The organism is Pseudomonas beijingensis, from assembly GCF_030687295.1.
Taxonomy (GTDB): Bacteria; Pseudomonadota; Gammaproteobacteria; order Pseudomonadales; family Pseudomonadaceae; genus Aquipseudomonas; species Aquipseudomonas beijingensis.
The window spans coordinates 1,466,029-1,696,714 of the sequence record NZ_CP117425.1 but is presented as its reverse complement, the minus strand read 5'-3'; the positions used below and the strand labels follow the sequence as shown (position 1 = coordinate 1,696,714).

The 230,686-nt window shown below is 62.0% G+C and carries 177 protein-coding genes, 2 tRNA genes, 13 pseudogenes and 1 riboswitch (2 of these 193 running past the window's edge); of the genes and pseudogenes, 78 read left to right on the top strand and 114 right to left on the bottom strand.

Annotation, left to right across the window (positions count from 1 at the left end; genetic code table 11):
• The 7 genes and pseudogenes from urtE to ureC form a co-directional block, all read left to right on the top strand.
• A protein-coding gene (gene urtE / locus PSH84_RS07755; protein ID WP_122567261.1) for an urea ABC transporter ATP-binding subunit UrtE crosses the window boundary here: on the top strand, window positions 1–307 show its 3' portion. It extends 392 nt beyond the left edge of the window; 307 of the gene's 699 nt are visible here — the last part of the coding sequence; its start codon lies off the left edge, out of view; it ends in the stop codon at window positions 305–307.
• Window positions 308–337: 30 nt separating this feature from the next.
• Window positions 338–1,189 (top strand): urease accessory protein UreD, encoded by an 852-nt coding sequence (locus PSH84_RS07750; RefSeq protein WP_305482500.1) that lies wholly within the window; start codon window positions 338–340, stop codon window positions 1,187–1,189.
• Window positions 1,190–1,387: 198 nt separating this feature from the next.
• On the top strand, window positions 1,388–1,690 hold the full coding sequence (ureA, locus tag PSH84_RS07745) for an urease subunit gamma (RefSeq protein WP_003197350.1): 303 nt from the start codon (window positions 1,388–1,390) through the stop codon (window positions 1,688–1,690).
• A 9-nt stretch (window positions 1,691–1,699) separates the two neighbouring features.
• Window positions 1,700–2,233 (top strand): GNAT family N-acetyltransferase, encoded by a 534-nt coding sequence (locus PSH84_RS07740; RefSeq protein ID WP_305469513.1) that lies wholly within the window; start codon window positions 1,700–1,702, stop codon window positions 2,231–2,233.
• Between the two features lie 7 nt (window positions 2,234–2,240).
• Window positions 2,241–2,774, top strand: coding sequence for a GNAT family N-acetyltransferase (locus PSH84_RS07735; protein WP_305482499.1), 534 nt, complete (start codon window positions 2,241–2,243; stop codon window positions 2,772–2,774).
• Window positions 2,771–3,076 carry an urease subunit beta gene (locus tag PSH84_RS07730; RefSeq protein WP_014336352.1) on the top strand — a complete coding sequence of 102 codons (306 nt, stop codon included), beginning with the start codon at window positions 2,771–2,773 and terminating at the stop codon, window positions 3,074–3,076. The genes PSH84_RS07735 and PSH84_RS07730 overlap by 4 nt, the downstream gene beginning before the upstream one ends.
• A gap of 141 nt (window positions 3,077–3,217) precedes the next feature.
• Window positions 3,218–4,919 (top strand): annotated as a pseudogene (gene ureC / locus PSH84_RS07725) (urease subunit alpha).
• A 159-nt stretch (window positions 4,920–5,078) separates the two neighbouring features.
• On the opposite strand, the gene PSH84_RS07720 reads toward ureC, so the two are convergent.
• The 3 genes and pseudogenes from PSH84_RS07720 to PSH84_RS07710 form a co-directional block, all read right to left on the bottom strand.
• On the bottom strand, window positions 5,079–10,103 hold the full coding sequence (locus PSH84_RS07720; RefSeq protein WP_305482498.1) for an NEL-type E3 ubiquitin ligase domain-containing protein: 5,025 nt from the start codon (window positions 10,101–10,103) through the stop codon (window positions 5,079–5,081).
• 123 nt (window positions 10,104–10,226) lie between these two features.
• A complete protein-coding gene (locus PSH84_RS07715) occupies window positions 10,227–10,526 on the bottom strand; it encodes a chaperone modulator CbpM (protein WP_305469505.1) in 300 nt (99 codons plus the stop codon).
• 178 nt (window positions 10,527–10,704) lie between these two features.
• Window positions 10,705–11,647, bottom strand: a pseudogene (locus PSH84_RS07710) (DnaJ C-terminal domain-containing protein).
• A 294-nt stretch (window positions 11,648–11,941) separates the two neighbouring features.
• Between PSH84_RS07710 and PSH84_RS07705 the strand changes: the two are divergent.
• Entirely contained in the window at window positions 11,942–13,216 is a 1,275-nt protein-coding gene (locus PSH84_RS07705) for an Hsp70 family protein (RefSeq protein ID WP_305469502.1), read from the top strand.
• Between the two features lie 133 nt (window positions 13,217–13,349).
• On the opposite strand, the gene PSH84_RS07700 is transcribed toward PSH84_RS07705, so the two are convergent.
• The 4 genes from PSH84_RS07700 to PSH84_RS07685 form a co-directional block, all read right to left on the bottom strand.
• Window positions 13,350–14,363 (bottom strand): AI-2E family transporter, encoded by a 1,014-nt coding sequence (locus PSH84_RS07700; protein ID WP_092171427.1) that lies wholly within the window; start codon window positions 14,361–14,363, stop codon window positions 13,350–13,352.
• A gap of 219 nt (window positions 14,364–14,582) precedes the next feature.
• Window positions 14,583–14,864, bottom strand: coding sequence for a PsiF family protein (locus tag PSH84_RS07695; protein ID WP_122567270.1), 282 nt, complete (start codon window positions 14,862–14,864; stop codon window positions 14,583–14,585).
• A 208-nt stretch (window positions 14,865–15,072) separates the two neighbouring features.
• On the bottom strand, window positions 15,073–15,963 hold the full coding sequence (locus tag PSH84_RS07690) for a lipase family alpha/beta hydrolase (protein WP_122567271.1): 891 nt from the start codon (window positions 15,961–15,963) through the stop codon (window positions 15,073–15,075).
• A gap of 119 nt (window positions 15,964–16,082) precedes the next feature.
• Window positions 16,083–16,721, bottom strand: a complete 639-nt coding sequence (locus PSH84_RS07685; RefSeq protein ID WP_122567272.1) for an FMN-dependent NADH-azoreductase — start codon at window positions 16,719–16,721, stop codon at window positions 16,083–16,085.
• Between the two features lie 136 nt (window positions 16,722–16,857).
• Between PSH84_RS07685 and PSH84_RS07680 the strand changes: the two genes are divergently transcribed.
• A complete protein-coding gene (locus tag PSH84_RS07680) occupies window positions 16,858–17,799 on the top strand; it encodes a LysR substrate-binding domain-containing protein (protein ID WP_122567273.1) in 942 nt (313 codons plus the stop codon).
• 57 nt (window positions 17,800–17,856) lie between these two features.
• Window positions 17,857–18,389: pseudogene (locus PSH84_RS07675) on the top strand (ferritin-like domain-containing protein).
• A 117-nt stretch (window positions 18,390–18,506) separates the two neighbouring features.
• Here the strand turns inward: PSH84_RS07675 and PSH84_RS07670 are convergent.
• Window positions 18,507–20,582: an AsmA family protein gene (locus PSH84_RS07670; RefSeq protein ID WP_305469498.1), complete on the bottom strand. Its 2,076-nt coding sequence runs from the start codon at window positions 20,580–20,582 to the stop codon at window positions 18,507–18,509.
• A 377-nt stretch (window positions 20,583–20,959) separates the two neighbouring features.
• Here PSH84_RS07670 and PSH84_RS07665 point away from each other — a divergent pair, with 377 nt between their 5' ends.
• From PSH84_RS07665 to PSH84_RS07635, 7 genes are all read left to right on the top strand, one after another.
• Window positions 20,960–21,454 carry a hypothetical protein gene (locus PSH84_RS07665; RefSeq protein ID WP_305469496.1) on the top strand — a complete coding sequence of 165 codons (495 nt, stop codon included), beginning with the start codon at window positions 20,960–20,962 and terminating at the stop codon, window positions 21,452–21,454.
• 158 nt (window positions 21,455–21,612) lie between these two features.
• A complete protein-coding gene (locus tag PSH84_RS07660) occupies window positions 21,613–22,245 on the top strand; it encodes a TetR family transcriptional regulator (protein ID WP_122567276.1) in 633 nt (210 codons plus the stop codon).
• Between the two features lie 274 nt (window positions 22,246–22,519).
• Entirely contained in the window at window positions 22,520–23,020 is a 501-nt protein-coding gene (gene ureE, locus PSH84_RS07655) for an urease accessory protein UreE (protein ID WP_305469494.1), read from the top strand.
• A complete protein-coding gene (locus PSH84_RS07650; RefSeq protein WP_305482496.1) occupies window positions 23,017–23,706 on the top strand; it encodes an urease accessory protein UreF in 690 nt (229 codons plus the stop codon). The genes ureE and PSH84_RS07650 overlap by 4 nt, the downstream gene beginning before the upstream one ends.
• Before the next feature lie 9 nt (window positions 23,707–23,715).
• Window positions 23,716–24,330 (top strand): urease accessory protein UreG, encoded by a 615-nt coding sequence (gene ureG, locus PSH84_RS07645; RefSeq protein ID WP_305482494.1) that lies wholly within the window; start codon window positions 23,716–23,718, stop codon window positions 24,328–24,330.
• 31 nt (window positions 24,331–24,361) lie between these two features.
• Window positions 24,362–24,934 (top strand): HupE/UreJ family protein, encoded by a 573-nt coding sequence (locus PSH84_RS07640; protein ID WP_305482492.1) that lies wholly within the window; start codon window positions 24,362–24,364, stop codon window positions 24,932–24,934.
• A 275-nt stretch (window positions 24,935–25,209) separates the two neighbouring features.
• Entirely contained in the window at window positions 25,210–26,343 is a 1,134-nt protein-coding gene (locus PSH84_RS07635) for an AGE family epimerase/isomerase (protein ID WP_122567279.1), read from the top strand.
• Window positions 26,344–26,503: 160 nt separating this feature from the next.
• Here the strand turns inward: PSH84_RS07635 and PSH84_RS07630 are convergent, their stop codons facing one another.
• The 8 genes and pseudogenes from PSH84_RS07630 to amaB form a co-directional block, all read right to left on the bottom strand.
• Complete coding sequence (locus PSH84_RS07630) at window positions 26,504–27,268, bottom strand: SDR family oxidoreductase (protein ID WP_095963256.1); 765 nt, start codon at window positions 27,266–27,268, stop codon at window positions 26,504–26,506.
• An 850-nt stretch (window positions 27,269–28,118) separates the two neighbouring features.
• Window positions 28,119–28,835 (bottom strand): ABC transporter ATP-binding protein, encoded by a 717-nt coding sequence (locus tag PSH84_RS07625; protein ID WP_122567281.1) that lies wholly within the window; start codon window positions 28,833–28,835, stop codon window positions 28,119–28,121.
• Entirely contained in the window at window positions 28,832–29,704 is an 873-nt protein-coding gene (locus tag PSH84_RS07620) for an ABC transporter ATP-binding protein (RefSeq protein ID WP_122567282.1), read from the bottom strand. The genes PSH84_RS07625 and PSH84_RS07620 overlap by 4 nt, the downstream gene beginning before the upstream one ends.
• The gene (gene livM, locus PSH84_RS07615) at window positions 29,701–30,984 is read right to left on the bottom strand and encodes a high-affinity branched-chain amino acid ABC transporter permease LivM (RefSeq protein ID WP_122567283.1); all 1,284 of its coding nucleotides are present in this window, start codon (window positions 30,982–30,984) and stop codon (window positions 29,701–29,703) included. Before livM ends, PSH84_RS07620 begins: the two co-directional genes overlap by 4 nt.
• Window positions 30,985–30,987: 3 nt before the next feature.
• Window positions 30,988–31,902: an ABC transporter permease subunit gene (locus PSH84_RS07610; protein WP_046064350.1), complete on the bottom strand. Its 915-nt coding sequence runs from the start codon at window positions 31,900–31,902 to the stop codon at window positions 30,988–30,990.
• 223 nt (window positions 31,903–32,125) lie between these two features.
• The gene (locus PSH84_RS07605; RefSeq protein ID WP_305482491.1) at window positions 32,126–33,259 is read right to left on the bottom strand and encodes an ABC transporter substrate-binding protein; all 1,134 of its coding nucleotides are present in this window, start codon (window positions 33,257–33,259) and stop codon (window positions 32,126–32,128) included.
• A 370-nt stretch (window positions 33,260–33,629) separates the two neighbouring features.
• Window positions 33,630–34,912: pseudogene (gene amaA / locus PSH84_RS07600) on the bottom strand (L-pipecolate oxidase).
• A gap of 153 nt (window positions 34,913–35,065) precedes the next feature.
• Complete coding sequence (gene amaB / locus PSH84_RS07595) at window positions 35,066–36,556, bottom strand: L-piperidine-6-carboxylate dehydrogenase (protein ID WP_305482489.1); 1,491 nt, start codon at window positions 36,554–36,556, stop codon at window positions 35,066–35,068.
• Between the two features lie 181 nt (window positions 36,557–36,737).
• Between amaB and PSH84_RS07590 the strand changes: the two genes are divergently transcribed.
• The 3 genes and pseudogenes from PSH84_RS07590 to nadE all read left to right on the top strand — a co-directional run bounded on the left by PSH84_RS07590 (window position 36,738) and on the right by nadE (window position 39,919).
• Window positions 36,738–37,646 carry a LysR family transcriptional regulator gene (locus PSH84_RS07590; RefSeq protein ID WP_122567286.1) on the top strand — a complete coding sequence of 303 codons (909 nt, stop codon included), beginning with the start codon at window positions 36,738–36,740 and terminating at the stop codon, window positions 37,644–37,646.
• 213 nt (window positions 37,647–37,859) lie between these two features.
• Window positions 37,860–39,087, top strand: a pseudogene (gene pncB, locus PSH84_RS07585) (nicotinate phosphoribosyltransferase).
• Between the two features lie 4 nt (window positions 39,088–39,091).
• Window positions 39,092–39,919, top strand: a complete 828-nt coding sequence (nadE, locus tag PSH84_RS07580) for an NAD(+) synthase (protein ID WP_122567289.1) — start codon at window positions 39,092–39,094, stop codon at window positions 39,917–39,919.
• 606 nt (window positions 39,920–40,525) lie between these two features.
• On the opposite strand, the gene PSH84_RS07575 is transcribed toward nadE, so the two are convergent.
• On the bottom strand, window positions 40,526–40,690 hold the full coding sequence (locus tag PSH84_RS07575; RefSeq protein WP_305483208.1) for a hypothetical protein: 165 nt from the start codon (window positions 40,688–40,690) through the stop codon (window positions 40,526–40,528).
• A 202-nt stretch (window positions 40,691–40,892) separates the two neighbouring features.
• The gene (azu, locus tag PSH84_RS07570; protein ID WP_122567291.1) at window positions 40,893–41,339 is read right to left on the bottom strand and encodes an azurin; all 447 of its coding nucleotides are present in this window, start codon (window positions 41,337–41,339) and stop codon (window positions 40,893–40,895) included.
• A gap of 341 nt (window positions 41,340–41,680) precedes the next feature.
• On the opposite strand from azu, the gene PSH84_RS07565 reads away from it, so the two are divergent.
• Window positions 41,681–42,268: a cytokinin riboside 5'-monophosphate phosphoribohydrolase gene (locus tag PSH84_RS07565; RefSeq protein ID WP_305482487.1), complete on the top strand. Its 588-nt coding sequence runs from the start codon at window positions 41,681–41,683 to the stop codon at window positions 42,266–42,268.
• 68 nt (window positions 42,269–42,336) lie between these two features.
• Entirely contained in the window at window positions 42,337–42,525 is a 189-nt protein-coding gene (locus PSH84_RS07560; protein WP_057448273.1) for a hypothetical protein, read from the top strand.
• Between the two features lie 73 nt (window positions 42,526–42,598).
• On the opposite strand, the gene PSH84_RS07555 is transcribed toward PSH84_RS07560, so the two are convergent.
• The 14 genes from PSH84_RS07555 to rnr all read right to left on the bottom strand — a co-directional run bounded on the left by PSH84_RS07555 (window position 42,599) and on the right by rnr (window position 61,724).
• On the bottom strand, window positions 42,599–42,976 hold the full coding sequence (locus PSH84_RS07555; RefSeq protein WP_122567293.1) for an NUDIX hydrolase: 378 nt from the start codon (window positions 42,974–42,976) through the stop codon (window positions 42,599–42,601).
• 168 nt (window positions 42,977–43,144) lie between these two features.
• Entirely contained in the window at window positions 43,145–44,038 is an 894-nt protein-coding gene (locus tag PSH84_RS07550) for a transglutaminase family protein (protein ID WP_305482485.1), read from the bottom strand.
• Entirely contained in the window at window positions 44,038–46,524 is a 2,487-nt protein-coding gene (locus PSH84_RS07545; RefSeq protein ID WP_305482483.1) for a circularly permuted type 2 ATP-grasp protein, read from the bottom strand. The genes PSH84_RS07550 and PSH84_RS07545 overlap by 1 nt, the downstream gene beginning before the upstream one ends.
• A 203-nt stretch (window positions 46,525–46,727) precedes the next feature.
• Complete coding sequence (locus PSH84_RS07540) at window positions 46,728–50,024, bottom strand: transglutaminase family protein (protein WP_305482482.1); 3,297 nt, start codon at window positions 50,022–50,024, stop codon at window positions 46,728–46,730.
• Window positions 50,025–50,190: 166 nt separating this feature from the next.
• A complete protein-coding gene (locus PSH84_RS07535; RefSeq protein WP_122567298.1) occupies window positions 50,191–50,652 on the bottom strand; it encodes a hypothetical protein in 462 nt (153 codons plus the stop codon).
• Entirely contained in the window at window positions 50,649–51,575 is a 927-nt protein-coding gene (ssp4, locus tag PSH84_RS07530) for an Ssp4 family T6SS effector (protein ID WP_305482481.1), read from the bottom strand. Before ssp4 ends, PSH84_RS07535 begins: the two co-directional genes overlap by 4 nt.
• 303 nt (window positions 51,576–51,878) lie before the next feature.
• Window positions 51,879–54,179 (bottom strand): YgiQ family radical SAM protein, encoded by a 2,301-nt coding sequence (locus tag PSH84_RS07525; RefSeq protein WP_058546535.1) that lies wholly within the window; start codon window positions 54,177–54,179, stop codon window positions 51,879–51,881.
• A gap of 250 nt (window positions 54,180–54,429) precedes the next feature.
• Complete coding sequence (gene dnaB / locus PSH84_RS07520; RefSeq protein ID WP_027911801.1) at window positions 54,430–55,827, bottom strand: replicative DNA helicase; 1,398 nt, start codon at window positions 55,825–55,827, stop codon at window positions 54,430–54,432.
• A 117-nt stretch (window positions 55,828–55,944) separates the two neighbouring features.
• On the bottom strand, window positions 55,945–56,391 hold the full coding sequence (gene rplI, locus PSH84_RS07515) for a 50S ribosomal protein L9 (protein WP_003186385.1): 447 nt from the start codon (window positions 56,389–56,391) through the stop codon (window positions 55,945–55,947).
• Between the two features lie 18 nt (window positions 56,392–56,409).
• Complete coding sequence (locus PSH84_RS07510; protein WP_122567300.1) at window positions 56,410–57,300, bottom strand: YybS family protein; 891 nt, start codon at window positions 57,298–57,300, stop codon at window positions 56,410–56,412.
• A gap of 36 nt (window positions 57,301–57,336) precedes the next feature.
• Entirely contained in the window at window positions 57,337–57,567 is a 231-nt protein-coding gene (rpsR, locus tag PSH84_RS07505; protein WP_002551829.1) for a 30S ribosomal protein S18, read from the bottom strand.
• 28 nt (window positions 57,568–57,595) lie between these two features.
• A complete protein-coding gene (rpsF, locus tag PSH84_RS07500; protein WP_003186395.1) occupies window positions 57,596–58,024 on the bottom strand; it encodes a 30S ribosomal protein S6 in 429 nt (142 codons plus the stop codon).
• Between the two features lie 308 nt (window positions 58,025–58,332).
• Window positions 58,333–59,091: a 23S rRNA (guanosine(2251)-2'-O)-methyltransferase RlmB gene (rlmB, locus tag PSH84_RS07495; protein WP_122567301.1), complete on the bottom strand. Its 759-nt coding sequence runs from the start codon at window positions 59,089–59,091 to the stop codon at window positions 58,333–58,335.
• On the bottom strand, window positions 59,088–61,724 hold the full coding sequence (gene rnr, locus PSH84_RS07490; RefSeq protein ID WP_305469468.1) for a ribonuclease R: 2,637 nt from the start codon (window positions 61,722–61,724) through the stop codon (window positions 59,088–59,090). Before rnr ends, rlmB begins: the two co-directional genes overlap by 4 nt.
• Before the next feature lie 227 nt (window positions 61,725–61,951).
• On the opposite strand from rnr, the gene PSH84_RS07485 reads away from it, so the two are divergent.
• Both PSH84_RS07485 and PSH84_RS07480 read left to right on the top strand, forming a co-directional pair.
• Window positions 61,952–62,038, top strand: a tRNA-Leu gene (locus tag PSH84_RS07485).
• A 177-nt stretch (window positions 62,039–62,215) separates the two neighbouring features.
• Window positions 62,216–62,302 (top strand) — tRNA-Leu (locus PSH84_RS07480).
• A 327-nt stretch (window positions 62,303–62,629) separates the two neighbouring features.
• On the opposite strand, the gene PSH84_RS28945 is transcribed toward PSH84_RS07480, so the two are convergent.
• The 13 genes and pseudogenes from PSH84_RS28945 to PSH84_RS07420 form a co-directional block, all read right to left on the bottom strand.
• Complete coding sequence (locus PSH84_RS28945; RefSeq protein ID WP_406550201.1) at window positions 62,630–63,334, bottom strand: methyl-accepting chemotaxis protein; 705 nt, start codon at window positions 63,332–63,334, stop codon at window positions 62,630–62,632.
• Window positions 63,335–63,535: 201 nt separating this feature from the next.
• Window positions 63,536–63,589, bottom strand: a pseudogene (locus tag PSH84_RS28940) (hypothetical protein); the annotation flags it as partial.
• Between the two features lie 1,125 nt (window positions 63,590–64,714).
• Complete coding sequence (locus PSH84_RS07470) at window positions 64,715–66,007, bottom strand: adenylosuccinate synthase (protein WP_003186407.1); 1,293 nt, start codon at window positions 66,005–66,007, stop codon at window positions 64,715–64,717.
• 54 nt (window positions 66,008–66,061) lie between these two features.
• Window positions 66,062–67,249, bottom strand: a complete 1,188-nt coding sequence (locus tag PSH84_RS07465; protein ID WP_122567304.1) for an ATP phosphoribosyltransferase regulatory subunit — start codon at window positions 67,247–67,249, stop codon at window positions 66,062–66,064.
• A gap of 314 nt (window positions 67,250–67,563) precedes the next feature.
• The gene (gene hflC, locus PSH84_RS07460; protein WP_018610083.1) at window positions 67,564–68,433 is read right to left on the bottom strand and encodes a protease modulator HflC; all 870 of its coding nucleotides are present in this window, start codon (window positions 68,431–68,433) and stop codon (window positions 67,564–67,566) included.
• Window positions 68,433–69,605, bottom strand: a complete 1,173-nt coding sequence (hflK, locus tag PSH84_RS07455) for an FtsH protease activity modulator HflK (protein WP_122567305.1) — start codon at window positions 69,603–69,605, stop codon at window positions 68,433–68,435. Before hflK ends, hflC begins: the two co-directional genes overlap by 1 nt.
• An 85-nt stretch (window positions 69,606–69,690) precedes the next feature.
• Window positions 69,691–70,996, bottom strand: a pseudogene (gene hflX / locus PSH84_RS07450) (ribosome rescue GTPase HflX).
• A gap of 12 nt (window positions 70,997–71,008) precedes the next feature.
• The gene (gene hfq, locus PSH84_RS07445) at window positions 71,009–71,269 is read right to left on the bottom strand and encodes an RNA chaperone Hfq (RefSeq protein ID WP_003186419.1); all 261 of its coding nucleotides are present in this window, start codon (window positions 71,267–71,269) and stop codon (window positions 71,009–71,011) included.
• Window positions 71,270–71,360: 91 nt separating this feature from the next.
• Window positions 71,361–72,332 (bottom strand): tRNA (adenosine(37)-N6)-dimethylallyltransferase MiaA, encoded by a 972-nt coding sequence (gene miaA, locus PSH84_RS07440; protein WP_305469464.1) that lies wholly within the window; start codon window positions 72,330–72,332, stop codon window positions 71,361–71,363.
• Entirely contained in the window at window positions 72,332–74,245 is a 1,914-nt protein-coding gene (gene mutL / locus PSH84_RS07435) for a DNA mismatch repair endonuclease MutL (protein WP_122567308.1), read from the bottom strand. Before mutL ends, miaA begins: the two co-directional genes overlap by 1 nt.
• Window positions 74,242–75,672, bottom strand: a complete 1,431-nt coding sequence (locus tag PSH84_RS07430; protein ID WP_122567309.1) for an N-acetylmuramoyl-L-alanine amidase — start codon at window positions 75,670–75,672, stop codon at window positions 74,242–74,244. The genes mutL and PSH84_RS07430 overlap by 4 nt, the downstream gene beginning before the upstream one ends.
• Complete coding sequence (gene tsaE, locus PSH84_RS07425) at window positions 75,672–76,142, bottom strand: tRNA (adenosine(37)-N6)-threonylcarbamoyltransferase complex ATPase subunit type 1 TsaE (protein WP_305482479.1); 471 nt, start codon at window positions 76,140–76,142, stop codon at window positions 75,672–75,674. Before tsaE ends, PSH84_RS07430 begins: the two co-directional genes overlap by 1 nt.
• Window positions 76,130–77,629, bottom strand: a complete 1,500-nt coding sequence (locus PSH84_RS07420) for an NAD(P)H-hydrate dehydratase (protein WP_305482477.1) — start codon at window positions 77,627–77,629, stop codon at window positions 76,130–76,132. The genes tsaE and PSH84_RS07420 overlap by 13 nt, the downstream gene beginning before the upstream one ends.
• Before the next feature lie 63 nt (window positions 77,630–77,692).
• Between PSH84_RS07420 and queG the strand changes: the two genes are divergently transcribed.
• A complete protein-coding gene (queG, locus tag PSH84_RS07415; RefSeq protein WP_122567312.1) occupies window positions 77,693–78,772 on the top strand; it encodes a tRNA epoxyqueuosine(34) reductase QueG in 1,080 nt (359 codons plus the stop codon).
• Here the strand turns inward: queG and PSH84_RS07410 are convergent.
• Both PSH84_RS07410 and orn read right to left on the bottom strand, forming a co-directional pair.
• Window positions 78,754–79,368 carry a trimeric intracellular cation channel family protein gene (locus PSH84_RS07410; protein WP_204126993.1) on the bottom strand — a complete coding sequence of 205 codons (615 nt, stop codon included), beginning with the start codon at window positions 79,366–79,368 and terminating at the stop codon, window positions 78,754–78,756. The genes queG and PSH84_RS07410 overlap by 19 nt on opposite strands.
• Window positions 79,369–79,589: 221 nt before the next feature.
• Complete coding sequence (orn, locus tag PSH84_RS07405; RefSeq protein ID WP_122567314.1) at window positions 79,590–80,132, bottom strand: oligoribonuclease; 543 nt, start codon at window positions 80,130–80,132, stop codon at window positions 79,590–79,592.
• A 109-nt stretch (window positions 80,133–80,241) separates the two neighbouring features.
• Here orn and rsgA point away from each other — a divergent pair, with 109 nt between their 5' ends.
• Window positions 80,242–81,273, top strand: a complete 1,032-nt coding sequence (gene rsgA, locus PSH84_RS07400) for a small ribosomal subunit biogenesis GTPase RsgA (protein WP_122567315.1) — start codon at window positions 80,242–80,244, stop codon at window positions 81,271–81,273.
• A 138-nt stretch (window positions 81,274–81,411) separates the two neighbouring features.
• On the opposite strand, the gene motB is transcribed toward rsgA, so the two are convergent.
• Together motB and motA are read right to left on the bottom strand one after the other, a co-directional pair.
• A complete protein-coding gene (gene motB, locus PSH84_RS07395; RefSeq protein WP_122567316.1) occupies window positions 81,412–82,458 on the bottom strand; it encodes a flagellar motor protein MotB in 1,047 nt (348 codons plus the stop codon).
• A 3-nt stretch (window positions 82,459–82,461) separates the two neighbouring features.
• The gene (gene motA / locus PSH84_RS07390; protein WP_122567317.1) at window positions 82,462–83,313 is read right to left on the bottom strand and encodes a flagellar motor stator protein MotA; all 852 of its coding nucleotides are present in this window, start codon (window positions 83,311–83,313) and stop codon (window positions 82,462–82,464) included.
• A 166-nt stretch (window positions 83,314–83,479) separates the two neighbouring features.
• Here motA and PSH84_RS07385 point away from each other — a divergent pair, with 166 nt between their 5' ends.
• The 4 genes from PSH84_RS07385 (at window position 83,480) to PSH84_RS07370 (ending at window position 88,738) form a co-directional block, all read left to right on the top strand.
• The gene (locus PSH84_RS07385; protein WP_305482474.1) at window positions 83,480–85,018 is read left to right on the top strand and encodes an HDOD domain-containing protein; all 1,539 of its coding nucleotides are present in this window, start codon (window positions 83,480–83,482) and stop codon (window positions 85,016–85,018) included.
• 42 nt (window positions 85,019–85,060) lie between these two features.
• Complete coding sequence (locus tag PSH84_RS07380; protein WP_305482473.1) at window positions 85,061–85,876, top strand: rhodanese-like domain-containing protein; 816 nt, start codon at window positions 85,061–85,063, stop codon at window positions 85,874–85,876.
• Between the two features lie 19 nt (window positions 85,877–85,895).
• A complete protein-coding gene (asd, locus tag PSH84_RS07375; RefSeq protein ID WP_122567320.1) occupies window positions 85,896–86,756 on the top strand; it encodes an archaetidylserine decarboxylase in 861 nt (286 codons plus the stop codon).
• Between the two features lie 221 nt (window positions 86,757–86,977).
• Complete coding sequence (locus tag PSH84_RS07370) at window positions 86,978–88,738, top strand: cyclic-di-GMP receptor FimW-related protein (protein WP_305469456.1); 1,761 nt, start codon at window positions 86,978–86,980, stop codon at window positions 88,736–88,738.
• 207 nt (window positions 88,739–88,945) lie between these two features.
• Here PSH84_RS07370 and serB read toward each other — a convergent pair.
• Window positions 88,946–90,161, bottom strand: a pseudogene (serB, locus tag PSH84_RS07365) (phosphoserine phosphatase SerB).
• A 133-nt stretch (window positions 90,162–90,294) separates the two neighbouring features.
• Between serB and PSH84_RS07360 the strand changes: the two are divergent.
• Window positions 90,295–91,809 (top strand): AhpA/YtjB family protein, encoded by a 1,515-nt coding sequence (locus PSH84_RS07360; RefSeq protein ID WP_305482471.1) that lies wholly within the window; start codon window positions 90,295–90,297, stop codon window positions 91,807–91,809.
• A 424-nt stretch (window positions 91,810–92,233) separates the two neighbouring features.
• Here the strand turns inward: PSH84_RS07360 and PSH84_RS07355 are convergent.
• The 6 genes and pseudogenes from PSH84_RS07355 to PSH84_RS07330 form a co-directional block, all read right to left on the bottom strand.
• Window positions 92,234–92,939 (bottom strand): annotated as a pseudogene (locus PSH84_RS07355) (PqiC family protein).
• A 180-nt stretch (window positions 92,940–93,119) separates the two neighbouring features.
• A pseudogene (gene parC, locus PSH84_RS07350) lies at window positions 93,120–95,384 on the bottom strand (DNA topoisomerase IV subunit A).
• Window positions 95,385–95,394: 10 nt separating this feature from the next.
• The gene (locus PSH84_RS07345; protein ID WP_122567326.1) at window positions 95,395–95,913 is read right to left on the bottom strand and encodes a retropepsin-like aspartic protease family protein; all 519 of its coding nucleotides are present in this window, start codon (window positions 95,911–95,913) and stop codon (window positions 95,395–95,397) included.
• A complete protein-coding gene (locus PSH84_RS07340; protein ID WP_122567327.1) occupies window positions 95,910–96,896 on the bottom strand; it encodes an esterase-like activity of phytase family protein in 987 nt (328 codons plus the stop codon). The genes PSH84_RS07345 and PSH84_RS07340 overlap by 4 nt, the downstream gene beginning before the upstream one ends.
• Window positions 96,896–98,800, bottom strand: coding sequence for a DNA topoisomerase IV subunit B (gene parE / locus PSH84_RS07335; protein WP_122567328.1), 1,905 nt, complete (start codon window positions 98,798–98,800; stop codon window positions 96,896–96,898). Before parE ends, PSH84_RS07340 begins: the two co-directional genes overlap by 1 nt.
• A gap of 42 nt (window positions 98,801–98,842) precedes the next feature.
• Entirely contained in the window at window positions 98,843–99,451 is a 609-nt protein-coding gene (locus tag PSH84_RS07330) for a YqiA/YcfP family alpha/beta fold hydrolase (RefSeq protein WP_305482469.1), read from the bottom strand.
• A 1,040-nt stretch (window positions 99,452–100,491) separates the two neighbouring features.
• On the opposite strand from PSH84_RS07330, the gene PSH84_RS07325 reads away from it, so the two are divergent.
• Window positions 100,492–100,848: a DUF6124 family protein gene (locus PSH84_RS07325; RefSeq protein ID WP_305469452.1), complete on the top strand. Its 357-nt coding sequence runs from the start codon at window positions 100,492–100,494 to the stop codon at window positions 100,846–100,848.
• Between the two features lie 597 nt (window positions 100,849–101,445).
• Here PSH84_RS07325 and cpdA read toward each other — a convergent pair.
• The 3 genes and pseudogenes from cpdA to PSH84_RS07310 form a co-directional block, all read right to left on the bottom strand.
• Complete coding sequence (gene cpdA / locus PSH84_RS07320) at window positions 101,446–102,261, bottom strand: 3',5'-cyclic-AMP phosphodiesterase (protein ID WP_122564968.1); 816 nt, start codon at window positions 102,259–102,261, stop codon at window positions 101,446–101,448.
• A gap of 99 nt (window positions 102,262–102,360) precedes the next feature.
• Window positions 102,361–102,814 (bottom strand): annotated as a pseudogene (locus tag PSH84_RS07315) (DUF1249 domain-containing protein).
• Window positions 102,805–103,422 (bottom strand): NUDIX domain-containing protein, encoded by a 618-nt coding sequence (locus PSH84_RS07310; protein ID WP_122564969.1) that lies wholly within the window; start codon window positions 103,420–103,422, stop codon window positions 102,805–102,807. Before PSH84_RS07310 ends, PSH84_RS07315 begins: the two are co-directional and overlap by 10 nt.
• Window positions 103,423–103,636: 214 nt before the next feature.
• On the opposite strand from PSH84_RS07310, the gene PSH84_RS07305 reads away from it, so the two are divergent.
• Window positions 103,637–104,383 (top strand): DUF3298 domain-containing protein, encoded by a 747-nt coding sequence (locus tag PSH84_RS07305; RefSeq protein WP_122564970.1) that lies wholly within the window; start codon window positions 103,637–103,639, stop codon window positions 104,381–104,383.
• Here PSH84_RS07305 and cytX read toward each other — a convergent pair.
• Together cytX and thiC are read right to left on the bottom strand one after the other, a co-directional pair.
• Complete coding sequence (gene cytX, locus PSH84_RS07300; protein WP_122564971.1) at window positions 104,352–105,644, bottom strand: putative hydroxymethylpyrimidine transporter CytX; 1,293 nt, start codon at window positions 105,642–105,644, stop codon at window positions 104,352–104,354. The two genes, PSH84_RS07305 and cytX, sit on opposite strands and share 32 nt — an antisense overlap.
• A gap of 171 nt (window positions 105,645–105,815) precedes the next feature.
• Window positions 105,816–107,705 carry a phosphomethylpyrimidine synthase ThiC gene (thiC, locus tag PSH84_RS07295; protein WP_305482468.1) on the bottom strand — a complete coding sequence of 630 codons (1,890 nt, stop codon included), beginning with the start codon at window positions 107,703–107,705 and terminating at the stop codon, window positions 105,816–105,818.
• A gap of 161 nt (window positions 107,706–107,866) precedes the next feature.
• A riboswitch (TPP riboswitch) is annotated at window positions 107,867–107,972 on the bottom strand.
• Between the two features lie 158 nt (window positions 107,973–108,130).
• Between thiC and PSH84_RS07290 the strand changes: the two genes are divergently transcribed.
• Entirely contained in the window at window positions 108,131–109,570 is a 1,440-nt protein-coding gene (locus PSH84_RS07290) for a TolC family outer membrane protein (RefSeq protein ID WP_305482467.1), read from the top strand.
• Between the two features lie 132 nt (window positions 109,571–109,702).
• On the opposite strand, the gene waaA is transcribed toward PSH84_RS07290, so the two are convergent.
• Window positions 109,703–110,977, bottom strand: coding sequence for a lipid IV(A) 3-deoxy-D-manno-octulosonic acid transferase (gene waaA / locus PSH84_RS07285; RefSeq protein WP_305482465.1), 1,275 nt, complete (start codon window positions 110,975–110,977; stop codon window positions 109,703–109,705).
• A gap of 22 nt (window positions 110,978–110,999) precedes the next feature.
• Window positions 111,000–111,890 (bottom strand): LysR family transcriptional regulator, encoded by an 891-nt coding sequence (locus PSH84_RS07280; protein ID WP_060739451.1) that lies wholly within the window; start codon window positions 111,888–111,890, stop codon window positions 111,000–111,002.
• Window positions 111,891–111,993: 103 nt separating this feature from the next.
• On the opposite strand from PSH84_RS07280, the gene PSH84_RS07275 reads away from it, so the two are divergent.
• The 4 genes from PSH84_RS07275 to PSH84_RS07260 all read left to right on the top strand — a co-directional run bounded on the left by PSH84_RS07275 (window position 111,994) and on the right by PSH84_RS07260 (window position 115,517).
• Window positions 111,994–112,326, top strand: coding sequence for a DMT family transporter (locus PSH84_RS07275; RefSeq protein ID WP_003197153.1), 333 nt, complete (start codon window positions 111,994–111,996; stop codon window positions 112,324–112,326).
• 206 nt (window positions 112,327–112,532) lie between these two features.
• The gene (locus PSH84_RS07270) at window positions 112,533–113,708 is read left to right on the top strand and encodes an NAD(P)/FAD-dependent oxidoreductase (protein ID WP_305482464.1); all 1,176 of its coding nucleotides are present in this window, start codon (window positions 112,533–112,535) and stop codon (window positions 113,706–113,708) included.
• A complete protein-coding gene (locus tag PSH84_RS07265) occupies window positions 113,705–114,517 on the top strand; it encodes an aldo/keto reductase (protein ID WP_305469445.1) in 813 nt (270 codons plus the stop codon). The genes PSH84_RS07270 and PSH84_RS07265 overlap by 4 nt, the downstream gene beginning before the upstream one ends.
• Window positions 114,518–114,551: 34 nt before the next feature.
• Window positions 114,552–115,517, top strand: a complete 966-nt coding sequence (locus PSH84_RS07260; RefSeq protein WP_122564977.1) for a metal ABC transporter ATPase — start codon at window positions 114,552–114,554, stop codon at window positions 115,515–115,517.
• A gap of 2 nt (window positions 115,518–115,519) precedes the next feature.
• Here PSH84_RS07260 and PSH84_RS07255 read toward each other — a convergent pair whose 3' ends face one another.
• The 6 genes from PSH84_RS07255 to msbA form a co-directional block, all read right to left on the bottom strand.
• The gene (locus tag PSH84_RS07255; protein ID WP_122564978.1) at window positions 115,520–116,326 is read right to left on the bottom strand and encodes a hypothetical protein; all 807 of its coding nucleotides are present in this window, start codon (window positions 116,324–116,326) and stop codon (window positions 115,520–115,522) included.
• 72 nt (window positions 116,327–116,398) lie between these two features.
• A complete protein-coding gene (locus tag PSH84_RS07250) occupies window positions 116,399–117,103 on the bottom strand; it encodes a hypothetical protein (RefSeq protein WP_122564979.1) in 705 nt (234 codons plus the stop codon).
• Between the two features lie 5 nt (window positions 117,104–117,108).
• Window positions 117,109–118,083, bottom strand: coding sequence for a glycosyltransferase family protein (locus PSH84_RS07245; protein WP_305482463.1), 975 nt, complete (start codon window positions 118,081–118,083; stop codon window positions 117,109–117,111).
• A gap of 107 nt (window positions 118,084–118,190) precedes the next feature.
• Window positions 118,191–119,612: a bifunctional D-glycero-beta-D-manno-heptose-7-phosphate kinase/D-glycero-beta-D-manno-heptose 1-phosphate adenylyltransferase HldE gene (hldE, locus tag PSH84_RS07240; protein ID WP_122564981.1), complete on the bottom strand. Its 1,422-nt coding sequence runs from the start codon at window positions 119,610–119,612 to the stop codon at window positions 118,191–118,193.
• Window positions 119,613–119,717: 105 nt separating this feature from the next.
• Window positions 119,718–120,320 carry an adenylyl-sulfate kinase gene (gene cysC / locus PSH84_RS07235; protein WP_305469442.1) on the bottom strand — a complete coding sequence of 201 codons (603 nt, stop codon included), beginning with the start codon at window positions 120,318–120,320 and terminating at the stop codon, window positions 119,718–119,720.
• Between the two features lie 319 nt (window positions 120,321–120,639).
• The gene (gene msbA, locus PSH84_RS07230; RefSeq protein WP_305469440.1) at window positions 120,640–122,442 is read right to left on the bottom strand and encodes a lipid A export permease/ATP-binding protein MsbA; all 1,803 of its coding nucleotides are present in this window, start codon (window positions 122,440–122,442) and stop codon (window positions 120,640–120,642) included.
• A 153-nt stretch (window positions 122,443–122,595) separates the two neighbouring features.
• Between msbA and PSH84_RS07225 the strand changes: the two genes are divergently transcribed.
• Window positions 122,596–124,452 carry a bifunctional O-antigen ligase/aminoglycoside phosphotransferase family protein gene (locus tag PSH84_RS07225; protein ID WP_305469439.1) on the top strand — a complete coding sequence of 619 codons (1,857 nt, stop codon included), beginning with the start codon at window positions 122,596–122,598 and terminating at the stop codon, window positions 124,450–124,452.
• 89 nt (window positions 124,453–124,541) lie between these two features.
• Here the strand turns inward: PSH84_RS07225 and PSH84_RS07220 are convergent, their stop codons facing one another.
• From PSH84_RS07220 to glnE, 15 genes and pseudogenes are all read right to left on the bottom strand, one after another.
• The gene (locus PSH84_RS07220; RefSeq protein WP_305469438.1) at window positions 124,542–125,426 is read right to left on the bottom strand and encodes a glycosyltransferase; all 885 of its coding nucleotides are present in this window, start codon (window positions 125,424–125,426) and stop codon (window positions 124,542–124,544) included.
• Window positions 125,423–126,577, bottom strand: a complete 1,155-nt coding sequence (locus tag PSH84_RS07215) for a glycosyltransferase family 4 protein (RefSeq protein ID WP_305469436.1) — start codon at window positions 126,575–126,577, stop codon at window positions 125,423–125,425. The genes PSH84_RS07220 and PSH84_RS07215 overlap by 4 nt, the downstream gene beginning before the upstream one ends.
• Window positions 126,574–127,459 (bottom strand): annotated as a pseudogene (locus tag PSH84_RS07210) (DUF6625 family protein). Before PSH84_RS07210 ends, PSH84_RS07215 begins: the two are co-directional and overlap by 4 nt.
• Before the next feature lie 62 nt (window positions 127,460–127,521).
• On the bottom strand, window positions 127,522–128,937 hold the full coding sequence (locus tag PSH84_RS07205; RefSeq protein ID WP_305469433.1) for a PIG-L deacetylase family protein: 1,416 nt from the start codon (window positions 128,935–128,937) through the stop codon (window positions 127,522–127,524).
• 8 nt (window positions 128,938–128,945) lie between these two features.
• Window positions 128,946–129,842: an antimicrobial resistance protein Mig-14 gene (locus PSH84_RS07200; RefSeq protein WP_305469432.1), complete on the bottom strand. Its 897-nt coding sequence runs from the start codon at window positions 129,840–129,842 to the stop codon at window positions 128,946–128,948.
• Complete coding sequence (locus PSH84_RS07195) at window positions 129,842–130,972, bottom strand: glycosyltransferase (protein WP_305482462.1); 1,131 nt, start codon at window positions 130,970–130,972, stop codon at window positions 129,842–129,844. Before PSH84_RS07195 ends, PSH84_RS07200 begins: the two co-directional genes overlap by 1 nt.
• The gene (locus PSH84_RS07190; protein ID WP_003197115.1) at window positions 130,956–132,713 is read right to left on the bottom strand and encodes a carbamoyltransferase family protein; all 1,758 of its coding nucleotides are present in this window, start codon (window positions 132,711–132,713) and stop codon (window positions 130,956–130,958) included. Before PSH84_RS07190 ends, PSH84_RS07195 begins: the two co-directional genes overlap by 17 nt.
• 390 nt (window positions 132,714–133,103) lie before the next feature.
• Window positions 133,104–134,564: a lipopolysaccharide kinase InaA family protein gene (locus tag PSH84_RS07185; RefSeq protein WP_305469428.1), complete on the bottom strand. Its 1,461-nt coding sequence runs from the start codon at window positions 134,562–134,564 to the stop codon at window positions 133,104–133,106.
• A complete protein-coding gene (locus tag PSH84_RS07180; protein WP_305469426.1) occupies window positions 134,564–135,316 on the bottom strand; it encodes a lipopolysaccharide kinase InaA family protein in 753 nt (250 codons plus the stop codon). The genes PSH84_RS07185 and PSH84_RS07180 overlap by 1 nt, the downstream gene beginning before the upstream one ends.
• Window positions 135,313–136,047 carry a lipopolysaccharide kinase InaA family protein gene (locus PSH84_RS07175; RefSeq protein ID WP_305469424.1) on the bottom strand — a complete coding sequence of 245 codons (735 nt, stop codon included), beginning with the start codon at window positions 136,045–136,047 and terminating at the stop codon, window positions 135,313–135,315. Before PSH84_RS07175 ends, PSH84_RS07180 begins: the two co-directional genes overlap by 4 nt.
• Window positions 136,047–136,853, bottom strand: a complete 807-nt coding sequence (gene rfaP, locus PSH84_RS07170) for a lipopolysaccharide core heptose(I) kinase RfaP (RefSeq protein ID WP_122564995.1) — start codon at window positions 136,851–136,853, stop codon at window positions 136,047–136,049. The genes PSH84_RS07175 and rfaP overlap by 1 nt, the downstream gene beginning before the upstream one ends.
• A complete protein-coding gene (locus PSH84_RS07165; protein WP_305469423.1) occupies window positions 136,850–137,974 on the bottom strand; it encodes a glycosyltransferase family 4 protein in 1,125 nt (374 codons plus the stop codon). The genes rfaP and PSH84_RS07165 overlap by 4 nt, the downstream gene beginning before the upstream one ends.
• The gene (gene waaC, locus PSH84_RS07160; RefSeq protein WP_305482460.1) at window positions 137,974–139,032 is read right to left on the bottom strand and encodes a lipopolysaccharide heptosyltransferase I; all 1,059 of its coding nucleotides are present in this window, start codon (window positions 139,030–139,032) and stop codon (window positions 137,974–137,976) included. Before waaC ends, PSH84_RS07165 begins: the two co-directional genes overlap by 1 nt.
• 1 nt (window position 139,033) lies before the next feature.
• On the bottom strand, window positions 139,034–140,068 hold the full coding sequence (gene waaF / locus PSH84_RS07155; RefSeq protein ID WP_305482459.1) for a lipopolysaccharide heptosyltransferase II: 1,035 nt from the start codon (window positions 140,066–140,068) through the stop codon (window positions 139,034–139,036).
• A gap of 480 nt (window positions 140,069–140,548) precedes the next feature.
• Entirely contained in the window at window positions 140,549–143,500 is a 2,952-nt protein-coding gene (gene glnE, locus PSH84_RS07150; RefSeq protein ID WP_305469419.1) for a bifunctional [glutamate--ammonia ligase]-adenylyl-L-tyrosine phosphorylase/[glutamate--ammonia-ligase] adenylyltransferase, read from the bottom strand.
• 382 nt (window positions 143,501–143,882) lie between these two features.
• Here glnE and aceE point away from each other — a divergent pair, with 382 nt between their 5' ends.
• The 5 genes from aceE (at window position 143,883) to msrA (ending at window position 154,703) form a co-directional block, all read left to right on the top strand.
• A complete protein-coding gene (gene aceE, locus PSH84_RS07145; RefSeq protein WP_122565000.1) occupies window positions 143,883–146,528 on the top strand; it encodes a pyruvate dehydrogenase (acetyl-transferring), homodimeric type in 2,646 nt (881 codons plus the stop codon).
• A gap of 11 nt (window positions 146,529–146,539) precedes the next feature.
• Entirely contained in the window at window positions 146,540–148,180 is a 1,641-nt protein-coding gene (aceF, locus tag PSH84_RS07140) for a dihydrolipoyllysine-residue acetyltransferase (protein ID WP_305469417.1), read from the top strand.
• Between the two features lie 1,523 nt (window positions 148,181–149,703).
• On the top strand, window positions 149,704–151,095 hold the full coding sequence (locus PSH84_RS07135; protein ID WP_305469415.1) for an alkaline phosphatase D family protein: 1,392 nt from the start codon (window positions 149,704–149,706) through the stop codon (window positions 151,093–151,095).
• Window positions 151,096–151,277: 182 nt separating this feature from the next.
• The gene (locus PSH84_RS07130) at window positions 151,278–153,971 is read left to right on the top strand and encodes a putative bifunctional diguanylate cyclase/phosphodiesterase (protein ID WP_122565364.1); all 2,694 of its coding nucleotides are present in this window, start codon (window positions 151,278–151,280) and stop codon (window positions 153,969–153,971) included.
• Between the two features lie 84 nt (window positions 153,972–154,055).
• Window positions 154,056–154,703 (top strand): peptide-methionine (S)-S-oxide reductase MsrA, encoded by a 648-nt coding sequence (gene msrA, locus PSH84_RS07125; RefSeq protein WP_122565363.1) that lies wholly within the window; start codon window positions 154,056–154,058, stop codon window positions 154,701–154,703.
• A gap of 445 nt (window positions 154,704–155,148) precedes the next feature.
• On the opposite strand, the gene PSH84_RS07120 is transcribed toward msrA, so the two are convergent.
• The 3 genes from PSH84_RS07120 to PSH84_RS07110 form a co-directional block, all read right to left on the bottom strand.
• Entirely contained in the window at window positions 155,149–155,988 is an 840-nt protein-coding gene (locus PSH84_RS07120; protein ID WP_305469413.1) for a 23S rRNA (adenine(2030)-N(6))-methyltransferase RlmJ, read from the bottom strand.
• 81 nt (window positions 155,989–156,069) lie between these two features.
• On the bottom strand, window positions 156,070–156,801 hold the full coding sequence (locus tag PSH84_RS07115; protein ID WP_305469411.1) for a DUF4123 domain-containing protein: 732 nt from the start codon (window positions 156,799–156,801) through the stop codon (window positions 156,070–156,072).
• On the bottom strand, window positions 156,798–158,849 hold the full coding sequence (locus PSH84_RS07110) for a type VI secretion system Vgr family protein (RefSeq protein ID WP_305469410.1): 2,052 nt from the start codon (window positions 158,847–158,849) through the stop codon (window positions 156,798–156,800). Before PSH84_RS07110 ends, PSH84_RS07115 begins: the two co-directional genes overlap by 4 nt.
• A gap of 266 nt (window positions 158,850–159,115) precedes the next feature.
• Between PSH84_RS07110 and PSH84_RS07105 the strand changes: the two genes are divergently transcribed.
• The gene (locus tag PSH84_RS07105; protein ID WP_305469408.1) at window positions 159,116–159,610 is read left to right on the top strand and encodes a DUF2165 family protein; all 495 of its coding nucleotides are present in this window, start codon (window positions 159,116–159,118) and stop codon (window positions 159,608–159,610) included.
• Between the two features lie 221 nt (window positions 159,611–159,831).
• Here PSH84_RS07105 and putP read toward each other — a convergent pair whose 3' ends face one another.
• The gene (gene putP / locus PSH84_RS07100; RefSeq protein ID WP_122565359.1) at window positions 159,832–161,316 is read right to left on the bottom strand and encodes a sodium/proline symporter PutP; all 1,485 of its coding nucleotides are present in this window, start codon (window positions 161,314–161,316) and stop codon (window positions 159,832–159,834) included.
• Window positions 161,317–161,778: 462 nt separating this feature from the next.
• Here putP and putA point away from each other — a divergent pair, with 462 nt between their 5' ends.
• Together putA and PSH84_RS07090 are read left to right on the top strand one after the other, a co-directional pair.
• Window positions 161,779–165,732: a trifunctional transcriptional regulator/proline dehydrogenase/L-glutamate gamma-semialdehyde dehydrogenase gene (putA, locus tag PSH84_RS07095; RefSeq protein ID WP_305482458.1), complete on the top strand. Its 3,954-nt coding sequence runs from the start codon at window positions 161,779–161,781 to the stop codon at window positions 165,730–165,732.
• 267 nt (window positions 165,733–165,999) lie between these two features.
• Window positions 166,000–167,802 (top strand): acyl-CoA dehydrogenase, encoded by a 1,803-nt coding sequence (locus PSH84_RS07090; protein ID WP_122565357.1) that lies wholly within the window; start codon window positions 166,000–166,002, stop codon window positions 167,800–167,802.
• A gap of 216 nt (window positions 167,803–168,018) precedes the next feature.
• Here PSH84_RS07090 and PSH84_RS07085 read toward each other — a convergent pair whose 3' ends face one another.
• Window positions 168,019–168,321, bottom strand: a complete 303-nt coding sequence (locus PSH84_RS07085; protein WP_092475855.1) for a cell division protein ZapA — start codon at window positions 168,319–168,321, stop codon at window positions 168,019–168,021.
• On the bottom strand, window positions 168,318–168,548 hold the full coding sequence (locus PSH84_RS07080) for a hypothetical protein (protein ID WP_122565356.1): 231 nt from the start codon (window positions 168,546–168,548) through the stop codon (window positions 168,318–168,320). Before PSH84_RS07080 ends, PSH84_RS07085 begins: the two co-directional genes overlap by 4 nt.
• A 258-nt stretch (window positions 168,549–168,806) precedes the next feature.
• Here PSH84_RS07080 and PSH84_RS28935 point away from each other — a divergent pair.
• The 6 genes and pseudogenes from PSH84_RS28935 to PSH84_RS07055 all read left to right on the top strand — a co-directional run.
• Window positions 168,807–169,529 (top strand): annotated as a pseudogene (locus tag PSH84_RS28935) (MCP four helix bundle domain-containing protein); the annotation flags it as partial.
• Between the two features lie 30 nt (window positions 169,530–169,559).
• The gene (locus tag PSH84_RS28930) at window positions 169,560–170,432 is read left to right on the top strand and encodes a methyl-accepting chemotaxis protein (RefSeq protein ID WP_436278761.1); all 873 of its coding nucleotides are present in this window, start codon (window positions 169,560–169,562) and stop codon (window positions 170,430–170,432) included.
• 276 nt (window positions 170,433–170,708) lie between these two features.
• Window positions 170,709–172,451 (top strand): potassium/proton antiporter, encoded by a 1,743-nt coding sequence (locus PSH84_RS07070; RefSeq protein WP_122565354.1) that lies wholly within the window; start codon window positions 170,709–170,711, stop codon window positions 172,449–172,451.
• A 34-nt stretch (window positions 172,452–172,485) separates the two neighbouring features.
• On the top strand, window positions 172,486–175,848 hold the full coding sequence (mscK, locus tag PSH84_RS07065) for a mechanosensitive channel MscK (protein WP_305482457.1): 3,363 nt from the start codon (window positions 172,486–172,488) through the stop codon (window positions 175,846–175,848).
• A gap of 37 nt (window positions 175,849–175,885) precedes the next feature.
• On the top strand, window positions 175,886–177,349 hold the full coding sequence (selO, locus tag PSH84_RS07060; RefSeq protein ID WP_305482456.1) for a protein adenylyltransferase SelO: 1,464 nt from the start codon (window positions 175,886–175,888) through the stop codon (window positions 177,347–177,349).
• A 560-nt stretch (window positions 177,350–177,909) separates the two neighbouring features.
• Window positions 177,910–178,260, top strand: a complete 351-nt coding sequence (locus tag PSH84_RS07055; RefSeq protein WP_305482455.1) for a DUF6124 family protein — start codon at window positions 177,910–177,912, stop codon at window positions 178,258–178,260.
• Between the two features lie 124 nt (window positions 178,261–178,384).
• Here PSH84_RS07055 and PSH84_RS07050 read toward each other — a convergent pair whose 3' ends face one another.
• From PSH84_RS07050 to PSH84_RS07035, 4 genes are all read right to left on the bottom strand, one after another.
• On the bottom strand, window positions 178,385–178,786 hold the full coding sequence (locus tag PSH84_RS07050) for a helix-turn-helix domain-containing protein (RefSeq protein ID WP_305482453.1): 402 nt from the start codon (window positions 178,784–178,786) through the stop codon (window positions 178,385–178,387).
• Window positions 178,783–179,079, bottom strand: a complete 297-nt coding sequence (locus tag PSH84_RS07045) for a type II toxin-antitoxin system HigB family toxin (protein WP_305469399.1) — start codon at window positions 179,077–179,079, stop codon at window positions 178,783–178,785. Before PSH84_RS07045 ends, PSH84_RS07050 begins: the two co-directional genes overlap by 4 nt.
• Window positions 179,080–179,245: 166 nt before the next feature.
• On the bottom strand, window positions 179,246–179,524 hold the full coding sequence (locus tag PSH84_RS07040) for a hypothetical protein (protein WP_305469397.1): 279 nt from the start codon (window positions 179,522–179,524) through the stop codon (window positions 179,246–179,248).
• A 246-nt stretch (window positions 179,525–179,770) separates the two neighbouring features.
• Window positions 179,771–180,676 carry a LysR substrate-binding domain-containing protein gene (locus PSH84_RS07035; protein WP_205929588.1) on the bottom strand — a complete coding sequence of 302 codons (906 nt, stop codon included), beginning with the start codon at window positions 180,674–180,676 and terminating at the stop codon, window positions 179,771–179,773.
• Between the two features lie 207 nt (window positions 180,677–180,883).
• Here PSH84_RS07035 and ycaC point away from each other — a divergent pair, with 207 nt between their 5' ends.
• Together ycaC and trxC are read left to right on the top strand one after the other, a co-directional pair.
• Window positions 180,884–181,510, top strand: a complete 627-nt coding sequence (gene ycaC / locus PSH84_RS07030) for an isochorismate family cysteine hydrolase YcaC (protein ID WP_018603387.1) — start codon at window positions 180,884–180,886, stop codon at window positions 181,508–181,510.
• A gap of 173 nt (window positions 181,511–181,683) precedes the next feature.
• Window positions 181,684–182,106 (top strand): thioredoxin TrxC, encoded by a 423-nt coding sequence (trxC, locus tag PSH84_RS07025; protein ID WP_122565348.1) that lies wholly within the window; start codon window positions 181,684–181,686, stop codon window positions 182,104–182,106.
• A gap of 124 nt (window positions 182,107–182,230) precedes the next feature.
• Here trxC and PSH84_RS07020 read toward each other — a convergent pair whose 3' ends face one another.
• Window positions 182,231–183,001 carry a ParA family protein gene (locus PSH84_RS07020; protein WP_014336219.1) on the bottom strand — a complete coding sequence of 257 codons (771 nt, stop codon included), beginning with the start codon at window positions 182,999–183,001 and terminating at the stop codon, window positions 182,231–182,233.
• Window positions 183,002–183,353: 352 nt separating this feature from the next.
• Between PSH84_RS07020 and PSH84_RS07015 the strand changes: the two genes are divergently transcribed.
• The 20 genes from PSH84_RS07015 (at window position 183,354) to PSH84_RS06920 (ending at window position 200,895) form a co-directional block, all read left to right on the top strand.
• Window positions 183,354–184,082 carry a beta-ketoacyl synthase chain length factor gene (locus PSH84_RS07015; protein WP_122565346.1) on the top strand — a complete coding sequence of 243 codons (729 nt, stop codon included), beginning with the start codon at window positions 183,354–183,356 and terminating at the stop codon, window positions 184,080–184,082.
• The gene (locus PSH84_RS07010) at window positions 184,058–184,867 is read left to right on the top strand and encodes a lysophospholipid acyltransferase family protein (RefSeq protein ID WP_122565345.1); all 810 of its coding nucleotides are present in this window, start codon (window positions 184,058–184,060) and stop codon (window positions 184,865–184,867) included. Before PSH84_RS07015 ends, PSH84_RS07010 begins: the two co-directional genes overlap by 25 nt.
• A gap of 12 nt (window positions 184,868–184,879) precedes the next feature.
• Window positions 184,880–185,158, top strand: coding sequence for a phosphopantetheine-binding protein (locus tag PSH84_RS07005; RefSeq protein ID WP_305483159.1), 279 nt, complete (start codon window positions 184,880–184,882; stop codon window positions 185,156–185,158).
• Window positions 185,121–185,375: an acyl carrier protein gene (locus PSH84_RS07000; RefSeq protein WP_030140951.1), complete on the top strand. Its 255-nt coding sequence runs from the start codon at window positions 185,121–185,123 to the stop codon at window positions 185,373–185,375. The genes PSH84_RS07005 and PSH84_RS07000 overlap by 38 nt, the downstream gene beginning before the upstream one ends.
• Window positions 185,372–185,917 (top strand): COG4648 family protein, encoded by a 546-nt coding sequence (locus PSH84_RS06995; RefSeq protein WP_122565343.1) that lies wholly within the window; start codon window positions 185,372–185,374, stop codon window positions 185,915–185,917. The genes PSH84_RS07000 and PSH84_RS06995 overlap by 4 nt, the downstream gene beginning before the upstream one ends.
• A complete protein-coding gene (locus PSH84_RS06990; RefSeq protein ID WP_122565342.1) occupies window positions 185,914–187,593 on the top strand; it encodes an ApeI family dehydratase in 1,680 nt (559 codons plus the stop codon). The genes PSH84_RS06995 and PSH84_RS06990 overlap by 4 nt, the downstream gene beginning before the upstream one ends.
• A gap of 185 nt (window positions 187,594–187,778) precedes the next feature.
• Complete coding sequence (locus PSH84_RS06985) at window positions 187,779–188,513, top strand: glycosyltransferase family 2 protein (protein WP_305469390.1); 735 nt, start codon at window positions 187,779–187,781, stop codon at window positions 188,511–188,513.
• On the top strand, window positions 188,510–189,454 hold the full coding sequence (locus PSH84_RS06980; protein WP_122565340.1) for a lysophospholipid acyltransferase family protein: 945 nt from the start codon (window positions 188,510–188,512) through the stop codon (window positions 189,452–189,454). The genes PSH84_RS06985 and PSH84_RS06980 overlap by 4 nt, the downstream gene beginning before the upstream one ends.
• A complete protein-coding gene (locus PSH84_RS06975) occupies window positions 189,435–190,979 on the top strand; it encodes an HAL/PAL/TAL family ammonia-lyase (RefSeq protein ID WP_122565339.1) in 1,545 nt (514 codons plus the stop codon). The genes PSH84_RS06980 and PSH84_RS06975 overlap by 20 nt, the downstream gene beginning before the upstream one ends.
• On the top strand, window positions 190,972–191,397 hold the full coding sequence (locus PSH84_RS06970; protein WP_122565338.1) for an acyl-CoA thioesterase: 426 nt from the start codon (window positions 190,972–190,974) through the stop codon (window positions 191,395–191,397). The genes PSH84_RS06975 and PSH84_RS06970 overlap by 8 nt, the downstream gene beginning before the upstream one ends.
• On the top strand, window positions 191,394–191,987 hold the full coding sequence (locus PSH84_RS06965; RefSeq protein ID WP_122565337.1) for a LolA family protein: 594 nt from the start codon (window positions 191,394–191,396) through the stop codon (window positions 191,985–191,987). The genes PSH84_RS06970 and PSH84_RS06965 overlap by 4 nt, the downstream gene beginning before the upstream one ends.
• Entirely contained in the window at window positions 191,971–194,310 is a 2,340-nt protein-coding gene (locus PSH84_RS06960; protein WP_122565336.1) for an MMPL family transporter, read from the top strand. The genes PSH84_RS06965 and PSH84_RS06960 overlap by 17 nt, the downstream gene beginning before the upstream one ends.
• A 23-nt stretch (window positions 194,311–194,333) precedes the next feature.
• Window positions 194,334–195,593, top strand: coding sequence for an NAD(P)/FAD-dependent oxidoreductase (locus PSH84_RS06955; RefSeq protein ID WP_305482450.1), 1,260 nt, complete (start codon window positions 194,334–194,336; stop codon window positions 195,591–195,593).
• Entirely contained in the window at window positions 195,590–196,318 is a 729-nt protein-coding gene (locus PSH84_RS06950; protein ID WP_305469385.1) for a class I SAM-dependent methyltransferase, read from the top strand. Before PSH84_RS06955 ends, PSH84_RS06950 begins: the two co-directional genes overlap by 4 nt.
• Window positions 196,315–196,797 (top strand): DUF3261 domain-containing protein, encoded by a 483-nt coding sequence (locus PSH84_RS06945; protein ID WP_122565333.1) that lies wholly within the window; start codon window positions 196,315–196,317, stop codon window positions 196,795–196,797. Before PSH84_RS06950 ends, PSH84_RS06945 begins: the two co-directional genes overlap by 4 nt.
• On the top strand, window positions 196,794–197,990 hold the full coding sequence (locus tag PSH84_RS06940) for a beta-ketoacyl-[acyl-carrier-protein] synthase family protein (protein ID WP_305482448.1): 1,197 nt from the start codon (window positions 196,794–196,796) through the stop codon (window positions 197,988–197,990). Before PSH84_RS06945 ends, PSH84_RS06940 begins: the two co-directional genes overlap by 4 nt.
• Window positions 197,987–198,454, top strand: coding sequence for a hotdog family protein (locus PSH84_RS06935; RefSeq protein ID WP_305482446.1), 468 nt, complete (start codon window positions 197,987–197,989; stop codon window positions 198,452–198,454). The genes PSH84_RS06940 and PSH84_RS06935 overlap by 4 nt, the downstream gene beginning before the upstream one ends.
• Complete coding sequence (fabG, locus tag PSH84_RS06930; RefSeq protein ID WP_305482445.1) at window positions 198,451–199,179, top strand: 3-oxoacyl-ACP reductase FabG; 729 nt, start codon at window positions 198,451–198,453, stop codon at window positions 199,177–199,179. The genes PSH84_RS06935 and fabG overlap by 4 nt, the downstream gene beginning before the upstream one ends.
• Window positions 199,179–200,405, top strand: coding sequence for a beta-ketoacyl-ACP synthase (locus tag PSH84_RS06925; protein WP_122565329.1), 1,227 nt, complete (start codon window positions 199,179–199,181; stop codon window positions 200,403–200,405). Before fabG ends, PSH84_RS06925 begins: the two co-directional genes overlap by 1 nt.
• A 43-nt stretch (window positions 200,406–200,448) precedes the next feature.
• Window positions 200,449–200,895: a hypothetical protein gene (locus tag PSH84_RS06920; protein WP_003197008.1), complete on the top strand. Its 447-nt coding sequence runs from the start codon at window positions 200,449–200,451 to the stop codon at window positions 200,893–200,895.
• 511 nt (window positions 200,896–201,406) lie between these two features.
• On the opposite strand, the gene PSH84_RS06915 is transcribed toward PSH84_RS06920, so the two are convergent.
• Window positions 201,407–201,940, bottom strand: a complete 534-nt coding sequence (locus PSH84_RS06915) for a hypothetical protein (RefSeq protein WP_305482444.1) — start codon at window positions 201,938–201,940, stop codon at window positions 201,407–201,409.
• Window positions 201,941–202,329: 389 nt separating this feature from the next.
• Between PSH84_RS06915 and PSH84_RS06910 the strand changes: the two genes are divergently transcribed.
• Entirely contained in the window at window positions 202,330–203,307 is a 978-nt protein-coding gene (locus PSH84_RS06910; RefSeq protein WP_305482443.1) for an alpha/beta fold hydrolase, read from the top strand.
• Between the two features lie 291 nt (window positions 203,308–203,598).
• Window positions 203,599–207,690, top strand: coding sequence for a dermonecrotic toxin domain-containing protein (locus tag PSH84_RS06905; protein WP_305482442.1), 4,092 nt, complete (start codon window positions 203,599–203,601; stop codon window positions 207,688–207,690).
• Between the two features lie 259 nt (window positions 207,691–207,949).
• Here the strand turns inward: PSH84_RS06905 and PSH84_RS06900 are convergent, their stop codons facing one another.
• Entirely contained in the window at window positions 207,950–208,852 is a 903-nt protein-coding gene (locus PSH84_RS06900; RefSeq protein ID WP_122565325.1) for a LysR family transcriptional regulator, read from the bottom strand.
• A 140-nt stretch (window positions 208,853–208,992) separates the two neighbouring features.
• Here PSH84_RS06900 and PSH84_RS06895 point away from each other — a divergent pair, with 140 nt between their 5' ends.
• A complete protein-coding gene (locus tag PSH84_RS06895) occupies window positions 208,993–210,246 on the top strand; it encodes an MFS transporter (RefSeq protein ID WP_305471136.1) in 1,254 nt (417 codons plus the stop codon).
• A 284-nt stretch (window positions 210,247–210,530) separates the two neighbouring features.
• Here PSH84_RS06895 and PSH84_RS06890 read toward each other — a convergent pair whose 3' ends face one another.
• The 17 genes from PSH84_RS06890 to PSH84_RS06810 all read right to left on the bottom strand — a co-directional run.
• Window positions 210,531–210,986, bottom strand: a complete 456-nt coding sequence (locus PSH84_RS06890) for a type II secretion system protein M (protein WP_305482441.1) — start codon at window positions 210,984–210,986, stop codon at window positions 210,531–210,533.
• Window positions 210,986–212,089 carry a type II secretion system protein GspL gene (gene gspL / locus PSH84_RS06885; protein WP_305482440.1) on the bottom strand — a complete coding sequence of 368 codons (1,104 nt, stop codon included), beginning with the start codon at window positions 212,087–212,089 and terminating at the stop codon, window positions 210,986–210,988. The genes PSH84_RS06890 and gspL overlap by 1 nt, the downstream gene beginning before the upstream one ends.
• On the bottom strand, window positions 212,089–212,934 hold the full coding sequence (locus PSH84_RS06880; RefSeq protein WP_305482439.1) for a type II secretion system protein GspK: 846 nt from the start codon (window positions 212,932–212,934) through the stop codon (window positions 212,089–212,091). Before PSH84_RS06880 ends, gspL begins: the two co-directional genes overlap by 1 nt.
• A complete protein-coding gene (locus tag PSH84_RS06875; RefSeq protein WP_305482438.1) occupies window positions 212,931–213,464 on the bottom strand; it encodes a type II secretion system protein GspJ in 534 nt (177 codons plus the stop codon). Before PSH84_RS06875 ends, PSH84_RS06880 begins: the two co-directional genes overlap by 4 nt.
• On the bottom strand, window positions 213,457–213,843 hold the full coding sequence (gene gspI, locus PSH84_RS06870) for a type II secretion system minor pseudopilin GspI (RefSeq protein ID WP_305482437.1): 387 nt from the start codon (window positions 213,841–213,843) through the stop codon (window positions 213,457–213,459). The genes PSH84_RS06875 and gspI overlap by 8 nt, the downstream gene beginning before the upstream one ends.
• The gene (gspH, locus tag PSH84_RS06865; protein WP_305482436.1) at window positions 213,836–214,303 is read right to left on the bottom strand and encodes a type II secretion system minor pseudopilin GspH; all 468 of its coding nucleotides are present in this window, start codon (window positions 214,301–214,303) and stop codon (window positions 213,836–213,838) included. The genes gspI and gspH overlap by 8 nt, the downstream gene beginning before the upstream one ends.
• A 2-nt stretch (window positions 214,304–214,305) precedes the next feature.
• Window positions 214,306–214,764, bottom strand: a complete 459-nt coding sequence (gene gspG, locus PSH84_RS06860; RefSeq protein WP_305469371.1) for a type II secretion system major pseudopilin GspG — start codon at window positions 214,762–214,764, stop codon at window positions 214,306–214,308.
• Window positions 214,765–214,767: 3 nt separating this feature from the next.
• Window positions 214,768–215,976 (bottom strand): type II secretion system inner membrane protein GspF, encoded by a 1,209-nt coding sequence (gspF, locus tag PSH84_RS06855; RefSeq protein WP_305482435.1) that lies wholly within the window; start codon window positions 215,974–215,976, stop codon window positions 214,768–214,770.
• A 4-nt stretch (window positions 215,977–215,980) separates the two neighbouring features.
• Complete coding sequence (gene gspE / locus PSH84_RS06850) at window positions 215,981–217,453, bottom strand: type II secretion system ATPase GspE (protein WP_305482434.1); 1,473 nt, start codon at window positions 217,451–217,453, stop codon at window positions 215,981–215,983.
• On the bottom strand, window positions 217,450–219,372 hold the full coding sequence (gspD, locus tag PSH84_RS06845; protein WP_305482433.1) for a type II secretion system secretin GspD: 1,923 nt from the start codon (window positions 219,370–219,372) through the stop codon (window positions 217,450–217,452). The genes gspE and gspD overlap by 4 nt, the downstream gene beginning before the upstream one ends.
• A gap of 8 nt (window positions 219,373–219,380) precedes the next feature.
• Window positions 219,381–219,908 (bottom strand): type II secretion system protein N, encoded by a 528-nt coding sequence (locus PSH84_RS06840; RefSeq protein ID WP_305482432.1) that lies wholly within the window; start codon window positions 219,906–219,908, stop codon window positions 219,381–219,383.
• The gene (locus PSH84_RS06835) at window positions 219,905–220,447 is read right to left on the bottom strand and encodes a cytochrome b (RefSeq protein ID WP_305482431.1); all 543 of its coding nucleotides are present in this window, start codon (window positions 220,445–220,447) and stop codon (window positions 219,905–219,907) included. Before PSH84_RS06835 ends, PSH84_RS06840 begins: the two co-directional genes overlap by 4 nt.
• Before the next feature lie 66 nt (window positions 220,448–220,513).
• Window positions 220,514–221,980: an N-acetylglucosamine-binding protein GbpA gene (gbpA, locus tag PSH84_RS06830; protein WP_305482430.1), complete on the bottom strand. Its 1,467-nt coding sequence runs from the start codon at window positions 221,978–221,980 to the stop codon at window positions 220,514–220,516.
• 342 nt (window positions 221,981–222,322) lie between these two features.
• Window positions 222,323–223,390, bottom strand: a complete 1,068-nt coding sequence (hemE, locus tag PSH84_RS06825; protein WP_305482429.1) for a uroporphyrinogen decarboxylase — start codon at window positions 223,388–223,390, stop codon at window positions 222,323–222,325.
• Window positions 223,391–223,657: 267 nt separating this feature from the next.
• Window positions 223,658–225,076 (bottom strand): FAD-dependent oxidoreductase, encoded by a 1,419-nt coding sequence (locus PSH84_RS06820; protein WP_003196992.1) that lies wholly within the window; start codon window positions 225,074–225,076, stop codon window positions 223,658–223,660.
• Between the two features lie 33 nt (window positions 225,077–225,109).
• A complete protein-coding gene (gene gltB / locus PSH84_RS06815) occupies window positions 225,110–229,558 on the bottom strand; it encodes a glutamate synthase large subunit (protein ID WP_305469359.1) in 4,449 nt (1,482 codons plus the stop codon).
• A 350-nt stretch (window positions 229,559–229,908) separates the two neighbouring features.
• On the bottom strand, window positions 229,909–230,686 hold the end of the coding sequence (locus PSH84_RS06810) for an AAA family ATPase (RefSeq protein ID WP_305482428.1). The gene runs 806 nt beyond the window's last position; 778 of the gene's 1,584 nt are visible here — the last part of the coding sequence; the start codon falls outside the window, past its right edge; its stop codon occupies window positions 229,909–229,911.

Below are 230,686 nucleotides of genomic sequence, written 5' to 3'. Positions count from 1 at the left end.
TGGGGATCTGTCCGGCGGCCAGCAACAGCAGCTCGCCATTGGCCGGGCCCTGGCCAGTCGGCCACGCTTGCTGATTCTCGACGAGCCCACCGAAGGCATCCAGCCCTCGGTGATCAAGGAGATCGGCGTGGTGATCAAGAAACTGGCGGCCCGGGGCGACATGGCGATTTTGCTGGTGGAGCAGTTCTACGACTTCGCCGCCGAGCTGGCCGATCAGTACCTGGTGATGTCCCGGGGCGAGATCGTGCAGCAGGGGCGCGGAGAAAACATGGAAGCCGAGGGTGTGCGCGGGCTGGTTACGATCTAGTCTTAGCGTCCCGACGATAATCAGAAAATCATGAATCTACCTGTCTGTTCATTGGCGCCTTCGGCCCTGTTCACCCCCAGCTGGCAAGCCGAGCTGGACTTGGGTTACGCCCGCTTCGGCGATTGCACACGTCCGGTACAGCGCCGCCACAAAGGCCCGTTGCGGGTGCAGAAGCACCTGTACGCCGAAGGCCCCGAGGTGTGCCAGCACATCATCGTCCACCCGCCCGGCGGGATTGCCGGCGGTGACCGGTTGGACATCTCGGCCCACGTCGGCCCTGGCGCCTGGGCGCAGCTGACCAGCCCCGGCGCGGCCAAGTGGTACCGCGCCGCGGGGCCGGCGTACCAACAACTGACCCTGAGCGTAGCCCCCGGCGCGACCCTGGAATGGCTGCCCCAGGAAACCATCGTCTTCAGCGCAGCCCAGGCCGAACTCAGCACGAGCATCGACCTGCAGGGCGACGGGCGCCTGCTCTACTGGGACATGGTTGCCCTCGGCCGACCGGCCAGCGGCGAGCGGTTCGACCTGGGGCACTTTCAATCGCGACTGGACATTCGCCGCGATGGCCAGTTGCTGTGGCACGAGCGCCAGCGCATTGTGGGCGGTGATGGGCTGCTCGACTCACCCATCGGGCTGGGCGGTGATCCGGTGTTTGCCACGTTGCTGGTGACCGGCGAGATCGACAGCCAATTGCTGGAACACTGCCGATCACTGGGCCATGCCGTGCGCGGCGACCTGACCCAATTGCCCGGCCTGGTCGTGGCCCGCTGCCTGGCGAGCGAGGCGTTGCTGGCGCGGGGGTGGTTGATTGAATTGTGGCGGCTTTTGCGCCCGGCGTTGCTCGGTCGAGAAGCTGTGCCACCGAGAATCTGGAGTACCTGAATTGCGTTCCTGTAGGAGCAATGGTGTGGAAGCAATGACTTTCTGTGGGAGCAAAGCTTGCTCGCGATGGCAGCGCCTCGGTCGACCGGAAGGACCGCGTTATCGTTCATCGCGAGCAAGCTTTGCTCCCACAGGCGTTGCTCCAACAGGTAGCTGTGTTTACAGCCCGAATTTTTTATCTGCCCTTATGGATTGCACATGGACCTGACCCCACGCGAAAAAGACAAGCTGCTGATCTTCACCGCCGGCCTCGTCGCCGAACGACGCTTGGCTCGTGGCTTGAAGCTCAACTACCCGGAGGCCATGGCCTACATTTCCGCCGCGTTGCTGGAAGGCGCCCGTGACGGCCAGACGGTGGCCGAGCTGATGCATTACGGCACCACGCTGCTGAGCCGCGAGCAGGTGATGGAAGGCATCCCGGAAATGATCCCGGAGATCCAGGTCGAGGCGACGTTTCCCGACGGCACCAAACTGGTCACCGTCCACCAACCCATCGCCTGAGGCCACGCCATGACTGCCCACGTTCGTGACGCCCATGCCGTCGACCTGCCGGCGATCCGCGATATCTACAACGATGCCGTGCTCAACACCACGGCGATCTGGAACGAACAAGCCGTTGACCTGGGCAACCGCCAGGCGTGGTTCAGCGCCCGGCAAACCCAGGGCTACCCGGTGCTGGTGGCCGTCGACGCCGAAGACAACGTGCTCGGCTACGCTTCGTTCGGCGACTGGCGACCGTTCGACGGCTTCCGCCACACCGTGGAGCATTCGGTGTATGTACGCAGCGACCAGCGCGGCAATGGCCTTGGCCCGTTGTTGATGAGCACGCTGATCGAGCGCGCCAGGGCCTGCGATAAACACGTCATGGTCGCCGCCATCGAAAGCGGCAACGCGGCCTCGATTCGCCTGCACGAGCGGGCCGGTTTCGTGATCACCGGGCAGATGCCCGAGGTGGGGACCAAGTTCGGCCGCTGGCTGGACCTGACCTTCATGCAGTTGAACCTCAACCTCGGGGCGCTACCGCCCGCCGTCAACAAGGAGTGAAAAGCCAATGAACGCTGCCCAGTTGCGTCGAGTCCACGCCGAAAGCTTTGCGCATTATCGCCAGGGCTTGATCGATCTGTTGCTCGACGCCGTCGGCTACGGCGCCAGCGTGGGGTTCATGGCCGATCTCGATGCCGTCCAGGCCCGCGCCTATTTCGACGAAGTCCAGGCCAGCCTCAACCAGGGCCACCTGTTGCTGTGGGTGGTGGTCAAGGATGAACAGGTGCAGGCCAGCGTCCAGCTTGCCCTGTGCCAGAAACCCAACGGCCTCAACCGTGCCGAAGTGCAGAAGCTGCTGGTGCGCGGCGAGGCCCGCCGTCGGGGGCTGGGCCAGCAACTGATGAGCGCCCTGGAGCTCGGCGCCCGCCAGCACAAGCGGGGTTTGTTGTACCTCGACACCGAGGCCGGTTCCGAGGCCGAGGCGTTCTACCGCGCCATGGGCTACACCCGCGCCGGTGAACTGCCCGACTACTGCCAGAGCCCGGACGGGACCTACACCCCGACCGCCATTTACTACAAGATTTTGGGGCAACCGCAATGATTCCAGGGCAATACCAGGTCCAGCCCGGCGACATCGAACTCAACGTCGGCCGCCGCACGCTCACGCTGAACGTCGCCAACAGCGGCGACCGGCCGATCCAGGTCGGTTCGCACTATCACTTTTTCGAGACCAACGACGCCTTGACCTTCGACCGCGCCGCCAGCCGAGGCATGCGCCTGAACATCCCGGCCGGCACCGCGGTGCGCTTCGAACCGGGCCAGAGCCGCGAGGTGGAACTGGTGGACTTGGCCGGGCATCGCCGGGTGTTCGGGTTTGCCGGGCGGGTGATGGGCGACCTGTAAGTCATAGGGTGCCTGCACTGACCTCATCGCGAGCAAGCTCGCTCCCACAGGGAAACGCGATCAAATGTGGGAGCGAGCTTGCTCGCGATGAGTGAGCGCAGCGAACGGTTTCAAAACTCAATTGAATCTCAAGGCAAGCACATGAAAATCTCCCGCCAAGCCTACGCCGACATGTTCGGCCCCACCGTCGGTGACAAGGTCCGCCTGGCCGACACCGAGTTGTGGATCGAAGTGGAAAAGGACTTCACCACCTACGGCGAAGAAGTGAAATTCGGCGGCGGCAAGGTGATTCGCGATGGCATGGGCCAGAGCCAGCTGCTGGCCGCCGAGGTCGTCGACACGCTAATCACCAACGCGCTGATCATCGACCACTGGGGCATCGTCAAGGCCGATGTCGGCCTCAAGGACGGGCGCATCGCGGCCATCGGCAAGGCCGGTAACCCGGACATCCAGCCCGACGTGACCATCGCCATCGGCGCCAGCACCGAAGTGATCGCCGGCGAAGGCATGATCCTCACCGCCGGCGGCATCGACACCCACATTCACTTCATCTGCCCGCAGCAGAATCGAAGAAGCGCTGATGAGCGGCGTCACCACCATGATCGGCGGCGGCACCGGCCCGGCCACCGGGACCAACGCCACCACCTGCACCTCCGGGCCGTGGCACCTGGCGCGCATGCTCCAGGCCGCCGATGCCTTCCCGATGAACATCGGCTTCACCGGCAAGGGCAACGCCAGCCTGCCGGAACCGTTGATCGAGCAGGTCAAGGCCGGGGCCATCGGCCTGAAGCTGCACGAAGACTGGGGCACCACGCCCGCGGCCATCGACAACTGCCTGAGCGTGGCCGACCAGTACGACGTACAGGTGGCGATCCACACCGACACCCTCAACGAGTCCGGTTTTGTCGAAACCACTCTCGCCGCGTTCAAGGGCCGCACCATCCACACCTACCACACCGAAGGTGCCGGTGGCGGGCATGCGCCGGACATCATCAAGGCTTGCGGCTTCGCCAATGTGTTGCCCAGTTCCACCAACCCGACCCGACCGTTCACCCGCAACACCATCGACGAGCACCTGGACATGCTGATGGTCTGCCATCACCTGGACCCGAGCATTGCCGAAGACGTGGCCTTCGCCGAAAGCCGCATCCGCCGCGAGACCATCGCCGCCGAAGACATTCTCCACGACCTCGGCGCCTTCTCGATGATCAGCTCCGACAGCCAGGCCATGGGCCGCGTCGGCGAAGTCATCACGCGCACCTGGCAGACCGCCGACAAGATGAAGAAGCAACGCGGCGCCCTGCCCGGTGACGGCGAAGGCAACGACAACTTCCGCATCAAGCGCTACATCGCCAAGTACACCATCAACCCGGCGATCACCCATGGCATCAGCCATGAAGTGGGTTCCATCGAAGTGGGCAAGTGGGCCGACCTGGTGCTGTGGCGCCCGGCGTTCTTCGGCGTCAAGCCGACGTTGATCCTCAAGGGCGGAGCGATTGCCGCCAGCCTGATGGGCGACGCCAACGCCTCGATCCCGACGCCGCAGCCGGTGCACTACCGACCGATGTTCGCAAGCTTCGGCGGCTCGCGGCATGCCACCAGCCTGACCTTCATCAGCCAGGCCGCCGCCGAGGCCGGATTGCCGGAGCGGTTGGGGCTGAAGAAAAGAATCGCCGTGGTCAAAGGCTGCCGTGATGTGCAGAAGACCGACCTGATTCACAACGACTACTTGCCGAACATCGACGTCGATCCGCAGACCTACCAGGTCAAGGCCGACGGCGTGTTGCTGTGGTGCGAACCGGCCGAAGTGCTGCCGATGGCGCAGCGTTATTTCCTGTTTTGAACCCGCGCAGTTCTTGTGCAGTTCTTGTGGCGAGGGAGCTTGCCCCCGCTCGGTTGCGCAGCAACCGCAAAAAAAGCGAGGGCTGCTTCGCACCCCAGCGGGAGCAAGCTCCCTCGCCACGGGTTTTATGCCTGTCTGAGATGACGGGACTGGTTCACCCTACAGATCGGTACTTTCCGGCAGCGCATCCAGCTCGGTTCGCGTCAACGCCTGGACCAGCTCCGCTTCCTTGATCTTGTGCTGCAGGCCCAACGTCTCGGACTGGCTGACGTAGTCGGCTTCCTCCAAAGTGCCGGCGGCCTTCGCTTCATCCAGCTCAATCTGGTTGGCGATGAGGGTGTCATTCAGCGCCTGGAAGGCAGCCCCATGCTGCTGCTTCAAATAGTCGATCCAGAAATCCCGACCCACCAGCGACTGAAACTGCTGGGGCGAATCGTCCAGTTCCAGGACCTGATTGGCGGCGGCGTCGAGCATGTCAGGGCTGACATCTCCCAGCGTGAGAAAAACCCCGCCCGCGGGTTGCCCCGGTAACCCCAGTCGATCCTTGAGCCCCGCCCGGTAAGCCAGACGGACCTCGACCTCTTCGATCAGCGCCAGGTTCTCGATCTTTTGATCGTTGGTCAGGTCGGTGCGGGCATTGATCGCGTCACGGCGCCGCTGGATGTCCTGCAGGGCAATACGCTCCACCTCATCGAGGCGAAACAGCCCCTTGGCCAACTGGAAGAGCGTTGCCGCTTCATCCGTTCCAACCGCCAAGGCCCTGGCGTTGTGGATCATCAAGCGGATTTCCAGGTAGCTGAACGACAAGGCTGCGCGATCTTCACAGGCCGGTTGGCCGGCCAGGTCGAACAGTTCATCACGCAGCTCGGTGGAACGCCCCATCGCGTCGAGCATCTGCCAGACGCGGGCCTGGAGGTCCGGATAATCTTTCAGGCTCTGATAAGATTTAGCCAACCGATGCAATAACTCAAAAAACTCTCCCGATTGCGGTTCATCCGCCAGGCTTTGCCACACAGCTCTTTTGTCCGCCAGTTGGCCCGCAGGCAGGTTGAGCAGCCATTGCTGCATATTCGACGGCCCGACCGACGCTGAAAACCCAAACGCCTCGGGCAAACGCAGGACTGCCCATTCAGGACGCGTCTGCAAGACCGTCACCCAATAATCACGCAAACGCTGTTGGACCACCTCGCTCAACGGGTTGCCCTGCAACAGCGTCACGCGATTGAGGCGTGCCGTGGCATGGGCACGCTCGGCGGGCGGGTCGAGCAGGTGATCCGGCACCTGGGTCAAGCCGTTGTCGCGCAAATCAATCAGCTCCAGCGGCTGGTCGCGCAGGCCGGTGGGCCAGGCAGTGATCCCGGTATTTTTCAGGTTCAATCGCTCCAGGTCAGGCAACCTGCTGAAGTCCGGTAGGCGCCCCAGCGGGTTGTTGTCCAGGTCGAAGTTTCTCAAGCGAGTAAGGCCTTGCAGGATGTCAACGCTACGCGGTGTCAGGCCGATCCGGTTCGCCTCCAGTTGCAGCGTCTCCAAGTCCCTCATCCCCTCCAAGGCCCTGGGAATATCGATCAACCGGTTCCTGGACAGGTCCAACCGGCGAATGGAGGAAAATCCGCTGAGGAAGCTTTCGCAGTGATGCAGCGTCAAGCCCATGTCACGCAGCTTGAGCACCCCTACATGACTGAAGTCGGCCGTCAGTTCCGGCAGTGCCCCGATGTCCAATCCGCTCAAATCAAGCTCATAGCCGATCGTGCGCAGATCCGCTGCCACAACGAGCCGGGTCTGACGCCGCCAGCATCGCTCGATTTGTTCGGCCATCACCTGCCTGATCGTCTGCGGTACTACAGTCGGGTGATTACCCACGTCACGCCAGCCGAGGGTAGCGACCCAACGGTCCAGATCCCGGCGCAGCATTTTCAGCTCGACGTTACGTCGCTGGAGCTCCCTCACCGCGCCGTCGCCCAGAGCTCGCAACAGCGCATCGGTTTGTGCCGCCGTGTAACTCGGGTACAGCTCCAGCACCCGGCTTTCCGCCGTTCGGCCCAGGCCCAACCAATCCCGTAGTCCACCCAAGGGATAACCGACTTGGCCCGAAGCCAGGCGCATCGGCGATTTAAAGGCGGGCTTGAGTGCGGGCATCTTCAAGCGGCGCGCCAGCGCATCCCGGTCCACCGGCGAAGCGCCGACCGCCTCTTTCAACAGGTCGCCGTGATGAATCGAAGGTCGAGCCATGGCCCGGCGTTCGGCATCCGGCAGGGCATGCTGCAAGGCATCGAAGAGGCTGCCCCAATGGCTCAGTTCATTGCCGTTGTCGTCAAAGGCCTGGTAGCGCTCATCATCCCTGACCACGACCTTGGTCTGCGCCGCATTTTGCGGCCCGATGCTGTCGATCAAGGTGCCGGACACAACGGCCTCGCGCAATTCGATGCGCAGCGTGCCGCTCCAGCCGGGCAAGGTTTCCAGGGTAGCCAACACCAGTCGAGGCGTGTCCGCCGTGACCAAGGCGTCCTGATACAGGCCTTCGTAGGCGCGGTTCAGACGCACCACACGCTGGAAGTGGCGCAGCTCTTCGGCGATGCGCAGAGGGATGGGTTTGGTCTGATTCGCATCGGCGAAATCCCAGGCAGCCATTTGCTGCAGCTCTTCGGTGCCGGCCAAGGTGATGACCTGCTCGATCGCCGTGGCTGGAACCGAAGGAAAACGGGACTTGATCAGCGCCACACGGGGGTCGCCTCGCGTCTCGCCCAGGGCGTAGTAATCGTTGAGCAACTGCACCTTTTCATTCACTGCCGTCTCGGCGAGTGCCTGGCGCAGGTGCCGGACGCGAGCGTCCATGTGGGCTTTCGCAATCGGCGGGCTCGCCGTGGCCAACAGATCGACACCTGCGGCATCCACCGCTTCGATCAGGTTTTTCAACAGCGCAGGCGTGCGGACCTTGGCCTCGGTCAGGCTGGCCTCACGAACCGGCGTCTCGCCTTCCGAGGGCCGGACGTATTCCCAGCGCGTCCGGCCGGCGCCGTCGACGATCTTCAGCTTCAACCCTCTTGGCCACGGGCCGTATTGGGTCAGCAGGTGCAACATCGGCTCGGCCAGGTCATGGCCCAGCGGCTCCTCGCTTTGCAGTTGCCCGATGAACGTGTCGATTTGTCGGCAGAGGTCGAAGCGACCCAGGGTGTCGGTCAGCAACGCCGGCACCGGCTCGCCCTCGACATGCAACCGTCGCAGCACGTCCTGCGGGGTCGCGCTGGCGAGGCGGATCTGCTCCAGTTCGGCATCGCTGAAATCCTTGACGCCATGGCCCAGACGCCTCATCAGTGTCGGGCCTTCCCAGGTACGCGGTTGTTCCAGTTCGTGGTGCCAGGCACCGCTGCCGTTGTGCGTCAGCTCGGGCTGGTAGGCCTGCGGACGGGAAGGATGACGAATGCGATAGCGGAGAGTTTGCGGGTCCTGTTGCACTTCAAAACGTTGCTCACCCAGCGGCAAGACCTGCTGATTCTCGACCCGATACAGGCCCTGGCTATCCGGGCTTGAGGCCGCGGGAGGCTGCAGCTCACTCTGGTAAACGCTCAGGTCGGGGCGCCACAGGCGCGACTCGCCATTGGCCAATTGAACCGGCTCCAACTGATCCACCGTGCTCGACCATCGAATATGCGGCAGTACCGCTGCACCGGTGGCGACAAAAGCCGTGTTGAGGGCCACGCTGGAAAAATGCGCCCACATTTCCCGGGTTTCCCCACGTTCGAACGCTTCGATGCCTTCGAACGCCTCGTTGAACATCTGCACGGCCCCGACCGTCAACATCAGTGGCCCCAGCCCTGGCACGACGAACGCCGCCAGGTTGAACACATCGACCACCGCGTCCAGGTAACTGTCCAGGCGCGCCAGGCGTGCTTTCTTGTCTTCATCACCGGTAGGCACCGCCACCGCGCGTGCGTCGGCCTGGATCTTCTCGATTTGCCGCAGGCGCAGCGAGCCCCACAGGTCGCCGGGAATCGGCTCCGTGCCCATGGGCAGGTTGCGCAACGACGATTTGAGTGGGAAATCGGCCTGGTCATCGGCCGTCGGGGAGATTTGATAGAGGTGCTTGAACTGCCGAAAAAACGCCCCTTGCTGACGCAGCGGCACGAAACGGCTGAAGAAGCGGCGGTAGGCGCCACTGTGCAAGCGTCGCCGCAGTTCGGCCATGAAGTCGGCGCTGGAGGCGTAGGCTTTCAGAGGATGCTCGGGATCGCCCGGAAGGTAGGCCACGACCGGCACCACCCGGCGACTGTTTTCAAGGTCGGGGCCGATCAACAGTGGGCCGACCAGTTCGATGTCGAACACTTTCAGGGAAGTGAATCTCACGGCCTGGCCATCGAGGGTGACGTCGCTGGCCCCCTCGGCCACCTGCTGCAACATCTGGTAGACCGTCGGGCTGATGTCGGCCTTGGCCCTAGCGATCTGGATGCTCAGTGCCAAGCCCTGCCGGTGATACTCCTCCAGCGAATGATCCAGCGGGTTGTACGTCTTGCTGTCGTCGGGCCGCAGGACAGCGTTGATGTGCTCCTGATACTGGCGCCCCAGATCCAACGTGCGACACAACTTGGCGAAGGCTTCAGGGGCAATCGACAGTGCCCCTGCGCGAACGGCGTCGGTGGAGGGCACCACAGCGCCGCCCAGGAACGGGCGCACCGCGGTGATGAGGTTGCAATCGGCACAGGCGGGTTTGCGCGCTTCCTCTGGCGCGAAATTGGCCAGCGCCGCCTCCAGCAATGACGTGCCACGGTATTCGTAGCGATCGAAATGGCCGCCCTCGCTGTCCAGGACCAGTGCCCCAAAAAAATCATCGCGGGTCTTGCGCCCGTACTTGCGGACGAAATACACCTCGTTGACGTTCAGCGCGAAGCCGAATTCATCCAGGATCACCTGCTCGAGCAAGGGTTCGGCGAAGGCGCGAATGTCCTGGATATTGCCCAGTCGGTTGTCGACCTGGTTCAGGCGCTCGCGGTAGCGGGAATGACTGTCCTTGAGGCTATTCCAGAGATCGGGGGAAGCTTTCGCATACCAGAGCGGAAGCGTCAGTTCATGGTCGCTCAGTTCCTGCTGGCGTTGCACGATGGCCCCGCTGTACCAGCCGGGAATACGGGCTTTGAGCAGGTCGAAATGCTCGCCCTGGGGAATGGCGAAACGGGGGGTGAAGCCTGGCATATCGGGTCATCCTTGACGTTGGAAAACCCGAGCCTATCCCGTGTGTCAGCGATGAGTGCGGTATCTATTTATCGCTTTTTCAGGTTTTTGCCTGTCCAGGCACTGATGCGCTCGGCAGTCCTGTCAGTCCACCCAGCGGCCCAGTTGCTGACGTAGCCGACGGTTCTCGGCTCGCAGTTCTTGAACTTCCTCCAGCAGGTCCAGCGCCAGGGCGACGCCTTCCCACTCCAGGTCCAGGTCGTGCCGCAGCTTCGCGGCACGCTTGGCCAGGGCCAGCTCGTAATCGGTAAACCGCCAATCCGTCGGGGCCGCGCCGTGGGGTTCGAGGATGCCATGCTCGACGATTTCGATCACATGGACATCGGCCAATGCGGCGGCTTCACAGAATTCCAGCAGGTTCAGTTCAATGATCGGGTTGTTCATGGTCTGCTTCTCCCAATGCTTCAACTGTCGAGTCTAGTCCCGCCTGCCCATGTGAACACAGACACCTGTGGCGAGGGGATCTGTGGGAGCAAAGCTTGCTCGCGACAGAGGTGTCTCAATTCCTGGGAAATCGAGTTGCATTCATCGCGGGCAAGCCTTGCTCCCACATGTAATGAGGTCAGAAATTCTCCCGCGGATCGAACGCCGCTTTCTTCGCCAGTTCCGCCCACAGCGCCTTGACCGCTTCGTCGCTAGCCTTGGGCATCACGGCCTTGAGTTGCACGAACAGGTAGCCGCGCTCGCCGGCCTTGTTGCGCAGGCCGTGGCCCTTGGCGCGCATGCGCTGGCCGTTCTGGCTGCCGGCCGGAACCTTGAGGTTGATCTTGCCGGTAAGGGTCGGCACCGCCACTTCGGTGCCCAGCGCCAATTCCCACGGGGCCAGGGGCAAGGTGATGATCAGGTCCTGGCCTTCGACGTCGAATTTGGGGTGCGGGGCGAAACGAATGAATGGTCAGGTACAAGTCGCCGTTGGCGCCGCCACCGACACCCGGCGCGCCCTGGCCCTTGAGGCGAATGCGTTCGCCGTCGGTCACGCCCAGCGGGATCTTCACGTTCAGGCTCTTGCTGGTGTTGCTCACGTGCTGGCCGGCCGCGTTGTATTGCGGCACCTGGAACGTGACTTTCTTCGACTCGTTCGACAGGGTTTCTTCCAGGAAGATCGGTAATTCCATTTCCACGTCTTGCCCTCGACGGCCGGCGCTGCGACCTGACTGTCCGCCGCCGAAACCCGGGCCGCGATTACCGAAAATCGAACTGAAGAAGTCCGAGAAATCCCCCGTGTCCTGGCCGCCAAAACCGCCACGGCTCTGCCAACCCGGCGGGCCCTGGAACGGCTGGCCATGTTGGCCGTAGCGGCGCAAGTCGTCGTACTCGGCGCGCTTGTCGGCGCTTTTCAGCGCTTCATAGGCTTCGGAGACGTCCTTGAACTTGGTCTCGGCGTCCTTTTCCTTGCTCACATCCGGGTGGTACTTGCGCGCCAGCTTGCGGTAGGCAGCCTTGATCGTGCTGTCGTCCGCCGTTGGCTCAACACCCAGGATCTTGTAATAGTCTTTGAAGTCCATCTAAGCATCACCATCCGTTATCGATGTCGCACCGCCACGCACAGCATGCCCGGATGACCGGACAGCGGGTTGACCGACCTCAAGATTGGGACCGGGCGGCACGTCAGAAGTTTATCGGCAGCGGGTGGCGGTTCTTGTGTCCGCCCTGTGGCTGCCAGGCTATGCCTGCAAGTTTGGGGGTATAAGAGTGTCTTTCAAGGCCTGCGTTCGAGAATTAGCAGATAACCGGCCTTCGAATCCGCGCCGCACTGACATACACTGCGCGGCCGTTTTTTCAACTGGAACCTGAAAGACATGAAAAACGCATCCCCGGCCCGTGCCTGCGGTATCGACTTTGGCACGTCCAACTCCACCGTCGGCTGGCTGCGCCCCGGCATGGAAACGTTGATCGCGCTGGAGGACGACAAGATCACCCTGCCCTCGGTGGTCTTTTTCAATCTGGAGGAACGCCGCCCGGTGTATGGCCGCCTGGCCTTGCACGAATACCTGGAAGGCTACGAAGGCCGGTTGATGCGCTCGCTCAAGAGCCTGCTGGGCTCCAAGCTGATCAAGCACGACACTAGCGTGTTGGGCACGGCGATGCCGTTCAAGGATCTGCTGGGGCTGTTCATCGGCCAGTTGAAGCAACGTGCCGAAGCCACCGCCGGTCGGGAATTCGAAGAAGTGGTACTGGGGCGTCCGGTATTTTTCGTCGATGACGATGAAATGGCCGACCAGGAAGCGGAAAACACCCTGGTGGACGTGGCCCGCGCCATCGGCTTCAAGGAGGTTTCGTTCCAGTACGAGCCCATCGCGGCGGCCTTCGATTATGAATCGACCATCGAGAAAGAAGAGCTGGTGCTGATCGTCGACATCGGCGGCGGTACCTCGGACTTCTCCCTGGTGCGCCTGTCCCCCGAGCGTCGCACCCACGACAACCGCCACGCCGACATCCTCGCCACCGGTGGCGTGCACATCGGCGGGACCGATTTCGACAAGCAACTCTCCCTGGCCGGTCTGATGCCACTGTTCGGTTACGGCAGCCGCATGAAAAGCGGTGCCTACATGCCCACCAGCCACCACATGAACCTGGCGACCTGGCACACCATCAACGCGGTGTACTCGCAAAAGTCCACCCTGGCCTTGGGCAGCATGCGCTACGACATCGAAGACACCGGCGGCATCGATCGGCTGTTCAAGCTGATCGAACAGCGCGCCGGGCATTGGCTGGCGATGGAAGTGGAAGAAACCAAGATCGCGCTGACCCACACCGACCAGCGTCATTTGCTCCTGGACCGGATCGAGCCCGGCCTGAGCGTGGATCTGAGCCGGGCCCTGTTCGAAACGGCCATCGACGGCTTGCTGGAGCGGGTGCGCGGCAGCGTCACGCAGTTGCTCAACGATGCCAACGTGCGGGTCGATCAGGTCGACACGGTGTTCTTCACCGGCGGTTCCAGCGGCATTCCGGCATTGCGCAACAGCGTCTCGGCGATGCTGCCCCAGGCGCGGCATGTGGAAGGCAATATCTTCGGCAGTATTGGCAGTGGGTTGGCGATTGAGGCGATGAAGCGCTATGGGAGCCAGGTCTGATCCAGGACCGAGGCGCGTGAATCGCGAGCAGGCTCGCTCCCACAGTTAACCGAGTTCCTTCAGAAGGAATGCGCTCAACTGTGGGAGCAAGCTTGCTCACGATGGCGCCAGATCAGTCACCATCACTATCGGATCAGACCATCCCCACCTGCTTCAACTCACTCTTGAGATACGCATAATAAATCGGCCCCGCCACCACCCCCGGCAGGCCGAACGCGGCTTCGAACACCAGCATTGCCATGAGCAGTTCCCAGGACTTGGCGCTGATCTGCCCACCGACGATGCGGGCATTGAGAAAGTACTCGAGCTTGTGGATCACGATCAGGTAACCCAGCGCCGCCACCGCCACCCAGATCGACAACGACAGGGCAACGATGGTGATCAGCGTGTTGGACATCAGGTTGCCGATGACCGGCAGCAGCCCCAGCAGGAAGGTCATCACGATCAGGGTCTTGGTCAACGGGAGATGAATACCGAACAGCGGCAGCACCACCGCGAGGAAAATCCCGGTGAAGAAGGTGTTGAGCAGGGAAATCTTGATTTGAGCGAAGACGATGTTGCGAAACGCCTTGACCAGCAGGTTCAGGCGATCGAACAGCGCGGCGGCCAGGGGCTTGCGCTTGGTCAGGTCGGGAATGCGCTGCAGGGCAACGATGGCCCCCAGCACCATGCCGATCAGCAGCGTCACGAACATGTGGGCCGCGTCCTTGCCCACCAGTTGCAGGTCGCTCAGGTGCTTGCTCACCCAGTCACCGATCGCCACCCGGAACTCGGCGGCGCTGGCCGGCAGGTAGGCGTCGATGAACGGCGGCAATTGCCCACGGGCGCGATCGACCACCGCCATGAACTTGTCCAGGGAGGCCCCGGGGTTTTCCGCCTCATGGAGCAGGAAACTGAAGGCGCCGGCGAAGATCAGCGTTAGCACACTGACCACCAGCGTGCCCAGTAACGCCACCGCCAGCCAGCGGGCGCGGCGACCTTCGATCAGGCGCTGCAACTGCGGGGTGAGCATGTTGACCAGCTCGAACACCAACAGCCCGGCCAGCAGGCTCGGCAACAGGCGCAGCGGGAGCACCAGCAACAACCCACCAAAAATGATCACCCAACTGATCACCAACAACACATGACGCTGAGAAAACGTTGGCATACAGCCTCAGGACAAAACGGCGTGAAAGGATCGGCAGTCTGCCAGCGATCCGCTGGCAGCACTAGGGATTGTGTCGGCCGACCTTGGTCGCAGTTCAGGGGTTTTTTGTAACTTTTGCGCCGGCCCCATCGCGGGCAAGCTCGCTCCCACCCTGGACCGGGCAATACAGATCCACTGTGGGAGCGAGCTTGCTCGCGATAGGGCCCATGGATTCAACACTTATTTCTTCTTCAGGCACTCACTCATGAACGCCTTGCGGGCATCACCCTTCAGCGCCTGCTCGGTGGCCGTGGCGTTGCAGCTCTTCATGCGTTCCTGCGGGGTGCTCGGTGCAGCCTTGAGGCAAGTGCTCATGAACGCCTTGCGCTCGTCGCCCTTGAGCGCCTTGGCGGTGGCGTCGGCGTTGCAGGTGGTCATCTTGGTCTGCTGTGCCGTCGCGGCGAAGCCCTGGGAACACAGCAGCAAACCGATCATCAACAAAGGCACACGAAGCATCTTCATGGTGTTTCTCCTCGCTGCCGCACGAGGGTGCGGCGATGAGGTGCAGTGTAGACAAAGCCTGTTACACCTTCATCTGTGTTCAGTGGTAAACCGGCGGCGCCCTGGCTGACGCCATCGCGAGCAAGCTCGCTCCCACAATGGACCGAGCACTGCAAATCCACTGTGGGAGCGAGCTTGCTCGCGATGAACGATAACGCGGTCCAACCGGTTACACCCCCGCCGCCTTCAACCGCTCGGCATGCTCGACAAACAACCGGATCGGCTCGGCCCCCTTGCCCACCAGCCCTAGCGACTGATTGACGATGTCGAAGTGATCCAGCGGATAGTCATCGCCGATAACCATGCCCAGGTGTGAGCTGTAGCGCCCGACCAAACCGTCGCACTGCCCCGCTTCCCTGACAAAGGTGCGGGCAAATAGACGGCAAGTGCGGTTGGTGCCGTCGAACAGGTTGCGCCCTTTATCGGTCTTGCCCGGCTGCAAGGTGCCGGACCAGGAGTAATAGCGCACGCCATTGACCTCTTCCGGCCCCCGCCCGCCCCAGGTGACCGGCAGGCCCTGTGGATAACGTTGATTGAACAGCGTCACTCCGGCGGTGGTCAGGGAGGCATGGGAGGCATTGAGGTTGACCGGCAGCTTTGGCCCGCGATAGCCGATGTCCAGCAGGCTCATCAGGGCGTTGATCAAGCGCAGCGCGACACTGAGCACACGTCCCTTGGCGCTGTCGGCCGGGTAGTGGGCCTGGAGGTAATCGGCCAGTTCGGAGCCATGGTTGGGGCCGGCCACCGACGTGACCGACGCCACCAGGTCCGGGCGTTTGGCGGCCGCATAGCGGGCGGTGAGGCTGCCCTGGCTGTGGCCAATCAGGTTGACCTTCTGCGCACCGGTTTGCCGCAGTATGTCGTCGATCAGTGCCAGCAATTGCTCGCCGCGCACCTCGGACGAATGCAACGGCGAAACCTTCACCGCCACCACCACGGCCCCACCGCGACGCAACGCCGAGACGATCCCATACCAGTACGGATACAGCACCAGGCGTATGAACCCGAACATGCCCGGGACCAGCACCAGCGGGTAACGAGTGGCGCAGCGTTGCGACATGGCGACATCCTTGTGATCAAGAGGTGATCAGCATCGGTACCGATGATGACCAGTCTATGACACCCGTACGAATCCGTGGCGAGGGAGCTTGCTCCCGCTGGGCTGCGCCGCAGCCCTTCTCAGAAAGACCGTGCCAGTGCCAGCAAGCGCTCCTCGGCCTCGGCACAGGACAACGCAAAGCTGCGCTCGGCCGACTCTTCGCCTTCGGCCGCCACCACCGTCACATCAGTGATGCCGATGAACCCCAATACAGTGCGCAACAGCGTGTCGGCGTGGTTCATGCTCTCCAGCGGTCCGCCCGGCCCGAAACCGAAATCGCCACGGCTGGTCACGATCAGCGCCTTCTTGCCCAGCACCAGCGGCTCGTAGTGCGACACGCCGTTGTCCAGGCTGTGGTTGAACGTCAGCCCGATGCGCACGATCTGGTCGATCCAGGCCTTCACACCGCTGGGCACGCTGAAATTGTGCATGGGCGCGGAGATCACCAGTCGATCATGGGCTTGCAGCTCCGCGACCAAGGCATCGCTCAGGGCCAGGTCCGCTTGCATGATCAACGGTCGAGCCTGAGGCTCGGGGTAGAACGCCGCGGCGATAAAGGCTTCGTTGACCGGCGCAATGACCGTGCGTCCGACTTCGCGACGGGTCACTTGGGGTTGCGGGTGGGCGACCTGCCACGCCGAGACAAAGGCCTCGGCCAGGCGCCGGGAATGGGAACGCTCGCCACGGGGACTGCCATGCACCACAAGAATCTTGCTCATCTGAATCTCCTTTTATGCGGCTACAATCGACATTGCTTGTGCCTTGCAGCTTGAAGTTCAGAGCTGCTTACAGACAAATGAGCGTTAGTTAATCTGGATGAGTTAATTTCATCCATTGCGTTCCAGGAGAATTAAAATGTTCGCCAACCTGCCGCTCAACGCTCTGCGCGCCTTCGAATCCGCCGCGCGGCTGCTCAGTTTCAAGGCGGCCGCGGCGGAGTTATCGGTGACGCCGACGGCGGTCTCCCACCAGATTCGATCCTTGGAGAGCTGGCTAGGGCTGATGCTGTTCGAACGCCTGCCACGCCAGGTGCGCCTCACCGAAGGCGGGCAACGCTTGTTCCATAGCCTGCACGGAGCCTTGCTGGAAGTGGCGCAAAGCGTCGACACCCTGCGCCCGCAACGCAGTACCACCCACCTGACCCTGTCCACCACCGCCGCGTTTGCCGCCCTGTGGCTGGTGCCTCGCCTGGGGCGCTTTTATGCACGTCACCCGAACATCAACGTGCGCCTGGACACCCATTGCGAGGTGATCGACCTGCATCAGGACGCCAGCGTCGACCTGGTGGTGCGCTACAGCCTGGACGCCTACCCAAACCTGTACGGCATGTGCCTGTTCGATGAAAGTTTCGGGGTCTACGGTTCGCCTGAGCAGGTGGCCCTGGCGACCCGGCAGCCACCAACGCTGATCAGCGTGCGCTGGCACAACTCCAAGCTGTACGCCCACGGTTGGGACGCCTGGTGTGCCCAGGCCGGGGAAACCTGGCTCACCCGGCAGCCGTGCATGCGCGAGTACGACGAGGAGCATTACGCCTTGCAAGCGGCGATTGCCGGGCAGGGCCTGGTGTTGGCGAGCAATATCCTGGCATCGGAAAGCATCGCCAGCGGCTTGTTGGTGGGCTATCGCCCGGACGTCCAGGTGAGCGGCGCCGGCTACAGCGCCCTGTGCGTCCCGGGCCGCGAACGCCATCCACCGGTACGGGCCTTCTTCCAGTGGCTGGGGGAGGAAGCGCGGCTGTCCGGTTATGCGCTGAAAAATTCGGTAAAACTTTTTCAAGACCGCGTCACTCAGATTTAAAGTGATCGCGCCAGCAGAGCGTGACGCCTCAACCGGATCAGCCTCCAGGAGAACGAGATGAGCGACATGCACTTATCCGATGTAACCACCCTGCGCGAACGGGCACGGCAGAACGTGCAGAACGGCGCAGTGACCGAAGGCTACGGCGCCGATCGGCAGGAAGTCATCCGCCTGCTCAACGAAGCGCTGGCCACCGAGCTGGTCTGCGTGCTGCGCTACAAGCGTCACTACTTCATGGCCTCCGGCCTCAAGGCCAGCGTGGCGGCCAGTGAGTTTCTCGAGCACGCGAACCAGGAAGCCGAACACGCCGACAAACTCGCCGAGCGCATCGTGCAGTTGGGCGGTGAGCCGGAATTCAACCCCGACCTGCTGACCCGCAATTCCCACGCCCAGTACGTCGCAGGCAACACCCTCAAGGAAATGGTGTACGAGGACCTGGTGGCCGAACGGATCGCCATCGACAGCTACCGGGAAATCATCCAGTACATCGGCGAAAAAGACCCGACCACCCGGCGCATCTTCGAAGACATCCTGGCCCAGGAAGAAGAGAGCATGCCGATGACATGGCCGATATCCTGGCCGATCTGTAAGAGCCTTTAGGTCCCCATCGCGAGCAAGCTCGCTCCCACAAGGGGCCGAGCGCTGCAAATTCCCTGTGGGAGCGAGCTTGCTCGCGATGAGGCCAGTCGCCTCACCGCACAATCCGGCTACCGGGTAGGCTTGACCGTCACCGGCGCCTTGCCCGCCTTCATCTGCTCCAGCAGCGGCGCACACTGGTTCGGCTCACCGCCGCTGGGCGCCACCAGCGCCAGCAACCCGGCCGCCGGCGCGGCGATCACGCCCAACGCCACCATCCCGGCACCGCGCAACATCAGGGGCACGGCCTTGACCCCCGCGGCGGGCTTGGCGAACGGGCCGCGCACGTACAACGGCGAGCGCAGGGAAATCAGGCGCCAGCCCTTGGACTCGGGGGTGACGGTCAGGTCCAACTGTTCGGTCGCCATGTTCGCCGTGCCGTCGATGTAGATGATCGCGTTCTCGGTGTCGAACACGAACAGACGCGTGGTCGCCAGGCCCGTCTTGATGTCGAAATCCGCCGCCGCGCAGTTGATCTTCACTTCCTTGTCGCCAAAGATTTTCCCCACCACGTAGTTGCCGACGTTCAGTCCCGCCAGCTCCATCAATTCCCGACTGATGGCACCATCGTTGATGAGCATTTTCAGGGTGCCGTTGGAGGTGCCCAGCAACGCCGCCACCGAATTGCCGCGTCCGGTGATGTCAGCATCGCCGTTGAGCTCGCCGAAGCTGGTTTTCATCGGCTCGAAACCCGGGAACAGTTGCTTGAGCTTGAACCCTCGCGCCGTCAGCTTCGCCTGGCCTTCAAGGGGTCGGGTGCGCCCGTTAAGGCGGATCTGCGCATCGAGCCGGCCACCGGCCACGCCGAAGCGCAGGGGCTCAAGGCTCAACTGCCCATCGTTGAGCACCAGGTGAGTGTACAGATCGGTGAAAGGCAGTTGCTCGCTGTGGACGATGCGCTTGCCGGTGAACTCCACATCGGCGTCCATCACACTCCAGCGCTCGGTGCGAAACTCTTCCACGGGCAAGACCTTGCCGGTCGGCTGTTTGCTCGCGCCGCCCCGGGCCTTTTGCTCGGCATTGGAGTCCGCACCGATCAGCGGCGCCAGGTCGCTGAACAGCAGTTGATTGGAAACCAGCGCACCACTGAGTTTCGGCCGCGGCTGGCTGGCGACATAGGCCAGGTCGCCTTGGATATCGCTATCGCCGATCTTGCCGTTGAATGCCTCATAGTGAAACAGTGCCCCACCCGGCTCATGCAGCTTGGCAATCAAGCGTCCGTCGGTGGCGTAAGGGGGTGAATCCGGCAGGGTCACGCCGGTCAGCGGGTAGAGATTGGCGAGGCTGTTGCCGGCCAGTTTCAGGCGCAAGTCCAGGGCCCCGAGGTTCAGCGGGTCGGTGAGGGTGCCGGCCAGTTCGACGCGGGTGTCGCCGATCTTCGCCTGGGCCTGGAGCGGAAAGGGTCGGGACGCATCCTGCAAGGCCAGCAAGCCACCGACCTTGCCGGAGCCGGTCAGGTTTTGCCCGTGATACTGCCCGTTGACCTTGAAGGCGAACGCGTAGTCCTGCGGCGTCGCGCCTTGGTCCTGGGCTTTTTTCGCGGCCTTGTCGCCGACGATATCGCTGAACGGAATGGGTTTGCCCAACGGATCGATCAACAGGTCGAGTCGGGTCTTGAGCGTCTGGTCGTCCAGGGTGACGTGCCCCTTGTCGAAGCCGATGGCGCCGATGTCCACCACCCAACTGGACGGCTCGGCGTCCGGGTCTTTTGGATCGAATTGGAAGGTCCAGTTGGCGCGACCGTCCGCCAGGCGTTGCAGATTGGCGTTGGGCTCCGTCAGGTCGATGCGCGGAATCGCCACTTGCCGGGCCAGCAAGGCCAACGGCGAAATGCGCAGCTCGACACGCTTGAGCGTGGCCATTTGCGGGGTTTTCGACCAGTCCGGATTACCCAGGCTCAAGTCTTCGGCCACCACATGGGGCCACGGCAACCAAGCGCGCCAACCACCTTCTTCCGGCTCGCGCTGCCAGACCACCGCCAGGTCGCCGTTGATGGCGAAGGGGCGATGCAATTCCTCGGAAACCTTGGCATTGAGCGCAGGCTTGATGCGGTTCCAGTCGAAGAAGGCAATGACCAGGACCAGCACCGCCAGCAGGACAACAAGGCTGGCAAAGCTCCAGGCGAGGATTTTCGAGGTGCGCGTCATGCACGAGGCTCCTGATGACAAATCAGCGTCCGCAACCGCGACGCCTCTGAAAACACGAACCTGCAGTCGGTTCGCCATGAAGGGTTGGACTGGTAAAACCGCCAACAGGTGCCGATGAGCGGCACAAAAAAACGCCAGGTTCCTGACCGATCAGCCAACAAACTGTTACCGCGCCCGCACATTTACGAGGCAGCGATGGGTACAAAATACCCACCACGGTGCAAAAGCGCACCCCTGAAACCCCCGTTCTAGAGCCTTCGCTGCGAACAATCAATTCCGTTGATTATTACCATTGCGTTTATGAACTTTTATATCGACTTATCGAGAGTAGCATTGCCCTCGTACCCACTTTATCGCCCTCCCAAGGAGCAACGATCATGAAACGCCAATTACTGATGAGCCTGTCCCTTTCACTGCTGACCTCTACTGCCTTCGCACTGCCAGCGTCCGAACAAGCCACGCCACAGGTCAAGGACAACCACTCTGTCTACAGCCAGACTGTTGCCGAAGGTGGTCGCGATCGCCTGGAACAAAAAGGCCTGGTCGAGGACGGTTATGACCGCACCAAACAAAGCGATACCGTTGCAGCTGATGGTTCCGACCGCACCCCAGGCCAGACCTTGGCAGCTGACGGTTCCGACCGCACTCCAGGCCAGACCTTGGCAGCCGACGGTTCCGACCGCACTCCAGGCCAGACCTTGGCAGCCGACGGTTCCGACCGCACTCCAGGCCAGACCTTGGCAGCTGACGGTTCCGACCGCACTCCAGGCCAGACCCTCGCCGAAGACGGTTCTTCCCGCACCAAAATGGGCGACACCGTGGCCGAAGGCGGTGGTGACCGTGTGATCGAACGCAACAGCACAGTGAGCTGAGCCCATGCTGGCCCAGAAAAAAGCCCGATTCCCCCAATCGGGCTTTTGACTTTCCAAGCCCCCTCGTTTCCCCCGCCCGATCCCTCTCTACCGTTCGACGTCGGCAAAGCCGATTTGCTAGAGTGCATCGCTCCCGTGAATCAGAAGTCAGCCTTGTGATGCTGCCCCGCGCCGAACAGAAACAACAGACTCGAATTGCCCTGATGGACGCAGCCCGTCATTTGATGGAATGCGGCCGGGGATTCGGCAGCCTGAGCCTGCGGGAAGTCGCCAGGACGGCGGGCATCGTGCCCACCGGGTTCTACCGGCACTTCGAGGACATGGACCAACTGGGCCTGGCATTGGTCAGCGAAGTCGGCCAGACCTTCCGCGAAACCATCCGCCTGGTCCGCCACAACGAGTTCGTCATGGGCGGCATTATCGATGCGTCGGTGCGGATCTTTCTCGATGTGGTGCAGGTCAACCGATCCCAATTCCTGTTCCTGGCCCGCGAGCAATATGGTGGCTCGCTGCCGGTGCGCCAGGCCATCGCCCAATTGCGCGAAGATATCAGCTCGGACCTGGCCGCCGACCTGGCCTTGATGCCCAAGCTGCAGCACCTGGACCTGGCCGCCCTGGGCGTGATGGCCGACCTCATCGTCAAAAGCGTGTTTGCCACCCTGCCGGACATCATCGACCCACCCGCCCAAGCCCTCCCCGAGCACCTAACGCCCCAGGCGAAGATTACCCAGCAACTGCGGTTCATCTTTATTGGCCTCAAGCATTGGCAAGGGCTGGGCAGTACCGAATAAACCCCGAATGTACTCACTGTGGGAGCGAGCTTGCTCGCGATAGCGGTCTGTCAGTGGCATTGATAGTGGCTGATCCGCCGCTATCGCGAGCAAGCTCGCTCCCACAGTTCTTTTTTGTGCCTGTCGCAAAATGGTGCGCCATATCTCGACACGCACCGATATGGCACGCATTCCGCCCCATCCTGAAACGCCATACCCGCTATTTCCTACACCTCCTTCGATTGGCAAGCCCCTTGCTCTAAACACAGCACCGTTCATTGCTGGAAGCACTCCGATGCTGGTGATTCACCGCAGAATCGACACTCAACCGCGCTGGGACGCCGAGCTGCACCTGACCTTTGACGCCCGCAGCAAAAGCCGTCTGCGCTGTTTCAGTGCCGAAGGTGAAGACGTGGGGTTATTCCTGGAGCGAGGCCAGCCGCCGCTGTACGACGGCGAATGCCTGCAGGCCGAAGACGGGCGCATCGTGCGCGTCTGCGCCCGTGCCGAACAATTGCTGCACGTCACCTGCGCCAACGCCTTCGAACTGACCCGCGCCGCCTACCACCTGGGCAATCGCCACGTGGCCCTGCAAGTCGGCGATGGCTGGCTGCGCCTGCTGGACGATTACGTGCTCAAGGCGATGCTCGAGCAACTGGGCGCCAGCGTCGAATCCATCGAGGCCTCGTTTCAGCCGGAACACGGCGCCTATGGCGGCGGCCATCATCACTCCCGGCATGGCGACGAAGACTTCAACTACGCGCCGCGCCTGCATCAGTTTGGCGTGCGCACATGAATCCGACCTGGGCGCTGCTGCGCCTAGCCAGCCCGCAGTTGCCGATTGGCGGCTACAGCTATTCCCAGGGGGTGGAGATGGCGGTGGACAATGGCCAAGTGAAAAACCCCGATGACGCACGGCGCTGGATCAGCGATCAATTGCTGCTGAACCTGGCACGCTTCGAAGCGCCCTTGCTGCTGGCACACTGCACCGCAGCCGCCGCTGACGATTGGGACGCGCTGCTGCAACGTTGCCAAGAGCACCGCGCCAGCCGGGAAACCCGTGAGCTGTATCAGGAGAGCCGGCAGATGGGCTACTCGTTGCAGCAATTGCTCGTCGGTCTGCCGGAGCTTGACCGTGCCGCGCGCGGCTTTCTTGAACAGCTCAGTCTTGAACAGCGCAGCGAGCCGCATCTGGCACTGGGCTGGGCCCTGGCCGCCCGCGCCTGGCAGATCGCCCCCCAGGACGCCCTCGCCGCCTGGCTGTGGAGTTGGCTGGAAAACCAACTGGCGGTGCTGATGAAAACCCTGCCCCTGGGCCAGCAAGCAGCCCAGCGCCTGACCAGCGAACTGTTGCCCCTGTTGCAGCAGGCTCAGCACAACGCCTCGAACATCGACCCCGATCATTACGGCAGCGCCGCGTTTGGCCTGTCCCTGGCGTGCATGGCCCATGAGCGCCAGTACAGCCGCCTGTTCCGTTCCTAGGAGACACACATGAATACACAACCTCTGCGCGTCGGTATCGGCGGTCCGGTGGGTTCCGGCAAGACCGCCCTGACCCTGGCCCTGTGCCTGGCTCTACGTGAACGCTACAACCTGGCGGTAGTCACCAACGACATCTACACCCGCGAAGACGCCGATTTCCTGGTGCGCAACGAAGCCCTGGCGCCCGAGCGGATCATCGGCGTGGAGACCGGCGGCTGCCCGCACACGGCGATTCGCGAAGATGCCTCGATCAACCTTGAGGCGGTGGACCAGTTGAACCGGCGCTTCCCGGGCCTGGACCTGATCCTGGTGGAATCGGGCGGCGACAACCTGTCGGCGACCTTCAGCCCGGAGCTGTCGGACCTGACGATCTATGTGATCGACGTCTCGGCCGGCGACAAGCTGCCGCGTAAGGGCGGGCCGGGTATTTGCAAATCCGACCTGCTGGTCATCAACAAAATCGACTTGGCCCCCCTGGTGGGCGCGTCCCTGGAGATGATAGACAGCGACACCCGGCGGATGCGCAACGGCAAGCCTTTCGTGTTCAGCAACCAGAAGACCGGCCAGGGGCTGGACGACATCATCGCCTTCATCGAGCGCCAGGGCCTGCTGAGCGCCGCCTGATTTTTCCGACTGACAACAAGGAAGCTTATCCATGACGTTCAAACGCATCCTCGGCGCCCTCGCCTTGCTGCTGACCCCGGCCCTGGCCTTCGCCCACCCCGGCCATGGCGACAATGGCCTGATCGCCGGCCTCGGCCACCCCATCGGCGGGCTCGACCATTTGCTGGCGATGCTGGCGGTCGGCCTGTGGGCCGCGCAACAACAAGGCGCCGCGCGCTGGGCACTGCCATGCACCTTCGTCGGCACGATGCTGCTCGGCGGCCTGCTGGGCTTTGAAGGCCTGGAGCTGCCGGCGCTGGAAAGCGGGATCGCTGCCTCGGTGCTCGCCCTGGGCCTGGCGGTGGCACTGGCGGTGCGTCCGCCGTTGAGCCTGGCGGTCGGTGCAACCGCGCTGTTCGCGCTGTTCCATGGCGTGGCCCATGGCTTGGAACTGCCAGACATGTCGAGCCCGTGGGCCTATGCGGCAGGTTTCGTCGCGGCCACGGCGGCGCTGCATGGCGCAGGTTTTGCGCTGGTGCGGGTATTGCCGCGGGCGGCGGCGCCATTGGTCAGGTTGGTTGGGGCTGCTTCGGCGGGAGCTGGGGTGTGGTTGTTGGCGAGTTGATTCTCTAGCGCCTGCCTGGCCGCTATCGCGAGCAAGCTCGCTCCCACAGTTTGATCGGGGTACACCGGCCCCGTGGGAGCCAGCCTGCTTCACACCTTGATCGAGGTACACCGGCCCCTGTGGGAGCGAGCCTGCTTCACACCTTGATCGAGGTACACCGGCCCCTGTGGGAGCGAGCTTGCTCGCGATGACGGACTTGCAGGCGCCATCTCTCTGGAGTCGGTCACTCTGCTACCATGTCGCGCAATCGCCCCCAGCCGTGACGACGTCCGCCCATGCCTGATGCTTCCCGCCCCGCTCCCCAGCCTGAATTGACCGCCCTGTTCGCAACAGTGCGTCAGCATTTTCACGACGTGATCGTGCCAATGTGGCAAGGCCCGGGCTGGAATGCCGAACTGGCGCTGCCCTATGAATCACTGGATGCCGGACATGCACCACTGCCGCCCCAGCGCTACCGCGCCATGGCCTGTGCGCGGCAGTTGTATGTGTTCGCCAGCCTGATTGGCGAAGTGCCCCAGGCCGAGGATCGGGCCAGTGCCCTGTTCCGCTCGCTACAGCGTCATTTCCACGATGCCGAACACGGCGGCTGGTTCTACAGCATCGACCCCCAGGGCGCGCCGCTGGACACCGGCAAAGACCTCTACACCCACGCCTTTATCCTGTTCGCCTGCGCCCATTACTGGGGCAAGGTCCGCGAACCGCTGGTGGAGTCGGTGCTCAACGCCAGCCTGGAGGTCATCGCCCAGCGCTTTGCCAACACCGACGGTCTCTACGAAGCCAGCCTCAAGCGCGATTGGTCGACGACCGGCTCCGGCCCGCTGCAGAACCCCTTGATGCACCTGGCCGAAGCCTTCCTCGCCACCCTCTCGGTCCGCGACGACGCCAACGTCCGCCAGGCATTGTTGAGCCTGTGCGACGGCATGGCCAAGCATTTCATCGAACCGCAGCAACGGGTCATGATGGAAAAACCGCTCAAGGCTGTGGATAACTGGTTCGAGCCGGGTCACCAGTTCGAATGGTATTACTTGCTGGCCTCATCGCCCCTGTTGCGCAACGGCAAGTTGCACACCGCCCTGGAGCGCAGCTTCAGCCATACCGAACAACGCGGCGTCGATCCGAACTCCGGCGCCGTTTGCGCGATGCTGGCCCTGGAACCACAGGCCGGCCCACGCGATGTCACCCAACGCATCTGGGCTCAAGCGGAGTACTTGCGGGCACTCACATTGCGCCCAGGTCACCAGGGCGTGTTGCTGCGTCAATTGCAGGCGCTGCAGCAGCATTTCCTGCATGCCAAGGGCTGGAACGAATGCCTGGACGCCGACGGCAGGGTAAGCCGCCGGGACATGCCGTCCACCACGCCGTATCACCTGCTGACCTGCTATCGCGGGCTGGCCGATTATCTAGGCTGATTGGCAAACCGCTATCGGGGGCAAGCCTTGCTCCCACAGGGATTTGAGCAGCCCTGCTCCCCCCAGGGATAGATCAAGCCTGTGGGAACAGCCCTACTTCCCAGAAATGAATCAAAACCTGTGGGAGCAAGGCTTGCCCGCGATGAACGATAGCGCGGTCTTATGTTTTGTTGCGCTCAATGGCGAAACCAGCCCAGGTCTGGCTCACCGGCATCAGCTCCAGGCTGTTGATGTTGATGTGTGCCGGCGTGTTGAGCACCCAGAAAATCGTATCGGCGATGTCCTGTGGCTGGATCGGCTCGGCCCCGGCGTAGGTCGCGTTGTAGCGCTCCTGATCGCCACCGAAGCGCACCAGGGAGAACTCGCTCTCGCACAGGCCCGGCTCGATGTTGCTCACCCGCACGCCCGTGCCTTGCAGGTCGCAACGCAGGTTCAGGGAGAACTGTTTGACGAACGCCTTGCTCGCGCCATACACATGGCTGCCCGGATACGGGTAGTTGCCAGCGATGGAACCCAGGTTGACGATTCCGGCCCCACGGCCATGGGCGATCAGGCGCGGCAACAGCAGGCGGGTGCTGTAGAGCAGCCCTTTCACATTGGTGTCGACCATGGTGTCCCAGTCATCGAGGTCGCACTTGGGTGCCGGGTCGACGCCCAGGGCCAGGCCGGCGTTGTTGATCAGCCCGCGCAACTTGGCGAAGGACGGCGGCAGGTTGGCGATGGCCTCTTCCATGGCCTTGCGATCACGCACGTCAAGGACCAGGCCATGGACCTCGGTCTGCTTTGACAACTCCGCGCAGAGAGCATTGAGGCGTTCTTCACGACGACCGGTCAGCACCAGTTTCCAACCGGCCTCGGCAAAACGACGGGCACAGGCCTCACCAAAACCAGACGTTGCGCCGGTGATAAACAGGGTGTCAGACATCGTGTTCTCCTTGTTTGAACTTCAAAAGCCATTGAATGGAAATCGGTCCACAGCATGCCCGGCCTGGCACACCAGGGGCAAGGCTTGCGCATGAGCTTTTGGCCTACAGCTGCTCATAAAACAACCAATTCCCGCCAGGCCTTGCCCAACAAGGCCCGCAGCCGGTTGCGCGCACCTTATCCACAGGCACGTCCACAGTAATCGGGGGCAAGTGCAAACCCCACAAGCCGCTGTGCATAAGGCTTTGCGGGGTATTTGGAAAATTTTTTCGCTTGACCCTGCAAGCGAGGTTGTGCAGCGCGAGTTATCTGCTATAAGCCAGTGCGCGATGGGCGATGGCTCCAAGCCAGTAACGACGGCGCTCAGCGCAGTCTTTCCAGAGTTTAGTCACAGACTTATCCACAGGCTTGCCCACCGTCTTTCGAGCCCATTCCCGTGCTCATAAAAGTGTTGACAACAGCCGCTCCCGCTTGACCAAAAATGCCTGATCAAAAAACGATCACAACCCTGCAAGCCACGTATTCAAAGGCTTGCAGCCAGCCACTCCCACGTTACCCACAGCCAGTTCCACAGCAAACGGGGACAAGTCAAAACCGTGACAAAACAACTGTTTGCGGCGACTTTATGTCGCGGTTTCGCAGGGGCTCAGGATTGTTGTCCACAATTCTGAAAACGGTACAAATCCCTGTGGGAGCGAGCTTGCTCGCGATAGCGGTGGATCAGCCGACATTGATGTTGACTGAACCGCCGCTATCGCGAGCAAGCTCGCTCCCACAAGGGGGAAAGTGGTGGTTTGGAGAGATAAAAAAACCGGCGATTCCTCGCCGGTTTTTTCATTGCCGCAGTCGCTTCAATGCCCGCCCAGGTACGCGTTGCGCACCTCCTCGTTGGCGAGCAGTTCCTTGCCGGTGCCGGTCAGGCGGATTTCGCCGTTGACCATCACATAGGCCCGGTCCGACAGCTTGAGGGCGTGATTGGCGTTCTGTTCCACCAGGAAAATGGTCATCCCGGTGGAGGCCAGTTCACGCAAGGTGGCGAAGATCTGTTTCACCACGATCGGCGCCAGCCCCAGGCTCGGCTCATCGAGCAGCAACAACTTCGGCCGGCTCATCAATGCCCGAGCAATGGCGAGCATTTGCTGCTCGCCGCCGGACATGGTCATGGCCCGCTGGTTGCGCCGCTCCTTGAGCCGTGGGAACAGCTCGAACATGCGTTGCATGTCTTCGCTGGCGTACTTGTCACCGATGGGAATGGTGCCCATCAGCAGGTTTTCCTCGACGGTCATGTCAGGGAACACCCGCCGCCCTTCCGGTGACTGCGCAATACCGTGGGACGCAATGTAATGGGACGACTTGTGGGTGATGTCCACGCCCTGGTAAATGATCTGCCCACCCGCCGCTCGCGGCTGGCCGAAAATCGACATCAGCAGCGTGGACTTGCCGGCACCGTTGGAGCCGATCAGGCTCACGGTTTCCCCTTCACCAATGTGCAGCGAGACTTTTTTCAAGGCCTGGATCGGCCCGTAGAACACGTCCAATTCCTTGAGCTCGAGGATAGGTCCACTCATACCAGCTCCTCTTCGTCGGCACCCAGGTAGGCCGCAATCACTTTCGGATCGTTGCGAATCGCCTCAGGACCGCCCTCGGCGATCACGGTGCCGTGGTCCAGTACCACGATGTGGTCGGAAATGCTCATCACCATGCCCATGTCGTGTTCGATCAGCACTACGGTCAGATCGTGCTCGTCGCGCAGCAGCCGGATCATCGCGCTCAGCGCTTCGGTTTCCTGAGGGTTGAGGCCGGCGGCCGGTTCGTCGAGACAGATGATCTGCGGTCGGGTGCACATGGCCCGGGCAATTTCCAGACGCCGTTGCTGGCCGTAGGAAAGCTCCCCGGCGAGGCGGTTGGCACAATCCACCAAGTCCACCACTTCCAGCCAGTAGAAGGCATGGTCCAGGGCATCGCTTTCAGCCTTGCGGTAGCCCTTGGTGTTGAGGATGCCCGCCACCAAACTGCGATTGACCCACATATGCTGAGCCACCAGCAGGTTTTCCAACACCGACATTTCCTTGAACAGGCGAATGTTCTGGAAAGTACGCGCCAGGCCAGCGCGGTTCACCAGATGGGTGCCACCGAACATCTTGTAGTACATCCGGCTGGCGAAGGATTTCGGCGACACGAAGTCCGTCGGGCGAAATGCTTCGCCCAGCAGCTTGATGACGTTGGTCCGCTCGCCGCGCACATTGAGTTCGATCTTGCCACCCGTGGCCTTGTAGAACCCGGTCAGGCAGTTGAACACCGTAGTCTTGCCCGCACCGTTGGGGCCGATCAGGGCGAAGATCGAGTTGCGTTTGACTTGCAGGCTGACGTCGTTGAGGGCCTTGATCCCACCAAATTGCATCATCAGGTTTTCGACGGAGAGTACGACTTCGCTCATGGCGCTACTCCTTTACGCGGCGTCACACCTGTGCGGCTGATGCGGATCAGCCCGCGAGGGCGCCAGATCATCATCAACACCATCAGTATGCCGAACAGCAGCACCCGATATTCCGCGAAGCCGCGCAGCAGTTCCGGGGCCACGGTCAGCACGAAGGCCGCAATCACCACGCCAATGGTCGAGCCCATGCCACCCAGCACCACAATGGCGAGGATCAGGGCCGATTCGAAGAAGGTGAACGATGTCGGGTTGACGAAGCCTTGGTAAGTGGCGAAGAACACCCCGGCCAAGCCGGCCGTCGAGGCGCCGATGGTGAATGCCGAGAGTTTGACCAGAACGTGGTTCAGGCCCATTGAGCGGCAGGCGATTTCATCTTCACGCAGGGCTTCCCAGGCACGACCGACCGGCATGCGGGTCAAGCGATGCTTGATGTACAGCACGGCCAGCACGACGAGGAACAACACCGCGTAGATGAAGTAATACTTCACGTCCGGGTTGTAGGCGATGCCGAAAAACTCATGGAAAGGTATGCCGCCGTCCTTCGCTCTTTTACCGAGCTCCAGGCCGAAGAAGGTTGGCAGTGGTGCCGGCATGCCATTCGGGCCGCCGGTCAGGGACAGCCAGTTATTGAGGACCAGCCGGATGATTTCACCAAAGCCCAGGGTCACGATTGCCAGGTAGTCACCGTGCAGGCGCAATACCGGGAAACCGAGGATGCAGCCGGCCAGCCCCGCCGTGATCGCGGCCAATGGCAGCACTGTCCAGAAACCCAGCCCCAAGTATTGATACCCGAGAGCCAGTCCATAGGCACCGATGGCGTAGAACGCCACATAACCGAGGTCAAGCAGACCCGCCAGGCCCACCACGATGTTCAACCCCAAGCCCAGCAGTACGTAGATCAGCCCAAGGATGACTACGCCCAGCAGGTACGAGTTGGAAAAAAACGGGAACACCACGGCGATGACAATCACCAGCGGGATGATCCAGCGCAATCGGGTCTTGTAGTCAGGTGGCAGTACATGAACCCCGGAGCCAGTGCTTTCGAAGCCTTCAAGAATTTCCAGGCCCTTGGGCGTTTGCAGGAACAGGCCCAGGGCAAAGCGGCCAGCCATGACGATGGCGACAATCCAAGCCACCCGAGTCGTTTCCATGTTGAAGCCGTAGCCGTCCAGGACTACGCCGACAATCGGGCCGAACACAATCAGGGCGACCAGACCGGCAAGAATCGCGTCAACCAGGCTTCTTTTGAGATCAATGGTTTTTTTAGTGGTTGAAGACATCGCTTACACCTTCGACACAAGAGGACGGCCGAGCAGGCCTTGGGGCCGAAAGACCAGAACGAGAACGAGCAGCGAGAAGCTGAAGACGTCTTTGTAGTCCGAGTTGACCAGGCCCGAGAACAGCGACTCGGAGATCCCGAGAATGATCCCGCCGAGCATCGCCCCCGGCAATGAGCCGATCCCGCCGAGGACCGCTGCGGTGAATGCCTTGATGCCAATGATGAATCCGGCATAGAAGTCGAACGTGCCGTAGTTCATGGTGATCAGCACGCCGGCCAGGGCCGCCATCGCGGCACCGATGATGAATACGTAGGAAATCACGCGGTCGGTATTGATCCCCAGGATCGAGGCCATCTTGCGGTCTTGCTGGGTCGCGCGGCACATGCGGCCCAGCTTGGTGTACTTGATGATGTAGGTCAGCAGGGCCATCCCCGCAAACGCTGCGATCAGAATGAAAACCTTGGTGTAAGTCAGTTGCACGAATCCTGTGCCGACTTCGACGCGCCAAGCCCCAGTCAGCAGGGTTGGGACGCCTTGTTGCTTCGCACCCTGGGCGATCTGTGCATAGTTTTGCAGGATCAGCGAAATACCGATGGCGCTGATCAGCGGTGCCAGGCGGGTGGAGTTACGCAGGGGTTTGTAGGCGACACGTTCGATGACCCAGCCATACACCGCCGTGACGACGATGGTGAAGATCAGCGTACCGAGCATCAGCAGGGGAAAGGATTCAATACCGAAGTATGCCAGCAGAGCCAGACTGATCGCCGCGAGGTACGCAGAGATCATGTAAACCTCGCCATGGGCGAAGTTGATCATGCCGATGATGCCATAGACCATTGTGTAGCCGATGGCGATCAGGCCATAGACCGACCCGAGGGTCAGGCCGTTGACCAGTTGCTGCAGGAAAATACCATCCATAACGCAATCTCACGCAGTGAGAACCTGCACACCCTTGAGTGTGCGGTTCTTCTAAGGAAAATACAGATTTACGTCGGAGCAATGTCAGTCAGAACACTACATCCCTTGTGGACGCTGGCCTGCCAGCGAGAGCGGACGGACATTCAACGAAGATGTCGCCTGTCAGTCCGCCATCGCCAGCAGGCACGCCCCACATGGAATCGGGGGATCTAGCCGATCGTGTTTACTTCTGTTTTTCCAGCTGGTGGTATTTGCCGTCCTTGTCCCACTGGTAAACCACGTAGTCGGAGACTTTCAGGTCGCCCTTGGCGTCCCAGGTCTTCTCGCCCATCACGGTCTTGACTGGGTTAGCCTTGAGCCACTTGGCCGCAGCTTCGCCATCGTTTTTCTTGGCGCCATTAAAGGCCGCCGCGAGGGTCTGAACCGAAGCGTAGGCGTACAGGGTGTAGCCTTCCGGCTCAGTGCCCTTGGCACGGAATGCATCCACTACAGCCTTGCTGTCTGGCAGCAGGCGTGGGTCGGCACCGAAGGTCATCAGCACGCCATCGACAAATTGCGGGCCGCCAGCGGTGGTGACCAGCTCGTCGGTCACGATACCGTCGTCGGACATGAACTTGACGTCTTTGAGGCCTTGCTCACGCAGTTGACGAACCAGGGGACCGGCTTCCGGATGCAGACCGCCGAAGTAGACGACGTCGGCGCCGGCGCCGCGGATCTTGGTGACGATGGTGCTGAAGTCTTTTTCACCACGGGTCAGGCCTTCATACAGCACTGGCGTCACGCCGCGCTTGGCCAGTTGAGCCTTGGTCGCATCCGCCAGGCCCTGGCCGTAGGTGTCCTTGTCATGCAGCACAACGACTTTCTTGCCCTTGAGCACGTCGACAATGTAGTCGCCGGCGACGATGCCCTGCTGGTCATCACGCCCGCACATGCGGAACATGGCGCTCAGGCCGCGCTCGGTAACAGCCGGGTTGGTCGAACCCGGGGTGATTGCGATGATGCCTGCTTCGTCGTAGATCTCGGAAGCCGGAATGGTCGACGAGGAGCAGAAGTGACCGACCACGCCCGCCACTTTCTGGTTGGTCAGGTCCTTGGCCACGGTAACAGCCTGTTTCGGTTCGCAGGCGTCATCGCCCTTGACCAGTACGATCTTCTCGCCGTTCACGCCACCCGCCGCGTTGACCGCATCGGCCGCTGCCTGCGCCCCCTTCATATACTGCTCGCCAAATGCCGCGTTGGCACCAGTCATCGGCCCCGCCACACCAAATTTCACATCAGCTTGAGCAAACGCAGAAACACCCAACGCAGTTGCCACTGCGAGGGCCAGGAAACCTTTCTTGTAAAACGTCTGGGACATGAGGTGGTGCTCCAAGGTTTTTTTTAGTTGGCACTGCGACTTCATTTCACTGAAAAGCTCAGAGCAAGGGCCGTGCCATCGGTTTTTTATTCTGAGAAAAGTCGCTGCTTTATTGTTATTTCGACTGTTTCGAGCCCTTTTTCATAGGGCGTGCAACCGTCTAAACCGGACAAGGTGCAACCTTTTATCCAAATAGGTGAAACCCTCCGTGAGCCATCATTGCAACCATCGCACGAAACGGCGTGCAACCACTGTGTAACAACCCACGTCACCGAACTGCACACTGTCGGTGCGCGACTGCTACAACCCGCACCATAACAGGCTAGACGCTACGCCGGAAAACGCGGCTTGCAGCAACAATTTTCAACACTCAAATGACGATCCGCAGGCACTGGCCCGCGTGATACAGCGAAAAGCCCGCCTCATACAGGCAACTGCGCAAGCCCACCCCGGCCAACGGCTGCATGGGTGCGAACGGGATCGGCAGGGCCTGGGCATCGCCGTGGCACAGGTAGTCGGCGAACGCCTTGCCGACCACCGTACCGGTGGTCACGCCCCGGCCGTTGTAGCCGGTCACGGCCACCAGCCCGGGAGCGGGTTCGAACAGGCGCATCAAATGATCGGGGGTGAAGGCGATGCAACCGGTCCAGGTGCACTCCCACTCCACTGGTTTGAGGTAAGGGAAATAGTGTTGCTGCACCCGGTCGGCCCAAGCCTTGAGGAACCAGGTCGGCTTGCGGTTGCCGTTGCCCAGGCTGCCCAGCAGCAAACGGCCGTCCTTGTCACGGCGGATGCTGCTCAACACCTGCCGGGTATCCCACGAACCCTGCCCGCCCGGCAGAATGCGTTGGGCGGCCTCGTCGGCCAGCGGCACGGAAGCGACCTGATAGTAATAACCGGGGAAAAAATTGCGCCGCAGTTCGGTCCAGTCGCCCTCGGTGTAGGCGTTGGAGGCAATCACCACCTGCTCGGCCAGCACCGAACCCTGGGCGGTCTGCACCGACCAACGCTGGCCTTGGCGTTCCAGGCGCATCACCGGCGAGTGGTCGAACAGCTGGCCGCCCAGGTCCGTGGCGGCCTTGGCCAACCCGCTGGTGTAGGCCATCGGATTAAGGGTGCCGGCGCGGCGGTCGAGCAGTGCCGCGGCGATTTTCGCCGTGCCGGTCGCCTCGGCACAGGCCTGGCCGGTGAGCAACTCCACCGGGGCGCCACGGCGTTTCCATTGTGCCTCGCGACTGCGCAGGTCGGCCTCGCCCCGGGCGTTATGGGCCATATGCAGGGTGCCTTCGCGGCGCAACTGACAATCAATGTTGTATTTATCGATGAGGCTGAACACCAGGGCCGGTGCGGCGCCCAGCATGCGGTTGAACTGGCCTGCCCACCGCCTCGCCGAATCCGGCCTCGATGTCATCCGGCGGGATCCACAGCCCGGCGTTCACCAGGCCGACGTTACGCCCCGATCCGCCATGCCCGGCCCGATGGGCTTCCAGCACAGCCACGCGCTTGCCTTGTTCGAGCAAGTGCACCGCCGCCGACAGCCCGGAACCCTGCACCGATCACACAGACATCGACCATGATTTCGCCGGTGAGGGCAGTGTTTTCAGGCCTTTGCGGCGTCAGTTTTTCCCACAGACATTCTTCGCGTAACGGCATTGCCAGACTCCGAAAAAGAAACCCAACCATCACACTATTCAGTGCGGGAGCGACTTTGCTCGCGATAGCGGTCTGTCAGTCACATCGTTATTGAATGTGCCGCCGCCATCGCGAGCAAGCTCGCTCCCACAGGGGATTTTCGTTGGCTCGACCTCAGTCGAAGGTAATCCCCTGGGCCAACGGCAACTCCAGCGAGTAGTTCACGGTGTTGGTCTGGCGGCGCATGTAGCCGCGCCAGGCGTCGGAGCCGGATTCGCGACCGCCGCCGGTTTCTTTTTCGCCACCGAATGCGCCGCCGATTTCCGCGCCGCTCGGGCCGATGTTGACGTTGGCGATGCCGCAGTCGCTGCCCACCGCCGACATGAACTGCTCGGCTTCACGCACATCGGTGGTGAAGATGCAGGACGACAGGCCCTGGGGCACGGCATTGTTCAAGTGCAGGGCCTCGGCAAAGTCCTTGTAGCCAACCACGTACAGGATCGGTGCGAAGGTTTCGTGGCGCACCACATCACTCTGCTCGGGCATCTCGACGATGGCTGGCGAGACGTAATAGGCATTCGGGAACTGGTCTTCCAACTGACGTTTACCGCCAAACACCTTACCGCCTTCGCTCAAGGCCTGCTCCAGCGCGTCCTGCATACCGTCGAAGCTGTGCTTGTCGATCAGTGGCCCGACCAGGTTGCCTTCCAGCGGATGGCCGATGCGCACTTTCGAATAGGCGGCCTTGAGGCGGGTGACAATCTCTTCCTTCACCGACTCGTGGGCGATCAGCCGGCGCAGGGTGGTGCAACGCTGGCCGGCAGTGCCGACGGCGCTGAACAGGATGGCGCGCACGGCCATGTCCAGGTCGGCGCTCGGCGCCAGGATCATCGCGTTGTTACCGCCCAGTTCAAGGATGCTGCGGGCGAAGCGCGCGGCGACTTTCGGCGCCACTTCACGGCCCATGCGGGTGCTGCCGGTGGCGCTGATCAAGGCCACGCGCGGGTCGTCCACCAGGGCTTCACCGGCATCGCGGCCGCCGATAATCACCTGGCTCAGATACGGCGGTGCGTCGCTGAAGTTCTTCAACACGCGCTCGAACAGCGCCTGGCACGCCAGGGCGGTGAGCGGGGTCTTTTCCGAGGGTTTCCAGATCACCGAGTTGCCGCAGACCAGGGCCAGCGTGGTGTTCCAGGCCCAGACCGCGACGGGGAAGTTGAACGCACTGATCACCCCGACCACGCCCAGCGGATGCCAGGATTCACGCATGTGGTGGCCCGGACGCTCGGAGGCGATGGTCAGGCCGTACAACTGGCGGGACAGGCCGACGGCGAAGTCGCAGATGTCGATCATCTCTTGCACTTCACCCAGGCCTTCCTGGGTGATCTTGCCGGCTTCCCACGACACCAGCTCGCCGAGGTCGGCCTTGTATTCACGCAGCAGGTCGCCGAATTGACGCACCAGCTCGCCGCGACGCGGGGCCGGCACCTGGCGCCACAGGTCGAAGGCGTGTTCGGCACGGCTGACCTGCTGCTCGACTTCAGCGGCGCCTTCCCAGTTCACGGCGCCGATGCGGCTGCCATCGATAGGGGAATGCACCGGCTGTGTGCCGCCCTGGTACAAAGCCGGATTAACGCCCAGACGATCAAGCAATGCAGCAACCATGGGGTAACTCCTCTAAACGAGCGATAAAAGAATGGCGGACGGGCAATTACCGTCTACTCAGGCCTCTAGTTTTAGCTGGCTCGAGTCTTGGCAACAAACGACCATTAAGCGAGATATCATTCCGTTTATTCATGCTGCCCCTGACTCGATTTATAGAGCAACAAGATAAAAGGCCCTCGTCATGCTCAATAAGCGCTATTTACCGTCGATCACCGCGCTCCAGTGCTTCGAAGCCGTGACTCGCCACCTGAGCTTTACCCGTGCCGCCGAAGAACTTCATCTGACCCAGAGCGCCGTCAGCAAACAGGTCGCCCAGCTCGAGGAATTGTTGCAGCACTTGCTGTTTCGGCGTGTGCGCCGCCGCTTGCAGCTGACACCGGCCGGAGAGTTGTACCTGGGGGAAGTACGAAAAATCCTCACCCAGGTGGAGATGTCCACCCATTACCTGCGCTCCTACGGCGGCGATACCGAAGTGCTGCGTGTCTCCACGCCTCCGACCTTCGGTGCCCGCTGGCTGGTCCCCCGCCTGAAGGGCTGGCGCCTGCGTCATCCGAAAATTCATTTGGACTTATGCAGCGAGCAGGAAGCCGATGACTTGCAGCAGGGGCGCAGCGACCTGGCGTTCTACTTCGGCCAGGGTTCACGCCCTGGCACCGAGTCCCTGAGATTGTTCGACGAAGAGCTGGTGCCAGTCTGCGCCCCCGGCAGCCTGCCTGAGCAACCCTTCAGCGACCCGACCCAATTGGCCGAGCTGGTGCTGCTGCAAAACGCTTCGCGGCCCCAGGCCTGGCACGACTGGTTCGACAGCCAGGGCTACCACACCGAACACAGCTACCACGGGCCGCGTTTCGAAACCTTCTACATGTGCATCCGGGCCGCCCAGGTCGGCTGCGGCGTCGCCTTGCTGCCACGGTTTCTGGTGGAAGAAGAACTGGCCGACGGCAAACTGGTCATCCCCTGGCCCCACGCGATGCCTAGCACCAGCGCCTATTACCTGGCCTACCCGGAACATTCGGCGGAAGTGCCCAAGGTGCGGCTTTTTGTGGAGTGGATGCTGGAGCAGATCGACAGCCCGGATACACCGCAATAGCGGCAGCCAACACAACACCCTGTGGCGAGGGAGCTTGCTCCCGCTGGGCCGCGCAGCGGCCCCCTACCATACGGGCGCTGCGCACCCGAGCGGGAGCAAGCTCCCTCGCCACAAAAAACACTGGCAATACCCACCACGGTTATGCGCCACTAGCCGCTCACTAAAAACCGCCGAACCTCACTGCCCACTGCCGCGGCCTGTCTGGAGAACCTTATGAGCGAGAGCGTATTTGCCGATCGTATCGTGCAGAACCTGCTCGACACCGACTTCTACAAACTGACGATGATGCAGGCGGTGCTGCACAACTACCCCAACGTCGAAGTCGAGTGGGAGTTTCGTTGCCGCAACAGCGAAGACTTGCGCCCGTACCTGGCGGAGATCCGCTTCCAGATCGAACGCCTGGCGGAACTGAACCTGAGCGCCGACCAGTTGGGTTTCCTGGAGCGCATCAGCTTCCTCAAGCCGGACTTCCTGCGCTTCCTGGGGCTGTTTCGCTTCAACCTGCGCTACGTGCACACCGGTATCGACAACGGTGAGCTGTTCATCCGCCTGCGCGGGCCGTGGCTGCATGTGATTCTGTTCGAAGTGCCTCTGCTGGCCATCGTCAGCGAAGTGCGCAACCGCTATCGCTACCGCGAAATCGTCCTGGAGCAGGCCCGCGAGCAGTTGTATCGCAAGTTCGACTGGCTGAGCGCCAACGCCAGCGCCGATGAGCTGTCCGAATTGCAAGTCGCGGATTTCGGCACCCGTCGGCGGTTTTCCTTCCGCGTCCAGGAAGAAGTGGTCAACGTGCTCAAGCATGATTTCCCCGGGCGTTTCGTCGGCACCAGCAATGTGCACCTGTCTCGGGAACTGGACATGAAACCCCTGGGCACCATGGCCCACGAGTGGATCATGGCCCACCAGCAACTGGGTCCGCGACTGATCGACAGCCAGATCGCCGCCCTCGATTGCTGGGGTGCGCGAGTACCGGGGCCTGCTGGGGATCGCCCTCACCGACTGCATCACCATGGACGCCTTCCTCAAGGATTTCGATCTGTTCTTCGCCAAGCTGTTCGACGGTTTGCGCCATGACTCCGGTGACCCGGTGATCTGGGCCGAAAAGGCCATTGCCCACTACCACAAGCTCGGCATCGACCCGATGAGCAAGACCCTGGTGTTCTCCGATAGCCTGACATTGCCCAAATGCCTGGAGATTTTTCGGGCGTTGCGTGGTCGCATTAATGTCAGCTTCGGTATTGGCACCAACCTGACCTGCGACATCCCGGGTGTCGAGCCCATGAGCATCGTGCTTAAAATGATCAGCTGTGACGGGCAACCCGTGGCCAAGATTTCAGACGAGCCCGGCAAGACCCACTGCAAGGACCCGAATTTCGTCGCCTACATGCGACACGTTTTCCAAGTACCTGCCGCCCTTTCTGACACATCAAGCAAGGAGTGAATTCATGCAAGCCGTACAGCGTGAGATTGCTGAACAGCTCAAGGTCCAGCCACCGTTCGCCGATGACGCCGCCCTCAAGGCCGAGATCGCCCGGCGAGTGAGCTTTATCCAGGATTGCCTGGTCAATTCCGGGCTCAAGTCCCTCGTGCTGGGCATCAGCGGTGGCGTCGACTCGCTGACCGCCGGGCTGCTGGCCCAGCGTGCCGTGCGCGAACTGCGGGAGAAAACCGGTAACGCGGCCTATAAGTTCATCGCTGTGCGCCTGCCGTACGAAACCCAGTTCGACGAGCATGAAGCACAGGCCTGCGTGGACTTCATCGACCCGGACGAGCGCCATACCGTCAATATTGGCCCGGCGGTCAAGGCCTTGGCCGAGCAAGTCGCGGCGTTCGAAGGCAAGGCGGTGGTCTCGCGGGATTTCGTGCTGGGCAATACCAAGGCGCGGATGCGCATGCTGGCGCAATACACCATCGCTGGTGCCGAGCAGGGCCTGGTGATCGGCACCGACCATGCGGCCGAAGCGGTCATGGGTTTCTTCACCAAGTTCGGTGACGGCGCCTGCGACCTGGCGCCGTTGAGCGGCCTGGTGAAAAACCAGGTCCGGGCCATCGCCCGTGACTTTGGCGCACCGGAATCGCTGGTGGAAAAAGTCCCCACCGCCGATCTTGAAGACCTGTCGCCAGGCAAGCCGGACGAAGCTTCCCACGGTGTGACCTATGCCGAGATCGATGCTTTCCTGCACGGCCAACCGGTTCGCGAAGAGGCGGCCAGGATCATTTGTGAGACCTATCGTAAGACTGAGCACAAGCGGGTGATGCCGTATGCGCCGTAAGCGGTAAGCGGTAAGCGGTAAGCTCGCGATAGCCGAGAGGCGTGGGTTGGTGTGTATATCCGTTTTTTTTGTAACGGCGGCTGGCGGTTCCGCTCTTACAGCGGGTCACTTTTGGAAGAGCGCCAAAAGTAACCAAAAGCGCTTTGCCCCACCACTTGGCACCTCGCTAAGGCTCGGTGTGCCCTCACTCCGGCATTGCTCCGTGGGCCCGCCGCGAAGGGCCATCCATGGCCCAGCGCGGCTATCCCGGCATCCATGCCGGGATGCCCACTGCGCAATGCCTGCGTTCGGCCAGCGTGGTTTAACGGGGCGTCCAGATCAAGATCAAGAGCCAAAGCAAGAGCAAGAGCAAGAGCAAGAGCGGGACATATCCCAGCATCTATTTAGCTGAACCACCGCTATCGCGAGCAAGCTCGCTCCCACAATGGGCCTGTGGTGAACACAAGACTTATGAGCACCCAAGATCACCTGTGGGAGCGAGCTTGCTCGCGATGAGGCCAGCAAACCCAACATCCCTGTGACTGAACCACCGCCATCGCAAGCAAGCTCGCTCCCACACTCATCCCACAGGAAAAAACGCGGTCCCACCAAGAGCCAGGTCGGCTCTCAGGCCGCCTCGCGGTGGACGTTGATCTCGGGCGCCCCGTTAACCACGATGGCTGAACGAAGGTATTGCGCAGTGGGCATCCCGGCATGGATGCCGGGGTAGCCGCGCTGGGCCATGGATGGCCCTTCGCGGCGGCCCACGGAGCAATACCTTCGTTCAGGCATGCCGAGCCTAAGCGAGGCACCGAGTGGTGGGGCAAAGCGCTTTTGGTTACTTTTGCGCTCTTCAAAAGTGACCCGCTGTAAGAGCGGAACCCTAAGCCGCCGTTACGCAAAAACGGATATACACACCAAAGCCGAGCTTTCTAAAAAAAACGGCGCTTCCCATTTCTGAAAGAAGCGCCGCTTTTTTTGTGCCTGAAACGGATCACTTCAGGGTAACAGTGCCTTTCATCATCGAGATATGGCCCGGGAACGAGCAGAAGAAGCCGTACTTCTCGGAAGCACTGAGTTTCGACACATCGAAGGTCACCGAGTCGGTTTCCTTGGCACCAATGAGTTTGGTATGGGCGATGATGCGAGCATCACCTTCTTTCAAGTAGTTCTTGTCGATACCAGCGGCCAGGCCATCGGTGGCGATCGGCTGCATGTCAGCCTCTTTGCTCAGCACCCAGTTATGGCCCATGACGTTTTTCGGCAGGCTGCCCGAGTGCGTCAGCTCAACGGTGAACGTCTTGCAACTCTTGTCGATCTCGATGGCCTTGGTATTGAAGGACATCTGGTCAGTCGAGTCGATGGTGGTCTTACACTCCGCTGCCATCAGTTGGCTGCTGGCCAGCGTCAACAGGGATACTGCAACAAGTTTGGCAAACATCGTGAATCTCCAAGGCATGGTTAACAAAAATCCGTCAAAGGGGAAGACTGCCTGAATTTGAGACAAGTTCCTATGACCTGAGTCAAAGATTGTATACAACTTAAGGCTATCAGCCTGATGGACATAATCAACCAGCCATAAGTATGACGCGCCCCTATGATCAGCCCCATCACCTCCTGGAGCGATCGTCATGAACCTCAATAGCCTGTTGTGCAGTTTGCTCGCCGCCTACGCCTGTGGCGCCAGTGGCACCTATGAAAAACCCCAGCGCGAGGTTTAAGTCCTTTGCGCAGCCTAGGCCAGGCTTTACTCTGGTGCGGTGACTGACCACGGAGTAAAGCATGTCCATCGCGTCTGTTTGTGTATTTTGCGGCGCCAGCACTGGCACCGACCCAGCGTATCGTGAAGCGGCGCAGGCCCTCGGGCATGCGTTGGCTGAACGAAAATTGACCCTGGTCTACGGCGGCGGCGCCGTCGGCCTGATGGGTGTCGTCGCCGACGCGGCCCTGGCGGCTGGCGGCGAAGTCATCGGCATCATCCCGCAAAGCCTGAAGGATAAGGAAATCGGCCACAGCGGTCTGACCCGTCTGGAAGTGGTGGACGGCATGCACGCCCGCAAGGCGCGCATGGCTGAACTCAGCGACGCCTTCATCGCCCTGCCCGGCGGCCTCGGCACGCTGGAGGAGTTGTTCGAAGTCTGGACCTGGGGCCAGCTCGGCTACCACGGCAAACCGCTGGGGCTGCTGGAAGTAAACGGTTTCTACAGCAAGCTCACCGCTTTTCTCGATCATATCGTCGGCGAAGGCTTCGTCCGCGCGCCCCATCGTGACATGCTGCAAGTGAGCGAATCCGCGCAGAACCTGCTCGATGCCCTGAACGAATGGCAACCGTCCGTGCAACCAAAATGGGCCGAACAAAAACCCAGCTAACGGCTCGGCCCCGATACAGGGCAGAATATGCGCCGCTCAACCTCACCTTCGACCCCAGAGGATCGCCCATGGCCAAACCCAATTATTCCTTCGCCAAACGTCAGAGAGACTTGGCCAAGGAGCAGAAGAAAGAGGAAAAGCTGCAGCGCAAGAAAGCCACAGCTGAAGAAGAAGCCGCACTGACCCCGGATACCGAAGGCGAAGTAGCAGCAGAAGATGATGTTGATGCACCGAAAGATCAGGCTCCCGACGCCTGATACCCCCAGGGCCCGATGATCCGATCCGGCCCCCCGGTTCTGTGACCAGGGCCGGCAGCCCCGCTGCCGACCCTTACAATCCCAGCGCGTTGATAATCGACTGGCGATAACCCGCAGGCAGGTTCACCGGCAATTGGTCCGGCGCGAACAGGCCGATCTCCTTGTGCTCATGACTGATGGTCGGCACGAAACCGCCCAGCAACTGGCAGCGGTACGTGGAGATGAAGACGTGCTTGCCGGGAATGACTTCGAACAAGTACGAATCCAGCGGCGCCCCCACGCTCACCTCAACCGCCAGCTCCTCGGCAATTTCCCGCGCCAGGCATTGCGGCGCCGTTTCGCCCAGCTCGATTCGTCCGCCGGGCAATTCCCATTCATCGCGCTCGTTGAGCATCAGCACGATCAGGCCTTCGGGGGATTGCAGTACACCTTTGATGGATACCGGGAACATGGGGAAACCTCCTCATCCATAAGACACACAACCTGTGGGAGCCTAACCCTGTGGGAGCCGAGCTTGCTCGCGATGAGGGCGACACGGTTCAACTGCAAAACCGCGTCATCGTTCATCGCGAGCAAGCTCGGCTCCCACAGGCTCGCTTCCACATTTTTCACACAGCGTTCATGATTCCAACGGCATCACCGTCACCCGCACTTCAGGATCATGGGCACCGCCGCCCAGGATCACCCCGCGCAACGGTGACACATCGGAAAAATCCCGGCCCCAGGCCAGGGTGATGTGTTCCAGGGCCGGCTGGACATTGTTGGTCGGGTCGAAGTCCACCCACCCCAACACCGGGCAATATACCGAGACCCAGGCGTGGGACGCATCGGCGCCAATCAGCCGTGGTTGGCCGGGCGGTGGCTGGGTCAGCAGGTAGCCGCTGACGTAACGCGCCGCCAGGCCGCGAGAGCGCACGCAAGCCAGCATCAGGTGGGCAAAGTCCTGGCACACGCCCCGTCGCCGCTCCAGCACCTCTACCAGCGGCGTCGCCACCTGGGTCGCCTCGGCATCGAAGGTGAATTCCTCGAAGATCTTCTCCATCAGCGCTCGGACACCGACCATCAACGGTCGCCCCGGCGGGAAGCAGCTTTCGGAAAACTCGACGAAGCTACGCTTGAGGTGCACATACGGTGACTCGAAACGGTAGCGGCACGCCTCCAGCAGTGGCGCCGCCAGTGGTCGGCCGCTGTAGGTCAGCGCGTTGCAGGTCGACTCCCAGGCCGGCGACAGGTTGAAATCCAGCTCGGGGCGGGCCAGCACCTCGACGCTCAGGCGGGCATTGACCAGCAACTCGTCATGGGGCCGCTCAAAGGCCAGGCGGGTCAGTGGGTTGCCGAACACATCCTGTTCATCGCGGCGGGTCGTCGGTTCCGGGCTGATCAACAGTTGCCGTTCGGTGCAACGCTGCCAGTCACAGGCCCGCGGCCACAGATGAGCGAGCTGCTGGGCCAGGGACACCGGGCTGTCGTAGTGGTAATGGGTGTCGTGGAGGATCTGGTAACGAGCGTTCATCAGACGGACACCGTGCGTTGGCTGACGTCATCGACGTGGGCGAAATGACGCAACGCCAGGCGATCGGACACCTGGCCGCTGGCGTCGGCCACTTCCTGCAACAGGTCGGCCAGCCCATCGAGTGCGGCGCGCAGGCTGGCCTCACCGAACAAGGGGTTTTCCAGGCAACGCAGGTCAAAGCGTGAGAGGCGCGCGACCAGCTCCGGCAAGGCGGTTTCCCTGGGCGCGGCAAAATCATCGTTCAAGCGCTTGAGGGTGCGGGCCACCAGCTTCAATTGGAAGAGCACCGCGTGGGGGTTCTGTTCATCCAGCAGCAGCAAGTCCAGCACCGGGATCAACTGGGCCACCGCCAAATAGCGCGAGCGGTAGGTGATGCTGCTGTTGCCCAGTTCCAGCAACCATTCCAGCCCGGCCTGATCGAACACCGCGTCGCTGCGCAGGAACGCCGCCAGGCTGCTGCTGAGAAATTGCAGGCGCTCCAGGCGCCGACCGATCATCAAAAAGCGCCAGCCTTCGTCGCGGGTCATGTCGTCCAAGGCAAATCCGGACAACGCCGCCAGGGACATCACCAGCCGATTGAGGAAATCCAGCAACTCGCCGAAATCCGCTTCCTCGGTTTCCAGCTCGATGGCTTCGCGCTGCAATTCCACCAGCGCCTGCCAGTTCTCCCGGGACAGCTTGCCGCGCACCTGCGAGGCGGCCCACTGCAAGCGCTGCAAGTTGGAGCGCAGGCTGAACGACCAGTCGTCCCCCAGCAGTGCCGCCAGCAAACGCTCGGGCAACTCGCCCTCTTCGGGCAGCAGCATCAGGCTTTCGCCCAAGGCCACCGCCGACTGCAAGGCCAGTGGATCATCGCCATCGACATAACGCGCCAGCATGATCCGCAGCAACCGCGCGCTGCCATCGCAACGCTCGCAGTAGCGGCCGAACCAGAACAGGTTTTCCACCACCCGCGACGGCAGGTATGGATCACGTCGAACCAGATCATGGACCCCCACGGTTCGCTGGGCCTTCCATTGTTCACTGCCGGGCGCCTGCTCCCCCAGCACCCAGGTGTCCTTGCTGGCGCCACCGCGCTGCATCGACACCACTTCGGCGTCGGCCTCGGCGGCCACGCGGGTCAGGCCACCCGGCAACACCCGATAATCATCCTTGCCGGACACGGCATACATGCGCATACCGATTGCCCGCGGCTGGATTTGCCCATCCTCGGCCTGCCAGACCGGTGCCTGGGACAGTTGCGCCAGTTCCTGGGCGACATAGGCATAGGGCCGTGCCTGCATGCGTGCCGCCAGTTGCCCGCGCTGCGCCTCGCTCAGGTCGCGACCGAACACCGGGCTGAAACTCTGGGACGGAAACGCCGGCTTGATCAACAACTGCGGCAGTTTTTCCAGGGCCTGGGCCAGCACCGGCGGCTCACCGCACCACCAGGTGGCGATGGACGGCAGCAGCAGTTCTTCGCCGAACAGGTACTGGTTGATCTTCGGCAGGAACCCCAGCAGGCCCGGCGACTCCAGCACGCCACTGCCCAAGGCATTGGCCACCAGCACCCGGCCCTGGCGCACCGCTTCGAGCAACCCCGGCACGCCGAGGGCCGAATCGGTGCGCAACTCCAGAGGATCGCAGAAATCGTCGTCGAGCCGGCGCATGATGGCGTGGACCCGGCGCAGGCCGCTGAGGGTCTTGAGGTAGACCGTGGCATCGCGAACGGTCAGGTCGCCGCCTTCCACCAGCGGATAGCCCAACTGGCGCGCCAGGTAAAGGTGTTCGAAATAGCTTTCGTTGAACCGCCCCGGCGTCAACAGCACCACCAGCGGCGACTCACCGTCGCTGGGTGCCTGCCGCGCCAGGGTTTCCTGCAAGGTGCGAAAAAATCCGGACAGGTGCCGAACCTTGAGGTCGCGATACAAATCGGGAAAGGCGCGGGAAACGATCATGCGATTTTCCAGCGCGTACCCGGCCCCCGAAGGCGCCTGGGTCCGGTCTGCCGTGACCCACCAGCGGCCATCGGGCGTGCGCGCCAGATCCACCGCATACAAGTGCAGGAAACTGCCGTCCGGCGGCAAGATGCCCTGGCACGGCCAGAGGAAATTGTTGTGCCCGAACACCAGCTCCGCCGGCAACAGCCCTTCGCTGACCAGTCGCTGCGGCCCGTACAGGTCGGCCAGCACCGCATTGAGCAGCCGCGCACGCTGGGCGATCCCGGCTGACAGATGCTTCCATTCCTGCGGGTCGATCACATGGGGCAGCAGGTCCAGTTCCCACGGCCGGTCGGCGCCCTTCGGGTCTGCATAGACGTTGTAAGTGACACCGTTTTCCTGGATCTGCCGGGCCAACAGTGCCTGACGCTGGAGCAGTTGGGCCGGCGTACTGCGCTGCAAATGGTCGAGCAGGCGGCGCCAGTGCCCGCGCACCGCGCCGCTGTCGTCCAACAGTTCGTGATAGGTGCCCGTCGTCAGCGGGTAACGGTCAAGCAGGTCAGGCATGGAAAGCTCGGCAGACAGCAATGAAAGGTGAGACTAGCGCAAGCGCATGACGCCCGGATAGGTGTGTTTGTGTTGGATCCGGCCTGGGTTTTCAGACTGCAATCATCGTGGCGAGGGAGCTTGCTCCCGCTCGGTTGCGCAGCGACCGCGAAATCTTGGGGCCGCTGCGCAGCCCAGCGGGAGCAAGCTCCCTCGCCACGGGGTTATTTATTCTTTTGAGCACCCTGAAAACGTCGCAGATCCAGCGTAAGTGGAAACTCGTCATCCACCGCCAGGCTGGGTATCGGCAGTTTCCCCGGCGTGTGCCCGAGGCGGAAGAAGCGCGCCATGCGCCGGCTCTCGGCCTCGTTGGCATTCACCGGCAGGCTGTCATAGTTGCGCCCGCCCGGATGGGCCACGTGATACTGGCAACCGCCCACGGAACGTTGCATCCAGGTGTCGAGCAAGTCGAAGACCAGCGGCGCATGCACCGGGATGGTCGGTTGCAGGCAGTTGGCCGGTTGCCAGGCGCGGAAACGCACGCCGGCCACGAATTCGCCGACCCGCCCCGTCGGTTGCAACGGCACCGGCACGCCATTGCAGGTCAGCAGGTAGCGTTGCGGCGCCAGGCCGCTGAGCTTGACCTGCAAACGCTCCAGGGAGGAATCCACATAACGCACGGTGCCGCCCACCGCGCCCTCCTCCCCCAGCACATGCCAAGGCTCGAGGGCTTGGCGCAATTGCAGCTCGATACCACTGACCGCGTAGTCACCCACCTTGGGAAAACGAAACTCCAGGTGCGCGGCGAACCACTCGGCCCGCAGCGGGTAGCCGGCGGCGTTCAGCTCATGGATGACGTCGGCAAAATCCTGCTCGATAAAGTGCGGCAACAGGAAGCGGTCATGCAGCTCGGTGCCCCAGCGCGCCAGTTTCGCCGGTGCATAAGGCTCACGCCAGAACCGCGCCACCAGCGCCCGCAGCAGTAATTGCTGGGCCAGGCTCATGCGGGCGTGGGGCGGCATCTCGAAGGCACGCAACTCTAACAGGCCGAGACGCCCGGTGGCGCCGTCCGGCGAATAGAGCTTGTCGATGCAGAATTCGGCGCGGTGCGTATTGCCGGTCACGTCGATCAGCAGGTTGCGCAGCAAGCGGTCGACCAACCACGGCGGACATTCCTCGCCCGGCTGGGGCATCTGCGCGAATGCGATTTCCAGCTCGTACAACGCGTCGTTGCGCGCCTCGTCCACGCGGGGCGCCTGGGACGTCGGGCCGATGAACAACCCGGAAAACAGGTAGGACAACGCCGGGTGGTTATGCCAATAACTGATCAGGCTGCGCAGCAGGTCGGGACGTCGCAGGAACGGCGAGTCAGCCGGTGTCGCACCACCCAGGACGAAATGGTTGCCGCCGCCCGTGCCGGTGTGGCGGCCATCGATCATGAATTTCTCGGTGGTCAGTCGGGTCTGGCGCGCTTCTTCGTACAAAAATTCAGTGCGCTCGACCAACTCATCCCAGGTCGCCGAGGGCTGTACGTTGACCTCGATAACACCGGGGTCGGGGGTGATGCGGAAATTGCTCAGGCGCGGGTCGCTCGGCGGCTCGTAGCCTTCCAACAGGACCGGACAGTGCAGCTCCTCAGCCGTCGCCTCAATGGCGCTGACCAGCTCCAGATAATCCTCGACCCGCTCCAACGGCGGCATGAACAGATAGAGCCGGCCTTCGCGGGCCTCGGCACAAAAGGCGGTGCGGGTCAGCCAGTCGGCGGATGTGTCGATCTCCGGGACACGCGCCTGCTCGGCGGCCGGCTCGCCGTGACGCGCCAGTTGCTCGGTGCCGGGCAGTTCGGGCAAGTCCTGGTTCGGGTCGGTGGGGTGGATGAACGGGTACTCGGCCGCCGTCACCCAAGGCTGGGACGCCAGCGGCAAGCGATAACCCAGGGGCGAATCCCCCGGCACCAGGCGGCAGTGACTGTCGCGCAGGTACCAGCGACCGCTTTGCCATTGATCGCCCTTGGCGGTGCGAGCCAACGGCAGGACCTGGCCGATGACCTTGTCCAGGCCCTGGCTGAAGACCTTGCGCAACCGTGCACGCTCCAAGGCGTCCTCCAGGCGTGGGTCCTCGGCCGTGACGTTGGAAGGCAATGCTCCTTCGCGCCAGAGGTAATAGAAGTTGTCTTCGTAGGCCGGAAACACGAACCGCGTAGGAATCTTCAAACGCTCGGCGACACTCGCCAGGAAGCGTCCGGCCAGTTCGCCATCAGCGCCGTAATCGTCCTGCTCGTCAGCGATCAACGCACTGTTGTGCCAGATCGGCACTCCGTCGCGCCGCCAATAGCAGTTGAGCGACCAGCGCGGCAGTTGCTCGCCGGGGTACCACTTGCCCTGGCCGAAATGCACCAGCCCCTTGGGCGCATAGTGATTGCGCATGCGCTGGAACAGCTCGGCGGAGAGCCGGCGCTTGTCCGGTCCGAGTGCCGCGGTGTTCCACTCGGCGCCATCCGGGTCATCGATGGAGACAAAGGTTGGTTCGCCGCCCATGGTCAGGCGCACGTCGCCCTCCAGCAGGTCAGCATCGATCTGCCGTCCCAGGGCCTGGATCGCCAGCCATTGCGCGTCGGTGTAAGGTTTGGTCACCCGCGGCGCTTCCCAGACCCGCTCGACGGACATTTCGTGGCTGAACTCGCACTCGCAAGGCTCCACCAAGCCACTGATCGGTGCCGCCGAGGACGGATCGGGACTACAGGCCAGCGGGATGTGGCCTTCACCGGCGAACAACCCAGAGGTCGCATCCAGGCCGATCCAGCCGGCACCGGGCAGGTAGACCTCGCACCAGGCATGCAAGTCGGTGAAATCGACGTCGGTGCCGGACGGGCCATCGAGGCTTTTCACATCGGCGGTCAGCTGGATCAGATAACCGGAGACAAACCGCGCAGCCAGGCCAAGGTTGCGCAGCAACTGCACCAACAACCAGGCTGAGTCGCGGCACGAGCCGGACGCGTGCTCAAGGGTATGCTCCGGGGTCTGCACGCCGGGTTCCATGCGAATCAGGTAGTTGATGTCTTCGCTCAGACGCTGGTTGAGCGCCACCAGGAAATCCACCGCTGGCAACGGCGTGCGGTCGATGCCGTCCAGATAGGCCTGGAACCTCGGCGTCAGTGGCAGGGTTTCCAGGTAAGGCGCCAGTTCCTTGCGTTCGTCAGTCGCGTAGGCGAAGGGAATCTTCTCGGCGTAGGGCTCGAGAAAGAAGTCGAACGGATTGAACACCGCCATTTCCGCCAGCAGATCGACTTCGATCCGCAGCTCCCGGGTTTTCTCGGGAAACACCAACCGCGCCAGGTAATTGCCCTGGGGATCCTGCTGCCAGTTGATGAAATGCTGCTCCGGCGAAACCTTCAGCGCATAGGAAAGAATCCGCGTGCGGCTGTGGGCCGCCGGGCGCAGGCGAACGATCTGCGGTCCGAGTTCGACGGCGCGGTCGTAGCGGTAATGCGTGACGTGATGCAATGCGACATGGATCGACACGACGTGCCTCCTGCGAGCCTGGGCGGTATCGAAAGCGGCGCAAGACTTATGCCATGCAGGCAGGCCGGACACTTTCTTTGTCTACTCAAGCCAGTAGAGCACTAAAAACGCGCGATGCCCGTATTCATCTGTAAAAGGAATGCACATAAATGCGGCGCGAATCGACTCAGCGACGGGGGCGCGAGGCCTTGGCGGCCTGAATGATCAGCGCGCGTTGGCGGCGGATGTCGACGAGTTTGCTGCGCATTTCCCGGTGGCGCTTGCTGTTGAGCAGTAACAGCCCCAGCAGTGGCAACAGCACCGCGAAGAGATACACGCCCTGATGCGGTCGATACGCGAACGTCGGCAGCACCGCCGCCAGACAGGCCAGGAAATACCCCGCCACCCACCAGACCGCCCAGGCGCGCCCGCGAGCGATCAAGAGGTTGCCCAGGACCAGGACGAGCACCAAAGCCAAGGTGCCGAGCCCGACATAGTCGGTCCTGGCTGACGGCTCCAGGGCACGCCAATACGTGGCCCCGGCCAACACAAGCAGCGTGGACCCGGAAAAGCAGCCCAGCAGGATCGTCCCCATGAACACCGGGAAATAGCGGGCGAGAAAGGCCTTCAGCGATCCGCCACCGATCATTCCGTGAACTCCTCATACAGGCCGACGGCAACGGTCTTCACGGCGCCCTCGCCGGTATAACTGCCAATGATCCCCAGCGCGCCCCCAAGGGAGTCCTTTATTTGCGTCAGCGTCGCGTGCCTGATTTCAGCTGAAGAGTAACGTTTGGGCAGGGCCCCCGCGCGTTGCTGCAGCTTGAGTAACTTGGCGGTCAGGCTCGGGTCCTTCAGCGTCAACAGCTCCTTGGTCAGTTTGCTGCGCTCTTGCCGATTCAGGCCCTTGAGCAACTGATACCAACTCTTTCCCGTGCCGGCCGCTTTGTTGGCCTTGAGCAGCCGAACAGTCGTCAGGGCCGAGCCACCGCCCCCCACCAGGGAAACCCCGTCAAGGATCGGCGACACAATGTTGTACCAGTCGGCGTCGTTCATCTCATCGTTGCCGGTCGGATTGGTCAGCTCATTGGCCACCCGCATCCCGCCAATGACGCATTGCGCGGTGCTGGCCGTCGCGGCAGCGGCGCCCAGGGCAACGACAAAGGCACTTGCCCCTGCCGTAAAGGGCACCGCGACGCTGCCGCTGAACACCACCACCCAACCAATCACCGCGGCGACACAGGACAAGCCGGCGTTGGTTGCTTCAAGCCCGAGCTTGGACTCGCGGGGGCTGCTTTTGACCTGATCGATGAACTGCTGCGGCGCGATGTATTTTTTCGCCTCGCGCAGAATGATGCGCTTGGGCGCGATGCTGCAAATCGGCTTGAACTCGCGCAGGGTCACGACGTTGTATTCGGAATCGACATACACCACACCCGCCCCGGCGATGCCAGGATCGGCGTCAATAGCAGCAAACAGGCGCGGCAGGTTGATCTGGCTTTCGATGCGTTTGCGGGCCATGAACTGGGAGAAGCTCAGGTCCATGCCGATGCCCGTTGTAGCGCTGCTCATATGAATCGTCCTTGAGAATCGGAAAGTGAGACTTTTATCTACACTGAACCCCTGTGGCGAGGGAGCTTGCTCCCGCTGGGCTGCGAAGCAGCCCCCAAACAAACCAATGCAATTTTCCCAGACAGACCTTGCCAGCAGGTTTGCGACGGCTCCGCCGTCGAGCGGGAGCAAGCTCCCTCGCCACAAGGGTAACGCGTAGCTTCTGGCACTGTCGGGCGGGCGCCACGATAACAAACGGCCAGCAGCGCCGCTAGAAAGCAAAACGCCAGCACTTAGGCTGGCGTTTGCAATGTGGCTTGGCGATCAGCGAGGCACGACAGGCTTGCGCGCCGGTTTCGGTCCCTTGCCCTTGGCGGCGTCCTTGCGTTCCTTGGCGGCCTGCTGGTTGCGGGCGAATGCCGCGGCCTTGGCCTGCTCGCGCTTGTCCCACGGATTGCCGCCGTCGCTGGCCCGCGGTGGCAGGCCGGTGTGCTGGGTCAGAATCTTGGTGGTTTCCTTGCCCACTTTATGGCTGCCGGCTGGCGTCGAGTTCTTGCGTCGGGCGCTCTGGTAGCTGTCGGTGGCCGGCTGGTGCAACGGAATCAACTGGTTCTTGCCCGGCCCGATCAGGTCGGCGCGGCCCATGCGAGTCAACGCTTCGCGCAGCATCGGCCAGCCCTTGGGGTCGTGATACCGCAGGAAGGCCTTGTGCAGGCGGCGTTGCTCCTCGCTCTTGACGATGGTCACCGCATCGCTCTTGTAGGTGACCTTGCGCAGCGGGTTCTTGCCCGAGTGGTACATGGCCGTGGCGGTGGCCATCGGCGACGGATAGAACGCCTGCACCTGGTCGGCCCGAAAACCGTTGCCCTTGAGCCACAGTGCCAGGTTCATCATATCTTCGTCGGTGGTGCCCGGGTGGGCCGCGATGAAGTACGGAATCAGGTACTGCTCTTTCCCGGCTTCCTTGGTGTACTTCTCGAACATCCGCTTGAATTTGTCATAGCTGCCGATGCCCGGCTTCATCATCTGGTTGAGCGGGCCTTCCTCGGTGTGCTCCGGAGCGATCTTCAGGTAACCGCCCACGTGGTGGGTCACCAGCTCCTTGACGTATTCCGGTGACTCGACCGCCAGGTCGTAACGCAGACCAGAGGCAATCAGGATCTTTTTCACCCCAGGCAAGGCCCGGGCGCTGCGGTACAGCTGGATCAGCGAAGAATGGTCGGTGTTCAGGTTCGGGCAGATGCCGGGGAACACGCAGGACGGCTTGCGGCACGCGGATTCGATTTCCGGGCTCTTGCAGGCAATGCGATACATGTTCGCGGTCGGGCCGCCGAGGTCGGAAATGACCCCGGTGAAGCCCGGGACCTTGTCGCGGATCTCTTCGATCTCGCGGATGATCGACTCTTCGGAACGGTTCTGGATGATCCGGCCTTCGTGCTCGGTGATCGAGCAGAAGGTGCAGCCACCAAAGCAGCCGCGCATGATGTTCACCGAGAAACGGATCATCTCGTAGGCTGGAATTTTCTCCTTGCCGTACGCCGGATGGGGAACACGTGCGTAAGGCATGCCGAACACGTAGTCCATTTCCTCGGTGGTCATCGGAATGGGCGGCGGGTTGAACCAGACGTCGACTTCGCCGTGCTTCTGAACCAGGGCGCGGGCGTTGCCCGGGTTGGTTTCCAAGTGCAACACGCGGTTGGCGTGGGCGTAGAGCACCGCATCGCCACGGACCTTTTCCACCGAGGGCAGGCGAATCACGGTCTTGTCGCGGGTCATTTTCGGGCTCGCCAGGATCTGCACGACCTTGGCTTCGCTCGGATCCTCAACCGGACCTTTTTCCTGCTCGATGGCACAAGCAGCGGTGTCCTGGGTATTCACGTACGGGTTGATGATCTTGTCGATCTTGCCCGGACGGTCGATACGCGTGGAGTCGACTTCGTACCAGCCCTGCGGTGTGTCACGACGGATAAACGCGGTGCCGCGTACGTCGGTGATGTCTTCGATCTTGTGGCCGTAGGACAGGCGCTGGGCGACTTCGACAATCGCCCGCTCGGCGTTGCCGTAGAGCAGGATGTCGGCGCAGGCGTCGATCAGGATCGAGTTGCGCACCCGGTCCTGCCAGTAATCGTAATGGGCGATGCGGCGCAGGGAGGCTTCGATGCCGCCGAGCACGATCGGTACGTGCTTGTAGGCTTCCTTGCAGCGCTGGCTGTAGACCAGGCTCGCACGGTCCGGCCGCTTGCCGGCCATGCCGCCCGGGGTGTAGGCGTCATCGGAGCGAATTTTCTTGTCAGCGGTGTAGCGGTTGATCATCGAGTCCATGTTGCCGGCCGCGACGCCGAAAAACAGGTTGGGCTCGCCGAGCTTCATGAAGTCGTCTTTGGACTGCCAGTTCGGCTGGGCAATGATCCCGACACGAAAGCCCTGGGCTTCCAGCAAACGGCCGATGATCGCCATGCCGAACGACGGGTGATCGACGTAGGCATCACCGGTCACGATGATGATGTCGCATGAATCCCAGCCAAGCTGATCCATCTCCTCCCTGCTCATGGGCAGGAATGGCGCTGGGCCGAAACATTCGGCCCAGTACTTGGGATAGTCAAATAACGGCTTGGCTGCTTGCATGTCGATGACCGGTATAAAAGATGAAAAATCGCGGGCGCGGAATATAGCACAAATTTTGACCAATTCCGACGGCTATGGTCGGAAATCGGCGGCGCACCGCATATCAAATGTGGGAGCGAGCTTGCTCGCGAAGGGGCCAGCCCATTCAATGCATGTGCTGACAGTTGCACCGCTATCGCGAGCAAGCTCGCTCCCACAGGAGAAGTGCAATCTTCTGGAAAAGGGCCCGCCTCAATAGATGCCGAACAGGTTACTCGTCATCATCAAAATTGTAGCTACCCGGCGCCAGGTTCTCGAATCGGGTGTATTTACCGATGAACGCCAGGCGAATGAAACCGATCGGGCCGTTCCGCTGCTTGCCGATGATGATTTCGGCGATGCCCTTGTGTTCCGTCTCGGGGTGGTACACCTCGTCACGGTACACGAACATGATGACGTCGGCGTCCTGCTCGATCGCTCCGGATTCCCGCAAGTCGGAGTTCACCGGACGCTTGTTGGGGCGCTGCTCCAGGGAACGGTTCAACTGGGAAAGCGCCACCACCGGGCAGTTGAATTCCTTGGCCAGGGCCTTGAGGGAACGGGAGATTTCGGAAATCTCGTTGGTCCGGTTGTCGCCGCTGGAACCGGGAATCTGCATCAACTGCAGGTAGTCGATCATGATCAGCGCGATATCGCCGTGCTCACGCACCAGGCGACGGGTTCGGGCGCGCATTTCCGACGGACTGATACCCGCCGTGTCATCGATGAACAGCTTGCGGTCGTTGAGCAGGTTGACCGCCGAGGTGAGGCGCGGCCAGTCGTCGTCTTCCAGCTGGCCGGAACGGACCTTGGTCTGGTCGATACGCCCCAGGGACGAGAGCATACGCATGATCAGCGATTCGCCTGGCATCTCGAGGGAGTACACCAGCACGGCCTTGTCGCTGCGCAGCACGGCGTTTTCCACCAGGTTCATCGCAAAGGTGGTCTTACCCATGGACGGACGGCCGGCGACGATGATCAGGTCGGACGGCTGCAGGCCGCTGGTCTTCTCGTCGAGGTCGGTGTAGCCGGTGGACAGGCCGGTGATGGCGTTGTCGGTGTTGAACAAGGTGTCGATGCGGTCGATGGCCTTGGTCAACAGGTCGTTGACGCTCACCGGGCCGCCGGTTTTCGGCCGGGCCTCGGCGATCTGGAAGATCTGCCGTTCGGCTTCGTCAAGGATCTCGGCGGCGGTGCGGCCTTCCGGGTTGAAGGCGCTGTCGGCGATCTCGGTGCTGATGCCAATCAACTGGCGCAAGGTTGCCCGCTCGCGGACGATCTGGGCATAGGCCTTGATGTTGGCGACCGACGGCGTGTTTTTCGCCAGCTCGCCCAGGTAACCGAGGCCGCCGACCTGGGACGTCTGCCCTTCCTTGTCCAATTGCTCGGCCAGGGTGACGACGTCGATCGGCATGTTCTGATCGGCCAGACGGGCGATCGCACGGAAAATCAGGCGGTGGTCATGCCGGTAGAAATCGCCGTCGGAGACTTGATCGAGCACGCGTTCCCAGGCGTTGTTGTCCAGCATCAGGCCACCGAGCACGGCCTGTTCGGCCTCGATGGAATGCGGAGGCACCTTCAGGGCAGCGGTTTGCAGATCATATTGCTCGGGAGCGGTGATTTCGTTCATGGCCACGTCTGGTTATGAAATTCAGCAATTGCAGAAAGACAAAGGGCACGACCTGTAAACAGGATCGTGCCCGATGTTACCGGCAAGCACCCGAGGGTGCCAGCCGACAGGTGTTGCTTAGGCTGCTACCACGACAACGCGTACGGTGGCTTCAACTTCGGCGTGCAGGTGCACGGCTACGTCGAATTCGCCTACGTTGCGGATGGTGCCGTTCGGCAGACGAACTTCGCTTTTCGCCACTTCAACGCCGGAGGCGGTCAGTGCGTCAGCGATGTCGTGAGTACCGATCGAACCGAACAGCTTGCCTTCGTCGCCAGCGGTGGCAGTGATGGTCACTTCCAGCTCGGCCAGTTGGGCAGCACGGCTTTCAGCCGATGCCTTACGGTCTGCGGCGGCTTTTTCCAGCTCAGCGCGACGCTCTTCGAACGCAGCCAGGTTGGCAGCGGTCGCAGCGGTGGCTTTGCCGAAAGGCAGCAGGTAGTTACGACCGTAGCCGGCCTTAACGTTTACTTTGTCGCCCAGGTTGCCCAGGTTGGCGATTTTTTCCAGAAGGATCAGTTGCATGTGAAAATCCTCTAACTTTTAACCTTCACCGTTCGCGTTGTCGGCGTCTTTCGGCGCCATACGACCGCGAAAATCAATCAGGCTGTCGACGATGGCCAAGACCACGAGCAACGGACCGAGCAAGTGCATGAAAGGCAACAACGTCACGTATATCCCCACCAGCCAGAACGTGGCCAGTCGCTTCTGCGCCACCAGCCCATGAATCAGGGCCAAGCCGGCGAAGACCAGCGGTACACTGCACAGCGGCAACAGGATCAGTGCATGCAGCCCGAAAAACGGAGCCACACACATGACGGCCAGCAGTGACAGCGCCACGCTCTTGGGGAATCGGATGGCGCGAAACTCGCGACCGAAACCACCGGGGTTATACAACGACGCCTGCCAATAGCGCCCAAGAATCAGGCACAGCACGCTAAAGATCTGCAGCGAAGACGCTATCGAAATGATCATCAGCGGAGCGCTCAGGGCGGTGAGAAACGCCTTCTGGTCTGCCGAGAATGTCTCGTAGACCTCACCCATCGCCAGCGGCAGGACGTGTTCGAACGTCTGCGCCAGTGACTCGATGAAGGAACTGAAGACAGTTCCCAGGCTCACCGCACACAACAACCCCACGGCCACGCTGCACAGCAGCACGCGGTTCCAGGTATGACCGGCGCGCAAAACCAACGCCAGGCCACCAGCCCCGAGCAACACCAGGAGTGTTGTCGGGTCCTTCAGGAAGTACCAGCTCACCAACGCTGATAGCAACCCGATACCCAGGACGCTCAAGGCGTCCGAACCGCGCCGCAGGAGCACAAGGCACCCAGCGGCGGCACTCAACCAGAACAACAGCGGCAATGCCGCGGATCCGGCCACAACCAGCGTGGCCTGCACACGTCCCCGCATGATGAAGTCAGCTAAGGCGCGCATGCATTCAATCCCTTACTACTCGTCGACTGCCCGGTCTCAGCGGCCGTGGCTGTCGGTGTAGGCCAGCAGGGCCAGGAAGCGGGCGCGCTTGATAGCGGTGGCCAGCTGACGCTGATAACGAGCTTTGGTACCGGTGATACGGCTTGGAACGATTTTGCCGGTCTCGGATACGTAGGCTTTCAGAGTGTTGAGATCTTTGTAATCGATCTCTTTCACGTCTTCAGCGGTGAAGCGGCAGAATTTACGACGACGGAAGAAACGTGCCATGTGATTGGCTCCTTAAAAGGTCCGTGGATTACTCGTCAGCGTTATCGCTGTTGTCGCTGTCGCTATCGCTGTCATCGCCATCGGCGCTGTCAGAGTGCTCAGGACGGTCGCGACGCTCACGGCGCTCACTGCGGTTTTCTTCAGCCTTGAGCATCTCGGATTGGCCGGTGACGGCTTCTTCGCGACGGATGACCAGGTTACGGATCACTGCATCGTTGTAGCGGAAGTTGTCTTCCAGCTCGGCCAGGGCCTTGCCAGTGCACTCAACGTTCAGCATCACGTAGTGAGCCTTGTGAACATTGTTGATTGCGTAGGCCAGTTGACGACGGCCCCAATCTTCCAGACGGTGGATTTTGCCGCCGTCTTCTTCGATCAGCTTGGTGTAACGCTCAACCATGCCGCCGACTTGCTCGCTTTGATCCGGGTGGACCAAAAAGATGATTTCGTAATGACGCATGAATGCTCCTTACGGGTTGTAGCCTGCCGCTCAAAAACGGTCAGACAAGGAGTGAATGACACTTATGGACTTGTGGACGCTAGACACATAAGTGCCTGCCATCACAGCAAGGGGCGCAATTGTAGAGAAGGGCCGAGGGCGGCGCAAGGCAATTGGCGATTATTTGAACAACCGCCAATCCCTGCTCCTCACACAAAACCAATGTGGGAGCGAGCTTGCTCGCGATAGCGGCATGCCAGTCGACATTGCTGTCACTGATACACCGTCATCGCGAGCAAGCCCGCTCCCACAATGGATTTGCGTCTGGATCAGGGCTTTTTGGCGACAGCCTTGACGCTGCGCTGGCGCAGCGCTTCGAACAGGCACACACCGGTGGCCACCGAGACGTTGAGGCTGCTGACGCTGCCAGCCATCGGCAGCTTGACCAGATAGTCGCAATGCTCGCGGGTCAGGCGGCGCATGCCCTTGCCTTCGGCGCCCATGATCAGGATCGTCGGGCCCGTCAGGTCCTGGTCATAGATGCTGACCTCGGCCTCGCCCGCCGTGCCGACCACCCACAGGCCACGCTGCTGGAGTTTTTCCAGGGTGCGCGCCAGGTTGGTCACCGCCACCAACGGGATCACTTCAGCCGCGCCGCAAGCGACTTTACGCACCACCGGCGTCAACGTCGCCGACTTGTCTTTAGGCACGATGACCGCCAACGCACCGGCGGCGTCCGCCGAACGCAGACAGGCGCCCAGGTTATGCGGGTCGGTGACGCCGTCCAGCACCAACAACAGGGGGGCGCCTTCGGTGCGATCGAGCAGTTCGTCGAGCATCGCCTCGCCCCAGACCTGGCTCGGGCTGACTTCGGCCACGACGCCCTGGTGAACGCCTTCGACCCACACATCCATTTCACGACGCTCGGCCTGGCCGATGGCAACCTTGTTTTGGGTGGCCAGCTCGACCAGCGCTTGCACACGCGGCTCGCTGCGACCTTCCGCCAACCACACTTGCTTGACACGTTTGGGGTGGTGACGCAGCAGTGCTTCTACGGCGTGCACGCCGTAGATTTTTTCCAGACTCATGACTTGGCCTTAGGTTTGCGCGACCCGCCGCTTTTCGCGGGGGCCGAACCCGCTTTTGGCGGGCCTTTACGGTGTTTGCTTGGCTTGCTCGACGGCTTTTCCGCCCCGTGGGACTTTCCCCCAGACGCCGCTTTACCACCGCTTTTGGCTTCGTTGAGCAACTGCTGCTTCAACTCGCGGCTCTTGCGCAGTTCGGCGTTCTTCGCCGCTGCGTCGCTGGGGCGGTAGGCCTCGGGCGCCTTGTCCTTGACAGACGAACGGCGACCGGCCTTGGCTGGCTCAGGCTCTGCGGCTTTGGCAGGAGCACCTTTACCTCTACCTTTGGTCGCAGGCGCTGCGGTCTCGCTGCCACGCTTTTTACGGCCAGTCGGTGCCTCAGCGGGTTTGTCGGACATTCCGAAGTCGATCTTGCGCTCATCGAGGTCGACGCGCATGACCTGCACTTCCACGGTGTCGCCCAGACGGAAGCTGCGACCGGTGCGCTCTCCCGCCAGGCGGTGATGCACAGGATCAAAGTGGTAGTAATCACCCGGCAAGGCGGTGACGTGCACCAAGCCCTCGACGTAGATGTCGGTCAGTTCGACAAACAAACCAAAGCCGGTCACCGCCGTGATCACGCCTGGGAACGACTCGCCCACGCGGTCTTTCATGAACTCGCACTTGAGCCAATTCACCACGTCGCGGGTGGCTTCGTCGGCGCGGCGTTCGCTCATGGAGCACTGTTCGCCCAACTGTTCCAGGGCCGCTTCGTCGTACGGATAGATCCGTGCCTTCGGAATGGTCATGGCACCGGCGCGCTTGACGTGCGGGGTGTTCTGCTTGGAATGGATCACGCTGCGGATCGCGCGGTGCGTGAGCAAGTCCGGGTAACGGCGGATCGGCGAGGTAAAGTGGGTGTACGCCTCGTAATTCAGGCCGAAGTGGCCCTGGTTGTCAGCGCTGTACACCGCCTGGCTCAGGGAGCGCAACATCACCGTCTGGATCACATGGTAATCCGGGCGGTCCTTGATGCTGGCCAGCAGTGCCTGGTAGTCCTTCGGCGTCGGGCCGTCCTTGCCTTTGTGCAGGGACAGGCCGAGCTCGCCGAGGAAGGCGCGCAGTTTTTCCAGACGCTCCGGCGGCGGGCCGTCGTGCACGCGGTACAACGCAGGAATCTCGTGCTTCTTGAGGAATTCCGCAGTGGCCACGTTGGCCGCCAGCATGCACTCCTCGATCAGCTTGTGCGCATCGTTACGGGTCGTCGGGGTGATTGCGGCGATCTTGCGCTCGGAACCGAAGACAATCCGGGTTTCCTGGGTCTCAAAATCGATCGCGCCACGCACGTGACGGGCCCCCAGCAACACCTTGTACAGCGCGTACAGCTGCTTGAGATGCGGTACCACGCCAGCGTATTCGGTACGCAGCGCCTTGGCTTCACTGGTCTTCGGCGTTTCCAGGATGGTGCTGACCTTGTTGTAGGTCAGGCGCGCCTGGGAGTGGATCACCGCTTCGTAGAACTGGTAGTCGGTCATTTCGCCGGTTTTGGAGATGGTCATCTCGCACACCATGGCCAAACGGTCGACTTTCGGGTTCAGCGAGCACAGGCCGTTGGACAGCTGCTCAGGCAGCATCGGGATCACGCGCTCAGGGAAATACACGGAGTTGCCGCGCACCTGGGCTTCGTTATCCAGGGCCGAACCGATCTTCACGTAGCTGGACACGTCGGCAATCGCGACGAACAACTTCCAACCGCCGGAGAACAGGCGCAGCTTGCCGGGCTTGGCTTCGCAGTAGACCGCATCGTCGAAGTCGCGGGCATCTTCGCCGTCGATGGTGACGAACGGCAGATGGCGCAGGTCGATGCGTTTTTCTTTATCTTTCTCTTCGACTTCCGGCTTGAGCTTGGCGGCTTCCTTGAGCACAGCCTCGGGCCAGACGTGAGGAATGTCGTAGGTGCGCAGCGCAACGTCGATTTCCATGCCCGGCGCCATGTAGTTGCCGACCACTTCAACGATATCGCCCTGTGGCTGGAAGCGCGCTGTAGGCCAGTGGGTGATTTTCACCTCGACGAACTGACCCACCTTGGCGGCGCCATTACGGCCCGGGGTAATCAGCACTTCCTGCTGAACCTTCGGGTTATCCGGCACAACAAAACCGATACCGCCTTCTTCGAAGTAACGGCCGACGATGCTTTCATGGGCACGGGACACCACTTCGACGATCACGCCTTCGCGACGACCACGACGGTCCAGGCCGGACACACGGGCCAGGGCCCGGTCGCCGTCGAACACCAGGCGCATTTGCGCCGGGCTCATGAACAGGTCGTCGCTGCCGTCGTCCGGGATCAGGAAGCCGAAGCCATCACGGTGACCGGCGATGCGGCCCAGGATCAGGTCGAGCTTGTCCACTGGCGCATAGGTGCCGCGTCGGGTGTAGATCAGTTGAGCGTCGCGCTCCATGGCGCGCAGACGGCGGCGCAGGGCTTCGAGTTGGTCCTCGGTGGTCAGACCGAACTCTTCGACCAACTGCTCGCGGCTAGCAGGCGAACCCCGATCGGCGAGATGCGCCAGGATCAGTTCACGGCTAGGAATAGGGTTTTCATATTTTTCCGCTTCACGAGCGGCCTCGGGATCGAGGGACTGCCAATCGGCCATTAGAGAGTTTTCACCTTGTCTATATGCGGGTTAGTTTGGCATAGGCTTAATGAAACGGGAAATTTCAAGCATCCGATAGCGTTTTCAGGGTCATTTGACCTGCCTTCGAAGCACTCGGAAAGCACCGCTCGTGAAATTTAGCGGTTTTTTTCTCCGGAGGGGTTTACAGTTAAAAACACGCTCCGTATAGTGCGCGCCATCGACGACGTACACACGTTGCCGATACTGCCCAGATGGTGAAATTGGTAGACACGCCAGCTTCAGGTGCTGGTGACCGCAAGGTCGTGGAAGTTCGAGTCTTCTTCTGGGCACCAATTTCGAGCAACAGGTCAAGGGCCTGGCAGCTCAACAAAAACCCGCGAAAGCGGGTTTTTGCATTTCTGCCCCCCTGCAATTGCGTTTGGCAATTACTAAAACAAAAACAGGGGTTTACAGATCAAAACGCGCTCCGTATAGTGCGCCACATCAACAGCGGCAACGCTGAAGATGCTGCCCAGATGGTGAAATTGGTAGACACGCCAGCTTCAGGTGCTGGTGACCGCAAGGTCGTGGAAGTTCGAGTCTTCTTCTGGGCACCAATTCAAGCTTCAAGGTCACGGCCTTGAACCTCACAGAAACCCGCGAAAGCGGGTTTTTGCGTTTCTGCTATCTGAAAATTGCGAACAATTGGATCGGAGTACGACCGGGAGAACCCGGTCGACTGTCAGGCCGCCATCGCGAGCAAGCTCGCTCCCACACTGGGTCGGTGACGATCTACAGATTGCGGCCACTGCAATCCCTGCGGGAGCGAGCTTGCTCGCGATGGCGGTAGGTCTGCTTGCATCAATGCTGAATGTGCCACCGTCTTCGCGAGCAAGCCCGCTCCCACACAGGCTTTGGTCGCGTATAAGCCTGTGGAAACCCGATCAAGCCCTGAACTGCCCCAAACTCGCCTTCAACTGCGCTGCCAAACTATCCAGCACCTTGCCACTGGCCGTGGTCTCAACCACAGCCTGGGCCGCTTTCTCAGCCTGGGCATGAATGGTCTCCACCCGCCCACGCACCGCTTGCGCGCCCTGGGCCTGATGAGCCGCCGCCTGAGTCGCCAGGCCAATGGCCGCATGCACCTGCTCTACAGAGGCCTGCACCGACTGCTGCAAGCGCGCACTGTCACGCAGCACCAACAGACCCTCATTGGCCTGGCGCCCGGCCTGGCCAATGGCGGCCACCGCCTCGCGAGCGCCCTGCTGCAGGGCCACGATATGCGCCTGGATGTCCCCCGTAGAGCTCTGGGTCTTGCTCGCCAACGCCCGCACCTCATCCGCCACCACCGCAAAACCGCGCCCGGTTTCCCCGGCCCGCGCCGCCTCGATGGCCGCGTTCAAGGCCAGCAAGTTGGTCTGCTCGGCGATGCCGTGAATCACGGTCAGCACCACTTCAATCTGTTCGCTCTGCTGCGCCAGCCGCTCGATCACTTTCGCCCCGGTATCGACCTGTCCGGCCAAAGCCTCGATCAAGCCGCTGACCTTGGTCGAAGTGCGCGTGTTTTCATCGGTGGCCTGGCGGATCTCCACCACTTGCTGCAGGGCCGCCTGCATCGCCTGGCTTTCCGATTGAGCCTCGTCAGCCATTTGCGACAGCGCACGCAGGCTCTCGGCCACTTCATCACGCTGCATCCCGGCCGCCGCATCGGCACCGGAGTTGCGCAAGGTCATCGCACCGATTTCCACACCGGTACGCTGGGCCACATCACCCGCCTCACGCACAATGGGCTGCAACTTATCCACAAAGCGATTGACCGCCGAGGCCATGTCACCGATTTCGTCCTTGCTGTTGATTTGCACACGCTTGGTCAGGTCACCCTCGCCCGCCGCCAGGTCATTCATGGCCGCGATCAGCAGCTTCAAGCGATTGACCACCCGACGCCCCAGCACCACGGCCAGCAACACCAGCACGCCGAAGCCCACCAGCGCCAGACCCAAGCCGATGCGCCAGCGCAGGGTGCCCGCCGCGTCCTGCACGGTGCTGGCGGTGTTGGTCTGCATTTGCGTGGCCGTGGCCTGGGCCGACGCCAGGCGACCGCGCATGGCGGTGGCGCTGTCGGCCGCCGCCCCTTTGAGGCTGTCACCGACCAATTGGTCGCTGCTGGCGATCAAGGCCGAGAAGCGCTGGTCCAGCGCCTTCAGGTCGGCTTCAACGGACGCCGTGGAAACCCCCATCAAGACTTTGCCGATTTCCACCCCATTGGGGTTGATCGAGGCTTCAAGGTAATACACCGACGGATCGTTCTTTGCCGCGTCCAGCACCTTATCCAGCGCCCGCTCGCCTTTACCCTTCTCCAACAACGCCTTGTTGATCGGGTTTTCCCGGTTCAGATACCGAGTCAAGTGCTCACCGGCAGCATCGTCATAGATGACGAACAGCACGTTGGGATTGCGCTGGGCCCGACGGGCGAATTCAGAGAGGGTGGGCACGTCGTTGTCCCACATGGCGCGCGGCGCAACGGAAGCCAGGAGTTGCGCCATATCATTGGCGGAATCCCTCAAGTCCTTCTCCAAGGTCCCACGCAACTGCGCCTGCTCGTCCTTCAGGCGAGCGGAAAGCCCGACATTGAGCCGCTGGCGGGTATTGGCGGACAGGCTGTCCAGGCTCGAGGTGACCTCGCGCCCGGCCTGCTCCAGTTCGGCGGAGAGCTTCTGGCTGTCCGCTCCCAACCGCGCGCCCAGGTCGGCTTCCAGCGCCGTGACGGTGCTTCGGGTCAGCGCAACGGCCACCAGCACCTGCACCAAAAGGGCGATACCCAGGGTAACGAACACAGGCCGCAGTAAACGGCTTTGTAACAGTGAGAGAACGGCCGACACGTGAAATCCCTCTACCAAACGCCATTAATTTGATGGCACTCGGGAAAGCGGTGCCTTAATGGAGTTGCATAGCAAGTGTCGTGCCGCCCGACAGGCAGAAACGACAAAGGGCCCCGACGAGGGCCCTTTGTGTTTCACATCAACGACTTATCAGGCAAACGGATGACGCAGAACGATGGTTTCGTTGCGGTCCGGCCCCGTCGAAATAATGTCGATCGGCGCTCCGACCAACTCTTCGACGCGTTTGATGTAGTTGCGCGCAGCCACCGGCAGCTCTTCCAGGGTCTTGGCACCCACGGTCGATTCAGTCCAGCCTGGCATCTGCTCGTACACCGGCTCCAGGCCGATGTAGCTGTCGGCGTCGGTCGGTGCGTCGATGACGGCGCCGTCCTGGTTCTTGTAGCCCACGCAGATATTGATGGTTTCCAGGCCGTCCAGTACGTCCAGCTTGGTCAGGCACAGGCCCGAGATGCTGTTGACGTCGATGGCGCGACGCAGGATGACGGCATCGAACCAGCCGCAACGACGGGCACGACCGGTGGTGGCACCGAATTCGTGGCCGCGCTTGGCCAGGAAGGCACCGACGTCGTCGAACAGCTCAGTCGGGAATGGACCCGAACCGACGCGAGTGGTGTAGGCCTTGGTGATACCCAGGATGTAGTCCAGGTACATCGGACCGAAACCCGAACCGGTGGCGATGCCGCCAGCGGTGGTGTTGGAACTGGTGACGTACGGGTAGGTACCGTGGTCGATGTCCAGCAGCGAACCCTGGGCACCTTCGAACATGATGTCCTTGCCGGCGCGACGCAGCTCGTGCAGCTCGGCAGTGACGTCGAGCATCATCGGCTTGAGCAGCTCGGCGTATTCCATGCACTCGTCCAGGGTCTTCTGGAAGTCGATGGCCGGTTCTTTGTAGTAATTGACCAGGACGAAGTTGTGGTAGTCCAGCAACTCGCCCAGCTTGGCGGCGAAACGCTCACGGTGGAACAGGTCACCGATGCGCAGGCCACGACGGGCCACCTTGTCTTCGTAGGCCGGGCCGATGCCACGACCGGTGGTGCCGATCTTCAGCTCGCCACGGGCCTTTTCACGGGCCTGGTCCAGCGCCACGTGATAGGACAGGATCAGCGGGCAGGACGGACTGATACGCAGGCGCTCGCGCACCGGTACGCCTTTTTCTTCCAGCTTGATGATTTCCCGCAGCAAGGCATCGGGCGCAACCACCACACCGTTGCCGATCAGGCACTGGACGCCTTCGCGCAGCACGCCCGACGGAATCAGGTGCAGGACGGTTTTTTCACCGTCGATCACCAAAGTGTGGCCTGCGTTGTGGCCACCCTGGTAGCGCACTACGGCGGCAGCATGTTCGGTCAGCAGATCAACGATCTTGCCTTTGCCCTCATCACCCCACTGGGTGCCCAGGACTACGACATTCTTACCCATAACACTTGTCCTCATTCGCGCAAACTTGGTGCCGGCCGCGGCCGGCGGGAAAACTCAAGAAGCCAGCGGCAATACTTGCCAAAGCCCGTTCTGCTGAATCAATTGCCGGTCGCAGTCCGCTTCACGGGCGGCGGCCAAAGGCTGCCCAGGCAAGGCCTGGACGACACGCTGACCCTCACTGCGCAACTGGCAGACCGCCTGCCAGAGTGCCGCATCCGTACTGTCAGGCATCCAGATACCGCCAGACGGTAGCTCGACTTCAGCACGCCCCAGGGTCACCAGGGTTTTCAAATCGGTAGAGAAACCGGTCGCCGGACGGGCGCGACCGAAGTCGGCGCCGATGTCGTCATAACGGCCGCCCTGGGCGATGGACTGGCCCACGCCCGGCACGAACACGGCGAACACGACACCGGTGTGATAGTGATAGCCGCGCAACTCACCCAGGTCGAAATACAGCGGCAACTCGGGGAAACGCACCGACAGACGCTCGGCAATCGCCAGCAAGTCATCCAGCGCGGCCAACACCGGCGCCGGCGCATGAGCCAGGCGTTCACGGGCAGCGGTCAATACTTCACGCCCGCCGCACAGGTCCACCAGTGCCCGCAGCATGCCCGACAGATCGGCCGGCAGGCCCTCGGTCAGGCTGATGACTTCGTCGATGGCCTTGCGTTGCAGGGCATCGAACAGTTGTTGCTCCACTTCACCGGACAAACCGGCCGCACGGGCCAGGCCGCGGTAAATGCCGACATGCCCCAGGTCCATGTGGACATCCGGCACGTCAGCCAGTTGCAGCATGGCCAACATCAGGCTGATGACTTCCACGTCGCTGCTCGGGCTGGCATCGCCATACAACTCGGCGCCCAGCTGGATCGGGCTGCGCGAAGACGACAAGGCACGCGGCTGGGCATGCAGAACGCTGCCGGCGTAGCACAGGCGGCTCGGACCTTCACGGCGCAGGGTGTGGGCGTCGATGCGCGCCACTTGCGGCGTGATGTCGGCACGAAAGCCCATCTGCCGGCCCGACTGCGGGTCGATTACCTTGAAGGTGCGCAGATCCAGGTCCTGGCCCGCGCCGGTGAGCAGGGATTCCAGGTACTCGATATGCGGGGTGACGACGAATTCGTAACCCCAACTCTGGAACAGATCCAACACCTGCCGACGCGCTACTTCGATACGCGCAGCTTCCGGTGGCAGTACTTCTTCGATGCCATCAGGCAGCAGCCAGCGGTCTACCGTTGCCATTACGCCATTCCCCTATGGTCCGGGCGGCCAGCCCTCGGGCAAGCCTTGAGTGAAGCAGAAAACACTGGGCCCATACGCAAAACACGCGCATGAGCGACGTGACGAATGGCCCGCAATCGGCCTCGCCCAGCGCTTTCCTCGAAAAACCTGTCGAGTCGTTCAACCCGACGCCTGCACCTATGAACCGCAATCGAACGTGCAGACGCAAAAAAGCCGGGAATTTCCCGGCTGCCGCATCATACACACGTTTTCCCAAAGGATCACCCCGCCCGACGCTTTAGCCGCCGGGCGGAGTGTTTCAGGTCAACGTCGCATCAAGGCTTGGACTTTTCCAGGTAATGGAAGAAGTCGCTGCTTGGGTCCAGGACCAGGACGTCGGACTTGTTCGCGAAGCTTTCACGGTAGGCACGCAGGCTACGGTAGAACGCGTAGAACTCCTGATCCTGACCGTAGGCCTTGGAGTAGATCGAAGCAGCCTGGGCATCACCATCACCCCGGACCTCCTCCGATTCACGATAGGCTTCGGCCAGCAGCACACGGCGTTGGCGATCGGCGTCGGCACGGATGCCTTCGGCCAGCTCGTTACCCTTGGCGCGGTGCTCGCGGGCTTCACGCTCACGCTCGGTACTCATCCGCTCGAACACACTGCGGTTCACTTCCTTCGGCAGGTCGATGGCCTTGACCCGGACATCGACCACTTCGATACCCAGCTCCTTTTCCGCCATCGCATTCAGCGAACGGGTGATGTCGGCCATGAGCGCATCACGCTCACCGGACACCACTTCATGCAACGTGCGCTTACCGAACTGGTCACGCAGGCCCGATTCCAGACGACGGGACAGACGCTCGTCGGCGATCTGCTTCAGGCCAGAGGTCGCGGTGTAGAAGCGCTCGGCATCCTTCACGCGCCACTTGGCGTAGGCATCCACCATCACGGCTTTCTTTTCCAGCGTCAGGAAGCGTTGTGTCGGCGCATCCAGCGTCATCAGGCGAGCGTCGAACTTGCGCACCTTGTTGACGTACGGCACCTTCACATGCAGCCCCGGCTGGACATCAGCCTGGACCACGCGACCGAATTGCAGCAACACCGCGCGCTCGGTCTGAGCCACGATGTAGAAGCAGTTCCAGGCAGCGATCGCCACGACGACACCGACAATAAGGGCGATCAGCGATTTATTGCTCATCAGCGACTCTCCCTGGTACGTGCTTGCTGTTGTTGCAGGTCCGCCGCCGCACGGGTGCCGGCCTCATTGCTGACCGCCGCCGAACTGGCCGGTGGCGTACTGGTGTTGCGACCGCTCTCGACCATCTTGTCCAGCGGCAGGTACAGCAGATTGCTCTGGCCGTTCTTGTTGCCAGTCACGAGGACCTTGCTGGTGTTGCTGAAGACTTCCTGCATGGTGTCCAGGTACAGACGCTGGCGGGTCACTTCAGGGGCCTTGCGATACTCGGCTACCAGTTTGGTGAAGCGATCGGCCTCACCCTTGGCACGGGAGACCACTTCGTCACGATAACCGTTGGCGTCCTCGATGATGCGCTGGGCCTGACCACGGGCTTCCGGCACGACGCCGTTGGCATAGGTTTCGGCCTGGTTGCGCGAACGCTGCTCGTCTTCACGGGCCCGGATCACGTCGTCGAAGGCTTCCTGGACCTCACGCGGTGCCGCTGCGCTCTGGACGTTGACCTGGGTAACGGTGATACCGGTGCGATAGGTATCGAGGAACCGTTGCAGGCGCTCCTTGATTTCGCTGGCCATCAGTTCACGACCTTCGGTCAGCACCTGGTCCATGGCGGTGGAACCCACCACATGGCGCAAGGCGCTTTCGGTCGCGTGCTGCAGGCTGATTTCCGGCTGGTCGACGTTCAGCACGAAGTCCTGCAGGTTGGTGATCTTGTATTGCACGGTCAGCGGCACTTCGACGATGTTCTCGTCTTCGGTCAGCATCTGGCCCTGCTTGGTGTACGCCCGCTCACGCGTGACGTTCTCCATGTACTTCTGGTCGATCGGCGGGAAATAGATGTTCAGGCCCGGGCCAACCGTCTCGTAGTACTTGCCGAAGCGCAGCACCACGGCCTGCTCCTGCTCGTCCACGACATAGACCGCGCTGTACAGCCAGACAGCCGCCAGCACGACGAGACCGATGCCGAGCAGGCCGAAACCGCCGCCCTTGCCCGAACGACCGCCGCCCTCGTCACCGCGTTTTTTACCACCACCGAACAAACCGTTCAGGCTTTCCTGCAGCTTTCGGAAGGCCTCGTCGAGATCTGGCGGCCCCTTGCGGTCGCCGTTGTTACGACGTTTGCCACCCCAAGGATCCTGATTATTCGAGTTGCCACCCGGCTCATTCCAAGCCATAGCGCTCTCCATCTGATAAAGCAAAGACGCACCCACGGCGCGCCGACCAATGCTACAGAATGCCTGACACCGCTTTCTCAGGCTTTTATTGCAAAGTGTGTTGCTCGATGAATTCCATCGGTTGCAGCCCTTCGCGACTGACCAGTCGGTTGAGCTCCGCCCGAGGCAGGCGAACAGCCAGCAGGCAGACACCTTCTTCTTCGTCGTGCTCTTTCTTTTTGCACCGCCCCCAGCTCGAAAAACTGCGCACGCAGCCGGGCGAAACGTTGCGGCAACTTCAGGGTGCCGACAAACAGATCGTTGCCCAACAGCTCGGCCACGGCCTGCTTGAGCAGGTCCAGGCCGCTGCCATCGCGGGCCGACAGCCAGACCCGTTGCGGCTTGCCGTCGGCATCGCGCTGGATCTGCGGCTCCACGCCTTCGAGCAAATCGAGTTTGTTGTATACCTCGAGGATCGGCAAGTCCTGGGCTCCGATCTCACCCAGCACCACCATCACCTGCTCGATCTGCAGCATCCGGTCCGGCTCGGCGGCATCGATCACGTGCAGCAGCAGGTCGGAGTTGCTCGACTCTTCGAGCGTAGCCCGGAAAGCCTCGACCAGTTTATGCGGCAAGTGACGGATGAAGCCCACGGTGTCGGCCAGCACGATCGGCCCAAGGTCGTCCAGGTCGAGCCGGCGCAGGGTCGGGTCGAGCGTGGCGAACAACTGGTCGGCGGCATACACGTCGGATTGGGTAACGTTATTGAACAGGGTCGATTTGCCGGCGTTGGTATAGCCCACCAGTGAAACCGTCGGGATATCCGCACGCTTGCGGCCACGTCGCGACTGCTCGCGCTGGCTGCGGACCTTTTCCAGCCGCCCCTTGATCTGGCGCAGGCGAACCCGCAACAGGCGTCGGTCGGTTTCCAGCTGGGTTTCACCCGGGCCGCGCAGGCCGATACCGCCTTTTTGCCGCTCAAGGTGAGTCCAGCCGCGAACCAGCCGCGTACTCATGTGCTCAAGCTGGGCCAGTTCGACCTGGAGCTTGCCTTCATGGGTGCGGGCGCGCTGGGCGAAGATATCGAGGATCAGCCCCGTGCGGTCGATCACGCGGCACTCGAAGACTCGTTCGAGGTTACGCTCCTGACTGGGCGTGAGGATGTGATTGAAAATCACCAGATCGACCTGTTCGGCCTTGACCAGGTCGCGCAACTCCTCGACCTTGCCACTGCCGATCAGGAACTTGGCGGTTGGCCGATGACGCGGCACGTTGAAAAACGCGACGGTCTCGGCGCCGGCCGAAAGAGCCAATTCCTGAAACTCCTGCGGATCTTCGCGCGCCTCAGGGTCCTGTCCATCCAAGTGAACGAGAATGGCTCGCTCACCACCACCGTGGCGCTCAAAGAACAAAGGAGGCTCCTATCAAGCGTTACCCGGTTCAGCGTCACCGCCTTCGGATTCGGTTGCGCTAGGCAGACGAATTGGGCGAACGGGCACCACTGTCGAGATCGCGTGCTTATAGACCATCTGGCTGACGGTGTTTTTCAGAAGGATAACGAACTGGTCGAAAGACTCGATCGTGCCTTGCAGTTTGATCCCGTTGACCAGATAGATGGACACCCCAACTTTCTCTTTACGTAAAGTGTTCAAGTAAGGGTCTTGTAGCGAATGCCCTTTTGACATGTGCCGCACTCCTTTAAGGATCAATAATAAAAATCGGAATCAGATGGCTTGGGCCGTCACACCCCCAAGGATAGACGGCAATTGCAAGGACTCAGCTCAATATGGAGATGGTCCTGAGGTATTTCAAGGCGCGTGGCAGATTGTCGCAATCGAGACTGTCGAGCCAATGCAAGTCAGTCCAGCTGCGCAGCCAGGTGAACTGGCGTTTCGCCAATTGGCGCGTGGCTATAATCCCACGCTCCTGCATCTCGGCTGACGTCAGCTTGCCGTCCAGGTAATCCCAGACTTGTCGATAACCTACCGCACGTATAGACGGCAACCCGGCATGCAGGTCACTTCGCTCACGCAGGGCTACGACCTCGTCTATGAACCCCTGTTCCAACATTAATGTGAATCTTTGTTCAATTCGCCGATGCAGCACTTGCCGGTTCGCCGGAGCGATGGCCAGATTCGCGACAGTATAGGGCAATTGTTGCAGTCCCGAAGCGGCTGCTTCAGTACTTTGCGCAGATTGTCGCTGGCGCAGGGCGGTCATGCTCTGGCCGCTGACCCGATAAACCTCCAGGGCCCGACTGAGCCGCTGCGGGTCATTGGGGTGAATACGCGCCGCCGATTCCGGGTCGATGACCGCCAGTTGCTCGTGCAAGGCTTGCCAGCCCAGGCGCGCGGCCTCTTCTTCTATCTGCGCGCGCACCTCGGGATCGGCCGCCGGCATGTCCGCCAGCCCATCGACCAAGGCCTTGTAGTACAGCATCGTGCCGCCCACCAGCAGCGGAATCTTGCCCCGCGCGGTGATCTCGGCCATGGCCTGGAGCGCGTCACGGCGGAAATCGGCTGCCGAGTAGGCTTCGGCCGGGTCGAGGATATCGATCAGCCGGTGCGGATATTCGGCCAGCAGTTCTTTCGACGGCTTGGCAGTGCCGATGTCCATGCCCCGGTAGACCAGGGCCGAATCGACGCTGATCAACTCGCAGGGCAGGACCTTGGTCAATTCGATGGCCAGGTCGGTCTTGCCGGCGGCGGTCGGCCCCATCAGGAAAATCGCGGGTGGCAACGGGCTCATCAACGACCGCGCAGGAACAGTTTGTCCAGGTCGTCCAGGCCCAATTGGGTCCAGGTCGGCCGGCCATGGTTGCATTGACCGCTGCGTTCGGTGTTTTCCATGTCCCGCAGCAGACCGTTCATTTCCGGCAGGGCCAGGCGCCGGTTGGCGCGGATCGCGCCGTGGCAGGCCATGGTGCCGAGCAATTCGTTCAGGTGCGCCTGGATCCGGTCGCTGGTGCCGTACTCCATCAAGTCCGCCAGCACGTCGCTGACCAGGCGATTGGCCTCGGCCTGCTTCAACAAGGCCGGGATCTGGCGGATCGCCAGGGTTTCCGGGCCCAGGCGCTGCAACTCAAAGCCAAGGCGCTGGAACCAGGCCACATGTTCTTCGGCGCAATCGGCTTCGCGCTGGCTGACGGCCAGGGATTCGGGCACCAACAGCGGCTGGCCGCTCAGGCCTTCGCTGGCCATGGCGATTTTCAGGCGCTCGTACATGATCCGCTCATGGGCTGCGTGCATGTCCACCAGGACCAGGCCCTGGGCATTTTCCGAGAGGATATAGATGCCTTTGAGTTGCGCCAGGGCATAGCCCAGTGGCGGGATATCGCCCTGGCCGTCGGGCATCGCCGCCGCGCCGGCTTCCGGCAAGGGTTTGAAGAACTCGCGATAGGCCGCCTGAGCCTCGGCTGCCGGCACGTTGGATTGTGGGCGCGGGGTGTATTGATACTGATAGCCACTGCCAGCACCGCTGCCGGCGGTGTTGTAGCTCGGCTGAGGCTGGGGTTGCTCCAGCAGGGCATTGGCCGCCAGGCGCATTTCGCCCTGGGGCCCGAACTCGCCCGCGTCCAACCCCGTTGGCCGGACCATGCCGGCCACTGCCGCCGGAGCCGCCAGCTGATCTTCCGGACGCACATCGCCCAAGGCGCGGTGCAAGGTGCCGTAGAGGAAATCGTGGACCATGCGCCCGTCACGGAAACGCACCTCGTGCTTGGTCGGGTGCACGTTGACGTCCACCACCGCCGGATCGACTTCGAAAAACAGCACGAAGGTCGGATGCCGACCATTGAACAGCACATCGCGATACGCCTGGCGCACCGCGTGGGCCACCAGTTTGTCGCGCACCGCCCGACCGTTCACGTAGAAATACTGCAAGTCCGCCTGGCTGCGGGAAAAAGTCGGCAACCCGACCCAACCCCACAGGTGCAGGCCATTGCGCTCCACCTCGATGGGCAAGGCCTGTTCCAGGAAGCCTGCGCCGCACACCGCACCGACACGACGGGCGCGGGCCGCATCATCGTGGGCCTCGTGCAGGCTGAGGATGGTCTTGCCGTTGTGGCGCAAATGGAACGCCACGTCAAAACGTGCCAGGGCCAGGCGCTTGATGACTTCTTGCAGATGATCGAATTCAGTCTTCTCGGCCTTGAGGAACTTGCGCCGGGCCGGGGTGTTGAAGAACAGGTCGCGCACTTCCACCGAGGTGCCCACCGGATGGGCCGCAGGCTGGACGCGAGAGGCCATGTCGCGACCTTCGGTCTCGACCTGCCAGGCCTGCTCGGCATCGCGGGTGCGGGAAGTGAGGGTCAGGCGCGACACCGAACTGATGGACGCCAGTGCCTCACCCCGAAACCCCAGGCTCATGACCCGCTCGAGGTCTTCCAGGTCGCGGATCTTGCTGGTGGCGTGGCGCGCCAGGGCCAGCGGCAGGTCGTCGGAGGAAATACCGCCACCGTCATCGCGTACCCGAAGCAGCTTGACGCCGCCCTGCTCGACATCCACATCGATGCGCCGGGCCCCGGAATCGAGGCTGTTTTCCAACAGTTCCTTGATGACCGACGCCGGACGCTCGACCACTTCACCGGCGGCGATCTGGTTCGCCAGCCGAGGGCTGAGCAGTTCGATGCGGGCGGTGCTGCCGATCACTTCGTCACTCATTGCTTGGCCGCCACTTCATTGCCCGGAATGGTCAAGGTCTGGCCAATCTTGAGCTCATCGCTCTTGAGATTGTTGGCACTGCGCAAGGTGGCGGGCGACACCTGGTAGCGCACGGCAATCATCGCCAGGGTTTCGCCAGGGTTGACCCGGTGATCCCGTGGTCCCTGGGCGATCTTGCCGGAGTCGCGCAGCCAGGCGATGTAGGTGCCTGGCGGTGGGTTCTGCTGGAAGAACTGGCGCACACCGCTGCTGATGGATCGGGCCAGGGCCTGCTGATGGCTGGAGGACGACAGTTTGGACGCCTCGTTGGAGTTGGAGATAAAGCCGGTCTCCACCAGGATCGACGGGATGTCCGGCGACTTGAGCACCATGAACCCGGCCTGCTCGACGCGTTGCTTGTGCAGCGGCGTGACCCGACCGATGTTGCTCAGGACTTTCTGGCCGACGTTCAGGCTGGAGGTCAACGAGGCAGTCATCGACAAATCGAGCAAGACACCGGCGAGCATCCGGTCCTTGTCGTCGAGGCTGACGTTGCCGGCACCGCCGATCAGGTCGGAACGGTTTTCGCTGTCAGCCAACCAACGGGCGGTTTCAGACGTGGCGCCGCGATCGGACAGGGCAAACACCGAGGCCCCGAACGCCGCCTTCGAAGGCGCGGCGTCGGCGTGGATGGAGACGAACAGGTCAGCACCTTTCTTGCGGGCGATTTCGGTACGCCCACGCAGGGGAATGAAGTAGTCGCCGGTGCGGGTCAGTTCGGCGCGGAAGCCTTTCATGCCGTTGACCTGGCGCTGCAGTTCACGGGCGATGGACAGCACCACGTCTTTTTCACGTTGCCCACGCGAGCCCGAGGCCCCGGGGTCTTCGCCACCGTGACCGGCGTCGATCACCACGATGATGTCGCGCTTGCCGGCCGGGGCCGGTGGCAGCTTGAGCGCAGGTTCGGTCGGGGTCACCGGCACCGCGGGCACCGTGGCAACCTTGGTCGGCGGCGGTGGCGGTGGGTCGGCATCGGCCGGGTTGTCGAACAGGTCCACCACCAGCCGGTTGCCGTACTGGGCGTTGGGGGCCAGAGTGAAGCTTTTCGGGGTCACGGCTTTTTTCAGGTCAATGACCACCCGCAGGTCGGTCGGCGTACGCTGGGCCGAGCGCATCGCGGTAATCGGCGTGTTGGCGGTGGCGACGTTCAGCGGCGCGCCCAAGGAGGCACCGTTGATGTCGATCACCAGGCGATCCGGGGCGGTCAGGGTGAATACGCTGTGCTGCACCGGCCCCGTCAGGTCGAACACCAGCCGTGTGTTGTCCGGCGCCCGCCAGAGACGAACGCTGTTGACCTTTGTCTCGGCCACAGCATCGACGGCCAGTGCCGTAAGCAACAGTCCTACGACAGCAACCACCGCGCGAAAGCGCATACCAAACCCCATCATCAATTAGTTTCCAATGCCAAAGCGGCACACCACGACTCACCACGGGAGCCTTGCGGCGTCAGTTTCAGCGAACGCCCGCCGTTCTGCGCGCCAATGGTAATGGTCAGGTCGGGCTTTGGCAAAAAGCCTGCACCCTTCTGGGGCCATTCGATCAGGCACAAGGCGTCATCTTCGAAATAATCGCGGATGCCGAGGAATTCCAGCTCCTCAGGATCCACCAGTCGATACAGGTCGAAATGGAAGGCGCGAATGTCGCCGATCTCATAGGGCTCGACCAGGGTGAACGTCGGGCTCTTGACTGAACCGACGTGCCCGAGGCCGCGAATGATGCCACGGGACAAGGTGGTTTTCCCCGCGCCGAGGTCGCCTTCGAGAAAAATCAGGCCGTGGCCGGCGGTGATCTGCGCGATGCGGGCGCCAAATTGTGTCATGGCTTGTTCGTCCGCCACGTACAGGGTTACTTCAGACACGGTGAATGCTCCTCCAACAACTGACGAATGGCCGGGATCAGATCGGTCGCCGCCAATCCCCGGCCCGAGCGACCAGCCTGGGCACCGGCATTGGCATGCAGCCAAACCGCCAGGCACGCGGCCTCGAAGCCTTCCATGCCCTGGGCCAGCAAGGCCCCGACCACGCCGGCCAGTACATCCCCCAGGCCCGCCGTGGCCATGGCTGGATGGCCCTGGCTGCAAACCGCCAGGCGCCCGTCCGGGCTGGCAATCAGGCTGCCGGCACCCTTGAGGATCACCGTGGCGGTGTATTTCTGGCTCAAGGCATGGGCCGCGGCCGGGCGATCGCCTTGCACCTGGGCGGTGGACATCTCCAACAGGCGCGCCGCCTCGCCCGGGTGCGGGGTGATGACACACTGCTCAGGCAAACGGACATCGCCGCTGCTCAGCAGGTTCAGCGCATCGGCGTCCCACACTTGTGGCAGCGACGCGTTGGACGCCGCCGACAACAGGCTACGCCCCCAAGCGGCCTGGCCCAGGCCCGGCCCGACCACCAGCACGCTGGCCTGTTGGAGCAAGCCCATCAATTGGTTCGCCGAATGGGTGCCCTGCACCATCACTTCCGGCAAACGCGTCAGTGCGGCGGACACATGCTCGCTGCGGGTCGCCATCGAAATCATGCCCGCGCCGCAGCGCAGAGCGCTTTCGGCGCTCATCTGGATGGCGCCGCCGAAGCCCCGGTCGCCACCGATCAGCAGCACATGACCGAACTTGCCTTTGTGGGAAGTGGCAGCGCGAGGCGTCAGACGTGGCAGATTATTGGGTAGGAGCAGCCGGGCACTGACCGGTGCCGCTTCAACAATATCCGGATCGGCGTGCAGATCATTGAATACCAGCTCACCGACCCGGTCCGCCGCTTCGCCAGTGAACAGCCCCAGTTTCAAGCCAATGAAGGTCACGGTCAGGTCGGCCGCCACCGCTGTACCCAGCACCCGCCCGGTGTCGGCGCACAACCCCGAGGGGATATCCACCGCCGCGACTGGCAGGCCGCTGACGTTGATCGTATCGATGGCCTGCACATACGGCTCACGCACATCGCCACTCAGGCCCGTGCCAAGCAACGCGTCCAGCAGCACGCCACGCAACTCGGCCTCATCCGACCACGGCTCCATCGGCACGCCCACCGCCACGGCCTCGGCATGGGCATTGGCGGCGTCGCCCTGCAATCGCCGAGGCTCGCCCACCGTTAGCACCCGCACCGGCCAACCGGCGCGCCGGGCCAGGGTCGCGACCAGATAGCCATCACCGGCATTATTGCCATGGCCGGCCAGCACAGTCAGCTCACGGGCGTCAGGCCAGCGTCGAACGATCGCTCGCCAGGTGGCGCGGGCAGCGCGCTGCATCAATTCGAAACCGGCGGTGCCTGCCGCGATCAGTTGCGCGTCGAGGGCCCGGACCTGCGCGGTGCTGTACAGCGCGTCGGGAAAATCATCTTTAGTGTGCGGCATGCGTCTTCGGGCTCCGATGTCTGGCAGAATTATACGCATCTCAGCTCTGGTTTCTCTCGCCTCATGCCTGCCATTCCCACAGACCTCCCCGCCCTCGCCCAATCCATCAAGGAATGGGGCCGCGAGCTGGGTTTCCAGCAGGTCGGCATCAGCGGCCTGGACCTGGCCGAGCATGAACAACACCTGCAACGCTGGCTCGACGCCGGCTACCACGGCGAAATGGACTACATGGGCGCCCACGGCAGCAAACGCTCGCACCCCGAGGAACTGGTGCCGGGCACGCTGCGGGTGGTGTCCCTGCGCATGGACTACCTGCCGGGCGACACGCAAATGGCGCAATTGCTCGGCCAACCGGAAAAAGCCTACGTCTCACGTTATGCGTTGGGCCGCGATTACCACAAATTGATCCGTAAACGCGTGCAGCAACTGGCAGAAAAAATTCAGGCGGCCATCGGCCCCTTTGGCTACCGCGCCTTCGTCGACAGCGCACCAGTGCTGGAAAAAGCCATCGCCGAACAGGCCGGCCTGGGCTGGATCGGTAAAAACACCCTGGTACTCAACCGCAAGGCCGGCAGCTATTTCTTCCTGAGCGAGCTGTTTGTCGACCTGCCGCTGCCCATCGACCCGCCCCACGGCACCGAGCATTGTGGAAAATGCACCGCGTGCCTGGACATCTGTCCGACGAATGCCTTCGTCGGGCCCTACGTGCTCGACGCTCGTCGCTGCATTTCCTACCTGACCATCGAGCTGAAAAGCGCGATTCCTGAAGAGCTGCGGCCACTGATCGGCAACCGGGTGTTCGGCTGTGACGATTGCCAGATCGTCTGCCCGTGGAACCGCTTCGCCCGACCGTCCGGGGAAAGCGACTTCAAGCCGCGGCACAACCTGGACAATGCCGGGCTGGCCGAGCTGTTCATGTGGGACGAGGCGACGTTCCTGAGCAGTACCGAAGGCTCACCGCTGCGCCGTGCCGGTTACGAGCGCTGGCTGCGCAATCTGGCGGTGGGCCTGGGGAATGCGCCGTCAACGATTCCGGTGCTGCAAGCCCTGGAGGCGCGGCGCGACTATCCGTCGGAACTGGTGCGCGAGCACGTGGCGTGGGCGCTACGCCAACATGCCGAGCGTCAGACCTCGTCGTTGTAGACGAACTTCGGCATTTCCCAGTGAAAGCGGATCGCCAGGAGTCGCAGCAGGAAACCGCCGAACAAGGTGATGAGGATCGCCTGTTCGCTCGGCAGTTGCAGGAAGACACACAGCAGATAACACCACGCCGCGGCAAACGAGACGCTGGCGTAGAGTTCGCGACGGAAGATCAACGGAATATCGTTGCAGAAGATGTCCCGGAGGATGCCGCCAAATACTCCGGTGATCACCCCACTGACCGACGCCACCAGCATGCCATGGCCCATTTCCAGGGCCGTCATGCAGCCGATCAGGGTGAACGCCACCAGGCCCACGGCATCGAGCACCAGGAACAGCGAGCGCAAATGACGCATCCAGCGCGCCAGGAACACCGTCAGCATCGCCGCCGCGGTGGTCAGTACCAGGTATTCCGGATGCTTGACCCAAGTGAGCGGGTAATGACCGAGCAGCACGTCGCGCACCGAGCCGCCACCCAATGCCGTGACACAGGCGATCAGCACCACGCCGAACCAGTCCATGCCCCGCCGCCCGGCAGACAAGGCGCCGGTCATGGCTTCGGCGGTGATGGCGATCAGATAAAGCATCAGCAACATGATGGCGGTCCATACGGGAAGGCGCGCAGTCTAGCCAGTTTGGGCAGGCACCAAAAGAGGGCAGCTCCGCCCTGCCCGACACAGAACCTGTGGCGAGAAGGTTTGTGGGAGCAAGGCTTGCCCGCGATGATGGCGGTGCGGTCATTCAGAAACCGAGTCGCCTGTTTCGCGAGCAAGCTTTGCTCCCACAAAACCACAAGCTACAAGAACGCCGTGCGCTGGAATCAGAACTTGATGAAGTGCTTACGGTAGTGCTGCAACTCGGCAATGGACTCGCGGATGTCGTCCAGGGCCAGGTGGGTGCTGCCCTTCTGGAAGCTGTCGCGCACTTCTGGCGCCCAACGGGCGGCCAGTTCCTTGAGGGTGGAGACGTCCAGGTTGCGGTAGTGGAAGTAGCTTTCCAGGGATTTCATGTGGGTATAAAGGAAGCGCCGATCCTGGCAGATACTGTTGCCACAGATCGGCGACTTGCCCTTGGGCACCCACTGTTCCAGGAAAGCGAGGGTCTGGGCTTCGGCCTCGGCCATGCTGATCTTGCTCTCACGCACCCGCTGGGTCAGGCCCGAGCCGCCGTGCTGGCGCGTGTTCCACTCGTCCATGCCGGCGAGGATCTCGTCGCTGTGATGAATCGCGATCACCGGGCCTTCGGCCAGGGTATTGAGGTCGCTGTCGGTGACGATGGTGGCCATTTCGATGATGACGTCGGTGTCTGGGTTCAGACCGGTCATTTCCAGGTCGATCCAGATCAGGTTCTGCGGGTTTTGCATAGGGAAGCTCCTCGGCGTAGCCACGCAGTTTAGCTTAGGCAGGCCCTTGGGCGTGCTAAACTCGCCGCCGTTTTACCCTATTCGCTGCATTTCTTCATACGGAACACCCATGGCCAAACGCCAACTCAATCGTCGTCAGAACTGGCGCATCGAAAAGATCCAGGGCGAGCGCGCCGCCCGCGCCGCCAAACGCGAATCCAGTGCTGTCGAAGCCCTGGAGGGCGGCGACCTGGGCCCTGAACAGACCGGACTGGTGATCGCCCACTTCGGTGTGCAGGTCGAGGTCGAGGCCCGGGAAGGCGAACTGGCCGGCCAGGTGTTCCGCTGCCACTTGCGCGCCAACCTGCCGGCGCTGGTGACGGGCGACCAGGTGGTCTGGCGTGCTGGCAACCAGGGCATCGGCGTGATCGTCGCGCAGTTGCCGCGCCACACCGAGCTTTGCCGTCCGGACAGCCGGGGCCAGCTCAAGCCCGTGGCCGCCAACGTCGACATGATCGTCATCGTGTTCGCGCCATTGCCCGAGCCCCACGCCAACCTGATCGACCGCTACCTGGTGGCGGCCGAACACGCCGGCATCCGTCCGCTGTTGCTGCTCAACAAGTTCGACCTGATCGACGAACACAACGCCCCGGCGCTGAACGCCCTGCTGTCGGTCTATCGGGATTTGGGTTACCCGGTGCTGGAAGTCTCGGCCCATCACGGCAACGGCATGGAACAATTGCAACGGCAGCTGGACGGGCGCATTAGCGTGTTCGTCGGCCAGTCCGGCGTCGGCAAGTCTTCGCTGGTCAACAGCCTGCTGCCGGAAGTCGAGACCCGCGTCGGACCGTTGTCCGAGCTGTCCGGCCAGGGCACCCACACCACCACCACCGCACGACTGTTCCACTTCCCGGGCGGCGGTGAATTGATCGACTCGCCAGGTATCCGCGAATTCGGCCTGGGCCACGTCAGCCGGGCCGATGTCGAGGCTGGGTTCATCGAGTTCAACGAGCTGATCGGCACCTGCCGCTTCCGCGACTGCAAGCACGACCGCGAACCCGGTTGCGCCCTGCTCAAGGCCCTGGAAGAAGGTCGCGTGCATCAACAACGGATGAACAGCTACCGCTCGATCATCGCCAGTTTGCCGGAAAGCAGTTACTGACCCGGCAGGACACCTTTGTGGCGAGGGGATCCGTGGGAGCAAAGCTTGCTCGCGAAACAGGCACCTCGGTCTCCGAAAGACCGCATCGCCTTCATCGCGGGCAAGCCTTGCTCCCACAGGTCTGTATCGGCTCTCAGGTCACTGCGCCGGCGGCTCAGCCGGCTTCGGCGCGGCGTCGTCGAACAGGTTCAGCCGCTCGCGCAGTTCATGGGCCGGCACGGGTTGCTGGTCCGCCGGCAACGCGTTCGGATCGACCGCCGCGCCAGGTGTAGCGGGCGAAGCAGGCACTTCACCCGGCGCGCCCTCGCCCGGGGCAGGATCGGGCGCCGGATCGTCGGTTTGTGAGCCCTCGATCGCTTTCTGCGCCTTCTTGGTCAACACCACGATATCGATACGCCGATTGACCGGGTTGAGCGGATCCTTGCGGTCGAACAGCGCCGAAGACGCATAGCCGACCACCCGTGCCACCTGCTCGTCCGGATAACTACCGGCCACCAGGGCGCGACGGGCCGCGTTGGCGCGGTTGGCCGACAATTCCCAGTTACCGAAATCGCCTTTGCCAACGTAAGGCTTGGCATCGGTGTGACCGCTGATACTGATCTTGTTCGGCACCGCCTTGATGGTGTCGGCCATGGCCAGCAGGATGTCTTCGAAATACGGTTTCAGGCGCGCGCTGCCAGAGTCGAACATCGGCCGGTTATCAGCGTCCATGATCTGGATGCGCAGGCCATTCGGCGTGATCTCGAACAGGATCTGGTCCTTGAATTTCTGCAGTTGCGGATTTTCTTCAACTTTGTTCTGCAATTCCTGCAACAGCAACTCCAGGCGCTCGCGCTCGACCTGTTCGGCCATGCCTTCGACCTGCTCGGAATCCACCGTCACCTTGTCGGGCTGGGGCTGGGACTTGACCTCGGGGTTGAGGGTGTTTTCCGGCGCCAGGGTCGGCGAGCCGCCCAGGTCAATGATGTAGGGTGTGCCGCTTTCGGAAAAGCCGACCGGGTCCTTGAAGTAACCGGCGATGGCGATCTTCTGTTCCGGGGTTGCCGTGGACAGCAGCCACAGCACCAAGAAGAACGCCATCATCGCCGTCGCGAAGTCGGCGAAGGCAATTTTCCAAGCACCGCCATGGTGCCCGCCGGCTATGCGCTTGACGCGCTTGACGATGATCGGTTGATTATTTTCCATAACTTAACGACCGCGAACCGCTTGTTCCAACTCGGCGAAGCTTGGACGGTGCGCCGGGTACAGGACCTTGCGACCGAACTCCACCGCCAGCGATGGCGGCATGCCCGACGCCGAAGCCACCAGGGACGCCTTGATGGCTTCGTAGACGTTGAGTTCTTCCTTGGCATCATGGGCCAGGGAATGGGCCAGCGGACCGAAGAAACCGTACGCGGCCAAAATACCGAAGAAGGTACCCACCAGTGCCGCACCGACGTGCAGGCCGATGGATTTCTGGTCGCCATCGCCCAGGGAGGCCATGGTCACCACGATCCCCAATACTGCCGCGACGATACCGAAGCCAGGCATGCCGTCGGCGATGCCGTTGACCGCGTGGGACGGGTGCTCCAGGTCTTCCTTGAGGCTGTACAGCTCCATGTCGAACAGGCCTTCGAGCTCATGGGGCGCCATGTTGCCGGACGACATGATGCGCAGGTAATCACAGATGAACGCCGTCATGCGTTCATCCTTCAGCACCGAGGGATACTTGGCGAAAATCGGGCTGGCGGCGGCGTCTTCGATATCGCCCTCGATCGCCATCATGCCTTCGCGGCGACTCTTGTTGAGGATCTCGTAGATCAGCCCCAGCACCTCGAGGTAGAAGGTGTGGCTGAAGCGCGAACTGAACATGCTCAGGGATTTCTTGAGCACGTGCATCGTCATATAGCCAGGGTTGGCCTGCAAAAATGCACCGAGGGCCGCGCCACCGATGATCAGTACCTCGAAGGGCTGGATCAGGGCGGCAATCTTGCCATGGGAGAGCACGTATCCGCCGAGTACGCTCGCGAACACGACAATGATGCCGATAATTTTAGCCATAGATAGAAAGTACTTATTTAAGTCGGGTTCAAGGTCATATTCGGAAGCTGAAAAATCTCTTCTACTACTTATCGGCAAAACTGCGCCAGACTATAGGCTGTTCTGGCGAAAAGCCAATTTGCCCCGTTCCGGGCGTAGAGAATTCATACGATGATCACGTCCAGCCATGACTAACGAAACCAAGGTTCCAACGCCCCGACCGACCACCCTCGACGGCTGGGTAAAACTGCTCAACGGCGTGCATCTGCCGGTACCCCAGGCCAGCCACGACTTGGTCTGCAAGGCCCTCGCCGACAGCCGCCGCTCGTTGCGCGACATCGCCGACCTGATGCAAGACAGTCCCGCCCTGGCCCTGAGCGTCATCCGCGAAGCCAACCATCACACCCATGGCAGCCTCGCTGAACCTGCGGAAAACCTCGAAGTGGCCATCAACCGCCTCGGCCTCAAGCGTACCGAGGATCTGCTCGCCCGCCTGCCGTCGTTGCCCGGGCCCGAAATCCCCCTCGCCTTGCGCCAACTGCAATTGATCAGCCAGCACGCCACGCAACAGGCCAATGGTTTTTTTGCCAGCCGCCTGGCACGGCTGTGGCAAGACATACACTGGGGCAGCCTGTTGTTCCTGTCGCCGCTCTGGCCCCTGGCCCTGACCCACCCGCGATTGCTTGGGGAATGGGAATTGCGGGTCGTCCATAAAGGCGAGCCCGCACACAAGGTAGAGCGCGAGCTGTTCGGCGTCAGCCTGATGGAAATCTGCCTGGCGCTGGTGGAGACCTGGCGCTTGCCCATCTGGGTGGCGCAAGGTTATCGCCTGCTGCTCAATGAACGCCGCGAGCTGGTGAAAGTCCTGCGCATCGCCCGGGACAGCGAACACCCGCTACGCCAGCAGAATCGCCTGGACGACGACCCGACCCTGCGCCGCTGGCTCAACCAGCCGGCCAACACCGTGTTGCTGGCCAACGGTCTGGCACTGGCCGCACAACAGGCCTGGGACAGCCCCGCTATCACCCGCTGGCAGTACCTCACCAGTTTGTATCTGCAGATGTCGATGGATGAGGTCCAGCAACAGCTGCACCAACAAGCGGTCAACAGTGCCCATCATCACGCCATGCCGGACCTCTGGCACCCGGCCGTAGCGCTGATCTGGCCTGCGGGCAGCCGCCGTATCCACCCCGGCTTGCTGCCCGCCGCTCCGCCCAGCGCCCAAGACCTGAGCCAGTGGCGCAAACAATGCTCCTCCATGCTGGTGGAGCCGAGCCCCTTCCGCAATGCCATGCACCTGACGACTTCGGCGCGGGACGTCCTGGTGGCCTGTGGCATGCGCCGGGTGATGATCCTGATGGCCGACCGCAGCCAGACCAGCGTACGCGTACACCAGACCGCCGGTTTGCCCAAGGAAGCCGCGGCCATGAGCTTTACCATCAGCCAGAGCAAAATACTGCAACGGTTGCTGGCCCAGCAGGCCCAGGTGCGCCTGAACCCGGACAACAACGCGCAGTTTTCGGCGCTGCTGCCGCCGGGCCTGCGCAGCCTGTTCCGCGGTGAACACCTGCTGTTGCGCTCACTGACCTGCAATGGCCGGGTGATCATGCTGGTGGCGGTGGACCAGGGCGGCGGGCCGTTCTCGGATATCACCGTGCAAGCCTTCGGCAAAACCGTGCAATGCATCGAAAGGGCCCTGCATACCTTTACCAACCGCGGCCGCTGAACTTGCTACAATCCTTTCCCTTTGCGCCCCTGGAGACCTCACATGCCTGACTTCTCTGGCTTGCCGCTGGTGATCGAACCGAGCGAACTGCTGCCGCGCCTCGACGCCCGCGAACTGATTCTGGTGGATCTGACCAGCGCCGCCCGCTACAGCACCGGGCATATCCCCGGCGCACGCTTCGTCGACCCCAAGCGCACCCAGCTCGGCCAGCCACCGGCGCCGGGCCTGCTGCCGGCCAAGGCCGACCTGGAAGCCCTGTTCGGCGAACTCGGGCACCACCCGGATGCGGTCTATGTGGTCTATGACGATGAAGGCGGCGGCTGGGCCGGGCGGTTTATCTGGCTGCTGGACGTGATCGGCCACTCGAACTACCACTACCTCGATGGTGGCTTGCTGTCGTGGCTGAACGAAGGCCTGCCGGTGTCCATCGACGTCCCTGCCCCCGTCGCCGACCCGGTCAGCCTGACGCTGCACGAAGCCCCCACCGCCACCCGCGAATACCTGCAAAGCCGTCTCGGTGCCGCCGACCTGGCCATCTGGGACGCTCGCGGCCCGCTGGAATACTCCGGCGAGAAAGTCGTCGCGGCCCGGGGCGGACACATTCCCGGCGCGGTCAATTTCGAATGGACGGCCGGCATGGACCCGGCGCGCAACCTGCGCATCCGTAAGGACATGGCGCAAATCCTTGAACAATTGGGCATCACGCCTGACAAAGAAATCATCACCCACTGCCAGACTCACCACCGCTCTGGCTTCACCTACCTGGTGGCCAAGGCGCTCGGTTATCCACGGGTCAAAGGCTATGCCGGTTCCTGGGGCGAATGGGGCAACCATCCCGACACGCCCATCGAGCTTTGAAGGTTCTTAAGGACAGTTAATGAAAAACCGTTTGTTCATCCTCACTCAATACCTGCTGCCCCACCACCTGTTGTCGCGGTTGGCCGGTTGCATTGCCGAATGCCGCGTGCGCTGGTTCAAGAACGCCTTCACCGCGTGGTTTGCCAAGCGCTACCAAGTGGACATGTCCCAGGCCTTGGTGGAAGACCTGACAGCGTATGAGCACTTCAACGCCTTCTTCACCCGCGCCCTGAAAGACGGCGCCCGCCCACTGGACGAGACCCCGGGCGCGATCCTCAGCCCCGCCGACGGTGCCGTCAGCCAGCTCGGCCCGATCGAGCACGGCCGGGTGTTCCAGGCCAAGGGCCACAGTTTCAGCGTGCTGGAGCTGCTGGGCGGTGACGCGGCCAACGCAGCGCCGTTCATGGGCGGCGATTTCGCCACCATCTACCTGTCCCCCAAGGACTACCACCGCGTGCACATGCCATTGGCCGGCACCCTGCGGGAGATGGTCTACATCCCCGGACGGATTTTCTCGGTCAACCAGACCACCGCTGAAAACGTTCCAGAACTGTTCGCCCGCAACGAGCGCGTGGCGTGCATTTTCGACACCGAGCGCGGGCCGATGGCCGTGGTGCTGGTGGGCGCGATGATCGTGGCCTCCATCGAAACCGTCTGGGCCGGGCTGGTGACGCCACCCAAGCGCGAGCTGAAAACCTTCCGTTACGACGAAGCCGCCCGTGCGCCGATCCACCTGGAAAAAGGCGCCGAACTGGGACGCTTCAAGCTGGGTTCGACCGCCGTCGTGCTGTTCGGGCCGGACCAGGTGAAATGGGCCGAAGGCCTGGTGGCCGGCTCGCCGGTGCAGATGGGCCAGGGCCTGGCATTGCCGAAAGCCTGAGCCTCACCAGCCCTTGAAGCAGGCCTGTAGAAGGCCTGAAGGCTGGAGCCTGTGGGAGCAAGGCTTGCCCGCGATGAACGATGAGGCGGTCTAAAAGAAACCGCTGCGCCTGTATCGCGAGCAAGCTTTGCTCCCACAGCACATTCAGGGCAACACGCCGGCCTGTCAGCTGCTAGAGTTGGAAACACCACGTTTATTTCCCGCCGGAGCCCGCACACGGCATGAATGAGACCAGCCCTCTCCAGCTACTGCGCGTCCTGACCCCGACACAATCACGCCTGTCGTTCTGCGAGGCTACGCCACGGGACCTCAAGCGCTGGATCGCCAACCTGCCCAAAGCCAACATCGGCGAAACGGCCCGCCTGTTGTACCAGGCCCTTGGCGAACTCAACCAACTGCTCACGCCCAGCGACAATCGCCTGCAACTGCTCGAACTGCTGCGGCCCGAGGTGTATTACGTTTGCAAACACCTGGAGCGGCACTTCCTGCAACAGGCCATCGTGCTGGATGATCGCTCGCGCAAGATCGTCAACCTGTGCCAGGCCCTGCAAACCCAACTGGCGATGGGCTACAAACAGATCGTGGCGCGTATCGCGTCGAAGTACACCAAGGACCGGGCCCGCCTGCTGAGCACTGCGCTGCAACGGGCGTTGCATGCCCTCAACGGCCCACTGCTGCGTGCCAGTCAACTGTACAGCCCAGTGCCCGAGGGGCTGTGGCTTGATTTGCATCAGTTGTACCGGATCGCCTGCCAGCACCGGCTGCAACACCTGAGCGTGAGTGACGAACTGGCCAGCCAGGTTCATCAATTGAACGCCGAGCAAACCTATGTCGTCGCCCTGCTGCTGGGCGCGTCACGCAGCAACCAGTTGCGCCAGAGCCAGATCGGACGGCTGACCGAAGTGCTCGAATCCTGGAGCCAGTGGGTCAAGCTGGACCCCGCCACCACCGCCACCAGCCTGTTCGCGGTTGCGCCGGAGCTGGATGTCGGGCCACGCTACCGCTCCAAGTTCCGCGCCGAACAGCAGCCTACCTTGCAGGGCTTTGACCCACAGCCACTGGTGCGTGCAATCGCCACTCACCTGGAACAACCTGCCGATAATACGTTGCCAGTCCCGGGGGGCATGAGCGCCGACACCTTGCATCACCTGCAAGCCGCCTGGGGCGAAGCGGCTGAACGCAGCTTCCAGCGCACCGAGGGCAACGGCACACTGACCCTGTGCGTGGGCATGAGTGCGCTGCACTACTACCTTGGCGGCGAGCGCTCGTTCAACGAGATCTTGAAAAGCCCCACCACCCGCAAAGCCCGCTTCGAAGCCTCGCCGAGCAAGACAAACGACACCTGGAAGCAAGCGTTCGATGCAGCCCCCGCCGGCGACAGCGACCTGTTGCCCTATGAAGAAATCGAGTACCCGGTCAACCCGGCCGATGACGATGGCACCAGCTCCGACAACCAGCATCACTTCCCCACCTACGACCTGCCGATCATCAACCACAGCCCAGGCGGCTATTGCCTCGGCTGGCCCAAGGAAGTACCGGAACAGTTGCAAGCCGGGGAAATGATCGGCATCCGCGACGCCAGCGATCAAGCCTGGAGCGTCGCCGTGGTGCGCTGGATCCGCCAAGTGCGCAACGGGGCCATGCAAATGGGCATCGAACTGGTCGCCCCCCATGCCCAGCCTTGCGGGCTGCAGTTGGTCCGGGATGAAAATGAACACGGTCACTATCTGCGCGGGCTGTTGCTTCCCGAGATCAGTGCCATTGACCTGCCCCCGACCATGATCGCCCCCCGCCTGCCCTTCCAGGAAGGCCAGCGGGTGTTGATCAATACCAACGGCCAGGAACGCCGCGCCGGCCTGGACCGTCGGGTGACCAGCACCCACAGTTTCAACCAGTTTTCCTATCACCCGGAAGAGTCAGCCGAGACTGGGGATGGCGGCGACCAAGAGGGGAATTTTGATTCGTTGTGGAAATCGCTTTAAGCAGCGCTATAGCCCCCCTGTGGCGAGGGGATTTATCCCCGCTGGGCTGCGCAGCAGCCCCAGAACCTGACGACTCGCTATGTCAGGCTGAGTGGGGGTGCATTGGAGGGCTGCTGCGCAGCCCAACGGGGATAAATCCCCTCGCCACAGATAAATCCCCTCGCCACGGATAAGTCCCTGGCCACAGGAAATGTCGCAAGCTCAGAGTTAGAGCTGCCCGTCACGATCCCTGAAGCCCAGCAGGTACAAACACCCCATCCAGCCCCAGGGTGGAAATCGCTTGCCGGGCCGACTGCTTGACCAGCGGTTTGGCGCGGAACGCCACGCCCAGGCCCGCGATCGCCAGCATCGGCAAGTCGTTGGCGCCGTCGCCCACGGCGATGGTCTGTTCCAGGCGCAGGCCTTCTTTTTCAGCCAGTTCACGCAGCAGGTCCGCCTTGCGCTGGGCATCGACGATCGGCTCGACGGCCACGCCGGTCACCTTGCCATCCACCACTTCCAATTCGTTGGCGAATACGTAGTCGATACCGAGTTTGGCCTGCAATTGCTTGGCGAAGTAGGTGAAGCCGCCGGACAGGATGGCGGTCTTGTAGCCCAGGCGCTTGAGCTCGGCGAACAGGGTCTCGGCGCCTTCGGTCAGGCGCAGGGAAGCGCCAATGGAATCCAGCACGCTGACGTCCAGCCCCTTGAGCAGCGCCAGGCGCTCCTTGAAGCTGGCACGGAAATCCAGCTCGCCGGCCATGGCGCGCTCGGTAATGGCCGAGACCTTGTCGCCCACGCCGGCCGCCTTGGCCAGTTCGTCGATGACTTCGGCTTCGATCAGCGTCGAGTCCATGTCGAACACCGCCAGACGGCGGTTGCGGCGGAACAGCGAATCTTCCTGGAAGGCGATGTCGACATTCAGTTCCTGGGCCACGCTGAGGAACTCGGCACGCAACGCCTGGGGATCGGCCGGTTCGCCGCGCACCGAAAATTCGATGCAACCCTTGCCCTTGTCGGCCGGGGTGTCCAGCGGCATACGCCCGGACAGGCGGTCGATGTGGTCGATGTTCAAGCCATATTGGGCGGTGATCGAGCTGACGCGCTGCAACTGCTCGGCGGTCACCTTGCGGGTCAGCAGGGTCACGATGTGGCGCTTCTTGCCCTGACCAGCCACCCAATGCCGGTAGTCGTCCTCGGACACCGGGGTGAAGCGCACCTGCTGGTCGAGCTTGTAGGCGGTAAACAGGATGTCCTTGAGCACGGATTTGCTTTGTTCGGCGTCCGGGATTTCAACCAGAATGCCGAACGACAGCGTGTCATGGATCACCGCCTGACCGATGTCGAGAATGTTCACACCACCCTGGGCCAGAACGCCGGTAATGGCCGCAGTCAGACCCGGACGGTCGCTGCCAGTGATGTTTATCAGGACGATTTCGCGCAAGGCGCACCCCCGCAGGTGGAAAAAAACCGCATTCTACCCACATTCAGTGACCATCGGGCACCGCCAGTGCTTTGCCGGTCATGGGGCTGTCGCTATACTGCGCGTCAATTTCACGGACAAAGAGCCGAGCTCAGTGAACCGGCCCACGCCAGTCAAAACCGACAACTTCTTCCTGCTGATCTTCCGTGCGCTGCGTCACCGTCGTGTGCCGATTGCATTGCGCATTGCCAGCCATAACGTAATCCTGGTCGCCCTGGCCTTGGTCATCTATGCCTGCGTGATGGGTTTGCAATTCAAGCAGGCCATGCACGAGCAGGCCGATGCCCTGGGTGAAAGCCTGACCACCCAGACCGCCACGTCCGCCACCGAGCTGCTGGTGTCCAACGACATCCTCAGCCTCAACGTGCTGCTCAACAACCTGACCAAGAACAAGCTGGTGGCCCACGCCGCCATCTACAGCGTGGACAACCGCATCCTCGCCGAGGCCGGGCAGCGTCCCAAGCCTGGCCTGCTGGGTGAGCCCGGCGGTATGTATCAGAGCAAGATCACCTTCCAGGATGTGACCGCCGGGCAACTGCGCATCAGCCTGGACATGGACCAGTTTCAGCAACCGATGACCATCAGCCTGCAAAGCATGGGCATCCTCAGCGCGATCCTGCTGGCGCTGGCACTGGCCTTGAGCCTGCGCCTGGGACGGCACATCTCCACCCCGCTGTTGCAACTGCGCGTCTGGCTGCGGGACATCGACGAACACACGCCGGCCACCCAGCGCCAGGACGAGATCGGCGACCTGGCCCGGCAACTGCACGCCAGCTTCGCGCCGGAACCTGAGCCTTTGCCGGAACCTGAAGAGATTGACTACGCGGACGACGAGGCCGAGCCAGGCTTCGAAGTGCGTAACCTGCGCGACCCGGGCTTTGATGAAAGCCAGCCGATGCCGGCCTCCAAACCGGCGCCACGCCACGTGGTTCGCACGGTAGAAGACGAGGAGGACGACGACGCCTTCGCCGACCTGCGTGACGAGTCGGTCGACGGGATACCTCGACCGGTCGCCAAGCCCGTGGTCTCGAACCTGCCCCAGCACAGCGCCGTACTGGCCGTGCAACTGGGTGCCCAGGATCAACTGCGGCGCCTGCCCCAGGCGCGCCTGAAGGAGTTGCTCGAGCGCTACCGCGATTGCCTCGACCAGGCCGCCTCGCTTTATCAGAGCGAACTGCACACCCTGAACGACGGCAGCACGCTGATGCTGTTCCACACCGAAGACAGCGGCGACGACTACCTGACCAACGCCATTTGCTGCGGTGAGTTGCTGCGCGCCTTGGGCCACCAGTTGCAGATCGAAGTTGCCGACAGCGGCATCACCCTGCAATTGCAATTGGGCCTGACCTTGGGCGATGGCTTGTTCGGCCTGAGCCAGATCGACCTGCTGCTGACCGAAACCGCCCAGGACGCCCTGGCGCTGTCGCAACACAGCCGCAATCTGCTGCTGGTGGAGCGCAAGATCAACGACGACGCCCTGATCCGCCAACGCGCGCGCATCCGCCCCATCGCCAGCCCCGAAGGCGCGTGCTGCGTGGAGCGCTTGATGGAGCCTTATCCATCGATGCTGGAGCGGCAGTTGGCGCGGATGCATGAGCGCCAGGCCTGAGTCCAGAGCCTGAAATAACGAAGCCCACCGATGAGTGATTGTCTGTGGGCTTTTTTGTTGCCCGGGCCGGCCTCATCGCGAGCAAGCTCGCTCCCACAAGGGATCCCTGCAAAGCCACAAATCCAGGACATCACCGCACCGGTGGCGAGGGAGCTTGCTCCCGCTGGGCTGCGCAGCAGCCCCAGAACCCTTCAAAACCACTGAACGCCGGACCTGGGGTGGGTGATTGTCTGCGGTTTTTTTTATTGTCTGTGCCGGCCTCATCGCGAGCAAGCTCGCTCCCACACGGGGTCTGCGGCTTGCAGATATCCACTGTGGGAGCGAGCTTGCTCGCGATGAGGCCGGCACAGACACTACAGAACCAACCGGCAGAAACAACAAAGCCCGCATCAACGCGGGCTTCGTTTTGCATCCAGTCCTGGCGTCAGAACCTGAACACTTCCATGTCCGTACGAATCGGCAAGGCCATGGGAATCTTGTCCTTTTCTTTCTCTACCGGTTTGGCCGGGGCAGGCGCGGACTTACGTGGCACTTCAGCGACAGGCGGCTGGTTGGCCAGGGGCTTGAGCGACACGGACAGCTGTTCGGCCAGGCGTTGCAGGAGCACACCCTGGGCCTGGACCTGCGCCGCGGTGGTGCCGGCATGTTGCTCTTGCAGATGAACGATGCGGTTCTCACGCACCTTGCCACGGCGGTCGATCAACCGCCATTGGGCATCGAGCACCGCCGGTTGGGCTTTACCCGAGTCCAGGCGGGTAATCGACAGCAGTACCTGCACATCCGGGGTGAAGCCCTGGGTTGCCGGTGCCAGCACCACGCGTTGGCTGTCCAGGTGTCCGGCGACCTGGCGCAGCAGCAACTGATCGATGTCAGAGGACAGGCTGCCGGCCCAACGGCCGTCAGTGGCGGCTTGCAAACTGCCGTCCGGTTGGCGTTGCAACAAGGTTTCACGCTGCAGGTAGTCAGCGATCAGAACCGGGCCGAGCAATACGGCCATGCCTGTGCTTTGCGCAGGCTGGGCCGGGGTTCCGCTGTCCAAGTTGGTACAGCGACACTGGCTGGTTCATGCTGCAGCCCGCCAGGCCAAGCAGGCCGGCGAGCCACAAAATAGGGAGGCGCAGAGCAGTCATCGTTCCGTCCAGGTGGCAGCCACAAGGCTTACCACAGTGAAAAAATACTCGGTCAATATGAAGAACGCTCGGCCACGCCGGCGCTTGAAAGGGCCTATCATCCGTGAATATGCGCGCCGACTCCAGCGCGAAAGCATCGATCCGCGGGCATTTAATCGCAGACCGAGCCGTCTAGTACGCCTAATTGAGGTTTTCGACGAGCAGCGCATCGACTCGCTGAAATCCCCTCGGAAGCTTGTTGCCCCGCCGACCGCGTTCACCCTTGTAATGCTCAAGATCGTCTGCCTTCAACGAAAGCGTACGCTTTCCTGCCTGTAGCACAAGCGTGGCGCCTTCCGGTAACACTGCAATATCCGTGACATATTCCTCACGGCTTGCCACCCGTTCGCCGGAAATACCGATGATCTTGTTGCCCTTGCCTTTACCCAGTTGTGGCAGGTCGCTGATCTTGAATACCAGCAACCGGCCTTCGGTGGTAACCGACGCCAGCCAGTTGCTCTCTCGATCGGCAACCGGGCGCGGCGCAATCACCTTGGCGTTGTTCGGCAGGCTCAACAACGCCTTGCCCGCCTTGTTCTTGGCTTGCAGATCCTCACCCTTGACCACGAACCCGTAACCCGCGTCCGATGCAATAACGTACAGCCCATCATCATCAGGCATCAGCACGCATTCAAAAGTTGCACCCGGTGGCGGAGTTAATCGTCCGGTCAGCGGTTCGCCCTGGCCGCGAGCCGATGGAAGGGTATGCGCCGGCACCGAATAACTGCGCCCGGTGGAGTCGACGAACACCGCAAACTGGTTGGAACGCCCGGCCGCCAAGGCCTTGAAGCCGTCCCCGGCCTTGTAGGAAAGCCCCGTCGCGTCAATATCATGACCCTTGGCCGAGCGCACCCAGCCTTTTTCTGACAGCACGACAGTCACTTTCTCGTTCGGCAGCAGATCATGTTCAGTGAGCGCTTTGGCTTCGGCGCGCTCGACGATCGGCGAACGACGGTCGTCGCCGTAGGTTTCGGCGTCCTTGAGCAGTTCGGTGCGCACCAGCTTCTTGAGTTTGGCCTCGCTACCCAGCAGGGCTTGCAGCTTTGGCCTGCTCCTTGAGCAACTCATCCTGCTCGGCGCGCAGCTTCATCTCTTCCAACCGCGCCAACTGCCGCAGGCGGGTGTCGAGGATGAGTCGGCCTGGATTTCGCTCAGGGCGAAACGCTCGATCAGGCTGGCCTTGGGGTGCTCCTCGGTGCGGATGATGTGGATCACTTCATCCAGGTTGAGGTAGGCAATCAGCAAGCCGTCCAACAGGTGCAGGCGGCGCTCGACCTTGTCCAGGCGGAATTGCAGGCGCCGGCGCACGGTCTTGACCCGGAACTCCAGCCACTCCACCAGCAAGGCCCGCAGGTTTTTCAGCTGCGGCTTGCCGTCCAAGCCGATGATGTTGATGTTGACCCGGTAGCTGGACTCCAGGTCGGTGCTGGCGAACAGGTGCTGCATCAGTGCGTCGTGGTCGACCCGACTGTTGACCGGGATGATCACGATGCGGCACGGGTTTTCGTGATCGGACTCGTCGCGCAGGTCGGCCACTTGCGGCGCTTTCGATGGTTTTGCCTGCATCATCGCGGCAATCTGTTCCAAAACCTTGGCCCCGGAGACCTGGTGCGGCAGCGCCGTGACAATGATGTCACCGTCTTCGATGTGGTACACGGCGCGCATGCGCACCGAACCGCGGCCGGTCTCGTAGATCTTCAGCAGGTCGGCGCGCGGGGTGATGATTTCGGCTTCGGTCGGATAGTCCGGGCCCTGGATGTGCTCGCAGAGTTGCTCCACCGTGGCTTTCGGCTCGTCCAGCAAGCGCACGCACGCCGTGGCCACTTCCCGCAGGTTGTGGGGCGGCACGTCGGTGGCCATGCCCACGGCAATGCCGGTGGTGCCATTGAGGAGGATATTCGGCAAACGTGCGGGTAAAACCAGGGGTTCGTCGAGGGTGCCGTCGAAGTTCGGCCCCCAGTCCGCGGTGCCCTGGCCCAGTTCGCTGAGCAGCACCTCGGAATAGCGCGACAGCCGCGCCTCGGTGTAACGCATGGCCGCGAAGGATTTGGGATCGTCCGGCGCACCCCAGTTACCCTGCCCGTCCACCAACGTGTAGCGATAGCTGAACGGCTGGGCCATCAGCACCATGGCTTCATAGCAGGCCGAGTCGCCATGGGGGTGGAACTTACCAAGCACGTCACCGACGGTACGCGCCGATTTCTTGTGTTTGGAATCCGCATCCAGCCCCAGCTCACTCATGGCATAGATGATCCGCCGCTGGACCGGCTTCAAACCGTCGCCGATGTGCGGCAAGGCGCGGTCCATGATCACGTACATGGAGTAATTGAGGTAGGCATTTTCGGTGAAGTCAGCCAGCGATCGGCGTTCTACGCCGTCTAAGCTGTCTGCAAGAATGTCGCTCATGCGGGCCTCATCAGTTCGTTGTCTGGCGCAGCAGCATGGTGCCGTCGCGCTGGGTAAATTCAAGTTTGTTCAGGGCGCTCATGCCCAGCAGCACTTGCGTGCCACCCAAGCCTGGCGCCACCAGGGCACGGACATCGCGCAAGACTATGTCACCCAATTGCAGCCGGTCGATGCGGGTACGGTAGCCCTCGCTCAAACCGTTGGCAGTACTCAATGTCACGCCGAAACCTTTTTCCAGCTTGAGGCGCTCGGCCAGCTCCACCGGAATCGCCACGTCGGTGGCACCGGTGTCGAGCATGAAGTCCACCGGCTGGCCGTTGATCTGGCCGCTGGCGACGAAATGCCCCTGTTGATTGCCGACCAGCTTCACCTCGATAAAACCTTCACCTCTTTGCGAGTACACCTGGGTATTGGGGTTTTGCTGGCGCTGCTCCCATTGGGCAAAAAACCGCGTTGCCAGAAACAGCGCCGCGCACCAGGCCAATATCATCAATACCCGGCCGGCGCGCTTGCCCGGCGGCTGACTCATGGCGAGGTGCTCCAACCACTGTCCGGCGCGGCGAAGCGCCAGATGATCGGCCGCGTTTCGCCGTCGGCGCGGGCGCCATCGTTGTTGTCCAGCCCAATCCAGGCGCCCTCAGCGTCCACTACCAACGCTTCGGCCAGGCCATAGGCCTGTGCGTAACGACGGTTATCCTGCAACGCCTCGGCGGCGAACGACCAGCAACGTTCCACCTGGGCGGTCTGCGGGTCACGCCGGCAGATCTGGTAGGCGTTGCGTTCCAGGGTAAACAGCTTGCCATTGAACAATGACAGGTCGGCGAAATCCCGCGAAACCGCCTTGGCCTTGGGGAACTGTGCCGGCTGCATTTCCAGCCCCGCTTCGCTCAGCAACACGCAATTGCCATCGCAGTCCCACACCGTTTGCTGACGCTTGATCAGCAGCAGGCCGCGGCGTTCGCGCTCCGCCGCCAGCCACAATTGATCACCAGCCGGGTTGACCGCCAGGCCTTCGAACAAGGCATTGAAATGCAGCAACATGCCACTGCCCCGGGCCTGACGGATCAATGTTGGGGCGATTTTCAACCAGGACGCAGGCCCCGACGACGGCACCTGCAGCACAGCGGCGTGGGACTCACTGATCACATAACGATTGCCGGCGCTGTCACAGCTGATGCCTTCGAAATCCAACTCACCACCGCGCAAGAACGACGCCGCCCAGGTTCGCGACCTCAAGCCCCAGGGCAAACCGCTGTCCGGCACCTGCGGCACCTCGATTTCAACCACCTCGGCCTGCCAGACCGGCGCCTCGGAGGGCACGAGCCGATAGATCCGGTCGTCGTCACGATCGGACACCATCCACATCTCGCTGCCGCAGAACGCCAGCCCGGACAGGTTGCCACCGCGCATGCCCTCGATGGCATGCTCGGACAGCAGCTTCAGTTCCGGCGCAGGCCCTGCGATTACCACCCCCGCCCACAGCCACAACGCCAGGGCGAAACCGTTGCGCATCAGGCCAGCACCTCGGCCAGGTCCCCTTTGGATTCGAGCCAGGACTTGCGGTCGCCGGCGCGTTTCTTCGCCAGCAACATGTCCATCATTTCCGAGGTCGCTTCGAAATCATCCAGGGTCAACTGCACCAGGCGGCGAGTGTTTGGATCCATGGTGGTTTCACGCAGCTGCGGCGGGTTCATCTCGCCCAGACCCTTGAATCGGGTGACCTGCGGCTTGCCGCGTTTCTTCTCGGCCACCAGGCGATCGAGGATGCCGTCGCGCTCGGCTTCGTCCAGGGCGTAGTAGATCTCCTTGCCCAGGTCGATGCGGTACAGCGGCGGCATCGCCACGTAGACGTGACCGGCGTCCACCAGCGGGCGGAAATGCTGGACGAACAAGGCGCAGAGCAACGTGGCGATGTGCAGGCCGTCGGAGTCGGCGTCGGCGAGGATGCAGATCTTGCCGTAGCGCAGCTGGCTCATGTCTGCGGCGCCCGGATCGACACCGATGGCCACCGCGATGTTGTGCACTTCCTGGCTGGCCAGCACTTCGCTGCCGTCCACTTCCCAGGTGTTGAGGATCTTGCCCCGCAGCGGCAGGATCGCCTGGAACTCCTTGTCCCGCGCCTGCTTGGCCGAGCCGCCGGCGGAGTCACCTTCCACCAGGAACAGCTCGGAACGCATCGGGTCCTGCCCGGCGCAATCGGCGAGCTTGCCCGGCAAGGCCGGTCCCTGGGTGATGCGCTTGCGCTCGACCTTCTTGCTGGCCTTGAGACGCCGGCCGGCGTTGTTGATCGCCAACTCTGCCAGGGCCAGGCCGGTTTCCGGGTTGGCGTTGAGCCACAGGCTGAACGCGTCCTTGACCACCCCGGAAACAAACGCCGCCGCTTCGCGGGACGATAGGCGCTCCTTGGTCTGGCCGGAGAATTGCGGTTCCTGCATCTTCATCGACAGGACAAAGGCGATGCGTTCCCAAACGTCTTCCGGCGCCAGCTTCACGCCACGGGGCAGCAGGTTGCGGAACTCGCAGAATTCGCGCATGGCGTCGAGCAAGCCTTGGCGCAGCCCGTTGACGTGGGTGCCGCCCTGGGCCGTGGGGATCAGGTTGACGTAGCTTTCCTGGACGCTTTCGCCGCCTTCGGGCAGCCACAACAGCGCCCAGTCCACCGCCTCCTTGTTACCGGCCAGGCTGCCGCAGAACGGCTCGTCGGGCAGGCGTTCGAAACCGCTGACCGCGTCCACCAAGTAAGAGCGCAGACCGTCTTCGTAATGCCACTCGACTTTCTCGCCGGTGGCCTTGTCCTCGAAGCTGACCAGCAGCCCCGGGCACAACACGGCCTTGGCCTTGAGCACATGCTTGAGGCGGCTGACGGAAAACTTCGGTGAATCGAAATACTTCGGGTCCGGGGCGAAATACACGCTGGTCCCGGTGTTGCGCTTGCCGACGGTGCCCACCACTTCCAGCTCGGTGGCCTTGTAGCCGTCGGCGAAGGTCATCTGGTATTCATTGCCGTCACGCTTGACCCGCACCCGCACCTGGGTCGACAAGGCGTTGACCACGGAAATACCCACCCCGTGCAAACCGCCGGAGAACTGGTAGTTCTTGTTGGAAAACTTGCCGCCGGCGTGGAGCTTGGTGAGGATCAGTTCGACACCCGACACACCCTCTTCAGGGTGAATGTCCACCGGCATGCCGCGGCCGTCATCGCTGACTTCCAGCGAGTGATCGGCGTGCAGGATGACCTGCACCGACTTCGCATGCCCGGCCAAGGCTTCGTCGACACTGTTGTCGATGACTTCCTGGGCGAGGTGGTTCGGCCGACTGGTGTCGGTGTACATGCCGGGGCGCTTGCGCACCGGGTCGAGGCCCGAGAGGACTTCGATGGCGTCTGCGTTATAAGAGCTAGCGCTGGGAGTGGCCATGGGGTCTCGTCGTCAGTGTTCAATGAAAAAGGGGCGATGGGCTCACAGCGACGTGAAGTCGATCGCCTGGTACAAATCGGCGCCAATGCCGGCAAAACTCAACAGCGCCGGCAACTGCTGGGCAAACCCTTGGAAACTGTGGTCGCCGCCGGCCTGGATGCGCAAGGCACAGGCGCGGTAATACTGCTGGGCGTGGCGATAATCCAGCGTTTCGTCACCGGTTTGCAACCATACCTGATACCGCTGTGGATCCCGGGGCGCCGGCACTTCCAGCTCGGCCAGGGCCGTGACGTGGTCGTGGGTCAATTCCCAGGTTTCGTCGGTGTACAAATTCTTCTGCGTGCCCAGGTAGCCGTCGAACATCCGATGTGGGCTGACGGCCGGATTGACCAGCAGGGCCTTGAGGCCGTGGCGCTCGGCCAAGTGAGTCGCATAGTAGCCGCCGAGCGAGCTGCCGACCAGCAGCGGCCGCCCCAGTTGCGCAATCGCCTGCTCCAGCTGACCGATGGCTTCGCGGGGGTGGTGATGCAAGGCGGGCACCTGTAATTGGTCGCTCAGGCCAAGGCGTGCCATCACGTCGACTAGCTGACAGGCTTTGGTCGAGGCTGGGGCGCTGTTGAAGCCGTGGATATAAAGGATCGAACCCGACATTGCCGACTCCCTGGGTGTTGGGCAAAGGCCGGAGTTTACAGGGAGTTTGTGGGGGTTTGGGGGATTTGACCGTCTTGTTGTCGCCGATGATCAGTCAATCACGGTGCCTGTGGGAGCAAAGCTTGCTCGCGATGGCGGCCTTACAGCCGGCCAGGATGTTGTTGACCGGGTACATATCCATTGCTGCGGTAACGGCTGCTTATGGTTCCGCCCTGACGGCGGGTCACTTTCGAAAAGCGCGAAAGTAACCAAAGCGCTTCTGCCCCACCACTCGGCACCTCGCCTAGGCTCGGTGTGCCCTCACTCCGGCATTGCTCCGTGGGCCCGCCGCGAAGGGCCATCCATGGCCCAGCGCGGCTATCCCGGCATCCATGCCGGGATGCCCACTCCACAATGCCTGCGTTCGGCCATCGTGGTTAACGGGGCGCCGAGATCAACGTCCACCCCACCACGAGGCGGCCTGATAGCCGACCTGGCTCTTGCGGGGGGTACACCCATCAGACTTGTTTGAGCTGGACCTGTGGGAGCAAAGCTTGCTCGCGAAGGCGGCGGCACATTCAGCATTGATGCAAGCAGACCCACCGCTATCGCGAGCAAGCTCGGCTCCCACAGGGATCGGCGGTGGACACTGATCGTATAAACGACCAAAAACCTGTGTGGGAGCGAGCTTGCTCGCGATGGCGGCCTGACAGTCGACCAAGGTTTGTGGGAATGGTCGGACACCCCTCCGGGCTGCATTAGATTTTTCCGACGAGCTCTGGCGGTTGCCGGGTGGGAAGGGTTGTCGCTAGTCTTTTCCCGTCGCTGCAAATTCAGCGGCCGGGCCTGGAAACCCGATGAGTAGAAGGCATATCAGCGAATCACGTGAGATACTGCGGCGCTTTGAGCGTTCAGTTCTGCGTTATGGTGGCTGTGCGCGGGAGACTTTCGAGTCTGCCGGGTTTTCCTTCTACCTTGGTTTTCCAGCCCGCGCATAGCTGCCACCCTCTCGCCTGGAAACGGGAGATGGCGGTTCCACTACGCAAAGAAGGATATGCATCATGTTCAAAGCCACACCCAATCCCCCCGAAACCGATCCCTCATCAGCCCACGCCGGGCTCGATCCCCAAAAACTCGATGAAGCCGCCAAGCGAGCCATCGACCATTACCTCGACCCCAAGCCCGTACCCAAGAAGAAACAACCCTCAGGCCCATTGTTCTCTGTCTCGGAGGACGCGGATACCGAAACCCTCCTAGCCAACCTCAGCGAAACCCTGGCCTCCGCCAACGCCATGCTCGGCGACTTGACCTTCGACCTGGAAGGTTCGCGTCGGCATTTCGCCCTGGGAGTCCAGCAGATGATCGAGCTCAGTGAGTTGTTGGCGAACCGGGTGTTGGACATCGTCGATCCGCGCTAACGTCGAGCGGGAGCACTTAGGTGTGTCATTCAACATTGATGTTGCCTGACCCGACGCCTTCGCGAGCAAGCCCGCTCCCACAATCGGATCGGGGGTATAACCGGAGAGCCAGGTCGGCTGTCAGGCCGCCTCGCGAGCAAGCTTTGCTCCCACAGGTCCAGCTCAAACAAGTCTGATGGGTGTACACCCCCGCAAGAGCCAGGTCGGCTATCAGGCCGCCTCGTGGTGGGGTGGACGTTGATCTCGGCGCCCCGTTAACCACGATGGCCGAACGCAGGCATTGTGGAGTGGGCATCCCGGCATGGATGCCGGGATAGCCGCGCTGGGCCATGGATGGCCCTTCGCGGCGGGCCCACGGAGCAATGCCGGAGTGAGGGCATGCCGAGCCTAGGCGAGGCACCGAGTGGTGGGGCATGAGCGCTTTGGTTACTTTCGCGCTTTTCGAAAGTGACCCGCCGTAAGGGCGGAACCATAAGCAGCCGTTACCGCAGTAATGGATATGTACTCAGTCAGGCCGCCATCGCGAGCAAGCTCGCTCCCACAATTGGATCGCAGTATAGCCGTGAGAAATAGGCCGGCTATCAGGCCGCCTCGTCCTCAGTAACCGTTGGACTCATAGTCCGGGGTAAACGCAAACCCAACCACCCGCTCAACCCCCGTCTCCAACCGCCCATCCGGCAAGAGCCGCAACCACCGATACCCCGGCGCCTGCGAGCCCACCGCAAAATCCTCACTCCCCGGCTCAAACTGAATACAAGTCGAAGGCGAAGCCAACAAACGAACCCCCTCCCGCACCCGATCAACCTCCTGATGCACATGCCCCCACAACACCGCCCGCACCTGGGGAAACCGATCCAACACCGCAAACAACGCCTCCGGATTACGCAACCCGATCGGCTCCATCCACACACACCCAATCGACACTGGATGATGATGCAGACACACCAGATGATGCCGCTCCGGCGCCTCGCTCAAGGCATTGGCCAACAGAATCAACTGCTCCTCAGCCAAAAACCCCGGCACCGAACCTGGAACGGCAGAATCGAGCATCGTCACCCGCCAATTGCCAATGTCCACCACCGGATCGAGCAACGTACTCTTGACCGCCGCCTCAAGCATCACCTGCGGCTCATCATGGTTACCGGGAATCCACCGCGCCGGCGCATCGATTCGCGCAGTCAACTGCCGAAACGCCGCGTAGGATTCCAGCGTCCCGTCCTGGGACAAATCCCCAGTGGCAAGCATCAGGTCAATGTCCGGCTGCTGCTTGAGCACCAAATCAATGACCGCCCGCAAACTGTCACGGGTCTTCATGCCCAGCAACGAGGCATCGGCCTCGGCGAACAAATGGCTATCGGACAGTTGGACCAACAACGCCGCATCGGCCGTGGTCAAGCTGGATACGCTCGGCAAATCGCTTTCTCCCAGGCGCAATCACGCCGTTGCATGAAGCCGCAATTATGCTGGGGGATGATCGAAAGGGGAAACCCGCGAACCGGAACCGGTTCACAACTACCGAACGACTTCGAACTCGTGACCCAGCGCCAGGCAATGACTCAACCACTCGCCCAGGAACAGGTTCAACTGGGCCTTTTCATCCGGCTGGTGCATCGAGGCATTGGGGTAAGGATAGATGCCACGAAAGCGTCGTGCATGTTCGGCGCTGACAACTTCGGCCATGCGCGCGTCGTGATAGACCTGCACTTCCAACTGCGGCACCGGCAACCAGGGCAGGCTGTGCTCCTGACGAACCTGCAAGGTGGTGGTGTAGGGACAGGTCTGCAGCACTTCCAGGGCCAGCACGCCGAGCATCTGGTCGCCGTGGGTCACGGCGATGCGGCGCGGCAACGGGTCGTTGCGCATGTCCGGCAACAAGGCGCATCAAGCGGGCGTAGTTGGCCTCGCAGGCGGCCTGCAACCCCACCAGATCGACGCGATAGCGGTCGCGCAGTTTGTTCAGGACCATAGCCCCCTCACTTCATCGCGATTCAAGGCCAGCCATTGCAAGGCAATGATGCTGGCCGCGTTGCAGATACGTCCGTCGCGCACGGCTTGCAAGGCATCCTCAAAAGCCCAGACCTTCACCCGAATGTCCTCGGCTTCCTCCAGAAGGCCATGCAGGCCGCCTGCCCCCGTGCTGTCGCAACGCCCCAAGAACAAATGTACGAACTCATTGCTGCCGCCCGGCGATGGAAAATATTGGGTCATCGGCCAGAGCGCAGCGAAGACAAGCCCAGCTTCCTCCTGCGCCTCGCGATGAGCAACTTCTTCCGGTTGCTCGTCCTTGTCGATCAGCCCGGCCACCAGCTCCACCAGCCAGGGGTTGGTGGTCTTGCCAATGGCGCCCACGCGAAACTGCTCGATCAACACCACTTCATCGCGCTGCGGATCGTAGGGCAGCACACACACCGCGTCATGACGCACGAACAGTTCACGGCTGATCTCACGGCTCATGCCACCGGCAAACAACTCGTGGCGCAGGACGAGGCGGTCGAGCTTATAGAAACCCTTGAAGCACGTTTCACGCTTGACGATGTCCACGGTGTTCGGTGTGGCGTTGGCGAAGTCGGTCATGACAATCCTCGTGTGCAATGGATCAATACGAGGTTCCAACCTCGGCTTCGCGCCATCCTAACGCGCCCGTACCCTTTGATGCAGCCCCTTTCCGGTGATCGGGATGGACGGCTGCGCTGAAAATCACTCTAATGAGCTTAGTGGCGAACTGATTGCCTTGCCGACAGTCGAAGCGGGTAACTTTTTGCCTTTCCGTGTTTCATGAAGGACGCCCATGTCGCTTTTCAAAACCGCCTCCGTGGCTGCCATTGCCCTGACCTTGGGCGCTTGCCAAAGCCTGTTCCAACCCAACTATCGCGCACCGCTGGAGACCACCCGCGACGCGTCGGAACAATTGCAACAAGGTTGCGCCAGCGCCGACTGCCCATTGGTGAACATCGATACTCTGCATTTTCCCACCGAGCCTGCCTTGGACGGCATCGTCGAAAAACGCCTGCTGCAAATGACCCGCACCACGCCGGACGCTCCGGTGGCGCCGACGCTGGCGGCCTATCGCGAGCAGTTCCTGCGCAACGCCGCACCACGCAACAGCAGCTACTTGCAGGCCAAGGTACGCGAGCAACATGACGGCCTGGTGATCATCGAACTGTCCAGCTACCTGGACACCGGCGGTGCCCATGGCACGCCGGGTCGCGGCTTCATCAACTATTCGCGCCAGCAACACAAGGTGCTGACCCTGTCGGACATGCTGCTACCGGGCCAGGAAGAAGCGTTCTGGAAAGCCGCCCAGGTCGCCCACAACAGCTGGCTGATCAGCACCAAGTTGGATCAGGAGCCCGAGTTCCTGAAACAGTGGTCCTTCCAGAAAACCCCACACATCGCGCTGACTTACGGCGGAGTGATCCTCAAGTACGAAGTGAGCACCATCGCGCCGTACGCCTTGGGCCACATCGAACTGAAGATCGCCTATCCGCGCCTCAACGGCATCCTCAAGCCCGAGCTGTTCCCCGGCCGTAGCTGAAAGCCCGGCCCAGCAACAGTTGCAGTAACCCTGCCAGGATCAACGATGGCAGGGTTGCACCGACGTCCGGATAGAAGTTGGCCAGCAGGTGATAAGTACTCACCCCACCCAACCAGGCCAACAGGGCCGGCCAGCGCAACGCGGCTGACACCCCTTGGCTGCTGCGCTTGCGCAGGATGAAGTGATCCACCAGCACCACGCCGAACAGCGGCGCGAACACCGATCCGATCAGCAACAGGAAGTTCTGGTATTGCGCCAACGGTGCAAAGCAGGCGATCAAGGTGCAGATGACGCCAATCGCCAAGGCCAGGTGCTCGACTTTCAGCCCCGACAGCATGCCGCTGGACACCGCCGCCGAGTGAATGTCGGCGAAGGCGTTTTCCGACTCGTCCAGCAGAATCAGCAGCAGCGGAATGCCCAACCCGGCACCGGCCAGGGCCAGCAGCAACGCATTGACCTCACCGCTCGGAGCAAACGCGAGGGTGTAGGCAACGCCCAGGCTCATCAGCCAAAAGTTACCGATGAAGAAACCCAGCGCAGTGCCGCCAAACACATTTTTGGCGCGTTTGCCAAAGCGTGAATAGTCGGCGATCAGCGGCAACCACGACAGCGGCATCGCAATTGCAATATCAAACCCCACCGCCAACGGCATCGAGCCGTCGCCCGCCTGGGCCCACAGCGCCGCCAGGTCAGCCTTGGCGAACAGGTTCCAGGTCAGCCAGATGCAGGCCGCCAGCAGCAGCCAGATGCCCCACTTGCGCAGGACCTTGCGCACGAACGTCAGTGGTCCACTGACCGCGAGCAAGGTCGCCAGGGCGCCGAAGAACAGCGTCCACAGCAACGGATTCGAACCCAGGCTGCCTTCGCTGAAGGCGCGTGCACCGAGCAGGCTGGCCGCGTCACGCATGACGATGATTTCGAACGAGCCCCAGCCGATCAGTTGCAGCAGGTTCAACACCGCCGGCACGCTCGCGCCCTTGCCGCCGAGGCTGAGCTTGAGGGCGGCCATGGCCGACAGGCCGGTGTCGCTGCCGATCACCCCGACGGCTGCCAGCAGCAGGACGCCCACCAGCGTGCCGAGGAAAATCGCCAGCAGCGAACCACTCAGACCCAGGCCCGGCGCGAGCAAGGCGCCGACCTGCAAGACCATCAGGCCGATGCCGAGGGAGAACCACAGGGAAAACAGGTCGCGGGCGCCGAAGACGCGTTTGTCCAGGGGGACTGCGGCGTCGGGGGAATAGGTGCTGGGTTGGATGTTCAAGAGTTGTTGTCTCAGAGGGATATTTGTTGTTTTTTTGGCCGCTATCGCGAGCAAGCTCGCTCCCACAGAGGATCAACGGTGCACACAGACTTTGCGTCCACAGTAGATCCCCTGTGGGAGCGAGCTTGCTCGCGATGACGGCGGTGAAAACACCGCCGCCTTCAGCTCACATCACACTTTCTTGTAAAGCTGACTACCTTCCTTCTTGAACCGCTCAGCCTGCTCCGCCAAGCCCTGGGCAACCTCGACATCCACCGCTTCAATGCGCTGGTTGGCGGCGTACTCGCGCACTTCCTGGGTGATTTTCATCGAGCAGAATTTCGGCCCGCACATCGAGCAGAAATGCGCGACCTTGGCCGAGTCCTTCGGCAAGGTTTCGTCGTGGTACGAGCGGGCGGTGTCCGGGTCCAGGCCGAGGTTGAACTGGTCTTCCCAACGGAACTCGAAACGCGCCTTGCTCAAGGCGTTGTCGCGGATCTGCGCGCCCGGGTGGCCCTTGGCAAGGTCGGCGGCATGGGCGGCGATCTTGTAGGTGATGATCCCGGTCTTCACGTCATCCTTGTTCGGCAGCCCCAAGTGTTCTTTCGGGGTTACGTAGCAGAGCATGGCGCAACCGAACCAGCCGATCATCGCCGCACCGATGCCGGAGGTGATGTGGTCGTAGCCCGGCGCGATGTCGGTGGTCAGCGGGCCGAGGGTGTAGAACGGCGCCTCGTCGCAGCACTCGAGCTGCTTGTCCATGTTCTCTTTGATCAACTGCATCGGCACGTGGCCCGGGCCTTCGATCATGCATTGCACATCATGCTTCCAGGCGATCTTGGTCAGCTCGCCGAGGGTTTCCAGCTCGCCGAACTGCGCTTCGTCGTTGGCGTCGGCAATCGAGCCCGGACGCAGGCCATCGCCCAGCGAGAAGCTGACGTCGTAGGCCTTCATGATTTCGCAGATGTCTTCGAAGTGGGTGTAGAGGAAGTTCTCTTTGTGGTGCGCCAGGCACCACTTGGCCATGATCGAACCGCCACGGCTGACGATACCGGTGACGCGCTTGGCGGTCATCGGCACATAGCGCAGCAACACGCCGGCGTGGATGGTGAAGTAGTCGACACCCTGCTCGGCCTGTTCGATCAGCGTGTCGCGGAAAAGCTCCCAGGTCAGGTCTTCGGCCACGCCGCCGACTTTTTCCAGGGCCTGATAGATCGGCACGGTGCCGATCGGCACCGGCGAGTTGCGAATGATCCACTCGCGGGTTTCATGGATGTGCTTGCCGGTGGACAGGTCCATGACCGTGTCCGAGCCCCAACGGATGCCCCAGGTCAGCTTCGCCACTTCTTCTTCGATGGACGAACCCAGCGCGCTGTTGCCGATGTTGCCGTTGATCTTCACCAGGAAGTTACGGCCGATGATCATCGGTTCCAGTTCGGTGTGGTTGATGTTGGCGGGGATGATCGCGCGGCCACGGGCGATTTCGTCACGCACGAATTCCGGAGTGATGACTTTCGGCACGCTGGCGCCGAAGCTGTGGCCGGCGTGTTGCTGGTCCAGCAGGCCGGCGGCGCGGGCCACTTCCAGTTTCATGTTTTCGCGGATGGCGACGTATTCCATCTCGGCAGTGATGATGCCTTTGCGCGCGTAGTGCATCTGGCTGACGTTGGCGCCCGGTTTGGCGCGACGCGGGTTGTTCACGTGGGCAAAGCGCAGCTTGGTCAGCTCGGGGTCGGCCAGGCGCTCCTGGCCGAAGTTGGAGCTCAGGCCCGCCAGGCGCTCGGTATCGCCACGGGCTTCGATCCACGGCGAACGCACGTCGGCCAGGCCTTTGCGCACGTCGATGATCACATTCGGGTCGGTGTACGGGCCCGAGGTGTCGTACACCACCACTGGCGCGTTGATTTCGCCGCCGAAGTCGGTGGGGGTCACGTCGAGGCTGATTTCGCGCATGGGCACGCGGATATCCGGGCGGCTGCCCTGGACATAGATTTTTTGCGAGCGGGTAAAGGGCTGAACCGATTGCTCATCGACCTTGGCCGAATCACTGAGGTTGATCGCGTTTTTTGATTTTGTCGTCATCACGGGCTCTCCAGACACACATCCAGGCAGTGGATTTTTGTCGGAGCGAACCTGTAACGAATGGACGCGTCCCTGCACGAAAGTGCGGACGCTGTGCTTGCTGCTCGAGCGCGTTCAATGGTCGAACGACATCCCGGACGAAGCACAAGAGGACTCGCCGGGTGACGAGAAATCTTGTTCCCTACGCAGGCGCTAACCTGATCAGGTTCAACGGGATCCGAAATTATTCGATCTCAGCCTCATAGCAAGGCACCCCGACAAGAACCCGGCCAGTCTAGACACAACTACCAGAGAACGCCATCGCCAGGGCAAAAGGCGTGATGAATGGCGCATATACAGGATTGTTGCCATGCCGTCGCGCAACTACACTCGCTACGCCGCGCGCCTCTTATGCGCATTCTCATTAGTGAATTAGGGATAGCCTCATGCTGCGCAAACTCTCACTGGCCCTGGCCGTGTCTTGTGCGTCCAACGCCATGGCCTGGGCCGCCGAAGCGCCCTTGACCACCAAAACCGATCTGGTGAGCGTGTATCAGGAAGCGGTGGACAACAACGCCGATCTGGCCGCTGCCCGCGCCCAATATGGCGCCCAGAAGGAAGTGGTGCCCCAGGCCCGCGCCGGGTTGCTGCCCAACCTCTCGGCCGGTGCAGACTTGAACAACACCCGTACCGAACTCGACCAGCCGGCGATGACCGCCACCCGCAGTTCCACGGTCTACCAGGCCACGCTGTCCCAACCGATTTTCCGCGCCGACCGCTGGTTCCAGCTCCAGGCGGCAAAGTCCGTTGACGAACAAGCGTCGCTGCAACTGTCGGCCACTGAACAGAACATGATCCTGCAAAGCGCCGAGAGCTATTTCAACGTGCTGCGCAGCCAGGACAACCTGGCCTCGACCAAGGCCGAGGAAGCGGCGTTCAAGCGCCAGCTCGACCAGTCCAACGAACGTTTCGACGTCGGCCTGTCGGACAAGACGGATGTACTGCAATCCCAGGCCAGCTACGACACCGCACGCGCCAACCGGATCCTCGCCCAGCGCCAGGTCGAAGACGCCTTCGAAGCCTTGATCACCCTGACCAACCGCCAGTACAACTCGCTCCAGGGCATCGTCCACACCTTGCCGATCCTGCCGCCGACGCCGAACGATGCCAAGGCCTGGGTCGACACGGCGGCCAAACAGAACCTCAACCTGCTGGCCAGCAACTACGCCGTCGATGCCGCCGAAGACACACTGCGCCAACGCAAGGCCGGCCATGCGCCGACCCTCGATGCGATAGCCCAGTACAGAAAAGGCGACAACGACGGCCTCGGTTTCACCAACCCGAGCCCCACCGGCCAGCGTTATGGCGGCGATGCCGAGCAACGCACCATTGGCCTGCAACTGAGCATCCCGATCTACAGCGGCGGGCTGACCAGTTCCCAGGTGCGCGAGTCCTACTCGCAGCTCACCCAGACCGAACAGCAACGCGAAGGCCTGCGTCGGCAGGTGGTGGAAAACACCCGTAACCTGCACCGTGCGGTCAACACGGACGTGGAGCAGGTCCAGGCCCGGCGCCAGTCGATCATCTCCAACCAGAGCGCGGTGGAAGCCACGGAAATCGGCTATCAGGTGGGCACCCGCAACATCGTCGATGTGCTCGACGCCCAGCGCCAGCTGTACACCTCGGTGCGCAACTACAACAACGCCCGCTACGACTACATCCTCGACAACCTGCGCCTCAAGCAGGCGGCCGGGACGTTGAGCCCGGCGGACCTGCAGGACCTGTCGCGCTACCTCAAGCCCGACTACAACCCCGACCGCGACTTCCTGCCGCCGGACCTGGCCCAGGCGGCAGCGCAGCAGTTGCGCTCGCGGCCGGCGCAGTAACCCCTCGGAGGGAAGCCCTGCCAGCAACATCCTGTGGGAGCAAGGCTTGCCCGCGATGAATACAACTCAGTCTCCCTGGAGCCGGAGCGTTTGCATCGCGAGCAAGCTTTGCTCCCACAGATATTCAGTCGCTCAATCAATCAACCGCCCCAACGCCTCCAGCAACCGCTGCAACGCGCCCTGATTGCGGCGCATCACCGCAAGCCCCGCCTCGGCCATGCGCTGGGCATCCCGAGGCAGTTCGAACAGGCGCTGGATCGCCAGGGCCAGGCTTTGGGCATCGTCCACTTCCGCCAGCGCCCCGGCAGCGCGCAGTTGCGCGGCGATTTCGAGGAAGTTGAACAGGTGCGGCCCACTCAGCACCGGTTTCGCCAGGGCCGCCGGTTCGAGCAGGTTGTGCCCACCGTTGGGCACCAGGCTGCCACCGACAAACGCGCTGTCGGCCAATGCGTAGAGAAACAACAGTTCACCCATGGTGTCGCCGAGCAACACCGAAGCCTGGGCGGTAACCGGTTGGCCGCTGGAGCGCCGCACCGTGACCAGACCTTCGTTGACACACAACTGGTGCACGGAGTCGAAGCGCTCGGGATGACGCGGCACCAGGATCAGCAACGCTTCGGGATAACTGTCGAGCAGCCGACGGTGGGCGGCCAGCACCACTTCGTCTTCACCTTCATGGGTACTGGCGGCGATCCATACCGGACGCTCGGAGGCCTGCCACTGGCGACGCAAGGCGCTGGCGTCCTCGAGCAGTTGCGGGTCGATGGTCAGGTCGAACTTGATGGAGCCGGTGACCTCGACGGTTTCCGCCCGGGCGCCCAACTGGCGGAAACGCTCGGCTTCGGCTTCGGTCTGCACGGCGAACAGGCTCATCTCGGCGAGCATGGGCCGGGTCAGTTTGGGAAAACGTGCATAACCCCGCGCCGAACGCTCCGACAGCCGAGCGTTGGCCAAGGCCACGGGAATGCCGCGCCTAGCGCACTGGTGAATGTGGTTGGGCCACAGCTCGGTTTCCATGATCACCGCCAGGGACGGGCGCACCCGATCGAGAAAACGCTTGGCGGCGCAAGGCAAGTCGTAAGGCAGATAGCAATGCTGGATGCGCGGCTCGCTGGCGAACAACGCCCGGATCCGCTCCGAACCGGTGGGCGTCATGCAGGTGACGGTGATCGGCAGCTGTGGATAACGTTGCAGCAAGGCGCGGATCATCGGCGCGGCGGCAATGCTCTCGCCCACCGACACCGCGTGCACCCAGATGCCCCCCGGCACCATGACCGGCAGCCCCCGAGAGAACCGCTCGCCAATGCGCCGGGCATACGCTGGCGCCTTGCGGGCCCGCAGCCACAGCCGAATCGCTACCAGTGGCAGCCCCAGATAAAACAACGCGCTATAGAGAGTTCTGTTCATGGCGGCGGAGTTTATCGGGTTTTCAGCCGATCGCCTGCAACTGCACGGCAAAACGTTCCGCCAGCCAACGGGCCGCCGGCCCCAGGGGTTCGTCGCGGCGCCAGACCAGTTCCACCACCAGGGCCGGCGGCGTCCATTCGCTGCTGAGTTCGACCATGTCACCCAGGTACGCCGGGTATTGCACCACGTGCCGTGGCAGCCAGGCCCAGCCCAGGCCACTCCTCAGCCATTCGGCCAGCACATAGAAACTGTCGGCCCGCCAGACCTGCGGGCTGGCCTGCTCGCTGCCGGGATAGACGCTGGACTGGGTCGCCATCAACAACTGACGGTGCCGGGCCATTTCCCGGCAGGTCACATAACCATGGTTCGCCAGGGGATGATCCCGGCCGCACACCGTGACCATTTCGACGCTGCCCAGTACCCGGCGCTCCAACGCTTCGGGTATCTGGTCGTGATAGAACAGCAAGCCGAGGTCGGCGCGTCGTTCCACCAGTTTGCGCGCCACATCGCCCTGGGCGGCGCTGGCCAGTTGCACTTCGAGGGTGGGAAATTGCTCGGCCAGGGCCGCCAGGCTGTCGATGACCGGTTGATAGGGCATGGCTTCGTCCTGGGCCAGGCGCAGCGACGCTTCCTGGCCGCGCATCAAGGCCAGGGCTCGACCATTGAGGCGCTCGCACTGGCGCAGCACTTCCCTGGCCTCTTCGAGCAGGGCTTCACCCGCGTCGGTGAGCCTCGGCTGACGGCCGCTGCTGCGCTCGAACAGGCTCACCCCCAAGTCGTCTTCCAGCAAGGCGATCGCACTGCTGATGGCCGATTGCGCCTTGCGCTGGTCCCGGGCCACGGCGGAAAACGAACGTTTCTCGGCGACCCCGACAAACAGCCGCAATTGTTCCAGGTTCCACTGTACGTTCATGGCTCAACCTATCTCTATTACAGATAGGTAATGACTTTACCGCATCTGGGCGATCTCTAGAATGGCCCCATCGAAAGACGCAACCGTCAAAGAGGAACTGCCCATGAACGCCTACTACTACCTGGCCATCGCCATCTGCGCCGAAGTGATCGCCACCGTTTCGATGAAAGCGATCAAGGGCCTGAGCACACCCCTGCCCTTGCTGCTGGTCATCGTCGGCTACGGCACCGCGTTCTGGATGCTGACGCTGGTGGTGCGCACCGTACCGGTGGGCGTGGCCTATGCGGTCTGGGCCGGACTGGGGATCGTCATGGTCAGCGTCGCGGCGCTGTTCATCTACGGGCAGAAACTGGACGTGCCGGCGATGCTGGGGATGGCGCTGATTGTGTTGGGGGTGGTGGTGATCCAGCTGTTTTCCAAGACGGCCGGGCACTGAAGACACGGCTTAATAGGGCTGAAAATACATGTGTGGCAAGGAGGAATCTGTGGGAGCAAGGCTTGCCCGCGATGAAAACGACGCGGTCTCTTTGGAACCGAGGCGCCTGTATCGCGAGCAAGCTTTGCTCCCACAGGTTGAGCGGCGAAAACTCCACTCATCGAGTCTGTATACTGCGCCCTCGTCTTGAACACTGAGGTCGCTGCATGCCATCCGTTATTTCCACCGACATCCTGATTGTCGGCGCCGGAGTCGCCGGCCTCTGGCTGAACGCGCGCCTGCGCCGCCAGGGGTTTTCAACCGTGCTGGTGGAAAGCGCCAGCCTCGGCGGCGGGCAGAGTGTCAAATCCCAGGGCATCATCCATGGCGGCGCCAAGTACGCCTTGCATGGCGCCCTGACCGGGGCCTCGGAAGCCATCGCCGACATGCCGCGCCGCTGGCGCGAAGCCCTGAAGGGTGAAGGTGAGCTGGACCTGTCCGGCGTGCGCATGCTGTCCGATGCCCATTACCTCTGGTCCCCCGGCACTTTGGCCGGCAACCTCACCAGTTTCTTCGCCAGCAAGGCCGTGCGCGGGCGGGTCGACCAGGTCAAGGGCGAGCAACTGCCGCCGGCCCTGCAAGACAAGCGCTTCAAGGGCAAGGTCTATCGCCTGGCCGAACTGGTGGTGGACGTGCCCAGCCTGATCGCACGCCTGGCGGAACTGGCTGGCGACAGCCTGCTGGCCGGGCAGCGCATCGAGCCACTGCGCGAAGCCGGTGAGCTGGTCGGACTGAAGGTCGACGACCGCGAGATCCGTGCCCAGCGCATTATCCTCAGCGCGGGCGCTGGCACCGCCGACCTGCTCAACGCCCTGGGCCTGGACAAACCGGCCATGCAGACCCGGCCGTTGCACATGGTCCTGGCCAAGGGCCCGAGCCTCAAGCCGCTTTACGCCCATTGCCTGGGCGGCGGACCGAAGCCACGCGTCACCGTGACCACCCATCCCGCCGCCGATGGCCAATGGGTCTGGTACCTGGGGGGCGACCTCGCCGAAGGCGATGCCATCGCCCGCGAGCCCGCCGAGCAGATCGCCGTCGCCCAGAAAGAACTTGGCCAACTGCTGCCGTGGATCGACCTCAGCACTGCGCAATGGGCCACGCTGCGGGTTGACCGCGCCGAACCGTTGCAGTCGGGCCTGACCCGCCCGGACAACGCCTTCCTCGCCGAGCAGGATCGCCTGCTGGTGGGCTGGCCGACCAAGCTGGCCTTGGCGCCGTACTTCGCCGATCGGGTGGTCAAAGCGCTGCAACGCGACGGCATCCAGCCCAGTCATCCGGCCCCGCTGCCGGATCTGCCGAAGCCGCCCATGGGCGTGCCTGCCTGGGAGCAACTGCTGCCATGAGCCAAGCGACCCTGCATGACCTCTATCGCCCCCTGGGCCATAACGGCCCGCGGGTTTCCCCCCTGGGCCTGGGCACCGTCAAGCTGGGCCGCGACCAGGGCGTCAAATACCCCAACGGTTTTCAGATTCCCGATGACGACGAAGCGCGCATGTTGCTCAAGCTGGCGCGCGACCTGGGTATCAATTTGATCGACACCGCGCCGGCCTATGGCCGCAGCGAAGAACGCCTCGGCCCGCTGCTGCGCGGTCAACGCCAGGACTGGGTGATTGTCAGCAAGGTCGGCGAAGAATTCAGCGACGGCCAGTCACGCCACGACTTCAGCGCCGCCCATACCCGATTCTCGGTGGAACGCAGCCTCAAGCGCCTGGAAACCGATTATATCGACCTGGTCCTGGTGCATTCAGACGGCAACGACCTGGCGATCCTCAACGACAGCGAGGTCTACCCGACCCTGGCGGCGCTCAAGCGCGAGGGCAAGATCGGCGGCTTCGGTTTTTCCGGCAAGACCGTCGACGGCGGCTTGAAGGCCTTGGAGCAAGGCGATTGCGCGATGGTCACCTACAATCTGAACGAACGAAACGAGAAGGCGGTCATTGACTACGCCAGCGAGCACGGTAAAGCGATCCTGGTGAAAAAAGCCCTGGCCAGCGGCCACGCCTGCTTGAGCCCCGGGGTAGACCCGGTTCGTGCCAGTTTCGAACTGTTGTTTGAGCATCCCGGGGTCGCCAGTGCTATTGTCGGCACCATCAATCCGCTGCACCTCGCCCATAACGTCGCGACCGTAGCCAAGGTCCTGCGTAAACACTGACGCCGCCCTACGCGGCCTTAAGGAAGGAGCCGACATGCCGCGTACGCTCATCAGAAAGAACCCGAGTAACTTCAAGACCCTGCCCCTGCTCGTCGAAGCGACCCCTGAAGGCCTGACTTACCAGAGCGTCGGGATGCCGCTGAATTTCGCCCAGACCTTGCAGCGCCGCCGCCCTGTTGCGGTGGCCGATACCGAGCGTTTTTCCCTGGAGCTGGCCAACCTGGGCGTCTCGGTGCGCCTGACCCTGCATTGGCAGAACCGCGATTATTGGGTACTGGTGCGCCAGCGCCGGCAGGATCGCGGCGATGTGGTGCTCAAGCTGATTTCCGGCTACGTCCCGGCCCACGAACTGAACCTGCCGCTGCTCACCGCCATCAGCGAAATTGCCGAGGAATGCCTGCTGGAAACCCCTGAAGGCTGGCTCGGCGGACGCTTCAACGATACCTGGCTACCAGCCCCCTACGCCACCGCCCTGCATTACCGCGAAGCCTTGCCGTTTCGCCTGACCCCCCTGTCGGGCTCGGCCCGCCCGGTGCGCAGCGCCAACCTGCAACTGATCGAGCGGCCACGGGCCTACGTGCACCTGCCGACGGCATCACTGCAATTGATCTATGACTTGCGCCTGGATGTGCCCAAGGAAGCCAAGTCCCTGAGCCTGTTTCACGTCGATGAGCGCCTGGAGGGCGACCAGTTGGTAGCGCGCCTGGACCGCAAGCGACCGGACCTGTACCTGATGCCGCTTGAAGACGGCAAGCCGATCGGAGAGCTCTATACGCTTAAACGTGATCAGTTGATCGCAGCCAGTACCCGAGGCCTGCACCTGGCTGAAAGCTTCGCCAGCCAAGAGGGCTGGGTAGTTCGCGACGAACGCATCCGCTGGAAGGATTGGCTCGTGAAACAAGGCTTGGAAGTGCACAAGCCTCGTCGCCAGGGCCTGACCAACTTGCACAAAAAAGCCATGGGCCTGATGCGCATGGTTCGCGGGACACTACACAAATAGCGTCAGCTGGAACGTCGTTTATCCAGATAAGTTCGCCACCGTGCAAACAGATGGAAATAACGATTTTCACGCTTGCCCATGCCACGCTTGGGCGAGAACGACTCTTCGGCGAAGGTGCCATCGATTCGTACCCGCGACGCCGTGGTCGGCAAGGTGCAAACCTTCACCTTTGCTTGTTGCAACGCGTATTTGAGCAGCCGCTCGGAATGCAGCTTCCGCCCTGTCGCCTCGCAAAAATCGAAAATACGTTCGATACGCTTGCCATAGGCTGGGTAGGCATCCCGTCCGCAAATAGCGAAACGGTCGTTCAAGCCCCCCCACCATTGCCAGTCCGGAATGTAGGCATTCAATCTGCGTGCATCAGGGTGAGCGAACACATACGCCGGAAGCGCGGTGTGGTAGAAATTGTCAGGACGCACAAACACGACGAAATCCGGATCGAACGGTTCTATCATGGCCGTCACGGCATTCAGGGAATTGAGCTGGTAGATCAGGTTTCTGAGTGAGGCGTGCTCATCTCCCCAGGTATCGCCCAGGGACTTGACCCGCTCGAAGTCCCAACGTTCCAGGACGCCCTCGGTGGAGTCGAGGCGACCGGTCATGGTGGTGAACGGTGCATAATTGTCCGCTTTCAGTTCACCTTGCTCCCCCGAGCGCGGGTTGCGGATTTCATCGATTTTGTACAGATGATAAAAACACTGCACCTCGCTCCCGGCAGGAATGTGTGCCAGGACGTTTTCTCGAATAGAGGGGAAACAGATCTCCGAGTTTCTCGGGATACCAAAAAAAGCCAGCGCAACTTTCAACACGCATCCTGCCCTTGTCGTAAAAAAGAATTGCCCGGCGGCATCGCATCAGGCGGCTCAACGTGCCAATGCGACTCAAGGGCGACGAAACCACCTTTGCCACCAACGGCAGCGTTGCAACGGCACAACAGTTACATCGGCCCCGAGCAACCACTGACGTTCATACTCCCAAGCGTGCCCGCTCCAGAACTTTCCCGCCTCGTTGGAAAAACCCAAGGTCACTATTTGGTAGTGATAACCTGCATGGCCGCGCAACCAATCGAACAGTACCAGCGCATTGAAGCCCGTCGAAGGACCGACATAGCGCTTGCCACCCTCCCGGTTGACCGGGTAGTTCCACAAAGGGGGTAATGGCATGCGCTCCCAATACAAGGTCACGCCCGGCAGTGGCGACATATTCCCGGTGCACCCCACCAACATTGTGAAGCAGCGTGCGTCGGGCAAGCCGAACAATCGCTGCACCTCGGCGTTGTAGGGCAGGCCGAAGAAATAGGCGTCGGGGGCATTGAAACCATGGACGAACACATTGACGCTGTGGGGACTGAGCAGTGCCGACTTCACGCAGGTGTTGAAAGTCACGACCACGTCGTCACTGCCGATGTCGAGTGCCTGGAAGTCGCTTGCAGTGATGGCTGGATTATTGGCCACCAGCACCACCCGCGAGGCCCTTTCCAAGCAGTCCTTCAACGCCTGGGGCAAGGCCCCCATCAGCGATTGATGCCCCCCAGGCAATTTGTCGAGCGCCATTTCGTCACTGATTTGAGGAACACGATCGGCCATGTCGCTTACCCCGGCACCTTCATGCCATAGCGCAGCTTGACCCATCCGCGAGTGAGCGCCGACGGGGCTTGCCAGGGACGCATTTCACGCTGGATTTCCTCGGCCAGAGCCCGCCCGACACGCGCAAACGAATAGCGGCTCTCGGCGAAGGCTTGGCCATTGCGGGCGATCCGCGCAGCCAGTTCCGGATCACGCTGCAAAAGCTCCAGCTTCTGCACGGCCTCGTCCTCGGAGCGATAGAAAACGGTGTTTTCCATGTCCTCAAAACCCAGCAATTGATCTTCCTCGCCCTGGCTCCAGGCCAATAACACGCAACCGCAGGCCATGGCCTCGAAGTTCTTGATCATGAACTCCCCCATGCCCAGGTCGGCGCTGACAAAAATCTTGATGCGATTGAGTGTTTCCAGATACTCGCGCCCCGACTGAGTGCGCGTCACAAGCATGCCGGTGCGTTGTACCAGGGATTCAAGCAGCGCTTTGCGTTGAGCATATTCAGTGCTCTTGAGACTGCCGAGAAAACCAATGGGGATATCGCGGACACTGTCGGTATTGCGCAGCATCCGCTCGTCATAACCTTTGGAAACGAACACCGCATCGATGTCTTCGGCTTGCATCCGGCGAGCCACCAAAGCCCCGGACACCAAGGCGCGGCAGCTGGGCAAGCGGCGATACAAACGCGAATAGACACCCTTGTATTTACTTTCGCGCATGTAGTTCTGATAAGCGTCGTGCTCAAGGAAGATCAGTCCCGGAATACACTTCAATACGTTCAATTGTGGGGCCAGGCGTTTGACCCGCGAAAAAATCACCACCCGATCGAAATCTTCGTAATTGACCGAGGCCAGGAACCGGCCGAGCTTCTTTTGCTGCTGCTTACTCAAGCGATAGATCGTGCAGTCGTCGCAGTTCTCTCGCACGACTTCATACAGTCGATCGAGGATCACCCTCTGTTCATCCATAACCAGGAGCATGACTTTCATAAGTTAATTAACCACGAACCGAAACAAGCTGGGCCGATGAGCGAGTTCAACCCGCGAAGGCAGGCGTTTGCCATATAAGGCCTTCCCCGGACTATAAGATGATCCCTTCAACGGCTGCGAATCTTCTCGACAATAGCCGTTGTCGAACTGTTTTCCACCAGCCCCAAGACCTTCACGGTGCCACCGTAGGCCGTGACGATGTCCGCGCCCACGACTTGGTCAATCCCATAGTCACCGCCCTTGACCAGCACATCCGGCTTGACCTGGCGCAGCAGGTTTTCCGGCGTGCCCTCGCTGAAACTGATCACCCAGTCCACCGCGCCCAGGCCAGCCAGGACCGCCATGCGTCGGTCGACGCTGTTGATCGGACGCCCAGGCCCTTTGAGACGGCTTACGGAGGCATCATCATTGACCGCGACGATCAGGCGATCCCCTTGGGCCCTGGCCTGCTCGAGGTAGGTCACGTGGCCGGCGTGCAGGATGTCGAAGCAGCCGTTGGTGAAGACGATTCTTTCGTTGTGGGCGCGGGCGTCGTCCACGGCCAGCAGCAATTGCTCCAGGCCCAGCACGCCCCGCTCGGAGCCTTCCTCGCGCTGGATGGCGCGACGCAGTTCGGGGGCGCTGATGGCCGCCGTGCCGAGCTTGCCGACGACAATGCCTGCCGCCAGGTTCGCCAGGGCCACCGCATGGGGCAATTCCTCACCGGCAGCGATCGCCGCGGCCAGGGTAGAGATCACCGTGTCGCCGGCCCCCGTCACGTCAAACACTTCGCGGGCACGGGCCGGCAGGTGCAACGCCGGGTGATCGGGGCGCAGCAAGGTCATGCCGTGTTCGCCACGGGTCACCAGCAAGGCGCCGAGGTCGAGGTCTTGCATCAACTGCGCGCCTTTGCTCACCAGTTCGTGCTCATCGACGCAACCGCCGACGATGGTTTCGAACTCGCTGAGGTTCGGCGTGATCAGGCTGGCGCCACGGTAGATGGAAAAATCCTTGCCCTTGGGGTCGGCCAGGACCGGAATGCCACGGGCACGGGCGGCCTGGATCAGCGCCTGGTGGTTTTTCAACGCGCCTTTGCCGTAGTCCGACAATACCAGGACCTTGACGCCTTCGAGCAGGTTGTCGACCTCGGCACCGAGCGCCAACGGGTCGGTGGCGAACGGTTCTTCGAAATCGATGCGCAGCAGTTGCTGGTGGCGGCTCATGACCCGCAGCTTGACGATAGTCGGCTGGTGCGCCACGCGCTGGAATATCGCGCGTACGCCCGCGCCCTTGAGGCTGTTGGTCAGGCTGTCGGCCGCCTCGTCGTCGCCGGTCACGCCCACCAGGGACGCCGGTGCGCCGAGGGCAGCAATGTTCAAGGCAACGTTGGCGGCACCACCGGGGCGATCCTCGATGTGCTCGACCTTGACCACCGGTACCGGCGCCTCAGGGGAAATCCGTGAGGTACCGCCATGCCAATAGCGGTCGAGCATGACATCGCCGACCACCAATACAGGGGCTTGATCGAATCGCGGCATGGACAACTTCATGGAGCATCCCACATACAAAATGAACAGGGCGGGGATATTAGCACAGGGTTGGCGCAAGGCTCGTCCATGGCTGCAACGGGACGCCAGAGGGATGATCAATCCGTTTTACAGTAACGCCAATATTCGCTCACAGGCCTGGGCCAGTTCCACCTGGCTGGTATCGATCACGCAGTCCGGCGCAAGCGGCGCCTCGTAGGGGCTGTCGAGCCCGGTGAAGTTCTTGATCCGCCCGGCACGGGCTTCGCGGTATAGCCCCTTGGGGTCACGCTGGGCACAGACGTCGAAGGGCGTACTCACATAGACTTCCACGAAAGTGCCCTCGGGGAACAGCTGCCGGGCGGCTTCCCGGTCGGCGCTAAACGGTGAGATTGCCGCAACGATGACGATCAGGCCGGCATCGACCATCAAGCGCGCCACCTCGGCAATGCGGCGGATGTTCTCCTTGCGAGCCTCGGCATCCATGCCCAGCCCCCGGCACAATCCCTGGCGCAGGTTGTCGCCATCGAGCAGGGAGGTGTGCAAGCCCTGCTGGTTGAGCTGCACTTCCAAGGCATTGGCCAGCGTCGATTTGCCCGCCCCCGACAGCCCGGTCAGCCAGATGCAGCGTGGGCGCTGGGCTTTGATGGCCGCCCGATCCGCCGGTGTGAGCGCCTGGGCAAAAGGACGAATCTGCACCTGCTGCATCGATACCTTTGATGTTTCATTCATAACCATTTTCTACGCCGCGTGTTCGCGCGCCCCCGACGTGTTGCTCCGCAGGAAAGCATAGGCCGAATATGTACGCTCCAGCGGATCGCGGATTGATTGTGGATTGGTCAAGGCCGGTAAGGTTTTCGATAAAAACCCGTGGGAGCTTGCTCGCGATGGCAGCGGCACGCTCGACATCACCGGCCCAGACACACCGCTATCGCGAGCAAGCTCGCTCCCACATGGGTGCTGGGCCGACATGACATGTTTGTACGACACTGGAGCTGAGGAGGCGAAGCCGGCCAAGAGAAACGGCCGGCCCCAAAGCCTGGGGCCGAACTCAGGCGATATCCTGGGCCGGAGCGTCCAGCCCCATGGCATTCAGGCGTGCGTAATAACCATTCTGCGCCAGGAGCTCCCCATGGGTCCCGCGCTCGACAATGCGCCCCTGATCCATCACCAGGATCAGGTCGGCTTTTTCGATGGTCGACAGACGGTGGGCGATCACCAGGGTCGTACGGCCTTTCATCACCTGGTCCAGCGCAGCCTGGATGTGCCGTTCGGACTCAGTGTCCAGTGCTGAGGTCGCCTCATCCAGAATCAACAGCGGGGCGTTTTTCAACAAGGCCCTGGCAATGGCCAGGCGTTGGCGCTGACCACCGGAGAGCAGCACGCCGTTTTCCCCGACCTGGGTATCCAGGCCTTGAGGCAACTGCCTGATGAAGTCCATGGCGTAGGCGTCTTGAGCCGCTTTCTCGATATCGACTCGCGGCGCACCGGCCAGGTCGCCATAAGCGATGTTGTTGGCCACCGTGTCGCTGAACAGCGTCACATGCTGGGTCACCTGGGCAATATGGCGGCGCAGGTTCAAGAGCTTGTATTGTTCGATTTCAACACCATCGAGCAGGATCTCGCCTTCGTCATGGTGGTAGAAACGCGGAATCAGATTGGCCAGGGTCGATTTGCCGCTGCCCGAACGCCCGACCAACGCAACCATCTGCCCAGGTTCGACCGAGAAACTGATGTCGTTCAGTACCTGCCGGTCGGTGTCCGGGTAGGTGAAGCTCAGATGGCGCACCTCCAACCGCCCGCTGACAGCATCGCGTTCCACGGTACCGGTATCGGTTTCCGGCGTGACATCCAACTGTTCAAAGATGCTTTCCGCCCCCGCCACGCCTTTCTGGATGGTGGAGCTGACTTCCGACAGCTGGCGAATCGGCTTGGGCAGCAGGCCGGCCAAGGTAATGTAGGCCACCATGTCGCCCGCCGAAGCATCACCCCGCAGATACAGGACAAGAAACATCAGCACGGCCATGGCGCTGTAGATCACCAGTTGCAGCACCGGCGTGTAGATCGCACCGGTACGGGTCATGCGCAACTGCTTGTCGGTGTTGCCCTGGCTGGCCTGGAGGAAGCGTTTCTGCTCGTAGACCTCGCCACCGAAACTGCGCACGACACGATAGCTCTGGATGGTCTCGGAGGCGACATGGGTCACATCTCCCATCGCGACCTGGATCTTCTTGCTCTGCTTGCGAAATTTCTTGCTCGCGGTGCGAACCATGAGGGCGATCAGTGGCAGGATCGCCACCATCACCAGGGTCAGGCGCCAGTTCATGAACAACAGTGAGGCGAACAGGAAGATCACTGTCATGCCCTCACGGATAACGACCTTGATCGCATCCGTTGCCGCCCCCGTCACCATGGTCACGTTGAAAGTGATACGAGAAATCAAATGACCCGAGTTATGTTTGTCGAAATAGCGGTTGGGCAGGGTCAGCAGGTTGTTGAACAATTGCACCCGCAAGTCATGTACCAGCCCCAGCGAAACCCTGGCCAGGAAATAATTGCCCAGATACGACCCCAATCCCTGCCAGGCGGCAATGGCGATGATCAGCAGCGGCACGGCCTGTAATAACTGCAGGTCGCGCAGGTAAGGGACCGTCGGAAACAGCACCGCATTGGGATTGGAAAGGCCATCGACGAAGTATTTGAGGATGTAGCCCAGCATCGGCTGGGTGGAAGCGAAAATCAGGAACCCGACGATACTCAGCCCGAACAAGCCGATATAGGGCTTCACGTAGCCAAGCAGGCGGAAATAGATTTTCAAGCTCGAAGGGCTTGCGGGAAGACTGGAGTCGGCCATATCACGCGAATATCGATAAAAAGGACGCTGACTTTAACACAGCTTCTTCGGTGTTCTGGCAAACCGCTAAGGCTGTTATTGTTACGCGTCTGCAAAACACCAAAAAGCCATCACCGTTAATGGCCAACCGATTTCAGGAATGAATTCCTAAGCATGTTATCCAAGCACCTCGCCACGTCCAATCGAGTTTTCGACTTCATTTGCCAGTGGATTCTTCCGCTAGGTTTGCTGCTGCTTCTGTGCGCCTTGTTCTTTCTGCCAGGGCGTAGCCAACACCATAAATTGTTCTATGGCTTGTTCAGCATTCCAGCGTTGATTGCCCTGTGCCTGAGGCCGAGCACGCTGAAGGAGCTGATCCGCGAGCCGATTTTCATCGCCCTCTTGCTGTTCGCGGGTTGGGCGCTGATCAGTGTGTCGTGGGCACCCGAGACCGAAGGTATCGCACGCCCGATCAAAACCGCATTGCACACCGTGTTCTTGTTCGTCGGCTGCTACCTGTTGGTGCGCCATCGCAGCGATCTGCTCCACCCCCTGCTGTTCTGCGCGGCGACGGTCGCCGTGATCGCCACACTCTACAATTTGTATGTGTTTGCCCAGGTATACGGACCGGGGATGCGCCTGATCGGCGGCGGCGCCTTCGACAATCCACTGCTTGCCTCACACCTGTACGGGTTCTTCTGCGTTTACTGGTTAAGCCTGAGCATGCTCTGGAAAAATCGCCATATCTTCTGGCTGACCGTCCCTGCGGCCCTGGTCATGTTCACCGCGGTCGTCGCTACAGGCTCAAGGACTCCCCTGGTCGCCTTGGTCGCAGCCGCCATCTGGGTAGGTGTCCTTTGCTGGAATCGCCGCTCGATTGTCCTGTTTGGGCTACTGGCAGTGGGTGGAAGTGTCGTAGGCGTACTGTTTAGCGGGATGCTTCTCGCCCGAGGGAACTCCTACCGGTTTGATATCTGGCAGATAGTATTGACGAGGATCGCCGAGCACCCATGGGTCGGTCACGGCTATGGCGCAGACCTTGTTGTTGATCCAGGCATTGGGCGAATGCTGGCAGAACCCCATAACTTCGCCCTTGGCGTCCTGTACTACGTCGGGATTGTCGGTTTTCTTCCCTGGATCTTTTTCCAGGCCTGGGGTTTGCTGAGCAGTTGGCGTTATCGGGTCCAACCCTTGTTGGTGATCGCCTCCACGTGGCTGATCTATGGCATGGCAGCGGGGCTGACTGAAGGTGGCGGCATTCTCTCAAGGCCGAAGGAGCATTGGTTCCTACTGTGGATCCCCCTGGCCTTGATCGCCGCCTTGAGCATCAATTACCGCGCCAGGCGCTTGCTGGTCACGCCCGTGCAACGGCTGACACCGCAAGCCCTGGACAGTCTTACCACGGGAGCCCAGGTCATCGAGTCCGACGGCCTGGGACCCAAAGTCCTGCGCCTGGAGGGGGGAGACTTTCTCAAGCTGTTTCGAGCGCGCCGCTGGTACACCTCGGGCGGCTTCAATCCTTATTCCGAACGTTTTGCGGTGCACAGCCAGCAACTGCGAAACCTGGGAATACCGAGCCCGACCATCCTTCACGTGTACCATTTGAAGGACGGCAGCAGCGCGGTGCACTACGTTCCCCTGCCAGGGGTGACCTTGCGCCAGGCGCTGCAAGCGACCTCTACACCCGTGGAGCGCCACGCCCTGGTCGAGCGTTTCGGTAAATTCATGGCCCAATTGCACGAGCGCGGCGTTTACTTTCGCTCGTTGCACCTGGGCAATGTGCTGGTGCTGGAAAACGGCGAATTCGGCCTGATCGATGTAGCCGACCTGCACCTCTATCCGTCTTCCCTCAGGATCGCGCTTCGCCAGCGCAATCTGCGCCACCTGCAGCGCTACAAGGAAGATCACGGCTGGCTTTTCGAACAGCACCTTGAGGCGCTGCTTGACGGTTACGCCATGGTTGCCTCAAAACCGGCAGCCGATAACCTGCAAAAGCGAATTCTGTCGGGAAGCAGCCCAGCCCAGGCGTGACGCCCCTTCGAACCCCGCCCTTTGGGTGCGGGCAGCGCTTCAACCCTGAATACAGCGGCCCGGATTTTTCCGGAGCCGCCGATCGGGGTTCAATGTTTTTCCAGCGGACAGAAAAACATTCGTCCCAAGCCTCGCCAGGTTTTCTTGTTCCAGGCCCTGAAAGGAATCTGTGCCAATAATTCGCGAGCGAAGGTGTGGTCGCGGTTGGAGGTTTTCAGGAACATGGAGTTGAGAAACTTGTAGCGCACCTGGTCATAAAGCGGATGATCGCTGAACAAGGCATAGGTACGCAGAATACTGTCGGTCATGAACCGATGATTTTTGTAGGAGTTGGTCGCGTGCTTGCGATAACGCGCCATCAACACACTCAGGCCATCGATAAAATAACCGGCCCGGGTCACTTTCAACTCGATCAACAGGTCTTCAAGGCGAATCTGCGGATCGAACCCCCCCACCTTCTCCAGCGCCTCGCGACGAATCATCAGGGTCGGTGCCGGCGGATAGGGTTTGCGCTCCATGAACATGTCTTCGAAATCCAGCCGCCGGAAGGGGACCTCTCGATTCTGACGACTCTCGGGAAAAAGATTCCCGTCGGCATCGATCAGTTCGATATTACCCGCACAGATACCGACCTCGGGCTTGCCATCCATGTAGGCCACCTGAACGGCAATCCGCTCGGGCAGCATAATGTCGTCGGAACCAAACGGCACGATCAGGCTGCCACTGCAGCGGGCGATCGCTTCGTTCAGCGTGTTGGTCAGCCCCTGGTTCTGCTGGACTCGAAAGTCGAAGCCGTGGGCCGCCTGCAAGCGCTGGATACGTTCGACGCTATCATCCGTGGAGCCATCGTCGATCACCAGCAGCTCTATGTTCGGATAGGTCTGCTCCAGGACGCTGAGGATGCATTCTTCAATGTATCGGCCATGGTTATAAGACGCGATGATCACGCTTACGACAGGTTGCGCGGCACTCATGGCTGCTCCTTCTGGGCTTCATTCAGGCCGGTCTCGATCAACTCAAGGTATTGCCGACGGAACACTTCGATGTCGTGCTGCTCGACAAGGTACCGATAGGCGCGCTCGCCACAAGCCTTGAGCTCGGCGTCCGAAAGCCCCAGGTAGGTGTCGAGTGCCGTTATCAGGCTCGGTACATCGGCGGGCGTTACCGCCAGACCTTCGGCACCTTGGATCAATGGCAACATCGCCGGTACGTCCGAAGCGATCACGGGCAGATGTCCACTCATGCCTTCCAGCAACGCCAGGCCCAAGCCTTCGGCCAGGGAGGGCATGGTCCAGATATCGAATGCCCTCACGTATTGCAGAGCGTTTTCCTTGAAACCCAGCAGATGCGCGCGCTCCCTAAGGCCCAACTGATCGATCTGCGCTGCCAGCTTGGACTCCTCTCGTCCGGCACCGATGATCGCCAGTTGGGCCGTGGGGTATTTGTCCTTGAGCGCGGCAAAAGCCTGCAGCAGGTAGGTGTGCCCCTTGACCGGCACCAATCGGCCCAACGCGCCAATCAGTCTCACCGAAGGGCTGATACCCAACAGTTCACGAGCACGCTCGCGCGGGTGCTGCAAGGCTTCTGCCTGCTCGATGTCGATGGCGTTGGTAATGGCATAGGTATTGGCGTCGGTAAAGCCGCAATGACAATCCAGCAGATACTGTTTAACGGCCGGCGACACGCCAACGAAACGCCAATGGCGATCCACCAGGCGCTGCGTCTGGCGGCGACGATAAAACCGGTCATATTCTCCGAACCCATGGGAGATACCGATGCACAGCGGGATTTTCAACCATCGGTTGAGCTGCAGCATCATGTTGACGGGTTTGAAACGATTGCACACGACCACATCGAACTGTTCCCGGCGGCAGAATTGATACAACTGCCACATCGCACGAAGGCGCATTCCCTTGAGCGCCTTGTCGGAAAACTCGAAATAAACCGAGCGGCCGGCCCGACTGACCGCTTCACCAGGCCCTGGGCGACCTCGCAAAAAGGCCGCTGTCACCTCGTAGCGTTCATTCGGCAAGGCCTTGACGATCTGTTCCGCAAGATCGGCGAAATCGTGCTGCTTAACGTTGTAATCCGGCTGCAGCTGCAGCACCTTCAACCGCTGACTCATAATTCTCCTTGGTGGAAACCTGCCGCATCAATCGCCCACGCAGGCGATGTCGCCAGCCGTTGTATTGCGGCAGGATCGGGCTCGGGCAAGGCCGCCCACTCGTTGCGCTTCCAGCAGACGAAATGAAAATAGGGGAAACCACGGTCCCCATCCCGATCATTCGTCAGGCGACCATTGCGCCAATACCAGCGAAGGGGGAAGTTCTCCGAACCGTCGTGCCATTTTACGCAACCACCCGGCGTACTGAACGCCTCGGTGAACTCACTGCGTCGACGCCACGGATTGAATTTACCCACCAGGGTAAACAGCGGCTCGGGGAAATTCTTGCGCCACAGGAAAATACGACTGAACGCGCCTTCATCCAACGCGTGGTGCTGATCGTCGGTAAACCGTTCTTTCCAGCGCTTGATCAGCTTGAACACTTCACGCGCACGAGCCGTGTTGCGTATCAAGCACAAATGACCGGCGACACGTCGCTCATGGGTTGAAAATACGTCGCGACTGGCCAGGCGTTCAGCGGTGAAATACTGCCGAAGATCACCGTACACCACGTCAATATCGCCAAAGGCCCAAAAATCGTAGCCGTCGAGACGATCGGCATGGATGTAGCCGAGGGCGGGCTTGATATCACACAGTTTGTAGGGCTGCTTTGGCCTGAAATCGATCTCTAACCGCCGTGAAACCAAGCTGGCAATACGCCTCGAACGTGGTGCTTTCGACCGTCACGTTAGGAGGAAGATTGTCCGGAACACCGCAATCGCTGAACAACAGCCAATCAATATCGGCGTTACGCCGGCAACTTTCGAGAAACAACGGCATCCAGAACGGCCAGCGTCCGAAATACGGAATGATAAAAAGAATACGCGGGCATGGATTGATCACAGCAAACTCACATTCAATAAGGACGGGGACGTTAGGCCCCGTTATGCGTCATCATCTATGTGTTATCGGTGCTTCACCGGTGTCAGCAGCCAAAGGAGTTCGTGACGCCTGACCGTTTTGCGGAAAAAATCGTTCTCGCCATAAACGGATCTCACTCTACGAGTCAGAACGTACTGGATCAATCGCCGCAACCGTCGCTTCAGCGGCGCCGGAGGTTGCAGGTCATGCATCATCCCCAGGGCCATGGCCTTGTCCCGCTGGACCGCCAATGGCAGTGGCAGGCTGAGGGGTTGCATCAGTCGATCCGGATCAAAGACCGGCGGCAGCGCCACGCCATCTCCCGCATTCCCCATGGGCCAGCGGTCATTGTCGTGCAGGTGATTGGCGTAGCCCAACAGCGTGGTCGGTTGCCACGCCAAGCCTTCGAGGGCTTGCAGGACGGCATGATGGGCGCAGAGATGATCGGGGTGCGGATCAAGGGTCGGGTGCGGCAACACAATGACCTCGGGACGCGCCTTGAGCAGCAGTTCACGCAGGTCTGCCAGCAGGTTGTTCCAGGTGGGCGCGCCGTCGGCATCGCCCGGCAGGGCGAACGGGTTCAACTGGCGGAACAACCGGGTATCGCTCAGGCCCGCCTCGCGAGAGCCCTGGGGCTGGCTCGGCGCGGCTTGCATGGCCGCCAGTTGCAGACAGAAGTAACCCAGCTGCACACAGTGCGCTTCAGGCACCCCGGCCCAACGCGGCACAGCAATGCTGTCCCAGGCTCGCAAACGGCCCTTGAGCCGAGCGGCTTCGACGCTGTCCAGGCCCATCTTCTGATAATGCCCGGCTTCGATTTCACCCGCGGTCAACGTCACGATCCAGGCCTCGTCAGCCTGGCTGTACAAGCCGTAGGCAGCCAATTCGGCGTCATCGGCGTGGGGCGCGATGACCATCACCCGTTGCTGCACCGGCGGCGGCGTGAACGACCACAACGTCGGCTCGCCCAGCAAACGGCAATGGCGCCCGCGCAGGCGCAGCTCGCCCCGGGACAACGCCGGGCCCTGCTCGCTGAGGTTGAGATAGCGCAGGCCGTCGACCCCACGCTCGAACGTTTGCAGGTCCCTTTCACCGCCCGACAACTCGACGAGCGGGTCGATGAAGCGTCCCAGCCAGGTGCTCTTGATCCGTAGCGCGAGGATCAGCGTCGCGCCCTCATCGAGAATCACGCCCTCGTCCAACCGGAGCCGCCCGGCATTCAAATGCACCTTGGGTTGCTGGGTGAACGGCGGGAAGCTGTATTGGTAATCTTCCCGAGGCGAGTAGAACAGATGATCGGCGAACCACGCCTCATGGGCGATCCAGCCCAGCACCGCCAGGACCAGGGGCAACCACCAGGCCACCGTGACGCCCAGCACCACCAACACCACAAGGGCGAGTAACAACCCCACACGCTTGTTGCGACGGTGGCGCCTGAGTAACTGTTGCTTGCGACTCATGGGTGGGTTCATACGGTAAACACCGGCACAGGGTTGCACCAACGGTCCTTGTATTCCCGGTCCGCCCGGCCGAACGAAAAACGCAACGGTTTGCCGGCGGCGCGGGCATGTTCCCAGGCGCTTTGGGTGTTGAGGAAGCTCAACACGCTGCCGGGGCTGAATTCGCGGGTCTGCGGGTCGACGCCACCGTTGATGTACTCGACGCTGATCCACTCGGGCGCTTCGACGCGATACACCAGTTGGATGGCAATCGGTGCATCGTTGAGAAAGATCACCGAGCCGATCAGCCATTCGCGCAGCAGCTCGATCACCTCGCCCATGCGCTCGGCACCGGTGGCCGCAAAGCCCCAGCGACGCAAGAACAGGTCACAATAGATCGCGGCCAGCTCGGCGCTGGAAAACTCGCCCACCGGCCGCACCACGCCGCCCGCCTCTTCCAGCAAACGCAGTTCACGGCGCTGGTTGTAGCGAAACTTCTTGGACAACTCTTCCGGCGTGCGGGCCATGGCCAGTTGCTCTTGCTGCAACTTCAAGCCACTGAAGCGTCCCTCGTTGAGGGCTGACAGGTAACGTCCGCGATGACGCAGCGGCGCTTGTGCATCGGGTGCCGCCGGTAGGATCAACTCGGCATTGCCCAGGTCGAACAAGCCCTTCTTGCCGCTGCGCTTGAGCACGTCTTTGGACAGTGCCAGGTCGCGCCCCCAGGTCGGTATGGCGGCCTTGAGTTCACCACCCTGCTCGAAGGCCAGGTAACGCACGGGAATCCCGGCCAGGGCCGCCAGGCGCTCGACCACCTGGGGATGGGTGGCCACGCTGCCGCCAAAACGCTGCCAGGCCTGGGCATACATTGACGCGTCTACGGCGGTCCAGCCGCGCTCGCGCCAGCCTTGGAATCGGTTGAGCATCAGGCCCTCGGCGCCAGTTCGGTGACTTGGGGCAAACGCCAGAATGCCTCGCGTACGGCGCGATCCGAAAAACGTTCGCGCAAGCGATCGAGCATCAGCTCGGCGCATTGGCGACGCTGCAGATCGTCCATGGCCGCCAGGTGTTGCAGCCCTTGGGCCATGTGCTCGGCGTCGCCCAGCGGAAACAGGATGCCGACGCCTTCGACCACTTCCTTGGCACCACCGCAGGCCGTGGCCAACAACGGTACGCCGGCAGCCATGGCCTCGAGCAGCACCATGCCGAATGGTTCGTGGTCGGAGCTGAGGGCAAACACATCAAAAGCGCGAAAATAACGGCGCGCCTCGGGCACCTGGCCGAGCAACAGCACACGATCGGCAATGCCCAGTTCCAGCGCCAAGGCCCGAAGCGATTGCTCCCGGCGACCCTCACCGAGAATCGCCAACTGGCTGTTGGCCGGCAGATACGCCAGCGCCGCCGCAAAACCGCGCAACAAGGTGGCTTGATCCTTGTCCGGGTGCAGGCGGCCGACATTGCCGATAATCCAGGCATGCGCGTCCAGCCCCAGGGTGTGCCGCGCCTCCTCCCGGGAGACCAGGCTGGCTTGGACGGCATCAAGGTCGATGCGGTTGTAGAGGGTCTGGATCCGGCTGGCCGGCCATTTCGCCAGGCAACGGCGCATGTCGTCACGCACCGCATCGGAAACCCCGAGCAGGCTCAGGCGCTTGCGAAAGACCTCGGCGAACAGCCGACGGGTACGTCGGTGGTAGTCGCCAAAGGCATGGTGCACGCCAATCACCGGCAGGCGGGTACCCAGCAGGGCGATGTAGATCGGCTTGAAACGATGGCCAATGCAGAAACTGAAATTGCGCGAGGCGGCGATCTTGCGCAGATCGCCGATGGCGCCCAGCTTCAGGCCACGAATGGCGCTGGAGCTGTATTCCATGAACAGCACCTCGTCCGAGGCACAGGCGGCGGCGACTAGCGCATCCGCCGCCCCGGTGAGGAACACCGTGGTCACGCGATAGCCAGTACCCGCGAACAGGCTGGCGTACTGACGGGCGCAGTCCAGGAACGGCCCGTCATAACCGTGGCAGAACTGCAGCACATGTCGCTCAGCCGAGCGTGTCATAAGCGTCCACGCCGTCTTTGACCACCAGAATGTCTTCCATGATCAGATACTGTAGGTCGGAACCGAAGAACATGTTCAGCGCGTCGGTCGGCGAGCAGATCATCGGTTCGCCACGACGGTTGAGCGAGGTGTTCAGCGACACGCCGTTACCGGTCAGCACTTCCAGGGCCTTCATCATGTCGTAGTAGCGCGGGTTGTATTCGCGCTTGAGCACCTGGGCCCGGGAGGTGCCGTCTTCATGGACGACTTCCGGCACGCGGGTTTTCCATTCTTCGGCCACTTCGAAAGTGAAGGTCATGAACGGTGCAGGGTGATCGACCTTGATCATCTGCGGCGCAACGGTGTCGAGCATCGACGGGCAGAAAGGCCTCCAGCGCTCGCGGAACTTGATCTGCTCGTTGATCCGATCGGCCACGCCGCTGGCGCTTGGGCAGCCGATGATCGAACGACCGCCCAGGGCACGCGGGCCAAACTCCATGCGCCCCTGGAACCAGGCCACCGGGTTGCCGTCGACCATGATCTTGGCGATGCGCTCGGGGGTGTTGTCGATCTTGCGCCACGCAGGCTTGCTCGGATGACGGGCGCACGCAGCGATCACGTCTTCGTTGCTGTAGGCCGGGCCGAGGTAGACGTGTTCCATCTTCTCCACCGGCACGCCACGGGCGTGGGACACATACGCCGCCGCACCCACCGCCGTACCGGCGTCGCCGGAGGCCGGTTGCACGAACAGCTCCTTGACGTCGTCACGGGCGATGATTTTCTGGTTCAGCTTGACGTTCAACGCGCAGCCACCGGCGAAGGCCAGCTTGCCGGTTTCCTTGAGCACGTCGCCCAGATAGTGGTCGATCATTTGCAGCGCGAGCTTCTCGAACAGCGCCTGCATGCTCGCCGCATAGTGGATGTACGGCTCGTCGGCGATGTCGCCTTCACGTTTAGGGCCGAGCCATTCGATCAGCTTCGGCGAGAAGTAGAAGCCCTTGCCCTTCTCTTTATAGCGGCGCAGGCCGATTACGTTGGCGTAGTCGGTGTTGATCACCAGCTCGCCGTTTTCGAACGAGGCCAGACGGGAGAAATCGTACTTGGTGGCATCGCCGTAAGGCGCCATGCCCATGACCTTGAATTCGCCGTCGAGCATTTCAAAACCGAGAAACTCGGTGATCGCACCGTACAGGCCGCCCAGGGAGTCCGGGTCGAAGAATTCCTTGATCTTGTGGATCTTGCCGTTTTCACCGTAGCCGAAGAAGGTCGTGGCGTATTCGCCCTTGCCGTCGATGCCCAGGATCGCGGTTTTTTCCTGGAAGCCCGAGCAGTGATAGGCGCTGGAGGCGTGGGCCAAGTGATGCTCGACCGGTTCGATCTTGATTTTTTTCGGGTCGAAGCCCAATTGCTCCAGGCACCAGACGATCTTGCGGCGATAACGCTTGTAGCGACGATTGCCCATCAGGATCGCGTCGAGGGCGCGATCCGGGGCGTACCAGTAACGTTTGGCGTAGTGCCAGCGTGCTTCGCCGAACAGGCTGATCGGGGCGAAGGGAATCGCCACCACATCGACATCGGAAGGCTTGATGCCGGCCTGCTCCAGGCAGAACTTCGCCGACTCGTAGGGCATGCGGTTCTTTGCATGTTTATCGCGTACGAAGCGCTCTTCCTCAGCCGCCGCGATCAGCTTGCCGTCAATGTACAGCGCGGCGGAAGGATCATGGCTAAGGGCGCCGGACAGGCCAAGAATCGTCAATGCCACAGGGTCTAGCCTCTTCTATCTGCATACGGGCGCCAAGCGCCGCGAAAAATGGAGGTGCCGCGCGCCAAGGGTGCGGGGCAGCTAAAGGGCGGGATTATAGCTTAAAAGCGATCTTAAGCCTCTAGCGGTGAGTGGGGAGCTTGGGGCTTTGCCGTTCGGGCGTTTATTGACGGTATCCATGTAGCTGAACCACCGCCATCGCGAGCAAGCTCGCTCCCACATGGGTTTGCGGGTGTTCACAATATTGCAAACACTACAAAAACCTGTGGGAGCGAGCTTGCTCGCGATGGCGATGGTGCATTTCACACCTGAATCCGCCCCCTTGCTCGGCTTGTAGGTCTATGCGACCCGTGGCGACCTCAAGCGAGCAGCAAGGTCTTCACTTGTGGCTCATAGAGTGGACGAGGCGCTATCGACTGCTTTGGGCACCCGCTGGTCAATCACCCGATACAACGCACTCCCCTCGGGCCAATTACGCATGAACCGCGCGCGATCCCGGGCGTAGGCCTGGGCGAAGCTGGCCTGGGTACGGTGTTGGCACATGGAGTCCAGGTCGATCAGCGCCCATCGATCCTCCTGCCAGAACAAGTTGTGACCCTTGAAGTCGCCGTGGCTGATGCGCTCACGGATCAGGTCGGCGAACAGCCGGTCCAGTGCCAGCAATTCAGGCTCGGGGGCGTTGCCGCTTTCCACATAGGGGGCAAAGCGTTCGATGATGTCGGGGCCCGACAAATACTCGGTCACCAGATAAGCGCCGCGGCGCAGCCACAGGACACGCTTTTCCAGCAAAGCCAAGGGCTTGGGTGTAGCGATGCCGAGAAAGGCCAGGCGATGGCCTTCGCGCCAGGAATGCCAGGCGCGACTCGGGCGCCAGAAGCGCTTGAGCCAGTGGGCGAAGTTCTTGATGTTGTAGCGCTTGATCACCAAGGTGCGACCGTTCGCCTCGACTTTGCCGACGCTGGCCGCGCCGCCGGTCTTGTACAGGTGGCCCTGGTCGAGCAACGCATCGGCCTGCTCCAGCACCGGCGTCATGGCTGCTTCTTCATCCCGCCGGATTGCCCGCAAGCTGAACGCCCCGCGCTGTACGCTGAACAGGCTGCACTCGCGCCCGACTTTTTCGAGGAAATCCTTCAGGCGCCAGGCCTGCACCTTGTCGATCTGTTTTTGCAACGCTTCCATGGGCAGCGCGTGTTCGGCGTTGCCCAACAGGTAGTACACCAACAGCTCTTCATTGAAAGGCTGGAGGGCCTTGGGAAGCTGGGCGAAAAACACCCCCAGGTTCTCCAGGACTTTCTGCCGCGACAACGGTTGCCCCGGGGTCTCAGCGCGGATACCGGCACCGTCGATCAAGTAGAGCTTGCCGTCGTGGCGCAGCAGGTTGTCCAGGTGCAGGTCTTCCTGCCACAGGCCTTTGCCGTGCAGTTGCGCGATGGCGCCGAGGGCTTCGGCCAGCACCGCCGACTGTTCGTCGGCCAGCAAGGGCAGGTTTTCGACCTGTTTCCAGGCATCGCCCAGGCTCTCGGCGTCTTCGAGCAACTCGAACAACAACCAGCCACCTTCAGCCTCGTTCAAGCCATCGGCGAGCAACAACGGAGTCGTCAGCCCTTGCTCCGCCAGCAGGCGCACGCCTTGCAGTTCCCGCTGGAAATGCCGGGCGGCCTTGCTGCCCACCAATAATTTGGCCAGCACCGGCCGACCACGCCAGACGCCCGCCCCGACATAACGCTGCCCCGGCAACACCCGCAGCAGCGAAAGCAGTTGCAGTTGCGCCGGGCCCGCGGCATCTGCCAGTTCCAGGCTCAGCGGCAGGATCGGGCTGCGGCCGGCGTTCTTCAATTCGGACAAATGCATCAACGAGCTCCCTTGTGGCTGCGCCGGGCGCTCAGGCGGGTCATCCAGCTGTCGACCAGCCCGGCGTCGAGCGGTTGGTCCAGATAGGTGGACAACAGCTGGCGCACATCGGCATCACTCCAGATGGACGCACGACGCAGCAACGGCTCCAGGTCCTTGACTCGATCACGCTGGCCAAACAGCAGCGGCCGGGTCTTTTCCAGATCGATCAATTGCGCCTGATAACCGTCGGCGGTGGCTTGCAGGAAGATGTGTTTTGGATAGAAGCAGCCGTGCACCTGATGCATGCCGTGCAGGCGCCGCGCCAACTGCCCGCAGGCGTTGAGAATGGTGGCGCGCTGGGTCGCCGTCAGGCTCGGCCAGCGTTGCAACAGCGAGTCCAGGTCGTCCCAGCCATCCAGGGCCCGGGTCAGCAGGATCGCCCGCACCTCGCCGTCCACTTTGCGCTGACCGTAGAACACCGCTTGCAGGGCCGGAATCCCCAACTGCCGATAACGGCTGATGTTGCGAAACTCCCGGGAAAAACTCGGCTCGCCCAAGGGGTGGGACCAGGTCCGGGTCAGGTAGTTGCTCTGGCGCTTGAGGTAATAACCCTGCCCTTCCAGCTCCAGCCGGAACACGCTGCTCCAGCCGTCGCCCGAGGTGTTGGGTTCGTCCACCGCGTCCAGTTGCCGCGCCCACAAGGCCTCGAAGCTGTCCAGGCCATGACGTTGCAACAACGCCCGGTCTTCAGCGGCCAGAAAATCAGTCATTCACGCCCCTCGAAAAATCTCACCACGTGACGGATGCGCTTCTTGTCACACGCATCGAGCCGGTCGCGCTGGCGGTATTGCAGGTAAAAACGCAGGCGCTGTGTGGCCGACAAATGGTATTTGGCCACTTTATCCAGGCACGCCAGATCCTTGGTAATACGGTACTTGAGCCAGAAACCGCGCCAGAAATCCCCGTTCGGGCAGTCGATCAAAAACAGCTGCGAGCGGTCATCGATCAACAGGTTGCGCCACTTCAGGTCGTTATGGGTGAAGCGATGCTCGTGCATGGTCCGCGTGTAACTGGCAAGTTGCCGACTCACACCATCGACCCAGGCGCGGTCAGTCAGCCTCGGATCTTGACGATCGGCCAAGGCCGAGAGGTCTTCGGTATGCGGAAGTTCGCGGGTAATCAGCGCACCACGGGCATAGCTCACACCGTTTCGCTCCAAGCCCCAGCCCACGACTTCGGCGGTGGGAATACCCCATTTGGCGAAGCGCTTGAGGTTCTGCCATTCGGATTTGACCCGTGGCTTGCCCAGGTAGCGCCGCAAGCCTTTGCCGGCGCCGACGTAGCGCTTGACGTAGTAGTTCACGCCGTTTCGCTGCACCCGGATCACCTCTGACAACGGGTCACGGGTCAAGCGCTCCCCTTGCAACGCGAACACCGCTTCAAGACTGCCAAAATCCTGCGCCAGCTCGGCGTATGCAGGCTCCAGATTCCAACCCGACATCAGAGCGCGTCCCCATACCGCTGCTTGCGGGCATACAGCTTGTTGGCCTTGCCTTCGAGCCAGGCCAGCAACGAAGCCTCTTCGGCGAGGATCCGCCGCAGCGGCTGCTGGAAATAGCCCTTGAGAAAACGCAACTTGTCGCGGCGGGTCAGGCCAATGTCCAGCGCCGAGAAATACAGCGCCGCCAGGTCCTTGTTTCGCCAGCGAGTGGTGATGGCGGGACGGGTCTGGGCGCGGTGCAGGTCGATCACCGAAAGTTTGAAATCTCCAGGCGTCACCGGCTTGTCGGTGTGCAGCAGAAAGTGGCAGATGTAGCAGTCGCGATGGTTGACGCCGGCACGGTGCATCATGCCGGTCATGCGCGCCACTTCGGCGATCAGCGCACGCTTGAGCGTCGGCTGGGGTGGCTGCTTGACCCAATCGATGCTGAAGTCTTCGAGACTGACGGTCGGCGCCAGTTCTTCGGTGACGATGAACGAATGCTGATCCGCCGGGTTGCTACCCTTCTCGCCGTAGGCGACCGCGGTCATGGTCGGCACGCCGGCTTCCTGCAAGCGCTGGATCGCCTTCCATTCCTGCCCTGCGCCGAGTACCGGCAGCTTGGCGGTGAACAGGTTCTTGAAAATCTCGCCCCAACCGATGCCACGGTGGATCTTCACGAAAAAGCCGCGACCGTCCACCTCCGTGCGCAAGGTGCGCCGGGCTTCCAGTTCGCGATAGACCTCGCCCTTGAGCCCTTCGACTTCGGCGAACGCATCGCGCCCGGCCCAAAGGCTCTTGAACGGTTCGGCCAGCATCAATTTCATTGTGCGTGCTCCGCCAATATCACATCGGCCGCGTGCTGCGGCATGCTGTAGAGGTCGGCCGTCTCGGCGAAGGCCAGACCGTTGCGACTCCAGGCCGCCCGTGCTTCGGCGTCGTTCAACATGCGCCCCAGGTATTCGGTGAGCTGGGCTTGTTCGAACGGCTCATCCAGCACCAGGCCACTGTCGGCCTCGGCGATGTAATGGGCGTACCCACACACCGCGCTGACCAGCACCGGCAACCCCGCCACCAGCGCTTCGAGCAGCACGGTGCCGGTGTTCTCGTTGTACGCCGGATGGATCAACAGGTCGGCGCCCAGCAGGAAACGCGGGATGTCGCTACGGCCCTTGAGGAACCGCACGTTGTCGCCCAGACCCAGCGCGGCGCTCTGCAGTTGGAATACTTTGGGGTCATCCTGGCCAATTACAAACAGCCGGGTGCGTTTTCGCAGTTCCGCTGGCAGCGCGGCCAGGGCCTTGAGGCTGCGATCCACGCCCTTGGTCTTGAACCCGGAGCCGATCTGCACCAGCAGCAGGTCATCGTCGGCCAACTCGAATTCGACCCGGAACGCGGCGCGAATTTCATCGGCATCGGCGGGCCGCCGGCGGTCCTGGGCGATGCCCGGAGGCAGCAGGTGAAAGCGTTCCAACGGCGTGCCGTAGTGCTTGATGAACAGCGGCTGCTGGACTTCGGAAATCATCAGTACGTCGGTTTTTGCATCCTTGGCGAATACGGCCCGCTCGTACTCGGCGAAATGCCGGTAGCGACCCCAGCGCCGGTACAGCGAATTGCGCAAGTTCTGCGCCTTGTCTTCAAAACAGCCATCAGCGGCGTAGTACACGTCCAGGCCAGGCATTTTGTTGAAGCCGATCAAGCGATCCACCGGACGCTTGGCCAGGTCGGCCTCCATCCACGCGCTGAGCTTCTCGTTGCGGCGATGATTGAACAGCGCCTTGACCGGTGCCACCAGCACCTCGAAGCCGGGCGGCACGTCACCTTCCCAGATCAGCGTGTAGACACGGATCTGGTGACCGCGTCGCTGGCATTCCAGGGCGATGCGCATGAAGTCACGCTGCAGGCCACCGAAGGGGAAGTATTTATAAAGGACAAAAGCCAATTGCATCAGCGCGGCTCCTCAGCCAATAACGTGCTCAGGTGGCTGGCAACACGCTCGGGGTTCAGACGCGTGAAGCACAGGGGCTGCTCGCGTTTCAGGTCAAACCGCCGGGCATCTTCGGCGGTCGGCGGGTAAGTGCAGTGTTTCTGCATGCACGGCGCGCAAGGGAAATCACTGGCCAGGTGAATCTGGCCCTTGCCATAGGCGCCGGTCAGCACCGGATTGGTCGGGCCGAGCAGAGAAATGGTCGGCACGTCCAGGGCCGCAGCCAAATGCCCGAGGCCGGTGTCCACGGCCACGCAGGCCTGGGCTCCGGCAAGCACCTTGCCCATGCCGCCGAGGTTCAGCTTCGGCAGTACCAAGGCATTGCGCAGCCCGCTGGCGATGCGTTCGGCCCGGGCCTTTTCGGCAGGGTTTCCCCACGGCAGTTTCACCACCACGCCGAACTGGCCCATGCGTTCGGTGAGCTGGCGCCAGTACAGTTCGGGCCAATGCTTGGATTCCCAAGTCGTGCCGTGCAGGAACACCACGTAGGGGTAGGGGCGTGGCAATTCCACCAATCGGTCGATGTCGAGGCCATAACTGCCCTGGGTTTGCGGCAGGTCATAGCCCAGCGCCAAGGCGAACAACTGGCGCACGCGCTCGACCGCGTGTTGACCGCGAGCCACCGCCAGACGTCGGGAATAAAAGCGCGCCGCCAGGGGCTCACGGGCCGAATTCTTATCCAGGCCGGCCACCGGGGCCTTGACGTAACGGGTCAGCCAGGCGCTTTTCAACAGACCCTGGGCGTCAATCACCAGGTCGTATTTTTCGGCGCGCACGCTCTGCTTGAAGCGTCGCCACTCGCCACTCTTGATGGTTTGCCAGAGGTTCTTGCGCCAGCGACGGATCGCCACCGGGATGACCTTGTCCACGGCCGGGTGCCAGGTGGGGATTTCGGCAAAGCCTTCTTCCACCACCCAATCGAACTTGATACCCGGAATCGCCCGCGCCGCATCGGTCAGTGCCGGCAGGGTGTGGACCACGTCCCCCAGCGACGAGGTCTTGATCAGCAATACCCGCAAGTTACCGAACCTCCACGGGAGTGCCCTGCAAACGCTCCAGGGCCTCGTTCACCAACGGCGGCATGAGTTGGCGCAGGCAGTTGTAATGACCGAAACGGCAGGCGCGGTCGAAGCACGGGCTGCACTCGATGCCCAGGCGCACAACTTCGACCTGGTCGGCCAGCGGCGGCGTGAAGCCTGGCGAGGTGGAACCGTAGACCGCCACCAGCGGGCGGTTCAGGGCTGCGGCCACGTGCATCAGGCCCGAGTCGTTGGACACCACCGAATCGGCGCAGGACAGCAGGTCGATGGCCTCGGCCAGGGAGGTGTCGCCGCTGAGGTTCACCGACTCTTCCCGAAGTCCTGGGATCAGCCGCGAGCGGATGTCCTCGCCCACCGGGTGATCTTTTTTCGAGCCGAACAGCCAGACTTGCCAGCCTTCGCGAATCTTCGCCTCGGCCACCTGGGCGTAATGCTCCGCCGGCCAGCGTTTGGATTCGCCGAACTCGGCCCCTGGACACAGGGCCAGCACCGGACGATCCAGGCTCAGGCCGAACTTGGCCAACGCCGCGTCACGGGTCACCGGATCGATCCGCAGGCTCGGCCGTGGATAGGGTTTTGGCAATTCGGCACCCGGTGCGTAGGCCAAGGCCATGAAGCGCTCGATCATCAGCGGGTAACGGTCTTTATCCAGCTTGCGCACGTCATTGAGCAGGCCGTAGCGAAATTCGCCACGCCAGCCGGTGCGCTTGGGAATGCCAGCGAAGAACGGCACCAGCGCCGATTTCAACGAATTGGGCAACAGGATCGCCTGGTCGTACTGACCGGCCAGGGATTTGCCGATCCGTCGACGGGTCGCCAGCTCCAGCGCGCCATGGCCGAGCGGGAAGCTCAAGGCCTTGCGCACTTCGGGCATGCGTTCCAGGATCGGCCGGCTCCACTCGGGGGCCAGGACGTCGATTTCGCACTGCGGATGACGCTGCTTCAGGCACTGGAACAGTGTCTGCGCCATCACCATGTCACCGACCCAACTGGGCCCAACGATCAGAATATTCATGTGCTTTCCAAAAACGATACGGGGAGGCCTACGCCTCCCCGCCTCGAGAATCACTGTGGCTTAGGTCGTTGCCTGTTGCCCTAATCTACAACACACCACCCATCTACTGTGGGAGCGAGCTTGCTCGCGAAGAGCCAGCCCATTCAACAGCACTGTCGCCTGACCCACCGCCATCGCGAGCAAGCTCGCTCCCACAAGGGTTCTGCATAGGTTTCAAGTACCGTGCCGCACCACAAATCCACTGTGGGAGCGGGCTTGCTCGCGATGAGGCCATCACATCCGGCATCCCAGTTGCCTGACACTTCGCCTTCGCGAGCAAGCTCGCTCCCACAAGGGTTCTGCATAGGTTTCAAGTACCGTGCCGCACCAAAAATCCACTGTGGGAGCGAGCTTGCTCGCGATGAGGCCATCACATCCAACATCAATGTCGCCTGACATTCCGCCATCGCGAGCAAGCTCGCTCCCACATTTATTCAATACTCAGCTCAGTCCCAGCTCTCGCCAGATCCGAACTACCTGCCGGCGTTCATCCACGAACTGGTCACCTGCGATCACCCCGGCATCTTTCTGCAAGGCCTGGCGGTGGGCGGCGGAGCGGTAGGCTTTGTAGGCTTCGCGCAACAGCGTGGCATCTTCGGCCGGCATCAACCCGACCTCCTGCAACCCGTCCAGGATGCGGATGTTATCGGTGTAGCGCACCAGCGATGGATGCTCTTGGGACCACGCCAGGGCCGCGTATTGCACCATAAATTCAATATCGACGATACCTCCGGCATCCTGCTTGAGGTCAAAGGGCGCCGTGGCCTCGAAGGCATTCGCCGCGGTCCCGGCGGCGGTGGCCTTGCTGCCCAGGTTGTCGCGCATCTTGGCGCGCATCTCGCTGACCTCCTGACGCAGCGTCGGCAAATCACGCTTGCGCCCCAGTACCTGGGCGCGGACCTTCTCGAACGCCTGGCCCACGTCCTGGCTGCCGACCAGCACACGGGCTCGCACCAACGCCTGATGCTCCCAGGTCCAGGCTTCGTTCTCCTGGTAACGGGCAAACGCCCCGAGGGAACTGACCAGCAACCCCGACGCCCCGGACGGCCGCAGGCGCATGTCCACTTCATACAACTGCCCGGAGTTGGTCTGGGCCGTCAGCAAGTGGATGATCCGCTGGCCGAGGCGGGTGAAGAACTGCGCGCCATCGATAGGTTTCGGCCCATCGGTTTCCGCCAGAGGATCGCCGTCGTGAATGAAGACCAGGTCCAAGTCGGAACCATGCCCCAACTCCAGGCCGCCGACCTTCCCATAACCGACAATAATAAAGCCCGGATCGCACAGGCTGCCGTCAGTACGCAATGGCACGCCGTGCTTGGCGGTCGTCTGGCGCCAGGCCAGGGCCAGCACTTGTTCGAGAATCGCCTCGGCCAGCCAGGTCAGGTAATCGCTGACCTTCATCAGCGGCAGACTGCCGGCGATTTCCGAGGCCGCTACCCGCAGGCGGTGCGCCAGCTTGAAATGCCGCAACGCCTCCATTTGCTGCTCCAGATCATCCTCGGGAATACGCGTCAGGCGCTCACGCAACTCCGCGGCCAACTCTGGCGCCAGGGGCGGCTTGAACAACCGGCCCTCGTTGAGCAACTCATCGAGCAGCAGCGGGAAACGGGTGATCTGCTCGGCAATCCACGGACTCGCTGCGCACAGCGTCAGCAAGCGCCGCAGGGCGCCGGGGTTTTCCGTCAACAGCACCAGGTAGGCCGAACGGCGGGCCACAGCCTCCACCAAGGGCAGTACCCGCTCCAGCACCAGGTCCGGATCGGCATGTTCCACGGCCTGGGCCAGCAGGCGCGGAATGAACGCATCCAGGCGCTCGCGTCCCAGGCGCTGCATGGCGCGCAGTTGCGGGCTGCCACGCAGGACGGCCAGGGCCTTGAGGGCTTTGGGCGCATCAGTGAAGCCGCCTTCTTCCAACTGACGGCACGCCGCCTCTTCATTTTGGCTGTCTTCCCACAACGGCAACCATTCGCCGCCTACCGCCATTTCGCTTTCGCCGCCCTCTTCTTCATCCGGGTCGGCGATAACCTGGCCGAAGTGCCAGGCCACGCGACCGCGCCAGTACATCAGTTGCTCGTGAAAGGCCGACCAGTCGGCGAAACCCAGCATGAACGCAATGCGTGCCTGATCCTGCGGGCTGTCCGGCAACATCTGGGTCTGGCGGTCGGCGATGGCCTGGATCGCATGCTCGGTATAACGCAGGAACTCATAGCCCTGACGCAACTCATCAACCACCTTGCCCGGCAGGTACCCCTGGCCCTCCAGGGTGCCCAACACTTTGAGCAACGGGCGCTGCTGCAAGCTCAAGTCGCGACCGCCATGAATCAGCTGGAACGCCTGGGCAATGAACTCCACCTCGCGAATGCCGCCCGAGCCCAGCTTGATGTTGTCGGCCATGCCCTTGCGCCGCACCTCCTGCTGGATCAGTTGCTTCATCGTGCGCAGCGCTTCGATGGCGGAAAAATCCAGGTAACGGCGATAGACGAACGGGCGCAGCATGTCGAGCAATTGCGCGCCGGCCACCTGGTCGCCGGCCACTACCCGGGCCTTGATCATGGCGTAGCGTTCCCAGTCGCGCCCCTGATCCTGGTAATACTGTTCCAAGGCATTGAAGCTCAGCACCAACGCACCGGCCGAGCCGTAGGGGCGCAGGCGCATGTCGACACGGAACACGAAACCATCGACGGTCATCGGATCCAGGGCCTTGATCAGGCGCTGGCCGACGCGGATGAAAAACTCCTGGTTATCCAGCGGCCGTTTGACGCCCACGGTTTCGCCACCCTCGGGGTAGGCGAAGATCAGGTCGATGTCCGACGACAGGTTCAGTTCCACGGCCCCCAGCTTGCCCATGCCCAGAATGACCATCTGCTGCGGTTCGCCGCTGCGCCGTCCGGTGGGCGTGCCGAATTGCTGACTGAGGCGCTGGTACAACCAGTGGTAAGCCTGGTCGATGCAGGTGTCGGCCATGTCCGAAAGATCGCGGCAGGTCTGGACCAGATCGGCCTGGCGGGTCAGGTCGCGCCAGATGATCCGCACCTGCTGGCGGGTGCGCTGGCGGCGCAGGACGCGGCCCAGTTCGTCTTCGGTTTCGGCGGCCTGCACGGCGGCAGCGATCTGCGCACGCATTTCATCAGGCGCCAGGCTGCGGTCCAGTTCACCGCTGCGCACCAGTTCCAGCAGCATCACCGGATCACGGACACTCTGCTCGATAACGAAGTCGCTGGCGGCGGCAATACGGTTGAACGCCTCCCAGCGTTGCGGGGTCCATGCCGACAGTCCGTGATCTTCATCGAGCAAGGCGACCGCCGCACGGAACGACTGCTCGGCACGGTTGACCAATGACTGGAGAATGGCCGGTACCGTTTCCGGTATTGGGGCAAGCGAGGGCAGGCTCATGGTCTATCCTTGATCGGCGCGGGAAAGGCTGGATGTAGTGTTTTTTCAGAAGACACTACCTGATCGACTGTCGAACAAAGATGATAAATAGCTGAAAATCTGATTTTATTGGCAGCCGGCATCAAGTTTTTACCTGTTCGAGTTGGCTAAAGACCAACAGTAACGATTATTCTCACAACGAAATGAGGGGCCACGAGCCGCTCAGGTGTAGTTTTACTACTCGTCTATACATTCGAAAGGCTGAAACGGCCGACGATTTGTAGTAAAACTACACGCCGCCGAAACAACCTTCGGCAATCCAAGAATTTATATCGTCTGCCCACAAGGCCAGTCGCAAACTCAGGCAACCGATTCTGGTAGCCTTTCCGCCCTGGAGCAAGCCATGCAAGACCTCGATCCCGTCGAAACCCAGGAATGGCTGGACGCCCTGGAATCGGTTCTCGACAAAGAAGGCGAAGACCGTGCTCATTATCTGATGACCCGTATGGGCGAACTCGCGACCCGCAGCGGCTCGCAACTGCCCTACGCCATCACCACGCCGTACCGCAACACGATCCCCGTTACCCACGAAGCACGCATGCCTGGCGACCTGTTCATGGAACGCCGCATTCGCTCGCTGGTACGCTGGAACGCGTTGGCCATGGTCATGCGTACCAACCTGAAAGATTCTGACCTGGGCGGTCACATCTCCAGCTTCGCCTCCAGCGCGACGCTGTATGACATCGGCTTCAACTATTTCTTCCAGGCCCCGACCGACGAACACGGCGGCGACCTGATCTACTTCCAGGGTCACGCATCGCCAGGCGTCTACGCCCGTGCGTTCATGGAAGGCCGCATCACCGAAGACCAGATGAACAACTTCCGCCAGGAAGTGGACGGCAACGGCCTGTCCTCGTACCCGCACCCTTGGCTGATGCCTGATTTCTGGCAGTTCCCGACCGTTTCCATGGGCCTGGGCCCGATCCAGGCGATCTACCAGGCGCGCTTCATGAAGTACCTGGAAGCCCGTGGCTTCATCCAGCCAGGCAAGCAGAAAGTCTGGTGCTTCATGGGCGACGGCGAGTGCGACGAGCCGGAATCCCTGGGCGCGATCTCCCTGGCCGGCCGCGAGAAGCTGGACAACCTGATCTTCGTCATCAACTGCAACCTGCAGCGCCTCGACGGCCCGGTTCGCGGCAACGCCAAGATCATCCAGGAACTCGAAGGCGTGTTCCGTGGTGCCCAGTGGAACGTCAACAAAGTCATCTGGGGCCGTTTCTGGGACCCACTGCTGGCCAAGGACGTCGACGGCATCCTGCAACGCCGCATGGACGAAGTCATCGACGGCGAGTACCAGAACTACAAGGCCAAGGACGGCGCGTTCGTCCGCGAGCACTTCTTCAACTCGCCTGAACTCAAGGCCATGGTCGCCGACCTGTCCGACGACGAGATCTGGAAGCTCAACCGTGGCGGCCACGACCCGTACAAGGTCTACGCGGCGTACCACCAGGCGGTCAACCACAAAGAGCAGCCGACCGTCATCCTGGCCAAGACCATCAAGGGTTATGGCACCGGTGCCGGCGAAGCGAAGAACACCGCGCACAACACCAAGAAAGTCGATGTCGACAGCCTGAAGTTGTTCCGCGACCGCTTCGACATTCCGGTCAAGGACAGCGAGCTGGAAAACCTGCCGTTCTTCAAGCCCGAAGAAGGCAGCGCCGAAGCCCGTTACCTGGCCGAGCGCCGTGCCGCACTGGGTGGTTTCGTGCCCCAGCGTCGCGCCAAGAGCTTCAGCATCCCGACCCCGCCACTGGAGACCCTCAAGGCGATCCTGGACGGTTCGGGCGACCGTGAAATCTCCACCACCATGGCCTTCGTGCGGATCCTTGCGCAACTGGTCAAGGACAAGGAAATCGGCCAGCGCATCGTCCCGATCATCCCGGACGAAGCTCGTACCTTCGGTATGGAAGGCATGTTCCGTCAGTTGGGCATCTACTCGTCCGTCGGCCAGCTCTACGAGCCAGTCGATAAAGACCAGGTGATGTTCTACCGCGAAGACAAGAAGGGCCAGATCCTCGAAGAAGGCATCAACGAAGCGGGCGCCATGAGCTCCTTCATTGCCGCCGGTACTTCGTACTCCAGCCACAACCAGCCGATGCTGCCGTTCTACATCTTCTACTCGATGTTCGGCTTCCAGCGTATTGGCGACCTGGCCTGGGCCGCTGGCGACAGCCGTACCCGTGGCTTCCTGATCGGCGGCACCGCCGGCCGCACCACGCTGAACGGTGAAGGCCTGCAGCACGAAGACGGTCACAGCCACATGCTGGCCGGGACCATCCCGAACTGCCGCACCTATGATCCGACCTACGGCTACGAGCTGGCGGTGATCATCCAGGACGGCATGAAGAAGATGACCGAAGAGCAACAGGACGTCTTCTACTACATCACCGTGATGAACGAGTCCTACCAGCAGCCAGCCATGCCGGCCGGTGTCGAGGCAGGTATCGTCAAGGGCATGTACCTGCTCGAGGAAGACACCCGCGAAGCGGCGCACCACGTCCAGTTGATGGGCTCGGGCACCATCCTGCGCGAAGTGCGTGAAGCAGCGAAGATCCTGCGTGAAGAGTTCAACGTCGGCGCCGACGTGTGGAGCGTCACCAGCTTCAACGAACTGCGTCGCGACGGCCTGGCCGTAGAGCGCAGCAACCGCCTGCACCCTGGCCAGAAGCCTAAGCTGAGCTACGTCGAAGAATGCCTGAACGGCCGCAAAGGTCCGGTCATCGCCTCTACCGACTACATGAAGCTGTTCGCCGAGCAGATCCGCCAGTGGGTTCCATCCAAGGAATTCAAAGTGCTGGGCACCGACGGTTTCGGCCGTAGCGACAGCCGCAAGAAGCTGCGTCACTTCTTCGAAGTCGACCGTAAGTTCGTTGTGTTGGCAGCCCTGGAAGCCCTGGCTGACCGTGGCGATATCGAACCTAAAGTGGTGGCCGAGGCCATCGTCAAGTTCGGCATCGATCCAGAAAAACGCAACCCACTGGACTGCTGAGGAGAATTTTCGTGAGCGAACTCATTCGCGTACCTGACATCGGCAGCGGTGAAGGTGAAGTAATTGAACTGTTTGTGAAGGTCGGCGACCGTATCGAAGCCGACCAGAGCATCCTGACGCTTGAATCGGACAAGGCCAGCATGGAAGTGCCTGCGCCGAAGGCCGGTGTCATCAAGAGCCTGAAAGTGAAGCTGGGCGACCGCCTGAAAGAAGGCGACGAACTGCTGGAGCTGGAAGTCGAGGGCGCCGCTGCGGCGCCTGAAGCGCCCGCCCCTGCCGCTGCCCCGGCCGCCGCTGAAAAGCCTGCCGCCGCACCGGCTGCCGAAGCGGCTCCCGCGCCCACCGCTGCGCCTGCCGCGGCCACGGTCCAGGACATTCATGTTCCGGACATCGGTTCGTCGGGCAAGGCCAAGATCATCGAAGTGCTGGTCAAGGTCGGCGACACCGTCGAAGCCGACCAGTCGCTGATCACCCTGGAATCCGACAAGGCCAGCATGGAAATCCCATCGCCGGCCGCCGGTGTGGTGGAAAGCGTCGAGATCAAGCTGGAAGACGAAGTTGGCACCGGTGACCTGATCCTGAAGCTGAAAGTAGCTGGTGCTGCGGCACCTGCCGCGCCAGCCCAGGCCGCTGCTCCTGCCGCCAAGGCTGAAGCAGCTCCAGCGCCAGCCGCCGCTCCCGCGGCCAAAGCCGAAGCAGCGCCTGCCCCTGTCGCCGCCGCGCCGGCGCCAAGCGGTGCCAAGGTGCACGCCGGCCCTGCGGTGCGTCAGTTGGCCCGTGAATTCGGCGTCGAACTGTCGGCCGTCGGCCCAAGCGGCCCTCACGGTCGTGTGCTCAAGGAAGACGTGCAAGCCTACGTCAAGGCCATGATGCAGAAGGCCAAGAACGCACCGGCCGAAGGCGCCACCGGCGGCGCGGGTATCCCGCCGATTCCGGCGGTGGACTTCAGCCGCTTCGGCGAAACCGAAGAAGTGGCCATGACTCGCCTGATGCAGATCGGCGCGTCGAGCCTGCACCGCAGCTGGTTGAACATTCCTCACGTGACTCAGTTCGACCAGGCCGACATCACCGAGCTGGAAGCTTTCCGCGTCGCGCAGAAAGCCGTGGCGGAAAAGGCCGGCGTGAAGCTGACCGTGCTGCCCCTGCTGCTCAAGGCCTGTGCGCACCTGCTCAAGGAACTGCCGGACTTCAACGCCTCCCTGGCCCCAAGCGGCAAGGCTGTGATCCGCAAGAAATACGTGCACATCGGCTTTGCCGTCGACACCCCGGAAGGCCTGCTGGTACCGGTCATCCGCAACGTCGACCAGAAGAGCCTGCTGCAACTGGCCGGCGAAGCCGCTGCCCTGGCCGAAAAAGCCCGGAACAAGAAGCTCACCGCCGACGACATGCAGGGCGCGTGCTTCACCATCTCCAGCCTCGGCCACATTGGCGGCACCGGCTTCACGCCGATCGTCAACGCGCCGGAAGTGGCGATCCTGGGTGTTTCCAAGGCCACCATCCAGCCGGTCTGGGACGGTAAAGCCTTCCAGCCGAAGCTGATGCTGCCTCTGTCGCTGTCCTACGATCACCGTGTGATCAACGGCGCCGCCGCGGCACGCTTCACCAAGCGCTTGAGCGACTTGCTGGGCGACATCCGCACCATCCTGCTGTAACACCGGGCGGCCCTCCCTTGGGGGAGGGCCATTCGGCGCATCGTTTTCCGAGCGCCACGCTCGTACCTCAACCCCGTCCGTTTGGCGGGGCTTTTTTTTGCCTGGAATTCAGGCCGGGTATATGGGTATTGGATGTGCCGGCCTCATCGAGAGCAGGCTCGCTCCCACAATGGATTTGCGGTGCGGCACAGTACCTGAAACTGATGAAGCCCTGTGGGTGCTGTTCACTTAGGAAAAGTGGCGTTTTTTCAGAAATGGAAAGCGTCGTTTTTTGGAAAAATCTACTCGCCTTTTTCCGGGCAGGTGGTGTGTATATCCATTGCTGCGGTAACGGCTGCTGGCGGTTCCGCTCTTACAGCGGGTCACTTTTGAAGAGCCCGGAAGCCGGCCCAGTCAAAAGTAACCAAAACGCTTTTGCCCCACCACTCGGTGCCTCGCCTAGGCTCGGCATGCCTGAACGAAGGCATTGCTCCGTGGGCCGCCGCGAAGGGCCATCCATGGCCCAGCGCGGCTAACCCGGCATCCATGCCGGGTTGCCCACTGCGCAATACCTTCGTTCAGCCAGCGTGGTTAACGGGGCGCCCGAGATCAACGTCCACCGCGAGGCGGCCTGATAGCCGACCTGGCTCTTGGTTGGGACCGCGTTCCTCCTGTGGGAGCGGACTTGCTCGCGAAGGCGGTGGGTCAGTTTGCGGTGATGTTGGATGTGCCGACGGCATCGCGAGCAAGCTCGCTCCCACAGGGGATCTTGGGTGTTCATGAGTCTTGTGTTCACCACAGACCCACTGTGGGAGCGAGCTTGCTCGCGATAGCGGTGGCTCAACCACATAGGGCCGGCATGTGCCCCGCTCTTGCTCTTGCTCTTGCTTTGGCTCTTGCTCTTGCTCTTGCTTTGGCTCTTGCTCTTGCTTTGGCTCTTGCTCTTGCTTTGGCTCTTGCTCTTGCTTTGGCTCTTGCTCTTGCTTTGGCTCTTGATCTTGATCTGGACGCCCCGTTAAACCACGCTGGCCGAACGCAGGCATTGCGCAGTGGGCATCCCGGCATGGATGCCGGGATAGCCGCGCTGGGCCATGGATGGCCCTTCGCGGCGGCCCACGGAGCAATGCCGGAGTGAGGGCATGCCGAGCCTAAGCGAGGCACCGAGTGGTGGGGCAAAGCGTTTTGGTTACTTTTGCGCTCTTCAAAAGTGACCCGCTGTAAGAGCGGAACCCTAAGCCGCCGTTACGCAAAAAACGGATATACACACCAACCCACGCCTTTCGGAACACATAATCAGAGTCGTCAATAACGACTTAGTGAACAGCATCACCTGTGGAAGCGAGCCCACTCGCGAAAGCGGCATGTCAGGCAACCCGGCATTTTCCTACCCCGCAAGCTTCAAATGACTACGTCCCCTGTTAGTCATTACCCACAGCCTGCGCCCCCTACCCTATCGATATTTATGGCGCGCCGGGCTTTAGCATCAAACCGTCGGGCCACTTGATGCCTGCACCCACCGACTAAAACTTCGAATGGATTCGAACATGTTCAAACCTACCGTCGGCCCCATTGTCGGGCACACGACCACGGATCACGCCCGGATATTCCTGCGCGGCGATCACGGCAACAACCAGGTATTTGCCGGCATTCGCCACCGGCGCCGAGGGGACACCCGCTGGTCAAAAGGGCACTTCGTCCAATTGAAGGCCTACCGCGACATGTCCGATGTCATCGTATTGAAAGGCCTTCAACCCGACACCGCCTACGAATACCAGGCCGGCTGGCTCAGCCCCTTGAGCCCGACCCATACCGTGGAAACCATCCAGGAACTGCCGCTGCAATGGCCCCGCAACACCTACTGTTTGCGCACGCCGGCCGATAAAACCGATGCACCACGGGCTTATATCGTGGGTTCATGTCGCTACTTGCGGATCGCCGCCAGCACCCCGTTACTCCCCAGCCTTGGGGATCGCACCTTTGCCGGCATCAATCGCGTCGTCGAACAGGCCGACCCGCCGATCAGCGCGGTGTTGATGACCGGAGACCAGGTTTATCTCGATGACTTGAATATCATCGGCCCGGACCGAACCTATAAACACATCCTTTTCAGATACCGATCGGTATTTACCCAGCCGCACATCAGAAAACTGATGTCTGGCACGCCGACCTACATGATCCTCGACGACCACGAAATCGAAGACAACTGGCCCGCCAGGAAAACCGACCACGATGATGTCCTGTATGCCAATGCCATGAGCGCTTATGGGCTTTACCAGGCCAGCCATGGGCCCGCCCATGAACTGTCGAGCGACGGAACATTGAACAAGTCGTTGGCCCGCTACTGGTACACCTTTGCCCATGGCGATATCCACTGGTTCGTCACCGACAGCCGGACGCAACGCAACCTGTCGGCGGACGATCGGCGCATCCTCGACGCGGAACAGGAACGGTCCCTGCTCGAGTGGCTCGTCAGCAGCCCCGCACGGGTCAAGCTCGTCGTCACCAGCGTGATGTTTTTCCCTGACAGCCAGCGCAACGACGGCGATGCCTGGCAGGCCTTCCCGGAACAACGTCTGCGCCTGTTGGAGACCATCCGCCGCCATCGGATCAAAAACGTGGTGTTCATCTCGGGTGACGTCCACGGTTCCATGACCAGCCGCCTGCGTCACAGCCAGGATCCTGATTTCGAGGTCAACACCGTCGTTTCATCGCCGTTCTACAACAGCAAACTGCTGCCTTTTGCAAAAGCCGCGGATTTTATTTTCCACAGGTCCATGGCCCGCACGGACAGCGGTGAGTACCGCTATGAACTGACCAGCGAAGTGGTGAGCCGGGACAACTTCGCCCGCCTGCAGGTCACGGCGCAGAGCCTTCAAGTGACCTTCCACGACCGTGACGGCAGGCCCTTGCAGACGGTCGATATCCCGCTGCGATGAACTTCCATGCCCTCTGATCGGCCGGCGACTGGAGAAATCCCGTTGTCGGCCGATAAAAGGTTTATAGCACTTGGCCTTCATCTCTCTTGTCAGCCAGTGCCGCAATGATGCAACCTTGCGCCAATCCGTAATAACGAGGGCGTCAGCCCGGCGCGATCAGCATTTTCGAAGCGAGTTTCCCCATGAAAAGCCAACCCGATGCCGCCAGCCGTATGGCGGCCGAGGTAGTGACGCAGTTACCGGTGCCCGCGCGGCTCGGTATGCTGCGTTTCGAACGGCTGAATGAAGCTAGCTGGGCGCTGTTGTTTCTCGACCCCAACTGCGAGCGACACTTCGGCCTGCCGGCGGTAGAGCTGTGCTCGCTGGTCAGTTCGCCCTACGCCAGCCTGATGGAACCCGAAGCGCGCTATCAATTGCACGACGCCATCCAGCAACAATTGGCCCAGGCCGCGCATTACCAGATTCGCTACACGCTCCACACCGCCAAGGGCCCGATGAATGTGCTGGAAACGGGCGAAGCCTACAAGCAGCACAATCGTCACCTGCTGCGCGGCTACCTGCTGGTGGTGGACAATTTGCTGCAAAGCGAACCCTCCATGCCGGCCCTGGACCTGGAAACCCAGAACTCGCGCCTGCAGATCGCCCTGGAACTGAACCAGCGCGCCCAGCAAGAGCAGCTCCAGCACCTGGACCGGGTACGTGCCCAACAGGACCTGATCCTGCTGCTGACCCGTCAACGCTACAGCGCCAACAACTCCCTGCTCGAAGCGGCCGAACTCATCACCCGCAGCGCCTGTGACATCTACCAGATCGACTGCGCCAGTATCTGGAATCTGGACGATGGCCAACTGGTGCCGATTTCCGCTTACAACCGCGCGTCCCAGGAGTACTTCCTGCCGACGGTCATCGACGTCAACGAGTTTCCCGACTACATGGAGGCGCTGCAGACCTGCCGCGCCATCGACGCCCACAATGCGATGCGCGACCCGCGTACCCGGGAACTGGCCGAGAGCCTGCGCGCCCGCGACGTCAACGCCATTCTCGACGCCAGCGTGCGTATCGACGGCCAGGTAGTAGGCGTGCTGTGCCTGGAACAAGTGGGCGTCACCCGCGCCTGGCAATCGGATGAGATCGCCTTTGCCGGCGAGCTGGCGGACCAGTTCGCCCAGGTCATCAACAACCACAACCGCCGCACCGCCACCAGCGCCCTGCACCTGTTCCAGCGCGCCGTGGAGCAGAGCGCCAACGCGTTCCTGCTGGTCAATTGCGACGGTGTGGTGGAGTACGTCAACCCGAGCTTCACCGCGATCACCCAATACACCACCGAGGAAGTCCACGGCCAACGCCTCTCGGAACTGCCGGCCCTGGAAAACCTCAGCGAGCTGCTGTTCGACGCGCCCTCGGCGCTGGCTCAAAGCAATAGCTGGCAGGGCGAGTTCAAGAGCCGGCGCAAGAACCTGGAACCCTACTGGGGTCAGCTGTCGATTTCCAAGGTGTATGGCGACAACCGCGAGCTGACCCACTACATCGGCATCTACGAAGACATCACCCAGACCAAGCTGGCCCAGCAGCGCATCGAGCGCCTGGCCTACACCGACAATCTGACTAACCTGGGCAACCGCCCGGCGTTCATTCGCAACCTCGATGAACGCTTCGCCCGGGACAGTGATTCGCCCATCAGCCTGCTACTGGTGGACATCGACAACTTCAAGCGTATCAACGACAGCCTCGGCCACCAGACCGGTGACAAGCTGCTGATCAGCCTGGCCCGGCGCCTGCGCAACAGCCTGAGCCCCAGCGGCAGCCTGGCGCGATTCGCCAGTAACGAGTTCGCCGTGCTGTTGGACGACACGAGCCTGGAAGCCGGGCAGCAAATCGCCAGCCAATTGCTGATGACCCTCGACAAACCGATGTTCGTCGACAACCAGCTGATCAGCGTGACCGGTTCCGTGGGCCTGGCCTGCGCGCCGCTGCACGGCCGTGATCCGCAGACCCTGATGCGCAACGCCGGCCTCGCCCTGCACAAGGCCAAGGCCAACGGCAAGCATCAGGTCCAGGTGTTCACCGAGGCGCTGAACGCCGAGGCCAGCTACAAACTGTTTGTCGAAAACAACCTGCGCCGCGCCCTGACCCAGAACGAACTGGACGTGTTCTACCAGCCCAAGTTGTGCCTGCGCAGCGGCCGCCTGCTGGGCATGGAGGCGTTGCTGCGCTGGAACCATCCGGAAAAGGGCATGATCCGCCCGGACCAGTTCATCAGCGTGGCCGAAGAAACCGGCCTGATCATCCCCATCGGCAAATGGATCGCCCGCCAGGCTTGCCGCATGAGCAAGCAATTGACCGCCGCCGGCCTGGGCAACCTGCAAGTGGCGATCAACCTGTCGCCCAAGCAGTTCTCCGACCCGGACCTGGTCGCCTCCATCGCCAGCATCCTCAAGGAGGAACAACTGCCGGCCCGGCTGCTGGAACTGGAGCTGACCGAAGGCCTGCTGCTGGAAGCCACCGAAGACACCCACTTGCAGCTCGACCAGCTCAAGCGCCTGGGGCTGACCCTGGCCATGGACGACTTCGGCACCGGGTATTCATCCCTGAGCTACCTGAAGAAATTCCCGATCGACATCATCAAGATCGATCGCAGCTTCATCCATGAGATCCCGGACAACCAGGACGACATGGAAATCACCTCGGCGGTGATCGCCATGGCTCACAACCTGAAACTCAAGGTCGTGGCCGAAGGCATCGAAACCGCCCAGCAACTGACGTTCCTGCGGCGTCACCGTTGCGACGTCGGCCAGGGCTACCTGTTCGACCGGCCAATCCCCGGCGCGGAGCTGATCGACAAGCTCAAGCGCTACCCGCGCGGGCCTCTGGTCTGACAGCAGCGTATAGCTTGCGGCGGCTTTTCTGAGGCACACTGACGGTCTATGTCGCTCAATTCAATCTGACTGAGAGGACTGATCATGGTCTTGCGCTCGGAAATCCTGGTGAATAAAAACGTGCTACCTACTCAAGAACAAGCCCTGCCTGGCCGTGAAACCCCCATGACCGTGCCGGACAAACACTTCGTCCACGACGCGCCCCTGCTGGGCCCGTTTGCCATGGACGTGGACTTCGCGATCTTCGGCCTCGGCTGCTTCTGGGGCGCGGAGCGCAAGTTCTGGCAGCGCGAAGGCGTGGTCAGTACAGCGGTGGGTTACGCCGGGGGGTTCACGCCAAACCCAACGTATGAAGAAGTCTGCTCGGGCCTTACCGGCCACAGCGAAGTGGTGCTGGTGGTCTACGAGCCAGCGAAAGTCAGCTACGAACAGCTGTTGAAGATGTTCTGGGAACTGCACAACCCGACCCAGGGCATGCGCCAGGGGAACGACATCGGCACCCAGTACCGTTCGGTGATCTACGCCACCAACCCGACCCAACTGGCGGCGGCCAGACACAGCGAGCAAGTCTTCCAGGCCGAGTTGACCAAGGCCGGCAAAGGCACCATCACGACCGAAATCGAAGAGGCGCCGACCTTCTACTTCGCCGAGGCCTATCACCAGCAGTACCTGGCGAAGAACCCGGAAGGCTATTGCGGGATCGGCGGGACCGGCGTGACGTGCCCGATCTGACTTTCTGGCTCCAGATCCAGTGTGGGAGCTGAGCCTGTGGGAGCAAGGCTTGCCCGCGATGCGGCGGCACATTCAACATCGATGCAGCTGAACCACCGTCATCGCGAGCAAGCTCGGCTCCCACAAGGATTTGTGGCAGTTACAGTTCTGTGAACACCCGCTCCCAGTGTCCAGGGCGGACCCAAATATTGGGTACATCCTCAGAACCAGTGTGGGAGCTGAGCTTGCTCGCGATGGCGGTGGCACATTCAACATCGATGCAGCTGAACCACCGTCATCGCGAGCAAGCTCGGCTCCCACAAGGATTTGTGGCAGTTACAGTTCTGTGAACACCCGCTTCCAGTGTCCAGGGCGGACCCAAATATTGGTACACCTCAGACCGGTGTGGGAGCAGCTTGCTCGCGAAGGCGTCCTTCCTGACGACCTGACTGCATCGGCTCAACGATCAACTTTCAGCGATCAACCAATCCATCTGCCACCCGCCCTGGGTCTGCCCCAGCTTTTTCGACAGCCACGGCAGCAGCTCGCGCAACTCTTCTTCCAGCCCCCACGGCGGATTGGCAATCGCCAGGCCGGAGCCGTTCAGGCTGTTGGGCGTCGCCAGTGGGTGCACCAGCAGCTCCACCCGCAACAGCTTCGGCGCGCCGGTGCCGGACAGGTCCTGGTAGAAGCGGCGCAACATCCGCTGGTCCTTCACCGGGTACCAGATGGCCGCCACCGTCTGACGCATCCGGCCAATGGCCTCCTTGAGCGAGGCGGCGCAGCGCTGCATCTCGTCAAGCTGCTCGAAGGGTGGATCGATCAGCATCAGCGCACGCTTTTCCGCCACCGGCAGCAACGCCCGCGGCACATGCCAGCCCTCACCCAAGTGCACCGCCACGCGACGGTCGCCTTTCATGTTGTCCTTGAGCAACACGCCGTCTTCCGGGTGTTTCTCGTTGAGCAGCACACGGTCCTGCGGTCGAGTCAGGCGCCGCGCCAGTTCCGGCGAGCCCGGGTAGTAGCGCAGTTGCCCGTCCGGGTTCATCTCGTGCAGCACTTTCATGTAGTCGGCAGTCAACGGCGGCAGGTCGCCCTCGCCCCACAACCGCGCAATGCCTTCCAGGTACTCACCGGTACGGTTGGCCTGGTCACCCTGCAAGTCGTACAGCCCGATGCCCGCATGGGTATCGAGGTAGGCGAAGGGCTGTTCCTTGCGCGACATCAACGCGATGAGGCGAGTCAAGGTCAGGTGTTTGAACACGTCGGCGTGATTGCCGGCGTGGAAGGCGTGGCGATAATTCATGGCGGCTCCTGCGAAGGGCGACGAGTTTACCTTGAAGCGCGTCGAACGTCAGGGGTTCGCAGCCCAGCGGACAGGCCACGATCAGCCCAACTCCCGCATCAAGTACGTCTGCAGTGACGCCTTCGGCGCGGCAGCCGGCTTTGATCGCTCAAGAAAGTGAGCAATCTTGCGCCGCAGGATGCGGGGTTCGACCCGCTCGAACAGATCCGGATGCTCTTCGCCCAACCATGTGAGCACGTTATCCACCAGACAGTCCGTCGGCGCCTCGGCCATAGTGTCCAGCAGCGCCACGGGCACTTCCCACCAAGGAAAAATCCGAGCCGGCCGCTGGGCGCTTCCTTTGATCTCAAGGGAGTGACCGTTGATCAGGCAACGACTGATGACCGGTAGGAGTTCCCCGACATCCACCGCCGTCGATTGCAGGATCGACCCCATGAAGCGCCCATCCCAAAAACGCAGGAAAACCGCCTTGCCACCCGGCAACAGCACCTGCGTCAACCCACGTAAATGCTCGGCAAGGGTTTCCTGGCTGGCACACGACACCGCCAACCACCCCCAATCGAGCGAATCGGTGGCCGCTATCCAATCAAGAAACTCACTGTCTGTCCGAACAATCCCTACATAGGGCATGACCGATTCCCACTCGGCGTACGGCGTATCGCCCCAGATCGGCGTGGGTGTCGCGGCCATCGAACGCCGCCAGGCAGACAACGCCCCGGCGCTGCTGGCGTTGCAGAAAATGGCGAACAATTGCTCGGACGCCTGCAACGGATGGTTCTCAAGCCAAGTATGGGGTGTTTGACCGCTGTTCATGGGCGCTCCTGGACGTCGACAGGTTTGTGAAAGGCCGAGGGTACGCAGACGCCGTTCCTGCAACGCTCACACTCCTCGCAGAACGGCGCCGAGCCTTGGAAGCTGAGGATCTGCGCCAGGGAAAGCCGAGGCGCCGCCACTGGGACCGATTTCCCGACACTGCCCGACGAACCCGCTGACGCCCCCATCACCGCCATCGGCGCCCCACCGACCTCGATCGGCGCACTGCTGAAAATCCCGTCGGCGCCAATGTTGATCCAATGGCCACCGGCCTGCAGGGTCACACTGGCGCCAGCCTCCAGGACCACTTGCTGGCCGGCACTGACATGAAACTGCTGGCTGGCGTTCAACATCTGGCTGCTCACGCGAACATGCCGCTCGCCGCTGACCAGCAAATGATCGTCCTGCCGGACTTCAGCCTGGCGCCGACCATGGGTAACGCGCTGCTCATCGGCCTTGAGTTCGTGCCGCGCCGTGCCGGTGACGACAATACTGCGCTCGTGATCGACCTGTACCCGCTGGTCGTGCAGCACATGCTGGGTCCAGTTTCGCTGGGCCCGCAGGTAAATCTCCTCCGCCCCCTTGCGGTCCTCGATGCGCAGTTCGTTATAGCCTTCCCCACCAGGGCTGCTCTGGCTGCGCCAGATACTGCGGGTCTTGTCCGCCGGCAGGTCCAACGGCACCGGGTTGGCGCCGTTGGGCAGGCAACCCACCACCAGGGGCTTGTCCACGTCGCCATCAATGAACCCCACCAGCACTTCCATGCCGACCCGGGGAATCATCACTGCACCGTAGTGATCGTGGGCCCACCCTGCGGCCACTCGCAGCCAGCAACTGGAATGCTCGTCGCGCGTGCCGTCGCGATCCCAGGCCAATTGCACCTTGACCCGTCCAAACTCATCGCAATGGATCTCGCTGTCCACCGGCCCGGTCACCACCGCTGACTGATAACCGTGGGCACGAGGCTTTTCGTGATGCAGGGGCGGCCGAAAGCACACGTCCCAAGGCGTGGCGAGAAAGGTGTTTCTGTAGCCCTGGAATTCATCCGGGCTGGCGGAGGCTGTTTCTTCCAGCACTTGGGGTTGACGGCCATGGTGATCGATATGGGTCAGGAGCCAGAGATCGTTCCACGGCTCCCGGGGATGGGCCTCGATGCGCATGAAATGTCCGCTGACGAAAGCACTTGCGTCGCTGCCGCCCTGCGCTACGCGATGATCGGCACCGTGACGCTCAAGAGCACGCCGGGTCAGGTGCTTACCATCGTCACGGTCGCAGAACCCACCCGGGTACCGATAGTCCTCGAGCACAGGGAGCTGCCGATTGTCGAGATGGGTTTGCAATAACAAGCCGGGCTTGAGGAAGTCGTAGTCGCGCAACGTCACGGCCGTGGTGCGGGTCTGGAGTCGCACCGCCAAGCGCTTGATGGCCGGCGCATCGGCAGCCATGCCGCTGTCCGGCAGATACAGCGTCGATTCGGGCAGGCGAGGAAACCCGGTCTGGTCGTCGCCGAACACCAGCAGATGGCCGTCAGGGCGATGCCGAAAGTGGTAGTGGATACCGACTTCGGCGCAGATCCGCTCGATAAACGTCAGGTCGCTTTCGCCGTACTGCACACAGTATTCACGCTCGGGATAGTGCCCACCGAGGGTGAACTGGCAGTCCCCCGCCAGGATCCCGTGCTCCTTCAACACCCGGCCGACGATATCGGGCACGCTCAAGTGCTGGAAAATCCGCTGGTTGATGCGGTGGCGCAAATAAGCCAGGCGCGGCACCAGGCAGACCTGGTAACGGGTCAGGCGTTTGCCCGAATCGCCTTGGGCAACGCTATAGACCTGCCCGTGTATGCCACCTTCCCGGCCATACCGCAGAAATGCCTGGCGATGCAGGAGTGCTTCCAGTTCCAAGTCGCAGCGCTCGCTGACCAGTTCCACGTCAAAGCGATAGGGCTGGCTGATGGTTTCCTTGCCCTTGAACTCAAGCACCTTGAGATCATTCGGCCCGCTGTCGAGCGTCAGGGTGAAACGCGGTAGGTTGGCAGGCGGGAACATCCGATGTGCCTCTGCTGAATGGAGGCGGGCGATTCTGCATGAGCAATAAGGGAAGTGTATTGGAGGTCAGGAAAAACAGATTTGCCCTACAACCAAGAAGCTAAAAGCCGCAAAGCGTGATGCATTTTCCGATAGACATTCGAGACATTGCGGCCATCCGCACCGTCCTACACATCAATCAGCCGTTTCTTGCAACGCGCTCGATCTCACGGCGTTGGTGGGCGTGATAACGTGCCCGGGTCGCAAAAAAGCAAAGGACGCATGACATGACGACACGCTACGCAAAAATCGCAATGACCCTGGCGCTCGCCGCATTCGCCCTCCTGACCGTGTTCAACAACATCACGGACTACCGCTCCAACTTCAATTTCGTCCAGCACGTACTGAGCATGGACACCACCTTTCCCGACAATGCCGCTCGGTATCGCGCCATCGCTCAACCCTGGATGTGGCACGGCGCGTATTGGTTGATCATCCTCGGCGAAGCGCTGACCGCAGGGCTGCTGGGCTACGGCGCGCTGAAACTGTGGCAGGTGCGCAAGGCCGAAGCCCAGGTGTTCGCCCGCGCCAAGCGCTGGACCATCGTCGGTTTGACGGTGGGCTTCTTCGTCTGGTTCTTTGGTTTCATGGTGGTCGGCGGCGAATGGTTCCTGATGTGGCAATCAGAAATCTGGAATGGCCAGGACGCTGCGTTCAGGTTCTACATGGCGATTTTGGGCGTATTGATCTTTCTCAATCAGCCTGACACCGAGGTGAAGTGATGCGCGTCCTTTGAAGATCCAGTGTGGGAGCGAGCCTGCTCGTGATAGCGGCGTATCAGCTTGCCTGGATGCTGAATGTGACACCTCATCGCGAGCAGGCTCGCTCCCACAGGTAACAGGCGCGGTCGATAAATTCGGCGCATAAAAAACGGCCCGTTTCCATTGGAGACGGGCCGTTTTTTATGTTCTTGAAGCGCGCCGTCAAGGCCGCGCTGAAGGCCTTACTGGTTCAGACGAAAATCTTTTTCCGCCGCGTCGAAGCGCTGCAGCATACCTGCGGTAGGCGAGCCCATCTTGCTGACGAAGTAGATGGCCAGGCTGGCGAAGATGAAGCCCGGGATGATTTCGTACAGGCCCAGCAACGCGAAGTGCTTCCAGACGATCACGGTGATTGCACCCACCAGAATGCCGGCGAGCGCGCCATTGCGGGTCATGTTCTTCCAGATCACGGAGATCAGGACAACCGGGCCGAAGGCGGCACCGAAACCGGCCCAGGCGTAGCTCACCAGGCCCAGTACGCGGTTTTCCGGGTTAGCGGCCAGGGCGATGGCCACCAAGGCCACCAGCAGCACCATGGCGCGGCCGACCCAGACCAGCTCCAGTTGGGAAGCGCTCTTGCGCAGGAAGGTCTTGTAGAAGTCTTCGGTCAGGGCACTGGAGCACACCAGCAACTGGCAGCTCAGGGTACTCATGACCGCCGCCAAGATGGCCGACAGCAACACGCCAGCCACCCATGGGTTGAACAGGATCTTCGCCAGCTCGATGAACACCCGCTCAGGGTTCTCGGTCACGGGGCCGGCCACGTCAGGGTGCGCCGAGAAGTAAGCGATGCCGAAGAAGCCCACAGCCACGGTACCGCCCAGGCAGAGGATCATCCAGGCCATGGAGATGCGACGGGCTTTGGCGATCGACTTGACCGAGTCCGCCGCCATGAAGCGCGCCAGGATGTGCGGTTGGCCGAAATAGCCCAGGCCCCAGCCCATCAGCGAGATGATGCCGATGAAGGTGGTGTTTTTCAGCATGTCGAAGGACGTAGGATCTTTCGCTTCAATGGCCAGGAACGTGGTGTCCACACCACCGGTGGCCAGCAGCACGATGATCGGCGTCAGGATCAGCGCGAAGATCATCAGGGTGGCTTGTACGGTGTCGGTCCAGCTCACGGCCAGGAAACCGCCGATGAAGGTGTAGGCGATGGTCGCTGCGGCACCGGCCCACAGCGCGGTCTCGTAGGACATGCCGAAGGTACTTTCGAACAGACGGGCGCCGGCCACGATGCCGGAAGCGCAGTAGATGGTGAAGAACACCAGGATCACCACCGCGGAGATGATCCGCAACAGCCCGCTCTTGTCTTCGAAACGGCTGGAGAAGTAATCCGGCAGCGTCAGGGCGTCACCGTTGTGCTCGGTCTGCACCCGCAGGCGGCCGGCCACGAACAGCCAGTTGAGATAGGCACCGATGACCAGACCGATGGCGATCCAGCTTTCCGACAGGCCAGACATATAGATGGCACCCGGCAAACCCATCAACAACCAGCCGCTCATGTCGGAAGCACCGGCGGACAATGCCGTGACCACGCTGCCCAGGCTGCGACCGCCCAGGATGTAATCGGAAAGGTTATTGGTGGAGCGGTAAGCCATCAGGCCGATCAGGACCATGGCTGCGATGTAGATCACAAAAGTGATCAAGGTGGGATTACTAACACTCATGAGTTACGCCCTGGCTTTGTTTTTATGGTGCGGTGGCAGTTGAAAGCGCCGACAACGCAGACGTTGTAGCGACGATTTGCAGTCCCGCGAATTTATGACTGATGTTTCCCCAGGAAAGCCATCAGCCGATGCCCCTCGGCTTGGAACCGGTTGCACCTTGGCCGTGAATGCTATTCAACAAATCAAATAAGGTGCAACCAGTTTCGTTCGAATAAGTTGCACCTGATCGGTTTTGTCGCATATTCGGCGTTTTTTGCTCCCTTTTAGTGCAGTCCAAAGCGCACCGTTAGAAGCCAAAGCACTATGCCGGTGCAGGAAGGACGGAGCCGAGCAGGCTTCCAGATGAGCTGCCGGTCATTTCACGAAAAAAAGGGTTGCACCCGGTTGCACCTCAATCATCGCACAGCTAATCTTGCCGCCAGCTGATGCCACGCCATACGTGGTAAACATGAGGATAAAAATATGGCTACCACCACCCTTGGGGTCAAACTCGATGACCCGACCCGCGAACGCCTCAAGGCGGCCGCAACCTCGATTGATCGCACGCCGCACTGGCTGATCAAGCAGGCAATTTTCAATTACCTGGAAAAACTCGAGGGTGGTGCAACCCTGACCGAGCTGAACGGTTCCCCTCGTACTGACAGCGATGATGCTGGCGATGTACAGGTCGACCACGCTCACCAATGCTTCCTCGAATTCGCCGAGAGCATCCTGCCGCAATCGGTCCTGCGCGCCTCCATCACCGCCGCTTACCGTCGCCCTGAGCCGGAAGTGGTGCCGATGCTGATCGAGCAGGCCCGCCTGCCGGCCGAAATGGCCGAAGCCACCAACAAGTTGGCGGCTTCGATTGCGGAAAAACTGCGTAACCAGAAAAGTGCCGGCGGCCGTGCCGGTATCGTTCAGGGCTTGCTGCAGGAATTTTCCCTGTCGTCCCAGGAAGGCGTGGCATTGATGTGCCTGGCGGAGGCGCTGCTGCGCATCCCGGACAAAGGTACCCGCGATGCGCTGATCCGCGACAAGATCAGCACCGGCAACTGGCAACCGCACCTGGGCAACAGCCCATCGCTGTTCGTCAACGCAGCCACCTGGGGCCTGTTGCTGACCGGCAAGCTGGTCGCCACCCATAACGAAGCAGGCCTGACCTCCTCCCTGAGCCGCATCATCGGCAAGAGCGGCGAGCCGATGATCCGCAAGGGCGTCGACATGGCCATGCGCCTGATGGGCGAACAGTTCGTCACCGGCGAAACCATCGCCGAGGCCCTGGCCAACGCCAGCAAGTTCGAAACCAAGGGTTTCCGTTATTCCTACGACATGCTGGGTGAAGCCGCACTCACCGAACATGATGCCCAGAAGTACCTGGCCTCGTACGAACAAGCCATTCACTCGATCGGCAAAGCGTCCCACGGCCGTGGGATTTATGAAGGCCCGGGCATTTCCATCAAACTCTCGGCCCTGCACCCGCGCTACAGCCGCGCCCAGTACGAGCGCGTCATGGACGAGCTGTACCCGCGCCTGCTGTCGCTGACCTTGCTGGCCAAGCAATACGACATCGGCCTGAACATCGACGCCGAAGAAGCCGACCGCCTCGAACTGTCCCTGGACCTGTTGGAGCGCCTGTGCTTCGAGCCGCAACTGACCGGCTGGAACGGCATCGGCTTCGTGATCCAGGCCTACCAGAAGCGCTGCCCGTATGTGATCGACTACGTCATCGACCTGGCTCGCCGCAGCCGCCACCGCCTGATGATTCGCTTGGTAAAAGGCGCGTACTGGGACAGCGAGATCAAGCGCGCCCAAGTCGAAGGCCTGGAAGGCTATCCGGTCTATACCCGCAAGGTGTACACCGACGTGTCCTACATCGCTTGCGCGCGCAAACTGTTGTCGGTGCCGGAAGTCATCTACCCGCAGTTCGCCACGCACAACGCCCATACCTTGTCGGCCATTTACCACATCGCCGGTCAGAATTATTACCCGGGCCAGTACGAATTCCAGTGCCTGCACGGCATGGGTGAGCCGCTGTACGAACAGGTTGTAGGCAAGGTCTCCGAAGGCAAGTTGAACCGTCCGTGCCGTGTGTACGCCCCGGTCGGCACCCACGAAACCCTGCTGGCCTACCTCGTACGCCGCTTGCTGGAAAACGGCGCGAACACCTCGTTCGTCAACCGCATCGCCGACCAGTCGATTTCCATCCAGGAGCTGGTGGCCGATCCAGTGGCCAGCATCGAGCAGATGGCAACCCTGGAAGGCGGTTTCGGCCTGCCGCACCCGCGCATCCCACTGCCGCGTGACCTGTACGGCAGCGACCGCGCCAACTCCAGCGGCATCGACCTGGCCAACGAGCATCGTCTGGCGTCGCTGTCCTGCGCCCTGCTGGCCACTGCCCATAACGATTGGAAAGCCGTGCCGATGCTCGGTTGCGCTGCCAGCGAAGAAACCCCGGCAGCGGTGCTGAACCCGTCTGATCACCGCGATGTGGTCGGCCATGTGCAGGAAGCCACGGTCGCCGACGTCGACAACGCCATCCAGTGCGCCCTCAACGCCGCACCGATCTGGCAGGCCACGCCGCCAGCCGAGCGCGCCGCGATCCTGGAACGTGCCGCTGACCTGATGGAAGGCGAGATCCAACCGCTGATGGGCCTGCTGGCCCGCGAAGCCGGCAAGACCTTCGCCAACGCCATTGCCGAAGTCCGTGAAGCCGTGGATTTCCTGCGTTACTACGCGGTGCAGGCGCGCAACGATTTCACCAACGACGCCCACCGCCCTCTGGGCCCGGTGGTCTGCATCAGCCCGTGGAACTTCCCGCTGGCGATTTTCAGCGGCCAGGTCGCCGCTGCATTGGCCGCCGGCAACCCGGTTCTGGCCAAGCCCGCCGAGCAGACGCCACTGGTGGCTGCCCAGGCCGTGCGTTTGATGCTTGAGGCAGGCATTCCGGAAGGCGTCCTGCAACTGCTGCCGGGTCGCGGCGAAACCGTCGGCGCCCGCCTGGTGGGTGACGAGCGGGTCAAAGGCGTGATGTTCACCGGCTCCACCGAAGTCGCCCGCCTGCTGCAACGCAACATCGCCGGACGCCTGGACAACCAGGGTCGTCCGATCCCGCTGATCGCCGAAACCGGCGGCCAGAACGCCATGATCGTCGACTCCTCGGCCCTGACCGAACCAGTGGTCATCGACGTAGTGTCCTCGGCCTTCGACAGTGCCGGCCAGCGTTGCTCGGCCCTGCGGGTCCTGTGCCTGCAGGAAGATTCCGCGGACCGTGTCATCGAAATGCTCAAGGGCGCCATGGCCGAATCGCGCCTCGGCAATCCTGAGCGCCTGTCGGTGGACATCGGCCCGGTGATCGACGCCGAAGCCAAGGCCGGCATCGAAAAACACATCCAGGCCATGCGCGACAAAGGTCGCACCGTCTACCAGATGGCGATCGCCGACAGTGACGAGTGCAAGCGCGGCACCTTCGTGATGCCGACCTTGATCGAGCTGGAAAGCTTCGATGAACTGCAGCGCGAGATCTTTGGCCCGGTGCTGCACGTGGTGCGCTACAAGCGCAAGGAACTGGATCAGTTGATCAACCAGATCAACGCTTCCGGCTACGGCCTGACCCTGGGCGTGCACACGCGCATCGACGAGACCATCGCCAAGGTCATCGACAACGTGCATGCCGGCAACGTCTACGTGAACCGCAACATCGTCGGTGCAGTGGTCGGTGTACAACCGTTTGGTGGCGAAGGCCTGTCGGGCACCGGTCCCAAGGCCGGTGGTCCGCTGTACCTGTACCGCCTGCTGTCGACACGCCCTACCGATGCGATCCAGCAATCCTTCGTCCGTGGCGATGCCCTGGCGGCGCCGGACCTGCGTTTGCGCGAAGCCATGGGTAAACCGCTGGCCGCGCTGCAATCCTGGGCCGACAGCCAGAAGCTCGCCGAGTTGAGCGCCCTGTGCGTGCAGTTCGCCGCCCAGTCGCAAAGCGGTATTACCCGTCTGTTGACCGGTCCGACCGGCGAACGCAACAGTTACGCCATCCTGCCGCGCGAGCACGTGCTGTGCCTGGCCGACGTGGAAGGCGACCTGCTGACGCAACTGGCGGCCGTACTGGCCGTGGGCGGCTCGGCCGTGTGGCCGGAAACCGACACCAGCAAAGCGTTGTTCGCACGCTTGCCGAAGGACATTCAGGCACGTATCCAGCGGGTTTCCGACTGGGCCAAGGACGAAGTGGTGTACGACGCAGTCCTGCACCACGGTGACTCGGATCAACTGCGCAGCGTTTGCCAGCAGGTGGCCAAGCGTGCCGGCGCCATCGTCGGGGTCCACGGTTTGTCCCAGGGCGAGACCAACATTGCACTGGAGCGCCTGGTGATCGAGCGCGCCTTGAGCGTCAACACCGCCGCGGCGGGTGGTAACGCCAGCCTGATGACCATCGGCTAAACCGCTGCAACCAGGCGCCTGCAAGGGGTGCCTGGTCATAGAAATCCCTGTGTGCGAGCTTGGTGGGAGCAAAGCTTGCTCGCGATCCAGGCGCTGCGGTCCTCAAGAGACCGCGGCGCTTTCATCGCGGGCAAGCCTTGCTCCCACAAAGCCCGCTCCCACATTGGATTAGTGTCACCCTAACCTCTGCATCACTGCCATCAATCATCCTGTTCAGCCTCCATTCCCACGCCTAGACTCGGCCCATTCCAAAAAAGGTAGGCCGCCATGTCCGAGACGTTGCTCAGTTCCCGCAATCTGGCTTTCGAGCTGTATGAAGTCCTCGATGCCGAGGGCCTGACCCAGCGCGAGCGGTTTGCCGAACACAATCGCGAAACCTTCGACGCAGCCCTCGGCACGGCCCGCAGTATCGCCGAGAAATTTTTCGCGCCCCATAACCGCAAGAATGATGAAAACGAACCGCGCTACGAGAACGGCCAGGCGATCCTGATTCCCGAGGTCAAGCCGGCGGTGGATGCCTTCCTCGAGGCGGGCTTTCTCAACGCCGCGCGCAGCTTCGAGGCGGGTGGCATGCAACTCCCGACGTTGCTGTCCCAGGCTTGCTTCGCACACTTCCAGTCGGCCAATGCCGCATCGACCTCTTACCCGTTCCTGACCATGGGCGCGGCGAACCTGATCGAAAGCTTCGGCAGCGAGGAGCAAAAGCAACGCTTCCTGCAACCGATGATCGACGGCCGCTTCTTCGGCACCATGGCCCTGACCGAGCCCCATGCAGGTTCTTCACTGTCGGATATTCGTACACGCGCTGAACCGGCTTCCGACGGTACCTATCGACTCAAGGGCAACAAGATCTTCATCTCCGGCGGCGATCACCCGTTGTCGGAAAACATCGTGCACATGGTCTTGGCGAAATTGCCGGACGCCCCACCGGGTGTGAAAGGCATTTCGCTGTTTATCGTGCCCAAGTTCCTGGTCAACGACGATGGCAGCCTCGGCCCGCGTAACGACGTGCTGCTGGCCGGGCTGTTCCACAAGATGGGCTGGCGCGGCACCACGTCGACCGCGCTGAACTTCGGCGACAACGGCGAATGTGTCGGTTACCTCGTAGGAAAACCGCACCACGGCCTGAGCTACATGTTCCAGATGATGAACGAGGCGCGGATCGGCGTCGGCATGGGCGCGGTGATGCTGGGTTACGCCGGCTACCTGTATTCCCTTGAGTACGCTCGCGAACGCCCACAGGGCCGAGTGCCCGACAGCAAGGACCCGACCACCGCCCCCGTGGCGATCATCCAGCACGCCGACGTGCGCCGCATGCTGTTGACCCAGAAGGCCTACGTCGAGGGTTCGTTTGACCTGGGCTTGTACGCGGCCCGGCTGTTCGATGACACCACCACCCTGGACAGCGAAGCCGAGCGTCGGCGCGCCCATGAACTGCTGGACCTGCTGACCCCCATCGTCAAATCCTGGCCCTCGGAGTTCTGCCTGAAAGCCAACGAGCTGGCGATCCAGATTCTCGGCGGCCACGGCTACACCCGCGAATACCCGGTGGAACAGTATTACCGCGACAACCGCCTCAACCCGATCCATGAAGGCACCCACGGCATCCAGTCCCTGGACCTGCTGGGGCGCAAGCTGGCGCAGAACGGTGGTGCCGGGCTCAAGCAATTGATCCGTCTGGTGGCCGACACCACTGAACGGTCCCAGGCTCACCCCTCATTGACGCCGTTGCGTCAGCCGCTGGAAGCGTTGGTGGCACGCCTGCAAACCGTCACCCTCGGCCTGCTGACGGACCTGGCCCAAGGCAAAGTCAACAGCAGCCTCGCCAACTCCGCACTGTACCTGAAGGTGTTCGGGCACATGGTGATTGGCTGGCGCTGGCTGGAACAGGCGATTCGGGCCGAGGAAGGCCTGGCCAAGGGCAATGCCGCGGACAGCGACTTCTATAACGGCAAGCTGCAAGCGGCGCGCTACTTCCTGACCTGGGAAGTGCCGGGGTGTCACCATGAGCTAGAGCTGCTCGAAGCGCGGGATGATACGTGTTCGGGGATGCGGGATGAGTGGTTCTGAGCCGGGTCTTGCAGCGGGGCTGAAAACCAATCGCGAGCAAGCTCGCTCCCACATGGGGGGCAAGTGGACACAATATTTGCGTTCACCACCAATCCATTGTGGGAGCGAGCTTGCTCGCGATAGCGGTATGTCAGTTGCAATTGATCTGCCTGATCCACCGCCATCGCGAGCAAGCTCGCTCCCACACAAACCCCACCGTCAGCATTCGCTAACGGTTCAGGCCTGCTGAATCGTCTTGGCAATCACCTCGACCGTGGCGCTGACTTGCTCTTGGTAACGGTCGAGTTCTGCCTGATGGCTCTTCTGCATTTCAATCTGTTGCGAACACAGATTCATGGCCGCCAATACCAGCAGGCGATCACCGATCAGTGTCGGGTATTTCCTTTTCGTGTCGGCCAGTGCGGCCTTGAGCATCGAAGCGGCGTCCAACAGGGCCTGCTCCTGCCCGGCCGGCGCTTTGATTGAATAGTCTTCTCCCAGGATCGAGATGACCGTCACCCCATCGACGCCGTGCTTCATGCGCTGACAGGACCGGCGCTGGCGCGCTCGATCAGGGCCTGGATGCGGGCGGCGGTGGCGCCGTGCAGTTCTTCCTGTTCCATCAGGCTCAGTTGCAGGCTTTCGTTTTCATCCTTGGCCCGGGCAAGTTCCGCGCTCAGGGTTTCGTTCAGGCCGGTCAGGCGCAGGTTCTGTTGCACCAGGTCGTTGACCAGTTGCTCCAGTTGGCTGAGGGATGTTTCCAACATATTGATTTCCAGGCTTTTCCAAGGGGCGCGTACGATAAAGAAAAGTCACCGCCGATGCCACGCTTTACAAAGGTGGCGGTGCTTGGCTCGCGAGCTGTAGAGACTACGATTCAAGCATCCGGTTCCTACCCTTCGTCGCGTGACAAGCGTTGCCCTGCGACAAAAGCCCACAGCGCCTCAAGACTTCAGGCGTATGACCGATAAGTCAGGGAACAGCAGTCTCAGCCCGCACGGACGCATCTTCTTTCGGTACTTTCCATGTCCCTACGTAATATGAACATCGCGCCGCGGGCGTTCCTGGGGTTTGCCTTGATTGGCGCCCTGATGCTGGCCCTTGGGGTATTCGCCCTGAGCCAGATGAGCAAAATCCGCGGGTCCGGCGAAAGCATTGCCCAAAACAGCGTGCCCAGCATCAAGGCCCTGGATGAGTTCACCCAGCTCACCCTGCGCCTGCGCGTATTGTCCTATCGCTTGCTGGTCAACCGCGAACCGGACATCCAGCAGAAAACCTACGATCTGTTCGAACAACGCAGCCAACAGATCCGCGCGGCCCAGACCGCCTACGAAAAGCTCATCAGCGCACCGGACGAACGAGCCGCCTACGATCAGTATGTGCAACTGCTCGGGCAGTACCGTCAGCTCGAAGAGCGCATGAAGACCCTGTCGCGCAACAATCAGGTCGATGAACTGCGCACGCTGCTCAACACTGAACTGCTGAGTAACTCCGATGCCATCAATGCCGCAATCGGCCGCTTGGTGGAGATCAACAACCAGCAAGCCGAGGCCCTCAATCAGGGCGCAGCGCAACAATATTCAAGCGCTTTCAACTGGGTAGTCACCTTACTGGTCATCGCCACCGGCCTGACCCTGCTGTTCGCCTGGCTGCTGACCAACAGCATCACCCAGCCGATTGCCAACGCGCTGGAGGCCGCCGAAGAAATAGCCAAGGGCAACCTGACCCGGCCGATTACCGTCGATGGCAGCGACGAAGCCGGCCGCCTGCTGCGGGCGATGTCGACCATGCAGGAAAAACTGCGCGACACCTTGCAGCGGATCTCCGGCTCGGCCACGCAACTGGCCTCCGCCGCCGAAGAGCTCAACAGCGTCACCGACGAAAGCGCCCGGGGCCTGACCCAGCAGAACAACGAAATCGAACAGGCCGCGACAGCGGTCAACGAGATGACCAGCGCCGTGGAAGAAGTCGCGCGCAATGCGGTCAGCACCTCCGAAGCCTCGAAACACGCCACCACGTCCGCTGGCGACGGCCGCGACCTGGTGCAGGAAACCGTCGGCGCCATTGAACGCATGAGTGCCGACGTGCAGAGCACCGCCACGCTGATCGGCAACCTGGCCAACGAGTCCCGCGACATCGGCAAAGTGCTGGACGTGATCCGTGGCCTGGCCGACCAGACCAACCTGCTGGCCCTGAACGCCGCCATCGAAGCGGCCCGTGCCGGTGAGGCCGGGCGTGGCTTCGCGGTGGTAGCCGACGAAGTCCGCGCACTGGCTCACCGCACCCAGCAGTCGACCAGCGAGATCGAACGCATGATCGGCAGCATCCAGAGCGGCACCGAACACGCCGTGGACTCGATGCGCAACAGCACCGAGCGCGCCGAATCGACCTTGAACATCGCCCGCGGTGCCGGGATGTCCCTGGACACGATCAACACCGCCATCGTGGAGATCAACGAACGCAACCTGGTGATCGCCAGCGCCGCCGAGGAGCAGGCCCAGGTGGCCCGTGAAGTGGACCGCAACCTGGTGAACATCCGCGACCTGTCGGTGCAATCGGCCACCGGCGCCAACCAGACCAGTGCCGCCAGCGCCGAACTGTCGCGCCTGGCCGTGGATTTGAACAGCATGGTTGGGCGGTTCAGCCTTTAACCGCAAACCCTTGATCGCTCACAATCCGTGAGCGATCAATGCTGTTGTGGCGAGGGAGCTTGCTCCCGCTGGGCTGCGAAGCGGCCCCAAAACTTCAAAAGCGACGACTGCTTCGCAGCCGAGCGGGAGCAAGCTCCCTCGCCACAAGGGCTGCGCCCAGAACCCCGGTCCCCCAACCTTTTTTGACAGCATCACATTTCAACAGGTTAGAATCGCTGGCACGCAGACTGCATGGTCAGTCTGTGCCCGCCCCTCAGTTTTCCCGGAGTAACGCCTTTGACTGCAACGACCATCAACAGCCTGTTCTTGATCGGCGCGTTGCTGGTAGGTGCGAGCATCCTGGTCAGTTCTCTTTCGTCCCGCCTGGGCATCCCGATTCTGGTGATCATCCTGGCCGTGGGCATGGTCGCCGGTGTCGACGGCGCCGGTATTCTTTTCGATAACTACGCCACGGCCTACCTGGTCGGCAACCTCGCCTTGGCGGTGATCCTGCTGGACGGCGGCTTGCGCACGCGGGTGTCGAGCTTTCGCGTAGCGTTGTGGCCGGCGTTGTCCCTGGCCACGGTCGGGGTGCTGATCACCACCGGGCTGACCGGCCTGGCGGCGGCGTGGCTGTTCAATCTGAACTTGATGCAAGGTCTGCTGATTGGCGCCATCGTCGGTTCGACCGATGCCGCGGCAGTGTTCTCGCTGCTGGGCGGCAAGGGCCTGAACGAACGGGTCAGCGCAACACTGGAGATCGAGTCCGGCAGCAACGACCCCATGGCGGTGTTCCTCACCGTCACCCTGATCGGCATGCTCGCCAGTGGCGAAACCGGCCTGCATTGGAACCTGCTGGGGCACCTGGTACGCGAGTTCGGCATCGGCGCGGTGATCGGCCTGGGCGGTGGTTGGCTGATGCTGCAATTGGTCAATCGCATCAACCTGGCCAACGGACTCTATCCGATCCTGGTCATCAGCGGCGGCCTGGCGGTATTCGCCCTGACCAACGCCCTGCATGGCAGCGGCTTCCTGGCGGTGTACCTGTGCGGCCTGGTGCTGGGCAATCGCCCGGTACGCAGCCGCCACGGCATCCTGCACATGCTCGATGGCATGGCCTGGCTGGCGCAGATCGGCATGTTCCTGGTGCTGGGGCTGCTGGTCACGCCCCACGACCTGTTGCCGATCGCCCTGCCGGCCCTGGGGCTGGCGTTGTGGATGATCCTGTTTGCCCGCCCGTTGTCGGTCATGGTCGGCCTGCTGCCGTTCAAGGCGTTCCATGGTCGTGAAAAAGCCTTCATTTCCTGGGTCGGCCTGCGCGGCGCGGTGCCGATCATCTTGGCAGTGTTCCCGCTGATGGCCGGCCTGCCCCACGCCCAGCTCTATTTCAACCTGGCATTCTTTATCGTGTTGGTCTCGCTGCTGGTGCAGGGCACGAGCCTGCCGTGGGTCGCCAAGTTGCTGCATGTGACCGTCCCGCCCGAGCCGCTACCGATTTCCCGGGCCGCGCTGGAAGTGCACGTCACCAGCGAGTGGGAGCTGTTCATCTATCGCCTGGGCGCGGAGAAATGGTGCATCGGCTCGCCCCTGCGGGACCTGAAAATGCCTGAAGGCACCCGTATCGCCGCCCTGTTTCGGGGTCAGCAACTGCTCCATCCGTCGGGTAGTACGGTGTTGGAAGTCGATGATTTGCTGTGTGTTATCGGCCATGAACACGATTTGCCGGCCCTTGGAAAACTGTTCAGCCAAGCGCCGCAACGGGGCCTGGATTTGCGCTTTTTCGGCGACTTCGTACTCGAAGGAGACGCCCAGCTGGCCGCGGTTGCCGCGCTGTACGGGTTGAAGCTGGACGGCATCGATCCAGACATGTCCCTGGGCCGCTTCATTGCCCAGAAAGTCGGCGGTGCGCCGGTGGTCGGCGACCAGGTGGATTGGAACAACACCCTGTGGACCGTCGCGGCCATGGACGGGAACAAGATCGGCAAAGTGGGCGTCAGATTCCCCGAAGGAAGTCGCCCGGGTCCCGGCTTGTTCCTCTAAACTGCTCCCACTCTCACTTGCTCGACCGGTCTCTATGCCTACCCTGCGCTCCTTTTTCGCCATTGCCCTGCTGGGCCTGAGTCTCTCCGTCTGCACAGTGCAAGCCGCAGATCTTCCCACCAGCACCTCGGTGCAGGCCAGCTTGGACAAGATCGCCGACCGCAAACTGCCGGAAGCCGACCAGAAAGCCCTGCAGGCCGTCTTGCAGAACACGCTGACCCAGCTCAACAACAAGGCTGACTACGAACAGAAGTTGCAGGCGCTCAAGCAGCAACTGGCCACTGCGCCCAAGCAGAACATCGAGAACCAGCGCGAACTGGCGCGGCTCAAGAGCACCACCGTGGTGCCGGTGGCGCAACGCTATGGCAACCTGCCGATTCCCCAGCTCGAGCAAATGCTCTCGGATCGCTCCACCCAGCAGAGTGATCTGCAAAAAGCCCTGGCCGATGCCAACAGCCTGATCATCACCGCCCAGACCCGTCCCGAGCGTGCCCAGGCGGAAATTTCCAGCAGCCAGACCCGCATCCGGCAGATCAATACCATCCTCAAGGCCGGCCGGGACGCCGGCAAGACCTTGAGCGGCGAGCAGCGCGACCAGCTCAACGCCGAGTTGGCGGCGCTCAATGCGCTGATCCCGTTGCGCCGCCAGGAACTGGCCGGCAACAGCCAACTGCAGGACCTGGGCAACGGCCAGCACGATCTGCTGATGGAAAAAATCGCCCGCATGGAGCAGGAAATCCAGGACCTGCAGAACCTGATCAACCAGAAGCGCCTGGCCCAATCCCAGGAGACGGTGACCCAGCAATCCATTGAGGCCCAGAAGGCCGGTGGCAGCAGCTTGCTGGCCACCGAAAGCGCGGCCAACCTGAAGCTCTCCGACTACCTGCTCAAAAGCACCGACCGCCTCAACGAGGTCACCCAGCAAAATCTGCAGACCAAGCAACTGCTGGACAACGTGACCCAGACCGACGCCGCCCTGGACGAGCAAATCAGCGTGCTCAAGGGCAGCCTGCTGCTCTCCAAGATCCTCTACAAGCAGCGCCAGACCCTGCCACGCCTGAAGCTCGACCAGAACCTCGCCGACCAGATCGCCGACATCCGCCTGTACCAGTTCGAAGTCAGCCAGCAGCGTGAGCTGCTGAACAACCCCAGCGCCTACGTCGACAACCTGCTGGCCTCCCAGCCTTCGGAACAAGCCACGCCGCAACTGCGCAAGACCTTGCTGGAACTGGCACTGACCCGCGTCGACCTGCTGGAACGCCTCAACCGCGAGTTGAGCGCGGTGCTCAACGAATCCATCACCTTGCAGCTCAACCAGAAGCAGTTGCTCAGCACCGCCCAGAACCTGCGGGCGACCCTCGAAGAGCAGATGTTCTGGATTCCCAGCAACAAGCCGCTGGATTTCGAATGGATGCGGGCCGTGCCGACGCGCCTGGAGAAACAGGTCGACTCGCTGCCCTGGGCCTCCAGTCTCAGTGAACTGGCCGATGGCCTGACCCAGCGGCCATTGCTGTTCCTGCCCCTGGCGCTGCTGATCGGTGCGCTGCTGTGGCGGCGCAAGCATCTTTATGCTCGCCTGAACAAGGTTCACCAGGACGTTGGCCACTTCAAGCGCGACAGCCAGTGGCACACCCCCCAGGCGATCCTGATCAATATCCTGCTGGCGATGCCGGTGGCCCTGGGGCTGACCCTCTGCGGCTATGCCTTGCAGATCGACGCCCGCGGCCAGAACGCCAACCTCGGCGCGGCGCTGCTGCAGATCGGCCAGGCCTGGCTGGTGTTCTACACCGCCTATCGAGTGCTGGCGCCGGGCGGCGTGGCCGAGTTGCATTTTCGCTGGGAGAAACCCCAGGTCGAATTCCTCCAAGGCTGGATCCGCCGGCTCGGGCTGGTGGTGCTGGCGTTGGTGGCCGTGGTGGCCGTGGCCGAGTTGCAACCCTCGACCCTGGCCGATGACGTACTCGGCATGCCGGTGGTGCTGACCTGCTACGCGCTGATGGCCTGGTTGCTCAGCCGCCTGTTGCTCAGCAGCCCAACGCACAGGAACACCTCGCTGTTCCGCAAGGCCGTCGGGGTGCTGTTCACCGCGCTGCCGATCGCGCTATTCGTAGCGGTGTGCTTCGGCTACTACTACACCGCGCTGAAGCTCAGCGACCGCTTGATCAACACCCTGTACCTGCTGATGTTCTGGCTGGTGATCGAGGCCACCTTCGTCCGCGGCCTGTCGGTGGCGGCGCGGCGCCTGGCCTACCAGCGTGCCCTGGCCAAGCGCCAGGCCGCCAAGGAAGCCGGCGACGGCGAAGCGGTGGTCGAGGAGCCGACCCTGGACATCGAGAAGGTCAACGAACAGTCCCTGCGCCTGATCCGCCTGGCCCTGCTGGGCGGTTTCATCGCCGCGCTGTACTGGGTCTGGTCGGACCTGATCAGCGTGTTCTCCTACCTGGACAACATCACCCTCTACGAATACACCAGCGGCACCGGCGCCAACATGAGCATGGTGCCCATCAGCATTGGCGACATGCTCGGGGCGCTGATCATCATCGGCATCACCTTCGCCCTGGCGCGCAACCTGCCAGGCCTGCTTGAAGTGTTCGTGCTGTCGAAGCTGAACCTGGCCCAGGGCAGTGCGTATGCCACCACCACGTTGCTGTCCTATGTGATCGCCGGTGTCGGCTTTGTCACCACCCTGTCCACCCTGGGCGTGAGCTGGGACAAACTGCAATGGCTGGTGGCCGCGCTGTCGGTGGGCCTGGGCTTCGGCATGCAGGAGATCTTCGCCAACTTCATCTCCGGGATCATGATCCTGTTCGAGCGTCCGGTGCGCATCGGCGACACCATCACCATCGGCAACCTGTCGGGCACGGTCAGCAAGATCCGCATTCGTGCGACCACCATCACCGACTTCGACCGCAAGGACATCATCGTCCCGAACAAGACCTTTATCACCGGGCAACTGATCAACTGGTCGCTGACCGACACCGTCACCCGGGTGACTCTGAAACTGGGCGTGGACTACGGCTCGGACCTGGATCGGGTGCGTGAATTGCTGCTCAAGGCCGCGCGTGACAACCCCCGCGTCTTGAAGGAGCCGGAGCCGATCGTGTACTTCCTGAACTTCGGTGAAAGTACCCTGGACCATGAGCTGCGCATGCATGTGCGCGACCTCGGCGACCGCAACCCGGTGCTGGACGAGATCAACCGCTTCATCAATCGGGAATTCAAGAAGGAGCACATCAACATCTCCTTCCGGCAGATGGAAATCTATCTGAAGAACCTTCAGGGCCAGGAATACAAACTGGTGCCTGCCGAGCCCGACAAAAAGACCATCACGCCCGTGCCGTCGGCTGTCGCCAGCATCAAGCCGGTGCCTGAACCGCCGCAAGGCACACTCGACTGATCGCGGGTTGCCTGCGGGCGTCCCGCCGGAGACGGCCATGAAAACGCTGGAAACCCTGACCTTCGATAACCGCTTCGCCCGCCTGGGCGACGGTTTCTCGGCCCACGTGCTGCCCGAGCCCATCGACAATCCACGACTGGTGGTCGCCAGCCCGGCGGCCATGGTGTTGCTGGACCTCGACCCCGCTGAAGCCGACGCACCGCTGTTCGCCGAGATCTTTGGCGGCCACAAGCTCTGGGCCGAAACCGAGCCACGGGCGATGGTGTATTCCGGGCATCAGTTCGGGCATTACAACCCGCAATTGGGTGATGGCCGCGGGTTGCTGCTGGGCGAGGTGTACAACGAGGCCGGCGAGCACTGGGACCTGCACCTCAAGGGCGCCGGCCAGACGCCGTTTTCACGGATGGGCGACGGGCGCGCGGTGCTGCGTTCCTCGATTCGCGAATTCCTCGCCTCCGAAGCCCTGCACGCCCTCGGCATCCCCACCACCCGCGCCTTGTGCGTGATCGGCTCGGACACCCCGGTGTGGCGGGAAAAGCAGGAGCGCGCCGCCATGGTGCTGCGCCTGGCCCCCAGCCATGTGCGCTTCGGGCATTTCGAATATTTCTACTACACCAAGAAGCCAGAGCTGCACGCGGCCCTCGCCGAGCACGTGTTGAATCTGCATTTTGCCGAGTGCCGCGAGCAGCCGGAGCCGTACCTGGCGATGTTCCGCGAAATCGTCGAGCGCAACGCAGAGCTGATTGCCAAATGGCAAGCCTACGGTTTCTGCCACGGCGTGATGAACACCGACAACATGTCGATCCTGGGCATCACCTTCGACTTCGGGCCGTTCGCGTTCCTCGACGACTTCGACGCCAACTTCATCTGCAACCACTCCGATGACCAGGGTCGCTACTCGTTCAGCAACCAGGTGCCCATCGGCCAGTGGAACCTCAGTGCCCTGGCCCAGGCCCTGACGCCCTTCATCAGCGTCGACGCCCTGCGCGAGACCCTCGGGTTGTACTTGCCGCTGTACCAGGCCCACTACCTGGACCTGATGCGCCGCCGCCTCGGCCTGACCGGCGCCGAAGAAGATGACCAGAAGTTGCTGGAACGCCTGCTGCAATTGATGCAGAACAGCGGCGTCGACTACAGCCTGTTCTTCCGCCGACTGGGCGACCAGGCGCCCGAGCAAGCCGTCGCCACCCTGCGCGACGACTTCGTCGACCTCAAGGGCTTCGACGCCTGGGGCGAGCTCTATGTCGCCCGCGTCAACCGCGAAGGCCCCGTCGACCAAGACCAGCGCCGCGCCCGCATGCACGCCGTCAACCCGCTGTACGTGCTGCGCAACTACCTGGCCCAGAAAGCCATCGACGCCGCCGAATCAGGCGACTACGAAGAAGTCCGCCGCCTGCACACGGTGCTGAGCAAGCCGTTCGATGAACAACCGGGCATGGACAGCTACGCGCAGCGCCCGCCGGAGTGGGGCAAGCACCTGGAGATCAGTTGCTCGTCATAACACTCCCTTGCCACAGGTTCAGGGTTGTCTGGGAGAAAGTCATCGCGAGCAAGCTCGCTCCCACATTGGGAACTGTGTGATCGCAATACTTGCGACAACACCCACCCCCTGTGGGAGCGAGCTTGCTCGCGATAGCAATCTTCAATTCATCAAAGACTTCTCAGTCCAACGCCTGAACATCAAGCCAATCCACTCCCCGTAAAAATCACCGCGTTTATTTCGATGTAGGACCATTTAGGAGCAGGCTACGCCGCCTTGCGCCATTGCCTACAACTACGCCAGAATCCGCCGGCTTGTGCGCCTTGGGGTCGGGCTTTATCGTTTCCCCGTCGCTGAAAATCAGCGATCGGGTTTAGCGATCCGACTCAACACAGACGCAACAATGCCCAGTCTCGATTGCAGTCCTTTACGTCTGCAACTCGCTTAATGGTGGCTGTGCGTGGGAGACCTTCTGGTCTACCCGGGGTTTCTGTGACCCGGATCGCTAACCTGCGTACAGCCGCCACCTTTACTTGTTTAGCGATAGGTCGTGGTGGCTCAACCAATCACGGAGATTCGCCATGTTCAAAGCAACCCCCAACCCACCAGACATCGATCCAGCCAACCCAAACTCAAAAGAATTCGACGAAACGGCAGACCGCGTCCTCGACTACTACCTCAACCCAAAACCCAGCAAACCCGAGGCCGATCCAGGCCAACTGTTCACCGTCGTCAATGGCGTCGACACAGAAACCCTGCTCGCCAACCTCAGCGAAAACCTAGCCTCGGCCAACGCCATGATCAGTGACCTGGCATTCGACCTGAAAGGCTCCAGGCGACACATTGCCATGGGCATTCAGCAGTTGATCGAACTGAGCGGCTTACTGGCGAACTGCGCACTGGACAGTGTCGAACCACGCCAGTCGACATAGCACATCCCCCTGTGGCAAGGGAGCTTGCTCCCGCTGGGCTGCGCAGCAGCCCCAGAACCTCATAAGCGACGACTGCTTCGCAGCCGAGCGCGAGCTTGCTCCCTCGCCACAGCGCGCCAAGCCATCAAATAAAGGTTTCAACCGATACGCCGAAGCGCTCCGCCAGCCAGCGGATCTGCCTTAAATTGAGCTGGCGCTTACCACTCAATATCTCCGACACCACCGACTGGGTGCCTATGCCCGGCAAATCGCTCTGGCTCAAACCGTGTTCACGCATCAGATAACGAAGCGCCTCAACGCCAGTGGCCTTGGGCATCGGCCGGTGTTGATGGTCCCAGGCCTCGATCCATTCACCGATGATGTCCACCAGGCTCATCAGCGGATGGGCTTCTTCTTCGCCAACCAATTCCAACAATTCATCGAGCGCTGCAGCCAACCGGTCGTAATCCTCTTCGCTCCTGGGCTTACGCAGCAGGGGCGACACAAACTCCCAATGGGCGGCGACTTGTTCGATCAGTGCACTCATCCCTTTTGCTCCTTCCACTTGCCTCTGTCATATTCCCGATGGTCAAGCACGCATTTGATATACAGACGCTGCGCTCGGTATCGAATCACCGCAATCAGCCGCAACTTGTTTCCACCGATGTCAAACACATGCAGCGGACCGACCTTATCGGTTGCCGGAAATATGGATTTCATCGCTGCGAAATCTGCCGGGCTATTACGCTTGATCAGCCGATACCATTGATCCAACGCATTCGCTGAATGTGGCCATTTCTCCTTGGCCTCCCAAATGCGTTTCTCAGTGATCACATGCATGCAACGTCCTTATCGCATTTTGCTATGGAGGAAGTTAACCACAAATCTGGCGCATCGCAAATTGCGATAGCGCCAGTTAGACAAATGGTCAGCTCTTGCTGGTTTCCAGCCTAGTCGCCAAAAGCTTTAGGTCTCGGTAAGAAATGTGAGCAGATATGAGTCCTGCTCATCCAACCTTATCGTTCCCCTGCTCAGGCGTCTCGATCCCCGGTTCTGCCTCCTCAACCCCCTTCTCCTTGGGTTTGGCAGGTGGCTTTTCCTCGGGATAGCCGGGCATGCCGCGGACGTCTTCAGGGGTCAGTTCATCCCGGTCGTGGCGGCGGTCGATGGCGTAGGACGGAGCGGCGTTGGGATCTTCGTCGCGGCCGGCGGTGCCGAGTACGAAGCCGTCGTCGTTGGGGTTGTCCACTGCCTGGGGCGTGGTTGGATCTTGAGGATGGCTCATGGGACCTCCTGGGTTGCAAACAGGTACGTGGTGTCTTTTTGAGGCCGTGACACCTTTTCAGTGCAGCGCACCTGATGAATGGCAGCCTTGGATACCTTTGGCGAAACTCGGAAGGAAGATCGGTGAAAAGCCTGTGGGAGCTGAGCTTGCTCGCGATGAAGGCACCACGATCTACCGGAAGATCGCGTTATCGTTCATCGCGAGCAAGCTTGGCTCCCACAGCACGCTCACTCAAGAGCGCCTGCCCTACGCCATATCGCTGTGGCTGAATTCCTCGGCCAGAAAATCGATCAGCGTACGCACCGACGGCAGCAACCCACGTCGTGAGGCAAAGATCGCATGGACGATGCCACACTTGGGCGTCCAGCCTGGCACCAGTTCCACCAGCCGCCCGGCCGCAACGTCCTCACGCACCACCACGGTGGGCAGGTGAGCGATGCCGATGCCTGCCAGCACGGCGTGACGCAGGGCCAGCAGGTCGTCGGTGACCATGCGCGGTTCATGGCGGATCAGCGCGCGGGTGCCGTCCGGGCCGAACAACTCCCATTGGTATTCCCGCTGCGCCGCGCCCCAGTGCACGCTGGGCAAGCCGTTGAGGTCCGCCGGGGAGGCCGGTGAAGACAAGCACTCCAGAAACGCCGGGCTACCTACCAGGCATTGGGTGCTGTTGCTCAGCACCTTCATGACCATGTCGGTGTTTTCCAGCGGTGGAAAGCGCACCCGCAAGGCGATATCGAACCCTTCGTGAATCAGGTCGACCCGGCGGTTGGTGCTCTCGATGAACAACTCCACCCGTGGGTACTTGAGCATATAGCGGGTCAGCATCGGCCCGACCCAACTGTTGAGCAGCGCCGTCGGGCAACTGATGCGCACCAGCCCCTGGGGTTCGGAGCGGTTGCGCTCGATCACCTCCGCCGCGCTCTCGGCCTCGACCCGCATCGCCAGGCAGCGCTGGTAATAGGCCTGGCCGATCTCGGTCAACGTGCAGTGGCGGCTGGTGCGATGAAGCAAGCGTACCCCGAGCCGATCTTCCAACTGGGCGATACGCCGGCTGAGCTTGGACTTTGGCATGTCCAGCGCCCGGCCCGCGGCGGCGAACCCACGGTGCTCGACCACCTGGGTGAAGTAGTAAAGCGTATTGAGGTCTTCGATGATCGTTCTCCAAATAGAACGCTAAGGCGGATTTTTGCAGTCTAGCGATTCAAAGGTGCCAGTTTTAATCTACACCCATCGAAACGCAACACGGTTTGAAGCCGAAGCGCTTCGACCGGATGAGTCACCGATCAATCGCTACACCGACATTAAAAACCTTAACCACGCCGAAACCTTCGGCAACCAAAACTTAATGAGGGCTACGCCATGACTACTTCCTACAACCGTCTCGACAAAGATAACGCCGCCGTCCTGCTGGTCGATCACCAAGCCGGCCTGCTGTCCCTGGTACGCGACATCGACCCGGACCGCTTCAAGAACAACGTGCTGGCCCTGGCTGATCTGGCGAAGTACTTCCAACTGCCGACCATCCTCACCACCAGCTTCGAAACCGGCCCCAACGGCCCGTTGATGCCCGAACTCAAGACCCTGTTCCCGGATGCGCCGTACATCGCTCGCCCTGGTCAGATCAACGCTTGGGACAACGAAGATTTCGTCAAGGCGATCAAGGCCACCGGCAAGAAGCAACTGATCATCGCCGGCGTCGTCACTGAAGTCTGCGTAGCCTTCCCGGCACTGTCGGCCCTGGCCGAAGGTTTCGAAGTGTTCGTGGTCACCGACGCGTCCGGCACGTTCAACGAACTGACCCGTCAATCGGCCTGGGACCGCATGTCATCCTCGGGTGCACAACTGATGACCTGGTTCGGCCTGGCCTGTGAACTGCACCGCGACTGGCGCAACGACGTGGAAGGGCTGGCGACCTTGTTCTCCAACCACATCCCGGACTATCGCAACCTGATGACCAGCTACAACACGCTGACCAACGCCAAGTAATAGCCACACCGATCTACCCTTGTGGGAGCGAGCTTGCTCGCGATAGCGGTCTGACAGTCAATGCAGTATTGACTGATACGCCGCCATCGCGAGCAAGCCCGCTCCCACAGGTTTTTGTGGTGATTTCTATATAGTGTTCAATCTGTAAATGATTTTTCCTGGAGACTGACCTGATGCTGATCCCCTGCCCCCATTGCAACGGGCTCAATCGCATACCCGCCGAACGCCTGGGCGACCAGCCCAAGTGCGGGCGCTGCAAGGCCCAGGTGTTATTGAGCAAACCGTTCGAACTCAAGCAAGGCGACTACGCCAGCCAGATCAAGGGTGACCTGCCGTTGCTGGTGGATGTGTGGGCCGATTGGTGTGGGCCGTGCAAGTCCTTTGCGCCGGTATTCGAACAGGCCGCCGCGCAACTGACGGGCAAATGCCGGCTGGCCAAGCTCGACAGCGAGGCCAACCAGCAGTTGTCGGCGCAGTTGGGGATCCGCTCGATTCCCAGCCTGATCCTGTTCAAGGATGGCCGGGAGGTGGCGCGCCAGAGTGGGGCGCTGCCGTTGCCGCAGTTGATGGGTTGGTTGCGTAGCCAGGGGATTTAAAACAAAGCACTGTGTGGGAGCGAGCTTGCTCGCGATGGCGATGTATCAGTCAATACTGCATCGACTGTCAGACCGCCATCGCGAGCAAGCTCGCTCCCACAGTGGACTTGTATAAGCCTGTCTATCAGGCACTTTCCAGCAAACTATGCAACTCCATGAACTGCTGGGTCAGCTTGTGCCGTGGGTCGAGATGGATCAGCGGCAGGCTGGCCTGGTGGGATTCGCGCATGCGTACTGAACTGCTCAGGTACACCGGCAATACCGGCAGGCCTTCGGCGATCAGTTCGTCGAGAATCTGCTGTGGCAGGCTGGCGCGAGCCTGGAACTGATTAACCACAATGCCTTCGACTTCCAGGCCTTCGTTATGGTCGTCCTTGAGCTCTTCGATTTCCGCCAGCAGGCCATACAGCGCCTGACGGGAAAAACTGTCGCAGTCGAAAGGGATCAATACCCGATCAGCGGCGATCAACGCCGAAACCGCATAGAAATTCAACGCTGGCGGGGTGTCCAGGTAAATCCGGTCGTAATCCTCCTCCAGCTCTTCGAGCAATTTGCGCAGCTTGTTGATCTTGTGCTTGGCCTCGAGCTTGGGCTGCAGGTCCGTCAACTCCGCCGTGGCGGTGATGACATGCAAGTTGTCGAACGGCGTTTCGTAGATATCCACCTTATTCTTTTTCGAGAAGGGCCCGGACGACAGGGTCTGCTTGAAGAAGTCGGCAATGCCCATGGGAATGTCATCGCCGGTCAAGCCAGTCAGGTACTGAGTGGAGTTGGCCTGGGCATCCAGGTCTACCAACAACGTGCGATAGCCCTCGCTGGCGCTGACTGCCGCCAGATTACAGGCGATGCTGGACTTGCCCACGCCACCTTTCTGATTGAACACCACACGCCGCATGTCAAAACCTCCGTGTATCAAAGATTCCCGAGTGTAGTAGGCCGCGACACCGCTTAGCTACCTTCTGCGTAGAAGGACTACAGCAACAGTGGCTTTTCCAACGATTCAGGCGTCAATTTTGCCGGGGCAATGACAGAAACAACCGGCAGACACGCTCACGGTGATCGCGACAATGGTCCAAGCCCTGGCATTGAGCGGACCGGCCCGTACATTTTGCTGGGCAAAATGTAACCAGTATTTGCTACAAGCCAACCGCACCGGGATAATGCGCGCCACTTGGGTCGCAAGACCATGCAGGGTTGGACGCGGGTCAAACCACTGAACCGTGACAATAAAAGCCCGCAGGGGTGGGATGAAGTTTGTGATCAATTTCAATATCGCCCAATGGCGCGCGTGGGCCCCTGGGCTCGAAAGCGTGGACGATTGGCAGGCATGGAGCCGACAGCCGGTGGTATTGCCGGCCAGCGACGCCGCCCCTGACGTATCGTTCCTGCCGGCCATGCAGCGTCGGCGCCTCAGCCGCCTGGCGCGGATGGCCTTCAGCGTCGGCTGGCCACTGGCCGAGGATCGGCCGGACCTACCGTTGGTCTTTATTTCCCGTCACGGCGAAACCCCGCGCACTTTCGAGATTCTCAAGGACCTGGCAGCCGACCAGCCCTTGTCGCCGACCCAGTTCAGCCTGTCGGTGCACAACGCCGTGATTGGCCTGTGGTCGATCATGCGCGGCGAAACCAGCGAAATGACTGCCCTGGCCGCTACCGGTGACGGCTTGGAACACGGTGTGCTGGAAGCCGCCGCATTACTGAATGAGGGCTCGCCGGCGGTGTTGCTGGTGATCACCGAAGAACAACCGCCGCAGGTCTACGCACCGTGGGTCAATGACGTGCCATTCCCCTATGCCGTGGGCCTGCTGCTGACCCCGGGCGATGACTGGCAACTGGACCTGTCCGCGCAGGCCGGCCAGTTGCATGGCAACGACTGGCCCCATGCCCTGGATCTGTTGCGTACCCTGCTGAACAACGAAACCACCTGCCAACATGCCTGGAAGAATCGTGTATGGACCTGGCAACGCAACCGGTGACCGGTAAACATCGCGACGCCTATTACTGGCGCCTGGTCGCGACCGCCGCAAGCTTCGCCCTGTTCGGGCTGGGCGGGCTGTGCCTGCGTTTACTGGTTTTTCCGTTGCTGGCCTGGCTGCCCGGCGATGCCCAGGCCCACCGCCAAAGGGCCCGCCGCACCGTTGGGCGGTTGTTCTGGTTCTTTATCCGCTTCATGGCCCGCACCGGCGTGCTCACCTATCAGATCGATGGCGCCGAACGGCTCGGGCGCCCCGGGCAGATGATCATTGCCAATCACCCGTCGCTGATCGACGTGGTGTTCCTGATCGGGCTGGTGCCCGACGCCAACTGCGTAGTCAAGCAAAGCCTGTGGGACAATCCTTTTACCCGTGGTCCATTGCGTTCAACCCAGTACATCAGCAATGACGGCAGCATGGACATGCTCGATGCCGCCAGCGACGCGCTGCAAGATGGCCAGGCGCTGATCGTCTTCCCCGAAGGCACGCGCACCCAGCCAGGCCAGGTGCCGGCCTTTCATCGAGGGGCCGCGGCCATCGCCCTGCGGGGTGCGAAAATCCTCACGCCCGTCACGATCAAGGTCAACCCCACGACCCTGACCAAGGCTGAACCCTGGTATCGCATCCCCCAGCGCCGCGTGCACTTCAGTTTTCACGTCGGGGCCGATATAGATCCACAGGCGTTCGCCGCGCTCGGCCCGCCGCCCCAGGCCTCGCGCAGGCTCAACGATTTTTTGCATCACTATTACATCAAGGAGCTCGCCGAAGATGAGCGATCTGCACCGTGACATCAAACAGAGCTGATCATCGACGCCCTCGGCCTGGAAGACATCGGCATCGACGACATCGGCGACCACCAGACCCTGTTCGGCGAAGGCCTGGGCCTGGACTCGGTGGATGCCCTGGAGCTCGGCCTGGCGATCCAGAAAAAGTACGGCATCAAGATCGACGCCGACGCCAAGGACACCCGTAATCATTTCAGCAATGTGGCGAGCCTTGCGGCCTTCGTCAGTGCAAAAACAAGAAGCCTGAGACCGGACCATGCAAACTCGCGACGACATCTTCAACACCCTGCGTGATGCTCTGGTCGAGCTCTTCGAGCTGGACCCCGAGCGCGTGACGCTGGAATCGAACCTGTACCAGGACCTGGAAATCGACAGCATCGATGCGGTCGACCTGATCGACCACATCAAGCGCCAGACCGGCAAGAAAATCGCCGCCGAAGAATTCAAGTCAGTGCGCACCGTCAATGACGTGGTCGAGGCGGTCTATCGACTGGTTCAACCGGCCGCATGACCCGGCTGATTGGCCTCGGCCTGCTGCTGGCGGGCCTGCTGTACCCCTTTGCGGTGTATTTCGGCATGGAGCATTTCGCCCCGTGGCAGTTCGGGCTGCTGCTGGGTAGCCTGTGGTTGGCCCGGGCAGTGCTGGGCGAGGGCGGCGCTGGCAGCCGTTGGATGGCGGCGACGGCGATCGTGTTTTGTGTGTTGCTTGCGCTGTTCGACAGCCCGCTCCTGCTGCGCTGGTACCCGGTGCTGATCAGCGCGTTCATGCTCGGGCTGTTCGCCCTGAGCCTGAAATACGGCCCGCCGATGATCGAACGCCTGGCCCGCCTGCGTGAACCGCAGTTGCCGGCCAAGGCGGTGGTGTATACGCGTCAGGTCACAGTGGCCTGGAGCGTGTTTTTCCTGTGTAACGGTTTGCTCGCCGCCGCCCTGACCCTTTGGGCGCCGCTGAGCTGGTGGATGTTGTACACCGGCCTGATTTCCTACGGATTGATGGGGCTGCTGTTTGCCATTGAATGGCTCATACGACAACGGGTAAGAGGCCGCCCATGAATTGGATAACACTTGAGCAGATGTTGCTCAGGGCTCAGCCGGAACGCGCCGTCGCGGTCGATCCGACGCTGGATCATTCGCAACTGCGGGACGCGGCGCTGCGCCTGGCGGCCGGCCTGCAAGCCCGGGGCGTGCGCCATGTGGCAGTGCACCTGGAAGATGCCGCCGACCTGGCCATCGCCCTGCTCGGTGCCTGGCGCGCCGGGGTACGGGTCCTGCTTCCCGCCGACCTGCAAGCGCAGACACGCCAGCGCTGGGCTGCGGACGTCGACCTGTGGCTGACCGACCAGCCCGGCGACACCCATCCCGGCGATTTGCAACAGACGCCGATGGACGCCGCCGAACTGGACCTTGATCAGTGCTGGCTGAGCCTGTGCACCTCCGGCTCCAGCGGCGAGCCCAAGCGTATCGAGAAAACCCTGCGGCAGTTGAGTAACGAGGTCCAGGCCTTGGAACACCTGTGGGGCGCCGACCTGGGCCCGGCCTGCGTGATCGGCAGCGTTGCCACCCAACACATCTACGGGCTGCTGTTCCGGGTGCTGTGGCCGCTGTGCGCCGGGCGTACCTTTGTGCGTCGGCAATTGGCCTTCCCCGAAGACCTGCAACGCGCCAGCCGCGAGCAACCGGTGTTCGCCTGGGTCGCCAGTCCGGCGTTGCTCAAGCGCATGGGCGATAACCTCGATTGGCCGGCCCTGAGCAGCGTGCGTCGGGTGTTCTCCTCCGGCGGCGCCTTGCCAACCGAGGCCGCGCAAAGCCTGCAGCGACGCCTGGGACAATGGCCGACGGAAATTTTCGGCAGTTCGGAAACCGGCGGTATCGCCTGGCGCCAGGGTGGCGGATTGTGGCAACCCTTTGCCGGCGTCGAACTGAGCCAGGACAGCGACGGCGCCTTGCTGATCGCTTCGCCCTATCTGCCGGTCGGGCATGTGGAGCACACCGCCGATGCGGCGCAGATTGCCGAAGATGGCCGCTTCGAACTGCTCGGGCGACTGGACCGTATCGTCAAGCTCGAAGAGAAACGCATCTCCCTGCCCATGCTCGAACACGCGCTGGTGACCCACGACTGGGTCAGCGAAGCACGGCTGGGGGTGGTACAGGAGAGTCGCGCCTCCCTCGGCGCGCTGTTGGTGCTGAGCGACGCCGGCCTGCGGGCCTTGCGCAACCAGGGCCGGCGCGCCGTGACCGAGGGCCTGCGCCGGCACCTGAGCGAACATTGCGAAACCCTCGCTCTGCCACGGCGCTGGCGCTGGCTGCGGCAGTTGCCGCTCAACGCCCAGGGCAAGCTGCCTCAGGCCGAAGTCGAGGCGCTGCTGATGGCGCCACGCCCCAAAGCCCCCGAAGTGTTGGAGCAGGTCGAAACCGACGGTGAATGGAACCTGCGACTGGTCGTGCCGCCTGACCTTGCGTACTTCAGCGGCCACTTCCCCTGCGCTCCGGTATTGCCCGGCGTGGTGCAGGTCGACTGGGCCTTGAGCCTGGGCCAGCAACTGCTGGACCTGCCGCCCCGATTCGGCGGCATGGAAGTGCTGAAATTCCAGCAACTGGTGCGCCCTGGCGATGAGCTCCAACTGCACCTGCGCTTCGACCGCGAACGCGGCAAGCTGTACTTTGCCTATCGCAACGCCACGGCGGCCTGTTCCAGCGGGCGGATTGTGTTGGGGATGGCCGATGACTGATTGCACCGCGGTGCTCCTGTGGCGAGGGGATTTAGCGAAACGTCGCACCGCCCCGCTCGAGTGCGGAGCGCTCGCCATCAGTCTGTGTCGTTGCACAGAATTTGGGGTCGCTGCGCAACCCAGCGGGGATAAATCCCCTCGCCACAGGAAGGTTGTGCACAGTGAAACCGTGGAGGGAGCAGAATATGCATAACCCCTGCGCCGTCATCCCGGTCTACAACCACGAAACCGCCATCTCGGCCGTAGTCCAGGCGTTGCTCGCCAACGGCCTGCCCTGTGTACTGGTGGATGACGCCAGCAGCCCGGCGTGTGCCGCTGTGCTGGAACGGCTGGCCGAGGGCGATCAGGTGCATCTGGTCAGGCTGGCCGTCAACCAAGGCAAGGGCGGCGCGGTGATGACCGGCTTGCGGGAAGCATCGCGGCTGGGTTTCAGCCACGCCTTGCAGGTGGACGCCGACGGACAGCACGATCTGGGCGACGTGAAGACCTTCATCGAGCAATCCCGTGCCCACCCCGACGCAGTGATCTGCGGGTATCCGCACTACGACGCCAGCGTGCCGAAAGGTCGCTTGTACGCACGCTACCTGACCCACGTCATGGTCTGGATCAACAGCCTGTCCCTGCAAATCCGCGACTCGATGTGCGGCTTTCGGGTCTATCCCCTGCCACCGGTCCTGGCACTGATCGACTCGGCCAACATCGGCAAGCGCATGGATTTCGACTCGGACATCCTGGTGCGCCTGGCCTGGCGCAATCAGCCAATGCACTGGCTGCACACCCGGGTCCATTACCCTCAAGACGGGGTTTCGCACTTTCGCCTGTTCCACGACAACGTGCTGATTTCCAGCATGCACACCCGGCTGTTCTTCGGCATGCTCGTGCGCTTCCCCCTGATTCTCTGGCGACGGTGGCGGACATGAGCCTGCAGGCAGACAAGCAACATTGGGCCGACCGCCAGGAGCGCGGCAGTTTCTGGCTGATGAAACTCACCGCGGTCGCCGCCAAGGTCCTCGGCCGGCGCCTGCTGACCCCGGTGCTGTACGGCATCGTCCTGTACTTTTTCATTTTCGGCCGCAGCGCGCGCCAAGCGGCCTGGCAATACCAGCAACGCCTGGCCGATTGGAGCGCCCGCCCCGAACTGCGCCCGACCCGCTGGCGGGTGTTCGGGCAGTTCATGGCGTTCGCCGATTCCTTGCTGGACAAGCTCGACGTCTGGAACGGCAAGCTGAGCATCGACCAGATCGAAATCGTCGACCCGGCGCTGCTGCGCAATCACCTGCGCGATGCCCGTGGACAAATGCTGGTGGGCGCGCACCTGGGCAACCTGGAGATGTGCCGGGCACTGGCCGAACTGGGCGAGAAAGTCACCATGAACGTGCTGGTGCACACCAAGCACGCCGAGCAGTTCAACCGTTTGCTGGGCGAGGCCGGTGCCACACACTTGCGACTGATCCAGGTCAGCGAGCTGAACCCGGTGATCATGTTGCAACTGAGCGAGCGCCTGGAGCGCGGCGAGTGGCTGGCGATTGCCGGCGACCGCGTACCGCTGCACGGCGGACGCAGCGTGACCGTGGACTTCATGGGCCACCCGGCGGCATTTCCGCAAGGCCCCTGGCTGCTGGCCGGCCTGCTCAAATGCCCGGTCAACCTGCTGATGTGCCTCAAGCACGAGGGGCGCTATCGCGTCACCCTCGAACCTTTCGCCGATGCCGTGGCGTGGAAACGCAACGAGCGCGAGCAAGTGATCGCCCACTGGGCCGCCCGCTACGCCGAGCGCCTGGCGCAGTATTGCCTCCAGGGGCCCCAACAGTGGTTCAACTTTTACCCTTTCTGGAAGACCGATGACGATGCCCACTCTTGAGCCGGTAACCTTCGGCGAACGCCCCTTGCGCATTGAAGATGTGCTGGCCCTGGCTAACCGCCAGGCACCGACGCAATTGCAGGACGACCCGGCGTTCCGCCAACGCATTGCCAAGGGTGCGCAATTCCTCGATTCCCTGCTGGACAAGGAAGGCGTGATCTATGGCGTGACCACCGGCTATGGCGACTCCTGTGTGGTAGCCGTGCCGCTGCACCACGTCGAGGCCCTGCCGCGCCACCTGTACACGTTCCACGGCTGCGGCCTGGGCAAGCTGCTGGACGCCCAGGCCACCCGTGCGGTGCTGGCGGCGCGTTTGCAGTCGCTGTGCCACGGTGTGTCGGGGGTGCGGGTAGAACTGCTGGAACGCCTACAGGCCTTTCTCGAACACGACATCCTGCCGCTGATTCCGGAAGAAGGTTCGGTGGGCGCCAGCGGCGACCTGACGCCGCTGTCCTACGTCGCCGCCACGCTGTCCGGTGAACGAGACGTCATGTTCCGTGGCGAGCGGCGCCTGGCCGCCGACGTACACCGGGAACTGGGCTGGACGCCGCTGGTGCTGCGGCCCAAGGAAGCTCTGGCGCTGATGAACGGCACCGCCGTGATGACCGGCCTGGCCTGCCTGGCTTTTGCCCGCGCCGACTACCTGCTGCAACTGGCGACCCGCATCACCGCGCTGAACGTCGTCGCCCTGCAAGGCAACCCGGAACACTTCGACGAACGCCTGTTCGCCGCCAAGCCACACCCGGGGCAGATGCAAGTCGCCGCGTGGCTGCGCAAGGACCTGGCGATCGACGCACCGACCGCGCCGCTGCATCGTCTGCAGGATCGCTATTCCCTGCGCTGCGCGCCCCACGTGCTCGGCGTACTGGCGGACAGCCTGAACTGGCTGCGTTCGTTCATCGAAACCGAACTCAACAGTGCCAACGACAACCCGATCATCGACGCCGAAGCCGAGCGCGTGCTCCACGGCGGGCATTTCTACGGCGGGCATATCGCCTTCGCCATGGACAGCCTGAAGAACCTGGTGGCCAACGTCGCCGACTTGCTGGATCGCCAGCTCGCGCTGCTGGTGGACGCGCGCTACAACCATGGCCTGCCCAGCAACCTGTCCGGCGCCAGCGCCGAGCGGGCGATGCTCAACCATGGCTTCAAGGCCGTGCAGATCGGCACCAGTGCCTGGACCGCCGAGGCTCTGAAAAACACCATGCCGGCCAGCGTGTTCTCGCGTTCCACCGAGTGCCACAACCAGGACAAGGTGAGCATGGGCACCATCGCCGCCCGGGACGCGATCCGCGTGCTGGAACTGACCGAACAAGTCGCCGCCGCCACCTTGCTGGCAGCCAACCAGGGCGTGTGGCTGCGCAGTCGCGCCGAAGACGCGCGACCGCTGCCGCCGGCCCTGGCCGCCATGCACCAGCAACTGGCCGAGGATTTCCCGCCTGTGATCGAAGACCGCGCCCTGGAAGGCGAACTGCGCCTGTGCCTGCAACGCATCGCCGAGCAACACTGGAGGCTGCATGCGTAGCCAAGGTGTTTTGCACGTCGACACGCAGATCGTGGTGCCTTTTTTCGACGTCGATTCGATGAACGTGGTCTGGCACGGCCACTACGTCAAATACTTGGAAGTGGCCCGCTGTGCGCTGCTCGACCTGATCGGCCACAACTACAACGACATGCTCGAATCCGGCCATGCGTGGCCGATCATCGACCTGCAACTTCGCTACGTGCGCAGCGCCGTGTTCGGCCAGGCCCTGACCGTGCGCGCGAGCCTGGTGGAGTGGGAAAACCGGCTGAAGATCAACTACCTGATCAGCGACGCAGCCACGGGCGATCGCTTGACCCGCGCCAGCTCGGTGCAAGTGGCGGTGGACGTCGCCAGCCGCGAAATGCTGCTGGCCTCGCCCCGGGTCTTTGTCGAAGCCGTTGAAAGGAAACTGCCATGAAGCGCCTGGCTATCTGGTTGTTGCTGTGCTGCCTGGCGCCTGTGGCACAGGCATTCGACTTGCAACAACTGAGCGATCAACTGGCCCGCCCGGAAGTAATCCACGGACAGTTCATCCAGGAAAAACACCTGCGCGCCCTGCCCCAGCCCCTCACCAGCAAGGGCCGCTTCGTGTTGGCGAAAAACCACGGTCTGCTGTGGCTGCTGCAAACCCCGCTGCAACAGGACTACCGCATCACCGCCGAGGGCATCGCCCGGCGGGACGGCAATGCCTGGCAGATGCTGCCGAACAAGAGCGCCGGCGCCGAGCAGAACCGGCTGTTCCTGGCGGTTCTGCAGGGCGACAGCAGTGGCTTGCAACGGGATTTCGAGCTGAGCCTGTCGGGCGAACCACAACAGTGGAAACTCACCCTGACCCCGCGCTCGGTGCTGCTCAAGCAGGTCTTCAACCAGATCAACATTGACGGCGGTGAACTGGTCCAGCGCATCGAACTGCTGGAGACCCAGGGCGACAGCACCGTGCTGCGCATGCAGGACGCTACCGGCGCGCAACCGTTGAGCGAAGCGGAGCAACATGATTTTGCCGAGTGAACGGATGCTGCCCCGGCTGTTCCTGATCCTGCTGCTGGCGGTGTTGGCGCTCGCCGGTTGGCAATGGCGCAATGGCGCGCCGCTGTCGGCCAATCTCATGGAACTGGTGCCGGGGACGTCTCCCGATGCCTTGGAGATCACCGCCGAGCAGCGCATGCAGGAGCCGCTCAACCGCGAGGTGCTGGTGCTGGTCGGCCACACCGATCGCCAGCAAGCCATCACCCTGGCGCAAACCCTGGGCGAGCAATGGCAGGCCAGCGGCCTGTTCGACAAGGTGCAGTGGACGCTGCAGGCCGACTTGCCGGCGCTGCGCACGCAACTGCTCAACGGGCGGTTGGCGATGCTCTCGGCAGAGGACCGGGAGCAATTGATCGAACAGCCCCAGGCGTTCATCCAGCAACGGGTGCAGGCCCTGTTCGACCCGTTCAGCGGCTTCAGCCTGGTGCCGAACCAGGACGATTGGCTGGGCCTGACCGGGCGCATCCAGAACAGCCAGCCCCAACGCGGCGCGATAAAATTCGACATCGGTAGCGGGGCCTTGGTCGCCGATGCCGACGGTAAAAGCTGGGTGATGCTGCGGGCCCGTGCCCAGGGCAACGCCTTCGACATGAACCTGCCGCTGCAAGTGGCCGAACTGCTGCAACACAGCCGCGACCTGGCGAGCCAGGCCCAAGGGCAACTGCTGGCGGCCAGCGGCCTGCTGTACGCCGCCAGCGGCCAGCAACAGGCGTCGCGGGAAATCACCTGGGTCGGCGGTGGTGCGACGGTCGGCATCCTGCTGCTGTTGTTGCTGGCCTTCCGGCGCCTGCGCGTGTGGCTGGCGTTCGTGCCGGTGCTGGTGGGCATGCTGTTCGGCGCCGTGGCGTGCGTGGCCTTGTTCGGGCGCATGCATGTGATGACCCTGGTACTGGGTTCCAGCCTGATCGGCGTCGCGGTGGACTACCCCCTGCACTACCTGTCCAAGAGCTGGAGCCTCAAGCCTTGGCGCAGCTGGCCGGCCTTGCGCCTGACCCTACCGGGGCTGAGCCTGAGCCTGGCGACCACCTGCATCGGCTACTTGGCCCTGGCCTGGACACCGTTCCCGGCCCTGACCCAGATCGCGCTATTTTCCGCCGCAGGACTGGTCGGCGCCTACTTGACCGCGGTCTGCCTGTTGCCGGCGCTGCTCAAGGGTGCAGACCTGCGTCCAGCCCAATGGCCGCTGCGGCTGTGCGAATGCCTGCTCCAGACCCGCCAAGCATTGTTGGCGCGGGTGCCCACGCCGCTGCTGCTGGTGTTGTTGCTGAGTTTCTGCGCGGGCGGTCTCTGGCACCTGACCACAAAAAACGATATCCGCCAGTGGATCGGCACGCCCCAGCACCTCACCGACGAAGCCCGCGACATCGCGCGCATCACCGGCTTCCAGCCCACCAGTCAGTTCTTCCTGATCCGCGCCGACGATCAACCCCAACTGCTGGAGCGCCAGACTGCGCTCAACGAGCGATTGGATCAGTTGATCGCCCTGGACAAGCTCCAGGGCTACCTGTCGCTGAACCAACTGGTGAGCACGCCCGCCGACCAGCAGAAAGTACGCGAGGCCCTGGCCCGGTTGCCGGCCTTCTGGCAACCACTGCTGGACCTGGGCGTACCGGTCGCCGCGCTGCAAACAGAGCTGGCGCAATTGCAGGCCCTGCCGGTGGCAGACATCGATGCCGCGCTGGCCGGGCCCCTGGCCGAACCCTACCGCACGCTCTGGCTCGGCCCCACCGCCCAAGGCGTGGCCGCCATGATCAGCCTGCAAGGCTTGAACGATGCCGCGCTGCTGCGCGTGCAAGCCGTGGACCTGCCGGGTGTTCAACTGGTGGATCGCCTGGGCGACCTGAACCGGGTCTTCGCCGCCACGCAGGTCAGCGCCGCCGAGTTGAAACTGGCCTCCTGCGTGCTGATTGTGCTGGTGCTGATCTGGCCCTTCGGTGTCGGCGCGGCCTTGCGCATCGTCGCCCTGCCATTGCTGGCCGCGCTGTGCAGCCTGGCGAGCCTCGGCTGGCTGGGGCAGCCACTGACCTTGTTCAGCCTGTTCGGCCTGTTGCTGGTGACGGCCATCGGTGTCGATTACGCGATCCTGATGCGCGAACAGATCGGCGGTGCCGCCGTGAGTCTACTGGGCACCTTGCTGGCGGCGGTCACCACCTGGCTGTCGTTCGGCCTGCTGGCATTATCCAGCACACCGGCGGTGAGTAATTTCGGCCTGGCGGTGAGCCTGGGGCTGGCCTTCAGTTTCATGCTGGCGCCGTGGGCCGGGCGCCAGGAACACCCTATACCTGCTCAAGAAGACCAACGATGACCAAGGATATTCAAGGAACCCCAATGCCTGTCACTGAAACGGAATATCGCCAGGTCGTCATCATCGGTGCCGGCCCCTCCGGCGCCATCGCCGCTGCGCTGCTCAAGCGCAAGGGCCACGATGTGCTGGTCATCGAGCGCCAGCATTTCCCACGGTTCTCCATCGGTGAGAGCCTGTTGTCCCATTGCCTGGATTTCGTTGAAGAAGCCGGCATGCTCGACGCAGTGAATGCCGCCGGGTTCCAGCGCAAGAACGGCGCCGCGTTTGCCTGGGGCGAACGCTACAGCGCCTTCGATTTCGGCGATACCTTCAGCAACGGCAAGCCCACGACCTTCCAGGTGCAGCGCGCCGACTTCGACAAGTTGCTGGCCGACCAGGCCGCCCTGCAAGGCGTGGAGATCCGCTACGGCCAGGCGATTGCCAGTGCCGACTTCACCCTCGCCAAACCACGACTGGGCGTGCAGCGCGAAGACGGCAGCGAGTACTGCGTCCAAGCTGACTTCGTGCTTGATGCCAGCGGCTACGGTCGCGTCCTGCCGCGCTTGCTGGACCTGGAGGCGCCGTCGAACTTCCCGGTGCGCCAGGCCGTGTTCACGCACATCGAGGATCGCATCGACGCTCCGACATTCGACCGGGAAAAGATCCTGATCACCACCCACCCGAGCAAACGCGACGTGTGGTTCTGGACCATTCCGTTCAGCGGCGGACGTTGCTCGGTGGGCGTGGTCGCGGCGGCGGAACATTTCGCCGGCCGCACCGACGACCTCGACGCCTGCCTGCGCGGTTTCATCGACGAAACCCCGAGCCTGGCCGGCGTGCTGCAGAACGCGGTGTGGGACACCCCGGCGCGGACCATCGGCGGCTACTCGGCCAACGTCAAGACCCTGCACGGCCCTGGCTTTGCCCTGCTGGGCAACGCCGCGGAATTTCTCGACCCGGTGTTTTCCTCCGGCGTGACCATTGCCATGCGCTCGGCGAGCATGGCCGCCGACGTGCTCCACCGCCAGTTGCAAGGTGAAAGCGTGGATTGGCAAAGCGAGTTTGCCGAACCGCTCAAGCGCGGCGTCGACACCTTCCGCTGCTATGTCGAGGGCTGGTACGCCGGCACCTTCCAGGACGTGATTTTCTACACCGAAGGCTCGGACGACATCCGACGCATGATCAGCTCGATACTGGCTGGCTACGCCTGGGACCAGCGCAACCCGTTCGTCAGTGAACCCAAGCGGCGCCTGCGCATGCTCTCGGAGATCTGCGCGAGCCCGGCGCCGAGTCAGCAGTCATGAGCTACCTGAGCGACAACTACGTCGAAGAAACCCGCTTCGGCTTCTGGTTCCTGCGCAGCCACACCTGGCAGCATCACGTGTTGCGGGTGGCGATCAACGACTTGCGCAGCCTGTTCAGCAGCCCTCTGCCGGCCAACCCGGTGCTGCTGGATGCCGGCTGCGGCCAGGGCAAGTCGTTCCAGTACCTGCGCCAGGTGTTCGCGCCACACCGCCTGATCGGCGTGGATGCCGACCCCCACAGCCTCGACCTGAGCCGGGAGGAAGCCACGCGCCAAGGCATGGCCGTGGAACTGATCGGCAGCGACTGCGCGACCTTGGCGGTGCCGGATGCCAGCGTCGACCTGCTGTTCTGCCACCAGACGTTCCATCACCTGGTGGAGCAGGAAAAAGCCCTCGCCGAGTTCTACCGCGTGCTCAAGCCCGGCGGCTATTTGCTGTTCGCCGAATCCACCGAAGCCTACATCGATACCTGGGTGATCCGCTGGCTGTTCCGCCATCCCATGCACGTGCAGAAAAGTGCCGCGCAGTACCTGCAGATGATCCGCGCTCAAGGGTTCCAGTTCGAAGACCGCAACGTGTCCTACCCGTACCTGTGGTGGAGCCGTGCCAAGGATTTCGGCCTGCTGGAGCGCTTCGGCCTGCGTCGGCCCAAGCCCTTTGGCGAGCGTGAGGAAACCCTGGTCAACGTGGTGGCGCGCAAGCCTCACGAAGGGGCTGTCGGATGATCCGTGGCCTGCTGATCGCCTGTGTGTTGCTGCTCAGTGCCTGCGCCAGCCAGGCGCCGCTGCCCGCCCGCACCCCGACCCTGGCGTTGCCGATGCAATTGCACGTCGAGCGGACACTGGCCGGCCAACGCCAGGACTGGTTGCTGGTGATCCAGCGCGAAGACGCCGGCATCCGTTGGTCGATGATGGACCCGCTGGGCATTCCCGTGGCCCGCCAGCGCCTGGTCGACGGCCAGTGGCAGGCCGACGGTCTGCTGCCGCCCAATGCCGAAGCCCGGGAGTTGTTCGCCGCGCTGTTGTTCGCCCTGACCCCCGAAGGCGAGCTGTCCGGCAACTATCCGGCGGCCCGGAAACAGGCATCGCAACGGACCCTCGATAATCGTTGGCAGGTGCGCTACACGCAGCCGCTGGATTTTGAAATGAGCCTGCCCCAAGGCCCCCGCTACCGCATCACACCGTTGACCGAGAACGCCCCATGACCGCCTACCTGAATGCCCTCGGGGTGATCTGCGCCCTGGGCCGCGACAAGCACACCGTCGCACGCAACCTGTTTGCCGGCGACTGCTCGGGCGTGCGCAGCGAGGATGGCTGGGTGGCCGAACGGGCCTTGCCGGTCGCTGCGGTGTCGGGTGAGCTCGCGCCCATCCCGCCAGCCCTGGCGGCGCAACGCAGTCGCAATAATCAACTGCTGTTGGAAGCGGGGCTGCAGATTCGCGCCGAGATCGACCAAGCCATCCAAGCCTACGGTCACGCCCGCATCGGCATCGTCCTGGGCACCAGCACGTCGGGCATCGATGAGGCCAGCCAGGGCATTGCCCACTACTTGCGTGAGCAGCGCTTCCCCGACGGCTACGACTATCAGCAGCAGGAACTCAGCGCGCCGGCCAACTTTCTTTCCGACTGGCTCGGCCTCAGTGGCCCGTCCTACGTGATTTCCACCGCTTGCACCTCCAGCGCCCGGGCCTTGATGAGCGCCCGGCGCCTGTTGGACCTGGGCCTGTGCGATGCCGTGCTGTGCGGCGGCGTGGACAGCCTGTGCAAACTGACCCTCAACGGTTTTTCCGCGTTGGAAGCGGTGTCGAACGAACGCTGTAATCCGTTCTCGGTGAACCGCAGCGGCATCAACATTGGCGAAGCGGCGGTGCTGTTTCTCATGAGCAAGACGCCAGGCGAGGGAACACCGATTGCCTTGCTCGGCGACGGCGCCAGTTCCGATGCCCACCATATCTCGGCGCCCGAACCCAGCGGTCGCGGCGCGCGCCAGGCCATGGAAAAAGCCCTGCGCTGCGCCGGCCTCGACGCCCGCCAGATCGACTACCTGAACCTGCACGGCACCGCCACGCAACACAACGACGCCATGGAAAGCCAGGCCGTGGCCGGGCTGTTCCCGGCGGGTGTGCCCTGCTCCTCCACCAAGCCCATGACCGGTCATACCCTCGGCGCGGCCGGGGCGCTGGAGGCGGCGTTCTGCTGGCTGGCCCTGAGCGCGGAAAACCCTGCCCAGGCCCTGCCGCCGCACGTCTGGGACGGCCAGGCCGATCCTGCCCTGCCAGCACTGGACTGGGTCAGCGCCAACACCAGCCTGAACCCGGCCACCCCGCGCCGCCTGATGAGCAATTCATTTGCTTTCGGTGGCAATAACGTCAGCCTGATTATCGGAGACGCCCCATGATTGACTGGCCGCTCGCCGAACTGCTGCCCCATGCCGGCGACATGATCCTCATCGACCGGATCCTGTCGTTCGATGACGAACAGATCCATACCCACACCACCGTCAAGCCCGGTGGTTTGTTCAACCGCGACGACGGCGCGCTGCCGGCCTGGGTCGGCATCGAGCTGATGGCCCAAAGTGTCGCGGCGTTCGCTGGTTGCCACGCCCGCCGACGCGGCGATGCCGTGGAGCTGGGCTTTCTGCTCGGCACCCGCAAGTTCGAATGCAACGTCGACTGTTTTCCCGCCGGCACCGAGCTGAGCATCCATGGCGTGCGCTCCCTGGAAGACGACAACGGCATGGGCGTGTTCGAATGCCACATCCACGCCCCCGGCATCCATGCCACGGCCCGGCTCAATGTATTCCGTCCACCCCAGGCCGCCCACTACCTTCATGAATCGTCCGCAACAGGAAACCCGTCATGACTGAATCAGTACTGGTCACCGGCTCCAGCCGTGGCATCGGCCGCGCCATCGCCCTGCGCCTGGCCCAGGCCGGGCACGACATCGTGCTGCACTGCCGCAGCGGCCGTGCCGAGGCCGAAACAGTCCAGGCACAAATCCAGGCCCTGGGCCGCAACGCCCGGGTGCTGCAGTTCGACGTATCTGACCGCGCCGCCTGCAAGGCCATTCTCGAAGCCGATGTCGAAACCCACGGCGCCTATTACGGCGTGGTGCTCAATGCCGGCCTGACCCGCGATGGCGCCTTCCCGGCCCTGAGCGAGGACGACTGGGACGTGGTGATGCGCACCAACCTCGACGGTTTCTACAACGTGCTGCACCCGGTGATGATGCCGATGATCCGTCGTCGTGCCGCCGGGCGGATCGTCTGCATCACATCGGTTTCCGGGCTGATCGGCAATCGCGGCCAGGTCAACTACAGTGCTTCGAAGGCCGGTTTGATCGGCGCGGCCAAGGCGTTGGCAATCGAGCTGGGCAAGCGCAAGATCACCGTCAATTGCGTCGCGCCGGGGTTGATCGACACCGCCATGCTCGATGAAAACGTAGCCGTGGAAGAACTGATGAAAATGATCCCCGCCCAGCGCATGGGCACCCCGGAAGAAGTGGCTGGTGCAGTGAACTTCCTGATGTCCGCCGAAGCCGGCTACATCACCCGGCAGGTCCTGGCCGTCAACGGAGGCTTGTGCTGATGAAGCGCGTTGTCGTCACTGGCATGGCCGGCATCACCTCCATAGGCAGCGACTGGGAGACCATCGCCGCCAACTTCGCCGCCAACCGCAGCGGCATCCGTCGCATGGATGAGTGGGACCGTTTCACCGAGCTGAACACGCGCCTGGCCGGCCCCATCGACGACTTCCAGGTCCCGGCCCACTGGACCCGCAAGCAATTGCGCAGCATGGGCCGGGTCTCGCGCCTGGCGGTCGCGTCGGCGGAACAGGCCCTGGCCGACGCCGGCCTGCTGGGCGACGAATCGATCAAGGACGGGCGCATGGGCGTGTCCTGCGGTTCGTCCACCGGCAGCACCGATGAGATCAAGGCGTTCGGCAACATGTTGCTCAACAGCGTGGCAGAAGGCCTGAACGCCAACTCCTACGTACGCATGATGCCCCACACCACGGCGGCCAACATCAGCATCTTCTTCGGGCTGACCGGACGCCTGATCCCCACTTCCAGTGCCTGCACCAGCGGCAGCCACGGCATCGGCTATGCCTACGAGGCCATCAAGTTCGGGCGCCTGCCGTTGATGCTCGCCGGCGGGGCGGAAGAACTGTGCCCGACCGAAGCGATGGTCTTCGATGCGCTCTACGCCACCAGCTTGAAAAACGATGCGCCGCAAACCAGCCCACGCCCTTACGACAAAGGCCGCGATGGCCTGGTGATCGGCGAAGGCGCCGGCATGCTCGTGCTTGAAGAACTGGAACACGCCCTGGCCCGGGGCGCACGGATTCATGCCGAAATCGTCGGCTTCGGCAGCAACGCCGACGGCCAGCACGCCACCCGCCCTGAGCTGGTCACCATGCGCCGGGCCATGGAACTGGCCCTGGAAGATGCCGGCCTCGAACCCTCGGCCATCGGCTACGTTAACGGCCACGGCACCGCCACCGAACAGGGCGACATTGCCGAAACCCTGGCCACCAGCAGCCTGTTTGGCGAGCACATGCCCATCAGCTCGCAGAAGAGTTTCCTCGGCCACACCCTGGGTGCCTGCGGGGCGTTGGAGTCCTGGTTCAGCATCGAAATGATGAACCGCGACCTCTACGTGCACACCTTCAACCTCGATGAGGTTGACCCCCAGTGCGGCCAGCTCGATTACCTGCGCAACGAATTCCGGCCGATGAGCCATGAATACGTGATGAACAACAATTTCGCCTTTGGTGGGGTCAACACCTCGCTGATCTTCCGCCGCTGGCACTGAATCGGATTCAAAACCCCGCTACCCCTCGTCAAGGAGACTCATGATGTCGTTGAAGAAAATCGCCGTGACCGCCGCGCTGTTGCTCAGCACCCTGCCAAGCCTCAGCCAGGCCCGTGATACCGCGCTGTTCCTGCCGTTTGACAAGGTTGTCGCCGAAGCCATCCGCACCGGCAAGATCGACGGCAGCGTGAAATTCTACCTGGCCGGCAACAAACCGGCGGGCAACGTCACCGTGGTCAGCCCCGGCGCCGTGACCAACAAGAAAACCAATGCCTTCAACAAGTCCGATGAAGTGGCCTGCGAATGGGTGCTGCAATCAGCCCTGATCAGCCTGCACCAGGCCGCCAAGAACGCCGGCGCCAACGCTGTCACCAATATCGTCAGCTTCTACAAGAGCAACGAACGCAAAGACCCCACCACCTACGAATGCCACGCGGGCGCGATCATGGCTGGCGTTGCGTTGAAGGGGGATTTGGCGAAGGTGCAATAAAAAGCGCCCTTTGGAAAATTAACGAAACCCTGGCGATTAATACCCGTCAGTTACACACCCCTCCGGTGGGAGCGAGCTTGCTCGCGATAGCGGTAGGTCAGTACCGGTGATGTTGGCTGTACTGCCGTCATCGCGAGCAAGCTCGCTCCCACAGGGTTTGGTGGTGTGACCAGCTATTGCCAACACCCTTGACCCACTGTGGGAGCGAGCTTGCTCGCGATAGCGGTAGGTCAGTACCGGTGATGCTGGCTGTACTGCCGTCATCGCGAGCAAGCTCGCTCCCACAGGGTTTGGTGGTGCGACCAGCTATTGCCAACACCCTTGACCCACTGTGGGAGCGAGCCTGCTCGCGATAGCGGTGGGTCAGTACCGGTGATGCTGGCGGTGCTGTCGTCATCGCGAGCAAGCTCGCCCCCACAGGGTTTGGTGGTGTGACCAGGTATTCGTGTGCCAAGCACGAACCTTGTGGCGAGGGAGCTTGCTCCCGCTGGGCTGCGCAGCAGCCCCTCGTTCATTGGATGTCCTCCCTCATCGCATTCGAGTGCAAACGATGAACCTCGGCCAGCCTAAGCGCAGGCAAAAAATCCTCCGCCATCGGCACGCCCTCACGCACGATGATCATGAATCGTCGCTGAAGCGTATTGATAATCTCGTCGCCATTGCTCAAGCGACTGCCGACCAGCGCGATGTTGCTATTGGCTTTCCCGGCGCCGGTGATGATCCGTGCCGTGCTGCCATCGGCATACACCACCTGGTCGCCTGTCTGCGCGGCGCGTACTTTCCAGCCATTATCCAAGGTGAACGTCAACGACGATGACACCTGCTGGATCGTTCCGCCGTTACGCGTCTGGCTGCCCTCGGTGGCCACCCGATAAATAGCGATGGGTGGATGAGCTTCGACGAATGCTTTTTGTCGATTAACGAATGCCGCGACTTCTTCGCCGTAACCTTCCAGTTGGCGTGGCTCCAAGTACAAGTCATCCAAATGACGGAGAGATTCACGGGAAATTTCGTTGGTGTAAGGGGCATCCAAAGATGAGTGCATTTCCAGGGACCTTATTCATGGGCTTCAGGCTGCGCCCCTTGCCGCTGGGAAGGAGCACTGAGCCGGACGATTTGCAATGATGAATAAGACGTTGCAGCGCTGGCGAGTCGCAAGCCCAGCGGCGTGGTATCTGGAGCGAATAGGAAGTGTCGTAACCAGAAAAGCGCGTTTTCCTACAGTCCAGGCGCCTGACGCAACATCCATCCTTCCGCCCTTTTTCTGCCGCCCTCAATCGAAGCCGCACTTTTTGCCTGTTGTCGGAACTGTCAACTCTGACAGTAGCAAAAGTGCTCGGAATAGCTTCAGGCTTCCAGACGTCGACGCTCGATCAAACCGTTCGACCTTATGAGCTGTGATTCGCAGCCCATAAAATTACTTTGGCTCCAAACATGGATAAAAAATTGATAAACACAATAGCCTGGTCGGGCCGCCCCCCCATGTCCCTCAAACAGCACGACACATTGCCTTCAACGGAACCAAACAGCGTTGTTGTCGACGGCGCGACATTTACACATGCCTACGTATCCGTGAACGGTATTCGCCTCCACTACCTCATGGGCGGTGATGGCAAACAACCGGTCCTGCTGGTGCATGGGTTTCCAGGCAGTTGGCGTAGCTGGGAGCCATTGATGGGCGCGTTGGTGCATGCCGGTTTTACCCCCATCGTTCCTGATTATCGCGGCGCTGGCGAAACGGATATTTCAGTCGGTGGCTACGACAAAAAAAGCATGGCCCATGATCTGCACGAACTGGTCACCCTCTTGAACATCAAGCAGGTCGATATCATTGGCCATGACATGGGCTTGATCATTGCCTACGCCTACGGGGCGCTTTATCCGGCTGAAACCGGGCGCATGGTGTTGATGGATGGATTTATTCCGGGCATTCCCGGATGGGAAGTTGCCTATAACGGAGATGCAGCAGCCGGCATAACCAGCAAATGGCACTTTCGTTTCTTTGGCAAAGCGGCCCTGGCCCTGATTCAAGGACAAGAGAAAACCTACCTGGACATGTTCTTCGATGACTTCGTGCTCGCGCGCAACGCTAAAGTCAGTCACGAGGTGCGACAGGCGCTGGTGCAAGACTACTCCCGGCCTGGACGCATGGAGGCGGCCTTCAAGCTCTATTCCGCCTGGGTAGAGCAGGATGCAAATGACAACCTGGAATTTTCCAAGAACAAATTGACTGCTCCACTGCTCACCATCGGCGGGGACCACTCGAGAGGAAAGACCTTGGCCGAACAGGCCTTGCACATTGCGACGCAACCGCACTCATTGATATTGGTAGATACCGGGCATTGGGTGCTGGAGGAACAAACGCAGGCAACCCGCGAGGCGATTCTGGCGTTTTTCACAATCACTCAATGACCCAAGGGCGCCTAATGCCGGCGGTTAAGCGCAATCCCTGTGGGAGCGGGCTTGCTCGCGAAGACGGCGGGACCGTCAACATTGAGGTTGTCTGACACACCGCTTTCGCGAGCAAGCCCGCTCCCACAGGTTCTGCGACTAACTGACAGACATTGCCGAGTGCCCCACGTCCTAGCCGCTCATTGATTGCTCTTACCCTATCGCCCCTCCCTGCATGCGGTAGCTATGTACCACCCACCCAAACTTTTATTGAATAGGTTGTGCTGCCAACATTCCTCCAGGAAGAAAGCAGTGGAACACACCCCCTTAACAACGTCTCATGACTTACTGTCGGCCGACAGCGCCGTGGTGGCGGATGCCCCGCTGGTCAGCCAGCTCAAGGTTTCGCAACAACACATGATTCGCCTGAACAACACCATCCCACGGCCTTCCCATGTAATGAGGCAACACCTGGATTATTGGTTCAGGAGAACCTTCCCTGCCTTGGCCGGCAATGTGACGGTGCACGAGCTGTCCGTGCGCACACTGCGAGAAGAGGCGATCCCGCCTGCACAGCGCACAGCCGATGGCCCGGCGACCCGTAAGACGGTGACGGACATCCTCTTCCTGGAGACGCTTTTGCTGCAAGCCGTCGCCGGCAGGATCGATCCAGGCGCGGTGCTCCGTGACCTGGACAACATCGAGATTGTCACCCGCCGGGACAGCACCACCGCAGCGCCCGTCGCCCTGAACGAGCGCGCCGTAAAAACTGAAATCAAGCGGCTGATCAGCACCATGCCGGCGCTTTATGAACGCCTGCTCACCCACGCGTTGGATGCGTTCTGGCACACACCGGCCGACTTCAGCCAGGACCGCAACGTCGGCGACTGGCTAGCGGATGAACTGGCCAGGCAACTCAAGGCCCAGGCCGATCTACATTGGCTGGACATGGCATTGAGCCCGCAGATGCATCAGGCTCTGACCGACTATGCACTGTCGGCACCGGACGCGGCGTCTCGTGCACTGTTGGCGGAACGGGTCCGGCCCGGGGTCTTCAGCCTGGAGATTACACCCCAGCGGTGGAGCCTCAGCGTACCGGTGTCGGGCGCCGTGGCCTTGTCGCGATATGACAACGCCAGCGATTCGGGAAGCGCCGCGCTGTACCGTCCGGGCCAGCCGTTGCAACTGTATGACACGCTGGCGGCGCTCAAGGCCGACCTGGTGCAAGACGGCGACGCAGGGGATGAAGTCGACACCGAGCCTGTCACCGAGCACTTCTTCGCGCGTCTGGTCACGGAGCTACGGGCGGGGCAGAAAACCGCCGTGCGCAATGCCGTGCTGGACGGTCCCGCAGCGTCGGAAGAAATCACCGCCTGGATGAACAGGATCGACGTGGCGTCAGACATCGGCCACAAACTGGACCTGACGAACGCCATGGCCGAGCGCGAATTGCGGCTAAATCTGAAGAGACTCAATGACTGGCTGCACGGCAACCCGCACGTCACCGCCAGTGATCGCCTGGCGTGGTGGGCGGCGACCCAGGCTCTGCACAACACCCTGACGGATCTGCCCCCGCCGCCGGATCCGGTGACGCTGGCCACCCCGGACGCCCTCCGGGAGCGGACCCGTCAGCTGCTCGCCGACGTCATCGAGGCGAAATACCCGCCGGTCGACCCTGAGGACGTGTCCCTGAGCATCAGAAAAACCGTGGTCGATCCCCACGCTCCGACGGGTAGCTCGCCGTTTGGCTCCGGGGTTTCGCAAGGCAGCGTGAGGGGAATCGTCGATGACCGTCGCTCCCTGACGCAGTGGGCGATGTCCAACCTGACCCACGACGAACGCAATGCCCCTCACCCAACCGTGGAAGGGCCGCTGAGCTTCGCGCAAATTGTGGAAGTCATTGAAAGGGCGAACATCGGCGCTCGGCTTCCGACCGAGCTGCAACGTGTGACCCGGAAAGGCCAGGCGCAGTGGATGGTCCTGAAAGGGCAACAGATGCGCGCCCAAGTGTGGGCTGCCCATATTTCGGGAGACTTGAGGCACGACCGGGACAATACCGGCTTGAAGCTGGTGCTGGCCGCGCTGGACGGCCCGACCGCGGCGACGCGCGACAAGGTCAATGGGCACGAGGTGGTGGTCCGTCAACTGCAATGGGGTGACAGCGTGCTGAAGGAGTTGCTGGCGTTTGGGGTGAAGAGGACGGCGAGCCGCCCCTCGTTGACGCTGTACACACCCGGCGCTCCCGACGGCAAGACGTTCAGGGAAGTGGATGCGCCAAGCGCGCGGGCGTTGGAAATAACCTTGGCGCAAACACTCACCGCCACATCGGAGATGATCCGTTGGCTCATTTCGCACCTGCCGCTGCTCGAACAGGCCAAGCAACTTGCCAGCCTGGTGCCGACTTCGGAGGATCTTACGCGCGAGGAAAAAATCAAGAAAGTCACACAGTCTGTCTTCGCGTGGGCCAAGGACCGGGCACAGGATGATTTCGCGAAGACCATCGCTTCGCCCGTGGTCGAGGGGGATTTGTTCAAAGCCTTGCACGAGACGCAAATCGCCCATGGGATCAAGGCGGTGGAAATGTTGACGGTAACCCATGCCGAGCGCGACAGCGCCTCCGCGCAGGAGGGACGCCGCAGCGCCGTCATGCTGCTGACGGGTGCGATGTCGATGTTCCCGGTCGGTCGGCTGGGCGGTCTATTGGGGCGTGCGATCCTGCCGACCATGACCGCGGGCGCCGCGGTATCGGCGATAGACATCGAGGGCGGCAGTCTCCATCAGTGGACCCATGATTTTATCGCTGGGTTGGGGGAGGTCCTGGCCGAGGCCGGGCAGGACTTGATCATGGCCCGCGCCGGCCGCCGTCGGAGCCAGGCACGCCCGGCGCTATCGACCCTGCCCCGAATGCCGGACCCGAACCTGGAACCGTTCGCTCTCAAGCGCTTTGACGGCAAGGGGTTGGTGCCCGAGGGGCGCAACCGCTACAGCGACGCCAGCGGACAGGAGTATCTGAAGTTGGGCAAGGATTACTACAAGACGCAGATGCAGGGCGGCGAAAGAATTATCTACGCGCCAAACAACCGCACGCACCAACGAACGGTGACTTGGGAGAACGGTCAATGGAAAGTTGAAGAACCGCTATGGTTGCGCGGTGGCGGCCCTGTACACAGCCTGTTCGGCTGGACCCCGGAAACCCCACGACAGACAACACTCAACGCGTTGATAGAGGGCGTGCTGGTCAAGAATCGCTATCGCTACGCCGATGCGGCCACTACAGCAGAGCGTATTTTCCATTCGATGCCCGATGAACTGGCCGAACGCATCCTTCGCGAAAGTATGGCGGAGATAGACGCGCCCGATATAGAAACTTATCGCTCGCGGATATCCGACCTGAGTCAGGGATACCTGACTTTTTCGACTCAATATGAAACGGCGTATGGCAACCTGCTGGACAAGATGAAAACCTGGAGCATCGTCACCCTCAGTAGCACTTCCATAGAAAGGAAAGTACGCGGCGTGCAAATTACCGTCACTCAAAAAATAAAAATTTATGACACGGTACTGACCCACAAAAACCAGTTCTTCAGCAGCGACCGGATTCAGGTCAATACAACAGTCATCACCGATTACATTACCGGTGCCGTATTCCTGGCCTACACCCCCAGACAAGGAAAAAAAAAGCTAGCCATAGAAAAAATAGCGAGAGACACCGTGCAGATGATAAAAGCCGCCGATGCGCAAATGAAAGCCAAAGCAACGAGCTTATTTCCAGGGGATGAGCCGGATGCCGTCGCCGCCAGAAGGGAATACACGACCTCAGTCGAATACTATAACGAGTTGATTGACGTCCTCAGGGAAGAGAAAGTACGCCGGCATAAACCCGGATTGCTGACAGAAATAAGGAATCATCGAATACCCTACCTGATCGCCAACAGAGGCAAGACACAACGAAACATGACGTTGGTCTCTGGGGAGGATATTAAAAAGTTTACGAATACCCTCTCTCACTATGAACCCTTCGATATCGAAATCGTAACCCAGGCACGCACACATAAAGTGACCGGCACCCAACCTGCCACCACCGCTCCAGCCTTACCCGAGCCGACACCCGCGCCGGACAAGTTCAGGGTAGACATCGGCCCACTGGCTGAAGCACAGATGTCATACGCCAACTTTCCCGAGACAGCCCAGGCGAAGATGCTGGAAATCATGGATGACATCCGCGCCGGCAGGGTGACGACCAAGCGAATCAATCGGTATTACTGGTTCGACATGGCCCGTCTGGCCCCCGGCGGCGGCCGAGGCGCATGGCGCGCCGCGTTTGAACGCCAGGGCGATACCTGGACGCTGCAAGGGTTTTATGACTATCACGTCAACGGGCCTGCGACGGTCTGGGGGGATTGAGATAAAAGACCACTACTCTCTGAAAAACGCCGGGACATCTCAGCCGCCTCGATGCTAGCTGAGATTGCAGTGCGAACACTGGAAACCAAAATGTGGGAGCGAGCTTGCTCGCGATGGCAGCCTCTCAGCCGATTAAGTATTGACTGATCCAACGCCATCGCGAGCAAGCTCGCTCCCACAGGACTTTCTTCGTCCCCGGCAATTTCTATTCAGGCTGAAGCCGGCGTTGCGGGTCAGGCAAGTATCCTCCGCGCCGACACTAACCACTGGATAACTCCACCCCATCGGTCAACAACGCCACAAACGCCGCCGCCATCGGCGAACGCTGATCCTTGCGCTGTACCAGCCACACCGCCGACACCGCCGCCGGGTCGAGCAGCGGTCGATAGACCACCCCGTCGATACGCATGCGCTGGTAGGACGCCGGCAGTACCGAGACGCCCAGCCCCGCCGCGACCAAGCCAATGATGGTCATGGCTTCGCCGGCCTCCTGGGCGAAATGCGGGCTGAAGCCGGCGTCACGGGCCAGGCTCAGGAGTTGGGCGTAGAGGCCGCTGCCGTAGCTGCGGGGGAAAAACACGAACGGTTCCTGGGCCAAGGCCGAGAGAAAAAGGCCGTCTTCATTGCCCTGGGCCAGGGGATGCTTGGCGCTGAGCACGGCCACCAGCGGTTCGCGGCTGAGTTCGATTTCCGTCAAGGTGTCCGGCAGCGGCAAGGGTCGCATGATGCCCACCTCGATCACTTCGTCGAGCAGTGCGTCGGCCACTTGGGTGCTGCTCATTTCCCGCAGGTTCAGGTGCACCGCAGGGAAGCGTTGCCGGAATGCAAAAATCGCCTGGGGAATGGTGGAATTGAACGGTGCCGAGGAGGTGAAGCCGATTTTCAGCTCGCCCAGTTCCCCCAGTTGCGCACGGCGGGCCACGTCGGCGGCCTTGTCGACCTGGACCAACACCCGTCGCGCTTCTTCAAGGAACAACCGCCCGGCTTCGCTCAATTCGACCCGACGATTGGTCCGCTCGAACAACCGTGCGCCAATCTCCTGTTCCAGTGCCTGGATCTGCTGGCTCAACGGCGGCTGGGAGATGCCCAGGGCCAGCGCGGCGCGGCCGAAATGCAGTTCTTCGGCAACGGCGATGAAGTAACGCAAGTGACGCAGTTCCATGGGCCATCCAATAGGTCGTTAAACGTCTTAAACAGGTCGAATAATATATTGGATAGAAACATTAGCGGGCTATATGCTTTTTTCATTGCCTGCCTGATCGTGCCCTTGCGAGGTCCACCGTGAAAACTGCCGTCGCTCCCCTGGCCCATGAAATCCCACCTCCTGCCGATAATGTCGGCGCCGAACGGAACGACATCTACATCGAAAAAGGCACCCCGCTGTTCATGCGTACGGTGATGGCGCTGTTCTGCGGTGGCTTTGCGACCTTCGCCCTGTTGTATTGCGTGCAACCGATGATGCCGCTGCTATCCAGGGAGTTTTCCATCAACGCGGCGCAGAGCAGCCTGATCCTGTCGGTGGCGACCGGCCTGCTCGCCATCGGTCTGTTGATCACGGGCCCGATTTCCGACCGCATCGGCCGCAAATCGGTGATGGTCACGGCGCTGTTCGCCGCCTCGATGTGCACGATTGCCAGCGCGATGATGCCGACCTGGGAAGGCGTCCTGCTGCTGCGCGCCTTGGTGGGGCTGTCGTTGAGCGGGTTGGCAGCGGTGGCGATGACGTACCTGAGCGAAGAGATTCACCCCAAGCACATCGGCCTGGCGATGGGGTTGTATATCGCTGGCAACGCCATTGGCGGCATGTGCGGACGCCTGATCACCGGCGTCTTGATCGACTTCGTCAGCTGGCACACCGCGATGCTGGTGATTGGCGGCCTGGCACTGATCGCGGCGGCGGTGTTCTGGCGGATCCTTCCCGAGTCACGCAACTTCCGTCCCCGTTCGCTGCACCCACGCAGCCTGCTGGATGGTTTCACCCTGCACTTTCGCGATGCCGGGTTGCCGCTGCTGTTTCTCGAAGCCTTCGTGCTGATGGGCGCGTTCGTGACGCTGTTCAACTACATCGGCTACCGCCTGCTGGCCGAGCCCTATCACCTGGACCAGGCCTTCGTCGGGTTGCTGTCGGTGGTGTACCTGTCGGGCATCTACAGCTCGGCCAAAGTCGGCGCACTGGCGGACAAACTCGGTCGTCGCAAAATGCTCTGGGCAACCATCGCGCTGATGCTGGCCGGCCTCGTGCTGACCATGGCCACGCCGCTGTGGCTGGTAATCCTGGGCATGCTGGTGTTCACCTTCGGCTTCTTCGGCGCCCACTCGGTCGCCAGCAGTTGGATCGGACGCCGCGCCCTCAAGGCCAAGGGCCAGGCCTCGTCGCTTTATCTGTTCAGCTACTACGCCGGATCCAGCGTGGCAGGTACGGCGGGCGGCGTGGCGTGGCACCTGGGCGGCTGGAACGGGATCGGCCTGTTCATCGGTGGCTTGTTGGTGATTGCGTTGTGGGTGGCGGTGAAGCTGGCGAAATTGCCGTTGTTGCCGGGGAATGTGCAGGTCTAGTCATCGTGCAAGCCCGGTCCAAACTTGAGCCTGACCACGTACTTTGTGGCGAGGGCGCTTGCTCCGGCTGGGTGGCGCAGCCGCCCCAAAACCAGACACCGCGATGCAACAGGTGAACCCTGCAAACCGATTTACGACTGCTGCGCAGCCGAGCGGGAGCAAGCTCCCTCGCCACAGAGGCCTGTGCACCCCAAGACCCTGTGTGCCCTCTGGGGAAGCATGTCGCTGACACACTCCCACCATCCCACAAAGGCCTCTCATTCCCTGGTCAAAACCGCTGCGTGTCATTGACGCAAAACCACCCGCGCGCCCAACACACCATTCTCCACTTCCAGCGTCAGCGACCGCAGCACCGCGCCCTCTCGCTCTTGTTGATCCAACCAACGAAGCAACGCACTCGCATCACCACTGACGGCGAGTCGCAACGAGTCGCCGTCGACCTCCATTTCAGCCATGTCCAACCCCGCCGCTGTCGCACTTTCATTGACGCGCACCGACAAGGGCCCTGTGGCGGCAGTCATATCCCGGGTAGGTTCCGCGCGCTGGATCCGGGCACTCAGTTCAACCTGCTGACGATGCTGTCGTTCGGCAACCTCCAACCGCTGCCGGGTTGGTTGCCAAATCACCGTGTAGGCCAGCGCCACCGACAACGCCCCGGCAAGCCCCAGCAACATCCCTTGTTCTCGGCGCGACAGGCTTCCCCAAGTCTGTTTCAAGACCCGCCATCCACTAACGTTCATCAACTGCTCTCCAGTGTGAGGATGGCCTGCACGCGGTTGCTCTGCTTACTGGCGCTGCCCAGGGTGACGGGCAATCCGTTTTGCTGCCCGCGCTCACGCAACTGTTCAAGCTCGACGAAACTGTTCGCCGTCAGCTGGATTTTCCAACCTTCGCCTTCGCGAAAATCGATGCGCTGCACCTCGACATTGCTGGCACCAATGACCTGCTCGGTCAGACGGGTCAGACGCGCGACCTGGGTGTCGTGGCTTTGCCCGCGCCGACTCTGCAATGCCTGGAACTGCGCCGCCAGGTCGACGATCCGCTCCTGCCCGGGATACAGCGACCTGAACCGCTGCTCACTCTGGGCATACAAACGCCGGGTTTCGCTTTCAAGAAAACGCACACGGGCTTCGCTGAAGACCCAGGTGAGCAGCAACATGCCCAGTGCCACCGCCGAAACGCCACGCCATGGCAACGGTCGGCGGCGTCGCCGGAACTCCCCTTGCAACAGGTCGATGGGACGCCCATCCGCGTTCAGCAGCCATTCATCGATACCCAGGCAATCGCGCTCTTCGTCCAGCCAGTGAATGTCCTCGGGCAAACCGGGCTTCAGCGCCGTCAAGGCCCGCGCCGACAACGCCACCCGCGCAGGCAACCCTCCACCCAACAACCAACGCCCGAACCAGCGCACGCCCAATGCCTGGTCCTCAGCAAGCAGGTCGGCATCGACATGCACCGCCCGCGTATCGATGCCATGCTCGGCCAGCAACGCCAACAGTGCCTGGAACCGCGCCCGCTCCGTCACCATCAGCGGATAGCGGTGCTGACGGTCCCGCGGGCCGATGCCGATGTGCAGCGCCTCCAGGTTTTCACTCAGTTGTTCTTCGATGGCGAATGCCAGGGCCTGGGGCCGGGGCTGGCGTCGAGAGGGCCACGGATCGCTGCGCAACCAACTGCACATTTCCATCGGCAACAGCACATCGACGGGCCGTCCGCTCAACTCGCCGGCCGCCTCATGCAACGGCAAGCGACGACGCTCGCCGGTGGGCGACCACACGCAGCATGGCCAGTTGGCGCAAGACGCGGCCAGGCCCTCTGCTGTCAGGTAAAGCCAGGTTTTCATCAAGGAAGCTCACTGGGGCTGAAGGGTAAGAAACGTCGCTGACGAACCGTCCAGCGTCCACTGACAGAATCAAGCTCGATATCCGAGGCCAGGCGCAGACGGCTGTCGGCATGAATCACGCTCACGGTGATACGAAACCAGCGACTGCCCACCCCCAGCCCATGGCTGTTGAGGCCCACGCCGGACAGCAACGGGTCGTTGGTAAACGCCTGCGCGCTGGCATAGGGCGCGTGGCGACGCTGGTTGACCAACGCCTGGGCAGGCCCGGCTTCCATGCCATCGAGGGTCATCAGCACGCGCTGTGGAGCGGTATTGACGTTCAGCCGCGCATCCTTGGGCAGCAACACCACCCAGGGCTCCAGGCGCCGCAACGTCTGGCCGTCGATGCCCGGTAACAGGCGCAGTTGACTCAACTCCTGCACCGGCCCCACCTGGGGCAACACCATCGGCGGCAGATCCAGCAGGGCCAGCAGGCGGGTCCAGCGACCGAGGGTAACCTGGTCGATTTGACCCAGGGCCAGCAGCCCATTGAGATTCAGGCGCCCGGACAAATCCTCGATACCGATGTGCAGCTCGGCACCATCCACTTCCAACACGGGTTCGAGCCGGGCCCAATCCTGGCTCAGGTCAACGGGCCCGGATGGCGTTATCCCACTGTTTTCCAACACCACCCGCGCCCAGTCTTCCCCAGCCAATCCCAATTGCCGCAACTGGACCTGTTGCAGTTGCTGCGCGCTGCTGTGCAACAACAGGCGATGACTGCGCAACAGCCCACCGACCAGCAGCAAGGCCAGGCTCAGCACCAGCAGCACGCTGATCAACGCCACGCCGCGGTGGCGCTTCATGGCAACGCCTCCGGCAACAGCAGCACTCGACGGATTTGTTCGAAACGCCCCGCCGACACGATCAACTCCAACGCCAGCGGCGCGGTGCCGCTCGCGGTTTCGCGGTGCCAGCCCCGTTGCCGGTCGAACACGCGCCAGCTCAGGGAATGGACGTCGTCGAGCAATTTCTGCCGCTGCACAAGCGTCATGCCTTCGCCGACACTCTCGCGCCATAACACGCCGGCCTTGAGTCGATAGCTCACCGTTTGCCGTTCGCTGCGAGGCTGGTCCAGCGGGTTGCGCCAATGACTGCGCTGCAACTGCAAATGCCCGGGGGCGAGCGCGACCGAGTCGACAACCGCCTGCCACACATCTCGTTCGATCACGCCGACAGCACGCTGCAAGGCCCTGATGTCGCGTTCATGCTGACCGGCTCCCTGCTGGGTCCGCACGACCCCATCGAACAACCGCCAACTGGCCAGGCCGAGCAAGGCAAAAATGGCGATGGCGATGACCAGCTCCAACAAAGTGAAACCCGATTGCTTATTCATGGCGGTTGCGGATCCACCCGATGGTGCGGTGCGCGACGGTCGCGCTGTCGACGCGGCTGACCTGGATCTCGACCTGCAACAGGCGCCCATCACGGGCCGGGGCGATGCGCTGTTGCAAAACCCAATCGCGTCGATCCAGGTGCCGGTTCAGTCGCTGTTGCCCGGGCGGCGTGACGGCTTGCAGGCGCAGTTCGCTCAGTTGATTGTCCGCCAACCAGGCGCCGAACAGACGATCCTCAAGCCCCGCGCTTTGCTTGAGCACGAACTGGCTGGCCGAAAGCACGGCCGCCGCCAGCGTCGCGAAAATCGCCAGGGCGATCATGACTTCCAACAGCGTGAAACCCTGGCATCCGGCGGCCTGCCTGCGCGCGTTACTCATCGATCAGCGGCTCCGCCAGACCATCGCTGGACACCCGGGCAATCGTCTGCCCAGCGACGTTGATGAGCAGCCTGAACGGGCTGATCTCGTCACTGCTGAGTATCAGCAACTGGGGTGGGCCTTGAACGTGATCGAGGCGCAGGACATGGCCGTCCTGCTCCAAGCCAAGCATCAGCCCCTTGGGCAATCGATGCGACGCCGACACCACCGTCCAGTCCTGGGCTTCGAGCCGCAACGCCTGATAACCGTCAGGCTGAACGCGCACACCGTATTCCTGCCCGTCCAACACCGCCCGCTCACGTAACTGCTGCACCACCGCGACGAAGTCCCGGGCCTGCTGCCGCGCCTCACGCGCCGGGCTCGCCCCCGTGGCGAAGTGGACCATGCCCGCCAGGATGCCGATCAAGACGATAACGACCATCAGTTCCAGCAAGGTGAAGCCCCGGCAACGACGCTGCATGTTCACTCGGCCCAATTACCGATGTCGGCCGCCATCCCTTCACCACCCGACACGCCGTCGGCGCCCAGGGAATAGAGGTCATAGCTGCCATCGACGGACTTGTGCCCGGGATTGAGGTACTGGTAGGGCGTGCCCCAAGGGTCGACCGGCACGCTTTTCAGATAACCCTGGGGGTTCCAGTTCCTGGCCGCGGGCGTGCCGGACGGGCGCTTGCTCAACGCCTCCAGCCCTTGTTGGGTCGAGGGGTACTGGAAGTTGTCGAGGCGGTACATTTCCAGGGCCGTGGCGATCGCCTGGAGATCGGTGCGGGCGGCCGTGACCTTGGCCTGGTCGGGTCGGTTCATGAACTGCGGCACCACGATGGCGCCCAGCACCCCAATGATGACCACCACCACCATGATTTCAATCAGGGTAAAGCCGCGTTGTTGATGGCGTGCAGGTCGGTTGCTTTGGAGTTTCATCGGTCAATTCACCAATTGGTTGAGGCTCAGGATCGGTAGGAGGATGGCCATGACGATCAGCAGCACGACGCCGCCCATCAGCACCAACATGGCCGGTTCGAAAAGGCTCACCACCAGCGCGATGCGCGCCGCGAGGCTGGTTTCTTGTTGTTCGGCGGCCCGGGCCAACATGTTTTCGAGTTCGCCGACCCGTTCGCCGCTGGCGATCATGTGCAGCATCAGCGGCGGGATATCACCGCCCTGCTCCAGGCCACGGGTCAGGGTTCCGCCCTCGCGGACCGAACGGGCGACGTCGGCCATGCGGGCGCGGATCGTCAGGTTGCCAATCACCTGCGCGGCGATATGCAGGGCGTCCACCAGGGGCACCGCGCTTTTGCTCAGGATCGCCAAGGTGCTGGCGAATCGCGCCGCTTCCATCGCCCGCAGCACTTCGCCCAGCAGCGGCAGCCGCAGCAGCAAACGGTGCCAGCGCAGGCGCCAGGCCGGTTGGCGCAGGCTCCAGCGCCACAGCCCGAACAGCCCGGCCAGGGCACCGAGCAGCAGCAGGCCATGGCGGCGCAAGCCATCGCTCACAGCGATCAGCGCCTGGGTCAGCCAGGGCAACGGCTGACCGCTGTCGATGAAAATCTTCACCACGTCCGGCACCACGTAGCCCAGCAGGAAGGCGACAATCGCGACGCAGGCCAGCATCAGGATCAGTGGGTACACCAACGCCAATTGAATGCGCTGGCGCGAGGCCTGGCGCGCCTGGGTGTAGCTCGCCAGCTGTTCCAATACCTGCCCCAGGTGACCGGATTGCTCACCCGCCGCGACCGTGGCGCAGAACAGCTCGGGGAACGCCTGGGGAAAGTCCCTCAGTGCCGTCGCCAGCGCGTGGCCCTCCATCACCCGGCTGCGCACCGCCGCCAGCAGGTGGGCAACACGGCGCTTCTGGCTCTGTTGCGCCACCGCCCCCAGCGATTCCTCAAGGGGCAGGCCGGCCTGGATCAGGGTGGACAGTTGCAACGTCAGCAATGCCAGATCAGCCGGGCTCAAACGCCCCCCAGCCTGGCGCCCACCCAGGGTTCGCGGTTCCCTGGCTTCAGCCAGTTCGCTGGGCAGCAAGCCGCGCTCGCGCAGCAATTGCCGAGCATGGCGGGGGCTATCGGCCTCCACGCGGCCCTTGCAGCGTCGGCCCTGGAGGTCTTCGGCCCGATAGTCGAAGGTCGGCATGGCGCTAATCCTCTTGGGTGATGCGCAGCAGTTCATCGACACTGGTCAGGCCTTCCAGCACTCGGTGACGACCGTCCTGGAACAGGCTGCGGGAGGTTTTGCGCGCCTCCGCGGCCAGCGCCTGCTCGGTGGCGCCCTGGTGAATCAGCTGCGACAGGGCAGCGCTGACACTCACCAGCTCATAGATGCCGAAGCGTCCGCGATAACCTTTTTGGCATTGCTCGCAGCCTTGGGCCTTGAACAACCGGGGGGCGGCCGCGGCGTCGAGGCCCAAGCGCCGGCAGGTGGCAGCGTCGGCCACATACGGCGTCTTGCAGGACGGACACAGACGGCGCAACAACCGTTGGGCGACGATGCCGGCCAGGGACGACGCCAGCAGATACGCATCCACGCCCATGTCCACCAGCCGCGTGACCGCGCCGACGGCGGTGTTGGTGTGCAGGGTCGACAGCACCAAGTGCCCGGTCAGCGACGCCTGGACGGCGATTTCGGCGGTTTCGCGGTCGCGTATTTCGCCGACCATCACCACGTCCGGGTCCTGGCGCAAAATGGCCCGCAAACCGCGGGCGAAGGTCATGTCGACTTTCGGGTTGACCGGCATCTGGCCGATGCCCGGCAGGTGATATTCGATGGGGTCTTCGACGGTGAGAATATTGCGGCTCTGGTCATTGATACTGCTCAGCGCCGCGTACAGGCTGGTGGTTTTCCCCGACCCCGTGGGCCCTGTCACCAACACGATGCCGTGGGGCTTGCCGAGCAACTGGCGCAGGCTCGCCAGGGTGTCGTCGGGCAGGCCCAGGCGTTGCAGATCCAGGCGCCCGGCCTGCTTGTCGAGCAGGCGCAACACCACCCGCTCGCCATGGGCCGACGGCAGGGTCGAAACCCGCACATCGACCTCGTGGCCGGCCAGGCGCAACGCCATCCGGCCGTCCTGGGGCACACGTTTTTCGGCGATGTCCAGGCGCGCCATGACCTTGATCCGCGACACCAACAGGTTCGCCAGTTCCCGGCGCGGACGGAGCATTTCCTGCAACTGACCGTCGATGCGCATGCGCACCGACAGGTATTGCTCGAACGTTTCCAGGTGCACATCCGAGGCGTGTTCGCGGACCGCCTCGCTGAGCAGGGCATTGATCAGGCGGATGATCGGCGCATCGCCCTGCTGTTCCAGCAGGTCGGTGGTCTGCGGCATCTGGTCGGCCAGGCTGAGCAGGTCCAACTCCTCGTCCAAGCCTTGGGCCACCTGTTCGGCGGCGCTCTGGCCCTGGCGATAGACACTGGCCAGGCGCGCAGCGAACGGCGCTGGTTCCAACACCTGGATCGGCAAGTCCCGCCCACACAGGCGCCGCACTTCGGCCACGGCCGTCAGCGGCGTATCGCGCCGTATGACCAGACTCAAGGTTGGCCCAACACCTTCCAGGAGCACGCCCAGGCGCCTGGCGAAACCAAACGGCAATGGGGCCTGCGGGTCAGTCACAGGGCACCCGAACGCTGCTGCGGATCGGTCGTCGATGCATCCGTGGATGACTCGAACAACTGGCGGGCATCCCGGGGCAACAGCAGCGAATTGTTTTTCCGCGAGCCGGGTTTGCTCAGCTCCCGGAGCGCGTCGTAGCGCTGGCGGCTGACCTCGGCCAGGTCTTCATTGCTGCGCACGATGGTCGGACGCAGGAACACCATCAGGTTGCTTTTGGTCTGGATGTCGCGGTTCCAACGAAACAACGCGCCCAGGTACGGAATGCTGCGCAGCAGCGGCACGCCGCTTTGCTGGGTGCGGACACTGTCGCGGATCAGGCCGCCGATCACGATGATCTCGCCATCGTCTGCCAGGATCGTGCTCTTCAAGGCGCGCTTGTTGGTGATCAGGTCGGAGGAATCCACACCGGAGACCGACGGCGCGATGTCCGAAACCTCTTGCTCGACTTCCAGGCGCAAGGTCGAGCCTTCGTTGATGTAGGGCTTGACCTTGAGGCTGATGCCGACGTCCTTGCGCTCCACGGTGGTGAACGGATTATCCGCGCCGTTGCCGCTGGTGGCGTAGGAACCCGTCTTGAACGGGACGTTCTGGCCCACGATGATTTCCGCTTCCTGGTTATCCAGGGTCAGCAGGCTGGGGGTGGACAGCAGGTTGCTGTGGGTATCGCTCGCCAGCGCGGAGACCAGCGCACTGAAGCGATCGCCGCCCAGCCGCAGGAAGGCGCCTTCGGTCTTTTTATCCAGCTTGTCGAGGTCCAACCCGATGATCGGGATGTCGGTTCCCGGAAAGTTGACGGCCCCTGTCGCGCTGCCACTCTTGAGCCCCCACTGCACCCCCAGCGCTTCGGAGATGTCCCCGGTGACCTCGACGATGGCCGCATGAATGAGCACCTGGGCTCGGGGCTGGTCCAATTCGCGGACGATGTTTTCAATGGTGCGGACCTGGGCCGGTTCGGCGATCAAGACCAAGGCATTCTGGCTTTCATCGGCCTTGATCATGAACGGGCTGGCGCTGGCACTTTCCCGCAGGCCAGCCAGGGCCGGCGTGGTTTTCTTGTCCTGCCCGACTGCCTCCAGCACCTCCGCCAGTTGCTTGGCATCGCTATGGCGCAGGCGGATGACCCGGGCGTTGTCCTGGGAGGCGGCGGCCGGGACATCCAGGCTCCGCGCCAGATCGACCAGGCGCTGGCGCACCGCCGGGGCGCCAATGATCACCAGCCGATTGCTGCGGGCATCGGCGATCACCACACCCGCCGTATCCCCCTCGCGCTTACCGCCGGAGGCTTCCATCAGCGGCGCGATGTCCACGGCCAAGGCGTGCTGCAGGCGCACTACCACATGATTGCGGTTACGCCCTGAGTCCAGCTGCTGCACCACCCCGGCGATGCGGTGGACATTGGCGGCGGTGTCGGTAACCACCAAGGCATTGGACGATACCGAAGGGCCGACGTAACCATTGGCCGACACCAGGGGCCGGACCAACCCGGCGACATCGGCCGCGATACTCGATTGCAGGTCGAGCACCCGGGTGACGAACTGCGACGGGGTGGCGCTGTGTTCGTCGGCGATACCGGCGCGCGTCTTCGCATCGCTGACCGGCGTGATCAAGATCCGCTCGCCCTCGTCGATCACGGTGAAGTTATGCGCATCGAGTACCGAATATAACAACCGCCGCACGCCTTCGCGGTCCAGGGCCTCACGGGACATGACGGTGATGCGCCCCGACACCCGGGGATCGAGCACCACGGTCTTGCCCAGGATCGCGGAGAACTCCTCGACCACGTCGCGCAGTTCCGCGTTGTTCATCGCCAGTTGCCATTGGGTTTCCTCGGCGTGCAGCGAACCGGAGAGCACCAGCGGGCACGACGCGGCGAGGCAGAACAGGACGCGCGAAACACGGCCCCGGATAAAGCTGTTCATGAATTCAATCACTCTGATTGCCCGGCCACCGGGCGTAGGTATTGCGAGGAATGAAGCGCGGCATGACGCCCGTCTTCGAGACCCAACCGGCGCAACAACGGCTTGGCCGCGGGTTGCAGGGCCAACCGCTCTTCCCGTCCATTGCGCCACAACGTCACATGGCTGGCCTCGACCCGACGCAGCACGCTGCCACCGGGCAGGCGCTCGCCCACCTGGTAAATGCGCGGGCCGGCGGCGTCCGCCAGCAAGGCCCGCGACAGACCTTGGTCGGCAACAAAACTGGCTTGCAACGTAATGGGTTCGGCGCTCGGTGCCTGGGCACCTTCAGGCGCCAGGCCGAGCACGGTCGTCACCGCTTGGACGTTGGGTCGGTCGCGAACCGGCGCCGCTGGCGAGTCGGTCACCACCGGCACGTCACGGCCCAATGCCTGGCGAAAACGCCACTCTTGCCCGGCCAGGAATACTCCGTAGAGCAGCGGAACGAGCGCCAAGACCAGCGTCGGCAAACGGCTGCCGACCCGAAACGAGCGGCTCACCTTTGCGCTCTCTGACGCATGCTTGCAGGCTTGGCGAAGGACATCCGCCGCACCACCCGGCGTCCTGAAAACTCATGCCAGAGCACCGCGCACAGATGCAGCGCGACCAGCATCGCAAGCACCATGCAAGACAAGGTGTGGACGGTGTTGGCCAGTTCGATCAACACCGGATCAGCCAAGGGCTGGGGGAATCGAACGAGGCCGAAGACACTGATGGCGCTTTTCATCATCAGCACGCCGCTCACCAGCACGACGCCGATGACCAGGTAGATCAGCGTATGCACCGCCAAGGCCAGCCTTTTGTTCAATGTAAGCGCCGCCCCACGGGGCTCCAGCTCGCAAACGAACAGCCAGGCCCGCCATACGAAAAACGGAATGAACAGCGTGGTCAGCGACACATTGAGTGAGCCGACCCACTGTTCGGTCGAAGCTGACACCGGGTTGAACGCCACATAAAAACCGGACGCCAACGCCCATAAAATAATGACCGCCGACACCCAGTGCAGCAGCACCCGTCGCCTGGAGTAATGAATAGACATCACTGCGTTCTCGTCTGAAGGCCCCAGGCAAGCCAATGGATCGCCTGGGGCCATGCCTGTCAGGACTTACAGCTTGTTCCAAGCTTCAGTCCAGGAGGCACCGACACCCGGCTCGAAACCGTTCGACGTCGGGCTGTACTGCTTGCAGTAGCCAGACGCAGGGAACGGCTTGCATTCGAAGACTTCGTCAGTCTTGGGCTGCAGCACTTTCGTGCCGGCGGTGTAGTCGCTGACGCCTTCAGGGAACACGAAGTCGTACTCGATGCCGACGCCCTCACCGGTCAGGGTGACCGTCTGGGTCTCCTGGCGCGTGGTGCGGCCGTCTTCGGTGGTGCCTACCAGCGTCAGGGTGTGCGCGCCAGGGGCGGCGCCGCGCACGTCCAGGCTCAGGCCGGTATTGCCTTCACCTACGGTCTGCACGATACCCACCTGCTTGTTCTTCTCATCGAACAACGTGGCTTCGAGGTTCATCCTGCGGTTTGTCTGCGCGGTAAACGCCATGCTGACCCGGCCTTTGTCGAGTACGTACTCTGGCTGCAGGGAGGACAGTTCCATGCTGGCGTTGGCGTCTTCGCGCATGTCCAGTTGCACTTCATAGCGGGTCACACCGCTTTCTTTCTGGGCATACAGGCTGTTGGCGCCCTTGACTGGCGTGATGTTGTCATTTTCGTCACGAATACCGGCACGAATGAGCGGATAGGCGCTGTTGAGGGCCTCGGCCAGTTTGAACGACCAGTTTTCAGCCTTGCCTTCCTCAGCGTTGTCGATGCTGATTTCCACGCTGTACTCGGCATTTTCGCCGGTGGCGGAGAATGCCCGGGCCTTGACCTTGTCGCCCACCAGCAATGGGGTCGATGGCGCAATGCTGCCCACCGGGGACCAGCCGCCCGGCAATGCGGATTCGGCGAGGATGTTTACGTCGACTGGGTTGTAGAAGGCGTTATCGGTGTCGGCCACCGTCCAGACCGCGAGGACGACGTGATGGCCCGTCTTGCTGTCGGGAATGACGCAGTTGTGCGGGGCACCTGCTACCGGGACTTGACTACCGCCATCCACCGTGCAGAACGGCGTGCTGTCGAACGAGGCACGCTTGAGCACTTCGTTTGGATTCCAACCATCGCGGGTAATGAAGTATTCGTGTTTTGTCGCTGGGTGCGCCGCGGAGTATTTCCACTGAAAGGTGATGTTGCGGTCATTGATTTCAGTCAGATGCCAGCGCGTGGCCGACTGTGCATCAAGCGCAGAAAAGTTGGCTTTGCCGCCGCTGGGAATTTTACCGTCGATAGGACCTTGCAGCGGCCCACCGCCGGCTCCATTCGGAAAGCCCTTGAAGGTTTCGCCGGTACTCTGCGGTTCGTATTGCGCGCCGCCGCAGTTCAGGTTGACACCTTTCTGACACAACAGTGCACGAGAAGGTGGCACTTCGACGAAGCCATGGGCCAGCACACTTTGCGATGCCGCCATGGCCGACAACAGAACTAATGAGGACGCACACCCCGTTAATACATTGCTCTTGTTGAAGTTATTTTTCATATAAGTTCCAGACTAGTCATCAAAATGAAAGACGGATCACCGCCCTCTTGAAAGGTGCGCCAGACCGCTCAACGCTTGCCCTTTCAAGTGCCAGGAACCTTATAGAAAGTCGAACATTCTCTATGTAGGATAAATCTCTCAACATAGAAGGAATGATCTCTGAATCGATTTCCCCTACATAACTAGAGAAACATCTTACGAACAGAAATAACTAATCAACCAAAGACAAACAAACACATCCGAAAGAAACAATCGGCTGTTTTAGATCGGATCATTAAACGAGCGGACATTAAAAAGCCCGTCCGGCACAGGTCCGGACAGGCTGGGTGGCAAGGGCCGCAATCAGACGTGATATTGCGCCGACAGCTCATGCACCGCCCGCAGGAAGGCGCCGGCGTGTTCCGGGTCGACTTCCGGGGTGATCCCATGGCCGAGGTTGAACACGTGGCCGCTGCCACTGCCGTAGCTGGCCAGGATGCGCCCGACTTCAGCGCGGATGGCTTCGGGCTTGGCGTAAAGCACGGTCGGGTCCATGTTGCCTTGCAGGGCGACCTTCTGGCCGACACGCTGGCGGGCGTTACCAATGTCGCAGGTCCAGTCCAGGCCCAAGGCGTCGGCACCGGCCTCGGCGATGCTTTCCAGCCACAGGCCGCCGTTCTTGGTGAACAGGATCACCGGGACCTTGCGCCCCTCGTGTTCGCGGATCAGGCCGCTGACGATCTTGCGCATGTAGGCCAGGGAAAATTCCTGGTATGCCGCCGCCGACAGGTTGCCGCCCCAGGTATCGAAGATCTGCACCGCTTGCGCACCAGCCAGGATCTGGCCGTTGAGGTAGGACGTGACCGACTGGGCCAACTTGTCCAGCAACAGGTGCATGGCTTGCGGGTTGTCGTAGAGCATCGCCTTGGTCTTGCGGAAGTCCTTCGACGAGCCGCCTTCGACCATGTAGGTCGCGAGCGTCCACGGGCTGCCGGAGAAACCGATCAGTGGCACGCGGCCGTTGAGCTCACGGCGAATGGTACTGACCGCGTCCATGACGTAGCCCAGATCCTTCTGCGGATCGGGAATCGGCAGGGCCTCGATGTCGGCCAGGGTGCTGACGACTTTCTTGAAGCGCGGGCCTTCGCCGGTCTCGAAGTACAAGCCTTGGCCCATGGCGTCGGGAATGGTGAGAATGTCGGAGAACAGGATCGCCGCGTCCAACTGCGGATAACGGTCCAACGGCTGCATCGTGACTTCGCAAGCGAACTGCGGGTTCATGCACAGGCTCATGAAGTCACCGGCCTTGGCGCGGCTGGCGCGGTACTCCGGCAGATAGCGACCGGCTTGGCGCATCATCCATACGGGGGTGACGTCCACGGGTTGCTTGAGCAGGGCGCGAAGGAAACGGTCGTTCTTCAGGGCAGTCATGTCGGCATCCGGAAAAAAAGTGCGGGCATTTTCTCAGAGCGCGACGCAAAAGGCACGGCAAGAGCCGTGCCTTTTATCTATCGGGGCAATTTGTCGCGGTATCAGGCAACACAAAAAACCACTGTGGGAGCAGTTTTGTGGGAGCAAGGCTTGCCCGCGATGAAAACACTGCGGTCTCTTGGGTACCGAAGCGCTGAATCGCGAGCAAGCTTTGCTCCCACAAAGCTCGCTCCCACAGGGGTATTGCATTGCAACTCTGGATCGAGGTCAGACTTGCAGATAATCCAGAATCCCTTCCGCCGCATTGCGGCCTTCGAAGATCGCCGTCACCACCAGGTCGGAACCCCGGACCATGTCGCCACCGGCGAAGATCTTCGGGTTGCTGGTCTGGTGCTTGTACTGGCCCTGCTCCGGGGCCACGACGCGGCCCTGGCTGTCGGTCTGGATGCTGAACTGCTCGAACCACGGGGCCGGGCTCGGGCGGAAGCCGAAGGCGATGACCACGGCGTCGGCCGGGATGATCTCTTCGGAACCCGGGATCGGCTCGGGGCTACGACGGCCGCGGGCGTCCGGTTCGCCGAGACGGGTCTCGACCACCTTCACGCCTTCGACCTTGTCTTCACCGACAATGGCGATCGGCTGGCGGTTGTAGAGGAACTTCACGCCTTCTTCCTTGGCGTTCTTCACCTCTTTGCGCGAGCCGGGCATGTTCGCTTCGTCGCGACGGTAGGCGCAGGTCACCGACTTGGCGCCCTGGCGAATCGACGTGCGGTTGCAGTCCATCGCCGTGTCGCCACCGCCGAGCACCACGACCTTCTTGCCTTTCATGTCGACGAAATCTTCCGGCGACTTTTCAAAGCCCAGGTTGCGGTTGACGTTGGCGATCAGGAAGTCGAGTGCGTCGTACACACCCGGCAGGTCCTCACCGGCAAAGCCGCCCTTCATGTAGGTGTAGGTGCCCATGCCCATGAAGACCGCATCGTATTCTTCGAGCAGTTGCTCCATGGTCACGTCCTTGCCCACCTCGGTGTTCAGGCGGAACTCGATGCCCATGCCGGTGAAGACTTCGCGACGATTGCTCAGTACGGTTTTTTCCAGCTTGAACTCGGGAATGCCGAAGGTCAGCAGGCCGCCGATTTCCGGGTTCTTGTCGAACACTACCGGGGTCACGCCACCGCGCACCAGCACGTCGGCACAGCCCAGGCCCGCCGGGCCGGCACCGATGATCGCCACGCGCTTGCCGGTCGGCTTGACCTTGGACATGTCCGGGCGCCAGCCCATGGCGAACGCAGTGTCGGTGATGTACTTCTCCACCGAACCGATGGTCACCGCGCCAAAACCGTCGTTGAGGGTGCAGGCACCTTCACACAGGCGATCCTGCGGGCACACCCGGCCGCAGACTTCCGGCAGGGTGTTGGTCTGGTGGGACAGCTCGGCGGCCTGGAGGATGTTGCCCTCGGCCACCAGCTTCAGCCAGTTGGGAATGAAGTTGTGCACAGGGCACTTCCATTCGCAGTACGGGTTACCACAACCCAGGCAGCGGTGGGCCTGGTCGGCCGACTGCTGGGGTTTGAACGGCTCGTAGATTTCCACGAACTCTTTCTTGCGTTGACGCAACAGTTTCTTCTTCGGATCCTTGCGCCCGACATCGATGAACTGGAAGTCGTTATTCAGACGTTCAGCCATTGTTAAAACCTCATCAAACTCTTCAGGCGCATATCACTGCGGGTTGGCACGAGTGCTGGAAAGCAACGACTTCAGGTTGGCAGCCTTGGGCTTGACCAGCCAGAAACGGCGCAAGTAGTCATCGAGGTTCTCGGCGAGTTCACGACCCCACTCGCTGTCGGTTTCCGCGACGTACTCATTCAGCACGTTTTGCAGGTGGCTGCGATAGGCTTCCATCGCCTCGCCGCTGATCCGCTGGATTTCCACCAGTTCGTGGTTGACCCGGTCAACGAAGGTGTTGTCCTGGTCGAGCACGTAGGCGAAACCGCCGGTCATGCCAGAGCCGAAGTTATAACCGGTCTTGCCCAGCACGCAGACAAAACCACCGGTCATGTACTCGCAGCAGTGATCGCCGGTGCCTTCCACCACAGTGTGGGCCCCGGAGTTACGCACGGCAAAACGCTCGCCCGCAGTGCCGGCGGCGAACAGCTTGCCGCCCGTGGCGCCGTAGAGGCAGGTGTTGCCGATGATGGCACTGTCCTGGGTCTTGTAGACGCTGCCCTTGGGCGGAACGATGACCAGCTTGCCGCCGGTCATGCCCTTGCCCACGTAGTCGTTGGCATCGCCTTCCAGGTACATGTTCAGGCCACCGGCGTTCCAGACGCCGAAGCTCTGGCCTGCGGTACCCTTGAAGCGGAAGGTCACCGGCGCCTTGGCCATGCCCTGGTTGCCGTGCTTGCGGGCGATTTCGCCGGAGATCCGCGCGCCGATGGAACGGTCGCAGTTGCAGATGTCCAGCTCGAACTCGGCACCGCTCAGGTCGTTGATCGCCGCAGCGGCCATGTCGACCATCTTCTCGGCCAGCTCACCCTTGTCGAAGGGCGGGTTGCGGTCGACCTGGCAGAACTGAGGTTTGTCCGCCGGGATGAGGTCGCTGCCCAGCAACGGGGTCAGGTCCAGGTGCTGCTGCTTGGCGGTCTGGCCCTCGATCACGTCCAGCAGATCGGTACGGCCGATCAGCTCTTCAAGGGAGCGCACGCCCAGCTTCGCCAGCCACTCACGGGTCTCTTCGGCCACGTAGGTGAAGAAATTCACCACCATGTCGACGGTACCGATGTAGTGGTCCTTGCGCAGCTTGTCGTTCTGGGTCGCCACGCCGGTGGCGCAGTTGTTCAGGTGGCAGATGCGCAGGTATTTGCAACCCAGGGCGATCATCGGCGCGGTGCCGAAGCCGAAGCTCTCGGCGCCGAGGATGGCGGCCTTGATCACGTCCAGGCCGGTTTTCAGGCCGCCGTCGGTCTGTACCCGGACCTTGCCGCGCAAGTCGTTGCCGCGCAGGGTCTGGTGGGTTTCGGCCAGGCCCAGCTCCCACGGCGCGCCCGCGTACTTGATCGACGTCAGCGGCGATGCACCGGTGCCGCCGTCGTAGCCGGAAATGGTGATCAGGTCGGCATAGGCTTTGGCCACGCCGGCCGCAATGGTGCCGACGCCAGCTTCCGCCACCAGCTTCACCGAGACCAGCGCCTTGGGGTTCACCTGCTTGAGGTCGAAGATCAGTTGCGACAAGTCTTCGATCGAGTAGATGTCGTGATGCGGCGGCGGCGAGATCAGGGTCACGCCAGGGACCGCGTAACGCAGCTTGGCGATCAGGCCGTTGACCTTGCCACCGGGCAACTGGCCGCCTTCGCCGGGCTTGGCGCCCTGGGCTACCTTGATCTGCAGCACTTCAGCGTTGACCAGGTATTCCGGCGTCACACCGAAGCGGCCGGTGGCCACCTGCTTGATTTTCGAACTCTTGATGGTGCCGTAGCGCGCCGGGTCTTCACCGCCTTCGCCGGAGTTGGAACGCGCACCGAGGCGGTTCATGGCTTCGGCCAGGGCTTCGTGGGCTTCCGGGGACAGGGCACCGAGGGAGATACCGGCGGAATCGAAGCGTTTGAGCACCGACTCCAGCGGCTCCACTTCGCTGATGTCCAGCGGCGTGTCCAGGGTCTTGACCTTGAGCAGGTCGCGGATCATCGACACCGGACGGTTGTCCACCAGCGAGGTGTATTCCTTGAACTTGCTGTAGTCGCCCTGCTGCACGGCCGCTTGCAAGGTGTTGACCACGTCCGGGTTGTAGGCGTGGTATTCACCGCCATGGACGAACTTCAGCAGGCCGCCCTGCTGGATCGGCTTGCGCGGACTCCAGGCTTCGGCAGCCAGGGCTTTCTGCTCGGCTTCGATGTCGACGAAGCGCGCACCCTTGATGCGGCTCGGCACGCCACGGAAGCTCAGCTCGCAGACTTCTTCGGACAGGCCGATGGCCTCGAACAGTTGCGCGCCACGGTACGAGGCGATGGTCGAGATGCCCATCTTCGACAGGATCTTGAGCAGCCCCTTGGTGATGCCCTTGCGGTAGTTCTTGAACACCTCATAGAGGTCGCCCAGCACTTCACCGGTGCGGATCAGGTCGCCCAGCACTTCATAGGCCAGGAACGGATACACCGCCGAGGCACCGAAACCGATCAGCACCGCGAAGTGGTGCGGATCGCGGGCGGTGGCGGTTTCCACCAGGATGTTGGAGTCGCAGCGCAGGCCTTTTTCGGTCAGGCGGTGGTGCACCGCACCGGTGGCCAGCGAGGCGTGGATCGGCAGCTTGCCCGGAGCGATGTGGCGGTCGCTGAGGACGATCTGGGTACGCCCGGCGCGCGCGGCTTCTTCAGCCTGATCGGCCACGTTGCGGATCGCCGCTTCCAGGCCGACGCTTTCGTCGTAGTTCAGGTCGATGACCTGACGCGCGAAGCCCGGACGGTCGAGGTTGGTCAACGAACGCCACTTGGCCGGGGAAATGACCGGCGAGCTGAGGATCACCCGCGAGGCGTGTTCCGGCGACTCCTGGAAAATGTTGCGCTCGGCACCGAGGCAGATTTCCAGGGACATCACGATCGCTTCGCGCAACGGATCGATCGGCGGGTTGGTCACCTGAGCGAACTGCTGGCGGAAATAGTCGTACGGCGTGCGCACACGCTGCGACAGCACGGCCATCGGCGTGTCGTCACCCATGGAACCGACCGCTTCATAGCCCTGCTCGCCCAGCGGACGCAGCACCTGGTCACGCTCTTCGAACGTCACCTGGTACATCTTCATGTATTGCTTGAGCTGGTCGACGTCATAGAAAGCCGAGCCGTGGTCGTTGTCTTCCATGGTCGCCTGGATGCGCAGGGCATTCTTGCGCAGCCATTGCTTGTACGGATGACGGGACTTGAGGCGGTTGTCGATCGCGTCGGTGTCGAGGATCTGGCCGGTCTCGGTGTCCACGGCAAAGATCTGGCCCGGACCTACACGGCCCTTGGCGATGACGTCTTCGGGCTGGTAGTTCCAGACGCCGATTTCCGACGCCAAGGTGATGAAACCGTTGGTGGTGGTGACCCAGCGCGCCGGACGCAGACCGTTACGGTCCAGCAGGCACACAGCATAGCGACCGTCGGTCATGACGATACCGGCCGGGCCATCCCACGGTTCCATGTGCATGGAGTTGTATTCGTAGAAGGCCCGTAGGTCCGGGTCCATGGTCTCGACGTTCTGCCACGCCGGCGGCACCAGCATGCGCACGCCACGGAACAGATCGATGCCACCGGTCACCATCAGCTCCAGCATGTTGTCCATGCTCGAGGAGTCCGAGCCCACGCGGTTGACCAGCGGGCCGAGCTCTTCGAGGTCCGGCATCAGGTCGTTGGCGAACTTGGTGCGACGGGCCACGGCCCAGTTGCGGTTGCCGGTGATGGTGTTGATCTCGCCGTTGTGGGCGAGGAAGCGGAATGGCTGGGCCAGCGGCCATTTCGGCAGGGTGTTGGTGGAGAAGCGCTGGTGGAACACGCAGATCGCGGTTTTCAGGCGCTCGTCGCTCAGGTCCGGATAGAAGGCGGTGAGGTCCGCCGGCATCATCAGGCCTTTGTAGATGATGGTCTTGTGGGAAAAGCTGCAGATGTAGTGGTCGGTGTCGGCGGCATTGGCCACGGACGAACGACGACGGGAGCTGAACAGCTTGATCGACATGTCCTGGTCGCTCAGGCCTTCGCCGGCGATGAACACCTGTTCGATCTGCGGCAGGCGCTCGAGCGCCAGGCGGCCGAGGACGCTGGTGTCGATCGGCACTTTGCGCCAACCAACCAGTTGCAGGCCGGCGGCCAGGATCTCGCGATTCATGTTTTCGCGAGCCGCCTGGGCCTTCACCGGGTCCTGGTTGAAGAACACCATGCCCACGGCGTACTGCTTGGGCAGGGTCACGCCAAACGTTTCCTGGGCTACGGCACGCAGGAACTCGTCGGGTTTTTGAATCAGCAAGCCACAACCGTCACCGGTCTTGCCGTCGGCGTTGATCCCACCGCGGTGGGTCATGCAGGTCAGGGCCTCAATGGCCGTTTGCAAAAGGGTATGACTGGGCTCGCCCTGCATATGGGCTATCAGGCCGAAACCGCAGTTATCCTTGAATTCATCTGGTTGGTACAGACCTGCTTTCATAGACACTTTCTCACCAGGCTGCCTCTAATCGAGGCAAATTTCTTTTCAATTCAACCAGTTGCATGCCGCGCCGAACGTACGCCAGCTTTGCGGGGGCAAAAGGGAGGTCATTGTACACACCGACACAGGGGCTCACAAATTTGACGACGAACTGTCGCAAATCCATGTCGCATTTGTGAAAGGTTTAAAGCTATATGCTGTGCTAGTCAAAACTTTTTTGGGTTTGACCGCTACGACTCAAACGCTACTGTGACGCAGACACCACAAGGCGCGCGGCCTGAAAGGTCGCCCGCCCTTGCGGAAATTTTGAGGTTGCCGGGAGAGGCGGCCTGGGTAAGGCCGCCGAATCTTCAGCGAGTTGCTGCCAGTTCCTGTTGGACGCTGGCGACAGTGCGAGGCCAAGGTTTACCAGCCTGAACCTTCGCTGGCAAGGCCTTGATGGCGGAAACGGCCGCATCACGGTTGGCAAAGCTGCCGTAGGTGATGACATACAGCGGCTTGCCGTTGAGCACTTTCTTGAAATAACGATACTCGCCGCCCTGCTCCTTGACGAAGTTCTGCGCCGCGGTTTCGGAACTGGTGCCGAGGATCTGCACCACGTAGTTGCCCGGTGCCTGGCCGGCGTACCAGCTACCGCCCGCGGCCTTGGCCGGGGCAGCAGGCTTAGCCGCAGGTGCTGGCGCCGCTGGCTTGGCCGCTGGCGCTGGAGTCGGTGCAGGCTTGGCGGTGGCCACCTGGGTCGGCGCAGGGGTCGGCTTGGCAGTCGGAGCAGGCGTTGGCGTTGGTGCAGGACCCGCCGGCACGCCCGCAGGCGGTGCGGTAGTGGTCACGGTCGGCGGCACGTCACTGCTGTCGTCGATCGGTGGCGCTGCGCCGTCGTCGCCTTCGGTGATGCCTCCGGCCGCTTCGGCCAGCGGGCCACGCATGACCGGCTGCGACTGGCCGACCAGCGGCAGCGGCATCGGCTGGGTGTTACCGGCGAACTCCACGGCCGGCGCGCCACCGTTGGGTTGCGGCGTACCTTGGCCGAGGGGCAGTTGCGCCTGTTCGTTGGCTGGGGCACCCGTGGTGGGTGCCTTGGTGCGACCCGGCATCAGCCAGGCGGCGGCAACCGCGACCACGACCACG

Excerpts from the sequence above, each read along its gene's own strand:
- PSH84_RS06915 (WP_305482444.1), bottom strand. The coding sequence starts at position 201,940 with ATGCACTCATCTTTGGATGCCCCTTACACCAACGAAATTTCCCGTGAA.
- PSH84_RS07050 (WP_305482453.1), bottom strand. The coding sequence starts at position 178,786 with ATGAGTGCACTGATCGAACAAGTCGCCGCCCATTGGGAGTTTGTGTCG.
- PSH84_RS07590 (WP_122567286.1), top strand. The coding sequence starts at position 36,738 with ATGCTCAATAAGCGCTATTTACCGTCGATCACCGCGCTCCAGTGCTTC.
- PSH84_RS06965 (WP_122565337.1), top strand. The coding sequence starts at position 191,394 with ATGAAGCGCCTGGCTATCTGGTTGTTGCTGTGCTGCCTGGCGCCTGTG.
- nadE (WP_122567289.1), top strand. The coding sequence starts at position 39,092 with ATGCAAGCCGTACAGCGTGAGATTGCTGAACAGCTCAAGGTCCAGCCA.
- PSH84_RS07290 (WP_305482467.1), top strand. The coding sequence starts at position 108,131 with ATGCTGCGCAAACTCTCACTGGCCCTGGCCGTGTCTTGTGCGTCCAAC.
- PSH84_RS06890 (WP_305482441.1), bottom strand. The coding sequence starts at position 210,986 with ATGAACGTTAGTGGATGGCGGGTCTTGAAACAGACTTGGGGAAGCCTG.
- PSH84_RS07305 (WP_122564970.1), top strand. The coding sequence starts at position 103,637 with ATGTCGCTTTTCAAAACCGCCTCCGTGGCTGCCATTGCCCTGACCTTG.
- waaA (WP_305482465.1), bottom strand. The coding sequence starts at position 110,977 with ATGAACAGAACTCTCTATAGCGCGTTGTTTTATCTGGGGCTGCCACTG.
- PSH84_RS07465 (WP_122567304.1), bottom strand. The coding sequence starts at position 67,249 with ATGGCAACGGTAGACCGCTGGCTGCTGCCTGATGGCATCGAAGAAGTA.
- PSH84_RS07325 (WP_305469452.1), top strand. The coding sequence starts at position 100,492 with ATGTTCAAAGCCACACCCAATCCCCCCGAAACCGATCCCTCATCAGCC.
- PSH84_RS07560 (WP_057448273.1), top strand. The coding sequence starts at position 42,337 with ATGGCCAAACCCAATTATTCCTTCGCCAAACGTCAGAGAGACTTGGCC.
- dnaB (WP_027911801.1), bottom strand. The coding sequence starts at position 55,827 with ATGAACGAAATCACCGCTCCCGAGCAATATGATCTGCAAACCGCTGCC.
- PSH84_RS07625 (WP_122567281.1), bottom strand. The coding sequence starts at position 28,835 with ATGAGTGGACCTATCCTCGAGCTCAAGGAATTGGACGTGTTCTACGGG.
- PSH84_RS07550 (WP_305482485.1), bottom strand. The coding sequence starts at position 44,038 with ATGAACGCTCGTTACCAGATCCTCCACGACACCCATTACCACTACGAC.
- PSH84_RS07205 (WP_305469433.1), bottom strand. The coding sequence starts at position 128,937 with ATGAGTCGCAAGCAACAGTTACTCAGGCGCCACCGTCGCAACAAGCGT.
- PSH84_RS07700 (WP_092171427.1), bottom strand. The coding sequence starts at position 14,363 with ATGCCAACGTTTTCTCAGCGTCATGTGTTGTTGGTGATCAGTTGGGTG.
- PSH84_RS07345 (WP_122567326.1), bottom strand. The coding sequence starts at position 95,913 with ATGAGTCAGCCGCCGGGCAAGCGCGCCGGCCGGGTATTGATGATATTG.
- aceE (WP_122565000.1), top strand. The coding sequence starts at position 143,883 with ATGCAAGACCTCGATCCCGTCGAAACCCAGGAATGGCTGGACGCCCTG.
- putP (WP_122565359.1), bottom strand. The coding sequence starts at position 161,316 with ATGAGTGTTAGTAATCCCACCTTGATCACTTTTGTGATCTACATCGCA.
- ssp4 (WP_305482481.1), bottom strand. The coding sequence starts at position 51,575 with ATGAGCAGCGCTACAACGGGCATCGGCATGGACCTGAGCTTCTCCCAG.
- PSH84_RS06820 (WP_003196992.1), bottom strand. The coding sequence starts at position 225,076 with ATGGCTGAACGTCTGAATAACGACTTCCAGTTCATCGATGTCGGGCGC.
- PSH84_RS07430 (WP_122567309.1), bottom strand. The coding sequence starts at position 75,672 with ATGATGGGGTTTGGTATGCGCTTTCGCGCGGTGGTTGCTGTCGTAGGA.
- PSH84_RS06880 (WP_305482439.1), bottom strand. The coding sequence starts at position 212,934 with ATGAAGCGCCACCGCGGCGTGGCGTTGATCAGCGTGCTGCTGGTGCTG.
- PSH84_RS07280 (WP_060739451.1), bottom strand. The coding sequence starts at position 111,890 with ATGAACGTACAGTGGAACCTGGAACAATTGCGGCTGTTTGTCGGGGTC.
- PSH84_RS07650 (WP_305482496.1), top strand. The coding sequence starts at position 23,017 with ATGAATCCGACCTGGGCGCTGCTGCGCCTAGCCAGCCCGCAGTTGCCG.
- PSH84_RS07165 (WP_305469423.1), bottom strand. The coding sequence starts at position 137,974 with ATGCAATTGGCTTTTGTCCTTTATAAATACTTCCCCTTCGGTGGCCTG.
- PSH84_RS06935 (WP_305482446.1), top strand. The coding sequence starts at position 197,987 with ATGATTGACTGGCCGCTCGCCGAACTGCTGCCCCATGCCGGCGACATG.
- PSH84_RS07605 (WP_305482491.1), bottom strand. The coding sequence starts at position 33,259 with ATGTCCCAGACGTTTTACAAGAAAGGTTTCCTGGCCCTCGCAGTGGCA.
- PSH84_RS07630 (WP_095963256.1), bottom strand. The coding sequence starts at position 27,268 with ATGTCTGACACCCTGTTTATCACCGGCGCAACGTCTGGTTTTGGTGAG.
- PSH84_RS28945 (WP_406550201.1), bottom strand. The coding sequence starts at position 63,334 with ATGGCTGACGAGGCTCAATCGGAAAGCCAGGCGATGCAGGCGGCCCTG.
- PSH84_RS07225 (WP_305469439.1), top strand. The coding sequence starts at position 122,596 with ATGTTATCCAAGCACCTCGCCACGTCCAATCGAGTTTTCGACTTCATT.
- PSH84_RS07055 (WP_305482455.1), top strand. The coding sequence starts at position 177,910 with ATGTTCAAAGCAACCCCCAACCCACCAGACATCGATCCAGCCAACCCA.
- msrA (WP_122565363.1), top strand. The coding sequence starts at position 154,056 with ATGGTCTTGCGCTCGGAAATCCTGGTGAATAAAAACGTGCTACCTACT.
- PSH84_RS07130 (WP_122565364.1), top strand. The coding sequence starts at position 151,278 with ATGAAAAGCCAACCCGATGCCGCCAGCCGTATGGCGGCCGAGGTAGTG.
- PSH84_RS07610 (WP_046064350.1), bottom strand. The coding sequence starts at position 31,902 with ATGGATGGTATTTTCCTGCAGCAACTGGTCAACGGCCTGACCCTCGGG.
- PSH84_RS07115 (WP_305469411.1), bottom strand. The coding sequence starts at position 156,801 with ATGAACAGCGGTCAAACACCCCATACTTGGCTTGAGAACCATCCGTTG.
- ureA (WP_003197350.1), top strand. The coding sequence starts at position 1,388 with ATGGACCTGACCCCACGCGAAAAAGACAAGCTGCTGATCTTCACCGCC.
- PSH84_RS07685 (WP_122567272.1), bottom strand. The coding sequence starts at position 16,721 with ATGAGCAAGATTCTTGTGGTGCATGGCAGTCCCCGTGGCGAGCGTTCC.
- selO (WP_305482456.1), top strand. The coding sequence starts at position 175,886 with ATGAAAACGCTGGAAACCCTGACCTTCGATAACCGCTTCGCCCGCCTG.
- hldE (WP_122564981.1), bottom strand. The coding sequence starts at position 119,612 with ATGAAGTTGTCCATGCCGCGATTCGATCAAGCCCCTGTATTGGTGGTC.
- PSH84_RS07635 (WP_122567279.1), top strand. The coding sequence starts at position 25,210 with ATGCCTGATGCTTCCCGCCCCGCTCCCCAGCCTGAATTGACCGCCCTG.
- PSH84_RS28930 (WP_436278761.1), top strand. The coding sequence starts at position 169,560 with ATGTCGACCATGCAGGAAAAACTGCGCGACACCTTGCAGCGGATCTCC.
- PSH84_RS07015 (WP_122565346.1), top strand. The coding sequence starts at position 183,354 with ATGAAGTTTGTGATCAATTTCAATATCGCCCAATGGCGCGCGTGGGCC.
- rfaP (WP_122564995.1), bottom strand. The coding sequence starts at position 136,853 with ATGAAATTGATGCTGGCCGAACCGTTCAAGAGCCTTTGGGCCGGGCGC.
- PSH84_RS07085 (WP_092475855.1), bottom strand. The coding sequence starts at position 168,321 with ATGAAGCACGGCGTCGATGGGGTGACGGTCATCTCGATCCTGGGAGAA.
- motA (WP_122567317.1), bottom strand. The coding sequence starts at position 83,313 with ATGGCTAAAATTATCGGCATCATTGTCGTGTTCGCGAGCGTACTCGGC.
- thiC (WP_305482468.1), bottom strand. The coding sequence starts at position 107,705 with ATGACGACAAAATCAAAAAACGCGATCAACCTCAGTGATTCGGCCAAG.
- PSH84_RS06975 (WP_122565339.1), top strand. The coding sequence starts at position 189,435 with ATGACGATGCCCACTCTTGAGCCGGTAACCTTCGGCGAACGCCCCTTG.
- motB (WP_122567316.1), bottom strand. The coding sequence starts at position 82,458 with ATGGAAAATAATCAACCGATCATCGTCAAGCGCGTCAAGCGCATAGCC.
- putA (WP_305482458.1), top strand. The coding sequence starts at position 161,779 with ATGGCTACCACCACCCTTGGGGTCAAACTCGATGACCCGACCCGCGAA.
- PSH84_RS07720 (WP_305482498.1), bottom strand. The coding sequence starts at position 10,103 with ATGCCAGGCTTCACCCCCCGTTTCGCCATTCCCCAGGGCGAGCATTTC.
- PSH84_RS07545 (WP_305482483.1), bottom strand. The coding sequence starts at position 46,524 with ATGCCTGACCTGCTTGACCGTTACCCGCTGACGACGGGCACCTATCAC.
- gspD (WP_305482433.1), bottom strand. The coding sequence starts at position 219,372 with ATGAACAGCTTTATCCGGGGCCGTGTTTCGCGCGTCCTGTTCTGCCTC.
- rpsF (WP_003186395.1), bottom strand. The coding sequence starts at position 58,024 with ATGCGTCATTACGAAATCATCTTTTTGGTCCACCCGGATCAAAGCGAG.
- PSH84_RS07665 (WP_305469496.1), top strand. The coding sequence starts at position 20,960 with ATGAAACGCCAATTACTGATGAGCCTGTCCCTTTCACTGCTGACCTCT.
- livM (WP_122567283.1), bottom strand. The coding sequence starts at position 30,984 with ATGTCTTCAACCACTAAAAAAACCATTGATCTCAAAAGAAGCCTGGTT.
- PSH84_RS07510 (WP_122567300.1), bottom strand. The coding sequence starts at position 57,300 with ATGCGCGCCTTAGCTGACTTCATCATGCGGGGACGTGTGCAGGCCACG.
- PSH84_RS06875 (WP_305482438.1), bottom strand. The coding sequence starts at position 213,464 with ATGAATAAGCAATCGGGTTTCACTTTGTTGGAGCTGGTCATCGCCATC.
- gspH (WP_305482436.1), bottom strand. The coding sequence starts at position 214,303 with ATGCAGCGTCGTTGCCGGGGCTTCACCTTGCTGGAACTGATGGTCGTT.
- PSH84_RS07260 (WP_122564977.1), top strand. The coding sequence starts at position 114,552 with ATGCCGCGTACGCTCATCAGAAAGAACCCGAGTAACTTCAAGACCCTG.
- rpsR (WP_002551829.1), bottom strand. The coding sequence starts at position 57,567 with ATGGCACGTTTCTTCCGTCGTCGTAAATTCTGCCGCTTCACCGCTGAA.
- PSH84_RS06835 (WP_305482431.1), bottom strand. The coding sequence starts at position 220,447 with ATGTCTATTCATTACTCCAGGCGACGGGTGCTGCTGCACTGGGTGTCG.
- PSH84_RS07750 (WP_305482500.1), top strand. The coding sequence starts at position 338 with ATGAATCTACCTGTCTGTTCATTGGCGCCTTCGGCCCTGTTCACCCCC.
- gspI (WP_305482437.1), bottom strand. The coding sequence starts at position 213,843 with ATGAGTAACGCGCGCAGGCAGGCCGCCGGATGCCAGGGTTTCACGCTG.
- PSH84_RS07110 (WP_305469410.1), bottom strand. The coding sequence starts at position 158,849 with ATGTTCCCGCCTGCCAACCTACCGCGTTTCACCCTGACGCTCGACAGC.
- PSH84_RS07040 (WP_305469397.1), bottom strand. The coding sequence starts at position 179,524 with ATGAGCCATCCTCAAGATCCAACCACGCCCCAGGCAGTGGACAACCCC.
- PSH84_RS07370 (WP_305469456.1), top strand. The coding sequence starts at position 86,978 with ATGAATGAGACCAGCCCTCTCCAGCTACTGCGCGTCCTGACCCCGACA.
- PSH84_RS06900 (WP_122565325.1), bottom strand. The coding sequence starts at position 208,852 with ATGGAACTGCGTCACTTGCGTTACTTCATCGCCGTTGCCGAAGAACTG.
- PSH84_RS07180 (WP_305469426.1), bottom strand. The coding sequence starts at position 135,316 with ATGACTGATTTTCTGGCCGCTGAAGACCGGGCGTTGTTGCAACGTCAT.
- PSH84_RS06940 (WP_305482448.1), top strand. The coding sequence starts at position 196,794 with ATGACCGCCTACCTGAATGCCCTCGGGGTGATCTGCGCCCTGGGCCGC.
- PSH84_RS07680 (WP_122567273.1), top strand. The coding sequence starts at position 16,858 with ATGTTCGCCAACCTGCCGCTCAACGCTCTGCGCGCCTTCGAATCCGCC.
- miaA (WP_305469464.1), bottom strand. The coding sequence starts at position 72,332 with ATGAGCCCGTTGCCACCCGCGATTTTCCTGATGGGGCCGACCGCCGCC.
- trxC (WP_122565348.1), top strand. The coding sequence starts at position 181,684 with ATGCTGATCCCCTGCCCCCATTGCAACGGGCTCAATCGCATACCCGCC.
- PSH84_RS07245 (WP_305482463.1), bottom strand. The coding sequence starts at position 118,083 with ATGAAAGTCATGCTCCTGGTTATGGATGAACAGAGGGTGATCCTCGAT.
- PSH84_RS07715 (WP_305469505.1), bottom strand. The coding sequence starts at position 10,526 with ATGAACAACCCGATCATTGAACTGAACCTGCTGGAATTCTGTGAAGCC.
- amaB (WP_305482489.1), bottom strand. The coding sequence starts at position 36,556 with ATGGTTGCTGCATTGCTTGATCGTCTGGGCGTTAATCCGGCTTTGTAC.
- PSH84_RS07215 (WP_305469436.1), bottom strand. The coding sequence starts at position 126,577 with ATGAGTCAGCGGTTGAAGGTGCTGCAGCTGCAGCCGGATTACAACGTT.
- PSH84_RS07575 (WP_305483208.1), bottom strand. The coding sequence starts at position 40,690 with ATGCCTGAACGAAGGTATTGCTCCGTGGGCCGCCGCGAAGGGCCATCC.
- PSH84_RS07275 (WP_003197153.1), top strand. The coding sequence starts at position 111,994 with ATGAACGCCTACTACTACCTGGCCATCGCCATCTGCGCCGAAGTGATC.
- hemE (WP_305482429.1), bottom strand. The coding sequence starts at position 223,390 with ATGACTGCCCTGAAGAACGACCGTTTCCTTCGCGCCCTGCTCAAGCAA.
- PSH84_RS06950 (WP_305469385.1), top strand. The coding sequence starts at position 195,590 with ATGAGCTACCTGAGCGACAACTACGTCGAAGAAACCCGCTTCGGCTTC.
- PSH84_RS07250 (WP_122564979.1), bottom strand. The coding sequence starts at position 117,103 with ATGGCCGATCGTGTTCCTCAAATCAGTGACGAAATGGCGCTCGACAAA.
- PSH84_RS06985 (WP_305469390.1), top strand. The coding sequence starts at position 187,779 with ATGCATAACCCCTGCGCCGTCATCCCGGTCTACAACCACGAAACCGCC.
- orn (WP_122567314.1), bottom strand. The coding sequence starts at position 80,132 with ATGCAAAACCCGCAGAACCTGATCTGGATCGACCTGGAAATGACCGGT.
- gbpA (WP_305482430.1), bottom strand. The coding sequence starts at position 221,980 with ATGAAAAATAACTTCAACAAGAGCAATGTATTAACGGGGTGTGCGTCC.
- PSH84_RS07340 (WP_122567327.1), bottom strand. The coding sequence starts at position 96,896 with ATGCGCAACGGTTTCGCCCTGGCGTTGTGGCTGTGGGCGGGGGTGGTA.
- PSH84_RS06980 (WP_122565340.1), top strand. The coding sequence starts at position 188,510 with ATGAGCCTGCAGGCAGACAAGCAACATTGGGCCGACCGCCAGGAGCGC.
- rplI (WP_003186385.1), bottom strand. The coding sequence starts at position 56,391 with ATGCAACTGATCCTTCTGGAAAAAATCGCCAACCTGGGCAACCTGGGC.
- PSH84_RS07195 (WP_305482462.1), bottom strand. The coding sequence starts at position 130,972 with ATGACACGCTCGGCTGAGCGACATGTGCTGCAGTTCTGCCACGGTTAT.
- parE (WP_122567328.1), bottom strand. The coding sequence starts at position 98,800 with ATGGCCACTCCCAGCGCTAGCTCTTATAACGCAGACGCCATCGAAGTC.
- asd (WP_122567320.1), top strand. The coding sequence starts at position 85,896 with ATGAAAAACCGTTTGTTCATCCTCACTCAATACCTGCTGCCCCACCAC.
- PSH84_RS06955 (WP_305482450.1), top strand. The coding sequence starts at position 194,334 with ATGCCTGTCACTGAAACGGAATATCGCCAGGTCGTCATCATCGGTGCC.
- mscK (WP_305482457.1), top strand. The coding sequence starts at position 172,486 with ATGCCTACCCTGCGCTCCTTTTTCGCCATTGCCCTGCTGGGCCTGAGT.
- PSH84_RS07740 (WP_305469513.1), top strand. The coding sequence starts at position 1,700 with ATGACTGCCCACGTTCGTGACGCCCATGCCGTCGACCTGCCGGCGATC.
- hflK (WP_122567305.1), bottom strand. The coding sequence starts at position 69,605 with ATGGCTTGGAATGAGCCGGGTGGCAACTCGAATAATCAGGATCCTTGG.
- PSH84_RS07265 (WP_305469445.1), top strand. The coding sequence starts at position 113,705 with ATGAGCCAAGCGACCCTGCATGACCTCTATCGCCCCCTGGGCCATAAC.
- PSH84_RS07380 (WP_305482473.1), top strand. The coding sequence starts at position 85,061 with ATGCCTGACTTCTCTGGCTTGCCGCTGGTGATCGAACCGAGCGAACTG.
- PSH84_RS07045 (WP_305469399.1), bottom strand. The coding sequence starts at position 179,079 with ATGCATGTGATCACTGAGAAACGCATTTGGGAGGCCAAGGAGAAATGG.
- PSH84_RS07200 (WP_305469432.1), bottom strand. The coding sequence starts at position 129,842 with ATGCTCAACCGATTCCAAGGCTGGCGCGAGCGCGGCTGGACCGCCGTA.
- waaF (WP_305482459.1), bottom strand. The coding sequence starts at position 140,068 with ATGAATATTCTGATCGTTGGGCCCAGTTGGGTCGGTGACATGGTGATG.
- PSH84_RS07020 (WP_014336219.1), bottom strand. The coding sequence starts at position 183,001 with ATGCGGCGTGTGGTGTTCAATCAGAAAGGTGGCGTGGGCAAGTCCAGC.
- rnr (WP_305469468.1), bottom strand. The coding sequence starts at position 61,724 with ATGGCCGATTGGCAGTCCCTCGATCCCGAGGCCGCTCGTGAAGCGGAA.
- PSH84_RS07565 (WP_305482487.1), top strand. The coding sequence starts at position 41,681 with ATGTCCATCGCGTCTGTTTGTGTATTTTGCGGCGCCAGCACTGGCACC.
- PSH84_RS07470 (WP_003186407.1), bottom strand. The coding sequence starts at position 66,007 with ATGGGTAAGAATGTCGTAGTCCTGGGCACCCAGTGGGGTGATGAGGGC.
- PSH84_RS06945 (WP_122565333.1), top strand. The coding sequence starts at position 196,315 with ATGATCCGTGGCCTGCTGATCGCCTGTGTGTTGCTGCTCAGTGCCTGC.
- mutL (WP_122567308.1), bottom strand. The coding sequence starts at position 74,245 with ATGAGTGACGAAGTGATCGGCAGCACCGCCCGCATCGAACTGCTCAGC.
- PSH84_RS07385 (WP_305482474.1), top strand. The coding sequence starts at position 83,480 with ATGACTAACGAAACCAAGGTTCCAACGCCCCGACCGACCACCCTCGAC.
- PSH84_RS07080 (WP_122565356.1), bottom strand. The coding sequence starts at position 168,548 with ATGTTGGAAACATCCCTCAGCCAACTGGAGCAACTGGTCAACGACCTG.
- PSH84_RS06960 (WP_122565336.1), top strand. The coding sequence starts at position 191,971 with ATGATTTTGCCGAGTGAACGGATGCTGCCCCGGCTGTTCCTGATCCTG.
- PSH84_RS07695 (WP_122567270.1), bottom strand. The coding sequence starts at position 14,864 with ATGAAGATGCTTCGTGTGCCTTTGTTGATGATCGGTTTGCTGCTGTGT.
- PSH84_RS07220 (WP_305469438.1), bottom strand. The coding sequence starts at position 125,426 with ATGAGTGCCGCGCAACCTGTCGTAAGCGTGATCATCGCGTCTTATAAC.
- PSH84_RS07420 (WP_305482477.1), bottom strand. The coding sequence starts at position 77,629 with ATGCCGCACACTAAAGATGATTTTCCCGACGCGCTGTACAGCACCGCG.
- hfq (WP_003186419.1), bottom strand. The coding sequence starts at position 71,269 with ATGTCAAAAGGGCATTCGCTACAAGACCCTTACTTGAACACTTTACGT.
- PSH84_RS07010 (WP_122565345.1), top strand. The coding sequence starts at position 184,058 with ATGGACCTGGCAACGCAACCGGTGACCGGTAAACATCGCGACGCCTAT.
- ureE (WP_305469494.1), top strand. The coding sequence starts at position 22,520 with ATGCTGGTGATTCACCGCAGAATCGACACTCAACCGCGCTGGGACGCC.
- gspG (WP_305469371.1), bottom strand. The coding sequence starts at position 214,764 with ATGAAACTCCAAAGCAACCGACCTGCACGCCATCAACAACGCGGCTTT.
- PSH84_RS07105 (WP_305469408.1), top strand. The coding sequence starts at position 159,116 with ATGACGACACGCTACGCAAAAATCGCAATGACCCTGGCGCTCGCCGCA.
- fabG (WP_305482445.1), top strand. The coding sequence starts at position 198,451 with ATGACTGAATCAGTACTGGTCACCGGCTCCAGCCGTGGCATCGGCCGC.
- rlmB (WP_122567301.1), bottom strand. The coding sequence starts at position 59,091 with ATGAGTCTGGAAAAAATCTACGGCGTGCACGCCGTAGAAGCACTGCTG.
- hflC (WP_018610083.1), bottom strand. The coding sequence starts at position 68,433 with ATGAGCAATAAATCGCTGATCGCCCTTATTGTCGGTGTCGTCGTGGCG.
- gspF (WP_305482435.1), bottom strand. The coding sequence starts at position 215,976 with ATGCCGACCTTCGACTATCGGGCCGAAGACCTCCAGGGCCGACGCTGC.
- ureG (WP_305482494.1), top strand. The coding sequence starts at position 23,716 with ATGAATACACAACCTCTGCGCGTCGGTATCGGCGGTCCGGTGGGTTCC.
- gltB (WP_305469359.1), bottom strand. The coding sequence starts at position 229,558 with ATGAAAGCAGGTCTGTACCAACCAGATGAATTCAAGGATAACTGCGGT.
- PSH84_RS07525 (WP_058546535.1), bottom strand. The coding sequence starts at position 54,179 with ATGCAAGCAGCCAAGCCGTTATTTGACTATCCCAAGTACTGGGCCGAA.
- PSH84_RS07000 (WP_030140951.1), top strand. The coding sequence starts at position 185,121 with ATGCAAACTCGCGACGACATCTTCAACACCCTGCGTGATGCTCTGGTC.
- PSH84_RS07185 (WP_305469428.1), bottom strand. The coding sequence starts at position 134,564 with ATGCATTTGTCCGAATTGAAGAACGCCGGCCGCAGCCCGATCCTGCCG.
- PSH84_RS07120 (WP_305469413.1), bottom strand. The coding sequence starts at position 155,988 with ATGAATTATCGCCACGCCTTCCACGCCGGCAATCACGCCGACGTGTTC.
- cysC (WP_305469442.1), bottom strand. The coding sequence starts at position 120,320 with ATGAATGAAACATCAAAGGTATCGATGCAGCAGGTGCAGATTCGTCCT.
- PSH84_RS06995 (WP_122565343.1), top strand. The coding sequence starts at position 185,372 with ATGACCCGGCTGATTGGCCTCGGCCTGCTGCTGGCGGGCCTGCTGTAC.
- PSH84_RS07090 (WP_122565357.1), top strand. The coding sequence starts at position 166,000 with ATGTCCGAGACGTTGCTCAGTTCCCGCAATCTGGCTTTCGAGCTGTAT.
- PSH84_RS07670 (WP_305469498.1), bottom strand. The coding sequence starts at position 20,582 with ATGACGCGCACCTCGAAAATCCTCGCCTGGAGCTTTGCCAGCCTTGTT.
- PSH84_RS06920 (WP_003197008.1), top strand. The coding sequence starts at position 200,449 with ATGTCGTTGAAGAAAATCGCCGTGACCGCCGCGCTGTTGCTCAGCACC.
- PSH84_RS07730 (WP_014336352.1), top strand. The coding sequence starts at position 2,771 with ATGATTCCAGGGCAATACCAGGTCCAGCCCGGCGACATCGAACTCAAC.
- PSH84_RS06910 (WP_305482443.1), top strand. The coding sequence starts at position 202,330 with ATGGATAAAAAATTGATAAACACAATAGCCTGGTCGGGCCGCCCCCCC.
- PSH84_RS06970 (WP_122565338.1), top strand. The coding sequence starts at position 190,972 with ATGCGTAGCCAAGGTGTTTTGCACGTCGACACGCAGATCGTGGTGCCT.
- PSH84_RS07555 (WP_122567293.1), bottom strand. The coding sequence starts at position 42,976 with ATGTTCCCGGTATCCATCAAAGGTGTACTGCAATCCCCCGAAGGCCTG.
- queG (WP_122567312.1), top strand. The coding sequence starts at position 77,693 with ATGCCTGCCATTCCCACAGACCTCCCCGCCCTCGCCCAATCCATCAAG.
- PSH84_RS07330 (WP_305482469.1), bottom strand. The coding sequence starts at position 99,451 with ATGTCGGGTTCGATCCTTTATATCCACGGCTTCAACAGCGCCCCAGCC.
- PSH84_RS06990 (WP_122565342.1), top strand. The coding sequence starts at position 185,914 with ATGAATTGGATAACACTTGAGCAGATGTTGCTCAGGGCTCAGCCGGAA.
- glnE (WP_305469419.1), bottom strand. The coding sequence starts at position 143,500 with ATGAGCCTGCCCTCGCTTGCCCCAATACCGGAAACGGTACCGGCCATT.
- PSH84_RS07270 (WP_305482464.1), top strand. The coding sequence starts at position 112,533 with ATGCCATCCGTTATTTCCACCGACATCCTGATTGTCGGCGCCGGAGTC.
- msbA (WP_305469440.1), bottom strand. The coding sequence starts at position 122,442 with ATGGCCGACTCCAGTCTTCCCGCAAGCCCTTCGAGCTTGAAAATCTAT.
- PSH84_RS07620 (WP_122567282.1), bottom strand. The coding sequence starts at position 29,704 with ATGAGCGAAGTCGTACTCTCCGTCGAAAACCTGATGATGCAATTTGGT.
- PSH84_RS07735 (WP_305482499.1), top strand. The coding sequence starts at position 2,241 with ATGAACGCTGCCCAGTTGCGTCGAGTCCACGCCGAAAGCTTTGCGCAT.
- PSH84_RS06925 (WP_122565329.1), top strand. The coding sequence starts at position 199,179 with ATGAAGCGCGTTGTCGTCACTGGCATGGCCGGCATCACCTCCATAGGC.
- ycaC (WP_018603387.1), top strand. The coding sequence starts at position 180,884 with ATGACTACTTCCTACAACCGTCTCGACAAAGATAACGCCGCCGTCCTG.
- PSH84_RS07310 (WP_122564969.1), bottom strand. The coding sequence starts at position 103,422 with ATGACCGACTTCGCCAACGCCACACCGAACACCGTGGACATCGTCAAG.
- PSH84_RS07175 (WP_305469424.1), bottom strand. The coding sequence starts at position 136,047 with ATGTCGGGTTGGAATCTGGAGCCTGCATACGCCGAGCTGGCGCAGGAT.
- gspL (WP_305482440.1), bottom strand. The coding sequence starts at position 212,089 with ATGAAAACCTGGCTTTACCTGACAGCAGAGGGCCTGGCCGCGTCTTGC.
- azu (WP_122567291.1), bottom strand. The coding sequence starts at position 41,339 with ATGTTTGCCAAACTTGTTGCAGTATCCCTGTTGACGCTGGCCAGCAGC.
- PSH84_RS07135 (WP_305469415.1), top strand. The coding sequence starts at position 149,704 with ATGTTCAAACCTACCGTCGGCCCCATTGTCGGGCACACGACCACGGAT.
- PSH84_RS07705 (WP_305469502.1), top strand. The coding sequence starts at position 11,942 with ATGAAAAACGCATCCCCGGCCCGTGCCTGCGGTATCGACTTTGGCACG.
- PSH84_RS07660 (WP_122567276.1), top strand. The coding sequence starts at position 21,613 with ATGCTGCCCCGCGCCGAACAGAAACAACAGACTCGAATTGCCCTGATG.
- rsgA (WP_122567315.1), top strand. The coding sequence starts at position 80,242 with ATGGCCAAACGCCAACTCAATCGTCGTCAGAACTGGCGCATCGAAAAG.
- PSH84_RS07690 (WP_122567271.1), bottom strand. The coding sequence starts at position 15,963 with ATGTCGCAACGCTGCGCCACTCGTTACCCGCTGGTGCTGGTCCCGGGC.
- PSH84_RS07640 (WP_305482492.1), top strand. The coding sequence starts at position 24,362 with ATGACGTTCAAACGCATCCTCGGCGCCCTCGCCTTGCTGCTGACCCCG.
- PSH84_RS07535 (WP_122567298.1), bottom strand. The coding sequence starts at position 50,652 with ATGATCGGTGGCGGATCGCTGAAGGCCTTTCTCGCCCGCTATTTCCCG.